Consider the following 223517-nt stretch of genomic DNA (forward strand, 5'->3'; position numbering starts at 1 on the left):
GTTCCGTCCCGGCGAGCGCCACTGGCTGGGCGGGCGGTGGTACTTCGACGTGCCCGGCCTGGTGCGCGAGTGCGCGCGCCGCCGCGCCCGGCTCGCCCAGATCTGGCCCGCCGCCGACGTGGACACCGCTCCCGTACGGCCCGCTCCCCGGCTGGCAGGACGGGGTGTGGCGCTCAGCGACGTGGAGTGGGAGGTCGTGGTCCGCGCCGACGGCGAGGCCACCTCGCTGGAGCTGGCCAGGCGGCTCGGCAGGTCCGGCTACTCGGTCATGCTCGCGGTGCGCAGGATGGCGGCGGCGGGCCTGCTCGACACGGAAGAGCCGGCCGCCGCGCTGCCCAAGCGGGACAGGCGGCCCGAGTCCCGGCGGGAGGCCGGCGGTCCCCGGCCCGCTGGGGCGCTGGGCCCGCAGGTGAACGCCGACCCGACGGACATCGAGCTGCTGCTGCGGCTCAAGAAGGCGCTGGAGGAGCTGTCGTGAGGTTCCCCTCACGCAAGAGGAGGCCACCGGTGGAGCTGCGTGACGAGGTGCGCAAGGAGATGGTCCTCCTGCGCGAACGCACCCCTGACGTGAGAGGCAGCGTCGCCTCGACCGTCGACGGACTGACGATCGCGTGCGACCTCGTGATCGACGGCGGCGAGCAGGTCGCCGCGCTGGCCTCGGCGCTGCTCGCGATGAGCAGGCGCATGCTCGCCCTGGCGGGGAGGGGCGAGCTGGAGGAGACGCTCATCTCCGGCTCGGCCGGCCACGCCGCCTTCTACGCGGCCGGCCCCACCATCGTCCTCACAGTCCTGGCCGAGCCCGGCGCGAACCTCGGGCTGCTCCGGCTGGAGGGCCGCAAGACGGCGTCCACGGTCGCCGCGGTCGCCCGACACGTTCATTCCCGATCGGAGGAAGCATGACCAGCATGGACATCTCGCTCAAGGAGATGATGACGATCGACGGCTCGCTCGGGGCCGCGATCGTCGACCACGGCAGCGGTATGGCGCTGGGCTCGCTCGGCAGCTCGAAGGACCTGGATCTCCAGGTCGCCGCGGCCGGCAACACCGAGGTCGTCAAGGCCAAGCTGCGGACGATGGACTCGCTCGGGCTCAAGGACAGCATCGAGGACATCCTCATCACCCTCGGCGGCCAGTACCACATCATCCGGCCGATCTCCGGCCGTGGCGGCAAGGGCCTGTTCCTCTACCTGGCCCTTGACCGCAACCGGGCCAACCTGGCCATGGCCAGGCACCAGCTCAAGACCATCGAGGAGAGGCTCGAGGTCTGACAGATCGCGGCGGCTCGCGTCCGGGCGCGGCGGGCGCGAGCCGTCGTCACAAACCTACGCTTTTCCGGCCGAATTTGAGGTCAGCTTCGTGATGGAACCGGCGATCTCCGGCCACAGGGGCTGCGGCAGGTCGTGCCCCATACCGGGGAGGACCAGGAGCTCGGCTCCCCGGATGGCCGCCGCGGTGGCCTGGCCGCCGGCGAGCGGAACCAGGGGGTCCGCGTCACCGTGGATGACCAACGTGGGCACGTCCACCCCGCCGAGCGGCTCGGTCCTGTCGGGGGAGGCCATGATCGCGGCGAGCTGCCTGGCGGTGCCCGCCGGGTCGTGGCAGCGGTCGTAGGCCAGGGCGGCCAGCCGCAGGAAACGCTCCCGGTCGAGCTCGAAGCCGGGCGAGCCGATCACCGCCCTGTTCGCCAGCGCCTGGGCCAGCACCGCCTCCCGGTCGCCGGCCGGCGGGGCGAACAGCACCGCGCCGGCCGCCTCGGTGGGCGGGGCCGCCGACGGGCCCGTGGTGGACATGATCGAGGTGAGGGTGAGCACCCGTTCGGGGTGCCTGAAGGCGAGGGTCTGGGCGATCATGCCGCCCATCGACGCGCCCACCACATGCGCGGCGGGCCAGCCGAGCACCTCCATCAGCCCGGCCGCGTCGTCGGCCATGTCGTCCAGCAGATACGCCGAGGGCGTCCCCGGTCGGGGGACGCCCTCGGCGTGCAGATGGGTGGACAGGCCCGCGTCGCGGTTGTCGAATCTGACGACGTGATGACCCTGCTCGGCCAGTAGCGAGCAGAATTCGTCGTCCCAGTGGATGAGCTGGGCGCCCAGCCCCATGATCAGTAGGAGAGGGCGCCCGCCAGGCGAGCCGAAGCTCTCGTAGGCCAGTTCGATGCCGTTGACCGATGCACGCGAGATCACAGATGACAATTACCGTCAAACGCTTCTGGCGTAAAGCCAAACCCAAGGGCGGCGGGGGACGGCGGAGGTCGGCGGGGGTCGGCGCAAAGCCATCCCCAGGGGGCGGCGGGGGGTGTCGCGTGCGGTTGGGGCTGGGTCAGCGGGTCATGAGACGGCGGATGCGGTCGCGGCCGAGGATGGCGCCGCCGCCGACGAGGGCCAGACCGCCGGCGAGGGCGGCACCGGTGACGCCGCTCGGCTCTTCGGTCGCGGCCGCGGCGGCGGGGCTGGAGGGGCCGGCGTACGCGGTCGCCTTGACGGAGACGGCGGGGCCGCCGGAGCCCGAACCGGCGCGGGCGGAGGCGTCGGCGAGAGGCTTGCCCTCCACGACCTTCGGCTCGCCCTTCTCGATCTTCTTCTCGGCCAGGATCTGCGGCGGCTTGGCCGGGTTGGCGTCCTTACGCGACCAGGCGCCGGTCGAGAAGGCCACCGGGTGGTTCTTCTTGCCCACGCCCTTGCCCCACTTGGTGATGACGTACTCGACCTTGATGTGGCCCTTGCCACCGTTGTTGTCGACCATCAGCGTCCGGGAGTTGAACGTGCCACCGGTCAGCTCGGCGAAGGTCTTGGAGTCCAGGTCCAGCATGACGCCGCTGCTGGAGGGAGCGCCGGGGCCACGGTCACCGACGAAGAACGGCATCTTCTTGCCGTTGTAGACCACGTAGCCCTCGGTCAGCAGGGGCCAGCTGGGGCTGGCGGCCATGCCCTTCTGCATGGGCTTGCCGCTGGCGGGCAGGCCGGTGTCGCCGGCGCGGCCGGAGTTGTCGTCCCAGAAGTACGAGGCCGTGGTCGAGCCCTTGAGCAGGACCTTCTGAGTGTCGTCGACATCGGCGTGGGCGGCGGGGCCGGCGCCGAAGGTCAGGACGCCGGCAGTGGCGGCGCCGGCGAGCAGGGTGATGGAACGCATGCCGAAGCGAGCAGACATGAAAAAGGGAATCCTTCGTTAGGTAATGGGGAAGCGCGCGCTCGCTTGAGGGCGTAGCCGGGCAGCGAAAGGCCGACGGACGCTACGCGGAGCGCGGAGAAGCTTGGGGGAAGTCGCCGCTCAGTGGGCGGCTGGTGACGTTACGCGGGCTGGGGGTACGCGGGAACGGAGCACAGGTGAGTTCGTCCTCTCCATCTCGCCTACCGGGTTAGCTGACGGGTTCGGACGTGGAGATGTCCTACCGGCCGCGAAGGCCGGATTCACCCCAGGAGATGGGTCCCCGGTTCCCGCGGAGGCGCGGGATTCGGCGCCAGGCGGCCGCCTCTTCCTGTTGAAGGGCCAGGTCACCGCCTGGTAACGCCACTCAACTTATAGGCCAAACCGGACAAACGCAAAGCAAATGCCATGAATTGGTTGAAAGATCTACCTAGGAAGGTCAAGAAAAAGGGGGGTACGGCATGCCGTACCCCCGCGAAATCCCCCGATTCAGCCGCCGCTCTTACGCCTGAACGATCGCTTGCTGGCAGCCGGCCCGTGTGCTCCGTGGATCTTCGAAGCGTCGGCGCCCCTGCCACCCGCACCCGTGTCCGCCTGCTGGTTGCGCTTGCGATCCAGCGCCTCGCGGAACTTGCGCTTCATCTCGTCCTCGGGGGTTTCGCTGACTTCCGGCTCCGGTGATTCCGCCATGAGGACCTCCTGGTGTTGGGGACATACACAGCTTGGCATGACGCTCCTTACAGCGCGAAACCGGGGATCGGCGATTCCGGGTCACAGCGGCGTGGAGCAGGTGCCCGAGCGGATGAAGGCCAGGCCGTCGTAGTCGTCCGCGAGCACGGTCGGAGCGAAGCGGAATTTGTAGGTGAGACGGTTGACCACGGCTCCGTAGGCGCGCACGTGCAGACGGCTGCCGAGCCAGCGCGCCACCCCCTCCGACCGCTCGCCGGTGCGCAGGTCCAGCAGGTGATCGTCCGGGCAGGCGGCGGCCAGCCTGGCCTCGACCATCGTGGCGTTGTCGACGCTCGGCACCCGGTTCCGCACGGGCGGCTTGCGCGGGTCGGGCTTGCCGAAGCGCATCCGCCTGGCCCTGAACTCCCCCTCGCCCATGAGCAGCCCCAGGGCGTAGTAGGCGGCGCCGTGCCGCTGCCGCAGGTGCCGGCCCATGGCCGGGACGGGGCCGCCGCCGTGGTTGCCGGACATCACATGGCCGTTGTGCGCCCACACCGCGACCTTCACGGCGGGATCGCCCAGCAGCCGGTCCACGTTGTCGGCGAGAAACAGGTCACGGACGGCCCCGACGGTCTGCTGCGGGTCGGCGTGCCGCATCGGCCGGGACGCCAGGACGGCGCTCTGCCGCAGCGTCCTGGCATGCGCGATCGCCTCACCCGCCGGTCCGGGCCCGGCGGCGAGGAAGTCCTCCAGGCGGCGGGCGGCTGTCTCGACGGCCGGGTCCAGGGGGCCGTCCACCCCCAGCCGGGTCTGCCCGAGCGCGGCCAGCGGCTCCAGGAACGCCGGGGCGACCTCCCCCAGGTATCGGGCCAGCCACTCGATCGAGGCCGCCGGATACTGCGGGTCGATCCCGGCGAAACGCACCTTACGCTCCGGGGGCGCGGCGCGGTTGTACTCGCGCATCCACTCCACCACCCCGAGCATCTCGCGCGTGTGCCAGGTCCAGAAGACCATCCCACCCAGCGCCTCGGCCGCGTCGCCGGTGCCGTGCAGCACGTAGTCGTTGACCGCCTCGGCCGCGGAGACGCTGGCCTCCATCGCCAGCACGGTGAAGCCCAGCTCCTCCACCAGGAAGCGCAGCAGCCGGTGCTTGAGTAGGAAGAACTCGCGGGTGCCGTGGGTGGCCTCGCCGAGCCCCACCACGCGCACGCCGTCCAGAGCGGGCCGCAGCGGCTCCAGGTCGGCGACGGGCGTGCCCGGCTCCAGCGCGGCCAGCCGGATGGCCCGCCCCGCCAGCCAGCCGGTCAGCTCTTCCGGGACGGCGACAGCGGTCATGACTTCTTCGCGCCGCGCCGTACGGCATCGCCCAGGAGCACCAGCCCGAGCAGGCCGAGGACGAGGCTCAGGGCGGTGTGCGCGCTGCCGTCGAGCCAGAGATGCAGCAGGCCGAAGTGCCGGTCGAAGGAGGTGGCCACCAAGCCGCCGAACCCCTGCAGCATGAGAAAGAAACCGAGAATCCCCATGGGCTACACCTTGCCATGGCGATGTCGGCGGCACAGGCGACCAAAGTATGCCCACAGCCGACCATCGAACGTTTCTTATTGCCGCCCAAGAAAGTGCGGATCATTTTTCTTACGGCAAAGATCCACACAGTCCGGAAAACTCGTACTATTTCTGGCAAAGCACCGGAAACGAGGCGAGGGCATGACAGGGGACGAGCAGCTTCCGGCACACATCGATCCGACCGTGCCCAGTGTCGCCAGGATGTACGACTACTACCTCGGCGGGAAGGACAACTTCCCGGCCGACCGGGAAGCCGCCGAGCAGATCATCCAGCTGGGCCGCCAGATGGGCTCGGACATCAGGGAGGTCGCCCTGGCCAACCGCGGGTTCCTGATCCGCGGCGTACGGCATATCGCCGAGTCCGGGGTGCGGCAGTTTCTCGACCTGGGCACCGGCCTGCCCACCCAGGACAACATCCACCAGGTGGTCCAGCGCGTCACGCCCGACGCCAGGGTCGTCTACTCCGACAACGATCCCATCGTGCTGGCCCACGCGCGGGCCCTGCTCGCCGACAATCCCGGCACGGTCATCGTGGAGGCGGACGTACGCGCCCCGGAGGCCCTCCTGGTGGCCGCCGCCGGCCACCTCGACTTCACCCGGCCCGTGGCGGTCGTCATCGCGGCGGTGCTGCACTTCCTGCACGACGACGCGGAGGTGGCGCGGATCATCGAGACCCTGCGCCGGCCGCTGGTCCCGGGCAGCCACCTGATGGTCTCCCACGGTTACATCGAGACCGGCCAGGCCGACAAGGAGGCAGTGGACGTGGTGCGCGACGTCTACCGGCGCAGCACGTCCGGCGCGATCGCGTGGCGTGACCGCGAGAGCATGCTGGGCTGGTTCGAGGGCCTCGAACTGCTGGATCCGGGCGTCGTCCCGGCCCAGCGGTGGCGCAACCCCGACGAGGACCCGTACGGCTGGCCCGGCCTGGCCCGCGGCGGCGTGCTGGCCGGGGTCGCCCGCGTCGCGTAGCTGTTCACCCGCACGGCGAGGAGAGAGCGCATGTTCCAGGTGGGGGCGGTCACCGTCACCGAGATCGTCGAGACCCGGATGTCCGTCCCCGTCACCCTGGCGTTCCGGGGCCTGAACGGCGAGAACCCCGCCGACCTGCGCCCCCGCTTCCCGGCGGCCCTCTTCGACCAGGCCGGAGACCCGGTGCTGGTCTTCCGCAGCCACGTCCTGCGCACCCCGCAGAGCGTGATCGTCCTGGACACCGGCTGGGGCAACCACAAAGAACGCCGCCTCGACCCGTACGGCCACCTCCTCGACACCGGCTACCTGGACACCATGACGGCGGCCGGCGTCGACCCCACGGACGTGGACTACGTCTTCTGCACCCACCTGCACCAGGACCACGTCGGCTGGAACACCCGCCTGGTGGACGGCGCCTGGGTGCCCACCTTCCCGAACGCGACCTACCTGTTCGTCCGGCAGGAGTACGAGCACTGGACCACGTCGGCGACCCCCGGCTCCTACGGCCACGACTCCTTCATCGACAGCGTCCTGCCGGTCGTCGAGGCCGGCCTGCACCGCCTGGTCGAACCGGGCCACGCCATCGACGACACCGTGCACGTCGAGCTCCTGCCCGGCCACACCCCGGGACACAGCGGCCTGCACGTGACCTCGGGCGCGCAGGAGGCGGTCTTCACCGGCGACCTGTTCCACATCGTCCACCAGTTCGCCCGCCCCGACTGGCACATCGTGGTCGAGCACGACGTCCAGCAGGGCGCGGCCACCCGCAGGGCCTTCGTGGACCGCTACACCGGCACCGGCGTCCGCGTGGTCCCGGCCCACTTCAACCTCCCGGCCGGCGGCTACCTCGAACCCCACGGGTTCACCGCCGGTTCCTGACCTCAGATCGGCGGCTGGGGATCGTACTGGATGTACCGCCGCACCTCGCGTGCCCGATCCACCCCGGCCAGGCGGCTCACCAGGTGGAGCGCCATGTCGATGCCCGCCGACACGCCCGCCGAGGTGATGATGTCGCCGTCGTCGACGTACCGGTCGTCGGGCCGGACCTCGATGCTCGGGTCGAGCTTCCCGAGCAGGTCCAGGGAGCCCCAGTGGGTGGTGGCCGGGCGGCCGGCCAGCAGCCCCGCCGCGGCGTACACCAGTGAGCCCGTGCACACGCTGGTCATCAGCGAGACGCTCGCGCGCTGCTCGCGGATCCAGGCCAGGTGGGCGTCGTCCTCCAGCAGCGACCGGGTGCCGAACCCGCCAGGGTGCAGCAGCACGTCCAGCGGGCCGACGTCGGACAGGCCGTGCTCGGCGAGCAGGCGCAGTCCCTTGGCCGCCCGGATCGGCCCGGCCTCGTGGGCGAACGCGACGACCTCGGCCTCGGCGGGGTGCGACTTGGCCCAGGAGGCCAGCACCTCCCACGGGCCGACGGCGTCCAGCTCCTCCATGTCGTCGAACAGCATGATCCCGATGCGCATCAGTGACTCCTCACAGCTTGGAAGTGACGGCGGTACTGGCCCGGTGTGACGTCGAGGGCCCGCCTGAAGGTGCGGTGCAGGGTCTCGACCGTGCCGAACCCACAGGTGCGGGCGATCGAGTCGAGGGTGGTGCCGGTGGTCTCCAGCAGGCGGCGGGCCGCCTCCAGCCGGGCCGCCTCCACGTACGCGCCGGGCGTGCGGCCGGTCTCGGCGGCGAAGACGCGGGTGAAGTTGCGCTCGCTCATGCCGGCCCGCCGGGCGAGCGCCGGAACGGTCAGGTCCGCATCGGGATGGGCCGCGATCCAGGCCGGCAGGTCGCGCAGCGCCTCCCGGACCGGCCGCTGCACGGCCAGCTGCGCGGAGAACTGGGCCTGCCCGCCGGGCCGCTGCACGAACATCACCAGCATGCGGGCGATCCGCCGCGCCGTCTCCGCGTCCAGGTCCTCCTCGACCAGCGCGAGCGCCAGATCCATCCCGGCGGTCACCCCCGCCGAGGTCCACACGTTCCCGTCCTGCACGAAGAGCGGATCGGGGTCCACGATGACGGCCGGATACAGCTCGGCCAGCAGCTCACACCCCGACCAGTGGGTCGCCGCCCGCCGCCCGTCCAGCAGCCCGGCCGCCGCCAGCAGGAACGCCCCCGTACAGACCGACGCCACCCGCCGCGCCCGCCCCGCCGCCTGCCGAATCCACCCGACCAGGGCCGCGTCCCCGCACGCCTCGATCTTCCCCCGCCCACCGACGACGACCAGCGTGTCGATCGGCCCGGCGTACTCCCCGACCGTCGCGGTCGGCTCGACCACCACCCCACCCCCGCTCCGCACCGGCCCCGCCTGCGCGGCCACGATCTCCATGCGGTACGGCCCGGCCTGCTGGAACACCTCATGCGGGCCGGTCAGGTCGAGAATCTGGAAGCCGGGATAGATGACGAAGACGACGTGCACCCGTTCATCGTCAAGCCGGCGGCGCCCCGGCGGCAAGGACACGAACCTGACGATCCCCGCCACTCCCCGGCCAACGCCTTGCGCGCGCCGGCGGGTTAGAACCCGAACCGCACGATGCGGGTGGACCGTTTCATGCCCGGCAGCAGGTTCATGAGGCGGTACATGCGGCGTATGTTCGGGGGTGCCTTGGCCATCAGCACCGGTGAGTCGTTCATCGGCGCCTCGTCGATGAATTCGAGCCGCGGGTGCCACTCGGCCAGCGCGGCCGGGTCGTCGAAGCCGCAGCGGAACTGGGTGCCATATCGGCGCAGCGTGGGGTCCCATTTCGAGGTGCGCCACGCCCAGACCGCCACCGTGTCGAACTGTATGCGGCCGGTGGGGAAGGCGTCGACGACGCTGGTCAGCAGTTGCCGGACGGCGGTCTCGGTCAGGTAGGGCACCAGCCCCTCGGCGATCATCAGCATCGGCCGGCCGCGAGGGACACGTTCCAACCAGGTCAGGTCGGTGACGCTGGAGCCGATCAGGGTGTAGTGCTCGCGCGGCGGCAGGAATCGTCGCCGCAGTTCGATGACGGACGGGTAGTCCAGGTCGTACCAGTCGACGGTGGCGGGCGGGTCGATCCGGTACACCCGGGCGTCGAGGCCGCATCCCAGGTGCAACACCACCGCGTCAGGACGATCGGCGAGGAAGCTTCGGGCCCAGTCATCGTGGGCCTTGGCGCGCGCCACGGCGACCAGGCCCATCTGGCTGCTGCCGAATCTGCGCTTGTCGTAGCCGGGATCGAGGCGGCGCATCACCCGCTCGGCGTACTCGTCGCCGAGGATCGGGTCCGGCAGCCGGTTGTCCAGTGCTTTGGCCCTGAGGACAGGGCTGAGGGTCTTCTGCACTCCGACGAGTTCAGTGTCCTTCACGACAGCGACGCTACTCAGGGACAGCGGCCTGCTCCACAGTCAGAACGGCGATATCGGTCCCGGACGGATGCCCGGATATAACTGGTCCAGGTATAAAGATAGACTCGGACTAAATTTTGTCTTAGTCTAAGTCCGGGAGCCAGGATGTCACTGCGCGAGATGAAGAAGGAGCAGACCAGGCAACTCATCGCCGACACGGCGTGGCGCCTGTTCGCCGAGCAGGGATTCGACGGCGTCACCGTCGCCGAGGTCGCCCGTGAGGCACAGGTCGCCAAGGCGACCGTCTTCAACTACTTCCCGACCAAGGAGGATCTGTTCTACGCGCCGTTCGACGCCTTCGGCACACGGTTGATCGAAGCGATCGGCAGGCGGCCCCCCGGAGAGCCTGTGCTCGCGGCCTTCCGACGCTTCCTGCTCAACGCCAACAGCATGCTCGACGAGGTGGAAGCCGGCGACGAGGCCGCTCTTGAGTCGGCACGGACGGTCGGCCGCCTGATCGCCGGCAGCGCCGCGCTGCAGGCGCGCGAGCAGCAGGCGATCAAACAGCACACCGACTCCCTGGCGCGGCTCCTGGCGGCGGAGACCGGGGCGACGGAAGACGATCCCGGCCCTCAGGTGGCGGCGAACGCGCTGATGGGAGTACACCGCACACTGATCGACCACGCGCGCCGCCGCATCGCCGAGGACCGGACCGCCCGGCTCGGCACCGACATCCGGGCCCTCTGCACGCGGGCCTGCGCCCTCCTGGAACGCGGCCTGGCCGAATATGCCCCGGCCCCGCCCCAGAGCTGAACGATCGGCCCCGCACCCGAACAAGCACCCCTTACCTGTCCCCGGAAATGGAGGCGCCACCATGAATCCGCACGCCTTACCCAGATTCCTGGCAGCAACCACCACGGCCTTGCTCATCGCGGTATCGGGCACACCCGTCCCTGCCGTCGCCCTCTCCGCGCCCGGTCCGGTGATCGAGCCGGTACGTCAGTGCGGCGAACTGGTGCAGCGTTTCGACCTGCCGGGCGCGACGACCCACGTCACGAGCGCCACGGTGAACGACCAGAGCGAGCCGGCCTACTGCGACGTGCAGGGCCGCATCGAACGCGCGGTGACCTTCCGGCTCAGGCTGCCTCTCGACACCTTCACGGGCCGCTACCTGCAGTACGGCTGCGGCGCGTTCTGCGGGCGGATCCCGGAGCTGCCGTTTCCCGACTGCGGGGGCGATCTCGGCGGGGACGTCGCCGTCGGAGCCACCGACGACGGTCATGTGTCGGAAGGGCCGGACGAACGCTGGGCCGCGGACGATCAGACGGCCCGGAACGACTACTTCTATCGCGCGCCGCATGTGCTGTCGGTGGCGGCCAAGCGCATCATCGCCGAGTTCTACGGGGCGCCGCCGAAGAGGTCCTACTTCAGCAGTTGCTCCAACGGCGGGAGAGAAGGGCTGCTGCTGGCCCAGCGCTATCCGCGCGACTTCGACGGCGTCATCGCCGGCGCGCCGGCGCATGCCATGGGCCCGTTGTTCGGCGTCTACGCGCCCTGGCTGGCCCGGACGAACACCGCCGCCGACGGCGAACCGATCCTCACCGACGCCAAACTGCCCGCCTTGCACGGGGCCGTGGTGGCGGCCTGCGATCGGCTCGACGGGCTGGCCGACGGGCAGATCGACGATCCGCGCGCCTGCCGGTTCGACCCGGTGACGACACAGTGCCCGGCAGGCACCGATCAGGCGGACTGCCTCACCCCGCGCCAGGTGGCCGTCGTCCGCGCGCTGTACGCCGGACCGGTGGACCCCGACGGGCGCCGGCTGTACCCCGGCTGGCAGACCCGCGGCTCCGAACTCGGCTGGGAGGGAATGATCACGCCGGCCTCCTACCTGGGCAACCGCTCGTTCGCGGCGTGGCTCGGGGACAACTACCTGAAGTACGCTGGGTTCCCGATCGGCACCCCGCACTCGTCCCTGGCCGAGGCCTCCTTCACCGCGGCCGAGTTCCACCGGCTGACCGCCGAAGGCGTCAAGGGCAACGCGATGAGCCTCGATCTCCGCGCGTTCCGCCGTGCCGGAGGCAAGCTCATCCTGTGGCACGGCTGGGCAGACCCCTTGCTGCCAGCGACCGCGACGGTGGACTACTACCAGCGGCTGTCCGAACGCAACGGCGGCCTGCGCGAAACTCAGCGGTGGGCGCGGCTCTTCATGGTGCCCACGATGTCGCACTGCGGTTCCGGTTACCGGCTGACCGAATTCGACCCGCTCCGTGAGCTTGTCACCTGGGTCGAACGGGACACGGCGCCCACCCGCGTCATCGCCGTGGGCAGGGACGCGCAGGGCGCGGTCTCCCGGTCGCGACCGGTCTTCCCCCATCCGCTGGTGGCCACCTACGACGGCACCGGCAGCATCGACGACGCGGCCAACTTCGTCCCCGCACCACCGCGGCGTCCGTCGCCGGCCACCATCCGCTGGATCGGCAGCCACCTGCACGAGCTTCCCGGACCGGTGGCGCCCTAGGCGTGCCAGACGGGCCCGATGTACAAGATCTGTATGTGTCCGCAACGTCTGGAACAACATGCAAAAAGGCCGCCACCCAGCGTGTTTTCGCAGGGTGGCGGCCTGATGAAAGGTGCGCCGTCAGGGACTCGAACCCCGGACCCGCTGATTAAGAGTCAGCTGCTCTAACCAACTGAGCTAACGGCGCGCCGTGCAGGAAGGAATATACCGGCACTGAGCATCTTGGTCGAATCGGCGCGAGTCACACCCCCTCCGCTAGAATAAAGTTCGGCCAGCAGACAGGAGCATTGATGTTCGACTCCCCCGCCGACGTGACCGAGCGGCTCACCGCCGTGGACTATCTCTCCGACGACGCCATCTCCACTTCGGTGTTCCTGGCCGCCGCGCTCGGCAAGCCGCTGCTGGTCGAAGGGCCGGCGGGGGTGGGCAAGACCCAGCTGGCCAAGGCCGTCGCGCAGGCGACCGGGTCCCAGCTGATCAGGCTGCAGTGCTACGAAGGGCTCGACGAGGCCCGCGCGCTGTACGAGTGGAACTACAAGAAGCAGCTCCTGCGCATCCAGGCCACCAGCGCCGACGACGACATCTTCAGCGAGGAGTTCCTGCTGGAGCGGCCGCTGCTCAAGGCCATCAGGGCGGGGACGCCGACCGTGCTGCTCATCGACGAGACGGACAAGGCCGACGTCGAGGTCGAAGGGCTGCTGCTGGAGCTGCTGTCCGACTTTCAGGTGACGATTCCGGAGCTGGGCACCATCGTGGCCGTACGCAAGCCGTACGTCGTGCTGACCTCGAACGCCACCCGCGAGCTGTCCGAGGCGCTCAAGCGGCGCTGTCTCTACCTGCACATCGCGTATCCGACGCCGGAGCGCGAGCGGGACATCGTGCTCAGCCAGGTGCCGACGATCCGCGCCGACCTCGCCGAGCAGCTCGCCAGGACCGTGGCGACGCTGCGGGCGCTGGAGCTGAAGAAGGCGCCGTCGGTGGCCGAGACCGTCGACTGGGCGAACACGCTGCTGGCGCTGGGCCGGGAGGAGCTGGACGAGGCGACGGTGGCGCAGACGCTGGGCGTGGTGCTCAAGCACAACTCCGACCAGAGCCGGGCGGTCAAGGAACTCGGGCTTCCCACCGCATGACGCCCGAGGAGGGGATATGTCGCTCGTAGACAGGCATGTCGGCTTCGTGCATGCGTTGCGTGCGGCCGGGCTGCCCGTGTCGCTGGCCGAGGGGCTCGACGCGGCGCGGGCGCTGCGGGTGATCGACCTGACCGAGCGGGAGTCGCTGCGCGCCGCCTACGCGGCGACGCTGGTCAAGAGGCCGTCGTTCCGGCCCGGCTTCGACGTGCTGTTCGACCTGTGGTTCCCGGCCTCCACCAGCGGCCTGTACGCGATCCGTCCCGGCGGTGAGACCGAGGACAGGCCCGATCTGGCGCACGCGCCCGTGCCGGAACTGCGCGCCTATCTGGCCCGGCTGCTGACCGGCGGCACGGACGCCGAGATGCGCGAGTTCGCCCGTGCCATGGTCGAGCGCTTCGGCCGCCAGGAGGCCGGCCCCGGACGGCAGAACTGGTTCTCCTACAGCGTGCTGCGCGCCCTGTCGCCCGAGACGCTCATGGCCGGCATCCTTCGGGAGGTCCTGGCCGGTCAGGAGCGCGGCGGGCTGGCGGAGAAGACGGCCCGCCAACGGGTCACCGCCAACACCGCGCGCCTGGAGGAGGCCGTGGCCACCGACGTGCGCCGCCGCATCGCCGAGGATTCCGGCATCGAGCGCATCGCCCGCTCGGCCGTGCGTCCCCCGCTGGAGCAGCTCGACTTCCTGCGCGTCACCAAGGCCGACCTGGCCAGGCTGCGCCGGGAGGTGCACCCGCTGGCCCGGCGGCTGGCCGCGCGCCTGACCATCAAGCACCGGCGCGGCAGGCGGGGCCGGCTGGACTTCCGCAGGACCGTGCGGGCCTCGCTGCAGAGCGGCGGCGTCCCGCTGACCACGCATTTCAGACCGCCCCGGCCGCACAAGCCGGAGCTGGTGATCCTCTGCGACACCAGCGACTCCGTCTCGTCGTTCGCCCATTTCACGCTCCTGCTCACCTACGCGCTCAGGGAGCAGTTCACCAAGGTGCGCGCGTTCGGCTTCGTGGACCGGGTGGACGAGATCACCCGCTTCTTCGTCCCCGGCGCCGACGTGGTGGACGCCATGACCCGGCTGGCGAACGAGGCCGACATGGTCCGGTTCGGCCGGACGAACTACGGGCACTCGCTGGAGGGCTTCGCCGAGCGCTACGGCGACGCGATCGGCCCGAAGACCTCGCTGCTGATCCTCGGCGACGCCCGCTCCAACTACCAGCCGCCCGCCCTGGACGTGCTGCGATCACTGGCCGGCCGCGCCCGCCACGCCTACTGGCTCAACCCCGAGCCCAGGGCGCAATGGGACACGGGCGACTCGATCGCCACGGACTACGACACGGTCGTCCCCATGTACGAGTGCCGCAACGTCGTCCAGCTCACCGCGTTCATCGAGAGCATCGCGTGAACGGCGGCGTCCACGCGAACGCGCCTGAACGCGTCTAGACGCGCTGCAGCTCCCGGGCGGCGGTGCGGGCCAGGAGCTCGATCTGGGCGTCGTCGAGCCGGGGGGTCGCCGTCCGCTTGATCTGCCGGGCCACCAGCCGTGGCTTGAGCAGCGTGATGCCCTCCACGGTGAGCGAGCCGCCGCGCGGCAGCATGCCGCAGTGCACGGCCAGCAGTGGGGTGATGGTGACCGGGACCCCGGTCTCCCGGGTCAGCAGCTCGGCGAAGGCCTCGGCGGCCTCGACCAGCGGCTTGGCGACCTTGGTGCCGTACTTCTCGCCGAAGAACAGCCGCCCGCCGTAGGTGGCGATCTCGGTGTCGGGGCTCCAGGACTCGTTGTCGACGACCCAGACCCCGCCGGGACCGATCACCAGGTGGTCGATGGAGGCCTTGTCCCTGATGGCGCGGCCGTCGAGCACTTGGTAGCCCTGCTTGCCCAGCGAGCGGCGCAGCAGCCTGCCGGTGATCGCCTCGCCGCGCCGGCGGCCACGCCAGACGGCCGTGGCCCGGAAGGCCCGCCAGTCGAGCCACCAGTCGACGGCGGCCACCAGACCGGCCAGCAGCAGGCCGTAGAGCGCGGCGTAGGACAGCCCGAACCGGAGCGCGAGCACGAATCCGGCGACGAAGCCCACCGCCGCCTTGACCGCCCTCGACCGCCTGCGGTTCTGGGCGTCCTCGCGCCAGAACTTCTCGTACCACCACTGTGGTGACGAGCCTGTGAACTTCTCGTCCTGCTGCACGTAGATAGAGCCACCAGGCACGGCAAACTCCCCGAATGAGTCGTCGTCAACCAGGATCTGCCACGCCGAAGATCCCTCGCCGGTCAAGAGATACCCCATCTGGAACCAAGGCGAGCCTAAGGTGACGGAATTGGTACCCCAAAGAGAAGCATCACGGCACCAACCGACCAGCCGGTATGCTTTGGGGCGTGATGGTGAAGGAAGAATCCGTGCGTCAGAGGCTGCTGAGCGAAGCCACCCGGCTGTTCGCGGAGCACGGCTTCGAGGGCACCTCGGTCCAGGAGATCGTGCTGGCCGCCGGCGTCACCAAAGGCGCTATGTACCACTATTTCAACTCCAAGGATGACCTGCTGCACGAGATCTACGGTCGCGTGCTGCGCATGCAGATGGACCGCCTGACGCAGATCGCCGATGGCACGGGCACGGTCGTCGAGCGGCTGCACAGGGCGGCGGCCGACGTCGTGGAGACCACCACGGCCAACCTCGACGACTCCACGATCTTCTTCCGGTCGATGCACCTGCTCGCGCCGGAGACCCGCAAGAGCGTACGCGCCGAGCGCCGCCTCTACCACGAGCGCTTCCGTGACCTGGTGCTGGAGGGCCAGCGCGAGGGCGTCTTCAGCGACCGGGTGGAGGCGGGGCTCGTCGTCGACTACTTCTTCGGCTCGGTGCACCACCTGGGCACCTGGTATCGCACGGACGGGCCGCTGACCGGTGCTCAGGTGGGCAGGCAGTTCGCCGACCTACTGCTGGCCTCGCTCGGGGCCGGGCACGTCGACGAGTGAGGCCAGCGCCTCCCGGTGGTCGCCGGGCGTGCCGAGCGCGATCTCGCTCGCCTTGGCTCGCTTGAGATAGAGGTGCAGGGGGTGCTCCCAGGTCATCCCGATCCCGCCGTGGAGCTGCACCGCCTCCTCGGCCACGCGTACGGCCACGCCCGCGTTCCACGCCTGGGCCACAGCCGCCGACACCGCCGAGGCGTCGGCGGCGGCGTTGCGAGCCGCCGCCTTGGCCCTGACCACGTCGAGCCAGAGGTCGGCGAGGCGGTGCTTGATCGCCTGGAAGGAGCCGACGGGCCGGGCGAACTGGTGACGCTCCTTCACATGGTCCAGCGTCGTGTCCAGGCACCACTGCGCCACGCCGTACTGCTCCGAGGCCAGCAGTCCGGCGCCGAACAGCAGCACCTCCGCCAGGTCCACGTCGCCGACGCGGGTCGCGGCCGCGCCGTCGAGCGTGACGGTCGCGACCGGCCGGGTCAGGTCGAGCGACGGCACGACCCGCACCTCGGCCCCCGTCACGCTGTAGAGGCCGCCGTCGACCGGCACGAGCAGCAGGTCCGCGACGTCGGCCCCGGCCACGCCGCCGACCGTGCCGGACAGCCGCTCCCCGCCGTCGGCCAGGCGCACCGCCCCACTCCCGAAGGGCTGATGGGGGGAGGTGGCGAACGGGACCACGAGCGCGGCCGTGGCGCTGCCGTCGGCGAGCCGTTCGAGCAGCTCACCGGCTCCCGCCTGGATCAGCGCGCGGGTGGCGAGCACCGAGCTGGTGAAGAACGGCACCGGCGCGACGCCCCGGCCCAGCTCCTCCAGCACCACCGCCACCTCACTGGCCGACGCGCCGGCGCCGCCGTGCTCCTCGGGGACGAGCAGCCCGGCCACCCCGATCTCCCCGGCCAGCGTCTTCCACACGTCCAGGTCGTACGGATGCGATTCGGCGCGCTTGAGCACGGCGGCGGGCGGGCAGCGGTCGGCGAGCAGGGCGCGCACGGCGGCGCGCAGCTCCTCCTCGACTTCCGTGTACAGGAGGGTCATCGCGGCAGGTCCTTCCAGGGCACGTCCTTGTCGATGCGGGGCTCGGAGGGCAGGCCCAGCACGCGCTCGGAGATGATGTTGCGCAGGATCTCCGAGGTGCCGCCTTCGATCGAGTTGCCCTTGGCGCGCAGGTAGCGGTAGCCGGCGCCACGGCCGTAGAAGTCGACGGTGTCCGAGCGGCGGAAGGTCCAGTCGTCGTAGCCGAGGTCGCGGTCGAGCTCGACCTCCAGGCCGGACAGCGCCTGGTTGAGCTTGGCGAACGACAGCTTCATGCCGGAGCCTTCGGGGCCGGGCTGCCCGGCGGCCAACTGCTCGCGCAGCCGCGCCCCGGACAGGCGGGTCACCTCCGCCTCCACCCAGAGCGACAGCAGCCTCTGGTGCAGGTCGTGCGTGCGCAGCTCGGGCCGCTCGCGCCAGGTGGACAGCACGGGGCCGAGCATGCCGCCGCCGCGTCGTACGGGAGCGCCGCCGATCGCGACGCGCTCGTTCATCAACGTGGTCTGGGCGACGCGCCAGCCGTCGCCCACCTCGCCGAGGCGCAGGTCGTCGGCGAGCCGCACGCCGGTGAGGAAGACCTCGTTGAACTCGGCCTCGCCGGTGATCTGCCGCAGCGGGCGCACGTCGACGCCGGGTGCGTGCATGTCGCAGACGAAGTACGTCATGCCTCGGTGTTTGGGCACGTCGGGGTCGGTGCGGGTGACCAGGATGGCCCACCTGGCGTGGTGGGCGCCCGAGGTCCACACCTTCTGGCCGTCGACGATCCACTCGTCGCCGTCCCTGACCGCGCGGGTGCCGAGAGTGGCGAGGTCGGAGCCGGCGCCGGGCTCGCTGAAGAGCTGGCACCAGATCTCCTCGCCGGTCCACAGCGGCCGGAGGAATCGCCGCCGCTGCTCCGGCGTGCCGAAGGCGAGGATGGTGGGCGCGGCCATGCCCAGCCCGATGCCCTGCACGCCGGTGTCGAGCTGCGGCGTGTGGGCGAGCTCGTGCTCGACGACCTGCTGCAGGTCACGCGCGAGGCCCAGCCCGCCGAGCCCTTCGGGGAACCACACCCAGGCCAGCCCGGCGTCGAACCTGGCACGCAGGAACTCCAGCCGGTCCCCGGCGGGGTCGTGCTCGCTCAGTAACGCGGCGATGCGTTCTTTGAGCCGTGTCTCGTCCACTCCAGCTCCTGTCACTCCCGCTCCTGTCGTCACATGTACTTCTTGAGCTCGCGGTAGGCCAGCGACCGCTTGTGCACCTCGTCGGGGCCGTCGGCCAGGCGCAGCGAGCGGGCTCCGGCCCAGAGCCCGGCCAGCGGGAAGTCCTGGGAGACGCCGCCGGCGCCGTGCGCCTGGATGGCCTTGTCCAGGATCCACTCGACGGTGATCGGGGTGGAGATCTTGATGGACTGGATCTCGGTGTGCGCGCCCTGGTTGCCGACGGTGTCCATCAGCCAGGCGGTCTTGAGCACCAGCAGGCGCAGCTGCTCGATGCGGATGCGGGACTCGGCGATCCAGTCCTGGACGACGCCCTGCTGGGCGATGGTCTTGCCGAACGCCGTCCGGCCCAGCGCCCTGCGGCACATCAGCTCGACCGCGCGCTCGGCCATGCCGATCAGCCGCATGCAGTGGTGGATGCGGCCGGGCCCGAGCCTGGCCTGGGCGATGGCGAAGCCGCCGCCCTGCTCGCCGACCAGGTGGTCCGCCGGCACCCGGACGTCCTCGAAGACGATCTCGGCGTGACCGCCGTGGTCGGCGTCGGTGTAGCCGAAGACGTGCATGCCGCGCTCGATCCGCATGCCGGGGGTGTCGCGGGGCACCAGCACCATGCTCTGCTGGCGGTGCTTGGGCGCCTCCGGGTCCGTCTTGCCCATGACGATGAAGATCTTGCAGTTGGGATTCATCGCGCCGGAGATGAACCACTTGCGGCCGTTGATGACGTACTCGTTGCCGTCGCGGGTGATCGAGGTGGCGATGTTGGTGGCGTCGGAGGAGGCCACGTCGGGCTCGGTCATCGCGAAGGCCGAGCGGATCTCGCCGTCGAGGAGCGGTCGCAGCCACTCCTTGCGCTGCCACTCGTTGCCGAACATGGCCAGCACTTCCATGTTGCCGGTGTCGGGCGCGGCGCAGTTGGTGGCCACCGGCGCCAGGTGCGGGCTGCGGCCCATGATCTCCGCCAGTGGCGCGTACTGCAGGTTGGTCAGCCCGGCGCCGTGGTCACCGGGCAGGAACAGGTTCCACAGGCCGCGCTGCCTGGCCTCGTCCTGCAGGTCGTCGATCAGCGGCGGAGAGCCCCAGCCGCCGGCGGCGGCCTGCTCCTCGAAGGCGGGCTCGGCCGGATAGACGCATTCGTCCATGAACAGCAGCAGACGCTGGCGCAGGTCCTCGGTGACACTGTCGAAGGCGAAGTCCATGAAGGGAGCCTACCGACCGGCCGGTATGCATGTCGACAGGTGGTTCCCCGCAAAACCGCCCATGTGGACATCATCCCGACCCCGGACCTCCCCATAGGGTCACGCCATGACCGCCATCTTGCCCGCACCCGTGGTGCTGGAGAACGACATCGTCCGTCTTGAACCGCTCACCCCGGACCATCTGCCCGGCCTGTTCGCCGCGTCGGGCGGCGACGAGGAGGTCTGGCGCTGGCTGCCCGCCGAGACGCCGCGCACCGAGGAGGACCTGGCGAAGATCGCCCGGCAACTCCTGGAGGACGACCGGCACATCCCGCTCGCGGTGATCGTCAAGGAGACCGGCCGGGCCGCCGGCTGGACCACCTACATCGACGTGCCGGGCTTCGCGGAGAGCGTCGAGATCGGCTGGACGTGGTACGGCAGGGCCTGGTGGCGCTCGGCCGTCAACACCGGCTGCAAGCTGCTGCTGATCGACCACGCCTTCGACAAGCTCGGCTACAACAGGGTCCAGCTCAAGACCGACATCCTTAACGTACGCTCACAGAACGCGATCAAGAGGATCGGCGGCACGCACGAGGGCACGCTGCGGCGCCAGCGCAGGAGGCCCGACGGCACCTGGCGCGACACGGTCTACTTCGGCATCCTCGACGAGGAGTGGCCCGCCCACCGGGCCCGCCTGATCGGTTAGCCTCCTCCCGGGCTCGGCGGCGACCCTTGCAGCATGCCCGCCAGCAGCTCGCGTACGGCCTCGCGGAGCTCGTCCAGCGTCGGCTCGGTGCCCGCCCCGGCGATCGCGTCGAACATGATGCCCTCCCCGAACGCGACCACCTGGCGCGCGTGCCGTACCGGATCCGTCGAGCCGGCGGCGGCGAGCAGGGCGACGGCGGGGTCGCGGAAGCGGCGGCCGGCCTGGTCGTAGATCGCGCGCAGCTCCGGCCGCCTGGTCGCCTCCAGCGCCAGCTCGTAGCGGGCCAGGGTGCGCCTGGCGTCGCGGAGCTGGACGTGCAGCACCTGGGCCATCAGCTCCGGCAGGTCGCCGGGCGCCGGCGCGGTCAGCGCCCCGGCGAACACCCGCTCCTCCAGCTCCGTCAGCCGCGACAGCGTGAGCTCCAGCAGCGCGGCGCGGGTGCGCGCCAGGTTGGAGGTCGAGCCCGGCGGCAGGCCCGCTGCCTCGTCGACGGCCCGGTGGGTGAGGCCGCGCATGCCCCGCTCGGCCAGCAGGGTGATCGCCGCCTCGGCGACGACCTCGGAACGCTTCACGGGCACCGATACTACGCGTGTAGTCATGGTGCGGATGTGCATGGACGGGGCACGTTGCATGAGGTGGTGCGGCGAGCACCGCTGATCGAGTTCTGCCAAGAAGGAGGCCGTCATGCGTGCGGCACTTGCCACCGGGGTGGACGCCCCGTTGTCCCTCGAAGAGCGTGAGATCCCGGAGCCGGGCCCCGGCGAGGTCCTGGTGAAGATCACCGCCTGCGGCGTCTGCTTCACGGACCTCAACCTGGTACGCGGGCACTACCCGTTCGCCCGGTTCCCCGTGGTGCCCGGCCATGAGATCACCGGCACGGTGGCCGCGCTCGGCGGCGGCGTGCCCGGCCTCTCCGTGGGCGATGCGGTCGGAGCCCAGTTCCTGTACGACTCGTGCGGGCACTGCGACTACTGCGTGTCCGGCGAGGAGATCCTCTGCCCGGCCAAGCGCGTCACCGGCATCGTCGCCGACGGCGGGTACGCCGAGTACGGCCTGTTCAAGGGCGGGTACGTGACGCCGCTGCCCGCCGGGCTCGACCCCGTGGCCGCGGCGCCGCTGATGTGCGCGGGTCTCACCGCGTTCAACGGCCTGCGCCGGGCGGGCGCCACCCCGGCCTCCCGGGTCGCGGTCATCGGCAGTGGCGGCGTTGGCGCGCTCGCCATCCGGTACGCAGTCGCCATGGGCGCCCGGGTCGCGGTGATCGGCCGCTCGGCCCGTGGTGAGGCGAGCGCCAAGGAGCTCGGCGCGGAGCTGTTCGTGGCCAGTGCCGAGACCGACGCCGCCGCCGCGCTCAAGGCCTGGGACGGCGGCGCGGACGTCATCCTGAACTCCGCCCCGTCCACCGAGGCCGCCGCCGCGGTCCTCACCGGGCTCGCGCCGGACGGCACCCTCGTCCTGTGCGGCTACGACAACACGCCGCTCACCCTGTCCACCCCGCCGATGGTCTTCAACCGGCTGCGGGTCATGGCCTCGCCGTCCGGGTCGCCGCACGACCTGCGTGACACGCTGGCCTTCTCGGCGCAGCACCACATCCTGCCCAAGGTCGAGCCGATCACGCTCGACCAGGCCCAGGCGGCGCTGGAGGCCATGGGCGGCGGGTCCGGCGGTGGCCGCCGCGTCATCACCTTCGCCTGACTCGGCCGAGGACCCGAACTACAGGCGTAGTAGCATCACACTACAGACGTAGTTAAGGAGCCCTGACATGGCGAAGGCCGTAGTGATAGGCGGCGGCATCGGCGGACTGACCGCCGGCATCGCTCTGCACCGCGAGGGCTGGGAGGTGACCGTGCTGGAGCGCGCCCCCAGGCTGGAGCCCGTCGGATCCGGGCTGGCCATCTCCGCCAACGGGCTGCGGGCACTCGACACGCTGGATCTCGGTGACGCGGTGCGCGAGCTGTCCCAGGTGCAGGGCCAGGCGGGGGTCCGCGCCGCCGACGGGCGCTGGCTCACGCACACCACCGAGGACAAGGCGCGGCAACGGTACGGCGACTCGGTGGTGGTGCTGCTCCGCGCCACGCTCGTCGACCTGCTGGTGAAGGCACTCGGCCCGCAGAGACTCCGCCTGGACACCACCGCCACCGGCGTGGACGCGGCCACCGGCACCGTCCGCACCGCCTCCACAGGCCCGGAGACCACCACCGGCAAGGTGCGCAGCGACGGGGACGAGCTGCGGGCCGACCTGATCGTGGCCGCCGACGGCATCGGCTCGCCGGTGCGCGCCGCCCTCTTCCCCGGCCATCCCGGCCCGGTCTACGCGGGGGTGACCGCCTGGCGCGGGCTGGTGCCGCGGCCCGACGTGCCGATCCAGAGCTCGGAGAGCTGGGGCAGGGGCACCGTGTTCGGCGCCCACCCGATCAGCGACGACCTGGTCTACTTCTACGCCACGGACCTGGCACCCGCCGGAGCCGCCCACGGTGACCAGCGCGAGGAGCTGCTGCGCAGGTTCGGCGGCTGGCATCAGCCGGTCCCGGCCGTGCTGCGCGCCGCGGACCCGGCGCGGATCATCCGCAACGACCTCTACTACCTGCGCGAGCCGCTGCCCGCCATGCACTCCGGCCGGGTGGCGCTGGTGGGCGACGCGGCCCACCCGATGACGCCCAACCTCGGCCAGGGCGCCTGCCAGGCGATCGAGGACGCGGTGGTGCTCGCCCGGCTCGCGGACGGCGATCTGTCCGCCTACACCCTGTCCGCCTACACGGAGGCCCGCCTGCGGCGGACCGCCGAGGTGGTGCGCAGGTCCATGTCGATCTGCGCGATGACCAAGCTGCGCAACCCCGTGGCCGTGGCCCTGCGCGACAGGGGAATGTCGCTGGCCACCCGGCTCACGCCCGATCTGATGCTGCGGTCAATGGACGGGATTCTGGGGTGGCGGCCACCGGCGCGGCCGGGGAGTGGTCAGGAGCGAGCCGCCCCAGCGTGATCGTGCCGGCGATGGTCAGCGCCGCCGCGAGCAGCGCGGGCACCGCCGTGGAGGAGTCGGTCGGCAGCGGCTCGCCGAGCAGGATCGCACCGGCCAGCACCGAGGTGATCGGATCCACGACCTGCACGCCGGCGTAGGCGATGCCGAAGTAGCCGACCGCGTAGGAACGCTGCAGCAGCACCACCGCGCAGACCAGCAGCACCGGCACGGCCAGGGTGAACCAGTGCAGCAGCCGCCCCCAGTCGCCTTCCAGGCCGCCGCCGACCACCCGGACGAACGTGGACACGCTCGCGGTGACGACGCCCGCCCCGATCGACAGCAGCAGCGCCCGGCCCGGCCCGTGGGTCCGGCTCGCGGCCACCTGGGTGACCAGCGCGATCACCCCGATCACGGCGATGAACACCAGGGCGGCGCCGGTGCCGAGCCGGGGCGTGACGTGATGCTGCGGCACCAGGAACATGAGCCAGAGCAGGCCCACGGCCACGGCGATCGAGCCGAAGATCTCCGCCTTGTACGGCTTGCGGCCGTACATCAGCGCGGCCAGCGGCACCGCGAAGACCAGCGTGGCCACGCTGATGGGCTGCACCGCGACCAGCGGCGCGAAGCTGAGCGCGACGGCGTGCAGGCTCGCGCCGGTCAGGCCGATGATGCCACCGATACACCAGCGAGGACGTCTCACCAGCTTGAGTAACGAGGCGCCCTCGGCCACCGCCTCGTACTGCTGCAGTGCGGCGCCGAGCGCGTATCCCAGCGCGCCGGCGAGGGCGATGACCACACCGACCCAGGTCATGGGCACCCGCGCAGGGTCAGAGATCCCAGGAGCATCCACCCAGCTTAGAGTGGAAGCAATGCACTCGAATCATCCTTTAAGCCAATTCCAGCCTGGGAGCAGGGGCCTACGAGTCGTTCTTCGAGGGCTCCGGGCAGACGCACAGAAGGTGCCCTTCGGGGTCTTGCAGGACGATCCACCTGACGCCCTCCTCGGTGACGCCGGGCTGGAACTCCGGCTTGGTGGCGCCGAGCGCGACGTACTCCTCGACGGCCCGTGCCACGTCCGGCACCCGGAAGTCGAGGTGGAACTGCTTGTCCGGGCTCGGCCACGACACCGGCTTCCGGTCGGGGACCCGGCCGAAGTAGATGCTCGTGGTGCCGTCGCTCACGGCGGCGTACTCGTCCTCGGAGTACTGGATGTCGAACCCGGTCACCTGGTGGTAGAACTCGGCCAGCTTCCTGGGCTCCGCGCAGTCGATCGTGAACGCTATGAGGTTCGCCTTTGTCGTCATGACCCCAGGCTCGCAGCCGTACCTGCCATCTTCTGTCAGGTACGGGAAGCGCGTGCTCCCGAGCCGACCCGCTTGAGGATCCGGTCCCACTCGGTGCCGAACGGGTTGTCCTGCACCAGGTAGGTCCAGGTCGCCTCGGGCCGCTTCAGGTCCGGCTCCGGCGCCTCGAACGACGCCAGCGAGCGCCGCTCCACCTCGGCCTGCAGCGACTTGTACTCGGCCACGGCCTCACGGTGGAACTCGTCCACCGGGCTCATCCGGCCCAGCGCCCGCAGGTGGATGCCCTCGCGCAGGTCGGTGAGGAAGGCCAGGTGCTCGGTCCAGCACTGGTCGATCGCGTGCAGCACTATCTGCCTGGCCGTCTCCTCCCGGGTCTCCTCCGGCATCGACTCCCAGCGCTCGGGGTCGGCCGCGGCCAGCGCCTTGGCCGCCGAGTCGCCGTACAGGACCTTGTCGCGCCACTCCATGATCAACTCGCGCTGCTGCTCCAGCAGCCGGGTGTAGCGCCAGGTGTTGCGGTGGATCTGCAGGTTGACGCCCTCCGCCACCCGCTGGGCATGAGCGACGAGGTAGGCGCCCCGGCGGTGGCGCACCAGGCCGTCGGCGTCCGCGGCCGGCGGGCGCTCGTCCGGCGTGAACTGGGTGATCAGTTCGTCCCCCATGCTGACGAAGAACACCGAGCCGCCCGGGTCGCCCTGCCGTCCCGCCCGGCCGCGCAACTGGTCGTCCAGGCGGCTGCTGGAGTGGCGGCCGGAGCCGATCACGTACAGGCCGCCGAGCTCGGCGACACCGTCGCCGAGGCGGATGTCGGTGCCGCGCCCGGCCATCTGGGTGGAGACGGTGATGGCGTCGCGCTCCCCCGCCTTGGCGATGATCGTGGCCTCTTCGGCGTCGTTCTTGGCGTTGAGCACCACCGGCCGCAGGTTGCGGCGCTGCAGCAGCTTGGCCAGGCTCTCGGACTCGGCCACGTCGAGCGTGCCGATGAGGATGGGCCGCCCGGTGGCGTGCACCTCCTGGATCTCCTCCACCAGCGCCGCGTCCTTGTCGGGCACCGTCGGATAGATCCGGTCCGGCTCGTCCTGCCTGACACACGGGCGGTTGGACGGGATCACCGCGACCTTCAGCCCGTAGAACTCACCGAGCTGCTCGCTCACGGCCACGGCCGTGCCCGTCATGCCGCACACCGTCGGATAGCGCTTGACCAGCCCCTGAACGGTGAGCGAGTCCAGGATCTCGCCCTTCTCGCTCGGCGGCAGCGCCTCCTTGGCCTCCACCGCCGCCTGCAGCCCGTTGGGCCAGCGCTGCAGCATCGCGACCCGGCCGCGCGAGGGGTTGATGAGCTGCACCTTGCCCTCACGCACGATGTAGTCGACGTCGCGGGACAACAGCGCGTGCGCGTGCAGGGCCAGGTTGAGCTCGATCAGCGTGCCGGGCTCGTGCTCGTCGTAGAGCTCCACGCCCAGCAGGTTCTCGACGGTCTCGGCGCCCTTCTGCGTCAGATAGACGTTGCGCGCCTGGTCGTCGACCTCGTAGTGGTAGCCCCGGATGAGCTGCCTGACCAGCACCGCCATCTCCGGCACCGCATCCCCCGCGTCGGAGGCCCCGGCCATCACCAGCGGCACCCGCGCCTCGTCCACGAGCACCGAGTCGGCCTCGTCGATCAGCGCCACCTCCGGCGGCGGCACGATGATCGCGCTCGCGTCCGTCCGCAGCCGGTCGCGCAGCACGTCGAACCCGATCTCACTGACGGGCCCGTAGGTGACGTCCTTCGCGTACGCCTCCCGCCGCTCCTCCGGCGTGGAGCCCTGGCCGAGCCAGCCGACGCTGACCCCCATCGCCTCGTAGAACGGCGCCATCCACTCGGCGTCGCGCCGGGCCAGGTAGTCGTTGACGGACATGACGTGCACCCGCTTGCCCTGCAGCGCGTAGCCCGCCGCCGCCATCGCCCCGGACAGCGTCTTGCCCTCGCCGGTGGCCATCTCGGCCACCTTCCCGTCGAGCAGGGCGAGCGTCCCCAGCACCTGCACGTCGTACGGCCTGAGCCCCAGCGTCCTGTCGGCCGCCTCCCGCGCGATGGCGCAGAACTCGGCCAGATCGCTCATGTCCGGCGCAGGCAGCTCGGCCAGCCCGCCGATCCGATCGCCGCGACCGCCCGCCGCCTTGACGATCTTGCGGTACGGGCTCAGGTTCACGCCTCCGGGGCGGTCCAGAAGGTTCCTGACAATCGCTGTAAATGACGGCACAGTTCCTCCAACGCGCGCTCCGCCGGCACCGTTCCCTCCGTGCCGCCTGTGGGCCCGGGGAGCGGAGCGACGATACGGCAAGCGTCGCCGTACGGACCCTAACCCATACCGCCCACCACACCGTCACACCGCTCCCCAGGCCTCACCCCGTCCGGGGGACCAGCGTCACAACAGGCGTGACCTCCGCCGCCGTGCCGCCCGCGCCACGGACGGCAGGACCGACGGCATCACCATGGCGAGCAGCAGCAGCACGCACCCGGTCCAGGCGGCAGGCGTGAGGCGTTCGCCGAACAGCAGCACGCCGAGCACGGCCGCGCCGGCGGCCTCCCCCAGCGAGACGACGGACACGGTGGTGGCGGGCAGCACGGTCAGCGCACGGAAGAACAGCCCGTAGGCCAGCGCGGTGGGCACCACGCCCAGGTAGACCAGCAGCGCCACACTCTCCCAGCTGACCTGGGGCAGCGCCCCGCCCGCCAGCGCGAGCGGAGCCAGACAGACCGCGCCCACGACGAATCCGCCCACGGCCATCCCCTCGGGCTCGTCCCGATGCCGCCGCGAGAACAGGGTCACCGCCGCATACCCGGCAGCCGACAACAAGGCCAGACCCACCCCGGCCGGCCCCCCGCCGCCCGAACCGCCGGCGCCCTCGGCCGGCGCGTTACCGCCGGTGAGCAGGAACAGGCCGGCGAGCGCGGTCAGCAGGGCGACCAGGCCGGCCCGGCCCAGGCGCTCACCCAGGAACAGGCGGCTGCCCAGGGCGGTGAACAGCGGGGTGGCCCCCATGGTGACCACGGTCGCCACCGCCACCCCTGACTCGGCGATGGCGGCGAAGTAGGCCGTCTGGTAGACGGCCATCCCCAGCCCCACCACCGCCACGCGCCCGTTGGGACGCCACAGGCGGGGAGAGGTGAGCGGGAGCAGGAAGGCGGCGCCCAGCAGGTAGCGCCAGAAGGAGACGTCCAGGGGGTCGAGGCCGCCCGAGGTGAACAGCAGGGCGCCGGCGGCACCGCCGGTGCCCCAGGCCGCCGCGGCGATCGCGACGTACACCGTGGCACGCCGCGGGGAAAGGTCGGTCATGACAGATTGCTCCGGGGTGGAGTGGTCGAAATGGGCCCGGTGTGCGGGCAGCAGCCACTCCCGGATCGGTCAGACCCGGAGAATCAGGAATCGCCGCCCGCTACGGGGCGGGCGGAGGGGAGCAAACGAGAATGCGCGGCACAGCCGTACTCTATCCTCCGGCCGGCCGACGCTCCTGACCCCGTACCTGTTGCCGGCGTCAGGGCTTGCGGGCCACGCCGCCCAGGAGGAGTTCTTCCCAGGGGGTGAGAGGGCCGGGCAGGCGGTCGTCGGGGCGCCACTGGGGGAAGTGGACGACGCCCGGGTCCACCAGCTCCAGGCCGTCGAAGTAGCGGGTGATGGCCTCGCGGGAGCGGAAGTGGGCGGTGCCCATGGCCATCTGGAGCATCGCCGCCAGCGCCTGCGCCTGCGGGGTGAGGCCGGCGAGCATGTTGGCGGCGGCCAGGTAGCTGCCGGACGGCAGGGCCGACAGGTAGCTCCTGACCAGGGCGTGCGGGTCCTCACGGTCGGGGATGAGGTGGAGCAGCCCGATGGCCAGGAGCGCGACCGGCTGGGACCGGTCGATGAGCCGTGCCGTCTCCGGGTGGCCCAGCACCGCGTGCGCGTCGCGGGCGTCGGCGGTGATCGCGACGGCGTGCGCGTTGCCGGACAGGATGGCGCGGGCGTGCGGCTCCACCACGGGGTCCAGGTCCACGTACAGGACGCGGGCCGCGGGGGAGGCGAACTGGGCCACCTCGTGCGTGTTCTCGATGGTCGGCAGGCCCGCCCCCAGGTCGATGAACTGCCGGATCCCGGCCTCGCGGACGAGGAAGTCCACGACCCTGCCGGTGAAGGCGCGGGAGCACCAGACGAGGTCGACCACGTCGGGCACGGCCGTCCGCATGCCGCGGGCCACGGTGCGGTCGGCGGCGAAGTTGGCGGCGCCGCCGAGCAGGGCGTCGTACACGCGGGCGAGACTCGGCTGGTCGACGTCGACGCCGGGAGGGGTCCACTCGGCTTCGGGGTGGATGGTCACGTGGGCCCCCCTTTGATGACGTGTGCGCGGATCGTATCCGGACCCACTGTCTCAGTGGGAGGGGGCTCCGTGAACAGGCGGCGAAAAGGTTCACGGCCAGGTGGGATCCCCGGCGGCCTCCACGGGGGCGTTCAGCACGCCCAGGCGTTCGAGCAGGGTGAGGAACGTGGCGGCGTACGGCGAGTGCGCGGTCACCGCGGCGACCCGAGGCCAGTCCACCTGCTCACGCAGCGCCCGCACCTGGGGCAGGAGGGCGCCGTAGTCGCAGGCGTGCTCCGACATCGGCAGCAACCAGGACACGACCAGGTCGGTCGCCTCCAGCACAGGGACGATCATGGCCGACGCCTTCATCGGCTCGGCCCGGTCGAGCAACTTGTCGGTGACCGGCTGGTCCGACACCTTGAAGATCAGGTCCACCAGCCTGCCTTCGTCGAACGCCTTGACCAGCCAGTCCTCCGGGGGCTTGGCCGTCTCGAAGCCCATCCCCCGCAACGCTTCCAGGGCGGCGGGGATGTCGTGCTCGGTGACCACGAAATCGACGTCGTGCAAGGAAGGCGCGGCGCCTCTCGCATAGGCCGCGCAGCCGCCCGCCAGCGCGTACTTCACCCCCGCGTCCTTCAACCCGGAGCTGGCGCGTTTGAGCGTGTCAAGGATGGCATCAGTGACCTCATGGCTATGACTGCTCATGGAGTCGCGCTACCCTCACGCCGGCCGAATAGGCGTTCGGCTCGGCGCGTGCGCGAGTATGGCGGCAGCGTGGGGGTAGCGCCAGGCCCCATGACCCAATTCATGGACAAGACCGAGCAGGACTATCAAGGAGAGCACGACCGGCCGCTGGGCACCTACGTCCGCATCATGGCCGTTTACGGTGGCGTCGTGGCCACCGCCACGGTGGCCGCGGCGGTGACGGGGCGGCGGGTGCCGGAGCGCGTCGGGTTGATGGACCTGGGGCTGATGGCGGCGTGCACGCACAAGGTGGCGCGGCTGCTGGCCAAGGATCCGGTGACGAGCCCCCTCCGGGCGCCCTTCACCCGCTTCGAGGGCGTCAGCGGGCCTTCGGAGCTGAAGGAGGAGCCGCGCAACACCGTCGGGGAGCTGCTGAGCTGCCCCTTCTGCATCGCCCAGTGGGCGGCCACCGGCTACACCATCGGCCTGGTCTTCGCGCCGAGGTTCACCCGGCTGGCCGGGGCGGCGATGACGGCGGTGGCCGCGTCGGACTGGCTGCAGCTCGCCTACGCCAAGCTGATCAAGTCGGCCGCCTAGGCGACGGCCGGCAGCACCTGGCGCTGGTAGAAGTCGAAGAAGGCGTCCTGTTCGGCGCCGATCTGGCTGACGTAGACCTCGTCGAAACCCGCGTCCACGTACGCACGCAGCGCGCGGACGTGCACCTCCGGGTCCGGGCCGCACGGGGTGCCGCCGACGGCCTGCTCCTCGGTGACGGTCTCGGCGAGCTGCTCGAAGTGCCGGGGCAGCGGCAGGATCTGCGCGGCCTCTCCCTTGATGCCCTGCGTGGGCCACAGGCGGTGCACCGTGCGGCGGGCGGTGGTCTCGTCGGCGGCGTAGCAGGCCTTGAGCCCGCCCATCGACGGCTTGCCCGCGCCGCCCGCCTTGTGGAACTTCTCGATCGACTCGGCGCTGGGCCCGGTGGAGATGTAGCCGTCGGCGATCCGCCCGGCCAGTTCGATGGACTTGTCTCCGAAACCGGACATGTAGATGGGCGGCGGCTCGTCGGGCAGCGTGTACAGCCGTGCCGTGTCGACGTCGTAGTGGCGGCCGTGGTGGGAGACGAGTTCGCCGGTGAACAGCTTCCTCATCAGGTCGACGGCCTCTTCCAGCATGTCCAGCCGTTCCGCGGCCGGCGGCCAGCGGGATTCGATGACGTGCTCGTTGAGCGCCTCGCCGGTGCCCACGCCGAGCCGGAACCGGCCGCCGGTGAGCGCCGCCGTGGTGGCCGCCGCCTGAGCGATGATCGCGGGGTGGACGCGGATGAGCGGGCAGGTCACGGCCGTGGTGATGGGCAGGGAGGTGGCCTCGGCCAGGGCGCCGATCACCGACCAGACGAAGGGCGACTGGCCCTGCTCGTCCAGCCAGGGGTGGAAGTGGTCGGAGATCCACAGCGCCTCGAACCCGGCGCGTTCCGCCGCCTTGGCCTGCCGGACCAGTTCCTGGGGGCCATGCTCCTCACAAGACAGGAAATACCCGAATGTCGTCATATTGGGCCCCTGCCCGAGGCCTGATGAGAAAACATGTTAAATGCTGTATTGCAGGGGCAGCTCAGGACCTATGGCTACTTTGCTCTGGATCATCGCGGTAATTCTCGTCATCGCCGGGGTCTATGTGATTCTGGCTCGTCGCGACCTCCTGTGGGGGATCGTCCTGATCGTTCTCGGGCTGCTGGTGGGTCCGGGAGGGGTCAGCATCTTCAATGTCTAGGGGCGGCGTCAGCCGTCCCCCCACTGGGCCGGGATCCGAGAGCGGCCCAGTGGTCCGCCACGACTTATCGCCCTTCCTCCCGGGTGTGGGAAGGCTCCCGGATTTGGGAAGGGCGTCCCTAACGAAGGCTTGCTGACAATCGCACGACGACCGCACGCGAACGCGGCCGGCTCCGAAGAGCCGGCCGCGTTCGCTGTTCACCCTTCATGTTCACCGTTCATGGCCAGGCAGTACACCACGTAGGCCCGCCCGATCACCGGCAGCGCGACGTTGCGCACCCGGATCCCGCCCGGCGTCATGCCCTTCTCACTGCCCTTGTGCGCGTGGCCGTGCAGGATCAGGTCGGCACCCGCCGTGTCGACCGCCTCGGCCAGCAGGTAGCTGCCGAGGAACGGGTAGATCTCCAGGGGCTCGCCCTCAAGGGTCTCCTTGACGGGCGAGTAGTGCGACAGCACCACCCGGTGGTCCGCCTGCACTTCCTTGAGCGCGACCTGCCACGCCTCGGCGATGAGACGGGTGTGCCGGACGAAGTCCTTGATCTCCGGCTCGCCGAACTCGCTCGCGCACTTGCCGGCGAATCCGCCGCCGAAGCCCTTGCCGCCGACCACGCCCAGCTTCGTCTCGCCGCACTGCACGACGACCCCGTCATCGTCGAGCACGATCACGCCGGCGTCACGGAGCTCACCGGCGATCTCGTCCTGCAGATTGGAGTGGTAGTCGTGGTTGCCCAGCACGGCGACGACCGGCAGCGGCAGATCACGGAACTCGTCGGCCACCAGGCGCCCCTCCGCCAAGGTGCCGTGCCTGGTGAGATCACCCGCCAGCATCAGCACATCGGCGCGCTCCTCGATGCCCTCCAGGCGCTTGCGGTAGTGGCCACGGGCGTCCTCGCCCAGATGAATGTCGCCTACGGCTGCTATGCGTAGGTCAGTCAAGGTGCTCATCCTCTCCGGGCGCGCTCGCGTCGAGAATCTTGATCTCGTTGTGCAGGTGAAGGGCCGGGGCGGTCTCGTGGGCCACCTCGCCGAGCCTGTCCCGCTGCCCGGGCTCGCTCACCTGCCCACGCAGGAAGAGCTGATCGCCGCGAATGTCGACGCGGATGCCGAGCTCGTTCGTGCGTGCGTCCTCGGCCAGCGCCTGCTGGACGCGGGCCGCGACGTACTGCGGAGCTTCTCCCATCGCTTCCTCCTTCTCCAGACGCCGCATGCCCATCGGCGCAGTGCTCAAACGGCGCGAAGCAGTCGCGCAGTGCTCAAACGGCGCGAAGCAGGTCGAGGACGGCCCGCTCCACGGTTCCGTGCGTGGCCAGCTGCCCGTAGTCGGCGTCGGCTCCGAGCTCGGTCAGCGCGCCGGTGATCGTCCTGCCGCGCTCGTACGCCTCGATCACGCGCGGATCCACGTACGACGCCCGCGCCACGGTCGGGGTGTTGCCCAGATACTCGGCGACCTCGCGCATGACCCGGGTGATCGCCCGTTTCCTGGCGGTCTCCGTGGCCGCCTCCTTGGACACCGCCAGGCCCACGGCCGCCAGGACGGTGGCGTGCCAGGTGCGGAAGTCCTTGGCGGTGAAGTCGCCGACCGTCTCGCGCAGATAGTCGTTGATGTCGTCGCTGCGCACGTCCGCCCAGCCCGCGCCGTTGCGGAAGCGCAGCAGCTCCCCGTCTGCGCGGAGGGACTTCAGCGACCTGATCACCCGGCACGCCCCCGCGTCGGCCACCTCGATCTCGCGGGGGATGTCGCCCTTGGCCGGGTAGGAGCAGGTGATGGTGCCGTTGGAGCAGGTCACATGCTCCATCCGCAGGGTCGCCAGGCCGTAGGAGTCGTAGCTCTCGCCGCCCACGCGGAAGAAGCCGATGTCGAGCAGCCGCGCCGCGGCGGCCAGCACGCGCTGCCTGGTGAGTCCGCGTCCCCTGAGCTGCTCGTCGACGGTCTTCCTGAAGGCGGGCAGCCGCTCGGCCAGCTCCATGACGCGCTCGAACTTCGCCTCGTCCTGCTGCTGGCGCCACTCGTCGTGGTAGCGGTACTGCCTGCGCCCGGCCGCGTCGGTGCCCGCAGCCTGCAGGTGACCGTCCGCGGAGGCGCAGATCCACACCTCGGTCCAGGCGGGCGGGATCACCAGCGCCTTGATCCGGTCGAGGACCGCCTGGTCGCGCACCTGCGAGCCGTCGGGGTAGTGGTAGCTGAAGCCACGCCCGCGACGGCGCCGGACGATGCCGGGCTCGTTCTGGTCACTGGGCTTCAACTCCGACACGCCCGCCGGGCTACCCCGGACGTTAGGCCGCAAACGGTAAGGGCAGATGGGGCCCATGACTGAAGACAGGGATTGGGAAGAGACCTCCGACAGGGGGCACGCGATGGTGCCGGCCACGCCGCGCGACGTGGTGCACATCAGGGTCGGGTCGTTCATCCTGGTGTTCCTGTTCGCGCTGGCGGTCCTCGGCATCATCGCCCGCGCGCCGGTGATGACCGGGATCGCGGTCGTCGCGGCCGTCGTGGTCGTCATCGACATCGTGCTCGCCGTACGCCGCCAGAAGGACCGCAACGTCGGAGAGGTGGGCTGATCCGCATGTCAGCACACCCCCTCAGCGGGCAGGTGGTCGTCGTCACGGGAGCGAGCGGGGGCGTCGGGCGCGCCGTCGTGCGCGAGCTCGGCGCGCACGGGGCCAACGTCGCGCTGATCGCGCGGGGCACGACCGGCCTCGGAGCGGCGGCGGTCGACGTGGGCGTGGCGGGCGGCGTCGGGCAGGTGTACGAAGCCGACGTCGCGGACTACGAGCAGGTACGGCAGGCGGCCGAACGCATCGAGGCCGAGCTGGGTCCCATCGACGTGTGGATCAACGTGGCGTTCTCCTCGGTGTTCGCCCGGTTCACCGACGTGCGGCCGGAGGAGTTCGAGCGCACCACCGCCGTCACCTACCTCGGCTACGTCTGGGGCACCAGGGTGGCGCTCGACCTGATGCGCCCGCGCGGCCGTGGCACGATCGTCCAGACGGGCTCCGCGCTGTCCTATCGCGGCATTCCCCTGCAGTCGGCGTACTGCGGGGCCAAGCACGCCATCAAGGGGTTCACCGAGTCGGTCAGGACGGAGCTGCTCGCCGAGCGCAGCGGCATCCAGATCACCATGGTCCAGCTGCCCGCGGTGAACACCCCGCAGTTCGACTGGGTGCTGTCGAAGCTGCGCCGCCATCCCCAGCCGGTGCCGCCCATCTATCAGCCGGAGGTCGCCGCGCGGGGCATCGTGTACGCGGCCGCGCACCCGGAGCGCAAGGAGTACTGGGTCGGCGTCACCACCGCCGCCACGCTGCTCGCCCAGCGCGTCGCGCCCGCCCTGGTCGACCGGTATCTCGCCAGGACTGGCATCGAGTCGCAGCAGACCCCCGACAAGCCCGCCAGTGACGTCTCCAACCTGTGGGAGCCGGCGGACGAGGCCCAGGACTACGGCGCGCGCGGCAGCTTCGACGAGCGCAGTCATGCGCGCAGCCCCCAGCTCTGGCTCTCCCAGCATCGCAAGCCGGTCGCGGTCGCGGTCGCGGCGGGTGGGGCGGCGGCGGCCTTGGCGCTCTCCCTCCGCACCAAGTCCTGACTTTTCACGGTAATAGCCATAAATGTGGTCGAAGCCGCTGAATCAACCAGCACAGCGGCCATCAAGGAGGGCTGATGCCTGGACACGATCTCCAGTTCCTGAGCGAGCTGGCCGCGCAGTTGCGCGTCGACTCCGTGCGCGCGGCCGCCGCCGCTGGATCAGGTCATCCGACCTCGTCCATGTCCGCCGCCGATCTGATGGCCGTGCTGTTCTCCTGCCACCTGCGCTACGACTTCGAGCGGCCGGACGATCCGGCGAACGACCACCTGATCTTCTCCAAGGGCCACGCCTCGCCGCTGCTGTACTCGCTGTTCAAGGCCGTGGGGGTGGTCAGCGACGAGGAGCTGCTGTCCTTCCGCAAACGCGGCAGCAGGCTGGAGGGCCACCCGAGCACGCGACTGCCCTGGGTGGACGTCGCCACCGGGTCGCTGGGGCAGGGCCTGCCCGTGGGCGTCGGCATGGCGATGGCCGGGCGTCTGGAACGCGTGCCGTACCACGTCTGGGTGCTCAGCGGTGACAGCGAGCTGGCCGAAGGGTCCGTCTGGGAGGCCGCCGAGCACGCCGGCAGCGAGGGTTTGGCCAACATCACGCTCATCGTGGACGTCAACCGGCTCGGCCAGCGCGGCCCCACCCGGCACGGCTGGGACATCGGGGCGTACGCGCGCAGGTTCGGGGCGTTCGGCTGGCACACGATCGAGATCGACGGGCACGATCCCGGCCAGATCGACTTCGCGCTGGGCGACGCCTGCAACACCCGCCGGCGGCCCACCGTGATCCTGGCCAAGACCCGGAAGGGCGAGGGCGTCGTCGAGGTCGAGAACCGCGAGGGCGCGCACGGCAAGGCGCTGAAGGAGCCGGAGCAGGCGGTCGAGGAGCTGGGCGGGCCACGGAGCCTGACCGTCGAGGTCCAGCCGCCGGTGAGCCGCGCAACGCCGTACCGGTTCGAGAGCGGTGAGCTCACGCTGCCCGAGTTCAAGGTCGGCGACGAGGTCGCGACCAGGGCCGCGTTCGGCGAGGCGCTGGCCGCGCTCGGCGCCGCCCGCGGGGACGTGGTGGTGCTCGACGGCGAGGTGGCCGACTCGACGAAGGCCGAGGAGTTCGCCGCCGCCCACCCCGAGCGGTTCTTCGAGATGTACATCGCCGAGCAGCAACTCGTCGCCGCCGCCGTCGGCATGCGGGTGCGCGGCTGGATCCCGTACGCCGTCACCTTCGCCGCCTTCCTGACCAGGGCGTACGACTTCATCAGGATGGCGGGCGTGAGCCGGTCGTCGATCCGGCTGGTGGGCTCGCACGCGGGCGTGTCGATCGGTGAGGACGGGCCGTCGCAGATGGGCCTGGAGGACCTGGCCATGATGCGGGCCGTCTACGGCAGCACCGTGCTCTATCCGTGCGACGCCAACCAGACGGCGGCCCTGACCGCCGAGCTGGCCGATCTGGACGGAGTGGCGTACCTGCGCACCACACGCGGCGCGACCCCGGTGATCTACCAGCCGGGCGAGCACTTCCCCGTGGGCGGCTCACGCGTGCTGCGCCACTCCCCGTCCGACCGGGCCACGATCGTGGCCGCCGGGATCACCGTGCACGAGGCGCTGGCCGCGGCCGACCTCCTGGCGGAGGAGGGCATCCAGGTCGGCGTGCTGGACATGTACTCGGTCAAGCCCATCGACGCGGCCGCCCTGACGGAGGCCGCGACCACCACGGGCAACCTCATCACCGTGGAGGACCACCGGCCCGAGGGCGGGCTGGGCGACGCGGTGCTGGACGCGGTGAGCGAGCTCGGCCCGAGGGTCGTGAAGCTCGCGGTGCACGGGCTGCCCGGGTCGGCGACACCGGCTGAGCAGCTCTCGGACGCCCGCATAGACCGCCACGCGGTGGTCGCGGCGGTCAAGCGGTCGCTGTGAGAGCGGCCGCTGGGAAAGCGGCCGCTGCTGGGAAAGGGGTCAGTCAGCGGCGGGCCTGGGCGGTGGCCCTCCGGTTGGCCTTCTTGATGGCGTCCACGAGCTCCTGCTTGGTCATCTTCGACCGGCCACGGATGTCGAGCTCCGCGGCCACGCCCTGCAGGTGCTCCTTGGTCGCGTTGGCGTTGACGCCCTCGTCGGTCCGGCCCGAACGATCCTTCGCGCCCTCGTCCGAGGGGCCCTTGCGCGCCTTCGGCTCCCAGTGGTCGCCGACCTTCTCGAATGTGTGCTTCAACGCGGCGAAGGCCGTCATGTGGGCGCGCCGCCCCTCGCCGTACTCGTCCACAGCCGAGTCGTGCGCCTTCATCCACGTCTCCTGCGCCTTCTTCGGCGAGCGTCGGATGGTCGACGGCAGTTCCTGCTCGGCGGGCATGTCAGCTTCACCTCCTGATTTTCCAGCGGTCTGATTCTGATTCACAGCGGGGGTTCGTCGACGCGCCTGCGCTCCTCGTAGACTGTGGTCCTGCGCGTCTCGGGATCTTCGTAGACCTCGTGACGGTGAACCGGCTCGTCGATGGGGCCGACAGCGCGGCGGGTGACGCTGATCCGGTAGAGCCCGAACAGCATTCCGACCACGCCACCGAGCATGAGGACGACGCCGACGATGTTGATGTCAAGGCCGGCGAGATCGAATTCGACGGCCCAGGTGAGGATCGCGCCGAGCATGATGAGGATGATGCTTCCGGCGATGGTCATTTGATTTACCTCCTTGGCACGAGGAACCTCTATCCACATGTGGAAAAACAAACCAATCGTGGTGATCGGCCTGATGGGAAGCGGTAAGACCACCGCTGGGCGTCTGATAGCCGACGCCCTCGGGCTTCCGTTCAGCGACAGCGACCCCTTTCTGCGCGCCCGTTACGGCGGGAGCGCGGCTGAGATCGCCGCTTCCGAGGGCGCCGAGACCCTGCACGCGCGCGAGTCCGACCATGTGCTGCAGGAGCTCGCCGGCGAACCGAAGGTGATCGCCGCCGCCGCCAGCACCCTGGAGGACCCGATGGTGCGCACGGCCATGCGGGAGGCGGTGGTCATCTGGCTCGACGCGTCGGACGAGATCCTCACCGAGCGCATGCGCTCCAGCGACCATCGCCCCGACTTCTCCCCCACCGCCATGCGGGCCCGTCGCGGTCACTTCTTCCGGGAAGTGAGCGATCTCACCTATGACGTCGGCGTGCTGAGACCCGAGGAGGTGCTGGAGGCGGCGCTGCGGGATCTGGGCGTGCCCACCGGATGATGTTCGCCGCCAAGCCCACGCTGGTGGGCAAGCTGGTGACCCTGCGGCCGGTCGGCCCCGAGCACGCCGAAGGGCTGCAGGAGCTGGTCACCGACCCGGAGGTGCGGCGGCTGACCGGCTCGCACGGCGAGATCGCCCCCGAGGCGGGCCGCCACTGGTACGCCACCAGGGGCGAGCAGGACGACCGGCTCGATCTGGCGATCATGGTGGCGGACGACTACGTGGGCGAGGTGGTGCTCAACGAGCTCGACACCGCCAACCTGTCGTGCAACCTGCGGATCGCGCTGATCGGCTCGCGTGCCTTCGGCAAGGGCTACGGCAGCGAGGCCATCGAGCTGGTCCTCGACCACGCCTTCGGCACCACGCCGCTGCACCGGATCAGCCTCGACGTCTTCTCCTTCAACGACCGGGCCAGGCATGTCTACAAGAAGGCGGGGTTCGTGGAGGAGGGGGTGCTCCGCGACGCGCTGCGCTGGGAAGGCGAGTGGCACGACTCGGTGATCATGTCGGTGCTGCGGCCGGACTGGCAGGCAAGATCCCAGACCCTGCCATAATGATCATTATCCACGGGCTCCCCGAGGCGCGCGGGGGGCCTGTGGGGTTCCGAGGCCACCGACAACCAATCCTCTCCCACGTGCGTCTAAGCCTTCGATGACACGCTCGATGCCCGGCGACCCCGAGGAGCTTGGCGGCTACTGGCTGGCAGGCCGGCTCGGCGCGGGCAGCCGCGGCATCGTCTACGACTCCTACGACGACCAGGGCCGCCGCTTCGCCGTCAGGGTGCCCTGCCGTGACCTCGCGCCGATCCGGCGGGTGGCGCACCGCCATCTGGCCGAGGTGGTCGAGGTCCGCCTCGACGGCCGGGTGCCGTACGTCGTCTGCGCGTTCGCCGACGGCCCCGACCTGCGGCAGGCGGTGACCCGCCACGGCCCCTACTCCGGCGAGCGGCTCGTCACCCTGGCCGGCAACGTGGCCGCCGCCCTGCACGCGCTGCACTCGGCCGGGCTCACCCACCACGACCTGAGACCGGACAAGGTGCTGCTGACCCGCGACGGGCCGAAGGTGATCGGCGTGGGCGGGCCGGGCGCGGTCGGCGGCACCCGCACCTACCTGGCGCCCGAGGTCTTCACGGGGCAGCCGGCGGGCGCGGCGTCCGACGTGTTCGCGTGGGGCGGCCTGGTGCTGTACGCGGCCACCGGCGAGGACCCGTTCCGCGGTAGGAGCCTGGGCGAGGTCATGCACCGCCTGCTGACCGTCGATCCCGACGTGAGCATGCTTCCCGACGCGCTGCGCGACCTGGTCTCGGGTGCCCTCGCCAAGGACCCGGCGGCCCGCCCCTCGGCCCGCGAGCTGCTGGTCGAGACCGCGCTGGAGCTGCCCCCGCCGGACGGGCCCGCCGGGCCGCGCCCCCTCGGCGAGGTGGCGGAGGAGATCTACGCCACGCTCTCGTTACCGCAGCGGCTGGAGCTGCCGGGGCTGCTGCTCGCCCTGATGAACGGTCCCGCCCCGCGTGACGAGCACGGGACGCTGGCCCGGCTCACGGAGGCGGGGCTGCTGGTCCGGCGCAGCGTCCGCGTTCCCCCTGCCGAGAGCGAGCTGGGCACGCTGGTGGCCGTCGACGGCGACGGTGTCGTGCCGGTGAGCGCCGCGCTGTACAGGGCCTGGCCGAGGCTGCGCGCCTGGGTGGCCGACGAGCGCGCGCGTGCCGGTCGCGGACGCCGGTGGGCGAGACTGCCCGCCGTGGCGGTGCTGGCCGCCTCCGTCGCGGTGGCCGTGAGCGTGTCCACCGTCGCGGTGCGGAGCGCCCTGGATCAGGGCGACGTGCTCAGCCAGGCCAACGCCCGGGTGGTGGCGGCCCGCGCCGAGTCGCTGCGCACCGCCGACCCGCAGGCGGCGATGCGGCTCAGCGTCGCGGCCTGGAAACTGGCGCCGGTGGTCGAGGCCCGCGAGGCGTTGCAGGCGTCGCTGTCCCAGCCGGAGCTGAGCGTGTTCACCGACCCCGCCGCGAGCTTCCAGACGAGCTACCGGCTGATCGGCGATGATCTGATCAGGTGGGCCGGTGGCGCGGTCACCCACTGGGACATCCCGAGCAGGCGCCTGCTGGCGATGTACCCGACGCCGTCCGGCACGGCGGCGCTGAGCGCCGACGGCCGCTACGCCGAGACGGCCGACGGCCGGCGGGTGGCGATCTCGGGCGGGCTGCCGGCGGCGAAGGCGACGTTCACGATCACCAACGGCGACCGGACCGTGCTGTACGCGCAGGACCGGCCGGTGTTCGAGGTGGCGGACGCGCAGGTGGCGCTGTCCGCGGACGGGCGCAGGGCCGCCGTCTCCGGCCCGGACGGGCGGGTGGAGCTGTGGGACGTGCCGGGGCGGGCCATCAGCCGCACCGTCCAGGTCACCCCGCGGACGGACGGCGACGCCCCACCCCTCACCTTCAGCCCCGACGGGCGGCTGCTGGCCGTCGCGGGCGCCCGGCCCGCGCTCATCGGCGTACCCGGCACCGAAACCAGCACCGTAACCAGCACCGAAACCGGCACCGAGATCGGCTCCGGCACCCGTGCCCTGCCCGGATGGGACTTCGGCCCGCTGGGCGCCCCCGCCTTCAGCCCCGACAGCCGACTGCTCGCCATCCCCTCGGGCGATGGCGTGCGCCTGTGGCGGGCGGACGACCGGCGGCTGCTCGCGACCCTCGTCCCGCAGACCCCCGGCCACGACTACGTCTTCTCCGGCGACGGGCGGACCCTCCACTACCTGACCGGCCACGGCTCGGTCGTCTCGCTGGACGTCTCCGCCACCGTCGCGCCGCCGGGCGGCCCCGTGGACCCGGCGCTCGCCGTACGAGAAGTGTGCGCCAGAGCGGGCGGTGCGCTCAGCGAGGACGAGTGGCGCAGGCTCATCCCCGAGGCGGGCTATCGGGAGATGTGCTGATCACTTGTTGTCGTAGCCGCAGTCCTCGACCTTCTCGGTGCCGCCCTCGCTGAAGTCGGGGTCCAGCACGACCTCGGTGAGGATGGTGGCCTCGATCGGGCGGCGCACGGTGGCCATCTTGCCGCAGTCGTAGAAGGTGTACGACCCGCCGTCCTGCCCGAGCACCAGCCAGCGATCGTCAGGGGTGAGCACCTTGCCGTCGCCGTCGGACACCGTGGCCCACTGGTTGGGGAAGCCGGCCAGCGTGAGCACGATGTTGCCGTTGCCGTGCTCGTAGATGTCCTCCGCGCCCTCGGTCATCCAGCCGACCAGCACGAACCCCAGCCCGATGCCCACCAGGGCGCTGATGAGCACGCGCATGCCCGCCCTTCCCGAGGGCCGCCGGCGCAGCAGCCGGTACGGGATCAGGTAGCCGAAGAGGGCGACCACCACGATGGTGATCAGTACGGGCGTCCCGGTGATGCCGACCATGGTCAGCAGACCCCAATAGGCGGTGCCGGAGAGCAGGGCGCCGACGGCGGCGGCCAGCCACGGCCGCTCGCGCCCCCGGTCCAGCATCCGGCCGGCCCAGCCACGGGTGACCACGTTGAGCAGCCACCCGACGCCGACCACCATCCCGGCCAGCGGCAGGAGGATCAGGACGAGCAGGATCAGCGTGGCGATCAGGCGGCCCAGGATGGTGGACTGATCGATCCCGGCCTGCTCGGGGGTGATGCCGAAGGTGTCGTAGACGCTTTGGAAGCCCAGGTGGAGCAGGGCGTACAGCCCCACCGCCACCGGCACGACGACGGTGCCGAGTCTTTCGAAGATCTCGAGGACGCTGCCCCGCTCCTTGGGACCCTGGACCTGCGGTTCTTCGGCTTGCGCCTCAATGGGAGGTAATGTCTGAGAACTCATGAGACACAAGAGTGCACTGGGCGTCAGGTGTCGCGCTGGATGATTGAAAAATCAATCATTACGACCAGGAAACGAAGGCTGGATCATCGCGGCACGAGACCTGCCGCGACAGCCCCTACCTTGGACGACATGGACCCCCTCCTCACCCGCAGGGAACTGAACAGAGCGACCCTTGACCGGCAGTTCCTGCTGAACCGCACCGATCTTCCCATCGCCGAGGTGGTCGAACAGGTCGGCGGCCTCCAGGCGCAGACCCCGCACACCTGGTACACCGGCCTGTGGAACCGGATCGCTGGCTTCCGGGCCGCGGACGCCGCCAAGCTGCTGGAGTCGCGCGCCCTGGTCCGCATCGCGTTGCAGCGCTCGACCATCCACCTGGTCACCGCGCGCGACTGCCTGGCGATGCGGCCGCTGCTGCAGGTGGTCACCGAGCGGATGACCAGGACCACCTTCGTCAGAAAGCTCGACGGCGTGGACCTCGACGAGCTCGCGGCCCACGGGCGGTCGCTGCTGGAGGCCGAGCCGATGACCTTCGCCGCGCTCGGCAGGGCGCTGGCCGAACGCTGGCCCGGCAACGACCCGCACACCCTGGGCCAGGTGGTGCGCTGGCTGGTGCCGCTGGTGCAGGTGCCGCCGCGCGGCCTGTGGGGCAGGAGCGGGCCGATCGCGCACACCAGCGCCGAGTCGTGGCTCGGGTTCGACATGCCGCCGATGACGGCCGAGGAGCTGGTCATCCGCCATCTGTCGGCGTTCGGCCCGTCCTCGGTCATGGACGTGCAGACCTGGTCGGGCCTGACGCGGCTGGCCGAGGTGGTGGAGTCCATGAACCTGCTCCGGTTCCGCGACGAGTCCGGCCGCACCTTGTACGACCTTCCCCACCTTGTACGACCTTCAGCCGAAATTTCGGCACCCGTGCGGTTGATGTATGACTTCGACAACCTTTTCCTGTCACATGCCGACCGGACAAGGGTCATCACCGAGGCCGGTTTCGCCGCGCTGCGGGGCTTCATGGGCACCAACGTGATGCCACGCGCCATCCTGGTCGACGGCTTCACCGCCGGGGACTGGACCGTGACCCGCGCCAAGGGCGCCTCCACGCTGACCATCCACCAGTGGGAGCCGATCGCCGACCTGGAGGCGGTGGCCGAGGAGGGCCGCCGGCTGCTGCGCTTCCTCGCACCCGGCGACGAGCACGAGATCGCCGTCCTCGACGGCCCGTCGAAGTCTTGACCTCCGGCCGCATCCCTCAGAAAGATGGGTAGTTCCCCTAGATGACCGAACTGGTGACCTTCGGCGAGACCATGGCGCTGTTCGCCGCCCGGCGCACCGGGCCGCTGCGCTTCGCCCGTGACTTCGACCTGGGTCTGGGCGGCGCCGAGTCGAACGTCGCCATCGGCGTGGCCCGGCTCGGCCACGCCTGCCGCTGGATCGGCCGGGTGGGCGCCGACGAGTTCGGCGACCTGATCCGCTCGACGCTCGCGGGTGAGGGCGTGGACGTGCGCGCCCTCCCCGACGAGGCGGCGACCGGCCTGATGATCAAGGGCAGGCGGACGGCCGACCACATCGACGTCAGCTACTACCGCCAGGGCAGCGCCGGCTCCCGGCTCACCCCGGCCGACCTCGACCCCGAGCTCATCCGGGACGCCCGGGTGCTGCACCTCACGGCGATCACCCCCGCGCTGTCCGCCTCCTGCCGGGAGAGCGTGCGGCACGCGGTGACCGTGGCACGCGCCGCCGGGGTCACCGTCTCCCTGGACATCAACTACCGCAGGGCGTTGTGGCCGCCCGACGAGGCCGGCGCCTGGCTACGCGACGTGATCGGCCAGGTGGACGTGCTGTTCGCCACCGAGGCGGAGGGCAGACTGATCACCGCCGACGACCCCCGGCCGGCTGACGGAGGGGTGGATCCTGCCGAGCTGGCGCGGGCGCTGGGCGCGTTCGGGCCGCGGCATGTGCTGGTCAAGCTGGGCTCTCAGGGCGCGGTCGAGTGGTCCGGCGGACGCCTGCTCCGCGCGGAGCCGTATCGAGTGACCGAGGTCGACCCGGTGGGGGCGGGGGACGGGTTCGCGGCCGGGTGGCTGGCCGACTGGCTGGCCGGCGCGGCCCCCGAGCGGCGGCTGGGTACGGCGTGCGCGGCGGGGGCGTTCGCGGTGACGTCCCAGGGCGACTGGGAGTCGCTGCCCCGCCGCGACGACCTGCGCCTGCTCGAACGCGGCGGCGACGGCGTCAGCCGGTAGCGCCGTGGACGTTACCCGGCCGTACTGGGGGAAGGGCTTGCAGGAGGGAGGTGGTGAACGTGGAGTACAAACAGTGGAATGTACAGATTTGGATCAGCGAGGACGACGATGACGCCGTAACCACCGCCACGGCGGTGCTGTTCACCGCTGAGGGTAAGCGGCACGAGAGCGTGGCCCACGCCCGCCGTAACCCGGACGACCCGCCCGTGCCCGGCATCGGGGACGAACTGGCCGTCGGGCGGGCGCTGACCAAGCTCGGTACGAAGCTGATCGAGGAAGGCGCCCAGGAGGTGTCCGAGCTCGCCGGACAACGCTGACCCGGAGAGCACCGGCCGTACAGCAACGGCCGGACAGCACTGACACAGCGCACCACGGCGACCGGCCCACCACGGGCCGGCCGCCACCGACGGCCCGCGCTATGACAGGCCCGCGCTACAGCAGGCCCGCCGCCGCCAGGTGCTTGCCGATCCGGCCGATCTCGTCGGCGTTCAGCGGGATCTGCGGCGTCGCCGTGGCCGGGTGGTCGATGACGCCGCGCAGGTGCAGCGCCGCCTTGAACGCGCCGAGCCCGGAAGAGCTGCCGCCCATCCGGGTGCCGCCGACATGGACGATCTCGAACAGCCTGACCAGGCGCTCCTGCTCCCGCCTGGCCGCCTCCCAGTCGCCCCGCGAGGCGGATCTGAAGAGGTTCACGTACCCATGAGGGTCCACGTTGCCCAGGCCGGGCACCACGCCGTCGGCGCCCATCCACAGCGCCGAGTCCACGGTCACCTCCGACCCGGTCAGCACGCTGAAGGGCGCCTCGCGGCGGAGGATCACCTGGCGCAGCCCGCCGTCGTCGCCGCTGGAGTCCTTCACCCCGGCCAGCACCCCCTCGGCCGCCAGCTCCATCAGCAGGTCGGCGGTCAGCTTGGTGTGCACGGAGACCGGCAGGTCATAGGCGTACAGCGGGATCCCGCCGCCGGCGGCGATGCCCCGGAAATGGGTGCGGATCTCCGCCGGATGGGTACGCGTGTAGAACGGCGCCGTGGCCACCAGGCCCGACGCCCCGGCCGCGACCGCGACCCGGACATGCTGGAGCACGCGCGGCGTCGTCATGTCGATCACCCCGGCCAGCACCGGCACCTGCCCGCCGACATGGCCGATCACGGTGTCCAGCACCACCTTGCGCTGGGCGTCGGTGAGGTAGGCCACCTCCGAGGAGGACCCCAGCACGAACAGCGCGTCGACACCGCCCGCCACCAGGTGGTCGACCAGCCTGGCGAGCGAGGCGGCGTCCACCTCCCCCTCGGGGGTCAAGGGGGTGCACACCGGGGGGATGACACCGCTCAGCGTGGGGGTTCCAGCCGTCGTCATGCGCGCTCCTGAATCAGTTGAAGGTCTGTGGCTCCCGCCGCCACCGGATGGTGGCAGTGGTAGAGGTGCTCGTCGCCGGCGCCGGCCTCGGGCCAGGAGGCGGCGCACGCGTCGTCGGCCCGCCAGCACCGGGTGCGGAACGGGCAGCCGCTGGGCGGCCTGGTCGCCGAGGGGACCGTGCCGACCAGCGGGATCGGGTTGATCGGCGAGATCAGACCGGGGGTGGCGGAGAACAGCGCCCGGGTGTACGGGTGCCGCGCCCCCAGGGGCAGGACCTCGGCGGGCGTCTGCTCGACGATCCGGCCGAGGTACATGGTGATGACCCGGTCGCTCATCCTGCGGACGGTCTGGATGTCGTGCGAGACGAACACCAGCGCGAGACCGAGCCGTTCCTTCAGATCGAGCAGCAGGTTGAGGATCTGGGCCCGCACGGACACGTCCAGCGCGCTGGTCGGCTCGTCGGCGATGAGCAGCTCGGGCTCCAGCGCGAGCGCCCTGGCGACGGCCACCCGTTGCCGCTGGCCGCCGGAGAGCTGGCTGGGCAGCGCGTCGGCGGCGCTGGCGGGCAGGCCGACCAGGTCGAGCAGCTCGCGTACGCGGGCGTCGCGCTGGGCGGGGGTGCCGCGCCGGTGCACGTTGAGCGGGTCGCGCAGCACCTGGCTGATCGGCAGGCGGCGGTTCAGCGCCGTGGACGGGTCCTGGAAGATCATCCCGACGCTGGAGCCGATGGCCGCCCGCCGCTCGCTCTCCTTCAGCGCCCACAGGTCCCGGCCGCGGAAGGACACCGTCCCCGCCGTGGGCGGCTGCAGGCCGACCAGCACCTTGGCCAGCGTGGACTTGCCGCAGCCGGACTCCCCCACGACGCCGACCGTCTCACCGGCGCCGATGGTCATGTTCGCGCTGGTCAGCGCGTAGACGCGGTCGCGGGAGAAAATCCCGCCGGAGCGCGCCTTGTGCACCACGTGCACGTCCTTCAACTCAAGCATGCTGCTCACTCCCCCGCGTCTCCTGGTTCTCGTCGAGGAGCACCGCCGGGTGGTGGCAGGCCACCGCGTGCAGGCGGGCGTCGCCTTCCAGCGCCGGGGGGTCGGTACGGCACACCGCCGTGGCCATCGGGCACCGGTCGGCGAACCGGCAGCCCGCGGGGAAGTCCGCCGGTGACGGCACCACCCCCCGGATCTGCGTGAGCCGCTCGGCCCCCGACTCCAGCGACAGCACCGAGCCGAGCAGCCCCCGGGCGTAGTGGTGGGCCGGCGCCCCGACCAGGGTCGCGGTGGTGCCGGTCTCCACGATCTGGCCGCCGTACATGACCACCACCCGGTCGGTGACGTCGGCGACCAGCGCGAGGTCGTGCGAGACGAGGATGAGCGCGAAGCCCAGTTCCTCGCGCAGCCTGAGCAGCAGCTCGATGACCTGCGCCTGGACGGTCACGTCGAGGGCGGTGGTGGGCTCGTCGGCGACGATCAGCTTGGGCTCGCGGGACAGCGCCATCGCGATCAGCACCCGCTGCCGCTGCCCTCCGGACAGCTCGTGCGGGTAGGAGGTGAGCGTGCGGCGCGCGTCCAGGCCGACCAGGTCCAGCAGCTCGGCGGGGGTGCGCCGGCCGCCCCGGCGGGTGACCTGCTTGAGCTGGGCCTTGATGGTCATGGCCGGGTTCAGGGAGGAGAGCGCGTCCTGGTAGATCATCGCCATGTCGTGGCCGAGCAGCTTCCTGCGCGCCTTGCGGGACATGGTGAGCAGTTGCTCGCCGTCGAAGGTGATGTCGCCGCTGACGCGGGCGTTGCCCGGCTGCAGACCCATGACCGTCAGCGCGGTCAGCGACTTGCCGCAGCCGGACTCGCCGACCAGCCCGAGGACCTCGCCCGGCCGTACGTCGAAGCTGATGCCGTCGACGATGTCCACCCCGGCGTCGAACCCGATGCGCAGGTTCGCCACCGACAGGATCGGCGGCCCCTGCGGCAGCGGGCGGGCCCGCTCGGCCAGCCTGCGGGCGGCCTCGGCCAGGCCCGGCAGCTCGGTGATCCGGCCGGTGCCCGGCTCGGCCCGCTCGAAGGCGTCCTCGGCCTTGGGGACCGGGCGGCGGGCGGCCGGGGCGGCCCAGGCGTCGGAGATGCCCTCGGACAGGATGTTCAGCGCGAGCACGGTGACCAGGATGAGCAGGCCGGGGAAGACCGTGCCCCACCAGCCGCCGAGCAGCACGAGGTTCTTGCCGTCGGCGATGACGCTGCCCCAGGACGGGTCCGGGGGGCGTACGCCGGCGCCGATGAACGACAGCGACGCCTCGAAGACGATCGCGTCGGCCACCATCACCGTGCAGAAGACCAGCACCGGAGCCGCGCAGTTGATCGCGACGTGCTTGATGAGGATGTGCGGCGTGCGGGCGCCGATGATGCGCTCGGCCGCGACGTAGTCCTCGCCGTACTGGGCCAGCACGTTGGCCCGCACCACCCGGGCCACCGACGGCATGTAGAGGAAGGCCATGGCCATGACCAGCACCGTGATGCTGCCGCCGAACACGGCCACCAGCACCGCGGCCAGCGCGATCCCGGGGAAAGCCATGATCACGTCGAGCAGTCGCATGATCGTCTCGTCGACGGCCCTGCGGGAGGTGGCCGCGACCGCGCCGATGATCGCCCCGGTCACCAGGGCCAGGCCGGTCGCGCCCAGGCCGATGATCAGCGACCAGCGGGCGCCGTACAGCAGCCGGGAGAAGATGTCGCGGTTGGCGCTGTCGAGTCCCATCCAGTGGTCGGCGGAGGGGCCGCCGCCGAGCGAGTTCTGGAAGTACGGCGAGTGCGGCGCGATGAGCGGCGCGAACAGCGCCGCCAGCACGACGACCAGCACGATGCCGACCGCCACCCACGACAGCGGGGGCAACCTCTTGAACGTCATGCCGGGTCGGGCCAGGCGCTCTGTCAGTCCTCGTCTCATGCGGCACTCCTGAGCCGGGGGTTGACCAGCAGATAGAGGACGTCGACCGCGAGGTTGACGACCATGAAGCCGACCGCGATCGTCAGCACCACGCCCTGCACGACGGCGGGGTCGCCGTCACGCACCGCGTTGATCATGAGCTGCCCCATGCCGGGCAGGCCGTAGATGGTCTCGATGACCACGGTGCCGCCGATCAGGTAGCCGATGCGCAGGCCGAGCACGGTCAGCGGGTTGATCAGCGCGTTGCGCAGCACGTTGCGGCCGACCACCACGATCGGCGGCAGGCCGCTGCCGATCGCGGTGCGCACGTAGTCGCGGTCCAGCTCCTCCACCATCGAGGTGCGGATGATGCGGATGAGCTGGGCGGCGATCGGCAACGACAGCGACAGGGCGGGCAGCGTCATGGAGCGCAGCCAGCCGGGGAAGGAGTCGGCCGGGTTGATGTAGCCGCCCGTCGGGAACAGGCCCTCGCCCACCGCCAGCCACTGGATCATCAGCAACGCCAGCCAGAACGACGGCGCCGCCACGCCGATCAGCGACACCATGCGGATCACCTGGTCCGGCCAGCGGTCCCGGAACAGCGCGCCGGCGACGCCGAGCACCAGCGACAGCACGATGCCCACGGCCAGGCCGAGGAAGGTGAGCTGGAGCGTCAGCGGCAGGGCCGTGGTGATCGACTCGATCACCGGCTTCTTGGTCAGGACGCTGGTGCCCATGTCGCCCTGCAGGAGGTCGCCGACGAAGCGCAGGTAGCGCAGCGGCAGCGGGTCCAGCAGGCCGTTCTCGACCTGGAACTGGTGGATCTGCTCGGCGGTCGGGTTGGCACCCTGGAAGTAGGCGTACTCCGGCTTGCTGTTGGAGAAGCGCATCACGATGAACACGAACGCGATGACGCCGAGGATCAGCGGGACCAGGATGAGGACCCGCCGCAGCAGCATTCTGGCGATCAGAATCATGGATCAGGTGCGCCCTGTTAGATTCTCTGGGCCTGGAGCAGGTTGATGCCCGGGTAGGCCTGCGCCCGCACACCGGACATCTTCTTGGGGTCCCAGGCGGTCATCAGCTCGGTGTGCACGACGGGGTAGAGGACGGCCTGCTCAGCGATCACGTCCAGATATTTCTGAACCTTGGTGGCCTTGGCCGCCTTGTCGGACTCCTGGCTGGCCTCGTCCATCAGCTTGAACAGCGCCTTCGCGTCCTTGCTCCCGTCGAAGTGGGCGTACTTCATCCACAGGCCCCCTTCGACGAAGTTGTAGCGAAGGATCAGGTCGGCGTCCATGCCGAACTGGTTGGGGTTCGAGGCCGCCGCGACCACCTGATAGTCCTGGAACTGGTCCATCTTCGTGAACAGCGCGGCGGTGTCCTGCGGCTCCAGCGTGGTCTTGACGCCGATGGCGTCCCACGAGGCGGCGATGGTCGGCAGGCAGTCGGCGAGCCAGCTCACGTTCACCGCCATCAGGTTGACCGTCAGGTTGTCGACCCCGGCCTCCTTGAGCAGCGCCTTGGCCTTGTCCGGGTCGTAGTCGTAGACGACCGAGGCCCGCTTGTGGTCGGGGTGCCCCTCGTTGAGGAAGGAGCTGGAGGCGGTGCCGTGGCCCTTGAGCGCCACGTCGATCATCTTCTGCTTGTCGATCGCGTAGTGCAGCGCCTGCCGCACGCGGACGTCGTCGAACGGCTTGGTCGCGGTGTTGAACATCAGGAACATGTGGTTCATCCCCGCGCCGCCCTCGACCGTGAGCCCCTGCTGCTTGAGCTGGTCCACGTTGGCGTACGGGATGTTGTCGGCGATCTGCGCCTCGGCCGAGCCGCCGGAGATCTTGGCGACCCGCGCCGCCGCGTCGACGATCGTCAGCCAGTTCATCTTCTTGACCGTCGCCGGGCGCGGCCCGTTGTAGTCGGCGAACGCCTCGAAGGAGGTGTTGGACTTCGGGTTGTGCTGGACCAGCTTGTACGGTCCCGAGCCGACGGCCTTGCCGCCCTTGGCCTGGTCCCAGGCGCCCGGCTGGCCGAAGACGTGCTTGGGCATGATCTTGGCGATGGTCAGCCTGGGCGCCGCGTCCGGGAAGGCGTACTTGAAGACGAGCTCGACCGTGCGGTCGTCGACCTTCTTGACCTCCTCCAGCCAGGACCGGAAGAAGTTGCCCACCAGCACGTTGGCCTCGGGGTCGAGGATCCGCTCGAAGGTGAAGAGCACGTCGTCGGCGGTGACCGGCTTGCCGTCGTGCCACGTGGCGCCCTCGCGGAGGGTGAACGTCCACGTGGTGGCGCTGGTGTCCGCGGGCAGGGCCGTGGCGAGCGCGGCGTAGGGCTCCCGCGTGATCGGGTCGGTGTCGAGCAGACCCTCGTAGATGTGGGTGATGCCGGCCATCGAGAAGGCCGAGGCCGTCTGCGTCGGGTCCCAGCTCTGGTCGTTGCCGTAGCCGATGACGGCGGTGATCAGGTCCTTGTTCGATCCGGCGCCGACGGAGCCGGTCGAGGCCGGTCCTCCGCTGCAGGCGGCGAGCGTGGACGCGATGATCGCGGCCGCGCCTGTCGCTCCGCTGTAACGCAGGAAGTCGCGGCGGCTGAACTCAGAGCTCACGGATGCCTCCCGGGGGGTTGGTGCAGTATTGCTACCTGCGGTGGGCCGCTCGGGGCGGCTATCGTAGAACGTGGGACATCCCATGTCCTATGTTGTGCGTACTGGTGGACGCTAGATGGCGAGCAGGGCTTGGGTCAACAGGAGGTTTCCGGAATGTTACGCAAAGTCCTTCGAGAAAGGGATCCTTCATGACCGCTGTCCCGCGCCCCCGGCCCCGGCCGAGCCGGGCCGTCGAGGCCCAGGAGGGCGTCAAGGAGCTCATCCTCCAGCGCGGACTGGTGGCGGGAGCCCCGCTCCCCACCGAGTCCGAGCTGATGGAGGAGCTGGGCGTCAGCCGCAACTCCATCCGGGAGGCGCTCAAGGCGCTGCAGGCCGTCGGCATCGTCGACATCCGCCACGGCTTCGGCATGTTCGTGGGCCGCATGTCACTGGCCGGCCTCGTGGACGAGCTCGCCTTCCACAGCCGCATCACCCTGCAGGACGGCCGCAACGCGCTGGCCAACCTCATCGAGATCCGCGAGATCCTGGAGATCGGCCTGGTCCAGCGCCTCATCGACCTGGGTCCCGACGCCGACCTGTCGCCCGTCGCCGACGTGATCGCCCGCATGGAGGCCGAGGCGCAGGTCGACGCCGTCTCGCCGGAGACCGACCGGCTCTTTCACGACCTGCTCTACCGGCCGCTGGACAACTCGGTCGTCAGTCAGTTGCTGGGCGCGTTCTGGGACGTCTACCACCAGCTCCGCGACCACCTCGGCGCACCCGACGAGACGCCTGACGACGTGGTCCGGCGCCACCGCGACATCTACACGGCGGTGCTGGCGGGCGACAAGGCGCAGGCGATGGCGGCCGTCTACGCCCACTTCGACGGCGTGCGCAACCGTCTGGCCCGGCTCCGGCCGCCCGCCTGACGGCGACGCCGCCCGCCGCGCTGTCCTAGGCTGGAGGGCATGGCCGAGATGGCGGTGTCCGACGGGGTGTGGACGTTCGACGGCGAGACCCTGCGGATCGTGCCGGGCAGCGGCAAGGACGTGCACGAGCTGCGTAAGACGCTCGGCGAGCTGGAGATCCCGATCGAGGCGATCGCCGGCGCCACGTTCGAGCCCTCCCGCAAGGGCGGGCACCTGCGGTTACGGCTGCGCAAGGGAGCCGATCCGCTGACCGACGCGGTCGCCGGCTCCCTCACCGCGCCCGCCGACCCCTACCGGCTGGCGATCCCCAAGGGCCGCACCGGTGCCGCCGAATACTTCGCCGACGAGATGCGTGACGTGCTGACCGTGTGGCAGACGCCGAACGCGCCGAGCGAGGAGTTCCTGCTGCCCGGCCCCGCGGTGCCGATCGTGACCACCGCGGGCGACGGCACCGTCCACTTCGACGGCGAGCGGGTGCGCCTGGAATGGACCGCCTTCGCCAGTAGCACCAAGGACGAGGCCGGCCCGCAGGAGTTCGCGCTGGCCGACCTGGTGGGTGTGGAGTGGAAGCCGCTGATCGGCATGGGCTACGGCTCCCTGCGCTTCCGCCTCAAGGGCGAGGGCCCCGCCAAGCCGCCGCAGAAGGACCCGCGCTGCGTCTCCTGGGGCGTACAGAAGTTCGGCGGCACGACCGCGCTCGTCGCCGCGGCCGTGGTCGCCCGCCTGCCCCGCGGCCTCGGCCTCGGCCTCGCCGAGCTGCCGCCGCCGAGCACGCCCGGCGAGACGGAGACCGTCCTGCGCCATCTGGCGGAGCTGGGCGAGCTCCACCGCTCCGGCGTGCTCACCGACGAGGAGTTCAGCACGGCCAAGCAGGCCCTGCTGCGCCGCCTGGAGTGAGGCTCACGCCCGGTCGGCGTGTGCCGCCCGCTCGTCCGGCACGCAGTGGGTCATCCGCAACCCGTGCACGTCCCGCTGCCCGTTCGCGCCCAGCTTGGCCAGCCGGTCCCGGTCCTCGTCGGTCAGATCCTGACTGGCGAGCGGCTCCAGGCCGCTGACGTCGTCGGGCGTGACGCCGATCCCCTCGCCGACGCGCAGCCCCAGCTCGTCCTCCACGAGCAGCAGATGCCAGACCATGCGCTCGGCGACCCGCCGGTCACACTGCTTGAGCATGGTGACGAAGTTGTGCACCAGGTCGTCCCGCTCCCACGGCTCCATCAGCAGATAGCGCTGGCCGGCCTGCGCGTAGTCGTTGGTCCTGGGGATGCGCTTGCGGGTGAGCCGCCCGGTGATGACCGGTCCCTCCTCGTCCACCGTCGGATACTCTCCCTCGCGCAGCCCGCCGAGCAGCGACGGCTCGTAGTTGATGTGCGGCGACTCCCCCGCCGAGTCGACGAAGTACGTCATCTGGCCGTCACGCTGGTTGGTCCTGATCGCCGTGTTCTTCGCCTGGTTGACGGGAAGCTGCAGGTAGTTGGGGCCGACCCGGTGACGCTGCGTGTCGCTGTAGGAGAAGGTGCGCCCGACCAGCATCTTGTCGTCGGAGAAGTCCAGCCCGTCGACCAGCACGCCGGTGCCGAACGAGATCTGCTCGTTCTCGGCGAAGTTGTTGCCCACCGCCCGGTCGAGCACCATCCGCCCCACCGGCCTGGCCGGGAACTCGTTCTCCGGCCACACCTTGGTGTCGTCGAGCGGGTCGAAGTCCAGCTCGGGATGCTCCTCGTCGCTCATCATCTGCACGAGCAGCTCCCACTCGGGATGCTCGCCCCGCTCGATGGCGTCGCGCAGATCCTTGGTGGCGTGCCCCAGCTCCTGCCCCTGGATCACGGCCGCGTCGGCCGCGGTCATGCTCCGCACGCCCTGCTTGGGCATCCAGTGGTACTTGACCAGGACCGTCTCACCCTGCTGGTTGACCCACTTGTAGGTGTTCACCCCGAAGCCCTGCATGTGCCGGTAGTCGGCGGGGATCCCGCGCGGGCTGAACAGGTTGACGAGCATGTGCATGCACTCCGGCGTCTGCGACATGAAGTCGAAGATCCGGTTCGGCTCCTGCCTGAACGTGACCGGGTCCGGCTTGAGCGCGTGGATCACATCCGGGAACTTGATCGCGTCCCTGATGAAGAAGACCGCCAGGTTGTTGCCCACCAGGTCCCAGTTACCGTCCTCGGTGTAGAACTTGACGGCGAACCCCCGGGGGTCCCGCGCGGTCTCCGCCGAGTCCCGCCCCCCGATCACGGTGGAGAAGCGCACCGCCACCTCGGTCCGCTTGCCCGCCTCCTGAAACAGCTTGGCCCTGGTGAACCGGCTGACCGGCTCGTCGCCGATCGTCCCGTACGCCTCGAAGAAGCCGTAGGCCGTCGTCCCTCTGGCGTGCACGACCCGCTCGGGGATGCGCTCACGGTCGAAGTGACTGATCTTCTCCAGGAACTGGTAGTTCTCCAGCGTCGCCGGACCTCGTGCGCCCACGGTCCGCTGGTTCTGATTGTCGTAGACCGGGTGCCCCTGCCGGTTGGTCAGCACCTCACGCGGGTCGCCAGGCCCAGACCCCTGGCCGGAAACGTCAGTCATGTCACTGTTCCTCTCCTCCGGTGTCCTGTTCCCCCGCTGCCCCCAAGCGGCTGTGCGACACCGGCAAAGACTCGCCCTCACCTCCTGAAACGACTAAAGGCACCTTCCACGAGGTGGGAAGATGCCTAGTCTGTGCTTCGGAGTGCGCCGCCAGGGACTCGAACCCCGGACCCGCTGATTAAGAGTCAGCTGCTCTAACCATCTGAGCTAGCGGCGCCTGCAACATGGGTAACTGTATCAGCCGCCGCACACTGTCCGCACACCGTCGCGGACCTCAGTCACCGAGCCGCGCCGCCAGCCTTCCGTACGCCTCCAGCACCACGTCCCAGAACCGGGACACGTTCAGCGCGGTGGCCACCAGGGCGTTCGGCCGCCGCTCGCGCAGCTGGAAGTCCACCACCGTCATGCCCCTGGTGAACTCCCCGATCGTCTCCACGTTCACCACCGCGGGCACCATCGTGACCAGGGACGGGTCCAGCACGTACGCCACCGCGCAGGCGTCGTGGATGGCCGGCCCGCGGTGCTCGGTCACCTCGCCGTAGAACTGCGCGGCGGGCACCAGCAGCTCGGCCAGCCGCCCGAGTGGCCGCATCCGGTCCAGCTCGGCGGTGGTGACCATCGCGGTCAGGGTCACGTCCAGGCCGAGCATCTTCACCGTCCAGCCCGCCGCGAAGACGATCGCGGCCGCCTCGGGGTCGGCCAGGATGTTGAACTCGGCGGCGGGGTTGTGGTTGCCGCGGGTGAAGGAGCCGCCCATGATGACCAGGTCGCGGGCCCACTCCACGACACGCGGCTCGCGCCGTACGGCCAGGGCGAGGTTGGTGAGCGGCCCGATCGCCACCAGCGTGATCTCACCGGGCGCGGCCCGCAGGGTGTCGATGATGCAGTCCACCGCGTGCCCCTCGGCCACCGCGAGCAGCGGCGGCGGCAGGACGGCCCCGCCGAGACCGGTGTCGCCGTGGACGTCACCGGCGCGAACGGTCCGGTGCATGAGGGCGCCGGCGCTGCCAGGAGTGACCGGGACGTCGCCGAGGCCGAGGAACTCCCTGAGGGCCAGCGCGTTGGCCGTGGTCAGGGCGAGGTCGACGTTGCCGCCGACGGTGGTGATGGCGACGAGGTCGAGGCCGGTGGCGCCGGCGGCGAGGGCGAGCGCCATGGCGTCGTCGATGCCTGGATCGCAATCGATGAGGACTTTGGTCACGTGACCGTACGATACGAGGCGAGCGTACGAAAAAGAGATCGGGGTCGGGCAGTCCCCCAAAATCTGCCCGACCCCGATCCCGACGGCGGTCCAGGCCATCGCTTTCCCCCAAAAGCGACAGCGGTCCCGCACTGGCAGACCGCGGTCCCCCTCCGCGTCCGCTCCGGTGTAGGTCTTACGGCCGGTCACAGTGCTTCCGACCTGCTTCGACACTACCGAGCCGTATGCAACGACCGCGTCATAACGCGGTCGAATATCCGTGCACGGAGCGCCAAGGATTGTCAGCGATTCGCCCGGTCTGAGCGGCTAGGGGATCTCCATCCGGACCTCCGTGCCCTCCGCGAGCGAGCGGCTGACCGTGCAGTACTTCTCGTGCACCCGCTCCGCCACGGCGCGGAAGACCTCGTCGGCCTCCTTGGCGGGCAGTTCGACGTCGTAGGTCACGGTCACCGGGCCCAGCCGGTTGGACTCGACCTTGTCCGCGCCCACCGTCATCGCGAGCCGGACGAGCCGGTGGCCGCGCTTGGCCGTCAGCGGCTCCACGGTCACGATGTTGCACCCGCCCACGGCGGCCAGCAGCAGCTCCACCGGTGTGAAGACACCGTCCTCCGCGTTGCTGCCCAGGCGCACCTCCGCGCCACGGTCGTTCGTCGCCCGAAATCCGCCGTCGTCGGTCCGCTCCACACGCACGTTAGCCATGTTTTAGACCTTACTCAGACAGCTCTCATGTTCGGCGCGCATGGTTCGATACATGGCTAGCGAGGCGAGATCCAAGGGTCCGGTTCTCTTCTGGTGCGGTGTCGCGGTCGCCGAGTTCGGCGCCGTCCAGCCCGGCTACGGCCAGGCGTGGCAGCCCGCCGCCTACGCCGGCGCGGCGCTGCTGGTCGCGCTCGGCCTGATCGTCGTCAGGTCCGCCGACCGCCTGCGGTCCGCGCGGGCCGGGCGACGCCTGCGGCTCGCCGCCTATCTGGCGGGCACGCTGCTCGTCGCGTACCACCTCAGCGCGGCCTCCCCCTCGCCGGTGACCCTCACCGCCCTGCTGGTGTACGGCGTGGCGTCGGTGATGGCGGTCTGGAGCAACGGCGGCGCCGCCGGGACCAGGGGCACGCTGCTCATCGCCACCGACCTGGACGCGGGGACGTTGCGCACCCTGCTGGCCGACCGTGCCGAGCGCGGCCAGAGCACCGTCGCGGTCTACCGCACCGAGCGGATCACCGACGAGCTGCGCGAGCTTCAGGACAGGTACGGCCTGGTGCTGGTCGTCGGTCAGGAGCACGACCCCAGGGCCAAGGAGCGGCTGAGCGCCTCCGGGCTGAGGCGCGAGGTGCCCGACATCGCCGACCGCGAGGTGGTGCTGGCCGGCCCACGCCACTTCACCAGGTACGTACGCGGCGCCCTGTCCCGGCTGGCCGTGCCCGGCACGCAGGTCAGGACGGCGAGCGTCCGGCTCAGGCAGCGGGCCTGACCGAACGGGCCCGGCCGTACGGCTAGGCGTCGGGGTGCTTGCGGAGATAGTCGAGATAGACCGGCCGCAGTGCCTCGCCCAGGTCTCCCTCACCGGCGGCGATGGCGTCGCTGAGCAGCGCCGAGACGCGGCTGAGGTCGGCGGTCGTCTCCCTGCCCGTCGCGGCCTCGGCCGCCGGGATCACCTTCAGCAGGTTCCACAGGAACCCGAGATCCCCGTGGTGCACGGCGTAGCGCACGGCGCGATCGTGCAGTTCGCTCGCCGACAGCGACTCGAGACCAGTGGCGTCCATCTCGCTCCTCTCCCTCCCGACCGACCTATCCCGCGAGAGCCGTCCGAAACACGGGCCCACTCCAGGACAACGCAAAGTGATCGGCCGGCACGTAGGGTCGGAGTGCCTGTCACCGTGGGAGGATCATCCAGCGTGAGATTCATCATCAGAACCCTGGCGGCGGCTGCCGCTCTCTGGGTCGCCATCCAGCTTCTCGACGGCATCGACATCACCACGAAGGCCTACTCCCCCGAATACTGGGGGACGCTGCTGATCGTGACGTTGATCTTCGGCCTCGTCAACGCCATCGTCCGGCCCATCGTCAAAGCCCTGGGCTGTGCGCTCATCGTGCTCACCCTGGGGCTGTTCCTGCTGGTCATCAACGCGGGCATGCTGCTGCTGACCAGCTGGATCTCCGGGCAGTTCGACATCCCGTTCCACGTCGACGACTTCTGGCCCAGCGCCGTCCTGGGCGCGATCATCATCAGCGTGGTCAGCTGGCTGCTCAGCCTGTTCATCCCCGACGGCGACTGACACCCCCGTGGACATCGGCGGCGCCGGGCTGACCTGCTCACGGGTGCACGCGGTCGCCCACGGCCAGGCCCGGGTCACGATCTCCGGCACGGACCGGGCCCGCGCCGCATGGGCCGCCGCCCAGCGGCTCACCGGTGTCGTGTACGGGCGCGGCACCGGAGTGGGCGCCAACAAGGGCGTCCCGGTCGAGCAGGGCGGGCGGGCCCTGCTGCGCAGCCACGCGTGCGGCGCCGGGCCGCTGGTCGAGCCCGAACGGGCCAGGGCGATGCTGGTCGTGCGGCTCAACCAGCTCCTGGCAGGCGGCTCGGGCGTCGACCCCGGCGTGCTGCCGGTGCTGGCGCAGGCCATCAACGACGGCTTCACCCCGCCGGTGCACAGTTACGGCGCCATCGGCACCGGCGACCTGACCGCCCTGGCCACCACCGGCCTGTGCCTGCTCGGCGAGCTCGACTGGCACCATCACCCCACCACCGGCACCTCCCCGCCCGTCCCCGCTCACGGCACCACTTCCCCTCCCCGATACGCGCTGGGGGACGGCGATGCGCTGCCGTTCATCAGCTCGGGTGCCGCCACGCTGGGCGACGCGGCGCTCGCCTGCCACCGGCTGCGCCTGCTGCTCGAAGCGGCCGTCGACGGGGCCGCGCGCTCCTTCACCGCCGTGGACGCCTCGGCCGAGCCGCTGGCGGCGGCCGTGCAGGAGGCGCGCCCCCATCCCGGGCAGGCGGTCGTGGCCGCCCGGCTGCGCGCCCTGCTCCCCCGAGGCCCGAGCCCCCGCGTCCAGGATCCGTACGGTTACCGCGCCTTCGCCCAGGTGCACGGGGCCGCCATGGACGCGCTGGACCGCGCCGAGACGGTGATCGAGACAGACCTCAACTCGGCGTCGGAGAACCCGCTCATCGCCGGCTCGCTCGCCTGGCACAACGGCAACTTCCACGCCGCCCCCGTGGCCCTGGCCCTGGACACGCTGCGCGCCGCGCTCGTCCAGGTGGCGCAGCTCAGCACGGCCCGCCTGGCGACGCTGATGAACCCCGAGTTCACCGGCCTGCTGCCGTTCCTCGCCGACCGGCCCGGCGGCTCAGGGGCGCTCATCCTGGAGTACGTGGCCCAGGACGCCCTGGCGGAGCTGCGCCACCTCGCCACCCCGGTCACCACGGGCACGGCGGTCATCTCCCTGGGCGCGGAAGATCACGCGGGCTTCGCCACTCAGGCGGCCCGCCACGCCCTGCGCTGCGTGGAGCCGCTGGAGGTCGTCCTGGCCTGCGAGCACACCGCCGCCGCCCGCGCCCTGCACGGCCCGAAACCAGACACCCCCCTCACCACCGACCTGGAAACAGCCCGCCAGGCCCTGCACGGCCGCTAAAGGCCTGTCAGGTCGGCGACGGAGCTGCGTTGGCGGAGGGTGGGCTGCTGGACGACCCGGCGGCGGCGGGCGCCTCCGTCGGCGGCGGCGGCCATCAGGCGGACGGCCGCCCGGACGATGCCGTCGATGTTCCAGTCGACGGTGGACAGGCCCGGTGTGAGCAGGCCGGACATGGGGTGGGCGTCGTAGCCCATGACCGAGATGTCGCCGGGGATGGACAGCCCCAGCTCGCCGGCGGCGGCGTAGACGCCGTAGGCGATCGAGTCGGCGAAGCAGAAGACGGCGCTCGGCCGGTCCTCGGCGAGCAGGTCGTGGGCCGCCTGGGTGGCGGCGGCCAGGCCGTGCTGGGCGGTGGCGACCCGGAGGTCCAGGCCGAGCCGCTCGCCCTCGGCCGTGACGTGCACGTCGGCCGGGCGGTCGGGAGTGCTGGCGCGGGTGGAGGTGAGGACGCCGATGCGGCGGTGGCCGAGCGCCCGCAGGTGCTCCAGGGCGAGGGTGACGCCGCGCCGGTTGTCGAAGATGACCTCACCGGCGGTGCCGGCCAGGGAGTCGCCGATCGCGACCACCGGCAGCGACTCGCACAGCTGGGCCCAGAAGGGCGCGGCGGGGTCGATCGGCTGCACGATCATGCCGTCGACGCGCTGGTCGCGGAGCTGCTGGGCGAGGGCCCGCTCGCGGGCGGGGTCGCCGACGGCGTCGAGGATGAGCGCGTAGCGGTCCTTCTCCCGCAGGCCACGGCTGATGCCGACGGCGAGCGACTGCTGCCAGAGGTCCTCCAGCGAGCCGCAGAGCAGCCCGATCATGCCGGTGCGGCCGCTGGCCAGGGCCCTGGCGATGGGGTCGGCTTCGTAACCCAGCTCGGCGGCCGCCGCGCGGACCCGCTCCATCGTCTCCTCGGAGACCTGCAGACCACGCAGCGCGTAGGAGACGGCGGCCGGTGACAGGCCGGTCGCCTGGGCCACTTCCCGGATCGTCGCTCTCTTGCGAGCCATTCCGCAACCCTATTCGCTGACACCGACAGCCAGGGCGGGTGAAGTGCGAGGACGGCCACTTGATGCACGACGTTGACAATCCTCCTTGTGAAGCGGTTCACTGAACCGTATCAGTGAACCGGTTCACCCGACCGATTCCAGGACCGAAGGGTTTACCTATAAAGTAGGTAGGAAATAGGGGAAGGCGTGATCATGAGCATCGACGTGCACCAGCACCTGTGGACCGGCGCGTTCGTCGACGCCCTGCGCCGCCGCACCTCCCCGCCCCGCCTCGACGGCTGGACGCTGCTCCTCGACGGCGAACCTCCCTACCAGGTCGACCCCGCGGTCCACGAGCACCGCGACACCACGGGCCTGGAGCTGGCGCTGGTCTCCCTCTCCAGCCCGCTCGGCATCGAGTCGCTGCCGCCCGGCGAGGCCTGGCCGCTGATCGACGCCTACCACGACGGCGCGCTGGCGCTGCCCGAGCCGTTCGGCGCCTGGGCCGCCACCTGCCACAGCGAGCCCGACCCCGAACGGCTCGCCAAGGACCTGGACCGGGGCTTCGCCGGGCTGCAGCAGCCCGCGACGGCGGCGTTCGACGACCGGCTGCTGGAGGTGCTCACCGACCGGGACCTGCCGCTGTTCGTGCATCCCGGCCCGTGCGCCACGCCCCCGGGCGCGCCGCCCTGGTGGCCTGCCGTGGTCCCGTACGTCCAGCAGTTGCACCAGGCGTGGCACCACTTCCACGTCGCCGTCAGGCCCAGGCACCCGCGACTGCGCGTCTGCTTCGCCCTGCTGGCCGGCCTGGCCCCGCTGCACTCCGAGCGGCTCATGTCCAGGGGCGGCGGCGGCCGGGGCGAGGTCGATCCCGGCTGTTACGTGGAGACCTCCTCCTACGGCCCGCGGGCGATCGACGCCATCGTCCGCGAGCTCGGCGTCGACGTGGTCGTCAACGGCTCCGACGCCCCTTATGCCACCGCCCCCGACCCCGGCCTCGGCCGGGCCGCCGCCCATGCCATCCGCGTCACCAACCCACGTCGCCTACTCGGCAGGAAGGAGACTCGTCAGTGAACGAGCAGCACGGCAGCCAGGATGGGAGCCCCGCACTCCCCGAACGCACGCTCGACCGGCGTGAGCTGCGCGCGCTGGTGAACCGTCTGGCGGCCGACCCCGCCCGATGGCAGGACCAGGTGGACTTCCCCGCGGACGGGGGCAGGCACTACGCCTCCCTCCACCGGGACGCCTACATCGACGTGTGGCTGCTGTGCTGGCGGCCCGAGGACGACACCGGCTGGCACGACCACGACCTGTCCTCCGGCGCCGTGCACGTCGTACGCGGGGCGCTGCTGGAGAGCAACCCGCGCATCGGCGGCGAACACCTGGAGACCGTGGTCAGCGAGGGACAGTCGTTCTCCTTCGGCCCCGACCACATCCACCGGCTCACCGGCGCGGTGGAGCACAGCGTCTCCATCCACGCCTACTCACCGCCGCTGTGGCGGCTCGGCCAGTACTCCATCGACGACACCGGCGTCATGCGCCGCGTCTCGGTGAGCTACGCCGACGAGCTGAGGCCCATGGACGGCGCCGCCAGCGCCGCCAGCGCTGCCACAGCGACGCTCACGGAGCCGGGGAGCGCCGTGGCCTGAGCACGCAGCAGCTTCCGCAGGCCTCCGCGTCCGGCAGGGTGACCCACAGGCAGCAGGTCCTGCGGAAGTAGGCGTCGTCGGCGGGCTCGATCAGCCCGTCGACGGGCTTGCCGACCTGCTGGAGCAGCGCCATGTAGTCGCCCGGCATGATCTGGGTCAGGGGGTGCGCGAACGCCTCGGCGGTCGAGCCCCACAGGGTCCGCTCCCCCACCTTGGCCATCCCGCTGAGCACCTTGATCAGCGGCGCCTGCGCCTCGGCGAGCACCTCCCCGATCGCCTTCGCGCCGGAGGCCCACGTGACGTCCGTGGCCGCGATCGTCACCCCGGCCTCCGACTGCTTGAACCAGGTGTCGGCCAGCCGCATGACCGGGATGCGCCCGTCCAGCGCCCAGCCGAGCGCCAGCGGCATCGTGTGCCAGTAAGAGAAGGTCTTCCACAGCAGCGCCGCGCCGACGTGCCGTGGCGCGTTCCAGCGGGTGGCGGTCACGTCCACCAGCTCTCCGAGCAGTGTGTACGGCTCCCGCACGAGCTCCGAAACGGGTGTCCAGCTGTCGTCCGGGTCGATGACCAGCTTCGGCTCGACACCGAGGACACCACCGCGCTCGGCGGCCAAACGCTCGAGCAGCTCGGTCAGCACGCCGTGTTCCTCCATCTACAGGTAAGGCTTACCTAAGGTAGCAGGGCGCCCGGCGAACCAGCCAGCGACCGTCTGCACCCCCACCACGACCACCCCGAACGCCAGCGGCGCCCACCATCCGCCGGACACCTCCCGCAGCAGCCCGAACAGCACCGGCCCCAGCGCGGCGAGCAGATAACCCACCGACTGGGCCATCGCGGACAGTGCCGTGACCAGGCCCGGATTCGCCGGGCGCAGCGCGATGATCAGCAACGCCAGCGCGAACGAGGCCCCCTGCCCGATCCCCAGCACGATCATCCACAGCCACGGCAGCGTGGCCGGAGCCAGCAGCACGCCCAGGTAGCCCGCGGCGGTCAGCACCGACGAGAGGTACACGTACGACACCTGCGAGCGTCGCCGGCCCGCCAGGATCGGCACCACGAGCGTGGCGCCCACCTGGACGACGGTGGTCACGCTCAGCAGATAGCCGGCCTGCTCTGCCGGGATGCCCGCCTCCAGGAAGATCGTCGGCAGCCAGGCGAGCATGACGTAGAAGGTGAACGACTGAAGGCCCATGAACGCGGTCACGTACCAGGTCACCCTGCTGCGCAGCAGCAGGCCGAACGCGCTGGGCCCGTCGCGCGGCGGGCTGGTGTGCCGGCGGAACGCCTGCGGCAGCCAGAGCAGCGCGGCGGCCAGCGCGGGCACGGCCAGCAGCGCCGAGACGCCCCGCCAGTCGAGCCCGGTGAGCCGCTCCATCGGGATGAGCGCGCCCGACGCGATGGCGGCCCCGCCCACGATGGCTGAGACGTAGACGCCGGTCATCAGGTTCACCCGGGCCGGGAAGTGCTGCTTGACCACGCCGGGCATGATGACGTTCATCACCGCGATGGCCGTGGCCGCGACCGCCGCGCCCGCGTACAGCATGAGTGGCCCGTCCAGGCTGCGCAGTGCGATGCCGGCGGCGAGCACGAGCAGCCCGAGCAGCAGGGTGCGGTCCAGCCCGATCCGCCTGGCCAGGAGCGGGGCGAGCGGCCCGAACACCCCCAGGCAGACGATCATGACGGTGGTGATGGCGCCGCCGGCCCCGGGCGTGAGACCGACGTCTCTCATGATCTCATCGAGCAGCGGCGAGAGGCCCGCGATCGCCGGGCGCAGGTTGAGTGCGGCCAGCACGAAACCGGCCATGAGCAGTGCGGATCTCCACGCCATAGCGACTTACTCTGGCACAGGCCCTTGACAACGTTGTCTGCGGTGGGCGGGTAAGGAAGGATCCAGGAGTGAGACCGACGATGAAGGACGTCGCCTCGGCGGCGGGCGTGGCGCTCAAGACGGTGTCCCGGGTGGTGAACGGCGAGCCGGGCGTCCACCCCGGCACCGCCGAACGCGTGCGCGAGGCCATCCAACTGCTCGGCTACAGCCGCAACGAGAGTGCCAGCGTGCTGCGCAGAGGCCGGACCGCGACCGTCGGGCTGGTCATCGAGGACTCCGCCGACCCGTTCTACGCCGTGCTGAGCCGCGCGGTCGAGGACATCACCACCGGGTACGGCTGCCTGCTGCTGAGCGGCTCGTCCAGCGAGGATCCCGCCCGGGAGCGCGAGCTGGTGGGGGCCTTCTGCGCCCGGCGGGTGGGCGGGCTGATCGTGGTGCCGGCCGGCGCCGACCACTCCTACCTGCGGCCCGAGCTCGAAGCCGGCACGCCGGCGGTGTTCGTGGACCGGCCGCCGGGGCCCGGCCTGGACGTCGACACCGTGCTCACCGACAACGCCGGCGGGGCGGGCATGGCGGCCCGCCACCTGCTCGCGCACGGGCACACCCGGATCGCCTTCCTCGGCGACGAGCCGTCCATCTTCACCGCCGCCCGGCGGCTGCACGGCTTCCGCACCGCCATGGGGCACCTGTTCGACGAGCGCCTCGTCGCCATGCGGACGCCGTCGCCGGCGGGCGTACGCGCCGACGTCGAGCACATGCTGGCCCTCGACGCGCCGCCCACCGCGCTGTTCACCGGCAACGGCAGGCTCACCGTGACGGTGCTGCGGGCGCTGGCCGGGCGGCTGCCGGCGCTGGTCGGGTTCGACGACTTCGAGCTGGCGGACCTGCTCGTGCCCGGCGTGACGGTGGTGGCCCAGGATCCGGCGGAGATGGGCCGGGTGGCGGCCGAGCTGCTGTTCCGCCGCATGCACGGTGACACCGGACCGTCGGAGCACCCGCTGCTCCCGGTGCGCCTGATCCCCCGGGGCTCGGGCGAGCTGCCGGTCTGAGGGGCCCCTGGGAGAGCTATCCGGCCGAGGGGACGTTGGACGGCGGGGCAGGGGTCGGCAGGGCCTCGGGGCGCAGGGCTCTGGACAGGGCGAGCGCCATCAGGATGGCCGCGCCGCCCGCGGCGACGATCGCGAGCCGCGGGGAGAACAGCTCGCCGAGTACGCCCACCAGCGCCGCCCCGATGGCCTGCCCGGTCATCAGGCCGGTGGACAGCAGGCCGAACGCCTGTCCGCGCACCTCCTCCGGCACCGCGTCCACGAAGCGCCGCTGCAGCCCGAGCTGGTAGGCCAGCCCCGCCGCCGCCGTGGCCGCGAGCACCGCGGCCCAGCCGACACCGGGGGCGGCCAGGAAGCCCAGCCACGGGATCCCGAGCAGCGCCGCCAGCGGCAACGACAGCCGTTCGCGCAGCGCCGGGGCCGCGAACCTGCCGACGGCGAACTCACCGACCGCCATCCCGCACGCGGCCGCCGCGAGCACGACCCCCGCCTGCCCCTGGCCGCCCAGGTAGGGCACGATCATCGCCTCCGCTCCGGCCAGGCACAGCGGCGGCAGCCAGGAGGCGAGCAGCAGCCCGCGCACCCGCCGATCGGCCAGCAACAGCCGATTCACCCGCAACGTGGTCCGCACCGCCCCTTCCCCGCCCACCTCGCTCGCACGGGCCCCGCTCGCTCGTCCCTGGCGGGCGGGCCGGTACGGGAGGCCGTACCGGAGGAGGACCGCACCGAACGCCGACAGCCCCGCGGTCACCGCCAGGGCGCCGTGCGGGCCGGCGACAGCCAGGAAGGCGCCGCCGACGGCCAGGCCGGCGACCTGAGCGCCGGCCGAGGTGACGCCCAGGAGCGAGCGGCCCAGCACGAACGCGTCCCCCGGCAGCACGTCGGGCAGCAGCGCGCTGCGCGCGGCGCCGAACACCGGCGAGAACAGCCCGGTGACCAGCACCAGCGCCAGCATCGCCCAGACCGGCAGCCCGGCGAAGGCGAGCAGCAGGCACACCACCATCCTGACCAGCTCGCCCACGATCATGACGGCCCGGGGCGGCAGCCGGTCGGCCAGCGACAGCAGGAACATCCCGCCGGCGATGTAGGGCAGCCAGCCGGCCATGTAGGCGGCGGCCGACAGTCCGGGCGACCCCGTCTGGGCGTACACCAGCACCGACAGCGCCAGCATCTTGATGGAGTCGCCGGAGACGAGCAGCGCGAAGCTGCCGAACAGCACCCGGAACTCCCGGACGGCGAACACCTCACCGTAGGTGGCGCCGCGCTCTGTGGACACGATTCTCCTCACGTCGGTGGAAGGGACGCATCCGATGCTGCGGGCGACAGGCGCCGCCGGGCGAAGCTTTCGGATATAACCGAAAGGTGGTGTTCAGGATCGAGGTCACCCCGCAGGACGTGGCGGCCAGCAGGTTCGCCATCTCCCCGCTGATCGAGACCATGCACGCGCAGTGGGTGCTGGAGGGCCGGACCGCGGCCGGCGTGCACCGGCGGTGGGTGGAGCGCCGGCGCGGGCCGTACGAAGAGCTGGCGCGCGGGCACCCCGCGCTGCGCGCGACCGCGGCGATCTCCGGCAACATGGGCAGTGCGAACGTGGACTTCATCGCGCCTCCGCCGTCGGGGACGAGCGTGCCGTTCGAGGTGGAGCTGGCCGCGATGCGCGCGACCCCGCTCGCCGTGGCGCACCGGGAGATCTCGGCGGTGCTGGCGGCCAGGCCTCCCGTGCCCGCCGAGGTCAGGGAGCTGCTGTTCGGGCCGGACGTGGTGCGGCTGATCGCCGACGCCTTCGAAGCACTCTGGACGCGGATCCTCGCCGAGAGCTGGCCGCGCTTCCACGCGATCCTGGAGCGCGACGTGGTGCAGCGTGCCGGGCGGCTGGTCACCGCCGGCTGGGGAGCGGCGCTCGACGATCTCAGCTCGCAGGTCCGCTGGCATGAGGACGGGCACATCGCGATCATGATGGGCCGGCGTGACGAGAGGCACCGCCTCGGCGGCAAAGGGCTGCTCTTCCTGCCGTCGGTGTTCACCGCCAGTGTCGGCGCCTACCTGGAGGAGGCGTGGCCGTACGCGCTGCTCTATCCGGCGCGCGGCATCGCCGCGGAGCCGCCGGGGGCCGGCGCGGGGCTGGCCACGCTCCTCGGGCGCTCGCGCGCCCGCGTCCTCACCGAGCTGGCCACCCCCGCCACCACCACGCACCTGGCCGCGCTGCTCGGCCAGAGCCTCGGCGGCACCGGCGGCCACGTGGCGGCGCTGCGCGGCGCTGGCCTGATCAGCGGCACCCGCACCGGACGCAGCGTGCTGTACGCGCGCACCCCGCTGGGCGACGCCCTGGTGGCCGGCTCCCTCGCGTGACCGATCGGCGGCGAAGATGCGGCCAGGGTCGGCGGCAAGGACGATGTACGAAATCGCTACCCTTCACTCGGAGAGCACGAAGGTATAGTCGTTGCGCATCCGTTCAGCACAATCGTTCATAGCCAGGGAGCGCGCGCATGAATGCCGCTGACATCACCCAGGAAGCCCGCTTCCCCCAGGAGCTGATGTACGCGGCGGCGTCGCAGTACTACCTCCAGGACGCCACCCAGGCCGACATCGCCAAACGGCTCGGCGTGAGCAGGGCGACCGTGAGCAGGCTGCTGACCGAGGCCCGCAGGCAGGGCATCGTCGAGATCCGGGTGCACCGGCCCGCCGCGCTGGCCGAGGGCCCGCTGGCCGGCGAGGTCGCCGACGCCCTGTCGCTGAAGCGCGTCTACCTGGTGCCCAAGGTCAGCGGCCCGGCGCTGGGCCCGCTGCTCGCCCCGGGCCTGGCCAAGGCGCTGGCCGGGGCGGGGCTGGAGTCGGGCGACGTGGTGCTGGTGTCGTCGGGCAGCACGGTGTACGAGTGCGCGCGCGAGGGGCTCGGCCACTTCCCCGGCGTGACGATCGCGCCGGCCGTGGGCGGGCAGCAGGATCCGCAGCCCTGGTTCCAGACCAACGAGGCCACCCGGCTGCTGGCCGAGCGGCTCGGCGGCGTGCCCAGCTACCTCTACGCGCCCGCGCTGCCGGGGCCCGAGCTGTTCTACTCGCTGCAGCACGAGCCGTCGGTGCGCCGGGTGATGGACCTGTGGGCGCAGGCCAAGTGCGCGATCGTGGGCGTCGGCTCGCCGCCGCTGATGCGGCAGGTGGTGCCCGCGTTCGTGCCGCGCGACGCGCCGAGCCTGCGCCAGGCCGTGGGCGACGTGTGCTCCCGCTTCTACGACCGCGACGGTGAGCCGGTGGGCTATCCGGGCAGCGAGCGCCTGGTCGCGACCGGACTGGAGGAGCTGCGGCGGATCCCGTGCTCCATCGCCGTGGCGGTCGGGGCGGAGAAGGTCCTGTCGATCATCGCCGGGGCCAAGGGCGGCTACTTCAACCATCTCGTCACCGACGCGCTGACGGCCGAGAGCCTCCTCGTGGCGGCCCGCTGAGCAACCCCCTTCGGGTTGACTCGGGACCATCTCCATGCCAACAGTGTGAACATCCGTGCTGGACAAATGTTCCGCCATCGCGCTAGCGTGAAGTGCATCACAGGACGTGACCTGCTGTGAAGGGGCGTCCCGGGTCGCACTCGGGGGAACGCGACGCAATGGATCGTCCGCGAGGACGAAGCGAGTGAGGAAAGATCCCGTGAACAGAACCAAGATGCGGACCTCCGCGTTCGCCGCAGTGGCGGTCCTGGCGACCTCGGCGCTGGCCGCATGCGGCTCCGACTCCACCGGCGGTGACGCCGCCGCGCCCACCGGCAGCGGCGCGGCCGTGGAGAACGCCAAGGTGGCCTTCCTCATGCCCGACCTCGCCTCGACCAGGTACGAGCTGCAGGACAAGCCGCTCTTCGAGGCCAAGATGAAGCAGCTCTGCCCGAGCTGCTCGGTCATCTACCAGAACGCCGACTCCGACGCCGCCAAGCAGCAGCAGCAGGCGAACTCCGCGCTCGCGCAGGGCGTCAAGGCCATCGTGATCGACCCGGTCGACTCCGCGGCGGCGGCCACCATCGTGCAGACCGCGCAGGCGCAGCAGGTCCCGGTGATCGCCTACGACCGGCCCATCCCCGCCAAGCCGGCCGACTACTACATCTCCTTCGACAACGAGAAGATCGGCGCGATGATCGGCCAGTCGCTCGTCGACCACCTCAAGGAGGAGAAGGCCGAGGGCGGCCTCCTCCAGGTGAACGGCTCGCCGACGGACGCCGCGGCCGGCCTGATCAAGAAGGGCATCCACAGCGCGATCGACCCCAGCGGCTTCAAGCTGCTGGCCGAGTACGACACCCCCGACTGGGAGCCGGCCAAGGCGCAGTCCTGGGTCAGCGGCCAGATCACCCAGTTCGGCGACGACATCGTGGGCGTGGTCGCGGCCAACGACGGCACCGGCGGCGGCACGATCTCCGCCTTCAAGGCCGCGGGCAAGAAGGTGCCGCCGGTCACCGGCAACGACGCCGAGGTGGCCGCCGCCCAGCGCATCATCAAGGGCGACCAGTACAACACCATCTCCAAGCCGATCAAGATCGTGGCCGAGGCCGCGGCCGACGTCGCCTACCAGTTCATGCAGGGCCAGAAGCCCGCGGGCAAGGACACGCTCTTCGACACCCCGTCGGAGCTGTTCGTCCCCACGGTGGTGACCACGGAGAACATCAAGGAAGTGCTGTTCGACAGCGGCATCATGAAGGCCGCCGACGTCTGCACCGCCGAGTACGCCGACGGCTGCGCCGAGCTCGGCATCAAGTAGGGGGAGTTCCGTGTCGCCCACTCAGCAGACGGACAGCGTCCTGTCCCTGCGCGGGATCAGCAAGACCTTCGGAGCGGTCGCCGCACTGACCGACATCTCCCTCGACGTGGCCGCGAGCCAGGTCGTGGCCATCGTCGGCGACAACGGCGCGGGCAAGTCCACGCTGGTGAAGATCCTTTCGGGGGTGCACCCGCCGGACACGGGCACGATCACGTTCGCTGGGCAGGCGGTGCAGATCCCCACTCCGGCCGCGGCCCACAAGCTGGGCATCGCCACCGTCTTCCAGGACCTCGCGCTGTGCGAGAACCTCAACGTCATCCAGAACCTGTTCCTGGGCCAGGAGATCCGCCCGCTCAGGCTGAACGACGTGGCCATGGAGACCCGTTCGTGGGAGCTGCTCCGCCAGCTCTCGGCGAAGATCCCCAGCGTCAGGGTGCCGGTGGCGGCCCTGTCCGGCGGCCAGCGGCAGACGGTGGCGATCGCCCGGTCGCTGCTCGGCGACCCGAAGATCATCATTCTGGACGAGCCCACCGCCGCCCTGGGCGTCGCCCAGACCGCCGAGGTGCTCAACCTGATCGAGCGGCTCCGCGAGAACGGCCACGGCGTCATCATGATCAGCCACAACATGGTGGACGTGAAGGCCGTGGCCGACACGGTGGTGGTGCTCAGGCTGGGCCGTAACAACGGGGTGTTCGACGTCGAGGACGTCAGCTCGGAGGACATCATCGCCGCGATCACCGGCGCCACCGACAACGCGGTGACGCGGCGGGTGGCGCGCCGGGGGAAAGACCAGAAGGAAGGATCGCCCTCGTGAACAGCACGATGACCACCGACCGCCAGGACGAGCGGCTGCGCGGCGGCGGGGGCCTGCGCGGCGCGCTCACCGACGTGGTCGACCGGGCCCGCGCGGGCGACCTCGGCGTGATCCCGGTCGTGGTCGGCCTCGTCGTCATCTGGACCGTGCTGCAGATCCTCAACCCGATCTTCCTGTCCAGCGCCAACCTGGTGAACCTCACCCTGGAGTCCGCCGCCGTCGGCGTGATCGCGCTGGGCATCGTCTGCGTGCTGCTCGTCGGCGAGATCGACCTGTCGGTCGGCTCGGTCAGCGGCCTGTCGGGGGCGGCGCTGGCGGTGCTCTTCGTCAGCGAGGGGCTGCCCGTCTGGGTGGCCATCCTGGCCGCCGTCGTCCTGGGCGCGGTGATCGGCTGGGTGTACGCCCAGTTGTTCAACCGGTTCGGGGTGCCGAGCTTCGTCATCACCCTCGCCGGGCTGCTCGGCTTCCTGGGGCTGCAGCTCTACGTGCTCGGCACCAAGGGCTCGATCAACCTGCCGTTCGACTCGGGCCTGGTGAACTTCGCCCAGCTCGCCTTCGTGCCGGCCTGGCTCTCGTACACCTTCGCCGTGCTCGCGGCCGGTGGGCTGTTCGCCAGCGGATGGCTGCACGCCAGGGAGCGCCGCAAGGCGGGACTGTCGTCCATGAGCCTGTCCGCGCTCGTGCTGCGCAGCGCGGCGCTGCTGGTGGCGCTGGCCTTCCTGGTCTGGTACCTCGGCCAGACGCGCGGCGTCGGCTGGATGTTCGTCTTCTTCGTGGCCCTCGTCCTGATCATGCACTACCTGCTGTCGCGGACGAAGTGGGGCAGATCGGTCTACGCGGTCGGCGGCAACGTGGAGGCGGCCCGCCGGGCCGGCATCAACGTGAAGGCGGTCTTCACCTCCGTGTTCGTGCTCTGCTCCACCTTCGCGGCGGTGGGCGGCATCCTGGCCGCGGCCCGGCTGGCCGCCGCCAACCAGAGCAGCGGCGGCGGCGACGTCAACCTCAACGCCATCGCCGCCGCCGTGATCGGCGGGACGAGCCTGTTCGGCGGGCGCGGCACGGCGTTCGGGGCGCTGCTCGGCATCATCGTCATCCAGTCGATCTCCAGCGGCCTGACGCTGCTGAACCTCGACTCGTCCATCAGGTTCATGGTCACCGGGGCCGTCCTGCTGCTGGCGGTGGTCGTCGACTCCGTCTCACGCCGGTCGAGGACCTCACACGGCAGGGCCTGATGGCGGCCATCTGCGTCGACGCCGGCACCACGGTGATCAAGGCCGTCGGCTATGCCGACTCCGGCGCCGAGACCGCCGTGGTCCGGCACCGGACCAGTGTGTCCCGGCCCGCGCCCGGCCAGGCCGAGCAGGACATGGGCGCGGTCTGGGACGCGGTCGTCCGCACGGTGCGCGGCGTCGCCGCCGAGCTCCGCAGCAAGATCGACGGTTCGGTCGACTTCGTCGCGGTGACCGCGCAGGGCGACGGCTGCTGGCTGGTCGACGCCGCCGGTGAGCCGACGGGCCCGGCCATCCTGTGGAACGACGGCAGGGCGGCGGCCACGGTCGACGCCTGGAATCGGTCCGGGCTGGCCGAGCGCGCCTTCAGGACCAACGGCTCCTCGGCCGCCTCCGGGCTGCCGCACGCCATCCTGACCTGGCTGAAGGAGCACGACCCGGCCCGGCTGGAGCGCTCGGCGGCCAACCTCACCTGCGGAGGATGGATCTTCTCCCGGCTGACCGGCGAGCTCGCCGCCGACGAGTCCGACGCCTCGGCCCCCTTCATGGACCTGCGCTCCCGCCGCTACTCCCCCGAGCTGCTGGCGCTGTTCGGCCTCGACTGGGCCGCCCGGCTGCTGCCCGAGGTGCGCGACGACGCGCACCGGGTGGCCGGACTGACCCCGGACGCGGCCACGCTGCTCGGCCTGCCCGCAGGCACCCCGGTGGTGATGGCGCCGTACGACATCGCCGCCACCGCGCTCGGCTCCGGCGCGGTGCGCACCGGCCAGGCGTGCGCCATCCTCGGCACCACCCTCTGCGTGGAGAGCCTGGTCGAGCGGCCCGACCTGGACGGCGACCCGGTCGGCATCACGATCGCGCTGCCGGGCGGCCACCTGCGCGCCTTCCCCACCTTCGCCGGCACCGAGGTCGTCCAGTGGGCCTGCCGCCTGCTCGGCCTGACCGACCCGGCCGAGCTGAGCGTCCTGGCCGCGCAGAGCGAGCCCGGCGCGCGCGGCCTGGCCTTCCAGCCGTACTTCTCCCCCGCCGGGGAACGGGCCCCGTTCTCCGACCCGCTCGCCAGGGGCGCCTTCCTCGGCATGTCCTTCGAGCACGGCCGCGAGCACGTCGCCCGCGCCGTCCTGGAAGGGCTCACCCTCGTCATCCAGGACTGCCTCGCCGCCTCCGGCCCGCCGCCGCGCGAGCTGCGGGTCTGCGGCGGCGGCGCGGCCAGCGCGCTGTGGCTCCGGCTCATCGCCGACGTCACCGGGCTGCCGGTGCTGCGCTCCGGCGACAGCGAGGTCGGCGCCAGAGGCGCCTTCCTGGTCGGCCTGGTCGCCACCGGCGCCGCCGCGAGCGTCCGCGCCGCTGCCGACGATCATGTACGGCTACGTGAGACCGTCCACCCCGGGCCCGGCCCCTACGCCGAGGCCTACCAGGACTTCCTGGCGCTGCGCGAGACCGGCTCCCGGTCCTGGCCGCTGCTGGCCGAGATGCGGAGCCGTACATGAGCGTCTGGATCGGCATCGACCTCGGCACGCAGAGCGTGCGCGCGATGGCCGTCGACGGGAGCGGGCAGGTGCTCGGCGCGGCGAGTCGCGCCCTGGCCAGCCACCGCGACGGCCCCCGGCACGAGCAGGACCCCGAGCAGTGGTGGCGTGAGCTGGCCGCCGCCACCCGCGAGGCGCTGGCCGGCGTGCCCGCGAGCCGGATCGCGGGGGTGGCCGTGGACGCCACCTCCGGCACGATCCTGCTCACCGACGGCCACGGCGACCCGCTCACCCCGGCGCTGATGTACGACGACCGGCGCGCCACCGAGGAGGTGGAGCGGGTCAACGTCGTGGGCGCGCACGTCTGGGAGCGACTCGGCTACCAGCGCATGCAGCCCAACTGGGCGCTGCCCAAGCTGCTGTGGCTCCTGCGCGCCGACGCGCGGCCGGCGCACGAGCGCCCCGGCTCCCGAGCCGGAGCACAGCCGGCCCAGCATGGCGGCGGCCGTGCCGGGGTCCGGGTGGCGCATCAGAGTGACTTCGTCAATCGCCGGCTGGTCGGGGCGGAGGTGGCGACCGACCTGAGCAACGCGCTGAAGACCGGCGTCGACCTGATCGACGAGCGCTGGCCGTACGACGTCCTGGACGCGCTGGGCGTGCCCGCCGGGATCCTGCCGGACGTCGTGCGGCCGGGCAGCGTGCTGGGCGTGGTCGGCGCGGCGGCGGCCGAGGCCACCGGGCTGCCCGAGGGGACGCCGGTGATCGCCGGCACCACCGACGGGTGCGCCGCGCAGCTCGGCGCGGGCGCGCTGCGGCCGGGCAGCTGGAACTCGGTGCTCGGCACCACGCTGGTGCTCAAGGGCGTGACCGAGGAGCTGATCCACGACCCGCTCGGCGTCGTCTACTCCCACCGCGCGCCCGACGGCTCGTGGCTGCCGGGCGGCGCGTCGAGCACCGGCGCCGGCGTCCTGGCCCGCGACCTCCCCGGCCGCGACCTCGCCGCCCTCAGCCAGGAGGCCACCACCCGCTACGGCAGGGGCGCCACGGACTCCCTGCCGATCACCTATCCCCTGGTCTCGCGTGGCGAGCGGTTCCCGTTCGCGGCGCCCGGGGCCGAGGGGTTCACCCTCGGCGAGCCCGCCGACGACGTCGAGCGTTATGTGGCGATCCTGCGCGGCGCCGCGTTCGTCGAGCGCCTCTGCTTCGACTACCTCGACCTCCTCGGCGCACCCGTGGACGGGGAGATCATCCTGACCGGTGGCGCGACGAAGAGCGCGTACTGGAACCAGCTCAGGGCGGACGTGCTCGGCCGCCCTGTGACGCTGCGGGAGAACGCCGAGCCCGCCCTGGGCATGGCGCTGCTCGCCGCGAGCACGACCACCGGCACCACAGGGACCAGGACCATGGCGGGCGACGGTGGGATGGTTCGCACGCTCGCGGTCATCGACCCCTCCGGGGCCGACCTCCGCGAGCCCTACCTGCGCTTCGTGGCCGAACTCGAAGATCGTGGCTGGCTGCCGGCGGCAGCCGCCGCCCATGCCCGCGAGAGGACCGCACGATGACCAACCTGGTGCTGGTACGCCACGGCGAGACCGTCTGGCACGCCGAGAACCGCTACGCCGGGGTCAGCGACATCGAGCTGACCCCGCGCGGGCATGAGCAGGCCGAGCGGCTCGCCGCCTGGGCCGCCACGGCGGGCCTGTCCGGCGTGTGGGCGTCCACGCTGAGCCGTTCCCGGATCACCGCCGCCGCCAGCGCGGAGGCCGCGGGCGTCAAGCTCGCGGTGGACGTGCGGCTGCGGGAGGTGGACTTCGGCAAGGGCGAGGGGCTCACCGCCGCCGAGATGCGCGAGCGCTTCCCCGAAGCCCGCGCCGCCTTCGAGGCCGACCCCGGCGCCAATCCGCTGCCCGGCGGCGAGGACCCGGCCCTGGCGGCGGACCGGTTCGTGGCGGCCTTGCGCGACATCATCGCCACCGGCTCCGGCGAGCGGGTGCTGGTGGTCGCGCACACCACCGCCATCAGGATCGCGCTGTGCGGTCTGATCGGGGTGCCGCTGGGCGAGTACCGGCGGCTGTTCCCCCGGCTGGACAACTGCGCGATCACCGAGCTGCGCCTGCGCGGCGACCGGGCCGCGATGCTGCAGTACAACTCCCCGATTGGAGCCGTTCGTTGACCACCCGAGTTCTTGCCGCAGGTGACCATTTCGTGCAGAACCGCCTGCTCGTCGACGCGCTCAGGCGGGAGGTTCCCGGTGAGGTGGAGACCAGCGAGCTCACGCTGCCGTGGCCGATGGTGCCGTTCGGCCGGGTGGGCGAGGTCGAAGAGGCGTCCGACGTGGAGGACGAGCTGATCGAGGCGCTGCGCGGCGTCGAGGTGTGCGTGACCCAGATGGCCCCGCTGACCAGCCGGGTGCTGAAGGCCAGCCCGGACCTCAGGCTTTTCTGCGTCAGCCGGGGCGGCCCGGTCAACGCCAATCTTGCGGCGGCCACCGAGGCGGGGGTGGCGGTCACGTTCGCCCCCGGCCGCAACGCGGTGGCCACGGCGGAGCACACGCTGGCCATGCTGCTCGCCGCCACCCGCCGCATCCCGCAGACCCACGCCGACCTGGCCGGCGGCGTGTGGCGGGGCGACTACTACAGCTATGACAACGTGGGCCCCGAGCTGGAGGGCAGCACGGTCGGGCTGGTCGGCTACGGCGCGATCGGCCGGCGGGTGGCCCGCATGCTGGCGGGGTTCGGCGCGGAGGTGCTGGTCCACGACCCGTACGTGGACGTGCCCGGCCGGGTCGAGCTGGACGAGTTGCTGCACCGCTCCCGGTTCGTCTCGCTGCACGCCCGCGCCACGCCCGAGACCATCGGCATGATCGGCGCCGCGCAGATCGCCGCGATGCCTTCCGGATCCGTCCTGGTCAACTGCGCCAGGGGCGCGCTGCTGGACTACGACGCCCTGTGTGACGCACTGGACTCCGGCCACCTGTTCGGCGCCGCGATGGACGTCTTCCCGGAGGAGCCGATCCCTGCGGATTCGCGGCTGCTGGCCGTACCGAATCTGGTGATGACCCCGCACCTGGCGGGCGCGAGCAAGGAGACGGCCGCGAAGGCGGCCACGATCGTGGCCGCCGACGTGGCGCGGTATGTCCGCGGCGAGCCGCTGCTGCACTGCGCGAACCCGGCGGTCAGCCTTTCAGCGCACCAGCCATCAGGCCGCGCATGAAGAAGCGGCCCAGCAGGACGTAGATGAGCATGGTCGGGATCGAGGACAGGATCGCCGCCGCCATCTGCTGGCTGTAGGGCGTGGCCTGGGCCCCGGCGATGTTGTTCAGCATCACCGTGGCGGGCCAGCTCTGCGGGCCGGTGAGGAAGACGGCGAACAGGAAGTCGTTCCAGAGCGAGGTGAACTGCCAGATGATGACGACCGCGATGGCGGGCGCGGACACCGGCAACACCACCGACCAGTACGTCCGCAACATGCCCGCCCCGTCCACCCGGGACGCCTCGATGAGCTCGTCGGGGATGGTGACGTAGTAGTTGCGGAAGATCAGCGTGCAGATCGGGATGCCGTAGACGACGTGCGCCAGGATCAGTCCGGGCAGGCCGCCGTAGAAGACGCCCTGCAGCCCGGTGGCCTCGTTCAGCCCCACCAGGAGCTGCACCAGCGGGATCATGACCCCCTGGTAGGGGATGAACATGCCGAACAGGAACAGCGTGAACACCAGGTCGGCGCCCGGAAACCGCCATTTCGACAGCACGTAGCCGTTCATCGAGCCGAACGCGCACGACAGCAGCGAGCCGGGCACCGCCAGCAGGACGCTGTTCCACATGCCGGGGGCGAGCTTCTCCCACGCCACCCCCCACGCCTCGAACGTCCAAATCTGCGGCAGGCTCCACGCCTGGCTGGGGTCCGCCTCGGTCAGCGGCTTGAAGCTGGTGACCAGCAGGACGTAGATCGGGATGAGGAAGATCACCACGAAGGCGATCAGCACCGCGAGCCGCACCCAGGTGAAGGCGGGCTTGCGCCCTGCCACCGCCGTCATTGACGCCTCTCCTTACGCACGGACCAGATCAGGTACGGGATCACGAACACGGCCACGCTGAGCACGATGTACGACGCGATGGTGGCGCCCTTGGCCGGGTCGTGGGAGTCGAAGACCGCCACCCACATGAACACCGCCGGCACGTCGGTGATGATCTGCTTGCCGGAGACGGCGACGATCAGGTCGAACACCTTGAGCGAGATGTGCCCCAGGATGATCAGCGCCGAGAGGGTGACCGGGCGCAGCAGCGGCAGCACGACATGCCGGTAGACGCCCCACTCGGTGCAGCCGTCGACCCGCGCCGCCTCGCGCAGCTCCTCGGGGACGCCCCGGAAACCGGCCAAGAACAAAGCCATGACATATCCGGACATCTGCCAGACGGCGGGGAGCGCCATCGCGGCCATCCCCCAGTCCGGATCCCGGAACCACTGCCACTGCGGCAACCCGATCGCGTCGAACAGCCGGTTGAGCCCGACCGCCCGCTCCTCCATCCCGGAGTTCATCAGCCACCGCCACACGATGCCGGTGGCGACGAACGACACGGCCATCGGGAACAGGTAGATCGCCCGGAACGTGCCCTCGCCCCAGATCCCCTTCTCCATCAGGAACGCCAGCAGCCAGCCCAGCACCAGCGCGCCGACCACGAACACGATCGTGAAGACGATGGCGTGGTTGACCGAGAGATGCCATCTCGGCTGGTCCCAGATGTCGATGAAGTTCTGCAGCCCGACGAAGTTTCCCTCGGACACCTCGTCGTGCTTGTCCGTCATGGCCAGCTGGAAGTTCCACCCCAGCATGCCGTACACGAACACGCCGATCGCCACGATCGACGGCGCGACGAGGAGCAGCCCTGGGAGCCAGGTGCGTGCCCGCCTCACGAAACACTCCCTTTCACGAAAAAGGGGTACGGCAGGCGCGCGGAACGCCTGCCGTACCCGTCGGCTACTGGGCGTTCGCCGTCGCGGCGTCGGCCAGGGCCTTCTGCAGCGCGGGCACGTCCTTCGTGCCGATGAACAGCCCGACCGCCTCGTTGATCGCGGCCAGCCACGGCTGGTTCACCGCGACGCCGTGCTGGACGGAGCCGGCCAGCTCGTTGCCCGACCAGTCCTTCAGCGCGTCGGCCAGGTAGTCGGTGTACAGGGACTGGTCGGCGTCCTTACGGGCGGGGATGGAGCCCTTCAGGGGATTGAAGGCGTCCTGCCCCTCCTTGCTCGCCGCGACCTTCAGCCAGGCGACGGCCCCGTCACGGTTCTTCGCGCCCTTGGGCAGGGTGAAGCTGTCCGACAGCCACAGGTACGAGCCCTCGGTGCCAGGTGAGGGAGCCCAGTCGAAGTCGGTCTTCGACGCCTTGCCCAGCCCGCCTTCCGGCGGGTTGTGGAAGTAGCCGTACGCCCAGTCGCCCATGATGTTGAACGCGGCCTCGCCGTCGGCCACCTGCTTGGCCGCGGGCTGCCAGTCGTCCTGCGGGTCGCCCGCGTACGACATGATCGTCTTGAAGCTCTCCAGCGCCTTGGTGACCGCGGCGCCGTTCCAGTCCGCACCCGGCTTGAACAGGGCGTTGTAGCCCTCCGTGCCGAGCGAGCCGAGCAGCACGCTCTCCAGCAGGTGGGTGACGGTCCACTCCGAGCCGATGGACAGCGGGATCTTGCCCGTGGCCTTGACCTTCTCCAGGGCGGCGACGAACTCGTCGATCGACTTGGGCGCTCCGGCGACGCCCGCCTCCTTGAGGACCGACGGGTTGAACCACAGGACGTTCGACCTGTGGATGTTCACCGGCACGGAGTAGATCTTGCCGTCGACGCTGATCTGCTCGACGAGTTGCTCCGGGAAGGCCTCGCGCAGCTTCAGCTCGTCGTACAGGAAGTTGAGCTCTTCCAGGTCGCCGGCCTTGATGTAGCCCTGCAGCTCGGCTCCGGCGTGGCCCTGGAACGTGTCGGGCGGCGTGTCGGCCTGCAGCTTCGACTGCAGCAGCGCCTTGGCCTTGTCACCCGAGCCACCGGCGACGGCGGCGTCGAAGAACGTGAGCGTCGGGTTCTGCTGCTCGAAGATCTTCCGCATGGCCTGCAGACCGTCGGCCTCGCCCGGCCCGGTCCACCAGGAGAAGACCTCGACCTGCTGCTTGTCTCCGCCGGCGCCGGCGCTGGGTTGCGCCGCGGGATCACCACCACCGCCACAGGCGGACAAGCTCAGCACGCTTGCCATAGTGATCGCGGCGGCTGTCATCCACCGTCGTCTCATGCGCACACCATCCCTTCCCAAACCCCCGAGTTGGTGACTTGACAACGTTGTCAGTAGGGCCATCAACCCACTTTCCAGTCGGACCCGTCAAGCAGGTATGGGTAACAGGTCCGCATACGCGACGCCCATAGGAAACTGTCGGTGCCCGAGTCCACACTCTTCGTATGGCCGATGAGCCCCTCGAATTGGGCGAGATATCCCTGTCCGACTGGCACGCGCACAACGACACGATGGCCGAGATCGGTTTTCTCACCATCGCCAAGCGCCTCCCGTCCCTCGTCCGCCAGGCGATGAGCATGGCCTGGCGCGCCAGCCCCCGCGACACCGTCGCGACCATCGCCCTCAACCTGCTGGGCGGCCTCTTCACCGCCTTCGGGCTCCTGGCGACCACGGGCGTGCTCAACGCCCTGTTCAGCGAGGGGCCCACCCCCGACCGGGTGATCGCCGCGCTGCCCAGCCTGGCCCTGGTGGTCACCGCGGCGGCGCTGCGCACCGTGGTCCAGGCGGGCGCGGGCTGGGCGCAGTCCCGCCTCGATCCGCAGATCAGCCGCCAGGCCGAGGAGCGGCTCTACGGCCTGACCAGCCGCGTCGAGCTGGCCGCCTTCGACGACCCGGAGTTTCACGACGCTCTCGAACGAGCCCGGTCGCGCGGCGTGGCCACGGTCGACTCGGTCGTGACCACGGCCATCGACGTGGTGACGGCCGCCGTCGGCATCGCGGCCGTCGCCGGCGTGCTCAGCGTGCTCCACCCGATCCTGCTGCCGCTCCTGTTGCTGGCCGTGCTGCCGGACGCCTGGGCGGCGGTGCGCAGCGCCCGGATGCGCTACACGACCATGTTCTCGCTGATCCCCGCCATGCGGCGCAAGTGGATCATCTCCCAGCTGCTCGCCGACCGCGATCCGGCGGCCGAGGTCCGCTCGTTCACCATGCGGCGCTTCCTGCTGCGCATGTACGACGCGGTGGCCAAGGCCGAGCAGGACGTGATGCTCCGCCTGGCCAGGCGGCAGACCGTGGCCAGGCTCGTCGGCGAGGCGCTGGGCGGCCTCGGCAGCGCCCTGGTCTACGTCGCGCTCGGCGTGCTGCTCGCCCTCGCCGCGATCCCGCTCGCCGTGGCGGGCACCGCCGTGCTGGCCATCAGATCCGGCCAGACCTCACTGGCCAACCTCATGTACGCCACCAACCGGCTCTACGAGGACGGCCTCTACTTCACCGACTTCCTGGAGTTCTGCGCCGACGCCGAGCGCCGGCTGCCGGACCGGCGGCGGACCGCCACCCTCGACGGGTTCGAGCGGATCAGCGCCAAGGACGTCACCTTCACTTACCCAGGCTCCGACGAGCCCGCGCTGCACGGCGTGTCCGTCGAGATCAAGCAGGGCGAAGTGATCGCCTTCGTGGGCGAGAACGGCTCCGGCAAGACCACCCTCGCCAAGATCCTGTCCGGCCTGTACGAACCCGACACGGGCAGCGTCCACTGGGACGACCTCGACCTGCGTGAGGTCAGCCCCGAGGAGCTGCGCCTGCGCACGGCCGTCATCGCCCAGGACCACACCCGCTGGCCGCTCACCGCCCGCTACAACATCACGATGGGCACCGGGAAGGGCGAGGAGGCTTTGCACGCCGCGGCGGCCGTCGCGGGCGCCGACGAGGTGATCGCCGACCTGCCGAACGGCTACCGCACCCTGCTGGACCGGCGCTTCAAGGACGGCCACGAGCTGTCCGGCGGCCAGTGGCAGCGCGTCGCGGTCGCCCGCGGCTTCCACCGCGACGCCCGCCTGCTGATCTGCGACGAGCCCACGGCCGCCCTCGACGCCCGCGCCGAGCACGCCCTGTTCGAGCGCATCCGCGGCCACTCCGACGGCCGCACCGTGCTGCTGATCACCCACCGCCTGGCCAGCGTCCGCTACGCCGACCGCATCTACGTCCTGGACCACGGCAAGGTCACCGAACAGGGCGACCACGCGACCCTGATGGCCCTCAACGGCCTCTACGCCGAGCTCTACACCCTCCAAGCCTCGGCCTACCGATAGCGGCGTGGGCCGGCTTCCGCTGCCGTCAAGCCGCCTCGTCCGTGGAATCGGGAGCGGAAGCCAGCAGCACGCTGCCGGACTGGGTCTTCTCCTCGGGGAAGACCCACTTCCGGAACGCCCAGAAGCGGAAGACCATGGCGATCAGCGTGCCGATGACCTGCGCGCTCACGAAGTCGGCGATCTCCTGGGTCACCAGGCTCACGTCCGGGACCTCCAGGCGGAATGCGTACCGGGAGATCCATAGCGGCGCGGAGCTGAGCACCAGACCGACGCCACTGACCAGGAAGAACAGCGCCGCCTCGTGACGGCGCTCACGGCCGCCCCTGGTCCGGAACGACCATTCGCGATTCAACACGTAGGACACGATCGTCGCCACGAGCACGGCGATGACCTTCGCGGTCACCGGCTTCGGCTCCAGAATGGTGAGCTTCAGCCCATAGAACACCGTGTTGTCCACGAGGAACGCTGTGCCGCCCACCACCGCGAACTTCAGCCATTCACGGTGCTTCAGCGCAAGTGCGCGCAGCGGTCCCGGCAATCTCGCGAGTACTGCGTCGGCCATTCGGAGCACCCCCGATCTTCTCACCAGCCGGACCCCCTGATCGCAAGATTCACGGACCTGGCTTGCTTTGACCCAACGATCAGGTGCAGGTTGGTTCGACAGTATATAGTTAGCTGTCGTACTATTCTTCCTGGAACTTGTTCAGTGGCGAAGGAGCACAGCATGCGTACCTTGATCCGTGATGTTCGGGTCTTCGACGGCGAGCGCACCGTGCCTCGGGCGGATCTCCTGATCGTCGACGACCAGATCGCCGAGCCCGACGGGCAACCTGTGGACGTGGACATCGACGGCTCGGGCAAGACCGTGTTCCCTGGTCTGATCGACGCGCACACCCACGTCTCCGACGGCATGCTCGCCCAGGCGCTGACCTTCGGCGTGACCACCGAGCTCGACATGTTCTGCCTGCCGGGCAACCTGGCCAGGCAGCGCCGGCTGGCCGCCGACCATGATGACGTGGCCGACCTGCGCAGTTCGGGCATCCTGGCCACCGCCCCGCACGGCCACCCGAGCCAGATCATGACCGCCGAGTCAGGTGCGCTGGAGTGGCTGGGCGACGCGGTCGGGCCCTTCGCCACCATCGCGGAGGCGGACCAGGCCAAGGCGTTCGTGGCGGCGCGGCTGGCCGAGGGCATCGACTACCTGAAGATCGTGATCGACAACGGCGAGACGGCCGGACTGGACCTGCCGGTGCTCAGCCCTGACGTCGTCGCGGCTCTGGTCGAGGCCGGCCACGCGGCGGGGTTGACGACCATCGCCCATGTGGCGACGGCGGGCGATGCCACGATCGCGCTGAACGCGGGCATCGACGGGCTGGCCCACGTCTTTCACGACACCGTTCCCGAGGACCCCACCGTGGCCGAGCTGGCGGCGCGGGCCGCCTCCCAAGGCGTGTTCGTGGTCAGCACCCTGACCTACATCGAGACGATCAACCAGGACCCCGCGGGCGCGGAGCTCCTCCGGGACGAGCGCATCGCGGCCTGGCTGCCGGAGCGGGCCATGGTCGCGCTCGACCGAGACCATTCGGCCGTGCCCGTCCACCCGCAGGGCGTCGTGAACGCCCTGTACGCGGCCCTGACGCTGCACCGGGCAGGGGTGCCGCTCCTGGCCGGCACCGACGCCAACTTCTGGGCTCCACTGCACGGCGCCGCCATGCACCGCGAGCTTCTGCTGCTCACCGAGGCCGGGCTGAGCGCTGAGGAGGCGCTCGCCACGGCCACCAGCGTGCCCGCCCGCCACTTCAAGCTGACCGACCGCGGCCGGATCGCACCCGGGCTGCGCGCCGATCTCGTTCTGGTGGACGGCGATCCGACCCGCGCCATCACCGCCACCCGCGCCATCACCGACGTCTGGCGGCGCGGCGTCCGCCAGAGCCGCTGACCGGTGGCCGGCCTCGCCCTTGTCAGGAAGGCCGGCCGTCCAGAAGGCCACGCACGATCCGGGTGAGCGTCGCGGCATCCTCGGGCGTCAACCCGGCGGCGAGCCTGGCGAGATTGGCCGCGTGCTCGGTGAGCGCCGCGTCGATCACTTCACGTCCCTTGTCGGTGAGAACGACATGGAAGCTGCGGCGGTCTGCCGGATCCAGGCTCCGCTCGATCAGCCCGGCCGCCTCCAGCCGATCAAGCCGGTTCGTCATCCCGGCCCGCGACATCATCAGCACCGCCGACAGCTCTGACGGGATCATGGTGTACGGCGAACCCGACCGGCGCAGCGCGGCCAGCACGTCGAACTCGCCCTGCCGCAGACCGTGCCGTACGAAAACCTCCTCCACGGCCGCCTCGACCAGCCGCGTCAGCCGCGCGATGCGCGCGAACACCCCCATCGCCGACAGATCGAGATCGGGCCGCTCCCGCCGCCACTGCTCGAGGACGAGATCGATGGCGTCCTTGGGCTCGTTGCTCACCTACTGATTTTAGCTCGGACTATCAGGCCCTTGATTATCTCGCGCGATTCCGGCACTGGCAGGCTGAGAATCAGGCGAATCCATTCACTGGCGGGTGAGCAAGGGCCGCCGGCCCTACGCTGCCTCCGCCATGGTGCGGACTACCCGCACTTATAGGTGATGCGCATATGGTCCCTCAGGTCCGCCGGAGAGATGAATCCATCGGTGCGCTTGTTGGGCTGATTGAAGGAGTCTATGAAGGCGAACCAATAATCTTCACCCACGTTTTCCGCATGGGTCTTACCTGCTGCGACGGCCCGCAAGTCGGCCTTGCTCACCCGGCCGTCCCTGACGCCACCCATTGCCGCGTTGTCGATCACCCTGAAGTTCGTAGTGACGGCTTTGAGGTAGTCACAGGCCAGACTCGCCGTGGTCGTGGCGGCTTGGGCGGGGGCGGCCCCCGCGGCGAGGCCGAGCGCCATGATGCCGGCGGCGGCACCGGTAGCCGCTGCCGAACCCGATTCCAGCCGCTGCTGGCAGGCCTTGACCTGGACGGACGCGCCCCCACCGCCGACGCGATCGCGGGCACGGCCGCGAAGAGCGCCGCACGTTGATGGTACTCACCGTCAAAACCGGCCTGCTCTTCCCGCACGCGCTCCAGGCCATGCAGATCAAACGCCAGGCCAGGAACCTGAGAAGCACCTCTCCCGAGACGCCACCCGCCCACTGGCCCTACTCGGCCTCACCTGATCAACTGACTTCGCCGGAGCCCTGGGGGCGGCCCCCTCGCGGGCCGCCCCGTCCACTCATCCGGGTGCGCAGGTCAGGCGATCGCCGGCTCGCCGGAAGGGCGCGGCGCGTTCACCACCGGAGCCTCGTCGAGCGGCTGCGGCGGCGCGTTGAGCACCGCCTCGTCGAGACGCCCCTCGCCGCGGGCGACGAGGACCGGCACCACCATCTGTCCCGCGACGTTGGTCGCGGTGCGGATCATGTCGAGGATCGGGTCGATGGCCAGCAGCAGGCCGACGCCCTCGAGCGGCAGGCCCAGCGTGCTCAGCGTCAGCGTGAGCATGACGATCGCGCCGGTCAGACCGGCTGTCGCGGCCGAGCCGATCACGGAGACGAACGCGATGAGCAGGTACTCGCCGACGCCCAGCGGAATGTCGAACACCTGCGCCACGAAGATCGCCGCCAGCGCCGGATAGATCGAGGCGCAGCCGTCCATCTTGGTGGTCGCACCGAACGGCACGGCGAAGGAGGCGTAGTCGCGGTCGACTCCCAGCCGCTCGATCGTGACCTTCTGCGTCAGCGGCAGCGTGCCGACCGAGGAGCGGGAGACGAAGGCCAGCTCGATCGCGGGCCACGCGTTACGGAAGAACGTGATCGGGTTGACCTTGCCGACCAGTGAGAGCAGCGCCGGGTAGACGACCAGCAGGACGATGAAGCAGCCGACGTAGACGCCGAGGCTGAACTTGGCCAGCGGCGCGAGCAGGTCCCACCCGTACGTGGCGACCGACTTGCCGATCAGGCCGGCGGTCCCGATGGGGGCCAGGCGGATGACCCACCACAGCGCCTTCTGGACCAGTTCGAGGACCGAGCGGTTGAAGGTGACGAACGGCTCGGCCTTCTCGCCCAGCGCGAGGGCCGCCGCGCCGAGGACTATCCCCAGGAAGACGATCTGGAGGACATTGAGCTCGGTGAACGCCGTGACGATGTTCGTCGGGATGATGCCGGTGAGGAAGTCGACCCAGGATCCGACGTTCTCGGGCGCCTTCGCGCCCGCTGTGCTCAGGGTGACGCCCTGGCCGGGATTGATGATCAGGCCGAGGCCGATGCCGACGATGACGGCGATCAGCGCGGTGGCGAGGAACCAGAACAGCGTCTTGCCCGCCAGTCTGGCCGCGCCGTCGACGTTGCGAAGGTTCGCGACGCTGACCAGAACGGCGGTGAACACCAGTGGCGCCACTGCCAGCTTGAGCAGCTGGACGAAGATCGCGCCGACTTCGGTGAGGGTGGTGGCCAGCCAGGCGAGGTCCCAGATACGGGCGGCGAAGCCGAGGGCGGCTCCCACGACCAGGCCCAGCAGCAACTGCAGGGAGAAAGAGAATCTCTTCACGATGAGGAAGGCTCCGAAAAACGGCATGCCGGCAGAGGGCATGCGAAGAGGGGTGAGTCAGGGGGCGAGGGATCGAGCGCTACGTCCGGAGCGCGATCAGTGGCAGACGGAGCCGGTCAGACGACAGAGATCGATGTGCAGCCGCTCAACAAGCCACACAGACAGGACGGTGAACCTCACATGGTCACTAAGTCGTATGAAAGGGGCGAAATTCCCACTGCGCGAGTGATCTAGGTCACATGTCACTGCTTTTCCGATCGAAATTGCCCTATGGCCGGCATGAGCCGAGGCTCTTCCGATGTTCGTCAGCGCATCCCAGCTCAACACAGCGGACCAGAATCAGTCAAGACCTACCTATTTAATAGGTTAATGACTGAACGACTCCGACCCAGGGCACGTACGGCGGATCGACCCTGGCGGCCATCATGACGCCGACCTCACCGAAGCCGGCTTCCCACAGAGGCATGACCTGGGCGCATGTCGTGATCGACAGGCGCACTGTTCGCGCTCCTTCTGCCGCGACAGCGACAACCGGCCCGCTCGCCGCCTAGTGATCTCCCGCGGGTTCGAGTGCCTTCTCCAGAAGTTTCATCAGCTGAAGGAGCTCTCCGGGACTCAACCGAGCGAACGGGCTCAACGCCAGTGTCGCCGTGATCACCGTCTCCCGCGCGCGCCGCCCGCTCTCCGTCAGGGTCAGCACGCGTGACCGGCGGTCGGCGGGATCGACGGACCGCTCGACGTAGCCCCGATCGACGAGCTGGTTGGTGACGAAGCTGAGGTTGGGCGCATTGCAGAACAGTCGATCGGCCATCGCCTTCATCGACGGCGGCGCCTCATCCGGATCGATCATCCAGAGGGCCTGGGCGGGTCGCCTGCGTCAGACCCTGTTCGGCCACTACGGCGTCGATCCGGTCGCTGGTCAGCATGAACATCTCGTGATTCGCCACCACTACCGCTTCAAGGACGCTTCGGGTCATGGCCTCATCCTAGCCTTTGTACTTCGAGACTCGAAGTGTTACGTTGATTCGAGTCTCGAAGTAAAAGTGCGATCTTCGCCGGGGCCGTCACCGCGCCCCGTCCGCCCGAGGCACCCGCGAAGCCAATTCCGAGGTCGACAGGAAGCGATCGCCCATGCACGACTACTCGAACACCACAGCCCTGGTCACCGGGGCCTCGAAAGGACTGGGCGAGGCGTACGCGCGTGAGCTCGCCCGCCGAGGTGCGAACCTCGTCCTCGTCGCCCGCTCGGCCGATGCGCTCCGTGGCCTTGCCGAGCAGCTCCAGGCCACGCACCACGTCAGGGTCGACGTGATCGCCGCAGACCTCTCGGATCGGCACTCCCCGCAGGCGGTGGCCGACGAGATCAGGCGTCTCGGCCTGGCCGTGGACCTCCTGGTCAACAATGCCGGGATGGGATCGGTCGGCCCCTTCCTGAGCCGCCCTCTCGAACCCAATGTGCAGTCGGTCGAGGTGAACATCACCGCGCTGATGGGCCTGGTCCACCTTCTGGGCGCCGACATGCTCGAACGCGGTCGCGGCGGCATCATCAACGTCGCCTCCACGGCCGCCTTCCAGCCCATGCCCTATCAGGCGAGTTATGCCGCCACCAAAGCTTTCGTGCTCTCGTACACCGAGGCGCTCGCCGAGGAACTCCGAGGCACCGGCCTCCGCGTGATGGCGGCACATCCCGGGGCCACCGACACCGGATTCTTCAGCCGTACGACCGCCTCCATGGACCCGAAGGCGGACACCCCGGAAAGCGTCGCGGCGAACACGCTCGACGACTTCGCACGCGGCCGGTCCGCCTCCTATCCCGGTCGCGCCTTCAATCGCGCCGGGACCTGGGCGGCGCGCCTGCTGCCACGGGCCACGGTCGCCCGGATCACCGGCGGCCTCAACCGCAAGGCCGGATTCCAGGACGTCAGCGATCTCGACCCGGCCACGTCATGACACCAGGACCTGTCAGAAAAGAGCGGATGACCGCGCTGAATGAGCCGCTGCACCTGCGCAACGGCGCCCCGCTGAAGAACCGGATCGCGAAGGCCGCGATGGAGGAGCTGCTCGCCGCGCCTGGCCAGCTTCCTGGCGACGAACTCGTCACGCTCTATCGGCGACTGGCCGCAGGCGGTGCCGGGCTTCTGATCAGCGGGCACGTCATGATCGATCGCCGGGCGGTCGCGCACCCCGGAGACGTCGTGCTGGAGCAGGACACGCCTCTCGAACCGTTTCGCCGCTGGGCGGCCGCCGGGCAGTCGGCAGGCGGACAGATCTGGATGCAGATCAACCACCCCGGGCGGGTCATCCCGAAGGACCTCGCCGACATCACCTGGGCCCCGTCCGCGGTCCCGATCGACCTCGGCGGACTCTCCGGCATGTATTCAACGCCACGGCCGATGACCGCCCTGGAGATCGAGGAGACGGTGGCACGTTTCGCGGTGACGGCGCGGCTGGCGCAGCGGAGCGGGTTCGACGGGGTCGAGATCCACGCCGCACACGGCTACCTGCTGTCCCAGTTCCTGTCCCCGCTGGTGAATCGGCGTACCGACAGTTGGGGCGGCAGCCTGCCCAACCGCGCCCGGATGCTGCTCGATGTCGTGGGCGCGGTACGCCGGCGCGTCGGCACGGGTTTCGCGGTCGCGGTGAAGCTGAACTCCGCGGACTTCCAACGCGGTGGATTCGACACCGACGACGCCCGAGACGTGATCAAGATGCTCGCCGATGCCGGGGCTGACCTGGTCGAATTGTCCGGCGGCAGCATCGAGAGCCTGGTCACCGCGGGCTTCCCCGCAGACGGGCGCACCCTGGCACGAGAGGCGTACTTCCTGGAGCTCGCCGAGCGGCTCGTCGCCTCCTCGCCACTGCCGCTGCTGCTGACCGGCGGAATCCGGCGACGCGCGGTCGCCCAGCAGGTGATCGACTCCGGCGTTGCCGTCGCCGGCATGGCCACAGCGCTGGCCGTCGCTCCCGACCTGCCCGAGCGGTGGCTCGCCGGGACCGACGCCCAGGCCCACCCGCCCCGCACCCGCATCCGGCACAAAGCCTTCGCCGCCGCGGCCGTCCAGGCCGCTACGTCGCGACGGCTCGCCCGCCTCGGCGCGGGCAAGCCGGCCCGGACCCCCTATCCGCCGTCCATCGCGCTCCTCCTCGACCGGCTCATCCGCGCCCGGCGGCGACGCGGCTATCTGAAGTGGCGCACGACCGGCTGACGAAGGACGACTCCCCACGGCCTGGCGATTTCGCCGGTCTCCTGCCACTCCCCGTAGGTCGTGGTGAACTCGGAGTCGTCGGAACTTTCCAGGTCAGGACGAACTTCGTCGGGCGGTTGTGCCCGAAAGCCCTGCCGGGCCTTCGGGCATCGGCAGGCTGAGGATCAGCCGCAGTAGAGGTCCATTTGTTGCCTCAGGTCATGGCGCGTGATGTAGCCGTCGGCGGTGGATCCGGGCCGATTGTGGTGGTCCAGAGCATCGAACCAAGAGCTTCTCCCCACCGTGCCCGCAGCCTGCTGCAGCAGAGGGGACGCGCCGTTCTTACCCGCTGCGGCGGCCCGATGCCGGCAACGGTGGCGGTGGCGGCAGTGGCGAGAACCTTACGCATGTCCATCGTTTCCCTTATCTGGTCGTCACCCACACTCAGCGGATGTGCAGTGTTCGATGCAGGGAGAACACGTGAAGTTCGGCACAAAGATGCGACATAGATCACGGAACTACAGGCTCGTCCAACGACGGAGTTTCTCAGGGTTGCGTACCACCCAGATGTGCTTGATCCGGTCGCCCGCGACCTCGAACGCGAACACCGTCACGGTGACGCCGTCTTGCTGAGCCACCAGACCAGGCTGACCGTTGACCGTACGCTCCACGAGCGTCATGCTGCCGGGCCTCCGGTCGGCGATCTCGACCCAGGCGTGCGCGATCTGCTCGGCGCCTTCGATGGGACGCAGGAAGGTGATGGCGAGGCCGCCGCCGTCGGCGATCGCCGTGGCGTCGGGGTCGAGCAGGCCGATCAGGGCGTCGATGTCCTTGGCCTCCCATGCCTGCTTGAAGTCCCTGACGATGCCGGCCTGCTGGGCTGTCGGACTCGCGGGGCCCCGCGAGTCGCGAAGGCGGCGGCGAGCCGAGGAGGCCAGCTGGCGGCATGCCGCCGGAGTCCGGCCGACGATCTCGGCCACTTCGGCGAAGGAGTGGCAGAAGACATCGTGCAGGATGAACGCGACGCGTTCGGCCGGGGTCATCGATTCGAGCACGACCAGGAAGGCCATGTTGACCGACTCATCCAGAGTGACCCAATCGGCCGGGTCGACGGTCGCACCGCCCGGCCGCCCGCCGATCCACTCCGTACGCTCGGACAGCGGCTCGGGGATCCACTCGCCCACATACCGCTCCCGCCTCGCGCGCGCCGAGCCGAGCACGTCCAGGCAGATGCGGCCGGCGACCCTCGTCAGCCAGGCGCCGGGGGACTCGATGGCGTCCTGCTGCTGCCGGGACATGGCGTACCAGCGGGCGTAGGTCTCCTGTACGACATCCTCGGCATCGGCCAGGGAACCCAGGAGCCGGTAGGCGAGATTGATCAGCTGACGCCGCTCGCCCGTGATCGCCCTCAGGCCGGGATCGGGCCGACCGTGTCCTGCCTCGGATGGGGTGGTCATGGTGTCGGCGGCTCCCTTGGTCGCATCTGCCCTCACCTGTTCGACGAAATAGCGCGCCGACCTGTGAGGTCGGCGCGTCGCCTGACATTCCGGGGGGCTGTGTCGTCGTACTGCCGAAACAGCACATCATCCAGCGGACAGGAAACTCAGCGACATCATGACCACCTCAATGCCGATGTCATCGTTCGCCGACCCAGCATCCGCACAGCGCCTGGAGCGGGCGGCCGCCGCGCTGACGGATCATGGTTTCACCGTGGAGATCCTCGACGACGTCGCCGCCGCGCATACCCGCATCAAAGAGCTGATTCCGGAGGGCGCCAGCGTGTTCACCGGGGCCAGCGAGACCCTCCGCCTGTCCGGCATCGAGGAGGACATCACCACCAGCGGGCGCTACGACGCCGTCAAGCCACGCGGCCTGGCCATGGACCGCACCACCCAACTGCGCGAGATCTGGCGGCTGATGGCCACCCCCGACGTCATCGTGGGCAGTGTCGCCGCGGTCACCGAAACCGGCTCCCTGGTGGTCGCCTCGGCCAGCGGAAGCCAGTTGCCCGGCTACGCGGGCGCCGCCGCCCACGCGATCTGGATCGTCGGGGCGCAGAAGGTGGTGCCCGACCTGCCCACCGCGCTGCGCCGCATCGAGGAGCACTGCCTCCCGCTGGAGAACGACCGCGCCATGAAGGTCTACGGCAAGCCCAGCGCCCTCAACCGCCTTCTCATCCTCAACGCAGAACCCCAGCCCGGGCGCGGCACCGTCCTGCTGCTCCGCGAAACCATCGGATTCTGAACCACGAGCTTGGGGACCCAACACGTCGGCACCGCGCTCCTTGCGCGACGGCCCGCACAAGAGAGCCGTCGCCGCAGGTCACGGCGGGCATGTGACACGTCGCGTAACCCCGGAGAGTGCCCGGCGCCACACCGGCGCCGGGCACTCCGGGTCCGCGGCCACGCCCGCGCCGCCGCGACTCGTCAGGGCACGAGGTCGGCCACGCCCTTGCCGCTTGCGATGTCGAACGGCACAGAGACCTGGTCGTGCGCGATCAGCCAATGGTCGTCGGTCTTCCGGAAGCAGAACGTGGCCCGGACCCACATGCCACTCGTCGCCGCCCCGTTCTTCAGCGTGCCGCTGAGCCGACCGAAACCGTGGCCGAATGCCACGTCATCGCCCACGGTGAGTGTCAGGTCGCGAAACTCATAATGCACATCCTCGAAGAGCGTGAACACCTTCGTCCAGTTCTTCAGCTTCGCCGCTATCCCTACGTGCTGCAGCGGCGGCTCGACGTCGAAGGAGACGACGTCTGTCGCGTAAAGCCGCCTCAGGCCCTCGAGGTCCTTGGCGCAGATTCCTTCGACGATCTTCTCGATCTGCTGCCTGATCTTGGCTTCGTCTACCTCGCGGTGCGCAGACATCGCTCCCCATCACTTCCCATCGGTGCGGAATCTTGGCATGTCACCAGTTCGACGACACAGCACCCTGGAATGTCAGGCCGCAACCGCGCCTCGGCGGCCCATGAACTCCGCCATGATCGGGAAACAGTCAGCTCAGCTTTCTACGGTGCTCGCCCGCCGCGCAGACCCTCAGGCGGCCACCTGGTCTGGGACAAATGGCACGCCACCGCCGAGGACCTCGTCGAATTGCTGGTCGGCCTGCTCCCCCTGGCCCCCTGACCTCGCCCGGTCAGGCACTCTGCCGAGCTTCGCGGCCCGTTTTGGGGCGAACCTGCTGGATCCGCTGTTTCGTGAGACCGAGCAGTTGTCCGATGTCACCGTCGGACAGGCCTTGCCGGTGCAGTTGTGCGACACGCTCTTTCAGGGTGCGCGTGTAGTCATCGGCGATCGCAGCGGCCCGGCGCTGAAGCTCGGCGAAGTTGTCGAGATCGTTTGGTGACAGGCCGTCCAAGGAGTAGTGGTAGACGGGTGTGGGGGGCTGGTCTCGGTCAGGGAACAGGAAGGGCAACGCTTCGGCTATATCGCCGTACAGTTCCTTCAGCGAGTGAGCGGATATTCCTCCGGCGGCACCATCTATATGAGCCAGCCATAGCTTGCCGGCCATGGTGACGCGGACATCAACGGTGTTCGCGGCCATCAGTCCTCCAGCCAGTCAGCCCCGAACAGGTGCGCGAGCCCCCGTTCGAGTAAGTCCACCAGCATCGGCGTCTCGGCAGGATACAACGGGACGATCGCCCGGGCAGCGACGCGACCCTCGGCGTCCCACAGAAGCAGGAAACGTTGTCGCCTGGTCGTCTCGGACCAGTCGCAGCGCAGTCCCCGCCGGCGCGAGAGCATGGCGATGCGGTCGCGGATGGCCGCGTGATCGTCTCGTTCCACCACACGCGGCAGACTATACCTCTTGTCTAACGCGACAAGAGCCATTGTCGAATTGATCGTTATGTGAGTTTCGTGCGTTCAACTCCTCCACCAGGCGAAAGGGCGACGGGGTCAGGCCAGGGCGGCCTGGAGGATGGCGCGGGCGATGGCGGCTGTGGGGCCGGGGCGGTCGAGGACTACGGCCACGGCCACCTCGGGGGCTCGGGCGGGGGCGAAGGCGGTGAAGACGGTGGGCGATCCTATGGAGGCCAGCGCCACCGCCGTTTCGCGGCTGTGCGGTCGGGGGCGGGTGGTCATCATGGTGGTCAGTTGGCCGGCCATGGCGGGGCTCATGGCCGTGCGGTAGGGGGACGGGCCTGCTCTGTCGATGGTGGAGCCGCCGGGCAGACGCGCCTGTTCCACCAGGTACGGGCGCATCAGCGTGCCGTCGTTGGCCACGGTCGCCGCGAGCATCGCGACCATGAGCGGGGTGACCCGGACACCCGAGGTGCCGGGGGCGGCCAGGGCGGTGCCCGGCCGGTCCAGGGACGACGACGGATAGGTGCTGGCCGCCACCGGCAGCGGGACCGTCAGCGCGGTGTTGAAGCCGAACGCCTCCGCCTGGTCCCGCAGGGCGTCCCGGCCGAGGGACAGCCCGAGGTCGGCCAGGGCCGTGTCGCAGGAGTGCCGGAAGGCCTGGGACAGCGTCGGACGATCCATCCCGCAGTGCGGGTTCAGGTGGGTGGACGGGATGTGGCCGCCGGTGGTGAGGGCGGTGGCCGCGGTGATGAGCCTGGACGCGGCGCCCGGTGGATAGGTGCGGTCGAGGGCCCGGTTCAGCAGCGGCTCGGCCGGGTGGTGGCGCAGCCGGGCGTCCGTCTCGGCCAGGGCGGCGGGGTCGAAGGTGGCGTAGGCGTTCGGGTCGTAGGACGGGTAGGTGGCCAGGGCGAGGATGGCGCCGGTGGCCGGGTTGAGGGCGACGGCGGCGCCGGGGCGGCCGGTGGCCTTGAGGCTGCGGTAGGCCGCCCACTGGACGCGCTGCCTGACGGTGAGCCGGATGTCGGCGCCCTGCGCGGTGCCCTCCCTGAACAGCGACTGCAGCTTCACCCGGGTGTCGTCGCCCGACAACACCGCCTCCCGGGCCCGCTCGATGCCGCCGGCGCCGCGCGGGGACACATGCCCGGTGATGGGGGCGTACATCTCGCCGTGCGGATAGAAGCGTCGATAGCGGTACGGTCCGCCGCCGGTCTCGCGGCTGACGGCGACGGCGGCGCCGTCGTAGGTGACGATGGCGCCGCGCGGCTGGCCGAACCTGGCGATGAGGGTGCGCTCGTTGCGCGGGTCGGCGTTGAGGTCTCTCGACCCGAACGCCTGGACCAGGGTGAGGTGCGCCAGCAGCGCGAACAGCATCCCCGCGCACGTTCTCGCTACGCGGCGCAGTGGGATGTTGATCCGTCTCGCTCTGGGCCCGGCCATCAGCTCCTCCCGAGGGGACCGTCGTCTTGAGGCGACGGGAGAATCGGGAGCGGGAGTGGCGCCAAGGCCTGGGCGTACCCTGACCTGTCAGGTTCGCGCATCATGGATGTCCTTCCAGGTTTTGTCGGCGCCGGCCGCTATCGTGGTGGTGTCGTTACCGAACGTGATGGGAGGTGAGTGTGCGCAGGTCGTGGAAGTTCCTGCTGCGCCCCACCGCCCGGCAGGCGGCGGCGCTGGCGGCGTGCGTGGAAGACCACCGGCAGCTCTATAACGCCGCCTTGGAGCACCGCCGCACCGCCTACGCCAAGGCGGGAGTGAGCGTCCGCTACGGCGACCAGTCGGCCGAGTTGAAGCACATCCGCGCCGACGACGCGGGCGGGCAGGGCCGGTGGTCGTTCTCCTCCCAGCAGACCACCCTGCGCCGGCTCGACAAAGCGTTCCGCGCCTTCTTCGAGCGCGTGAAGACTGGACGCACCCCCGGTTTCCCGCGGTTCAAAGGACGTGGCCGATTCGACACGGTGGCCTGGCCGAAGGACGGCGACGGCTGCCGGTGGGACTCCCAGCCGCAGCACCCCACCGCGACCTACGTGCGGCTCCAGGGCATCGGACATGTCCGGGTGCACCGGCACCGCCCGGTCCGGGGCCGGGTCAAGACGATCAGCGTCAAACGGGAAGGCTCCCGCTGGTACGTGGTGCTGTCGTGTGACAAGGTGCCCGCAGAGCCGCTGCCCGCCACGGGTGCGATGGCAGGCATCGACCTGGGCGTGGCCTCGCTCGTCACCACCTCCGACGGCGGCCAGGTGGCCAACCCGCGTCACCTCGCGGCCACCGCCGGCCGCCTCGCGACCGCCCAGCGCGACCTGGCCCGCAAGAAACGCGGGTCCCAGCGCCGCCGCAAGCAGGTGGCACAGGTCGCCGCGCTGCACGCCAAGGTGCGCAGGCAGCGCCTCGACGGCGCGCACAAGGCCGCACTCGCGCTGATCCGCGCCTACGACGTGATCGCGCACGAGGACCTGCGGATCACCAACATGACCCGCTCGGCGTCCGGCACGGTCGAGCAGCCCGGCCGCAACGTCGCGCAGAAGTCCGGCTTGAACCGGAGCATCCTGGACGCGGGCTGGGGGGTGTTCCTGACGATCCTGTCGCACAAGGCTGAAAGCGCCGGTCGCAAGCTGATCGCGGTGAACCCCGCCCACACCTCCCGCACGTGCGCCCACTGCGGGCATCGTGCTGCGGAGAACCGCCTCACTCAGGCCGAGTTCGCCTGTACGGCGTGCGGGCATACCGCGCACGCCGACGTGAACGCGGCGGTCAACATCTTGAGGGCAGGGCTTGCCCTTCGCCAGGCTGCGCAAGCGGCTTAGCGAGAAGCCGCTCTCTTCAGGGAGCGGAGGAGTCACGGGTCACGGTTCTAGCAACCGGCCCGCCAACGCAGAGCTACAACACGCTGCGGTAATAGGAGATCTTGTTGCTGATGTAGCGCTTGCGCTCGATCAGGTTGGCGATCTGGCCCTCGACGCGGCGGTCGTGCTCCTCCAGCAGCCTGACCCGGTCGGCCACGGTGTGGTCGCCGGCGCGGACCAGCTCGGCGAAGCGCAGCATCTCGGCGATCGGCATGCCGGTGTCGCGCAGGCACCGGATCGTACCCAGCCAGCCGATGTCCTCCTGGGTGAACCGGCGCTGCCCGGCGGCGTTGCGCTCGACGCGCTCCAGCAGGCCGATCTTCTCGTAGTAGCGCAGCGTGTCCAGGGTGAAGCCGGTCTCTTCGACCACTTCGGCAGGTGTGTAGACGCTCACGGTTCCCGAGCATCCCACCTGGAGCGCACTCCAGGTCAAGCCATACGGCTTTTGTACCGAAATATGCCCATATATCCAGTAAGACTGACTGCTTGACATGGAGCGCACTCCAGCTTTCACAGTCTTGGCCATGAACATCGCACTCGGCACCATCCCCTTCGGCACCACCGTCGACGAGCATGACACCTTCGCCATTCTCGACCGCTTCGCCGAGGCCGGCGGGACCATGCTGGACACGGCCGACAATTACCCGTTCTGGGTCGAGGGCTGCACCGGCGACGAGAGCGAGGCGGCCATCGGCTCCTGGCTGGCCGCCCGCGGCAACCGCGACCAGATGTTCCTGAGCACCAAGGTCGGCGCCCGGCCGATCGTCCCCGGCGACAGGACGCTGGACAGGACCGAAGGCCTGTCGGCCGCCGCCATCGACCAGGCCATCGAGGGCAGTCTCCGCAGGCTGGGCACCGACCACGTCGACCTCTACTGGGCGCACATCGAGGACCGCTCGGTCCCTCTGGAGGAGACCTTGGGGAAGTTCGACGAGCTGGCCCAGCACGGCAAGATCGGCCGCGCGGGCGCCAGCAACCTGCCCGCCTGGCGCCTGGAGCGGGCCAGGAACGTCTCGGCCGCCAACGGCTGGCTGCCCTACACCCATCTGCAGCTGCGCCACACCTACCTGCGCCCGCGCCCGTACACCAGGCCGGTCGAAGGAGGCCACACGATCACCACCGACGACCACCTGGCCTACGTACGCGAGCACGACGTGACGCTGTGGGCGTACAACACGCTGATGTTCGGCGCCTACACCCGCGACGACCGCCCGATCGCGGAGATGTACGACCACCCCGGCACCACGCGGCGGCTCGCCGTCCTGCACGAGGTGGCGCGGGAGCTGGGCGCGACGCCGAACCAGGTGGTGCTGGCCTGGCTGCTGGCGGACGGGCACGTGCCGATCGTCGGCGTCAGCACGCTCGCCCAGCTGGAGGAGGCCATCGGCGGGGCGGACCTGAAGCTGGACGACGAGCTGAAGGCCCGCCTCGACGCCCCGTGCTGATCACGCCTCGACGCCCCGTGCTGATCAGGCGTGCTGACCTGCCGTGCTGATCAGCACGGCAGGTGGTCGGCCAGATAGCGGCGGACGAGCTGCTTGCACTCGTCGACCAGCTCGGGATCGCCGTCAGGGTCCGCCCGGAAGGCGAGCTTGAGCACCGCGTCCGCGGCCTCGACCGCCACCAGGATCGCGCGGTCGAGGCCGCGCTCCATGGGAACGCCGAGCAGGTCGGTGCTGAGCGCGCGCAGGCGGTCGGCGACGACGGCGTTGTTCTCCAGCGCCGCGTCGAGCATGCGGTTGGTGCCCTCGATGGCCGGGCCGCCGGGCGCGCGCAGCACCTCGCCGAAGTCCACGACGCCGAACCCCGGGGTGCTCCGCTTCATCGCCACGAACTCGTCGATGGCCAGCTCCACCAGGTCGGTCCAGTGGCCGAGCTCGGCGGCGGCGATGCGCTCGGCCACCCGGCCGAGGAACGCCTCCAGGTTGCGCAGCGCGAGGGCGCGCACCAGGCCCTGCTTGTCGGGGAAGAACTGGTAGAAGGTCCCGATCGGCACCTCGGCCCGGCGCGCGACCTCCTTGGTGGTCAGCGACTCATAGCCGATCTCGTCGAGGAGGAGCGCGCACTCGTCGAGCATTCGCTCCACCCGCTCCACGCTGCGACGCTGGGCGGGGCGGCGGCGCAAGGTACTCGTCATGCCCCCATCCTGGCTCATTACCCGCAAGTAACCGCGGCCCGGTTAACATGAGCCGTACTCGCCTAGGATTGAGGAGCCCGCGATGTTCCTATGGGGCACGGCCACCGCCGCCTACCAGATCGAGGGCGCCGCGAGCGAGGACGGCAGGGCCCCGTCCATCTGGGACACCTTCTCCCACCAGCCCGGTCGCACCAGGGACGGGCACACCGGGGACGTGGCCTGCGACCACTATCACCGGTGGGCCGAGGACGTGGCCCTGATGGCGGAGCTGGGGGTCAACGCCTACCGCTTCTCCGTCTCCTGGTCTCGGGTACGGCCCGGCGGAGTCGCCAATCCCCAGGGGCTCGACTTCTACGAGCGGCTGGTGGACGGGCTGCTCGCGGCCGGGATCACACCGGTGCCCACGCTGTTCCACTGGGACCTGCCGCAGTCGGAGCAGGATCGCGGCGGCTGGCTGAGCCGCGACACCGCCCACCGCTTCGCCGACTACGCGGCCCTGGTGGCCGAGCGGCTGGCGGACCGGGTGGCGATGTGGATCACGCTCAACGAGCCGTTCGTGCACATGGCCTTCGGTCACGCGCTGGGCATGCACGCCCCGGGCCAGGCCCTGATGCTGGACGCCCTGCCCGTCGCCCACCACCAGCTCCTCGGCCACGGCCTGGCGGTGGGCGCGCTGCGCGCGGCGGGCGCCGAGCAGGTGCTGATCACCAACAACTGCACCCCGGTCTGGCCGGCGTCGGACTCCGAGGAGGATCTGGCCGCCGCCGAGGCGTACGACATCCTGCACAACCGCCTCTTCCTCGACCCCCTCCTTCTCGCGACATATCCGGACTTGTCGGCGTACGGACCCCTGGACTTCGTCCGCGACGGCGACCTCGCCACCATCGCGGCCCCCCTGGACGGCCTCGGCGTCAACTACTACAACCCCACCCGGATCGCCGCCCCCACCGAGGCGGGCCTGCCCTTCACCGACGCCGGCATCACCGGCCACCCCACCACCGCCTTCGGCTGGCCAGTGGTCCCCGACGGCCTGCGCGAGCTCCTCGTCGGCCTGCGCGCCCGGTACGGCGAGACGCTGCCCCCGATCTACGTCACCGAGAACGGCTGCTCCCAGCCCGACGTCCCCTGCCCGGACGGCACGATCGACGACCAGGCCAGGATCGCCTTCCTGGACGAGCACATCCAGGCCGTACGACGCGCCCAGCGGGAGGGCGTGGACGTACGGGGCTACTTCGTCTGGTCACTGCTGGACAACTTCGAGTGGGCGGAGGGCTATCACCAGCGTTTCGGCCTGGTCCACGTGGACTTCGAGACACTGCGCCGCACCCCGAAGGCCTCCTACGCGTGGCTCCAGGGCTACCTGCGAGCCCTCTAGAACACCGAGACGTGCACGTGGTCGTAGTGGTTGGCCGTGACGCCGCCGCGGTCGGACATGGGGTCCCAGCCGCCGCCCGAGCGGATGTCGTAGTAGCGCTGCTTCCAGATGATGTACATCACCCCGAGCCGCGAACCGTTCTTGATCAGGTAGTCCGCCAGCGCGTCGCCGCGGTCGGCCTCGCCGCCGCTGGCCATGCCCCGGGAGATCATGAAGTCGCAGGCCCGCCCCTTGCCGTGCTCCCCCGGGTCACCGGGTCGCAGGCAGCCGACCCCGTAGGGCATGGGGAAGTTCTGCATGACCTCGGCCCGCATCGAGATCAGGCGCTGGGTGAGGCCGCTGGCGCCGCCGGGCTGCTGGAAGCCGTACTTGGCGAGCAGTCGGTCCATCTCGCGACGCCTGCTCTGCAGCGTCTTGATCTCCTTCTGGAGCTTCTTGATCTTGTCGTTGGCGGCCAGCTTGGCCTTCTTGGAGTCCTGGATGAGCCGCTCGACCTCGGCGACCCGGGCGGCCCGCTCGACGGCCATGTGATTCATGTTGGCGGCGTTGCCGAGCGCCTTGTGGGGGTCGGTGCCGAGGCTCAGGAGCTGGGTGGGGTCCATGGGGCCGAGCATGTAGGCGGTCGTGGCGAGCTCGGCCACTTCGTTCCGGGCCGCGTTCAGCCTGCTGGTCAGCGAGCCGGAGGTGGTCACGGCCTTCCTCGCCTGGACCCGTACCTCTTCCAGGCTCTGGATCTGGCCGCGATAGCGGTTGTTGAGCGCGGCCGCCTGCTTGGTCAGCTTGCGCAGCGAGGTGGGGCTCGGGTCCGCCGACGCGGCCTGCGGGGTGGGGATCGCGAACAGCCCGGCAAGGACGACGGCACTCACGGCCATGCGCCCTGCTCTCACGCCCGTCCTCCCCTAGTAGACGGATCGAAACTATAGAAGATGATCTTGATCGCTGTCATCTGAACAGGCGAACTCATGCCCCTTTGACGAAGAATGTCAATACTTGTCTGATCTAAGCTCCAGATAAGTTTGGGCCTTGCCAAGATCGGAACATCGGTTTGAGATGGCGATCGAACTCGTCTCTGCGAAGGGGCAGACCCGTGTCTCGATCATTGAAGATTCTCACCGCCGTCGTCCTCGGCTTAGGCACGTCCATGGTGGGCCTGGAAGCCCAGGCCGCCGTGGACCCTCTACCACCCAGTGACCGGATAGAGCTCTACCAGCTCGACAGCCCGCTCGGCACCGGACAGTCCCTCCGGGAAAAGGGCTTCGACGTCGTCCAGCAGGAGATCAAGGACGGCAAGGAGCACGTCGAGCTGACCGCCGCCCAGGAGGACCTCGCCGGGCTGAAGAAACTCGGCCTCAAGCCCGAGCCCGTCCGCAACCCCCAGGGCCAGACCCAGCTGGAGGCGGCCAGGGCCCAGGCCGCGAGCGGCTACACCGTCTACAAGTCCTACTCCGAGCCCGGCGGCATCGCCGACCAGCTCAAGGCCATCGCCGACGCCAACAAGGACGTCGTCAAGCTCACCTCCATCGGCAAGTCCGTGAAGGGCCAGGACATCCTCGCCGTCAAGGTGTCCAAGCTGGCCAGGGTGCTGCCCGACGGCCTCAAGCCCGCGGCCCTCTACTCGGCCACCCAGCACGCCCGCGAGTGGATCTCCACCGAGGTGGACATGCGGCTGCTGAAGTACGTGGTCGCGAACAAGAACTCGCTCAGGGACCTGCTCAACAAGACCGAGCTGTGGTTCGTGCCCGTCGCCAACCCCGACGGCTACGACTTCACCTTCACCGAGGGCAACCGCCTGTGGCGCAAGAACCTGCGTGACGTGAACGGCGACGGCCGGATCACCACCGGCGACGGCGTCGACCCCAACCGCAACTTCCCCTCGAACTTCCACTACGACGAGGAGGGCTCCTCCTCCATCCCGAGCAGCGAGACCTACCGCGGCGCCGGCCCGGCCAGCGAGCCGGAGACCAGGGCGATGGACGGGCTGCTGCGCCGCGTCAAGTTCGAGACGCAGCTCAACTACCACTCCTACGGCCCGCTGCTGCTCTACCCGGCCGGCTACCAGATCGCCACCGAGACGGCGGACAACCCGATCTACGAGGCGCTGACCGGTACCGACGCCGAGCCCGCCGTCCCCGGGTACGACCCCGACCTCGGCGCCGAGCTCTACACCACCAACGGCGACACCAACGACCACGCGCACCGCAAGTACGGCACCCTGTCGTGGACGCCGGAGCTGAACGAGGGCTGCGAAGGCTGCGGCTTCGTCTTCCCCGACGACGAGGCGCTGGTGCAGGCGGAGTTCGAGCGGAACCTGCCGTTCGCGCTGGACATCGCCAAGTCCGCGGTCAACCCGGTGGAGCCGGTCAGCCACCTGGGCAACGAGACCCCCGACTTCGTCCTCGACCCCTTCGAGCTCAGCCACGGCCGGACCCAGGTCGTCCAGGTCAACGCCAAGCGCAAGCTCGGCCCGGTGCTGCTCAACTACCGGATCAACGACGGCCGTAAGAGGACCGCGCTGACCAGGGAGTGGCAGGGCGGCGAGCGCTACGGCGGCGGCTACGACCGCTACTACCACTGGATGCGCGGCACGATCACCGGAGCCAGGCCGGGCGACACGGTCGAGGTGTGGTTCACCTCGCTCGGCAAGAAGAGCGAGGAGTTCACGTACAAGGTGTCGACCGACATCGGCGGCAAGGTGCTCGTGCTGGCCGCCGAGGACGTCACGGGCGTCAGCCCCGCCCAGGGCGTGACCGAGGCCAAGTACGCCGACGACTACGTCAAGGCGCTCGACGAGGCCGGTCACAGCTCCGACGTGTACGACGTCGACAAGCAGGGACGCAAGGCCCCGCACCCGCTGGGCGTGCTCAGTCACTACAAGGCGGTGATCTGGGAGACCGGCGACGACATCATCCCCCGCAGCGCGGGACAGGTGCCCGGCACCACCTCCAAGGTGGGCGTGGACACCGAACTGGCCGTCCGCGACTACCTGAACGAGGGCGGCAAGATCATGCACTCGGGCAAGTATCCGTCGTACGCGGCCAACGCCAACGGCTCCTACTTCTACCAGCCCGACCAGCCGGCGCAGCCGGAGTGCGCGGAGCCGAACGACCCGCCGTGCATCCCGGTGTTCAACGACTTCCAGCAGTACTGGCTGGGCGCGTACGTCTTCTTCGACAACGCCGGCAGCGACCCGGCGACGAACCAGCCGTACGGGCTCAACGGCGCGTCCGGCGCGTTCGACGGCTTCACCGGCACGCTGGAGCCCGACATGCACACCAACTCGTTCGTGGCCACCTCGGCGATCCTGCCGGCGGATCAGTTCCCGCTGTTCGCCAGCTCCGCGCCGATCAAGTGGGCTCGGCCCGGCGGCCCGTTCGATCCGCACACCGGCTCGTGGGACGTCTACAGCGGCATCGCCGACGTCTCCTGGAAGCGGCTGACCAAGACCGTCGACCTGACCGGCAAGAGCGCCGGCGACCTGTCGTTCTGGACCTCCTACGACACCGAGGCCGCGTGGGACCACCTGGTCGTGGAGGCGCGCACGGCGGGCGGCGACGACTGGACGACGCTGCCCGACGCCAACGGCCACACCACGCAGGCCACCGGCGACAGCTGCGCGTCCGGGTGGAGCTCGATCCACCCGTTCACCCAGCGCTACCAGGGCCCGAACTGCGAGTCGACCGGCACCTCCGGCGCGTGGCACGCGGCCTCGGGCAACTCCGGCGGCTGGCAGCAGTGGAAGATCGACCTGACTCCGTACGCGGGCAAGCAGGTCGAGCTGTCCATCTCGTACATCAGCGACTGGGGCACCCAGGGCGCGGGGATCTTCCTCGACGACTTCGCGCTCACGCTGGACGGCGCAGTGGCCGAGGAGACCTCGTTCGAGTCCGACCTGGGCGGCTGGGCCGTGGCGGACGCTCCCGAGGGCACCTCGCCGTCGATCAACAACTGGGCCCGTACGGACCAGGTCTTCGAGGAGGGCGGCGGCATCGTCACCAAGGACACGGTCTACCTGGGCTTCGGCGCGGAGAGCGTGACCAGCCAGGAGGCGCGCACCGACCTCGTCAAGCGGTCGATGCGGCACCTGCTGGGCGATCCCCGCTGATCTCCCCCTGACATCCCGCTGATCGCTGAGGGGGGCACGGCACGCGGTGCCGTGCCCCCCTCTTGCGCACATGACCAGAACATGGTTCGGTCGCAGGGAGGCACGGACGACCACGGTTCGCGGGAGGCCATGACATGCGCCAGCACGACAAGCTCTTCATCGGGGGCGAGTGGGTGACCCCTGCGGGCACCGGGACGATCGACGTGATCTCCCCGCACACCGAGGAGGTCGTGGGCCGGGTGCCCGACGGCACGGCCGAGGACGTGGACCGGGCGGTCGCGGCGGCCCGCGAGGCGTTCGACCACGGCCCGTGGCCCCGCCTGACCTTCGCCGAACGAGCCGAGGTGATCGGCAGGCTGGCCGAGATCTACGCCGCCAGACAGGGCGAGATGGCCGCGCTCATCACCGAGGAGATGGGCTCGCCCATCTCCTTCTCCACCCTGGCGCAGGCGCCGCAGCCGCTCGGCATGCTCCAGTACTACGCCGAGTACGGCCGGACCTTCGAGCAGGAGGAGCAGCGGCCCGGCCTGTTCGGGCCGGTGACGGTGCGCAGGGAGCCGGTGGGCGTGGTGGCGGCCGTGGTGCCGTGGAACGTCCCCCAGTTCGTCACGATGACCAAGGTCGCGCCCGCGCTGCTGGCCGGCTGCGCGATCGTGCTCAAACCCGCGCCCGAGACGCCGCTCGACGCCTACCTGCTGGCCGAGATGGCGCAGGAGGCCGGCATCCCGCCCGGCGTGCTCAACATCGTCGCCGCGGGCCGCGACGTGAGCGAGCACCTCGTCTCCCACCGGGGCGTGGACAAGGTGGCGTTCACCGGCTCGACCGCGGCGGGCCGCCGCATCGCCGCGATCTGCGGCGAGCAGCTCAAGCGGGTCAGCCTGGAACTGGGCGGCAAATCGGCCGCCATCTTCCTGGACGACGCCGACCTGCAGGCCAGCATGGGCATGCTGGCCATCGCCTCGCTGATGAACAACGGCCAGGCCTGCGTCGCGCAGACCCGCATCCTGGCCTCGCGCAACCGCTACGAGGAGGTCGTGGAGGCGGTCGCCGCCATGGTCACCTCGCAGCCCGTCGGCGACCCCGCCGACCCGGCCACCGGCATCGGCCCGCTGGTCGCCAAGCGCCAGCAGGAACGTGTCGAGGGCTACATCAAGATCGGCATGGACGAGGGCGCCAAGGTCGTCGTCGGCGGGCTCGACCGGCCCCACGACCGCGGCTGGTACGTCGCGCCGACCGTCTTCGCCGGGGTCTCCAACGACATGCGCATCGCCCGCGAGGAGATCTTCGGCCCGGTGCTGGCGGTCATCCCGTACGAGGACGAGGCCGACGCCGTCCGCATCGCCAACGACAGCGACTACGGCCTGGCCGGAACCGTCTGGACGGCCGACACCGAGCACGGCATGGACGTGGCCCGCCAGGTCCGCACCGGCACGTACGGGATCAACTGCCTCATGCTCGAGAGCAACACGCCCTTCGGCGGCTACAAGGCCAGCGGCATCGGCCGCGAGCTCGGCCCCGAGGGACTGGGCGGCTACCTGGAGTACAAGTCGATCGCGCGACTCGGCTGAGCGTCGGGGCCCCAGGCATCCTGGGGCCCCGACAACCGGATGGCGCCCAGCGAGCCCCCGCAACGCTGGGCGACCGCCCGACTACGAGAAGTCTGTCCTACGTCTACCGCCTCGGCGGTTTCGTACCCCAAAGACTTTCTCCCGGCGGTTTCTATCCATCCGCCATAGGTAGACGTCTCTTACTCAGGAAAAGTTCGAAGAGATCCATTTTCCGATGCGATGGATGAGTTCGGGGGTCGCCGCAGACTCCGCGTGGCCGTACCCGGGCTCGATCCAGAGCTCCTTCGGCTCCCGCGCGCCGTCGTAGAGCTGATGCGCGTGCTCGAGGGGGAAGAACGCGTCGGCGTCGCCGTGCACGATCAGCACCGGCGCGGGTGAGATGAGCGCCACCGCCTCGTACGGCGGCATCGGGATCGGCTCCCACGCCCCGGCGGCGATCCTGGTCCGCTTGGCCACCCTGGCCGCCCAGCGGCCGAACGGCCGCTCGATCGCCCAGTGCACCTGGCGCATCGGCTTGGTGCCCCGGTAGTACCAGCGGGCCGGCCCGCTCACCGCCACCACCGCGTCGGCGCTGCTACGCAGCCCGCCGTGCCGCACCGCCACCGAGGCGCCCATCGAGAACCCCACCACGGCGATCCGGCGATAGCCGATCACCCGGGCATGCCGTACGGCGGCCTCCACGTCGAGGATCTCCCGATCCCCCACGGTGCTCTCGCCGCCCGACCGGCCGTGGCCGCGGAAGTCGAACGCCACCACCCCGCCGTAGCGGCTCAGCACGTGCACGATGCGGCGCGCCGTCCGCTCCCGCCACGATCCCGTGAAGCCGTGCGCCACCACGATCCCCACGTCCCGCCCGCTGGGGCCGGTCGGATCGGTGTGCGCGGCGTCGATGCGCACCCCGTCCTCGGTCCTGAGCATGACGGGGAAGTGTGGTGCGAGCGGCATGATCCGAGCTTATTCCCGACGGCCACGCTCAGCCGGCTCGCCCAGCACCCGCAGCAGCGGCCGGGCCATGGCGTGGTGGTCACGGGCCTCCTGCGGGTCGCCCGCCGCCTCGGCCACCGCGCCCAGGCGGGTCAGCGCCCTGGCCAGCGCCCAGTGGTGCCCGGCCTCCCTGGCCAGCGCCAGCGCTTCCTCGCCGAGTCGCCGCGCCAGCTCCAGCCGCCCCTCCGACAGCGCCAGATCCAGGCGGGCGAGCCGCGCGGTGGCGAGCGCGAGCAGGTCCTCGTGCGCCGAGGCCGCCAGCTCCAGCTCCCACAGGTAGCGCCTGCCCAGCTCGCCGCGCCCGGCACGCAGGCACAGCGTCATGGCCACGGCGTAGGTGAGGCCCAGCCAGGGTGTGTAGGGGTGCCTGCGCTGCTCCTCGACGCTCTCCACCGCCAGCCGCGTGGCCCGGCCCAGCTCCCCGCGCGCCCGCAGCCCGTACGCCAAACCGCCCTTGGCCACGGCGGCGAGCTCGTCGGGGACGGGCGCCAGATCCAGCTCCAGCAGCCGCTCCAGCCAGCCGGCGCTCTCCGCCGGGTCGCCGCGCAGCGTCGCCAGCGCCGCACAGGCCAGCCGCAGCCCGAGCACGACACCACCGGACTCGACGGCCCACCCGATCGCCGCCCGGCACTCGTCGAGCAGCGAGCGCCCCCTGCCGACGTGCGCGGCCCGCTCCGGCCACGGCTGCCGCCGCACCAGCGAACCGGCCTGGTGGCAGTGCTCGAACGCCTCGCAGACCGCCCGCAGGTGCCTGTCGCGCAGCCACACCTCCTCGGCCGCCTCCCGTGACCGCTCTGCGGCGTACTCCTTGACGACGCCGTGCAGGCGGTGGCGGCCGTCGGCCAGGCGCACCACCAGCGCCTTGTCCGCCAGGCCGCGGAGCAGGCCGGGCACCTCCGCCCCGCGCACCAGCCCGCCGTCGGCGCAGACCCGCCCGGCGAGCTCCAGGTCGAACGCTCCGGCGAAGACCGGCAGCCTGCGCAGCAGCACCCGCTCCTTGGGACTGAGCAGCTCGTGGCTCCACTCCAGGACCGCCCAGACGGCACGCGCGCGGCCCGGCACGGCCGGATCCCTGGCGCGCAGCACTCCGTGACGCCCGCCGACCCGCTGGAGCATCCGCGCCGGGGGGATCGAACCGGCGTGCGCGGCGGCCAGTTCGAGCGCCAGCGGCACCCCTTCGAGCAACCGGCACAGCCGCTCGACGTCACCCAGGCGATCGGCCACCTCGCGGGCCCCGGCGGCCGCCGCCCGATCCACGAAGAGCGCCACGGAGTCGGCGTCCGGCCGCCCGTCGCCGGGCAGCGCCAGCGGCGGCACCCGCCACACCAGCTCGCCTGGAACCTGCACCGGCCGCCTGCCGGTGAGCAGGAACCGCAGGCCGGGACAGCGCACGGCCAGCTCGGCGACCAGCTCCGCGCAGCCCTCGCGCAGATGGTCACAGCCGTCGAGCACCAGCAGCCCGTCAGCGGCCGGGTGGACGTCCAGCGCCTCGGCGACCAGGCGCACGATCAACGCCGGGTCGCCGACGCGCCCGAGCTCCACCACGTTGGCACGTTCCAAGCCGGCGACCTGGGCGGCCAGCCGGGTCTTGCCGATGCCGCCCGGTCCGATGAGCGTGATCACCCGCTCGTCGCGGATCAGCGCCCGCAGCTCGGCCACGTCGCGCTCGCGCCCGACGAGACGCCCAGCGGCGAACGGCACGCCCGCGCCGCCCCTGCCGGTCGCGGAAGGATCAGACACATGGCCAGTTTCCACTGGTCCGAGGCTCGCTGCGACCGCTTTGCCGAAGCGCGTCACCAGGCCGTCTGAGGTCGGCGACGCCCAGCACCATCCGGACGCGGGACTCCTCCGCCGCGCGCACGGCCGCGCGCAGATCGGTGATCATGAGGCGGGCGCGGCTGCCGCGGATCCGCTCCCGCAGCCCGGCCTCCTCCAGCTCGGGCGGGACCGGGCAGGCGATGCCGCCCACGGCGATCACCGCGTCGGTCGCCACCAGCAGGTCGGGGCCGACGGGCAGGCAGATGAGCACCGTGTCACCGGGACGCACCCCCCGGCGGCGCAGCAGGATGCTCGCGGCGGCGGACCGCTCGTCCAGCTGCCGCTCGGTGATGGCCAGGCCGGTGCCCGAGTCGACCATGACGATGCGCTCATCCATGGCGACCACGCTAGGCACGACCGTCTGGTGCGTACATCGGGCGGATTATGCAGATCCCTATGCAGAAAGACTGCCCATGCAGTAGCTCCGCACGCACAAGCTCCGCACGCACAAGCTCCGCACGTACAAGCTCCTCACGCGGAGGGCGCCCGATGCTCCGAGGCCCACACGGCGATCTGCGCCCGTGAGGTGTAGCCGAGTTTCTCCATGATGTTGGCGATGTGGCGGGCCACCGTCGCCGGGCTGATCACCAGCTCCCCGGCGATGGCCCGGTTGGACAGCCCGCGGGTGAGCAGGGCCGCGACCTCGTGCTCGCGGGCGGTCAGCAGGGAGTGCCTGCTCGGCTCCGTGACAGCCGGGCCGGTCGGCGCCGCCGGTCGCGCGCCCTCCAGGACGTGCCGGACGACCTCGTCGGGGCCCATCGCCCGCCCCCGCGACCAGAGCGAGGTGGTGCGGCCCTCGCCGAGCTTGGCGCGCGCCCGGCCGAGCAACTCCTCGATCCGCTGGCCGGCGGACCGCTGGCCGATCGACTCGCGCAGCGCGGCCGCGGCGGCGGCGGCCAGCACCGCGCCGTCCAGGTCGCCCTCGCCCTCGGCCAGCACCGACAGCCCCACCAGGCACCGGGCCACGCCCTGTCGCTGCCCGGTCCGCCTGCTCAGCGCGAGGCTCTCCGCCAGCCGCGCCCTGGCCGCCGCGAACTCCGCCAGCATCGCCGCGACCCTGCCGCCCATGGCCAGGCAGCGCGCCAGCTCCACCCCGCCGGGCAGCTCCCGCAGCCAGGAGACGGCCGTCTCGTAGTGGGCCATGGCCGTCACCAGGTCGCCGCGGGCCTCGGCCACGGCGCCGAGCTGGGTCGCGCACCTGGACATGATCCACCGGTGGCCGTGCTCGCGCGCTCGCGCCAGTGCCTCCTCGCCGTGCCGCTGAGCCTCGCGCAGCCTGCCCCGGGTCAGCGCCACCGCCGACAGCCCGGCCAGCCCCACCGCCTCGTTCCAGGCGTCGCCGGTGGCCGTGGCCAGCGTCAGGCCCTGCTGGGCGTGCCCGAGCGCCTCGTCGGCGCGGCCGGTGCGCAGCAGCACCGTGGCGATGAGGCTGTGCATGACACAGCGCTGGAACGGGTCCCGCAGGCCGCCCATACTCTGGAACGCGTACTCGAGCGATCGGCCCAGCTCGTCCCTGGCCTCCAGCCCGTAGGCCAGACAGCCCCTGGCCTGGGCGAGCTGCTCCTCCGTCACCCGCGTCAAATCCTGGCGGAGCAGGCGTTCGAGGCAGGCCACGGTCTCCATCGGGTTGCCGCTCACCGGCAGCAGGCCGGTGCTGGTGAAGCACAGCCGCAGGCCCAGGGGCACGTTGCCGGACTCGACCGCCCAGTCCAGCGCGGCCCGCAGGTTGTCGATCAGGCCCCAGCTCCTGGTCAGCGCCGCCAGCCTGCGCGGCCACGACACCCCGGCGTCGACCACCTCGACGGCGAAGTGGCGCTCCTGCAGCTCGCACAGGACGCTCAGATGGCGCTCGCGCACGGCCTCCCGCTCGGCCGCCTCCGCGAGCCGCTCGGCCGCGAACCGCCGGATGGTCTGCAGCAGCCGGTAGTGGCTCCGGTCCTCGTCGTAGAGCACCAGCGACTTGTCGATCAGGCCGCCCAGCAGGTCGACGATCTCCGCCTCGGAAATGGGCGGCTCGGCGCAGACCCGCTCGGTCAGGCGCAGGTCGAACGGCCCGGCGAACACCGACAGCCTGCGCAGCAGCACCTGCTCCCCGGCCGACAGCAGGCCATGGCTCCACTCGACGGCGGCGAGCAGGGTGCGCTGCCTGGCCGGGGCGGTGCGTTCGCCGGTGGTGAGCAGCGAGAAGCGGTCGTCGATGCGATCGGCGATCTGCCCGGGGCTGAGCAGGCTGGTGCGCGCCGCGGCCAGCTCCAGCGCCAGGGGCAGCCCGTCCAGCGCCCTGCACAGCCGTACGACGTCAGGAAGGCTGTCCGGGCCCAGTCTGGTGCCCGCCGCGGCGGCCCGCTCCAGGAAGAGGCGTACGGACTCCGCGTCGGACACGGCGTCGGACCCTGCGTCGGACCCTGCGTCGGACCCGCCGCCCTCCGGCAGGTCGAGCGGCGGGACCCGCCAGACGAGCTCGCTGGCGATGCGCAGCGGCTCCCTGGTGGTGGCCAGGACGGCGAGCTCCCCGCAGGACGCGACGAGCGTGGCGGCCACGTCGGCGCACTCGTCGATCAGGTGCTCGCAGTTGTCCAGCAGCAGCAGGCAGGGGCCGTCGCCCAGCCGGGCCACCAGGGTGTCGAGCAGCGGCCGGCCGGCCTCCTCGCGCACGCCGAGCACCCTGGCGATCTCCTCGACCACCAGCTCGGGACGGGTGATCCGGGCCAGCTCGATCAGCCAGACGCCCTGGGGATAGCGAGGCCCGCCCCTGGCGGCGACCTGTAAGGCCAGCCGGGTCTTGCCGATGCCGCCGACCCCGCACAGGCTCACCACCCGCGCCCGGCCGAGCAGCCGGCACAGCTCGTCGACGTCGCGCTCCCGGCCGACGAACCGGTTGGGCTCGACGGGCAGGTTGTGCCGGGGGAAATCACGCATGTGGTCACCCTGCGTCGCGGAAGGATCACACTCTCCCACAGTGTCGCACTTTTCCCGTCGCACTTCTCACCCGACGAGTGAGCTGACCACGGCCCTTTCGTCCACCACGCGGAGCGCCGGGGTGCCCACCAGGCGCCTGGCCAGCTCGTAGGGGGCGACCGCGATGGTGGCCCCGTGCTCGTGGGCGAGCACCCGGCAGCCGATCAGCGTCGGCTCGTGCGCGATCACGACGTGCGCCCCTGACATCAGCGCCGCGTCCAGCAGCCGCAGCCCCTTGAACACGTCGCCGACCGCGGCCAGCACCACGTCGTCCTTGCCGACCACCAGCCGGGCGACCAGCTTGCGCAGATCGCCGGCCAGCTCGTCATGATCGAAGATCCGATGGCCGTCGAGCGTCAGCGCGGGACCCGCCAGCGGCCCGAACTCCACCGTGGCCTCCCCCAGCAGATCGGCGAACGGAACCGCGCCCGCGGCCGACTCCACGGCGAACACATGCTGAACTTCCGCCGCCGACGTGTCGCGACCCCGATGGGTGATCATCATCCGGGCCTCGCCGGAGGAGCCCAGCACCGCGACCCCGCCGGCCCAGGCCACCGCGTGGACCGCGACGGGCAGGGCCGCGCCGAGCGGCAGATCGACCAGGACCCGGTCACGGTAACGCAGGCCGTAACGGCGCAGCCCCGCCGCGGCGTGCGTGACCCGCCTGGCGAAGGCGGCGTACGACAGCATGCCGCCGGTCCTGACATCGCTCACGGCCGGCTGTTCCCCCCGCATCGCTGCCGAGCCCATGACCAGCTCTGTCCACGTCATGCCGGTCAATCTAGGGATCCCGGCCCTTCCTGCCATGCGCACAAATGCGTATCAGGATATGTAGGAGGGCTCCCTCAGTGATGTGCAGACCCGGTCTCGCTCCTCCCATCAGACGGGATCAACTAGACTTAATAGCGCCGCGACTTCGCGCGGTCGCCTCCACGAACACAGAGCGAGACCTCATCATGCCTTTGAACAGCCGCGACGACCTGCGGAACATCGCGATCATCGCGCACGTCGACCATGGCAAGACCACGCTCGTCGACGCCATGCTCTGGCAGTCCGGGGCATTCCGCGCGAACCAGGACGTGGACGACCGCGTCATGGACTCCAACGACCTCGAACGCGAGAAGGGCATCACCATTCTCGCGAAGAACACCGCCGTCCAGCACAGCGGCATGACCATCAACATCATCGACACCCCGGGCCACGCCGACTTCGGCGGCGAGGTCGAGCGCGGCCTGTCCATGGTCGACGGCGTGGTGCTGCTGGTGGACGCCTCCGAGGGCCCGCTGCCGCAGACCCGTTTCGTGCTGCGCAAGGCGCTGTCCGCCAAGATGCCGGTCATCCTGTGCATCAACAAGGTGGACCGGCCCGACGCGCGCATCGCGGAGGTGGTGGACGAGGTCTACGAGCTCTTCATCGACCTCGACGCCACCGAGGAGCAGATCGACTTCCCGATCATCTACGCCTCGGCGAAGGCCGGCCGCGCGTCCCTGGCCCGCCCGGACAACGGCGGCATGCCGGACGCCGAGGACCTGGAGCCCCTGTTCGACATCATCAAGTCGACGATCCCGGCGCCGCTCTACGACCCCAACGCGCCGCTGCAGGCGCACGTCACCAACCTCGACGCCTCCTCCTACCTGGGCCGCATCGCGCTGTGCCGGATCCACCAGGGCGTGCTGCGCAAGGGCCAGCAGGTGGCCTGGTGCCGCACCGACGGCTCGATCCAGAAGGTCAAGATCACTGAGCTGCTCATGACCGAGGCGCTGGAGCGCAAGCCCGCCGAGCAGGCCAGGCCGGGCGACATCATCGCCATCGCCGGCATCCCCGACATCATGATCGGCGAGACGCTGGCCGACCCGGACGACCCGCGCCCGCTGCCGCTCATCACCGTCGACGAGCCCGCCATCTCGATGACCATCGGCACCAACACCTCGCCGCTGGTCGGCAAGGCCAAGGGCTCCAAGGTCACCGCCCGCATGGTCAAGGACCGCCTGGAGAAGGAGCTCGTCGGCAACGTCTCGCTGCGCATCCTGCCCACCGAGCGTCCCGACACCTGGGAGGTGCAGGGCCGAGGTGAGCTGGCGCTGGCCATCCTGGTCGAGCAGATGCGCCGCGAGGGCTACGAACTGACCGTCGGCAAGCCCCAGGTCGTCACCAAGCTCGTCGACGGCAAGGTGCACGAGCCCGTGGAGCGCCTCACCGTCGACTGCCCCGAGGAGTATCTCGGCGCCATCACCCAGCTCCTCGCCGTCCGCAAGGGGCGCATGGAGCACATGACCAACCACGGCACCGGCTGGATCCGGATGGAGTTCGTGGTGCCGGCGCGCGGGCTGATCGGCTTCCGCACCGAGTTCCTCACCGAGACCCGCGGCACCGGTCTGGTGCACCACGTCTTCGAGGCCTACGAGCCGTGGTTCGGCGAGCTCCGCACCCGTAACAACGGCTCCCTGGTCGCCGACCGGTCCGGGCCCGTCACCCCGTTCGCCATGCTCAACCTGCAGGAGCGCGGCACGCTGTTCGTGGCGCCGACCACCGAGGTGTACGAAGGCATGATCGTCGGCGAGAACTCCCGCGCCGACGACATGGACGTGAACATCACCAAGGAGAAGAAGCTCACCAACATGCGCTCCTCCACCAGCGAGGAGACCGAGAAGGTGATCCCGCCGCGCAGCCTGTCGCTGGAGCAGGCGCTGGAGTTCATCCGCGAGGACGAGTGCGTGGAGATCACTCCGGACGCGGTGCGCATCCGCAAAGTGGTGCTCGACGCCGCCGTCCGCGGTCGCGCCACCGCCCGCGCCAAGCGCGCCTGACCGGACACCGGCAAAGGCCCCGGTAAAAGCTCTGGTAAAAGGTCCCTCGCTCGACCCTGGGTCGCGCGGGGGACCTTTCGCTGTCAGCGGCGAAGTTTTACCTGTCTGTCATCGCTCGGTCACGCTCCGCCATGGCGGATCCGGGCAACCCCATGGACCATCAAGAGTATGGGCAAGCTGCGGACTGTCCTGGCGTTCGCGCTGGCTGTCGTGTCGGCGGCGGCCATCGCCTGGTGCGCCGTGGCGGCCCGGCCCGTGCCCCTGCCCGCCGCCCCGGCCCCGCCGGCGGAGACCCGGCCCTGGGATCGGTCCGGCGCGCGCGCCACGGTGGAGCACGGCCGGGAGGCCACCACGGAGGTGACGCTGGCCAGAGCCCGCCCGGCCGACCTCGGCCCCGTGCCTGACGGGCGGCTGGACGAGGAGCAGCTGCAGGTGCGGGTGACGATCGTGCACCGGCTGGGGATGGCCGAGACCGACGGTCTCGCCGCGGCGCTGCGGGAGGGTGACCGGTTCCCGCAGCAGATCCGGGCCTTCACCGATCATGGGTTCGGCGCGGTCAAGGTGGACGGCGCCACGCTGGCTCCGGCCATCCGGCTGCCCCCCGTGCTCACCACCTCGGCGGGCCGGACGACGGCACGGTTCACGATCAACCTGCTCCGGCAGGTCGAGCCGGGCGACCTGCTCAGGATCGACTTCAACGCGCCCACGGCCAGACCCCCGCTGATCGCCGACCGGCGGGTGACGCTGCTGCCGGGCGAGTGGACCGTGCTGAGGGCGGTGTCGATCGAGCCTGACCGGGAGGAGCGGGAGCGGCTGGAGTTCACCGTGGGGCCGGAGCCGGCGAGCGTGACGCTGGCGCAGGACTCCCACGGGTTCCCGGACGTGCCCAAGGAGGACGACTTCTCCTGGACGACCGCGCTCGACGTGCTCACCGCCCTGGTGCTGGTCGTGTTCGTGCTGCGTGCGCTGGGCACGCGCTGGTGGCGGCGGCCGCCCAACCGCGAGCTGGTCGCCGGGCTCGCGCTGACCGCTCCCGCGCTACTGGTCTCGATCGTCGCCGGGGACTCGGAGCTGCTCGCGTACGTGATGCTGTTCGGCGCCGTGCCCGCGCTGATGCTGCGGCACGCGAGCAGGCTGCTGCCGACCGGCCCCGGCTGGACGGCGCACGACGTGCTCGTGGCGACGGGCGTGGGCGTGCTGGTGGCCCTGGGCATGCTGACGTGGTCCTTTCTGTACGGCCAGCTCCCCGCCCGGACGCTGCTGCTCGGCGGCGCGGTGGCGACGGTCGCCGCGGCGGGGTCGGCGGTGGCGTTCAGCGTGGACCTCAGGGTCCGGGTCGTGGCGGTGCGGCTGGCCGCGCTGGCGGCCGGGTCGGCGATCGGGCTGCTGGCGCTGGCGCTGTGGGTCAAGGCGTTGCTGACCGGGGCGTACCCTCCTGACAGCGTCCGGCTGATGCTGGCGTTCGGGTGGGCGCTGACCCCGGTCGCGGCCGTGGCGGTGACCACCAAGCAGTGGACGCGCGGCGCGACCGTGGTCGCCGTGCTCGTCAGCCTGCTGGTGCAGGGCTGGCCCACGGACTGGTTGGACGCCGGGTCGTGGAGCCGGCCCGTGCCGGGCCAGGAGATGCCGGCGATCGGCGAGCTGGAGCTCACCCCGCTCGTGCGCGGCGTGCTGGGCCTGCTGCTGCTCGGCTTCCTGCTGCTGGTGCTGCGGCTCAGGCGGCTCGGCTCCGAGCGGGACGAGACGCACGGCTCCGCCGCCGAGTCGACGATGATCATCTGCTTGATGGTGGTCTACCTGACGCCCACGGGCAGCGCCATCCTGGCCGACATCGACGTGCCACTGCCGATGCTGTCGATCACCTCGATCGTGGCCTGGGCGACGGCCCTGTGGCTGCTGGACCGCCCGCACCCGGCGATGGTCGAGCCCGGCGATCAGGAGGAGCACCGCGAGCTCGTCCGGGCCGCCCTGCACAGAAGGTTGCTGCTCGTCTCGGAGCAGGAGCTCTATCGCGCCGGACGGGGCAAGATCGGCCAGGGTGAGCTTGCTGTGGCCGACTTCGACGGTCAGCGGCACGAGCTGGAGGAGGCGCTGCGGCGGCACGGCGGCCGTCCGGAGACGGCGTTCGCCACGGCGGCGGGCTGCACGCCCTGGCGCAACGGGGTGCACGCGTTCGTCGTCAGCGTGCTGCTCAGCCTGCCGTTCCTGTACGTGTACGGGCTGCCCACCGGGGTGGACCTGAGCAGTTTCATGTTCGAGGCGCGGTCCCTGATCGCGCTGCCCGCCTTCGGCTTCCTGTTCGGCTACTTCTACCCGCGTGTCCGGGGCACCCAGCCCATGACCAAGGCGCTGCACCTCATGGTGGCGGCGCTGGCCACCGAGCTGTCCGGCTACGTGTCGACGCTGGTCGAGCCGGACCTGGGCGCGCACGTCAAGGTGCAGGTGGTGGCCATCGTGGTGGGCGAGGCGGCGCTGGTCTCGATCGGCCTGGGCCTCTTCTGGGAGTGGCGCATCATGCACCTGGCCGGGGAGCCGTGGGCCCGGGTACGCAGCCTGCGCAGTCTGCGGAGCCTGGCGACGCCCATGCTGGCCGTGGTCATCGCCGCCTCCACCACGGTCGCCACGTCGGCCGCGGGGCAGACGGTGGACCGGATACTCAAGGGCGATCGGGGGTCCTCTCAGCGGCCCTGAGGCCCCCGCGCGAGGACGACGAAGTCGTCACCGGCGAACCTGATCCCGTATCCCTGGCCCTGGAGGGCGTCGACCCGCGCCCGCTGCTCGGCCAGGCTCTGGAAGGGGAACGTCTTGCGGCCGATGTCGGCCACCACCCAGGGCGCCCAGCGGGGTGTCCGATCCCACAGCAGCACCGTGCTCCGGCCGGACAGCGCCGGGGCGAGGTTGTTGGCCGCCTCCACCAGCGCCCCGTCCGGCACCACCGCCACGGCTGCCGCCGCCGCCCGTTCGCGCCGGTCGTGGCCGTAGAGGCCGGGGTCGGCGAGGGCCGACAGGGAGAAGAACGGCACGGTGGCCATGGCGAAGGCCAGCACGCCGGCCGCCCACCAGCGCACCGCCCGCTCGGAGCCCGTACGGAAGCGGCGGACGCCGTCGACGCCCGCCGCGAGGATCACCACGACGACGAAGGCGTTGTAGTGGTGATCAGGCACCCACCAGTTGGGGAAGGAGCTGGCCAGCATCCGCTCCGCGAGCAGCGGCACGGCCATGAGGACGAGCGGGGACAGCAGGGCGGCCAGCAGGGTGAGGCCGAGCAGCAGGCCCAGCGTGACCAGCTTGACCGGCGGCGTGCCGAGCTGGGCGACGACCGCGACCGGGTCGGCCAGCGCGTTGCGCGCGGCGGACGCCGGGTCCGGCCCGATGGCCCCGTAGGCCCAGTAGTAGTCGGACCGGCCGCCGAAGGCCGGGATGAGCACCTGGGACGCCAGCCAGGTGGAGGCCAGGCCGCCCGCCACGAACGCCCCGCCCATGAGCCGCCGGCCGTGCCGGGTGAGCAGGACCAGCCCGAACCCGGCGACCAGCAGCCCCATGTCCTCCTTGACGCACAGCAGGCCGAACGTGGCCAGTCCGACGCCGAGCCGGCCGCCGGCCTGCCACCGTTCGAGGAGCACGGCGCTGAGCAGCGGCACGAAGGCGACCTCGTGGAAGTCGAACGCCACCGCCTCCACCACCGGCCAGGACAGGCTGTAGGCGATGGCCGTGACGTGCGCGACGCCGGCGCCGAGCGCCCTCCTGGCGAAGACCCACAGCGGGATCGCGGCCACCGCCAGCAGGACCGCCTGGGCCACCAGCAGCGTCTGCGGCCCGTCGTAGACCCAGTAGAGCGGCGCCAGGAGGGCCAGGATCGGCGACCAGTGATCGCCGAGCACCGTGAAGCCGGGGCCGAAGTCGTTGTGCACGCCCTTGACGATGGCGACGGGCAGGTCGAAGTGCGAATAGGACCGTACGGCCTGATCGAAGATCACCAGATCGTAGGCGCTCGCCTCGAAGTCGGCTAATCGCAGCAGCGACAGCGCGCCGTAGGCGATCGCCGACACGCACACCACGACCGCGAGGACCGCCCGCTCTCGACTCACGCCCCAAGAGTCCCAACAATCCCGGCATAGCGCACATTGCTCAGCGGCGGGGCAGCTCGCTTCCCCTGACGTGCGCGCAGAGCCACTCGATCAGCGGGGCGTAGTCGCGCCAGCTGTCGCGCACCCGGTCGGCGACCTCCGGGGTGTGCACCCAGGACTCCGGCTCGAAGCGGCTGCCCGCGTGGAGGGAGCGGTGGCGCAGCAGGTCGAGGCGGGGATGGTCGTCGGGGACACCGCGTGGCCGGGTCTTGAGCCGGTCACCGGAGACCTCGTGGCCGACGGCGCGGAGCGCGGCGACGATCGCTTCGAGCGGTTTGCCGGACAGGTCCTCGTCGACGGCCGCCCGATAGCGGGCCACCTGGTCGGCGGCCTGCGAATAGACGCCGCCCGCGGTGTAGAGGCCGGCCGCGCTCACCTCGACGTAGAGGCCGATGCCGGGCATCCGCTCGACGAAGGCGCCCTGGTGGGTCTTGTAGGGCGACTTGTCCTTGGCGAAGCGGACGTCGCGGTAGGGCCTGAAGAGCTGGGCCTGGCCGAACTCGGCGGCCAGCTCCTCGGTCAGGGCCAGCATCGGGGCCCGCACCGCCTCTTCGTAAAGGTGCTTGTGCCGGGTGAAGTAGGTCTTGGAGTTGTCCGCCTCAAGACCTTCGTAGAAGACGAACGCGTCGTCGGGGATGCCGGTGAAACCCATGTCGTAAGGGTGCCACGCGTCACCGACGATCCTCGGCCAGGGGCGCCCTGATGTCGTCCTCATACTTCTTGCCGGGTTCGGGCCACCGGCCGTACAGCTCACTGACGGTGGCGAAGGCGTACCCCTTGCGGGTGAGCCGGTCGAGCAGGTCGGGGATGGCCTTGACCGTGGTGCGGTGGATGTCGTGCATGAGCACGATGGAGCCCGGCTCGGCCTTCGCCCCCCGCCGGGCGACGACGGCGGGCACCCGGTCGCGCCAGTCGAAAGTGTCGACGTTCCACAGGATCTGCGCCTGCCCCCGGCGGCGGGTCAGCGCGGCGACGCGGCGGTCGGTGGACCCGTACGGCGGGCGCATGAGCCGCATCCGGACCCCGGTCAGCGCTCTCACCACCTGGTCGGTGCGCCGCAGCTGACGCCTGATCCGGTGCTTCGGCAGGGTGGTGAGCTGCCGGTGGCTCCAGCTGTGGTTGCCCAGCTCGTGGCCGTCCGCCACCATCTGGCGCACCCGCTCGGCGCCCCGGCCGGCGGCGACCATCTCGCCCACGACGAAGAAGGTCGCCTTGACCTCGCGAGCGCGCAGGACGTCCAGCAGCCGGCCCGTGTGCCGGCCGGGACCGTCGTCGAAGGTCAGCGCCACGCAGCCGGTCCTGTCGCAGTCCAGGCGGCGCGGCTCCGGCCAGTCGGGCTGCATGGCTTCGAGCCGCTTGGCCAGCGTCTCAGGGTCCGGGGCCGGCCGCGGGGGCGCCGACTCGACGTACGTGAAACCTCCGGCGGCGCAGCCCGCCAGCGCCAGCAACGCCGGCGACACCACCCACACCCGCATGTCGCCCCCACGCACGCGGGGTCACGGATAGTCCTGGACCCGATCCCCCCGCAGCTCCTTGGCCAGGTCGTCCCACCATGATGGGATATCCGCCTGCAACTCTGTGTAACGACGCGCCACTCTTGTGGCACATCCGGCCGGATCCGTGCCGAGATGGCGGCGTTGCACCGCACCTTCGTGCCATCGGTAGAAGCCGTCCCGGTAACGCACGACCAATCCGATCCACACCGACAGGGTCGCGCCATCCCCGAGCTCGTAGGCGCTGGTCACCCCCAGAGCCTGCAGCTCCACCTGGAGCTTCTCCGTCGCCGCGCGGGACTCACTCACCCGCCACCCCCTGCCGACGATGCGTCGCACACCTGAGGGTGTACCCACCCACGGGCCTCAACCGTCAAGGACATTATTTGACTTCTCCCCGCCATGCATGGCGGGGTTCTCCCCTTCTCACGGCGGGGTGTTCACTGCTGCTTCTACGCCGCATGCGCGGTGGAGGTTCGGGCGGTACCAGGGTCGGGACCGCCGAACACCCCTTCTTCACGACCGCTAACCCTGTGCAATAGATCGCACACATTCGGTGAACCCGAACATGCTAACGACTGACCCATGGCCGCGCCAGACGCATACCGACACGGCATACATCGACCAACAACGCCGAGCAACCTATGAAGGCCGGAGCTTTCTGCGGACCTTAGGTAATCATGAAACCTCGGAAGGTGATGTGGTGCCCGTTCGGCACTATTGGTCGGCCACCTCGCGCGGTTCGGCGACGACCATCACGAATCTGAGCTCCTGCTGCCCTGTGCTGGCGTAGCGGTGCGCCCGGTCGGCGGTGAAGAGGACCGCGTCGTCGACCCCGATGACATGGGCCCTGCCATGGACCGTGAGGGTCAGCTCACCGGCGAGCACGGTGAGCATCTCGCGGGTGCCCGCGGGGTGGGGGTCGCCGTCGTGGTGCTCGCCCGGCGCGAGCCGCCAGTCCCACAGCTCCAGGATCATCGGCGAGTCAGCCCCGACGAGCAGCCTGGCCCGCACGTCGCCCTGGTCGAACATGACCACGTCCGCCTTGTCGACGACCCTGACCATCGGCACGTCGGACACCTCGACCAGCCGCGCCACGGTCACGCCGAGCGCCGAGGCGATCCGGGTGAGGGTGGTCACGCTCGGGTTGGTCCTGCCCTGCTCGACCTGGACCAGCATGCCCCGGCTCACTCCGGACCTGGCGGCCAGCGCGTCGAGCGTCAGGCCGCGGTGCGTGCGCTGGGCCCGGACGTTGGTCGCGACGGCCTGCGTGATCGTCTCCGGATCTTGCACCAGTGCAGTCTAGTGGAACAGATTTGCACTATATGTTGTACTACTAGGGCAACAGAGTGAACTAACCGAGAAACGAGGACACGTGACCGCAGTGATCCTGGCGACCGCCTGCGCGGTGGTGTACGGCACGGCCGACTTCTTCGGCGGCCTCGCCACCCGGCGATCCCGGGTGCTCGCCGTCGTCGCGCTCTCGCAGCTCGCCGGGCTGGCGCTCATCCTGGTCCTGCTGCCGGCGCTGCCCGGCCTGTTCAGCGGCGGCGCGCTCGCCTGGGGGCTCGGCGCGGGCCTGTCCGGCGCCGCCGGGCTGGTCCTGTTCTACCGGGCGCTCGCGCGCGGCGTCATGTCGGTGGTCGCGCCCACCACCGCCGTCACCTCCGCCGCCCTTCCGGTCATGTACGGCCTGGCCCGGGGAGAGCGCCCGGCGCCCTTGGCCCTGGCCGGGGTGGTGCTGGCGCTGGGCTCGGTGCTGCTGGTCAGCCAGGACCGCACGACGGGCGGAGGCGGTTCGAAGGGCTCGGTGGTCACCGCGCTGGCGGCGGGCGCCGGGTTCGGCGGCTTCTTCATCCTGCTGGACATCGCCCCTGACGGGGCCGGCCTCTGGCCGCTGGTGGGCGCGCGGGTGTCGTCGATCATGCTCGTGGTCGGGCTCGCCCTGGCGACGCGGCGCGCGCTCAGGCCGAGCGCCGGGTCGATGCCCATCATCCTCGCCGCGGGCGTGCTCGACATGGTGGCCAACGTGCTCTATCTGCTGGCCAAGCAGCAGGGCCTGCTGAGTCTGGTGGTGGTGCTGGTCTCGCTCTACCCGGCGAGCACGCTGCTGCTGGCCAGGCAGGTGCTCGGGGAGCGACTGCACGCGATCCAGGTGACGGGTGTCGCATGCGCGTTGGGTGCGGTCGCGCTGATTGCCGTTGCGTAGCGTACAAGCGCTTGCTACGTTTCGCCCGTGCGCCCCGATTCAGGCGAGCCGCTGGAGCACGTGGCAGTTCCCTACGGCTCCGATGAGGGCTTCCGGAATCTGGCCGTCCCCCGGATCCGGCGGGCGCTGGCCGACCGCAGGCAGGTGCTGGTGGTGGCCCGTGCCGCCCTGCGGGGCCTGCTCGCCGAGGCGCTCGGCGACGACCACGACCGCGTCGACGAGCGCGACCCCGAGTCCTGGTACGCCCACCCGCAACGCACCCTGGCCACCTGCCACGACTACGCCCAGGGGCGGCGCACCCTGCTGGTGGGCGAGCCCCTCTGGGCGGGCCGGAGCGAGATCGAGACCCGCGAGTGGATCCGCTACGAGTCGGTGATCAACACCGCGCTGGCCGGCGTGCACGCCACCGCGCTCTGCTTCTACGACGTGCGCACGGCCCCCGAGATCGCGCTGCGCCACGCGCGGATGACCCATCCCCTGCTGTACGGGGAGACCGGCCGGCTGCCGAGCCCGCACTTCGTCCGCCCGGACCGGCTGGTGCTGAACGGCGACCGGACCCCGCTGCCCGAGCCCACGGGCGAGGTGCGGACGACCCGGTTCACCGCCCGGTCGCTCAAGGAGCTCAGGGACACGGTGGCCGGGTACGCCCACTCCGCCGGGATGACCGGCGACCTGGCGGCCTCACTCGTGCTGAGCGTGTCGGAGATCGCCGCCAACAGCATCGAGCACGGCGCCGGGCACGGGCAGGTCAGGATGTGGACGAGCGGCACGGGCGTGGTCTGCGAGATCAGCGACTCGGGCGGCCCCCTGGAGGACCCCTTACCCGGCTACGTACCACCAGAGCCCGAATCCCTGCGGGGATACGGGCTCTGGATCAGTCGTCAGCTCTGCGATCTGGTGGAGCTTCGGTCACAGGACGGGATGGTGCGCGTCCGGTTGCACATGAGGTTGCGCTAGGTGGCTCTAGGCCGCGCTGGAGGCCGGCAGGCGGACGCTGCCCTCCTCGCGGACGTACGCCTCCAGCATGCCGCGCAGCTGGCGGCGACCCCGGTGGAGCCTGGACATCACGGTGCCGATGGGCGTGCCCATGCGGTCGGCGATCTCCTTGTAGGCGAAGCCCTCGACGTCCGCGAGGTAGACCGCCAGGCGGAAGTCCTCGGGCAGCGAGCGCAGCGCGTTCATCACCACGCTGTCGGGCAGCCGGTCGAGCGCCTCGTTCTCGGCGGAGCGCAGCCCGGTCGAGCTGTGGGACTCGGCGGCGTGCAGCTGCCAGTCCTCGATGTCCTCGGCAGCGGACAGTTTGGGAGAACGCTGCTTCTTGCGGTAGTCGTTGATGAAGTTGTTGGTGAGGATGCGGTGCAGCCACGCCTTGAGGTTGGTGCCCTCACGGAACTGGTGATAGGAGGTGTACGCCTTGGCCACGGTCTCCTGGACCAGGTCCTCGGCGTCGGCGGTGTTACGGGTCAGGCGCATGGCGGAAGCGAACAGCTGCGATGTCACGGGCACGACGTCGCGCTCGAACCAGTCCTGACGCTGTTCTTCGGTCATAGTGATCAAATCATTCCCCCTTGCGCTATCCCCCGTACGGCCCCAGCCGCCTGACCGCGGTTCCATGGTCGCAGCCCGGGTGTAAGGGCCGCGTTAGGCTTCATGCGCTGGTCAGAGAGGTGAACAGTCCACGTGCTCGCGGCGTGCGTCATCACGCCAACGGCCGGACGATCTCATTATCGTAACACTCACTCCCCACATCTGTACAAAATGTGGTCAGCGTCACATGAGATAGCTTTGAAGCATGAACTTCGTGGACCGGCACGACGCGGGGACGCGCCTGTGGGTGGCGGAGGCCATCCGCAAGGTGGAGGCCGACGCCAACCGTAGTTGTGATACTCACCTGCACGTCTTTCCGCTTCCCTCAAGTTGGGGGGTAAACCTCTACCTGAAAGACGAGTCGGTCCACCCCACCGGTTCACTCAAACACCGTCTCGCTCGCTCTCTCTTCCTGTACGGCCTGGCGAACGGCTGGATCGGGCCGACGACCACGATCGTGGAGGCCTCCAGCGGCTCGACCGCGGTCAGCGAGGCCTACTTCGCCCGGCTGCTCGGCCTGCCCTTCATCGCCGTCATGCCCGCCACGACCTCGCCGGAGAAGATCCACCTGATCGAGTTCCACGGCGGCAAGTCCCACCTGGTGACCGACCCCGGCATGATCTACGAGGAGTCGCGCCGACTGGCCGCCGAGACGGGCGGCCACTTCATGGACCAGTTCACCTACGCCGAGCGGGCCACCGACTGGCGCGGCAACAACAACATCGCCGAGTCGATCTACGCCCAGATGTCCATGGAGCCGCACCCGGAGCCGGCCTGGATCGTGGTGGGCGCCGGCACCGGCGGCACCTCCTCGACGATCGGCCGCTACATCCGCTACCGCCGCCATGCCACCCGCCTGGCGGTGGTCGACCCGGAGGGCTCGGCCTTCTACCCGGGCTGGGTGTCCGGCGACGTCGCGACCACGGCCCCCGGCTCCCGCATCGAGGGCATCGGCCGCCCGCGCGTCGAGCCCTCGTTCCAGCCGTCGGTGATCGACCGGATGATCGCGGTGCCGGACGCCCGCTCGATCGCCGCCATGCACTGGGTGCGCGAGGTCACCGGCCGCGACGTCGGCGGCTCCACCGGCACCAATGTCGCGGCGTGCGTGGAGCTCATCAAGGAGATGCGCCAGGCCGGCCTGCGGGGCAGCGTCGTCACCCTCATCTGCGACAGCGGCGACCGCTACCGGGGGACCTACGGCGACCCCGCCTGGCTCAGCGCCCAGGGCCTGCACATCGAGCCGCACCTGGAGGAGCTGCGGGCGTTCCTGCCGCTCTGACGCGTCTCGGGGATCAGGCCTTGGCGGGGTCGACCTCGAACAGCTTCGCCAGATCGTCCAGCATCGCGTGCGCGCCCTGGATGCCCACCGCGCTCATCCAGGTCAGGTCGCTGACCTCGTGCTGGTCGCCCTTGAGCTTGCCCCACAGCGGGTTCTTCAGGAACTTGTCCTTGGGCCCGTCGGAGGCGGGGTCCGGGTAGGTGGCGACGAAGATGCGGTCGGCGTCCAGCTCGGCGATGCGCTCCTGGCTGATGTCGACCGCGATGGCGTCCTTCTCGGTCGGCTGGCCCTCGGGCCGGGGGAAGCCCACGTCCTTCATGACGATGCCGGAGTAGGAGTTCTCCACGTACAGCCGGACGGTGTCCTCACCGGCGAAGCGGACGACGGAGATCGTGGGCAGCTCGCCCTCCTTCTCCTTGATCGCCGTGCCGATCTGGCCGGCGCGGTCCTCGTACGCCTTGATCTTGGTCTCGGCGAGCTCCTCCTTGCCCAGGGCCTGGCCCACGAGGCGGACGTTGTCCTTCCAGATGGCGCCGGTCGTCTCGCTGAAGACCGTGGGGGCGATCTTGGACAGCTTGTCGTAGAGGGCCTCGTGGCGGACCTTGGCCGAGACGATCAGGTCCGGCTTGAGTGCCATCACCTTCTCCAGGCTGGGCTGCTCCAGGGTGCCCACCACGGTCGCCTCCTTGCCGTACTCCGTCGCGACCGGACCCAGGTAGTCGGGGAGCGTGGAGTCGATCGAGCGGTAGGTCGTGTAGCCGACCACCGGCGTCTCCAGCGTCAGCACCGCGTCCACGAAGCTCTGGTCCAGCGCGACGACCCGCTTCGGCTGGGCCGGGATCACGGTCTCGCCCATCGCGTGCTTGACGGTGCGGAACGCCTCCGCCGGCGTCTCGGTAGCGGCCGGTTCAGTCGAGCCGCAGGCGGCGAGCCCGGCGACCAGCAGGGCGCCCACCAGCGCACGCAACGATCTCATCGAATCCCTCTTAACGATCAAGTAAGGCAACCCTAAATTAGGTTAGCCGTGCCTAAGCTGGCATACTTCACCAGGTTCGGGCAAATTCTTAGGGGGATCGGTGAGTTCGACCGCCGTGGCGCCGAGCCTGCCCGGCATCCGGCACCGGCGGCTCCTCGTCCTCCTCGTGATGCTCGCCGGTGTGCTGTTCGCCGTGGTGCTGAGCATCACGCTCGGCTCGAAGCCGGTGCCCCTGAGCGACGCCTGGCACGCGCTCACCGCCCCGTCCGGCACCGAGCACGACATCATCATCCGCTCGCTGCGCGTCCCCCGGACCGTGCTCGGCGTGCTGGCCGGGCTGGCGCTGGGCGTGGCCGGCGCGCTCATGCAGGGCCACACCCGCAACCCGCTCGCCGACCCCGGCCTGCTCGGCGTCACGCAGGGCGCGGCCTTCGCGATGGTGTCCTCGATCATCCTGCTCGGCGCCTCCGGCGTGCTCGCCTACATCTGGTTCGGCCTGGCCGGAGCCCTGGTCGCCAGCGTCGCCGTGTTCGCGCTCGGCATGACCGGCGGCAGAGGCGGCCCCACCCCGGTGACGCTCGCCCTGGCCGGCACCGCCGTCAGCGCCCTGCTGTACGCCCTGACCTCCGCCCTGGTGCTGCTGGACGAGCAGGCGATGGACGTCTTCCGGTTCTGGCAGGCGGGCTCGATCGCCGCCCGGGGCTCCGACGTGGTCTGGCAGGTGCTGCCGTTCATCGTGGCCGGCCTGCTTCTCGCCATGGTCAACGCGCCCGCCCTGAACGCGCTGTCCCTGGGCGAGGACGTCGCCCGGGGCCTCGGCCAGAACATCGCCATGACCCGCGCCGTCGGGGTGACCGCCGTCACGCTGCTGTCGGGCGCCTCGGTGGCCGCCTGCGGGGCGCTGGCGTTCATCGGCCTCATCGTCCCCCACCTGGTCCGCCCGCTGTCGGGCACCGACCACCGCTGGCTGCTGCCCTACTCCGGCCTGGTCGGCGCCGTCCTGCTGCTGGTCGCCGACGTGCTCGGCCGCGTCGTCGCGCCGCCCGGAGAGCTGGAGGTCGGCGTGGTGCTCGCGCTGCTCGGCGCCCCCTTCTTCATCGCGCTGGTGCGCCGCAGGAAGCCGGTGCGGCTGTGACGACCATCCCCCTGCGGATCGCCGGCCTGTCCTGGCGGCTGCGCCTGCGCGGCGTCTGCGTGACGGTCGGCGGCGCGCTGCTGCTCGGCCTCCTCATGGCGCTGAACATGCGCCTCGGCGACATCCAGCTGAGCGTCCCGGAGGTGATCGCCGCCACCTTCGACCCGAGCAGCGCCGCCCACTTCGTCGTCATGGAGCTCCGCCTGCCCCGCGCGCTGACCGGCGCGCTGGTGGGCGCCGCCCTCGCGCTGTCCGGCGCGATCATCCAGTCCATCGCCCGCAACCCGCTCGCCAGCCCCGAGATCCTCGGCGTCACCAACGGCGCCTCGGTCCTGGTCGTGGCCGGGGTGGTGGCCAGCGGCAGCGCGTACGGCGGTGCCAGCGGTCTGCTGTCCACCCTCGGCATCCCCGCGCTCTCCCTGCTCGGCGGCCTGATCGGCGCGGTCGTCGTGTACGGCCTGGCCTGGCGGCGCGGGCTGGACGGCTACCGCCTGGTCCTGGTCGGCATCGGCGTCACCGCCGTGTTCACGAACGTGAAGTTCTGGCTGCTCACCGTCGGCGACGTCAACGACACCAGCCGGGCCATGGTGTGGATCAGCGGCTCGCTGAACGGCCGGGGATGGGAGCACGTCCAGCCGGTGGCGCTGGCGCTCGCCGTACTCCTCCCCCTGACGCTCCTCGGCACCCGCTCGCTCGACGCGCTGCGGTACGGCGACGACACCGTCACCGCGCTCGGCGTGCGGATGAACCTGTCCAGGACGCTGATGATCCTCGCCGCCGTGCTGCTCGCCGCCGTGGCCACCGCCTCGGCCGGGCCGATCGCCTTCGTGGCGCTGGCCGCCCCGCAGATCGCGCTCAGGCTGGCCAGGTCCGGGCAGCCGCCACTGCTGTCGTCGGCCGTCACCGGGGCCGTGCTCACCACCGGCGCCGACCTGATCGCGCGCACCGCGTTCCCGCTGGAGCTGCCCGTCGGCATCGTCACCGCCGTACTGGGCGCGCCATATCTGATCCACCTCATCTGGAGGGCGAGGAAATGAGACTCCAGGCCTCGAGCGTCAAGCTCGGGTACGGGGACCGCACCATCGTCGACGGCCTCGACCTCGGCATCGAGACGGGCACCGTGACCACCATCATCGGCCCGAATGGCTGCGGCAAGTCCACGCTGCTGCGCGCGCTGGGCCGGCTGCTCAAACCGCAGGGCGGCGAGGTGCTGCTCGACGGCAAACGCATCGACCGGACCCCGACCCGCGACGTGGCCAAGATCCTCGGCATGCTCCCCCAGGCCCCCACCGCTCCCGAAGGACTGACCGTGGCCGACCTCGTCGCGCGCGGCCGGCACCCGCACCAGACCTGGTACCGCCAGTGGTCCTCCGACGACGAGGCGGCGGTGGCCGACGCACTGGCCATGACCGACCTCGCCGACCTGGCCGAGCGTCCGCTGGACGAGCTGTCCGGCGGTCAGCGGCAGCGCGCCTGGCTCTCCATGGCCTTGGCGCAGGGCACCGACTTGCTGCTGCTCGACGAGCCGACCACGTTCCTGGACCTGGCCCACCAGGTGGAGGTTCTGGAGCTCGTCCGCCACCTGCACCAGCGGGCCGGCCGGACCATCGTGATGGTCCTGCACGACCTCAACCTGGCGGCCCGCTACGCCGACCGGCTGGTGGCGATGCGCGACGGCCGGGTGATCGCCTCCGGCGCCCCGCACGAGGTCCTCACCGAGGACCTGCTGCGCGAGGTGTTCGACCTGGACGCCAAGGTCATCGAGGACCCGGTGGCGGGCACCCCGCTGGTCATCCCGATCGGCCCCCACCGCCGCCCCTCCCCGGACCACCTCATCAAGAGCCCGTGACTCCGCCGGAGCCGCGCCCCCGGCGGCTTCCCGGCAGGCCGTGACCGCCGGACTCGCCGTGGTCAAGGCAGGTCCGCCAGCGCCTGCCGTACATCCTCGTCGTCGGGGGCGAGCTCGGCCGCCCGCAGCAGGTCCGCGCGGGCCTGAGCGGTCAGGCCGAGCGCGCGCAGCGCGTAGGCGCGGTTGAAGCGCACCTCAGCGCCGTCCTCCAGCTCGATCGCCCGCGTCAGGTCGGAGACCGACGCCTGCGCGTCGCCCTCCTCGAACGCCAGCGCCCCCCGCCCCGCCCAGGCGACGGCCAGCGAGGGAGCCCGCTCCAACGCCGAGTCGTACGCCTTACGCGCCTCCACCAGGTTGCCCTGCGCCGTCTCGATCTGGCCCAGCACGCTGAGCAGGAACGGGTTGCCCGCATCGCGCTCGGCGTCCACCCTGGCCCGGTCGAGCTCGTCCAGCGCCACCAGCAGCCCGGCGCGGTTGACGTAGGCGTCGGAGAAGCCGGGGTCCAGCTCGATCGCGTAGTCCAGGTCGGCGAGCGCCCCCGCCAGGTCGCCCTGCGCGTACCGCACCTCGGAGCGGTTGTAATAGGGCTCGGGGAAGGGCGGGCCTGCCCGCATGGCCGTCTCGTAGTCGGCCACGGCCTCCTCCGGCCGGCCGAGCCGGTGCAGCAGGTTGCCGCGGTCGAGGTAGTAGTCGGGGTAGCCGGGGTCGGCCGCGATCGCCGCGTCCAGGTCGGGCAGCGCGCCCTCCAGGTCGCCCCGCATGGCCGTGAGCTGCGCCCGGTTGGCCCGCAGCACCAGCTTGTGCACCGGATGACGGCCGGGTTCGAGATCGCGTTCGGCCAGCTCGATCGCCGCGCGCACCAGCCGCCTCGCCTCCTCGGGACGCCCTCGGCGCACCTCCACGAGCGCCTTGCCGTTCAGGTCGAAGCTCAGGTGGAAGGCCCGCTCGCCACGGTCGGGCAGCCGCGAGGTCAGCGCCACCGCCCGATCGATCCAGGCCGCCGCCTCCTCCGGGTCACGCCTGCCCTGGTCGTGATGCCTGACCAGCAGCATCGCCGTGGCGTAGGCCGCGGTGGCGAGGTGCTTGGGGTCGGCGCTCACCTGGCGGGCGTGGTCGAGCAGGTCGCGGGCCTCGTCCTCCCGGTCGAGGGCGGCCAGCGCGGTGGTCGTGCGGTGCAGCAGCGTCCACCACGGCTCGCCGTCCTCCCGCAGCGTCGGCAGCAGCGCCGCGCCCGCCTCGGCCATCGCGTGGTGAAAACCCTCGTTGCGGAAGCGGTCCAGCTCGGCGCCCGGCGCGTAGGAGGGCGGCGGGCGCGGCGGCCCGGACGGCTCACGCACGATCGTGAGCGCCGGAACGCGCCGCTCCAGGACCGCCAGCAGCTCAAGGTCGGTCGGGTCGGCCTGCCCGGTGTTGAGCGCTCGCAGCGCGAGCGGCCCCGCCACGGCCAAGTGATCGCGTACGAACTCCGCCAGCCCGTTGGCCAGCCTGAGCGTACGCAGGGGAGCGGGGACGAGGATGCGCTCCTCCTGCGGCACCCGGTCGGCCAGCGTCGTGCGCCTGGCCGGGACCCGCTGCCGCAGGGCGGGAGCCACTGCTCTGATCTCGATGTCGTGCGCCGCCACCAGTTCCGGCGACGCCTCCGCGAAAAGCGTGCCCACCAATGCGCCTGCCAGCGTGTATGGGCCGTTCAGCGCGCGATGCGCGTCCAGTGTGATCTGTCTCAGCGTCGCTCCCTCGGGCAACGGCTGGGCCGGCGCCCCCACCGCTGACGCCGCCCCTCTGCCATGAGGGTGCTAGGCGGCGTGCTTGGGGGTCGCCGCGCCGGTCAACTTCACAGTGCCCGGCTTATGAACCACGACCTTCTTCATGTTCGCCCTTTCCGATCTGGACAGATCGTTCAATGTCAACACGACATCGATTCGACGACAAGCCAAGTAACGAAAAGGAGTATTTCCTAATAAGTCAACATTTCACTCACCAAGAATGGCGTCCACGAACACCTCGGCGTCGAAGGGCGCCAGGTCGTCCGGCCCCTCGCCGAGCCCCACGAGCTTCACCGGGACGCCCAGCTCACGCTGGACCGAGATGACGATGCCGCCCTTGGCCGTGCCGTCGAGCTTGGTCAGCGCGATGCCGGTGATGTTGACCACCTCGGCGAACACCTGAGCCTGGCGCATGCCGTTCTGGCCCGTCGTGGCGTCCAGGACGAGGAGCACCTCGTCCACGGTCGCCTTCTTCTCGATGACCCGCTTGACCTTGCCGAGCTCGTCCATCAGGCCGGTCTTGGTGTGCAGCCGACCCGCCGTGTCGACGATCACCACGTCGACCTTCTCCTCGATGCCCCTGGCCGTCGCGTCGAAGGCCACCGACGCCGGGTCACCGCCCTCCGGGCCGCGCACCACGTCGGCACCCACCCGGTCACCCCAGGTCTGCAGCTGGTCGGCCGCCGCCGCGCGGAAGGTGTCGGCCGCGCCGAGCACGACCTTCTTGCCGTCGCCGATCAGCGAACGGGCGAGCTTGCCGGTGGTCGTCGTCTTGCCGGTGCCGTTGACGCCCACGACCAGCACCACCGCGGGCCGCTCGCCGTGCTTGGCCACCCGCAGCGTACGGTCGAGACCGGGATCGATCTGGATGAGGAGCTGCTCGCGCAGCAGCGCCCGCACCTCCTGCGGCGAGCGGCTGCCGAGCACCTTGGACTTGGTGCGCAGCTCCTCGACCATGATCTGGGTCGGCCCGACCCCGACATCGGCGGTGATCAGGCTCTCCTCGATCTCGTCCCAGACCTCGTCGTCGAGCCGATCACGCGACAGCAGCTCCAGCAGCCCCCTGCCGAACGCGCTCTGCGACTTGGCCAGCCTGGACCGCAGCCGCACCATCCGGCCCGCGGACGGCGGCGGCACCTCCACTTCCGGCACCACGACGGCGGGCTCGGCCGCCGGAGGCGGTGGCGGGAGCGTGGTGGTGGCCCCCTCTCCCTCCCCGGCCCCCGCCGGCCGCTTCTCCATGTCCTCCGGAAGCGGGAGCGTCTCGGGGGGCTCGACCGGCGGGGCGGCCTTGCCTCCGGGCCTGAAGAGCAGGAACAGGCTCCCCGCCGCCACGAGGGCGACAAGGACCACGATCACTATGACGCCGAGGTAACCATCCACAAGATGTCAGTTTTCCAGATCGTCCGGCATACTCCGCACAAGGCCACACGGATCGCCGGGACTGATCAGGCGGGCTCGCGCTCGCGCAGCCGCTGGCTGACCACCTGCGTCACACCGTCCCCGCGCATCGACACGCCGTAGAGGGCGTCGGCGATCTCCATCGTGCGCTTGTTGTGCGTGATGACGATGAGCTGCGAACTCTGCCGCAACTCCTCGAACAGCATCAGCAGCCGCTGCGTGTTCGTGTCGTCGAGGGCGGCCTCCACCTCGTCCATCACGTAGAACGGCGACGGCCGCGCCTTGAAGATGGAGATCAGGAACGCCACCGCCGTCAGCGACCGCTCGCCGCCCGACAGCAGCGAGAGCCGCTTGACCTTCTTGCCCGGCGGCCTGGCCTCCACCTCGATGCCGGTGGTGAGCAGGTCGTCGGGCTCGGTGAGGATCAACCGGCCGTCACCCCCGGGGAAGACCCTGCCGAAGATCTGCTCGAACTCGCGGGCCACGTCCTCGAAGGCCGACCCGAACATCTCCTGCACCCGGTCGTCGACCTCCTTGACCACCGTCATCAGGTCGCGCCGGGTCTTCTTCAGGTCCTCCAGCTGCGAGGTGAGGAAGGCGTGGCGTTCCTCCAGCGCCGCGAACTCCTCCAGCGCCAGCGGGTTGACCTTGCCCAGCTGGTGCATCTGCCTCTCGGCCGCGCGGGCGCGCTTCTCCTGCTCCTCGCGCACGTACGGCACGGGCGGGTCGCCGGGCACCGGGGCCTCGGGGCCGTACTCGGAGATCAGCGCCTCCGCGTCGACGCCGAACTCGTCCATCGCCCGCTGCTCCAGCTGCTCCAGCCGGAGCCGCTGCTCGGTGCGGGCGACCTCGCTGCCGTGCACCCGGTTGACCAGTTTGTCCAGCTCCTGGCCGAGCTCACGGACGCGCACGCGTACCTGCTTGAGCTCGGCGTCGACGGCGACCCTGGTCAGGTCCGCCTCGTCACGCTCGGCGGCGGCGAGCCCGATGGACGCCGTCAGGGCGGCGAGCACCCGCTGCGCGCCCTTGCTGACGGCCTCGGCGACCGCTGCCTGCTGCCTGCGCCTGGCCCGCTGAGCGGCAGCCTGGGCGCGTTCGTGGCGCTCCCGCCGCGCGGCCTGGACGAGTCCGTCCGCCCGGCCCTCGATGCCCTTGACGCGCTCCTCCGCGGTTCGGACCCGCAGGCGGGTCTCCACCTCGCGCTGCCTGGCCGTCTCGCAGGCGGCGGCCAGCTCCTCCCGCGCCTCGGTGGTCGGCTCGGTCTCCAGCTCCTGGGAGTATTCGGCCTCCGCCAGCCGGATCTCCAGCTCGGCCAGCTCCTCCAGCCCATCGGCGCGGGCCTCCTGGGCGGCGGTGACGCTCCGGCCCAGCCGTTCGGCCTCCTGGTGGGCGGCGTCGGCGGCGGCTTCGAGCTGCGCCAGCCGTCTGGCCGCCGCGGCGCCCCGCTGGTCGGCCTCCCGTTGCCGCGCCCTGACCTGGTCCAGCGCGCCCTGGGCCGAGCTGAGCCCCGCCTGGGCGGTGCTGACGGCCGCCTGCGCCTCGCTCACCCGAGCCTGCGCCGCCTCCACGGCCGCCTGCGCGGCCTGCTCGGCGGCGACCGCCTCGTCGTAGGCGACCGCCGTCCGCTCGGCCGTCGCCTCGGCGTCCGCGAGGTCGGCGACCGCGTCGTCGAGCGCCGCGCGCACCTGGAGCACGGACGTGCCGCCCTCCGAGCCGCCGCTGGCGACCCGGGCGCCGACGAGGTCACCCCGGGTGGTCACGGCACGCAGCTCGGGACGGCCCTCGACGACCTGCCGGGCGGTGTCAAGATCGGCCACCACCACGACACCGGCCAGCACCTGCTCCACGACCGGCCGCAACCGCTCAGGAACACTCACCAGCTCGACCACCCACCGCCCACCTCCCGGCGCACTCCCGAACCCCCCAGACCCGGCGGCAGGAGAGGTGGTGGGAGTGCCGGGGGCGGGAGAGGGCGGGGTGGCTACGAGGAGGGTCGCTTGGCCGGCGTCCTTCGCGCGGAGGAGCTCCAGGGCGTCCACGGCGGTGCCGACGGACGTGACGGCGATCGATTCGGCGAGCGGGCCGAGGACGGCGGCCACGGCCGGCTCCGCGCCGGGGACCACCTGCAAGGAGGCGGCCAGCGGGCCGAGCACTCCGGCGAGGTCGGCCTCCAGCAGGGCGGCGCCGCCGTCGCCCTTGGCCAGCCCCAGCTCCAGCGCGTCCCGGCGGGCTCGCAGGGCCGCCACGGCTCGCTGCGCCTCCTGGTCGGCCGCTCGGGCCGTATTGACTCCCGACCTGGCGGCCTGGAGGGCGGCGCGAGGCGCGTCGAGCGCCGCCTTGACCTCCTCGACGGCCGCGCGGGTCTCGTCGGCGACCAGTTTGGCCTCCTCGACCAGCCCCTGCGCGGCGGCGAGCTCCCCGGCCAGCGCGGGATCGGCGGCGGGCTCCTCCAGCCGCTCCGCCTCCAGGTCCTCGCGGGCGCGCCGCTCCCGCTCGACTGCCTCGGCGACCGCCCGCTGCAGGCGGCCGATCTCCTCCTCGGCGGCACGCGACCTGCTGCGTACGGAGTCCACCTGGCCGCGCAGCTTGGCCAGGCCCTCACGCCGGTCGGCGGCGGCCCTGGCGGCCATCGCGAGCCGGCGCTCCTCGGCGGCCAGCGCGGACTCGGCCTCGGCCCGCCGCTCGACGGCCTCCTCCAGCAACTCCTGGGCCTGCTCCAGCTCGGCCCGCAGGATCAGCTCGCGCTCGCGGACCTCGGCGGCCTCGCGCTCCAGCTCTTCGGGGTCGCGGCCCCGGCGCTCGATGGACGCGGCGTCGACGGCGTGGCGGTGGCGCTCGGCGGCGAGCTGCTCAAGGCCGGTGATGCGCTCGCGCAGGGAGGACAGCCGGAAGTAAGTCTCCTGGGCGGCGGCCAGGCGGGGCTGCGTCTCGGCCTCGGCGGCCTCCAGGGCGGCCTCACGCTGCTGCCCCTCGGCCAGCCCGGCCTCCACGGCGGCGCGCCTGGACAGGATGGCGGCCTCGTCGGCGGCCTCGCGCCGCAGGGTGACGCGCAGGATGCCGACGTCGTCGGCCAGCAGCCGCAGCCGGGCGTCGCGCAGGTCCGCCTGGATGACGGCCGCCTTGCGGGCGATCTCCGCCTGGCGGCCGAGCGGCTTGAGCTGGCGGCGCAGCTCGGTGGCGAGGTCCTGGACGCGGGTCAGGTTGGCCTGCATCGCGTCCAGCTTGCGCAGCGCCTTCTCCTTGCGCTTGCGGTGCTTGAGCACGCCGGCGGCCTCTTCGATGAAGGCCCTGCGGTCCTCCGGGCCCGCGTGGAGGACGGCGTCGAGCTGCCCCTGGCCGACGATGACGTGCATCTCGCGGCCGATGCCGGAGTCGGAGAGCAGCTCCTGGATGTCGAGCAGGCGGCAGGTGTCGCCGTTGATGGCGTATTCGCTCTGGCCCGACCTGAACATCAGCCGGCTGATCGTGACCTCGGTGTAGTCGATCGGCAGCGCGCCGTCGGAGTTGTCGATGGTCAGCGTCACCTCGGCCCGGCCCAGCGGCGGCCGGGAGGAGGTGCCGGCGAAGATGACGTCCTCCATCTTGCCGCCGCGCAGCGACTTGGCGCTGTGCTCGCCCATGACCCAGGCCAGGGCGTCGACGACATTGGACTTGCCGGAGCCGTTGGGGCCGACGACGCAGGTGATCCCCGGCTCGAAGCGCAGGGCGGTCGCCGAGGCGAAGGACTTGAATCCGCGCAGGGTGAGGGTCTTCAGATACACGCACGGACCCCCTTCTCCCTGGACGGACTCCGGAAAAGACTACTGGTCCCGACCGTCAATCGCTGGCGGCCGTGGCGGAGTCCGCGCCGAGAGACGCGAAAAGGCCCGATACTTGTTCGAATCAGCACAAATAACAAGGGACGCCTCGTCGAGACGTCCCTGGATCTTGCGCTCCGATCACTCTCAGGTGAGTGCCGGCTCGCGCTCCTGCATTCGGCTGAGAGCCTCATCGCGGGTTTGCGCCGCAAGAGCGTCATTGTGGGCCTGAAGTCGGATGAGTTCTGCCTCCAGATCACGGATACGCTGCTGCAACCGGCGCATCTCCGAGACCATTCGAGGATCAGGACCGCCGACGTGGCCGAGTAGAGCCTTCGCCATGGTAAAGGGTCCTCCACGCTGAGTGACCAGACTGGTTCGCGCACTTCTTATTCCGCGGGAGGGGTGCGCGTGGTACCTAACAAGAGTCGCACCGGCGGTGTGGGCGGTCAAGTCGAACAACCGCTGATGCCCCACACCAGGCACTCCCGACATACAACTATACCCTATTTGAGGCGTTTATCGAAAGCGGCTACCGTTCGACAAAACCGCCCAAACTACCTCGGGGTTCGCTCCAACGTTCCACTACTCCATCGACTTTCCCCGGCGTGTCGCAACCTCTCAGCAGGTCAAGCAGCTTGACGCACGCCTGCCTGGGGCCCTCCGCGACCACCTCCACCCGGCCGTCCTCGGTGTTCCTGGCCCATCCTGCCAGGCCGAGCTCCAGCGCCCGTGCCCTGGTCCACCATCGGAAGCCCACCCCCTGGACGTGGCCCCGCACCCAGGCCGTCATCCGGATGTCCTCGCTGTCCTGCGGCATTGGATCTCCCGCTCGGTCTCACGCCACCAGGGCGGCCGCCCCCACCGCGTGTCGGGCCGCCGCCTCGTCGAACGCCCGGATCGCCGCCGTCTCCGCCGACTTCACCCAGGCCAGACCGAGGATAGACGGAGGCAGCCCCGCGACGGGGACGAAGCTGACGTCAGGACGGGTGTGATGAGCCGCCGTGGGAGTGCAGAACAGCATGCCGCCCCGGCCGAGCGCCACCTGGGTCAGGCCCTCCTGACTGGTGGCGACCCTGCCCGCCAGGGGAATGGGACGACCGGAAGGCGTGACGGAGGGTGTGACCCGTTCCCGCCAGGCGAGCGGCGCCGGGCCCTCCAGGCCGATCAGGGGCAGGGACGCCAACTCCTCGGCGCCGATGCCCGCCCGGCCGGCCAGCGGGTGCCGGGTGGAGACGCCGAGCTGGTAGGCGACCCGGTTCAGCCCACCACCCGTCACCAGGTCGGGCTCGTCCACCGGCAGCAGGGTGAACGCGACGTCCACGTGGCCGGCCCGCAGCTTGCCGAACGGGTCGGAGAGCGGGATCTCCACCAACTCGACCGCGCACTCCGGATGGCGGCTCTCGAAGGCCCGTACGCTGCCCGTGACGACGTCCGTGGGCGTGGACAGGAAACCGACCCTGATCACGCCTGTCACGTCGCGGGCGGCGGCCTTCGCCCGGCTCACCGCGCTCGCCAGCCCGTCGAGGGAGGGCCGCAGGTCGGCCAGGAAACGCTCGCCGAGCGGGGTGAGACGCACCTGCCTGCTGCTCCGCTGGAAGAGCCGGCCGCCGATCCTGGTCTCCAGCGAGCGGATGAGCTGGCTCACCCGGCCGGGCGACAGATAGAGGCGCTCCGCCGTACGCGCGAAGTGAAGTTCCTCACTGAGGATGACGAAGCACTCCAGCTCCCTGAACTCCATCGGCGCCTCCGGTCGATCGCTTAGCCTGCCTAAACCAAGCCTTCGCGCTTCGCCGTTGTTCCCGACGGCGGAAGTCAGAAGGCTGAGGCGCATGACCACCTCTGACGTTCTGACCGGCGCGCGGGCGCGCTGGCTCGCCGTGACCTCGGTCGCGGCGGGCACCTTCACCATCGTGACCAGCGAGATGCTGCCCGTCGGCCTGCTGACCTCGATCGCGTCCACCTTGGAGGTGTCCGACGGCACGGCCGGGCTGATGATGTCGGCTCCCGGCCTGGTGGCCGCCGTCTCCGCGCCCGTGCTGGCGGTCACCACCCGCCGGCTCGACCGGCGCGTCACGCTGCTCGCGCTGATGGCGTTGCTGGCGGTGGCCAACCTGGCGGGCGCGCTCGCCCCGAACTACGCCGTCATGCTGATCGCCCGGCTGCTGACCGGGGTGAGCATCGGCGGGTTCTGGGCCATCGCGGCCGGCCTGGGCGTGCGGTTGGTGCCCGCACGGTTGGTGGGACGGGCGACCTCGATCATCTTGGCCGGTGTGTCCGTGGCGTCGGTGCTGGGGGTGCCCGCGGCGACGTTCCTCTCGTCGTTCGCGGGGTGGCGCACCGCGTTCGCCGCCATGGGCCTGGCAGCCCTGGCCCTGCTCGCGCTCCTGTTCGCGACCCTCCCAGCGCTACCGGGCGAACCTCCCGCCCGCACGCCCGAGCCTCCCGCCCGCACGCCCGAGCGGCCCGCCCGCACGCCCGAGCGGCCCGCCCGCACCTCCGAGCGGCTTCTCCCGACGTCCGGGCCGCTGGAGGACCGTACAGACGCTCAGAGGCCGGACGGGCATCTGGCGTGGCTCTCGCGTCCCCTCAAGGTCATCCTCGTCCTCACCGTGCTGACGGTGTCCGGCCACTTCGCGGCCTACACCTACCTCCGGCCGTTCATGGAGCAGGTCTCGCACGCGGGTCCCGCTCTCATCAGCACCGCCCTTCTCCTGTACGGCGCGGCGGGCGTGGTGGGCAACTTCGCCGCGGGCGCCCTGGCGGCCAGGAGCCCCCGGGCGGTACTGATCACCCTGGCCGCCCTCATGGCCCTGTCCATGGCGGTACTGCCGATGACCGGCGTGTCCCCCATGGGCCCGTCCGTGACCGACCAGCCCTCGATGGGCCAGCCCCCCACAGACCTGCCCCTGGCCGGCCAAACCCCCACTTTTTTGTCCCAGGCCGATCAAACCCCCATCTTTTTGTCCCTGGCCCTGCTTGTGATCTGGGGGCTCGGTTACGGCGGTGTCGGAGTCTCGCTGCAGCTGTGGATCATGCGGTCGGGTGGCGGCGAGATGGGCACGGCACTGTTCGTGAGCGCGTTCAACGTCTCCATCGCACTCGGCGCGTTCGCCGGCGGCCGGGTCGTGGACGGCGTGTCGACCTCTGCGGTGATGTGGCTGGGAGCGGCTCTCGCCGTGGTCAGCGGGATCGTCGCTGGCATCTGGGGCAGAAGTATGACGACCGGTTCATGAACGCCTCACGCCGGATCGGGGCGCCGCACCGGGAGCACGGCAGGTCGCGGCGGCCGTACGCCTCAAGGGAGCGGTCGAAGTAGCCGCTCTCGCCGTTGACGTTCACGTACAGGCTGTCGAAGGAGGTGCCGCCCTGCTGGAGGGCGGCGCCCATGACGGCGCGCACGGCGGCGAGCAGCTCGGCGATCTTCCGGGTGGTGAGTGTCTGGGTCGGGCGGGACCAGTGGAGGCGCGCGATCCACAACGCCTCGTCGGCGTAGATGTTGCCGACGCCGCTGATCAGTGACTGGTCGAGCAGCGCCCGCTTGATCTCGGTGCGCTTGGCCCTGAGCCTGCGGGTGAACTCGGCCTCGTCGAACGCTTCCTCGAACGGGTCGGGGGCGATGTGCGAGATCGGCTCCGGCACGCCGCCGGTCAGGGCGGTGAGCATGACGTGACCGAAGGTGCGCTGGTCCACGAAGCGCAGGTCCGGGCCGCCGTCCTCGAAACGGAGGCGGACCCGTAGATGCTTCTCCAGCGGCGAGTCCTGGTCCACGACCAGCAGCTGACCGCTCATCCCCAGGTGGGCCAGAAGAGCCTCTTCGGCCCCCGACAGCGGGAGCCACAGGTATTTGCCACGGCGCTCGGCGGACAGCACCGTGCGGCCCTTGAGCCGCGCGGTGAACTCGTCGGCACCCGGCACGTGACGCCTGATGGCGCGCGGGTGCAGCACCTCGGCGGAGGCGATCTCACGGCCGATGACCCACTGCGCGAGACCACGCCGGACAACCTCGACTTCCGGCAATTCAGGCAAACCAAGACCTCACTTCGGACGCCGCCCGCCAGTCCTTCGTCGCTCAGCCCGTCGGCTGGCTCTCGCGCTCCTCGCGGCGGGCCCTGATGCGCGTCCACGCCGCCTCGGCCGCCTGCTGCTCGGCCTCCTTCTTGCTGCGCCCTGTCCCGTCACCGTAGGACTCGCCGCCCACCCGCACCACGGCCGTGAAGGACTTGGCGTGGTCGGGGCCGCTCTCCTCGACGTGGTATTCGGGCACGCCGAGCGCCTCGGAGGCGGTCAGCTCCTGCAGCGAGGTCTTCCAGTCAAGCCCGGCGCCCAGTGAGGCCGAGCGGACGATCAGCGGGTCGAACAGCACGTGGACGACCCGGAACGCCTCGTCGAGGCCCTTGTCGACATAGACGGCGCCGATCAGCGCCTCCAGCGTGTCGGCCAGGATCGAGGACTTGTCGCGCCCGCCCGTGCCCTCCTCGCCCCTGCCGAGCCGCATGAACCGGCCCAGGCCCAGCTCGCGCGCCACGTCGGCGAGGGCGCGCATGTTGACCACCGCGGCCCGCAGTTTGGCGAGCTGCCCTTCGGGCAGGTCGGGGTGGTTGCGGTAGAGGGTGTCGGTGACCACCAGGCCCAGCACCGAGTCGCCGAGGAACTCCAGGCGCTCGTTGGTGGGCAGGCCGCCGTTCTCATAAGCGTAGGAGCGGTGCGTCAGCGCCCGCTCCAGGATGTCGGGGTCGAGCACGACCCCCAGCACTCGCTCAAGCTCGTCTCTGGCGACCTCGACGGCCACTGGCTTAGGACCTGCGCCCACGTCTTTCCTCCTCAGACATCTTCACCTGACGTGACGGCTGCGGAAGATGCCCGAAAACGTGGTGGGCGTCGGGGGAACATAGCCCCGGCGTCCACCACGGCCGCGGGCGAGACCGCCACCGCACGCACCTGAAACGGTAACGCCGACCGGGGCACAATGGCACCCGGTCGGCATCACGTCAACTCGCGAGATCAGGCGGACGGCTCAATGACCTGACGACGGTTGTAGGTGCCGCAGGTGGGGCACGCGATGTGCGGCTGCTTAGGCGAACGGCACTGCGGGCAGCTCACCAGGGCGACAGCAGTCGTCTTCCACTGGGAGCGACGGGCGCGGGTGTTGCTCCGCGACATCTTTCGCTTCGGGACGGCCACGTCACTTCTCCTGATCGTTATCGTTCTCGGTAACCAGACCTTGCAACGACGCCCATCGGGCGTCGATCTTCTCGTGCCGGTGATCTTCGCCGGCCTCGGCCAGCTTGATCCCGCACTCCGTGCAGAGCCCGGGGCAGTCGTCGCCGCACACAGGGCTCAACGGCAGTGCGAGCACCACCGCGTCGCGGAATGTCGGCTCGAGGTCGAGCAGATCTCCGTCGAGCAGTGAATCATCCTCCGAGGCGTCCTCGTCGGAGTAGAAGAACAGCTCTTGCAGGTTGACCTCGATATCGGAGGTCAACGGGTCAAGGCACCGCGCGCACTCCCCGGTGAGCGGGGCCTGCGCCGTGCCCGAGACGAGCACGCCTTCCATCACTGCTTCGAGCCGAAGGTCCAGCTCGACTTCGGCATCCTTGGGGACACCGATCATGTCGACGCCGAGATCCGCCGGTGCCGGGAGGGACAGGGTGATCTCTCGCATTGTGCCCGGCCGCTTTCCCAGGTCGTGAGTGGAGATCACCCAAGGGGAGCGGGGGTTGAGGTGCTGAGTCATCCTGCTCTCGCTAGGCATGGCGAGTTAGTCGCCGTCGTACAAGGCCGAAATGAAAGGATACCAGGTCGTCGTCAGCCCCTGAGCCGCTCGATGAGCAGCGTGTGCACCAGGTCAGGGACGAGACCCGACACGTCCCCACCATAACGGGCGATCTCCTTCACCCGGCTGGAGGACAGGAACGAGTACTCGGGGTTGGTCGGCATGAACAGCGTCTCCACGCCGGACAGCCGGTAGTTGAGCTGCGCCATCTGCAACTCGTAGTCGAAGTCGCTGACGACCCTGATCCCCTTGACGATCGCCGGGATCTCGTTCTGCTTGCAGAAGTCGACCAGCAGGCCGTGAAACTTCCTGACCTTGACGTTCGCATACTCCTTGGTCACGGTCTGGAGCATCTCGATCCGCTCGTCGACGGTGAAAAGGCTACTTTTCTCGACATTGATGAGTACGGCCACCGTCACCTCGTCGTACAACCGGGCGGCCCGGCCGATGATGTCGAGATGACCGTTGGTGATGGGGTCGAACGACCCCGGGCAGACAACGCGCCGCAAAACGCCTCCCAGGTCTACGAGCGGTCCACGGATACTCCGGCCGCGCGACCGTACCAAACGGACGCTTCGCCATATCTGCGGACCCTCTCTTCAACATAACCTTCAGGCCATATCAGCGGCTTTCCCCTGCTTTCCCTCTCGAAAGCCACCAGAGCACCATCAACTAGCCAGCCGCCGTCCCGCAACCGCGCCAGCACCCCGGCCACCTCGTCGTCGGAGACGGCGTACGGCGGATCGGCGAACACGATGTCGAACGCCTCCATCGGCGGCCCGTCCCCCGGCCGGCCCGCCGGCCCCCTGCTCAGGAAGCGCTCCACCTTGTCGGCCACCACCTCGGCCTCGCCCAGGTCCAGCGCCCTGACGTTCGTCCTGATCGTCCGCACGGCCTTCGCGTCGGACTCGACCATCACCGCGCACGCCGCCCCCCGCGACAGCGCCTCCAGCCCGACTGCCCCTGAACCCGCGTACAGGTCCAGCACCCGAGCCCCCCGGAGCCCGTACAGGGAGTCGAGCGTCAAGAAGATCCCTTCTCGCGCCCTGTCACTGGTCGGCCTGGTCCCGCGCCCCGGCGGCACCTCCAGCCGTCGCCCACCTGCGCTCCCCGCGATGATCCGAGTCATGTCGGCCATTGTTCCGCATAACGACGCAGGTCAAGAGTGGACAAGTGTCGGCCTCGACTGCGCAAGGGTGATTCACATTGCCCGGCCGAGTCAGCAAGATGAGGTCTGCGGCCTTCGAGGTGACCCAGATGAAGGCCGACCGGCGTGATCGTGAGCCCTTCCGCACGCCGGTTCCCTCGGCACCTGACCCGAGGGTGGGCCCAGCCGGGGACGGCATTCGGGGGGAGGCCGTCCCCGCGGCTGGGCCCTTCACAAGATTCCCGGCCCACCGCGACCAGCACCCCGCCACCGGCCAGCGCCCCACCGCGAATCAGCACCCCGCCACCGCCCGGCCGCCCCACCGCGAATCAGGACTCCGCGACCGCCCGGCCCGCCGATCCGTTCCTCACGAGCACCCCGCCCACCGGACTCAGCCTTTCGCGAGCGCGCGGCGCACTGGAGTCGCGAGCGCGCGGCGCACTCGGCTCAGGGTCTCGCGGGCGTTGGGCCCGGCCGGGTCGGGGCTTCGCGCATGATCGGCCGGGTCAGGCCTTTTCGAGGTAGGCGGTCAGGTCTTTTCGAGGTATTCGGCTCGCTCGTCCTCCAGCAGCCGGCCGATCTCCGCGCGGAGCGCCTCATGGGAGGTCAGCGCCGGGTCGTCGGCCAGGAGGGCCGCGGCCTCGTCGCGGGCGGTGGCGATGACCTCCTCGTCGCGCAGGAGCTGCAGCATCTTGAGCGACGACCGCTTGCCCGACTGGGCCGCCCCCAGCACGTCACCCTCGCGACGCTGCTCCAGGTCCACCCTCGACAGCTCGAACCCGTCCAGCGTGGCGGCCACCGCGTCGAGGCGGGCCCGCGCCGGGGTGCCCGCGGGGAAGTCGGAGACCAGCAGGCACAGGCCCGGCAGCCCGCCTCGGCCGACCCGGCCGCGGAGCTGGTGAAGCTGGGAGACGCCGAAGCGGTCGGCGTCCATGATGATCATCACGGAGGCGTTGGGGACGTCGACGCCCACCTCGATGACGGTGGTGGCGACCATGATGTCCAGCTCGCCCCGGGTGAAGGAGCGCATCACGGCGTCCTTCTCCTCCGGCGGCAGCTTGCCGTGCAGGACTCCCAGGCGCAGATCCTGGAAGGGCCCCTCGGACAACAGCTCCGCCACGTCGAGGACGGCGAGCGGCGGACGGCGGTCCTCCTCGCCGGAGCCGGCGGCGGCCAAATCTCCCTCGTCGCCCTCCAGGTCGCCGATGCGGGGACAGACGATGTACGCCTGCCGGCCCAGGGCGACCTCCTCCCGGACCCGCTCCCAGGTGCGCTCCAGGAAGTGTGGCTTCTCGGCGGCCGGGACGACGTGGGTGGTGATGGGCGCGCGCCCCGAGGGGAGCTGCGAGAGCGTGGAGACCTCCAGGTCGCCGAAGACCGTCATGGCGACCGTACGCGGGATCGGCGTGGCGGTCATGACCAGGACGTGCGGCCGGGTCTCGCCGGCTTTCTCGCGCAGCGCGTCACGCTGCTCCACCCCGAAGCGGTGCTGCTCGTCCACGACCACGAGCCCCAGGTCGGCGAACTGGACGTGCTCCTGGAGCAGGGCGTGCGTGCCGACGACGATGCCGGCCGTCCCGGAGGCGGCGTCGAGCAGGGCGGAGCGCCGGGCGGCGGCGCCCATGGAGCCGGTGAGCAGGGTGACCGCGGTGCCGCCGAACATGCCTCCCTGGGCGAGGTCGCCCAGCATGCCGGTGATCGAGCGGTGGTGCTGCTGGGCGAGCACCTCGGTGGGGGCGAGCAGGACGGCCTGCCCGCCCGCGTCGACCACCTGGAGCATGGCGCGCAGCGCGACCACGGTCTTGCCCGCCCCGACCTCGCCCTGCAGCAGCCGGTGCATCGGATGCTCCAGCGCCAGGTCGGCGGCGATCTCCACGCCCACCTCGGCCTGGCCCTCGGTGAGCTGGAACGGCAGCCGGGCCTCGAAGTCGGCCAGCAGCCCGTCGCCCCTGAGCGGGCGCGGCTTGGCGGGCCAGGCCGTCGCCGCCTGCCTGCGCCGCAGCAGCACGGCCTGCAGCACGAAGGCCTCGTCGAACTTCAGCCGCTTGCGGGCCCGCTGGACGTCGCCGAAGTCCTTCGGCCGGTGGATGGCCACCAGGGCGTCGCCCAGCTCGGGGAGGCCGTGGCGGGAGCGCAGCTCGGCGGGCAGCGAGTCGTCGAGCGGGCCGAGCGTGTCGAGCACGACGCCGACGGCCCGCCGGATCGCCCACGGTGTGAGGTCCTTGCCCGCCGGATAGATGGGCACCGGAGCCGCCGCGAACTCCTCGACGGCCGCCTCGCTCTCCTCGAACAGCTCGAACTCGGGGTGCGAGAGCTGCCAGCGCGGGCTGGTGCGCGAGCCGAACAGCCCCACCTTGCCGGCGAACATGCCGCGCCGTCCGGGCTTGAGCCGCGACTCGGCCACATGGGAGCCCTTGCCGAAGAACGACAGGTAGATCTTGTTGCCGTTGCCGTCGACGACCTCGACCTCCAGCCAGGTGCCGCCGCGATTGCGCATCGGCTTGCGCATCAGCCGGGTCACCTCGCCCACCACCGTGACGTGCTCGTCGACCTCCAGCGCGTCGAGCGAGGTCAGCTCGCCGCGCTCGGCGTAGCGCCGGGGATAGTGGCGCAACAGGTCGCCGACCGTCTCCAGGCCGAGCACACTGTGCAGCAGCTTGGCGGTCTTCGGGTCGAGCGCCTTCGTCAGGGGCTCGTCGAAACGGCTCACGGCTCTATGTTCTACCGCCTCCGACCGACAGGAACGACAGGCCGCGCTACTCGACGCCGATGAGCAGGGGGTAGCCGCCCTGCTCCCCCTCGTAGACGACCAGGTCCACGTCGGGCCGGGTGCGCCCGAGGTGCTCCTCGACGCCGGCCGCCAGCCCTGAGGGGGCGAGCGCGCCCGTCACCAGGGTCACCAGCTCGCCGCCACCCGCCACCATCCGGTCCACGACCAGCGTGGCGACGTCGTCGAGGGTCGCGCCGATCACGGCCACGTCCCCGTCGATCAGCCCGAGCACGTCGCCGGGAGCGCACAGCCCGGCGCTCGTGACGCCGTGCCGGTCGGCCACGACCAGGTGGCCGTGGCGGGTGTGGCCGGCCGCGTCGGTCATCGCCACCATGTCGTCGTCGAAGCGCCGCAACGGATCGTGTACGGCCAGCGCGGCCAGGCCCTGCACCGTGGCCTTGGTGGGCAGCACGCTCACCACGACCCCGTCCTCGCGGGCGATCTCCGCCGCGGCGGCGGCCACGGCCCCGGACCTGTCGTCGTTCGGCAGTACGGCCACCTCGTTGCCGGCCTGCCTGATGGCGGCGAGCATGGCGGCCAGGGCCGGCCGGCCGCCGGGATCTCGCCGTACGACCACCGCGCCGCACTCCTCGAACAGCGCCGCGATCCCCGCGCCCGCCGCGACGGCCACCACTCCCCTGCCGGCGTCGGCGGGGCGCGGCCGCTCGGCCAGATAGGTGATCCTGATCCGGTACGGCCGGCCCACCCGCAGCGCCGCCTCGACGGCCGGGCCGGCCTCGGCCACGTGCACATGCACGTTCCACAGTCCCTCGCCGCCGACCACCACCAGCGAGTCGCCCATCGCGTCGAGCTCCGCGCGCAGCGTGTCCACCGCCCGGTCGTCGGCGTCGAGCAGGTACATCACCTCGTAGCCCGCGCCCACCTCGGTCATCGGCGAGACCCGTGCGGTCGGCGCGGGCACGTCGTAGCGCTCGCGGTGGGCGCCGGTGATCACCGCGGCGAGCGACTCCAGCACGATCGCCAGCCCGGCGCCGCCCGCGTCCACGACGCCGCTGCGGGCCAGCACGTCGAGCTGCCCGGGGGTGCGCCGCAGCGCCGCGCGGGCCTCCTCGGCGGCCCGCCGCGCCACCTCGGCCAGCCCGCCCTCACCGCTCTGTACGGCTCCGGCGACGGCCGCCAGGACGCTCAGCACGGTGCCCTCGACCGGCCTGGCGACGCTCTGCCTGGCCAGGGCCGCGGCTCTGGCCAGACCGGCTCGCAGGTCGGAGCCGTCCTTGAGCACCTCGGCCAGCCCGCGCAGCGCCTGGCTGACGATCACCCCGGAGTTGCCGCGCGCGCCGACCAGCGCGCCGTAGGACAGCGTCTGCCACACGACCGCCGCGTCCACGTCGTCGGGCAGCGATTCGACGGCCTCGGCGGCGGAGAGCATCGTGAGGTAGAGGTTGGTGCCGGTGTCGCCGTCGGCGACCGGGAACACGTTGAGCGCGTCGATGTCGGCCCTGGCGCGGCCCAGCGCGTCGGCGGCCAGACGCGCCCAGCGCCGCACCGCGGGCGGGTCGAGAACCTCCATGTGCGCGCTCCGACCTCTCCGCATGCGCTACCGTTAAGCGAGGAGAATATCGTCGTGCCGGGCCGAGTCCAGTGCCTGGCGTGATCGGGTTCGCGTCCAGTGGTGCGGATCAGATATTCTCGTCTGGCTAGCCGGTCGTCCCGGCATGCCCTCCGCCCGACAACATCAGCGGACAGGGCTCTATCGACTGTTTTAAGGAGCGATACCGTGGCTTCCGTCTGCGATGTCTGCCGCAAGGGGCCGACCTTCGGCAACAACGTGTCCCACTCTCACCGCCGCACCCGCCGTCGTTGGAACCCCAACATCCAGACGGTGCGCGCTGTCATCGGCGGCACGCCGAAGAAGCTCAACGTGTGCACCTCGTGCATCAAGGCGGGCAAGGTCACCCGCTAGTTCCTGACTTTCGCGACAGCCCGCCGCTAACCTGGAGCGGCGGGCTTTCGTCATGCCTGCCGCCAGTCGTCTCAGGTCATGTCAGCGCCAGTCTTGTCAGCGCCGGTCTTGTCAGCGCCGGTCTTGTCAGCGCCGGCGACATCAGCGCCGGTCACATCAGCACCGGTCACGTCAGCGCCAGCGCCAGGCGTGGTCCACCGGGCCGATGCCGGCGCCGAGCGGGAAGCCGCGCCCGATGGCGCCCGTGACGTACTCCTTGGCCCTGCCGACGGCTCCCGGCACGTCCTCGCCGAGCGCGAGGTAGGAGGCGATGGCCGAGGCCAGGGTGCAGCCGGTGCCGTGGGTGTGGCGGTTGTCGAGGCGTCCGGCGCGGAAGACGTACTCCTGGACGCCGTCCGTGAGCAGGTCGACGGGCTCGCCCGGCAGGTGGCCGCCCTTGATCAGCGCCCAGGCGGGGCCGAGCTCCAGGACGGCGTCGGCGGCGCGGCGCAGGTCCCGCTCGTCCTCGACCTTGACCGAGGTGAGCTGCTCCACCTCCCACAGGTTGGGGGTGACGACGGTGGCGACCGGCAGCAGCCGCGTCCTGAGCGTCTCCACGGCCTCGGGCGCGAGCAGGGAATCGCCGTGCTTGGACACGCCGACGGGGTCCACCACGACGGGGGCGGGGTAGGCGGCGAGCGACTCGGCCACGATCTCCACCAGTGCCGGCGACGCCAGCATGCCCGTCTTGACGGCCTGTGCGCCGATGTCGCCGAGCACCGAGCCGAGCTGGGCCCGCACGGCCTCCGGCGGCAGCTCCCAGTAGCCCTGGACGCCTACGGAGTTCTGGGCGGTGACCGCGGCGATCACGCTCATGCCGTGCACGCCCAGGGCCAGCATGGTCTTCAGATCGGCCTGGATGCCCGCGCCGCCGCCGGAGTCGGATCCGGCGACGGTCAGCACGCGTGGGGGAGTCGAAACCGTCATATCCCCCATCCAACCATTCAACTAACGGCGCAGTCCCCTCCGACCAGCCCGCAGTTCGTCGGCCGGCCCGCCCTTCCGGTCGCCGCGATGGAGATCTCCGTGGACTCGCCCACGGCGATCGGGGTGGACAGGTCCACGATCAGCAGATCGCCGTCCTGCGTCCAGGTCGCGCCCTCCACGCTGAGGATCCTCCCGCGTACGGGCACCGACAGCGTGAAGGCGTTCAGCGTCCGGTCGGACGCGTTGGTGACGTCCATGGTGGCCGTGTAGGTCGCCAGGCGCTGGTTGGTCACGTTGAAGTCGACGTTCACCGAGCTGCCGGAGGAGACGCCCTGGAAGGTCTCCGTGGCTGTCGCCGTGGGCAGCGGGACATCGCCGTTGTCGGGTCTGGTCCCGCCGTCCGGGTTCAGGGAGACCTCCGTGGTGGGGGTCGCCTCGGGGGCGGGCTCCTCCTCCGTGACGTTCTCGATCGGCTCGTCGACCGGCTCCTGCGCCTGCTTCGTCTTCGTCCTGGTGGGCTTCGGCTTGGGCGTGGAGCTGGTGGTACGGCGCGGCTCCCGCGCGCTGTACGTGGCGGTCGGCTTCGGGCTCCTGGCCGGCTCGCTCTCCTCGTCCTCGACCGGCTCGTCCACCGGCTCCTCGTCCTCGACCGGCTCGTCGGCGGGTGGTTCGGAGAGCGCCGGCGCCGGCTGGTTGCTCGACTGGACGGCGGCGCAGGTGCCGCCGGGACAGTCGGCCGCCCCGCCGCCGCTCATCATCTTGACGCCCGCCACGGTGCCGCCCAGCACGACGACCACGGCGGCCACGGAGAGCAGGGCCATCCTGCCCCGGCCGCCGCCACCGGAGGGGACGTCGAGCGAGTCGGGGTCCTTCGGCGGGCCACGCCGGCCACGCCTGCGGCGCGGCTCCGGGTCGCCCTTCGTCCCATCGGACGCCTCATCGGACGGCAGGAAGCCGTTGTCCGCGTCGGCCCAGGCCGGGGCGGGCATGCTCACCATGGTCGGCTCGCCGTACACCTTGACGTCCCCCGGCTCGGGCGGACCGTCGTGACCCGGCGCATCGAACCGGCCCGTGGCCTCGTTTCCGGCCAAGTCGAACCTGGCCGTGCCGTCGTTGCCAGGTGGGTCGAACCGGCCTGTGCCGTCGTGGCCGAGCGGGTCGAACCGGCCCGTGCTCTCGGCCGCGAGCGCGTCGTAGGCGCCCGTGCTCTCCCCCGGACGCTGGTCGAACGCGGGGCGTTCGTACGCCGCCGTACGGTCCGACGAGGCGTCGAAGGGGTGATGACCGTCCGCCGCGCGCGGGTCGAACGGGCCCGGCCGGTCCATCGGGCGCGGGTCGAAGACGTCAGCACCCTGGTCGAACGGACGAGACTGCTGGTCGAACGGACCCGGCTGCTGGTCGAAGGGACCTGGCTGCTGCCCGGAGGGGCGCTGGTCGAACGGGCCGTCCTGGGGCAGTGCCCCGAGCGTCTGAGTGGCGTCGGGAGCGTCGTCCCAGGAGGCCGGGCGGACGAAGGCGCCCGTGGTCTCGAAGGGCTGCTCCGGCGCCGGGAAGGCCCTGTCGGGCCCCTGCGGGGGCGGCGCGGCGAAGGCGCCGGTCGTCTCGAACGGGTCCCGCTGCTGAGCCGGGGCGTCCGCGGCGGGAGCCCCCTTGGGCATGGGTGCCCACTGACCGGTCACTTCGACCTGGTCAGGCGGCGAAGGCCAGCCAGGCGCCTCGGCCCGCTGCCCGTCCGATGGTCCCCAGAACGAGTCGGCCTGCTGCTCCTGCGGCCCCCAAAAGGCGCTGGTGTCCCCCTCTTCACGCGCGTCTTCGGATCCACCTGTGCCGTGGCGGCCCATGGCTGCCCTTTCTTGCCGGTTACAGTTGGCCGCCAATCTTCATAACACCTTTACTACGCCTTTGTCTCATCAATCCCGGTAGTCACCCTCCAAATCGGGAAAAGATAACCCAAATCGGGACAGGTGCTTACCGAAAGTGATCCCAGCCGCCCGGCCCCGCCGCACGCCCCTCGACGTGGACCCCCTCCCCCGCCACGACCCGCCCCACGACCAGCCACGACGGCGGAAGACGCACCTCCGCTGGGAAGACCGCGGCCAGCGCGTGGTCCTCGCCACCGGTCAGGATCCAGTCGAGGGGATCGACTCCCAGCTCCTTTGCCGCAGCCGCCACCGGCTCGCCCACCTCCAGCGCCCGGGGGTCCAGCTCGATCCGCACGCCACTGGCCGTCGCGACGTGCCCGAGGTCCTGCAGCAGCCCGTCGCTCACGTCCAGCATCGCCACGGCGCCCAGCCGCGCGGCCTCGGGCCCGCAGGCGTACGGCGGGCAGGGCTGCCGGTGCCCGGCCACGGCCCGCGCCAGCTCGCCGGAGGCCACCGGCACGCCCGCCTCCAGCAGGGCCTGCCCGGCGGCGGAGCAACCCAGCCGCCCGGCGACCGCCACCACCTGCCCCGGCCGCGCCCCTGAGCGCGTCACAGGCGCCCGACCACCCAGGTCGCCCAGCGCGGTGACCCCGATGACCACCAGCTCGCTGCGGGTGATGTCACCGCCCGCCACGCTCGCCCCCACCACCGCGCACTCGTCGCCGAACCCGTCGGTCAGCGCGTCCAGCCAGGCCAGCGGCAGATCCGCGGGAATCCCCAGCCCGACCACGATGGAGGTGGGAACCGCGCCCATGGCGGCGATGTCCGCGAGGTTCTGGGCCGCGGCTTTACGACCCACGTCGTAGCCGCTGGACCAATCGCGGCGAAAGTGCCTACCCTCAAGCAACAGATCCGTCGACACCACGACGCGCCCATCAGGGGCGCTGACCATCGCGGCGTCGTCACCCGGCCCGAGCAGCACGGCCTCGCCCTGTGGCAGACGTCCGGAAATACGAGCAACTACACCGAACTCGCCGAGATCTCCGACTGTGATGACACACCTCCTGACGCACACAGGGTACGGTGGCCCTTCGGCGTGATCCAATCGCCCGGGAGGACGTAATGGTGCAGGCCTACATCCTTATTCAGACCGAGGTCGGCAAGGCCGCGGCCGTGGCGCGCGAGATCTCCGGGATCTCCGGCGTGACGCAGGCCGAGGACGTGACGGGGCCTTACGACGTGATCGTCCGCGCCGAGGCCAACAACGTCGATGAGCTGGGTAAACTCGTCGTCGCCCAGATTCAGGCCGTCGAGGGGATCACGCGGACCCTCACGTGTCCGATCGTTCATATTTAAGGTAGATCTTTCGTGCGTGCGGCCAGCCTCCTGCTCGTCCTGTTCGTGCTCGCCGGGTGCGGGAGCGCCATCCAGGTCGAGCCGCCGGTGCCCGAAGGCGAGGCGGCGGCCGCCTGTCAGCGCCTGGCCGGGCTGCTGCCCGCGACGCTCGACGGCGACGACCGGGCCGAGTCCGCCCCGCGGTCGCCGTACGTCGCGGTGTGGGGTGCGGGGACCCTCGCGCTGCGCTGCGGAGTCCCGCGGCCGCCCAGGATGGAGCCGACGGCCCAGCTGCAGGAGATCAACGGGGTGGGCTGGTTCGCCGATCCTGAGAAGCCCACCCTCTTCACCGCCGTCGCCGCCCCGGTCTACGTGGAGGTCACCGTCGGTGGCTCGCACCAGGCCGCCGACGTGCTCGCCGACCTGTCGGGCCCGATCGGCCAGGTCTCACCGCAGACCCGGTGACCGTGCCAGCGCGAGCTGGATGAGCCGGTCGACCAGGGCCGGGTACGAGAGTCCTGAGGCGGCCCAGAGCTGCGGCGCCACCGACAGCGAGGTGAAGCCGGGCATGGTGTTGATCTCGTTGAGCACCAGCCTGCCGTCGGGCGTGTAGAAGAAGTCGACCCGCGACAGCCCCTCGCACTCCAGCGCCTCGAACGCGCGCACCGCCATCGCCCGCAGCTCCTCGGCGACCTCGGCGGGGATGTCGGCGGGCACGGTCAGCGACATCTGGTCGGGGTAGTACTTGGCCTCGAAGTCGAAGAACTCCTGCCCGCCCTCCACCCGCACCTCGCCCGGGACGGACGCGGCCGGCGGATCGTCGCCGAGGGATTCGAGCACGGCGCACTCGATCTCGCGCCCGGTCATCGCCTCCTCGATCAGCACCTTGGGGTCGTGCTGCCGGGCGAACTCCACGGCCCGCTCCAGCCCGGCCCTGTCGTGCGCCTTGGAGATGCCCTGCGAGGAGCCGGCCCTGGCCGGCTTGACGAACACCGGCCAGCCGAGCTCCTCGGCCTCCTTCAGCACCCGGTCGCGGTCGAGCCGCCAGTCGCGGTCGCGGACCACCACATAGCGCCCGATCGGCAGCCCCGCGCCGGCCAGGACGGTCTTCATGTAGCCCTTGTCCATGCCGACGGCGCTGGCCAGCACGCCGGAGCCGACATAACGGACCCCGGCCAGCTCCAGCAGGCCCTGAATCGTCCCGTCCTCGGCGAACGGCCCGTGCATGACCGGGAAGACCACGTCCACCGAGCCGAGCTCCACAGGGATGCTTCCAGGGTCGTAGGCCACCAGCGGGCCGCCGCCGGTGGGCAGCGCGAGCGCCGCGCCGGAGGGGTCGACGACGGGCAGCTCCCCGGACTCGATCGCGAACCGCTGGCCGGACGCGGCGAGCACCCACCTGCCGTCCTGGGCGATCCCGATGGGGATCACCTCGTACTTGCTCCTGTCGATCGCATCCAGCACGCTGCCCGCACCCATCAGAGACACGGCATGCTCGGAATTGCGACCCCCGAAAACGACGGCGACGCGTGGCTTGCTCATGACGTCCGAATCTACCGGCGTGCCCCCGTTACAGCGAGTCAAGCACGCGGGAAGCTCGCGAATCGGCTCGTCAGATGCCATAGCGCTCGGGCTTGGGCGACCGAGACATCAGCAGCATCCCCGCCTCCGTCGGCGACATGCCGTCGTGCACGACCCCCACCACGACCTCGGTGATCGGCATCTCCACGCCGTGCTTCCTGGCCAGCTCCAGCACCGATTCGCAGGACTTGACGCCCTCGGCCGTCTGCCTGGTGGCGGCGATCACCTGCTCCAGCGTCATGCCCCGGCCGAGGTTCTCGCCGAAGGTGCGGTTGCGGGAGAGCGGTGAGGTGCAGGTGGCCACCAGGTCACCCATGCCCGCCAGGCCCGCGAAGGTGTGCGGATCGGCGCCGAGCGCCGCGCCGAGGCGGGAGATCTCCGCCAGCCCCCTGGTCATGAGCATGGCGCCGACGTTGTCGCCCATGCCCATGCCGTGCGCCACGCCCACGGCCAGCGCGATCACGTTCTTCACCGCACCGCCCAGCTCGACGCCGACCACGTCGGTGTTGGTGTAGGGACGGAACCACGGCGGCAGGTGGCAGGCCTCCTGCAGCCGCGCGGCGACGCCCTCGTCGGTGCAGGCCACCACCGAGGCGGCGGGCTGGCGCTGGGCGATCTCCTTGGCCAGGTTGGGCCCGGACACGACCGCCACCCGCTCCTGCGGCACCCCGGCGACCTCGCGGATCACCTCGCTCATCCGCTTGGTGGTGCCGAGCTCGATGCCCTTCATCAGGCTGACCAGGATGGCCTCGCGCGGGATGTGCTCGCGCCAGGCGGTGAGGTTGGCCCGCAGGGTCTGGGAGGGGACGGCGAGCACCACGAACTCGGCCCCGTCGAGCGCCTCGGCCACGTCGGTGGTCGCGCGCAGCGAGGTGGGCAGCGAGATGCCGGGCAGGTAGTCGGTGTTCATGTGGGTGCGGTCGATCGACTCGACCACTTCCCGGCGGCGCCCGTACAGGATGGTCTTGTTGCCCGCCTCGGCGAGGATCATCGCGTAGGTGGTGCCCCACGAGCCGGTGCCGAAGACTGCGGCCTTGGTCATCGTGTCACCGCTCTGTGGGGTCGTAGGGAGATTCGGGAGCCTTCTCCCCGCGCAGCTCGGCGAGCTGCGCGGTGATCGCCGCCATGATGTCGGCGGTGGCCGCCCGCAGCACGTCGGCGTGCGGGGCGCGGCCCGCGTACTTCGACAGGTCGACCGGTGGGCCGACCATGACGCGGAAGGTCTTGCGGGGCAGCGGTCTGGGCCATGTGTCTCCGTAGGGCAGCAGGTCCTGCGCGCCCCAGTGGGCCACCGGGATCACCTGAACACCGCTCTCCAGCGCCAGCCGGGCGGCGCCGGTCTTGCCCACCATCGGCCACAGCCGGGGGTCCCGGGTGCAGGTGCCCTCAGGGTAGAACAGGATCGCGCCGCCGTCGCGGAGGCGCTGGGCCGACTCCCGCAGCGATCTGGCCGCCTCGTCGCTGCCCCGGTCGACCGGGATGGCGCACAGCTCACGGACGGCGTGGCCCAGGAAGGGCACCTTGAACAGGCTGGACTTGGCCAGGATGACCGGCCAGCGATCGTGGTTGTAGAGGAAGTGCGCGAGCAGCACCGGGTCGGCCCAGGACAGGTGGTTGGTCGCGATGATGACGCCTCCGGTGCGCGGCATGCGGTCGCCACGCCGCCAGTCCTTCTTGACCAGGAGCCAGGAGAGCGGTTTCACGATCACGACAGCCAGTGTTTCCCAGAAACGCGACGGTCGCGTGCGACTCATGGTCTCCTCCAACGGCTACGGTATGCGGCTAAGTCTCCCGGTTGGCCGCCAGAGATGTCGAGGCGAGGGGAGGCGCGGGCACGGTGCCGCCCCCAATGACATCCTCCTCTTCCCGCTCCTCCTTCCCCGTAGCCGCCTCGGGCAGCGGGGATGCGCCGGGGGCCGGGCGGTGTTCGGAGGAGGGGCGGTGTTCGGAGGAGGGGGACCGCCCGCCGGCCTCCGGCACCGTGTCGCGGACCGTCCTGCCCGGACGTCCGGGCAGGACGGGGTATTCAGGCTCAAGGGAGAATCGATGAGCAACCGCTGGTCCCTGGTCATCCCGGTGAAGACGCTGGTCGCCGCGAAGACCAGGCTGGCCGCCGCCACGGGGCCGCACCGTACCCGGCTGGCCGTCGCGGTCGCCTGCGACACCGTCACCGCGGCGCTGGCCTGCCCGCCGGTCGCGCGGGTGATCGTGGTGACGGCCGACCCCGCCGCCGCGGGCCCGCTCCGCGCGCTGGGCGCCGACGTGGTCACCGACCCCGACCGCGGCCTGAACACCGCGCTGCGCACCGGGGCCGCGCACGCCGTGCGGCTGGCGCCCGGTGACGCGGTGGGCGCGCTGCAGGCCGACCTGCCCGCGCTGCGCCCGGCGGAGCTCGCCGCCGCCCTGACGGCAGCGGGCGAGTTCGACCAGTCGTTCGTGCCCGACGCGCTGGACATCGGCACGACTTTCTACGGCGTACGGCCCGGCCTGCCGTTCGTGCCCCGGTTCGGCGGCGAGTCGCGGGCCAAGCACCTGGGGGGCGGGGCCAAGGAGTTGCGCCTCGACGGCATCGACTCGCTCAGGCGCGACGTGGACACCCCCGACGACCTGCGCGCCGCCGTGGCACTCGGGCTGGGCCGGCACACGGCGGCGGTCGTCGCCGAGCTCTGGCCCGCTGGCCCGCCCGCACGCTGAGCCGTAGGCTGGTTCGCGTGCAGGCGACAGTGCGTAGTTTCGACGAGACGACCCGTTCGGGCTCGGTCTTCCTCGACGACGGGACCGTCCTGGTCTTTCCCGCGCACGCCTTCGACGCGGGCCCGCTGCGGCTGCTGCGCACCGGGCAGCGCGTCAACCTCGCGCTGACGGACGGCGAGATCACCTATGTCACGCTGTCCACTTTCCCGCTGCCATGAAGCCGGCATGAAAAAGCCCGGGCCCCGAATCGGAGCCCGGGCTTTCGCCGTCCGGTGGCTACTTCTTCTTGGCGACCTTCTTGCCGCCCGCGTTCACCAGCTCTTTGAAATCCGAGCCGGGGCGGAATTTCGGCGCCCAGCTCTCCTGGACTTTGATCTCCGCGCCGGTCGACGGGTTTCTCGCCGTCCGAGCCGGCTTGTGCACCATCTCGAAGGCGCCGAAGCCGGTGATCGAGACCTTGTCCCCGTCCGCCACTGCCTTCTGGACGGCGTCAATGATCGCGTTCACGGCCTCGGTCGCCGTTTTCCTGTCGCCCACCCGGTCTGCGATGGCGTCGACCAGTTCCCGCTTGTTCATGAATGTTCTGCTCCCCCAGTTACGGCGCGGGGTTCCAGCTCACGAGTCCGACGTAGAAACCCCTTACGGGCTCGAAAGTAGGCGGGATCGCGGGGGAACTCAATCACCGGGCGTGTCTAGCCCCTCGCGTGGCGTGTCGGAAGGGCCGTCCTCCAGGGAGGCCAGAAAGGTTTCGAGGCGGGCCGCGGCCCTTTTCGGGTCCCGTTTGGCCTGATCGCAGATGGACAGGTAGCGGCGGGCCAGCCGCTCCTTGTCGTGGGCGGGCAGCATGCGGACGCGGCGGTGCGCTTCGCGCAACCGCCGCGCCAGCTCATCGTCTTCTAGACGGTCGTCGGCAGCCATGGCTGCCGACCATTCTCGTACGCCGCCACATCGTCGGCGTGACGCAGGGTCAGTCCGATGTCGTCGAGACCCTCCATCAGCCGCCAGCGGGTGTAGTCGTCGATCTCGAAACCGACGGCCTCGCCGGCCCAGCGGACCTGACGTGCGCCCAGGTCAACGGTCACCTGGAGACCCGGGTCCGCCTCGATCGCGCCTTGCAGGGCCTCGACCTTGTCGCCCGGCAGGACGACCGGCAGCAGGCCCATCTTGGTGGAGTTGTTACGGAAGATGTCGCCGAACCTGGCGGCGATCACGACGCGGAAGCCGTACTGCTGCAGCGCCCACACCGCGTGCTCGCGCGAGGAGCCGGTGCCGAAGTCGGGACCCGAGACCAGGATCGAGGCGCCGTCGTAGGCGGAGTCGTTCAGCACGAACGCCGGGTCCTCGCGCCAGGCGGCGAACAGGCCCCGCTCGAACCCGGTGCGGCTGACCTGCTTGAGCCAGACGGCCGGGATGATCTGGTCGGTGTCGACGTTGCTGCGGCGCAGCGGCACCGCCGTGCCCGTGTGGGTGGTGAAAGCGTCCATCGGAAGGTTCTCCTAGAGGTCGGCTGGGGCGGTCAGGCGGCCGGTGACGGCGGTCGCGGCGGCGACCTGCGGCGAGACCAGGTGGGTACGGCCACCCTTGCCCTGGCGGCCCTCGAAGTTGCGGTTGGAGGTGGAGGCGCTGCGCTCGCCCGGCTGGAGCGTGTCGGGGTTCATGCCCAGGCACATGGAGCACCCGGCCTCCCGCCACTCCGCGCCCGCGGCCTTGAACACCTCGTGCAGGCCCTCCTTCTCGGCCTCCAGCTTGACCAGCATCGAACCGGGGACGACCAGCGTGCGGGCCTTCACCTGGCGGCCGCGCAGGATCTCGGCGGCGGCGCGCAGGTCCTCGATGCGGCCGTTGGTGCACGAGCCCATGAAGACCGTGTCGACCTCGATCTCCCTGAGCGGGGTGCCGGCGGTCAGGCCCATGTACTCCAGCGCCCGCTGCGCCGAGGACTTCGCGGTCGGGTCGGTGAAGCTGTCCGGGTCGGGCACGGCCTCGGTGAGCGGCAGGCCCTGGCCGGGGTTCGTGCCCCAGGTGACGTACGGCGCCAGCGTCGTGGCGTCGATCTCCACGACCTTGTCGAACACGGCGTCGTCGTCGGTCCTGAGCGTCTCCCAGTAGGCGACGGCCTGGTCCCACGCCTCGCCGGACGGCGCGTGCGGGCGGCCCTTGAGGTAGGCGAAGGTGGTCTCGTCGGGGGCGATCATGCCCGCCCGCGCGCCCGCCTCGATGGACATGTTGCACACCGTCATGCGGCCCTCCATGGAGAGCTTGCGCACGGCCTCGCCGCGGTATTCGACGATGTAGCCCTGCCCGCCGCCGGTGCCGATCTTGGCGATGATGGCCAGGATCAGGTCCTTGGCCGTGACACCGGCGGGCAGCTCGCCGGAGACCTCGATGGCCATGGTCTTGGGCCGGTAGGCCGGCAGCGTCTGGGTGGCCAGGACGTGCTCGACCTCGGACGTGCCGATGCCGAACGCGATGCCGCCGAACGCGCCGTGGGTGGAGGTGTGGGAGTCGCCGCAGACGATCGTCATGCCCGGCTGGGTCAGGCCGAACTGCGGGCCGATGATGTGCACCACGCCCTGGCCGGCGTCGCCCATCGGGTGCAGCCGGAGGCCGAACTCGGCGGCGTTCTTGCGCAGCGTCTCGACCTGGGCCTTGGACACCGGGTCGGCGATGGGGCCGCGCACGGTCGGGACGTTGTGGTCTTCGGTGGCGATCGTGAGGTCGGGCCTTCGCACGGTCCGGCCGGCGAGACGGAGTCCGTCGAACGCCTGCGGGCTGGTCACCTCGTGAATGAGGTGCAGGTCGATGTAGAGCAGGTCGGGCTCGCCGTCGGCACGGCGTACGACATGCTGCTCCCAGACCTTCTCGGCCAGTGTGCGGCCCATGATCTCCTCCTGCTCGTTGCGATGCTCCGCGTCGCGGCTCGGTCGCTCGGCCCCGGCGGGAAATCCTCCGACTTGCCTTCTCATATGTCGAGACTGCAGTATCGGTGTATGGACAACTCTAGCGGAGTCGGCGTACTGGACAAGGCCGTTCTGGTACTCAACGCCCTCGAAGCCGGACCGGCCTCCTTGGCGCAGCTCGTTCAGGCGACCGGCTTGGCCCGCCCGACGGCCCACAGACTCGCCGTCGCGCTGGAACACCACCGCATCGTTACCCGTGACACCCAGGGTAGGTTCGTGCTCGGCCCGCGGCTGTCGGAGTTGTCCACCGCCGCCGGCGAGGACCGGCTGCTCGCCGTCGCCGCGCCCGTGCTCATGCAGCTGCGCGACCTCACCGGCGAGAGCGCGCAACTTTACCGTCGGCAGGGCGACGAGCGGGTCTGCGTGGCCGCCGCCGAGCGCTCCAGCGGCCTGCGTGACACCGTGCCGGTCGGCTCGGCGCTGCCGATGACGGCCGGCTCGGCCGCCCAGATCCTGCTGGCCTGGGAGGAGCCCGACCGGCTGCACCGCGGCCTGCGGGGGGCCAAGTTCACCGCCGCGACGCTCGCGTCCGTGCGGCGCAGGGGCTGGGCGCACAGTGTGGGAGAGCGCGAGCAGGGCGTGGCCAGCGTGTCGGCGCCGATACGGGGCACCGGCGGCAAGGTGATCGCGGCCGTCTCCGTCTCCGGGCCCATCGAGCGGCTGACGCGGGCCCCCGGAAGACTGCACGCGGTGCCCGTCATGGCGGCGGCCGAGCGGATCACCGAAGCCATGCGGCGCACCTCATGATCGGCCAAAGCCCGTATTCGGGGAGCCGAGTGCCTCGCGGGAGCACTAGCCTGAGTGCGTGACAGATCGCATCGAGGTAGCCGCCACTGAGCTGCGACCCCTGCTCGAAGAGTTCATCTTGTGGGCACGCACCAACGCGCCCGACAGCGACCCCGAGCTCGTGGGGCCCGCCGCACTCTGGCACCGTCTCGCCTTCTCGCAGGATCTCGGCACGTGGAAGCGCGCCGACCTGCGAAACCTCATGCTCGACCGGATGCCGAAGGTCGTCGAGGACCCCGACACAGCGGCCGACGGGATGCTTCCCGCCATCGACGCGTACCTCACATTCCTCTCCATGACCGGCAGGCTCACCGAGGGCTCCGACTCCCTCACCGAGCTGCAGGCCGAGCTCGACGACGTCGAGGACGACTTCGTCGAGCTCATGGAGGATCTCATCGAGGACGCCGAGGGCGACGACGACGATGACGACGAGGCCGGTGATCTGGGCGACTTCGAGCCGTTCGCCGACGAGCTGGCGGACCTGGCCACCGTCAGGTTGCGCCCCGACTCCGAGCTCGCCGCCGCCGCGCGCGCGGTGCCGCTGATCGCCAAGGCGCGCGACCTGGCCCTGTGGGTCGGCTCGGGCCGCCGGGTCGGCGAGGACACGCTGCTGTCCGACGCCGAGGTGGAGGAGGCGCTGGCCACCGTCGGGCTGCCCAGGCCGGAGACCGACGGCTCCCTGGCCGAGGCCGTCCCCCAGCTGTGGAACCTGTGGAACCTCGCCGTGGACCTGGAGTTCCTGGAGCCGGGCGAGGGCAACACCGTGGCCGTGCAGGACGACACCTCGGAGTGGCCGTTCGACGACGACGAGGACGTGCTCGACGCCTGGATGCTCGGCCTGCACTCGGTCGACTACGGCGACCCCGAGCTGCCCGACGAGGACCTGACCATGGCCCTGGCCGGGCTGACCCGGGCCCTGCTGGTCAGGCTGCTGCTCGCGGGCGGCAGCCGTGATCTCGGCGAGCTTCGGCAGGAGCTGGCCGAGGCCGCCGCCGAGTTCGACGAGCTGGGGGCCGACGCCTGGCAGGCGGCGGGCGACCCGCTCGCCTCCGCGCTCGACTGGCTGGCCGGCTACGGCATGGCCGAGGTCGCGGGCGACACGGTCAGCCTCACGCCGCTCGGCACCGAGGGCGTCGTCCACCTGGTCGACGACTCCGACATCGAGCTCGACGCGCGGCCCGCGATCGAGTCGATGAGCGCGCACGAGCTGCTGGTGCTCAGCGCCGAGCTACCCGAGGAGGAGGCGGACGCGGAGTTCGCCGCCTGGATGCGGCTGCGCGAGCCCAGCAGGGCCGCGGAGGAGCTCTTGGAGGCCGCGGCCAAGGACGAGAGCGACGCGCTCATCCGGGTGCAGGCGGCCAGTGTCGTCGGCACGCTGGGCGAGGACGCGATCCCCGCCTGGCAGGAGGCGCTCAAGGAGTCCTCGCTGCGCCCCTACGCGGCCACGCACCTGAGCCAGCTGCAGGTGCCGGACGCCCCCGAGCCGACCCCGGACGACACCCACTGGCTCATCCTGGACATGTGGACGATCTCAGCCGGGCTGGGCCGGGCCGAGTTCGTGGGCAGTCTGCGCGACATCGGGCCGGATCTGCTCAACAGCCTGCTCGAAGTGGTGTGGAAGATCCCGCACGCGCACGTCGAGGAGCTGCTGGACCTGATCTCCCAGGTGCATCCGGACAAGCAGATCGCCAAGGCGGCCCGCAGGGCGCTGTTCAAGGCCCGCTCCGCCACCACCCCGTAGCCGTCGTCTCGCTCGCCGCCCCGGGCGCGCTTCCTCCTGAGGGGAAGCGCGACCGGGGCGGAGGCGTTCGCTACGCGGGAAACGCGAGCTGAGATCCGCCGGGACGCGCGGGCTGAATGCGCGCGGCCATGTGGGCTGAACATCTGGGCGGAACATGTGGGCTGAATGCGCCCGGAGATGCGAAAAAGACCCGATCGATGATCGGGTCTTTCGGTGCTGATGTAGTCCCGACCGGATTCGAACCGGCGCTACCGCCTTGAGAGGGCGGCGTCCTGGGCCACTAGACGACGGGACCTTCGCGAGCTGGTGACAGTGGTAGTCCCGACCGGATTCGAACCGGCGCTACCGCCTTGAGAGGGCGGCGTCCTGGGCCACTAGACGACGGGACCCTGTCTCCAAGCGAGCTTGCCGGGTCTCCCCGGCAACGGGTGTAACTCTACCGCACCCGGAGGAGCACTCAAAACCGTTATCAGGCCAGCAGATCGGGCCTGTGGCGACGTACCCAGTCGCCCATCGGCCCGCGCTCCCAGAGCGGGTCCACGGCGCCCAGGGGGATGCCCAGCCACTGGAGACCGGTGTCCGGGTCCACCGGAATGCGGGCCAGGTGGTCGCGCATCCAGCCGGGCATGCGCGCCGGCACCTCGCGCTCGCCCCAGCCGACGAGGCCGACGCTCTTCATGGCGCCGGCGCGCACCCGGACGCCGGCGGGGCGGCCGGGGCGGCCGATGGTGCGTGGGCCGGCCATCCGGCTCTCCACCACATCGACACGGCGGACGTCCGGCCAGTCGAGGCGCAGGACGAAACCGTAGGTGTCGGCCATCTCCACGCCTCGCGGCGAGAACCGTACGACGGTGCCCGCGACCATCCGCCTGTGCTTGACCACCAGCACGCCGACGAGCACCGCCGTGCCGGCCGCGCCGACGAGGAGACCCCAGGCGACGTCGGCGGTGAGGATGCTGCCGAGCAGCAGGCACACGGGGAAGAAGAGCAGCAGGGGAAGAAGGAAGGGGGCTGCGAACGGGAGGAAGGATCCCCGCCTGATCCGGAACTCATCCATAAAAACAAGAAACGGACGCTTCCTGAAGGAAGCATCCGCTGCACATTGCTGGGGTACCAGGACTCGAACCTAGACTAACTGAACCAGAATCAGTCGTGCTGCCAATTACACCATACCCCACCGCCTGCGACAGCCCCTGAAGGCGGCGCTTGGCGACGTCCGAAAGAATAGCCCAGCTAGGGGTGTAAGACCAAAACGAATTCCCGACCGCACGCGGCAGCGGCTCCCCCGTGCCAAGCTGATAGGGACAAACCACCACGTGGAGGAGCCCCAACGTTGGCCGAGAACCCCTTCTTCGCCCCCAGCAGCCTGCCCTACCAGCTGCCGCCCTTCGAGGAGATCCGCGAGGAGCACTATCTGCCCGCCTTCGCGCGCGGGATGGCGGAGCAGCTGGCCGAGGTGGAGGCCGTGGCGGCCGGCGAGGAGCCGCCCACGTTCGACAACACCGTCGCCGCGCTGGAGCGCTCAGGCCGGGTCCTGGGCCGGGTGGCCACGGTGTTCTACAGCTACGCGGCGTCCAACACCTCCGACGCGCTCATGGAGATCGAGAAGCGGATCTCGCCGGAGCTGTCCAAGCACAGCGACGCGATCCGGCTCAACCGCGCGCTGTGGGCCCGCCTCAAGCAGGTGACGACGGACGACCCCGAGCAGGCGTGGCTGCTGGAGAAGTACCGCGAGGACTTCGTCAGAGCCGGCGCCGACCTGTCGGAGTCCGAGCAGGACCGGCTGCGCGCCCTGAACGAGGAGCTGTCCAAGCTCTCCACCGAGTTCTCCCAGAACCTGCTCAGGGCCTCCACCGAGTCGGCACTGGTGGTGACGGACGTCAAGGAGCTCGACGGGCTGGACGAGGCCACGATCAGGTCGCTGGAGAAGGACGGCCGCCACGTGCTGCCGCTGCTCAACTTCACCAACCAGCCGGCCCTCGCCCAGCTGACCGACCGCGAGGTGCGCCGCAGGCTCTACACGCTGAGCGTCGAGCGGGCGCCGCAGAACGGCGAGCTCGCGATCAGGATGGCCACTCTGCGCGCCGAGCGGGCCGCACTGCTGGGCTTCCCCAGCCACGCCGCGTACGTGGTCGCCGACCAGACGGCCAAGACCGTGGAGGCCGTCGAGGAGATGCTCGGCCAGCTCGTCGACCCGGCCGTGCGCAACGCCCGCGAGGAGGCCGAGGCGCTGGCCGAGCAGGCCGGGTTCGCGATCGAGCCGTGGGACTGGTCCTTCTACTCCGAGAAGGTGCGCAAGGCCCGCTACGACTTCGACGCCGACGCCATGCGGCCCTACCTGGAGCTGGGCCGCGTCTACCGTGACGGCGTGTTCAAGGCGGCGACCCTGCTCTACGGCGTGACGTTCACCGAGCGGCCGGACCTGTCCGGCTACCACGAGGACGTCGAGGTCTTCGAGGTCTTCAACGAGGACGGCAGCGCGCTCGGTCTGTTCCTGCTCGACCCGTACGCCCGGCCCGGCAAGCGGGGCGGCGCCTGGATGAACAACCTGGTCGACCAGTCGTTCCTGTTCGGCGAGAAGCCCGTGGTGATGAACAACCTCAACATCACCAAGCCCGCCGAGGGTCCGACGCTGCTGTCGTACGACGAGGTCAACACCGCCTTCCACGAGTTCGGGCACGCCCTGCACGGACTGTTCTCCGAGGTGCGCTTCCCGCGCGTGTCGGGCACCAGCGTGCCGCGCGACTTCGTCGAGTACCCCTCTCAGGTCAACGAGATGTGGGCGACGTGGCCGGAGATCCTGTCGAGCTACGCCAGGCACCACGAGACGGGCGAGCCGATGCCCGCGGAGCTGGTGGACAAGCTCAAGGCGGCCGACAACTTCAACCAGGGCTTCAAGACCGTCGAATACCTGGCCGCCACGCTGCTCGACTGGGCCTGGCACAAGCTGGGCGCGGGCGAGAGCGTGCCGGACGCCGAGGCGTTCGAGGCCGCGGCCCTTGAGGCGGCGCGTATCGCCCTCCCGCAGGTCAGGCCGCGTTACCGGACCAACTACTTCGCGCACATCTTCTTCGGCGGCTACAGCGCCGGCTACTACTCCTACATCTGGAGCGAGGTGCTCGACGCGGAGAGCGTGGAGTGGTTCAAGGAGAACGGCGGGCTCACGCGGGCCAACGGCGACCACTTCCGCCGTGAGCTGCTGTCGAGGGGCGGCAGCGTGGACGCGCTGACGTCCTTCCGCAACTTCCGCGGCCGCGAGCCGAGCATCCGCCCGCTCCTGGAGCGCCGCGGCCTCGTCTAGCCACAAGCGACGCGGCCCCGTCCAGCCCAAGCGACGCGGGCCTCGTCCAGCCACAGGCGACGCTCCCTGGATCAGCCCGCCACGGCCAGCTCATCGATCCGCTGCCGAAGCCACTCCTGCTCGGCTCTGCTGGCCGCGCGGGCGATCTGGAGCATCCCGCGCCGGTACGGGTCGGGCTCGTCCCGAATCCTGACCGGCTTGTCTCCTTCGTAGAAGAAGCTCGCCGGCGCCTCCAGGAACGCGAGCCTGCGCCGGAGCACCTCCACCTGTTCCTGCTCCCCGGGCAGTGCCGACAGGAACGCCAGCAGGGCGAAGAACCTGCTCTGGTCGCTGATGTCCAGATCGCTGGGTTCGCGTAGCCGCCTGAGCAGTTGCCGCCTGCCATCGTGGGTGATGGTGAGCACCTGCCTGCGGGCCGCGTGTGTCCCGGCCTCCTCGTGTCGCTCCACCAGGCCTTTCGCCTCCAGTCTGGTGATGGCCGGGTAAAGGGCGCCGTCGCTGACGGGCCGCAGATGTCCGGTCAGGGCCGCGAGCCGGGCCTTGAGCTCGTAGCCGTGCATCGGACGCTCGTTGAGGAATCCCAGGATGGTGAGGGTCAGGTCACCGCCACTTGCCATGGCATGCATCGTACCGCTATACCTCGATTCGAGTTACTACGAATCGAGGTATCGAGCATGCTCCGACTGGCGATGCCGATCTATGTGGAACTGCTGACCGCCGTCGTGGCGGTCGGCCTGATCGATCTGCTGTGGGTGTCCTCGCTGGGCGAGGGCGCCATCGCGGCGGTGACCGTGGCGACCACGGTTGAATACCTCGCCTACGGTCTCTTCCTGGCCGTCCCCACAGGCATCACCGTGCTGATCGGGCGCCGCGACGGCCGCGCGCCGCTCGCCCCCGTCATCAGGACCGGCTGGCTGCTGTGGGCCGCGTTCGCCGTGGCGATCACCGTACCGGGCGTGCTGCTCCGCGAGCCGCTGGCGGCGCTGTTCACCGACGACGCGGGGCTGACGGCCTCCTATCTCCTGATCTCGCTCGGCGGCCTGCCGGTGTACTTCGCGCAGACGATCGTGGACGGCACGCTCAAAGGCCGGGGCGACACGAGGCGGCCGATGCGGCACGCGCTGATCTGCAACGCTCTGGTGATCGTCCTTGATCCGCTGCTCATCTACGGGCTCGGCCTGGGCGTGCGAGGAGCCGCACTGGCCACCGTGCTCGCCCGCGCCCTCACCCTCGCTCTGGCCTTACGTGCGCTCGCCCGTCCGGCTCTTCAGGAGAGGGCGCGCGGGCTCATGGTGGGTGACGTCCTGAAGACCGGGCTGCCCATGTCCGGAGATTTCCTGGCTCGTGCCGTGGTGGGCATGGTGCTGGTGGACCTCGTCGCGTCCTTCGGCCCGGCCGCACTCGCCGGGTACGGCATCGGGCAGAAGGTCATGCTCGCCGGGGTCATGCTCTTCTACGCCCTCCGCCAGGCCGCCCTGATCCGCACCGCGCGCTCGGAGCCCACCGGCTCACCCCTGCGGCTCGGCCTCCTCGCGGGAGCGGCGGTGGCCCTCGCGCTCAACGCCGTGGCCGTCCCCGTCGCGAGCCTGTTCACCGGCGATCCGTCGGCCACGGTGAGCTTCCTGCGCTGGATGACGCTCTATCTCATCCCCTTCGCCGCCCTGATCTCCGTCGGCGGGGTGCTCCAGGCAAGCGGAAGGGGCAACCGCCTGCTGGCCGCCACCGTGGCGGGCCTCGCCGTACAGCTGCCCCTTGCCTATGTCCTGAGCGCGTGGCTCGGAGTCACCGGAGTGTGGCTGTCGATGGCCGCGGGTGCGGCCGTCGGCCTCGTGCTCAGCCTCGCAGGCGGGCCAAGGCCGCGCGGATGCGGTCCTTGGTCCGCTCGCGGCCGAGCACGTCGATCGACTCGAACAGCGGCAGGCCCACGGTGCGGCCGGTGACCGCCACGCGGACGGGCGCCTGGGCCTTGCCCAGCTTGAGCCCGTGAGCCGTGCCGACCTCCTCCAGCGCCGCCTTGAGCGAGTCGGGGTCCCAGCTCAGCGTGTCGAGCCGGGAGAGATAGCCGGTGAGGATCTCCTCCGGGGAGTTCTTCATCGCCTTGTCCCAGGACGCCTGGTCGAAGACCGGCTCGTCCAGGAAGAGGAAGTCGACGTTCTGCCGGATCTCCGACAGGACCGTCAGGCGGGTCTGCGCCAGGACGGCGACCTTGCTGAACAGCTCGCGGTCCCAGTCGGCGTCGAGGTAGGGCCGGCACCGCTCCTCGAACGTCTCGATGGGCAGGGCCCGGATGTACTCGCCGTTGAAGGCGCGCAGCTTCTTGTCGTCGAAGAAGGCGCTGGAGGAGTTGACGTCCTCCAGCTTGAACAGCGGCACCATCTCCGACCACGGCATGATCTCGCGGTCGTCGCCGGGGCCCCAGCCGAGCAGCATGAGGTAGTTGACCATGGCCTCGGCGAGGTAGCCCTCGGCGCGGTAGTCCTCCAGCGCGACCTTGTCCCGCCGCTTGGACAGCTTCTTGCGCTGCTCGTTGACGATGACGGGCAGGTGCGCCCAGACCGGCGGGGTCGCGCCCAGCGCGGGCCACAACAGCTGCTGCTTGGCGGCGTTGCCGAGGTGCTCCTCGCCGCGGATCACGTGGGTGATGTTCTGGGTGATGTCGTCGACCGCGTTGGCCAGCACGTAGAGGGGCGAGCCGTCGGTGCGGGCGATGACGAAGTCCTCCTGCGCGTCGTTGGGGAACTCCACCCGGCCCCGGATGACGTCGTCGACGACGGTCACGCCGTCGTCGGGGGTGCGGAAGCGCGTCGCGCCCGCAGTCAGCCCGCGCTCACGGCAGTGGCCGTCGTAGCCCTTGTGCTCGGAGCCGGTGCGCGCGACGAGCTGCTCGCGGGTGCAGTCGCAGTGGTACGCCCTGCCGTCGGCCAGCAGCTTGGCCACGGCCTCGCGGTGCTGCGGCTCGTAGGCCGACTGGAAGTAGGGGCCCTCGAAGACCGGGTTGGTGCCGTTGATGCCGATCCAGTCGAGGGCCGAGATGATGCCCTCGATCCACTCCGGGCGGTTGCGGGTCGCGTCGGTGTCCTCAACGCGCAGCACGAACCGGCCGCCGGACTGCTCGGCCAGGGCCCAGTTGAACAGCGCGGTGCGGGCGCCGCCGACGTGGAACATGCCGGTCGGGGAGGGGGCGAAGCGCACCCGGAGATCAGTCACGGGAGACCACCTTGTTCGTCAGAGTGCCGATGCCCTCGATCCCGACGCTGACCTCGTCGCCGATCTCCAGCGGGCCGACGCCGGCCGGCGTGCCGGTCAGGATCACGTCGCCGGGGATCAGCGTCATGACCGCGCTGACGTAGGCGACGAGGGCGGGGATGTCGTGGATGAGCTGGCTGGTGCGGCCGGTCTGCCGCATCTCGCCGTTGACCGTGGTGGTGAGCGCCAGGTCGGCCGGGTCGAGGTCGGTCTGGATCCACGGCCCGAGCGGGCAGAAGGTGTCGAACCCCTTGGCCCGGGTGAACTGCACGTCCTTCTTCTGCAGGTCGCGGGCGGTGACGTCGTTGGCGCAGGTGTAGCCGAAGATGACGTCCTTGACCCGCTCGGCCGGGACCTCGCGGCAGAGCCTGCCGATGACCACGGCCAGCTCGCCCTCGAAGTCGACCCGGTCGGACAGCGTGGTCGGGTAGGCGATCGACTCGCCGTGGCCGATCACGGAGGTGGACGGCTTCATGAAGATGAGCGGCTCGTCGGGCACCTCGTTGCCCATCTCGCGGGCGTGCTCGGCGTAGTTTCTGCCGATGGCGATCACCTTGCTGGGCAGCATCGGGGCGAGCAGCTTGACCTGGGACAGCGGGACCCGCTCTCCGGTGAACTGCACCTGGCCGAACGGGTGGCCGGTGATCGCGGAGATGAACTCCTCGCCGGGACCGCCCTCGACCACGCCGAACGTGACGCCTTCGCCTGTGGAGAACCTCGCTATACGCACCTGACAAGGCTATCGCCGACGTCGGCGGGGTCCGCCCACGTACGGCGCCCGCCTCGTGATTTGCTTGACGGGCTACGACTCAAGGAGGTTCTTCCGTGTCATCGGTCGTGAAGATCAACGTGCTGACGGTGCCCGCCGAGATGCGCGCCCAGTTGGAGGAGCGCTTCGCCAACCGGGCCGGGATGGTGGAGTCGGCCGACGGGTTCGAGTGGTTCGAACTGCTGCGGCCGGTGGAGGGCACCGACCGCTATCTCGTCTACACCCGCTGGCGCAGCGAGGAGGACTTCCAGACCTGGCAGCAGGGCCAGGCGTTCCAGCGTGGGCACGCCCAGGCCGCTGCAGGACAGGGGCAGGGGCACGGCCATGGGCAGGGCCCGGCTGCCTCCGGCTCCGAGGTGTGGTCGTTCGAGGTGGTGCAGAGCGCGGCGCCGAAGTCCTGACTAGCCGTCCAGCGGGTTGTTCGCCATGCGCTCGGCGATCCCGCCGCGGACGAACCCGCCGGCCAGGCTCGACGGCTTGCGCGTGCCCTGGTCGGTGACGCAGGCGGCGAACTCCTTGACCAGGTCCAGGCGCGGGTGGCGGCGCAGGACGTCGTCGCGCAGCCCGGCGGGGATGTCCTCGGTGCGCCGCCCGGAGATGTCCATGCCGGTCGACAGCTCCAGCAGGTGCCCCTCGGGGTCCTCCTCCACCGGCACCACGTCCCACATGTGGCGGATGATCACCTCCGAGGCCCGGACCCGGCGCTCGACCGGCCAGCCCGCGCCGGCGCAGAACGCCCAGGCGACGTGCCCGCCCGCCTCTTCGAAGGGCACCGTGTGGCTGTCGAACTCCGCCGTCAGGCCGATGTCGTGCAGCATGGAGGACACGTACAGCAGCTCCGCGTCGAAGGCGATGCCGCGCTCCTGGGCGTAGGCCGCGGCCCAGACGTAGGCCCGGATGGAGTGGTTGAGCAGCGACGCGGAGTGATACCGGGTGGCCACTTCGCGTGCGGCTCCGCAGACCGGCGTGTCGGGGAAGATGACGTCGTCGTACCTCATGAGGGACAGCATCTCCGACCTGGATGGGGTGGGCGAGCCCGGGGGTCGTAACGATCCGGTGCCCGACTTGACCTTGGGATAGGGATTCGGCCAGCATGTGCCAATTCCCCACCTTTTCGGCCCGGAAGGAATCTGGCGTGCGCCGCCTCGCGATCCCCCTTGCCCTGACGCTCCTCCTGAGCGGGACGGCGATCCCCGCTCAGGCCCAGGGCAGTGTGTCGGCGCCGATCAAGCAGCCGGCCAAGCGCACCACCCAGTGCCAGGGCGACTGGCTGCCCGGCACCCCCACGGCCGACGACGTGATGCGCGGCGAGATCTCCCTGGTGGGCCTGCCCTCGTACAAGCTCGGCAAGAAGATCGACTGGGCCGCGAGCCCGCACCGCAACCGCTCCTGGGAGTACGTCTTCCAGTCGCTGCGCTGGATGGGCACACTCGTCGTCGAATACGAGAACAGCGGCGAGCAGCGCTATCTGGAGCGGGCCAGGGAGATCACCAAGGACTGGGTGACGCACAACAAGCGCGGCGCGCGCGGCACCAAGGCCTACGTCTGGAAGGACCACCCGGTCTCACTGCGGAGCCAGGCGCTGGTGTGCCTGAGCATGCACGTCAAGGACGACTGGCTCAAGCAGAGCCTGGCCGACCACGCCAAGCTGCTGTCGGACGCCAGGCTCTACAAGAAGGGCCACAACCACGGCATCGACCAGGACATCGCGCTCATGGCCATCGGCTGCCGCTATGGCCGTAAGGACTGGTCGGGGCTGGCTTCCAAGCGGCTGACCGGCACGGTCAAGCTGGACGTCGACTCCCAGGGCGCGCTCATGGAGCAGGCGCCGCGCTACGCGGTCTACGTCTACGGCCGGCTGCAGGTCGCGATGGCCAACATGCGCTCCTGCGGACGCAAGGTGCCGGGCGAGATCAGCAAGCGCGCCGACGCGCTCAAGGACTTCATCGCCCACTCCACCCAGCCCAACGGCTACATGGTGCCCCTCGGCGACGGCAGCGCGGAGACCGAGCCCAAGATGGAGACCGGCACGCCGAAGCAGAAGGTCAAGGCGTACAAGGCGGGCTACGTCTACGGGCGGACCGCCTGGGGCAAGCCGGAGTCGGCCTACTACTCCATCCGCTTCGGCCCCGGCATGAAGTACCACGGGCACGAGGACCACCTGGGCGTCACCTACTACGCGCACGGCCGCGACATCCTGGTCGACGCCGGGTTCCACTCCTACGAGAAGACCTCCTACCGTTACTGGACGCTCTCCCCCGAGGCGCACAACGTGCCCACCGTCGTGGGTGAGCGGTTCAGGCCGCGCACGTCGAGCAAGCTCGTCAAGACGAAGTACGGCTCCGGCAGCCAGGCGTTCCGGCTGACCGACAAGGCCTATGGCGTCACCCGCACCAGGTCCGTGCTCGTGCACCACGACGAGGACGTGATGGCGGTGCTCGACACCGCCTCGGGCGGCAAGAAGATCAAGAACCTGTGGCGGTTCGACGACGCGCTCAAGCTGGTGTCCAACCGGGCCGGCCGGGTCGTGCTCCGCGACGGCAAGTTCGACGTCACACTGGTGCAGCTGGCCTCCTGCAAGCCGGTGGGCGGACAGAAGGTGCAGCGCGGCGGCAAGCAGGGATGGATGTCGCCGACCTATCTGTCCAAGCAGCCCACCAACGTGGTGGTCTCCCCCGCCGCCAGGTCGTTGCTCACGATCATCGTCCCGGGCACCGACTCGCCCAAGGTGTCCTGCTCCGGCGGGAAGGTCACCGTCAACGGCGTGAGCTTCCCGGCCGGCCTCCTCTGAAATTTACCTACCGGTATTTTCATCGGTAAACACCCACGTCAGACTCATTATTCGCATTACTGAATTCAATGGTCATTGACGGTGGCCGGAAAAGGCCCGCACCCTTGGCCTCATCTTCATTCCCCACGGAAAAAGGTGAGGCCCCATGCGCCATCTTGACCGGATCGGGCAGCCGGTGCTCGCGCTGTTCCGCGTCGTGACCGGGTTTCTGTTCGCGCTGCACGGCGTGACGTCCCTGTTCGGCGTGCTGGGCGGCAACAGGGGCACCGGGCAGGCCATCGAGTTCGCCGCCTGGCCGGGCTGGTGGGCCGCGCTCATCCAGCTCGTGTGCGGCCTGCTCGTGCTGAGCGGCCTGTTCACCAGGGCCGCGGCCATACTGTCCTCCGGCACGATGGCGTACGCGTACTTCGTCGTGCACCAGCCCGTCCACCTGCTCCCGCTGCGCAACGGCGGCGAGCTGGCCGCGATGTACTGCTGGGCCTTCCTGCTGATCGCCGTCCTCGGACCCGGCGCCTGGGCGGTCGACAGCCTGCTCGGCCGCCGTCGCTCCCAGCTCGCGCCGGATCCCGTCGGTTAGCGGCCGCTAGGACGGCTCGTGGCCGGCCCTGAGCAGGCCGTACGTGACCGCCTGCTCAAGCGCCTGCCACGAGGCGTCGATGATGTTCTCGGCGACGCCGACCGTGGCCCACTCGGTCGTGTCGTCGCTGGAGGTGATGAGCACCCGGGTGATGGCGCCGGTGCCGTGGGTGCCCTCCAGGATGCGGACCTTGTAGTCGACGAGCTCCACCCTGGCCAGCTCCGGGTAGAGCCGCTCCAGCGCCAGCCGCACCGCCTTGTCCAGGGCGTTGACCGGGCCGTTGCCCTCACCGGTGGCGACGATCCGCTCGCCCTTGGCGTGGAGCTTGACCGTGGCCTCGCTGACGAGCTCGCCGCCCTTGGTGTGCTCGACGATGACGCGCCAGGACTCGACCTCGAAGTGCCGCCTGCGCTCGCCGTGGACGGTGTCACGCAGCAGCAGCTCGAACGAGGCGTCCGCGGCCTCGAACGTGAACCCCTTGGACTCCAGGTCCTTGACCCGCGCGACCAGCGCCTTGGTGTTGGCCGCGTCGAGCTCGTAGCCCAGCTCGCGGCCCTTGAGCTCGACCGACGCGCGGCCGGCCATGTCGGAGACCAGCATGCGCATGTCGTTGCCGACGGCGGCCGGGTCGATGTGCTGGTAGAGGTTGGGGTCCACCTTGATGGCGCTGGCGTGCAGGCCGGCCTTGTGCGCGAACGCCGAGGCGCCGACGTAGGGGGCGTGGGAGTTGGGGGTGACGTTGGTGACCTCGGTGATCGCGTGCGCGATGCGGGTCATGTCGGCCAGCGACTCCTGCGGGACGAGGTCGAAGCCGCGCTTGAGCTGCAGGTTGGCGACCACGGTGAAGAGGTTGGCGTTGCCGGAGCGCTCGCCGTAGCCGTTGGCGCAGCCCTGGACGTGGGTCGCGCCCGCCTTGACCGCGGCCAGCGTGTTGGCCACCGCGCAGCCGGTGTCGTCGTGGCAGTGGATGCCGACCCGGACGCTGGTCTCTGCGGCCCTGGACACGATCTCGGCCAGCTCCTCGGGCAGCATGCCGCCGTTGGTGTCACAGAGCGCGATGACGTCGGCGCCCGCCTCGGCGGCGGTCCGGATGACTTCCAGAGCGTAGGCTGGATTGGACTGATAACCGTCGAAGAAGTGCTCGGCGTCGAGGAAGACTCGCTGTCCCTCCGCACGAAGGTGAGAGACCGTGTCGCGGATCATCGCGAGGTTCTCCTGGAGAGTCGTGCGGAGGGCCAGCTCCACGTGCCGGTCGTGACTCTTGGCGACAAGGGTCACGACCGGCGCGCCGGATTCGCGCAACGCGGCCACCAACGGGTCGTCGGCTGCCTTCACACCGGCTCGGCGGGTCGCACCGAACGCGGCCAGTTGCGCGTGCTTCAGGTCGAGCTCTGTTTGAGCCCGCCTGAAGAACTCTGTGTCCTTGGGGTTGGCGCCCGGCCAGCCCCCTTCGATGAAACCGACGCCCAGCCCGTCCAGATGGCGCGCGACGGCGAGCTTGTCAGCGACGGTGAGGTTGAGCCCCTCCTGCTGTGCTCCGTCACGCAGCGTCGTGTCATAGACGTGGAAGCGGTCGTCGGCCATGGTTCTTCTTTCTTTTCGACTTCACGAAAACAAAAAGACCCCTCACGGACGTGAGAGGTCTGCGCGCTGGCGGTGTCCCTGCGTTAGCCAGCGCGCCTGCCGATAATGAGCAGACCGTAGAACATGGTGCTTGCGAGTCTGCCACAGTCACCGGCCGTCTGGCACATCGGTCTCATTCCCTGGACTGCCTCTTGGTCATACCGTGACTCCGTCGCCACCCGTGACGGCCCGCTCCAGCGCGGCCGGGTCGAACGCCTCCTGGCCCAGCATCCGACCGTTGAGCACGAGCGTGGGCGTCCCCTCGATCCGGATCTTCGCGCTCTCCGCCAGGTGCGTCTCGGCGTACGACTGCGCGGTCACGCACTGCTCGGCCGCCGGGGCCCCGGCCTTCCTGGCCGCCGCCGCCAGCTCCGTCACGGTGAAGCCCGACGCCACACCGTGCGGCGCCGGCTGGATGGCGTACAGCTCGTTCCTGAAGGCCAGCCAGTTCGCCTCGGGCATGCAGCGGGCCGCCGCGGCGGCGCGGATGGAGTTGGACCGCATCGGCTCGTCCCGGAAGATCGTCACCGAGTGGAAGACCACCTTGAGCTTCCCCGCCCTGGCCAGCCGCTCGATCGTCGGGTCCACCCGCGCGTGCATGTCCTTGCAGACGGGACAGTCGAAGTCCTCGTACACGTCGAGCACCGGGGCCTTGCTCCCCCGGTCGGCCAGCACCATGGATCCGTCCGGCTGGCGCGTCAGCCGGACCTCGCCCGGCGACGACCGCCCGGGCTCGGAGAACGTCACCACAGCGAGCACGACCAGCACCGCGCAGGCGACCCCGATGGCCGCCATCCTCTTCTTCATCCCGCCCCGCCCCTTGCCCGATTATCGCCGCGACCTTACCGGACCCAGGAACACCAGGAGTTACCCGGTCATCTACGCACGGAGTCCTGCCACGCAGCGGGTGTGCCCGATGGTCACTTGGCACACAATGGCCTCATGAAGGCGTACGTTCTCACTCAGTCCGTGGCCCGTTACATCCTCGATCACTCCACCCGGCCCGATCCGCTGCTGGAGGAGCTCGCGGCCGAGACGGCGGCGGCCACCGGGGAGAGCGCCGAGATGCAGATCTCCGCCGATCAGGGCACCTTCCTCACCATGATCACTCAGCTGGTCGCGCCGCGGGTGGCGGTGGAGGTGGGCACGTTCACCGGCTACTCGTCGGTGTGCATCGCGCGTGGTCTGTCGGGCGGCACGCTGCACTGTTTCGACGTGAGCGAGGAGTGGACGTCCATCGCGCGGCGCTACTGGCACAAGGCCGGGCTGGCCGACCGCGTCACGCTCACGCTGGGGCCCGCCCAGGACACGCTCAGCGCCTTCGACGAGCCTATCGACCTGGCCTTCCTGGACGCCGACAAGACCGGCTACCCGGCCTACTACGAGCTGCTGGTCGGCAAGCTGCGGCCCGGCGGGCTGCTCATGGTGGACAACACGCTGTGGACCGGCCATGTGGCCGACCCGGACCGCCACGACGCCTCTACGGTGCGGATGCGCGAATTCAACGACCTGGTGGCGGAGGACCCCCGGGTCACCGCGGTCATCCTGCCGCTCGCGGACGGCCTCACCATGATCAGGAAAAATCCGGACACGGCGGCTTGGTCATGATGACGTACGAGGTCGCCGCGACGAGCAGACCGGTGCCCCACACCGTGTAGCCGGAGATCACCGCCAGGGCCCAGCCCAGGTCCTCACCGAGGCCGCCGTTGAGAGTCTCGGTGAGGCCCACGACACCGAAGTACCCCGCCAGACCCCCGCCCACCAGGAACGCGGGCACCAGCACCAGCCACCTGGGCACCTCCCGCCCGGCCAGCGGCGGCACCCAGCGCGGCCAGATCCGCCCCCACCGGTGGACCAGCGCTAGCGGCAGCAGCGTGCCGGCCGCGGCGTACAGCACGAGGAAGACGACGACGGCGGGCTCGGTCACGTCCCACGGCCACTCGCCGACCTGCGCCACGAGCCGGGCCGAGCAACCTGCCACCGCCGCGTACGCCGCGAGGAGCGCCCAGGCCGGGGAGGGGTCCGTACGGCGCTCGGGGGTGCGCCCGTGGACGCGCCCGCACCGCGGACAGGCCCTGCGGGCGCGGCGCTGCGCCGCGATCGCGCACAGCAGGGTCAGCACACCGCCCGCCACCCCGGCGCCCCGGATCAGGAAGCCGACCCGGTCGAGCGGGTTCGCGAACAGCATGCCGACGATGTCCAGCGCGAACATGAAGGAGTACGCGATCATCCCGACGCCCGCCACCCAGCCGAGCCCCACCGCCGGCCACGGATGCAGGGCGCGAGGTGCGGCGCGGGGTGCAGCCCGGGGTGCGGCGCGAGGTGCGGCGCGGGGTCGCGCCATGAGCAGGCAGGCGAGCATCGCCAGGGCGGACAGCGCGACCGGGGGCCATCGCCCGGGGATGAACGACTCGCCGAAGGAGGCGAACACCGGCGCACCGGCCACCGCCCACCAGACGTGCACGGCACAGTAGGCGGCCAGCCAGCAGACCGCGGCCAGCGACATTCTCGGCATACGCCCGAGTCTCGGCATTCGCCCCGGGCGTCGCCTCCCCCGCCACGGGGATCCCTCTCCCCCTCGACGGGGAGCCGGACCCGCAGGCCGTACGTGAGTGCGCCACGCCGGCGTCCGCCAGCCCGTGCCCGGTCGGGGACACGCCGGCATGACCTGCGATCGCCGTCAGGGTCGGGGCGGCCTGGCGGGGACGGTCAGACGCACAGCAGCCTGCCGGTGTCGAGCGGGTGGTTCCACGGGTCCGGCAGCGTCAGCGGGGCGCCCACCGGCTCGACCGTCTCCTTGGCGTAGCCGTCCGGCCCCGGCTCGCTGTGCAGCTTGACGATGCGCTGGCACGGGTCGATCACCAGGTAGAGAGGGACTCCGGCGGGGGCGTAGCCCATCGGCTTGACGACGTGGTCGTCGTAGGCGTTCCCGGCTGCCACCACGTCCACGATGAGCAGGGTGCTGTCGCCGCGCACCGCCTCGTCGGACTCCATCACCGGGGCCGGCGGCACGACCGTCAGGTCCGGCACGTAGCGGTCGGCCTCGTCGCCGAGGAAGACCGTGATGTTGGGCCACACCTCCCACCCGCGCTCGGCGGCCACGGGCATGAGCTGGAAGAGCGCCTGCGCCAGGATCGTGTTGTGCTGCCAGGTGCCGGTGTCGTTCACCACGACACGGCCGCCGAACACCTCGATCCGGAGCTCGGGAAACAGCTCGCGGACCGTACGGTAACGCTCTTCCACAGGCCTGATCACGCCATCGCCCTCACTGTTCGCAGTCGATCTATGACTGATCGTATTGCCGGGCCGGCGAACACGGCAATCCGCACGGACGTGTCAGCGGACGGGCGGCGAGGGCGGGCGTCGACGGCCGCCCACGGATCGGGCAGTGGGTGGAGGCGCCGGGCGGCTTGGGCCTTGCCGCCCGGCGTCCCGTACCACTAGACGATCTTGTGGATCCAGTTGTGAGTGTCCGGGCGGGCTCCGTACTGGATGCCGACCAGCTCCTCGCGCACGCGCATGGTGACCGCGCCCGGTGCGCCGTCGGCGATGGTCCAGGAGCGGTCGGCGCCCTTGACCGAGCCGACCGGGGTGACGACCGCGGCCGTGCCGCAGGCGAACACCTCCGTGAGCTCGCCCGACTCGCAGCCGGCCTGCCACTCGTCGACGCTGATGAGCCGCTCCTCCGTCTCCAGGCCCAGGTCGGCGGCCAGGGCGAGGATGGAGTCGCGGGTGATGCCGGGCAGCAGGGTACCCGTCAGCGCGGGGGTGACGAGCTTGTCGCCGAAGACGAAGAACAGGTTCATCCCGCCCATCTCCTCGACGTAGCGGTGCTCGTGCGCGTCCAGCCAGACCACCTGGTCGCAGCCCTGCTCGACGGCCTGGCGCTGGGCGACGAAGGCCGCGGCGTAGTTGCCACCGCACTTGGCCGCGCCGGTGCCGCCGGGGGCGGCGCGGGTGTACTCGGTGGACAGCCAGACGGAGACGGGCTTGATGCCGCCGGTGAAGTACGAGGCCGTGGGCGAGGCGATGACCAGGTAGGTGTAGGTCCGCGACGGGTAGTTGACGCCGAGGCCGACCTGGGTGGCGATGATGAAGGGCCGCAGGTAGAGGCTGTGGCCCTCGGTGGTGGGCACCCAGTCCTGCTCGGTGCGGACGAGGAGGTCGAGCGACTCGACGAAGGTCTCCTCGGGCAGCTCGGGCATGGCCATGCGGACGGCCGACCGGTTGAAGCGGGCGGCGTTGGCGTACGGGCGGAAGGCGACGATGGAGCCGTTGATCTGACGGTAGGCCTTGAGACCCTCGAACAGCTCCTGGGCGTAGTGGAAGACCGAGGTGGCGGGGTCGAGCGAGAGCGGGCCGTAGGGCCGCAGGCGCGCGTCGTGCCAGCCCTCGCCCTCGGTGTAGTCGATGGTGATCATGTGGTCGGTGAAGACCTGGCCGAACACGGGGCTCGCCATTACCTGCTCCCGCTCGGCCGCGGTGCGAGCGTGGTCGGATAGCTGCACGTCGAAGCTGAGCTTCTGAGCGATGGTCATGACGACGGTCCTTCTCTCTGATTCCGGCCGGCACTGCCGAAGGGGCAGCCCGTACTTCCTATTGTCTCGTCATTTGGGATGGCAAGGGCTGGATGGGTGATTTGACCTTTTAGACGCGCAAAAGCGCCTGGCAGGTCCGCTCACGGACCGCCAGGCGCTTGCTGAGCTTGGGCGGCCCTAGCTCGATACTCGCGCGGCGATGTCGTCGCCGATCTCGTGGGTGGTGCGACCGGTCCAGCCGGCCAGGCGCTCGACGATGTCGTCGGCGACGGCCTGCTCCACCTTGGCGGCCTCGGCGGCCAGGCCCAGGTGATCGAGGAGCATGGCGACCGACAGGATGGTGGCGGTCGGGTCGGCCTTGCCCTGCCCGGCGATGTCGGGCGCGCTGCCGTGCACCGGCTCGAACATGCTGGGCGCGGTGCGCTCGGGGTTGATGTTGCCGCTGGCGGCCAGGCCGATGCCGCCGGCGATGGCGGCGCCCAGGTCGGTGATGATGTCGCCGAACAGGTTGTCGGTGACGACGACGTCGAACCGCTCGGGCTGGCTGACGAAGAACATCGAGGCGGCGTCGATGTGGCTGTAGTCGGTGGTGACCTCGGGGAACTCTTCGGCCACCCGGTTGACGGTGCGCTGCCAGAGGTCGCCGGCGTAGGCCAGCACGTTGGTCTTGTGGACCAGGGTCAGCTTCTTGCGGGGGCGCGACATCGCCTTGTCGAAGGCGTAGCGCACCACGCGCTCGACGCCGTGGGCGGTGTTGAGCGACTCCTGGGTGGCGATCTCGTACGGGGTGCCGCGCCGCATGACGCCACCGGTGCCGGCGTAGAGGCCCTCGGTGCCCTCGCGGACGACGATCATGTCGATGTCCTCCGCAGGGGTGTCGGCGAGGGGCGTCTCGACACCGGGGAGGAGCTTGACCGGGCGCAGGTTGACGTAGTGGTCGAACTCGAAGCGGATGCGCAGCAGCAGGTCGCGCTCCAGGATGCCCGGCGGCACGCTGGGGTCGCCAACGGCGCCGAGCAGGATCGCGTCATAACCGCGCAGTTCCTGGAGAACGGCGTCGGGCAGCGTCTCACCGGTGCGGTGATAGCGGGCGGCGCCCAGGTCGTAATGGGTGGCTTCGATCTTGGTCCCGACCGCTTCGAGGACCTTGAGACCTTCGGCCACGACCTCGGTGCCGATGCCATCACCGGGGATGACGGCCAGACGAATATTGCGCGACTCCATGGGCGGTACCCTACCCGTTCGTCTCGGCTGACGAACACTCGATCTCACGATTCGGACATGTCATCCCACTCGACCAGCGTAGCGTGGCGCGTATGGCAGCCGAGCGAGTTCATCTCACCGAGGAGAAGGCCACCCTTCTCGCCACCTTGTACGGCAGGGCCCTGGACGCCCGCTCACCCCATCCGATCCTGGGCGACACGCTGGCCGCCCAGGTGGTCGAGCGGATCGACCACGACTTCGCCAGAACCGGCATCACCCGGCGCAGCGCCGCCTCGGTCGCGTACCGGGCCCGCTTCCTCGACGGGTGGGCCGCCGAGTTCCTGACCGCCCACCCCGACGCCGTCGTGCTGCATCTGGGCTGCGGGCTGGACACCCGCGTGCACCGGCTGGACCCGCCGCCCGGCGTCGACTGGTACGACGTCGACTACCCGGAGGTCGTCGACCTGCGCCGGCGCCTGTTCCCGGAGCGGCCCGGCTACACGACGATCGGCTCGTCGGTCACCGACCTGGCCTGGCTGGACCAGGTGCCGGCCGACGGCCGGCAGGTGCTCGTGATCGCCGAGGGCCTGTTCTACTACCTCGACGCGACCCTCGGCCGGGAGCTCGTCCGGCGGATCGTGGACCGGTTCGCCGGAGGGGAGCTCGTCTTCGACGCCCTGGGCCGGCTGGGCCTGCGGCTGCAGGTCCTCAACAAGCCGGTACGCCAGGCGCACGCGAAGATGCACTGGGCCATCGACGGACCGCAGGATCTGCTGTCCATCCATCCGCGGCTCCGCTGCACGACCATGCTGAGCGCGCTCGACATGACGGACCCCGGGCTGCCGGTGGGCTTTCGCGTGGCGACCCGCCTGATGAAGGCGGTGCCCGGGATGGCGAAGGCGGCGGCGTTCTACCGGCTGGAGTTCTGAGGGGCGCCGCCGTTGTCGCGGCGGTCCAGCGCCATCTGCAGCGCCTGGGCCGCCTCGTCCTCGTGCTCGTCGGCGCGATTCCAGGGATACATCTCGTACATGTGTTCAGCTCATTTCGCGAGGCGTCGGGAACATGCAGTCGGATCCCGGTCGCGAATCCGACCGGGCCTGCTCTCGGGGTCCGGATCACGGACCACCCGGAGGGGACTTACCGGCCGACAGGACGCCGCTCACCGCGACGGGTCGCCGACCTGCCCTAACAGGCCCCGCCGCGGCAGGTAATGAGTACGAGAACCTGGCGCATCGTTCGTCAGATTACCTGGCGGCGGCCGACCTGTCTCGTTGGATGTCCTACTATCTCGCATCCTGAGACAATCGGCCGCCGTCGCGCCGGATCAGTCCTCGAGGTCCACCGAGCGGCCGGTCTCGGCGCCGATCTCCGCGCCGATCTGCTCCAGCACGTCGGCCGGGATGGCCGAGTCGACGGTCAGCGCCATGAGCGCCTTGCCGCCCTTGACGTCGCGGGACACCTGCATGGAGGCGATGTTGATGCTCCTCTCGCCGAGGATCCTGCCGACCACGCCGACGACCCCGGGACGGTCGGTGTAGGTGAAGAACGACAGGTGGGCGGTCGGCTCGATCTCCATCTCGTAGCCGTTCACCTCGACGATCTTCGTGATCTGCCGGGGGCCGGACAGCGTGCCGGACACCGAGACCTGCCGGCCGTCGGCCAGGACGCCGCGCACGGTGATGACGTTACGCCAGTCGGGGCTGTCGGAGCTGGTGACCAGCTCGACGGTGACGCCCCTGTCCTTGGCCAGCAGCGGCGCGTTGACGTACGTGACGGAGTCCTCCACCACGTCGGTGAAGACGCCCTTGAGCGCGGCCAGCTCCAGCACCCGCACGTCGTGCGCGGCGATCTCGCCGCGCACCTCGACGTCGAGCTTGGTGGCGACCTCGCCGGCCAGCGCGGTGAAGACCCGCCCCAGCTTCTCGGCCAGCGGCAGGCCCGGCTTGACGTCCTCGGCCACGGCGCCGCCCTGGACGTTGACGGCGTCGGGCACGAACTCGCCCGCGAGCGCCAGCTTCACGCTCCTGGCGACCTGGGTGCCGGCCTTCTCCTGGGCCTCGTGCGTGGAAGCGCCGAGGTGCGGGGTGGCGACGACCTGGTCCAGCTCGAACAGCGGGCTGTCGGTGCAGGGCTCCTTGGCGAACACGTCCAGGCCGGCGCCGGCGACGCGGCCTTCCTTGATCGCGGAGTAGAGGGCGCCCTCGTCGACGATGCCGCCGCGGGCCACGTTGATGATCCGCACCGAGGGCTTGACCTCGTGCAGCTCCTTGTCGCCGATGAGCCCGAGGGTCTCCTTGGACTTGGGCAGGTGCACGGTGATGAAGTCGGCCTGCTTGAGCACCTCTTCGAGGCTGAGCAGCTTGACGCCCATCTGCGCGGCGCGGGCCGGCGGCAGGTAGGGGTCGTAGGCGATCAGCTCGACGCCGAACGGCTGCAGCCGCTGGGCCACCAGCTGGCCGATCTTGCCGAGGCCGAGGATGCCGACGACCTTCTCGTCGAGCTCGACACCGGTGTACTTGGACCGCTTCCACTCGCCGTTCTTCAGGGCGGCGTGGGCCTGCGCGGTGTTGCGGGCGCTGGCCAGAATGAGCGCGATGGTCTGCTCGGCGGCGCTGGTGATGTTGGACGTGGGCGCGTTGACCACCATGACGCCGGCCTTGGTGGCCGCCTCGACGTCCACGTTGTCGAGACCGACACCGGCGCGGGCGACGACGCGCAGCTTGGGCGCGGCGGCCAGGGCCTCGGCGTCCACCTGGGTGGCGGAGCGGACGATCAGCGCGTCCACGCCGGCGAGCGCGGGCAGCAGCTGAGAACGGTCGGCGCCGTCGGTGTGGCGGACCTCGAAATCGGCGCCGAGCACGGCGAGGCCGGCTTCGGACAGCTCCTCTGCGACCAGAACGACGGGCTTGTTCACGAGTGTGAATCCTTCGAGCGTGCGGCGAGTGTGAGGGACACGGCGACGGGCCCCTCCGGTCCCACAGAGTCTATCCAGGCTTGTGAACGCATTCACGAAGGACCCAGCATCTGAGACGCCGGTTACCCCTTCAGGGCAAACTCATCCACACTGCTCCCGTCTTTGTCTTGATCGGGAGATTTATTCGCCATTAACCTGCTAAGCCGTGGCCAACTACCTATGGTTCGTCATATGAGCATCGGGAACCCTGCGCTTGCCGACGTGCTCGCCCAGCATGGCGGTCCGCACCGTCTGCTGGCGGCTCTCGCTGACGGTGGAGTCCTGGTGGCCGTGCGACCAGACCGATCAGTCGTCCTCGGGACGACACAGGCCGGTGACCGAGTGCTTCTCGGGTACACCAGCACGGTGACGTATGCCCGTCACCGTGGCGGCCATTCCCTGTCGGCGTGCGACCCCGACACCGTCCTGGACATCCAGCGCGTCACCGGCGTGCGAGAGATCGTGATCGACGCCGCGGGTCCCGCCGCGGCCGCCGTTCCCATCGAGGATCTCCAGCGTTTCCTCACATCCACCCGTACGGGACCGACGCCGGTCATGTCCGGGGCCGTCCCCGCCGCCTACGCGACGGGGGCGATGGCGACGATCTCGCGGGGAGGCTCGCTCGCCCAGGTGGCGCCGCCGTCCCCCGAGGCGCCGCCGATGCCCTGGATCCCGGCGCCGCGCCCGCACCTGTCAGGTCCCATGCAGCAGGTGGACCCCGGCTACCGGCGGTGCACGCATCCGATCCTGCCCGCCCTTCGGCAGGCGATCGCGCAGTTGCTCATGGACTTCCCGCTGGTGCACCACGTGTGGATCTCCGAGGCCCGCACGGCCTCGGGCGCGACCGGGATCATGCTGCACGTGAAGGTGCACATGTCGGCGGCCGAGGACGTGGTGCGCGACCTGCATCGCGGGGCTCGGGCCAGGCTGCCGCAGTTCGCGGCGAGCGGGGCGCCGATCCTCATGGCCAGGGTGGCGGATTCGCGCAGTGAGCGCCGGATGATCGAAATCGGCGCGCACGTCGTCTGCGCGAACGTGAGCGACTGACTATTTTTGGGGCTTACCGAACAAGCCCTTGGTCAGCTTGAATGAGCCAATGACCGCACCGGCCGCGACCTCGTCCCCCGTGTCCAGAGGCGTGCGCCTAGGCTACGGCGTCGGCTCCTTCTGCACCGCGACCTTCGGCGCCGTTCCCGGTCTGCTCCTGCTCTACTACATGACCAACTTCCTGGCCGTGCCCGCGTGGCTGGCCGGGGTGGTCGTGACCGCGCCCAAGGTCTGGGACCTGGTGATCAACCCGCTGGTGGGCCGCTGGTCCGACCGGACGGTGTCACGGATGGGCCCCAGACGCCCGTGGATGCTGGCCGGCGCGGCGACCCTGCCGATCGCGTTCTTCCTGGTGTTCGCCGGCCCGCCGCTGACCGGCACCCCCGCCGCCCTGTACGTGGGCGCCTGCTTCCTGGCCGCCGCCACGGCATACGCCCTGTTCGAGGTGCCGTACAAGACGATGCCCGCCGAGATGACCGGCGACTACCACGAGCGGACCTCGCTCCTGCAGTGGCGGATGATCTTCATCGGCGCGGCCACCGCGATCAGCGGCATCGCGGCCCCGGCGCTCGTCAACAGCGAGGGCGACAACGGCACGCTGGGCAGCTACCGCCTGATGGCGGTGGTGATCGCCGTCATCCTGGCGGCCTCCATGTTCGGCGCCTTCTTCGGTACGGCCCGCGCCCCGATGACCGGCGCGCCCCAGGCGGACAACGGTGGGCTGCGCGCCCAGTTCGCCTCCGCCAGGAGCAACCCGGCGTTCGTCTGGCTGCTGGTGCTGGCCTGCACCCAGCAACTGGCGGTCGCCATGATGCTCGCCGCCGCGCCCTACTTCGCCACCTACACGATCGGTGACCCCAGAGCCGTCACGACGCTCTTCGCCGCGCTGGTCGGCCCGATGCTGCTGACGATGCCGCTGTGGGTGTGGCTGTCCAAGCGGTTCGACAAGCGCGGGGCGATGATCCTGGCCGCGCTGATGTTCAGCGGCGGCACGGCGGCGGCCCTGGCCACGCCGATCTTCGGCGGTTGGTACGCCCACGTGATGATCCTGCTGGTCGGGACCGGGATCGCCGGGGTGCAGCTGCTGCAGTTCTCGATGCTGGCGGACGTGATCGCCGTCGACGCCCAGACGACGGGCAAGCGGCGGGCCGGGGTGTTCACCGGCTTGTGGACGGCGATCGAGAGCGGGGTCAGCGCCTTCGGCGCGCTGGTCTTCGGGACCATCCTGTCGATCGGCGGCTTCATCTCCTCGGAGCCGGACACACCGGTGGCGCAGCCGGACAGCGCGGTGACAGCGGTCCTCATCGGTCAGACCGCGGTCCCCGCGCTGATCATCCTGCTGTCGGTGCTGATGACCTTGAAGTACCGGCTGACGATCCCTACGCCGGCCGCCGGTCCGTCATCGGACGAGCCCGTGTGACCGGTCCGGCCGCCGACGCCGCTCCTGGCGCCAGATCCGCGTATTCTGGACACGGAACGCTCTTCAGGCCGATACTCGGGAGATGAGCTCGACGCACCCGCCGTTCCGCGCCTCCGACGGTGAGCGTGACCGTGCGATCGGTGAGCTCCGTGACCGCGCGGTCGAGGGCCGGATCTCCCACGACACCTTCGTGGGACGCGTCGACCAGGCGCTGCGCGCCCGTAACCAGCAGGAGCTCGACGCGCTCGTCGCCGACCTGCCGCGCCGCGCGACGTTCCGCCAGCGGGTGACCGGCATGCTGACCGGCGTGGTCTCCGCCGCCTCCGACTTCACCACCAACCTCCAGGCGGCCTGGCGCAGGCCCCGGCTGCCGCGGCTGGCCCTGCCCGACGACGATCGCAGGCGCTACGTGGTCGGTCGCGGGTCCGCCTGCGACCTCGTACTGGCGGATCTGACGGTCTCCCGGGTCCACGCCGAGCTGCGGCGCGAGGACGACGACGGCGGGTGGACGCTGGTCGACCTGGGCTCGCTCAACGGCACCCGGCTGAACGGCTGGCGGCTGGTCGGGCCCGCCAGGGTCAAGTCGGGCGACGAGGTCTCCTTCGGCGACTGCGGCTTCCTGGTCAGTTCGGGCCTGCCGTCGCACTGAAAGATACGGATATTTGCGGATTACAGGGCGTCTGCGCTGCTCGATGATCCAGGCGACCCCAGTCACATCCCCCTTGGAGATCCCATGCGGCGCACCTCAGCATCCCTCGTCGTGGGCGCGCTCGTCGCGGCCCTCGCGTGGTCGTCCGGCCCCTCCTCCCCCGCCATCGCGCTCGACCCCTCGCCGGGCGTCGCCGACCTGGCCCAGGACCTCAACCAGATCCTCGCCGACCCGCGCCTGACCATCGCCAGGGCGGGCGTGGTCGTCAGGAACGCAGAGTCCGGCGAGGAGCTGTACGCGACCGACGCCGGCAAGCTCATGCTCCCCGCCTCCAACACCAAGCTGTTCACCTCGGCGGCGGCCGCCGAGACGCTCGGCCTCGACTACCGCTTCGCCACCACCGTGCTGCACACCGGGCGCAAGGCCGGCTCCGTGGTCCGGGGCGACCTGGTGCTGCGCGGCACCGGCGACCCGACGATGCTCGCCGGGGACTACGACGCGCTGGCCGCCGAGGTGGCGAAGGCGGGCGTCAAGGTGGTGACCGGCAAGCTGGTCGCCGACGACACCTGGTTCGACTCGGTACGCCTCGGCCAGGACTGGGCGTGGGACGACGAGACCGCCTACTACGCGGCCCCGATCTCCGCCCTGACCGCCTCGCCCGACCGTGACTACGACGCCGGCTCGATGATCGTGTCGGTCGCGGCCGACGGCGGCAAGGTCAAGGTGTCGACCACGCCGGAGAGCGACTACCTCGAGATCGTCAACAAGGCGACGGTGGGCGCGTCGAACGACGTGCTCATCGAGCGGCGGCACGGCACCAGGACGGTGGTCATCAGCGGCACGGTGGCGTCCACGTACTCCGAGTGGGTGGCCGTGGACGACCCGACCGCGTACGCCGCCTCGCTGTTCCGTGAGGCGCTGGCCGCGCACGGCGTGAAGGTGCTCGGCAGGACGGTGAGCGGCGCGGCCCCGGAGGGCGCGAGTCAGCTGGCGGCGCGCGAGTCGATGCCGCTGAGCGAGCTGCTGGTGCCGTTCATGAAGCTGAGCAACAACATCCACGCCGAGATCCTCACCAAGGCGATGGGCCGCAAGGTCGCGGGCCAGGGCACCTGGGCCGCCGGGCTCAAGGCGAGCACCGACTTCGCCAAGGCCAACGGCGTCGAGGTGCTGAACATGCGTGACGGCTCGGGGCTGTCGCGCCGCGACGGCTTCACGCCCGCCTCGATCGCGCAGCTGCTGACCGTGGTGCGCGGCAAGCCGTGGTTCACGACCTGGTACGACTCGCTGCCGATCGCGGGCAACCCGGACCGCTTCGTGGGCGGCACGCTGCGCAGCCGGATGCGTGACACGGCGGCGGCGGACAACGTGCGGGCCAAGACGGGCTCGCTGACCGGCGTCACGGCGCTGTCGGGCTACGTCACCAGCGCCGACGGGGAGCCGCTGGTCTTCTCCATCATGCTGAACCAGTATCTGTCGGGCTCGCCCAAGGACATCGAGGACAAGATCGCGATCCGCCTGGCGCAGTTCACCAGGGCGGCCGCGGTGGACGACACCGTCAACCGGAAGCGCGCATCCGCCGAGCAGCCGGGGGACCTCGAGTGCTCCTGGCTCAAGCCGGTGCAGTGTTAGCCGGAGAGCCGTCGAGGGGGCGCGCCGTGTGGTTCTCCACGCGGCGTGCCCGCTTTTTTGGGCCTTAGACGCATAGATCTTCCGAAAGGTTTACCGAGGCAGACGCTACATTTGTTACGATTGAGACACATGGAGCTCCAGATATATCGGCGTTTTTCGTGACAAAGGCGACGATTGGGCACCAGAATGCGGGATCGACGCAAGTGTCTAGGCCTCAACCGGAGGACGAAATGCGCAGACGGCTCCAGGCGCTGGCCTGCATCGGCAGTCTGGCGGCATTGAGCTCCATCTCGGCTCCCCCCACCGCGGCGCACGCGGCGGGCGGCGCACCGGAGACGTCGCTGGAGGGCTCGCAGGGCGGCTCGGCCCAGGCCTGCCGCGTGCATGCCGCCGAACCTTCCATCGACGCCTCGGGCACGATCAGGGGCACCGCCTCCCGGGCCGGCTGCGTTCAGAAGGCCCTGCTCAGGGTGCGGGTCCAGCAGGTCGTCGCCGGCCCGGAGCGCACGCTCAAGAGCGGCTCGCGGCAGCTCACCAACGGCCGGATCACGGCCACGCTCCCCTGCTCTGACACCCCGCGCCGCTACCAGGTCGTCGCCCTCGACGATCAGGGCGAGGAGAACACCTCGGACAGCGTCCTGCTGTCCTGCGAGAAGCCGTCCTCCACCCGCACGGGCGCCACCCGTACCGCCACCACCCGCACAGCCGGTGCTTCGAGCGCCGAGACCGAGGTCGTCAGGCTCACCAACAAGGCCAGGGCGGCGGGCGGCTGCCGGCCGCTCACCCACGACGCCAAGCTGCGCACCGCCGCCGACAGGCACTCGGCGGACATGGCGGCCAAGCGCTACTTCGACCACACCGCCAAGAACGGCAGCTCCGCCGGCGACCGCATCCAAGCCGCCGGCTTCGCCCCGGTCCGGACCTGGGGCGAGAACATCGCCATGGGGCAGCGCACCGCCGCCTCCGTGGTCCAGGGCTGGCTCAACAGTCCGGGCCACCGGGCGAACATCATGAACTGCAAGTTCACTCACATAGGGGTCGGCCAGCACTCAACGGGTCCACACTGGACCCAGGTCTTCGCCTCGCACTGAAGCCAGGGAGCACGCGGGCACACCGGCCCCACCCGTGCCGGTTCCCACCGCACGCCCGCGCCGCTCCCCTCCGGCGGGCCCGGCCGCGAATCCCCCCGCAACGGACCGTGGCCGGGCCCGCATGCTCTCAGGTACGGCCACGCACCGGATCGCCAGCGGACCCGCATCGCCCCCGCCGCGCGAGACCGGATATCCACGCTGGTCAGGGGCCTGTCCGGTAGCGTCGTCCCTTGATATGAGACTTGACGGAATCCCACTCTGGGACGGCACAGAACCTCGCGGCCCGGTCGAGCTCACCTGGGAGCCCGACCGGATCATCGGCCTGCGGCCTGCCGAGCGGCGGCACGACGACCTCTGCGTCATCCCCGGCCTGGTCGACACGCACGTCCACCTGATCGGCGACGCCGGCGACGGCCGATCCGACTTCAGCACCTGGCCGCTGGTCACCACCCGGGAGGAGCAGGTGCTGCACGGCGCCGCGCACGCCCAGCGCGCCCTGCGGCACGGTGTGACGACCCTGCGCGACATGGCCGGCGACGAGGCGCAGGTAGCGCTGGCCCGCGCCTTCGACGCGGGGCTGCTGTCCGGCCCGCGGATCAGGGTGCACGGCATGGTGGGGATGACCGCCGGGCACGGCGACCTGTTCGTGCCGCCGGCGCACCCGCTGCGCAAGCCGACCGCCGACGGCCCCGACGAGTGCCGCAAGCTGGTGCGTACCTGGGCCAGGGCAGGCCTCCACGGGATCAAGATCACCACGAGCGGCGGCGTGCTGTCGATCGGCGACCGCCACGCCTGGCGCAACCACACGCGCGCGGAGATCGGGGCCATCGTCGACGAGGCGCACGCGCTCGGCATGCTCGTCGCCGCGCACGCCCACTCCGAGGACGGCATCCGCGTCGCCGTCGAGGAGGGCGTCGACTCCATCGAGCACGGCACGCTCATGAGCGCGGACCTGGCCGAGACCCTCGCCGGCCGTCGCACTCCGGTGGCCCCGACGCTGCTGATCAGCAGGGTCATCGCGGAGGGCCGGGTCCCGGTGCCTCCGGACGCCATGGAAAAGGCCGCCGAGCTGGTGGCCGAGCGGGACCGGCTGTTCGCCGAGGCCGCGCGGCTGGGGGTCCGGTTCGTGCTGGGGACCGACGCCAACGGCTTCCACGTGCGCTTCGGCGACCAGTGCGCCGAGGTCGTCTACATGGCCGAGGTCCTGGGCCTGGACGCCCAGGCGGCGCTGCGCGCGGCCACCTCCGACGCCGCCGACGCCATCGGCGTGCCGGTGGGGCGCATCGCGCCCGGCCTCGGGGCGGACTTCGTCGTGCTGCGCGGCCGCCCGTGGGAGCGGATCGAGGACCTGTCCGTGGCGAACATCGTCGCCGTGGTGTCACGGGGTCACCTCGCCGCAGGCGACCTGCCCTGACCTGAGCGCGGGATACGGGTCGTAGGGTCCCGCCTGGGAGGCTTGGCCGCGGTCGGCGCTCCCGGGTCGGTCTCCAGCAGCCGCCGGTTCGCCGAGACGGCGGGTCGCTGTTCAGACGGAGTTCTTCCGCATCGCCGCCGCCGAGGGGCTGCACAGAGCGGCGCACGCGTGCCGCGTACTTCATGCTGGTGGAGGGCGCCACAACGTGCGGCGGCCTTTGGACACGAGGCCGAGCAACGTGGAGGGGCCCGCCGTACAGGCGGGCCCCAGGTCACGCTTCTCAGCCACTGAGGGTGAGCTTTAGCTGATCACGCACTTCGAGTCTTTGCTCTTGATGCCGAGGATCTGGCTCAGGATGTCGCCGGTCTGCAGGACGAGGACGCCCCTCGTGCTCTTGTCGACGGCTTCCTTCGAGACGATGTTCTCGTCACCGCAGATGATGACTCTGTTGTCGTAGTCCGGGTCGTCGGCCTGCGGCCATGGGGCCGTCTCCGCCTGGGAGGTGCTGGGCATCGCAGCTAGCGCGGAGCCGCCGAACATGACCATCCCACCGACGAGCCCGGCGAGGATGAGCCCTTTTCTGTACATACTGTGTCTCCTTGTTACCGACCGACTACTCTCCGTAGCTATCGGAAGAAGATCTGCCCTGGGCCTTCTTTCCACAAACTCGCGCATTTTCACTCTTGACCTGGGAGGACACGCTACATGGGGGAAGCAGTGCCGAAGATCGCCCTACTTGACGCATAGATGCGCCCGACTGGGAGGTGCTCTTGCCCTTCATTACCCGTTCGCGACCATGGCGCAAGCGCTTCATTGCCTCAAACTGGTGCATGTCAGTTGAAAACGGCGCATGGATATACAGATCGGGGCATGCTCGGCGGGAAGCCCGGAGCTCGACGCGATGCGCATCCTCGTGGTGGCCGGGCTGGTGTTCTTCCACCCGTCCGCGGTGTTCGGCTAACGGCCGTTCGCACCGCTGGACGGGGCACCACGGGAAAGGGAGACGCTCTGCCACGCGGCCTCACCGCACGCGTGCCGGAGGTTGACGCCCGGCGTCCTGCAGAGCCCGTGTCCGCGCGTCTGGGGGCCTCTGCGCGCCTGGGGGCTCTGCGCGTCCGCGCGGAGGGGTGTCCGCGCGGAGGGGTGTCCGCGCGGAGGGGTGTCCGCGCGGAGGGGCGGGGCGGCGGCGAGCGAGGTTCGCCGCCCCGCCGCCGCCCGGACTCGGTGTTACGCCTTGAGCCAGCTCATCATCGGGCGCAGCGTGGCGCCCGTCTTCTCGATCGGGTTCTCCTCAAGCTCCTCGCGGTACTTCGAGAACTCCTTCTGGCCGCCGTCGAACTCCTCGACCAGCTGCCGGGCGAAGGTGCCGTCCTGGATCTCGCCCAGGATGCGCCGCATCTCCTGACGGGTCTCGTCGTTGATGACGCGCGGGCCGCGGGTGTAGCCGCCGTACTCGGCGGTGTCGGACACCGACCAGTACATCTTCGAGATGCCGCCCTCGTACATGAGGTCGACGATGAGCTTCATCTCGTGCAGGCACTCGAAGTAGGCGACCTCCGGCTGGTAGCCGGCCTCGATGAGGGTCTCGAAGCCCGCCTTGATGAGCTCGGAGACGCCACCGCACAGCACGGCCTGCTCACCGAACAGGTCGGTCTCGGTCTCCTCGGTGAAGGTCGTCTTCAGCGCGCCGGCGCGGGTGCCGCCGATGCCCTTGGCGTAGGACAGCGCGAGGTCGAGGGCCTTGCCGGAGGCGTCCTTCTCGACGGCCACCAGCACCGGCACGCCGCGGCCCGCCTCGAACTGGCGGCGGACGAGGTGGCCGGGGCCCTTGGGGGCGACCATGCAGACGTCGACGCCCTCGGGGGCCTCGATGAGGCCGTAGCGGATGTTGAGGCCGTGGCCGAAGAACAGCGCGTCGCCCTGCTTGAGGTGGGGCGCGACGTGCTCGGCGTAGAGGTGGCGCTGGATGTGGTCCGGCGCCAGGATCATGGTGACGTCGGCCTCCTTCACCGCCTCGGCGGGCGTGAGCACGCGCAGGCCGTCGTTCTCGGCCTTCTCGCGGCTCTTGGAGCCCTCGGGCAGCCCGACGCGCACGTCCACGCCGGAGTCACGCAGGGAGAGCGCGTGGGCGTGGCCCTGGCTGCCGTACCCCAGCACGGCCACCCGACGTCCCTGGATGATCGACAGGTCGGCCTGGTCGTCGTAGAAAATCTCGGTCACTTGCTGAAACCTTTCAGGCGGTACGGTCCAGTGCCCTGAGGGACCGGTCAGTGATGGAACGGGCTCCGCGGCCGATGGCCACCATGCCCGACTGGACGAGCTCCTTGATGCCGAACGGCTCGAGGATCTTGACGAACGCCTCGAGCTTGTCCGTGGTGCCGGTGACCTCGATGGTCACGGCGTCGGCCGCCACGTCGATGCAGCGGGCGCGGAAGAGCTGCACGAGCTCCAGCACGCTCGACCGGTTGTCGGCGTCGGCCTTCACCTTGATCAGCATGAGCTCCCGTTGCACGGCGTGCGAGGTGTCCAGCTCGACGATCTTGAGGACGTTCACCAGCTTGTTGAGCTGCTTGGTGACCTGTTCGAGCGGAAGCTCCTCGACGCTGACCACGATCGTCATGCGGGAGATGTCGTCGTGCTCGGTGGGCCCGACGGCCAGCGAGTCGATGTTGAAGCCCCGCCGGCTGAACAGGGCCGACACCCGGGCCAGGACACCCGGCTTGTTCTCCACGAGCACAGAGAGCGTGTGCCTGCTCATTCTTCGTTCTCCCACTTAGGCGCCATGTCACGGGCGATCTGGATGTCGTCGTTGCTCGTCCCGGCCGCGACCATGGGCCAGACCATCGCGTCCTGGTGGACGACGAAGTCGACCACCACCGGCACATCGTTGATCTCCATGGCCTTCTTGATGGTCGCGTCCACGTCCTCGGGGCGCTCGCATCGCAGGCCAACACAACCATAGGCCTCCGCGAGCTTGACGAAGTCCGGGATGCGGCGCGTCGCCTGCAGGTTCGTGTTGGAGTAACGCTTGTCGTAGAAGAGGGTCTGCCACTGACGGACCATGCCGAGATTACCGTTGTTGATGACGGCGATCTTGATCGGCACCCCCTCCAGGGCGCAGGTGGCGAGCTCCTGGTTGGTCATCTGGAAGCAGCCGTCGCCGTCGACGGCCCACACGACCGCGTCGGGCTGCCCCATCTTGGCGCCCATCGCCGCGGGGACGGCGAAGCCCATCGTGCCGGCGCCGCCCGAGTTGATGAACGCGCCCGGCCGCTCGTGCTCGATGAACTGGGCGGCCCACATCTGGTGCTGGCCGACCCCCGCCACGTAGTAGGCGTCCGGCCCGGCGATCGCGCTCAGCCGCTGCATGACGTACTGCGGAGCCAGGGAGCCGTCCTCGAACTCCTCGTAACCCAGCGGGTAGGTCTCCTTGTAGCCGTTGAGGGTGGTCCACCACTCGGTGTAGTCGCCCTTCTGGCCGGAGGTCTCGACGGCGCCGATCAGGTCGCGGATGACGTCCTTGCAGTCGCCCACGATCGGCACGTCGGCGTGACGGTTCTTGGAGATCTCCGCCGGGTCGATGTCCGCGTGCACGATCTTGGCGTACGGCGCGAAGGAGGACAGCTGGCCGGTCACGCGGTCGTCGAAGCGGACGCCCAGGCCGATGAGCAGGTCCGACTGCTGCAGCGCGCCGACCGCGGAGACCGAGCCGTGCATGCCGGGCATGCCCATGTGCTGGGGGTGACTGTCGGGGAAGGTGCCGCGCGCCATCAGCGTGGTGACGACCGGGATCTGGGTCAGCTCGGCGAGCGTCAGCAGGTCCGCAGAGGCGCCCGCCTTGTGCACGCCGCCGCCGACGTAGAGCACCGGGCGCCGGGCCTCGGCGATCAGCTTGGCCGCCTCGCGGATCTGCTTGGAGTGCGGCCGGGTCACCGGCCGGTAGCCCGGCAGCTGCATCGTGGGCGGCCAGACGAACGTGGTCTCCTTCTGCAGCGCGTCCTTGGCGATGTCCACGAGCACGGGGCCGGGGCGGCCGGTGGAGGCGATGTGGAACGCCTCCATGATCGTGCGGGGGATGTCGTCGGGATCGATGACCAGGAAGTTGTGCTTGGTGATCGGCATGGTGATGCCGGAGATGTCGGCTTCCTGGAAGGCGTCGGTGCCGATGGCCGCGCTGGCGACCTGCCCGGTGATCGCCACCATCGGGACCGAGTCCATGTAGGCGTCGGCGATGGGAGTGACCAGGTTGGTGGCGCCGGGGCCACTGGTCGCCATGCACACCCCGACCCGGCCGGTCGCCTGGGCGTACCCCTCGGCCGCGTGCCCCGCACCCTGCTCGTGCCGTACAAGCACGTGCCGGACCTTGGCCGAGTCGTAAAGGGGATCGTAGGCGGGCAGGATGGCACCGCCCGGGATCCCGAAAACGGTGTCGACTCCCACGTGCTCCAGCGCCCTGACCAGGGCCTGTGCACCTGTCATCCGTTCGGTCATCGGCTCGTTCCTTGCGTGGCTACTCACTTAAGGACATAAAAAATGCCCCTCCCCACCGGCGGTGGGACTGGGGCGGCGCGCAGGTCGAAGTGCTTCGCTAACGGCCTGCGCGCCAGCGAAGTACTACGAGAATCTCACTGCGAAGCATGCCTTACACCATAGCCGCTCCGAATGCTTAAGTGTCAACTCAGTGGACACTTGTCTCACACGGTGAGACTCGTCCGCATGAGCGAGTCCACGCCCCTGGCCGCCATCGGTCTGGCCACCAGGAAACCCTGTCCCCTGGTGCAGCCCATCTCCCGCAGCAGTTCGAGCTGCTCGGGCCGCTCGATCCCCTCGGCCACCACGACGAGCCCGAGGTCGTGGCCGAGGCGCACGATGGTGCGGGTGAGCAGGGTCAGCGTGTCGTCCCTGCCGAGACCCGACACGAAGGACGGATCGATCTTGATCATGTCGACCGGCAGCTGCCGCAGGAACGCCAGCGAGGCGTAGCCGGTGCCGAAGTCGTCGATGGCCAGTCGTACGCCCAGGGCGCGCAGCTCCGACAGCCGCTTGATCGTCTCCTCAGCGTCCTCGACGAGCATCTCCTCGATGACCTCAAGGGTGAGCGCGGAGGCGGGCAGGCCGCTCTCCTCCAGCGCCTCCTCGACGGTCTCGACGAACCTCGGCGCGGTGATCTGGCGCGCCGACAGGTTGAGCGACAGCCCGATGTCCCAGGAGGAGGCGCGCCAGGCGGCCACCTCGCGGCAGGACTCGCGCAGGATCCACTCGCCCAGCGGCACGATGAGGCCGGTGTCCTCGGCCGGGCCGAGGAACTGGTCGGGCGGCACGAACACCGAGCCGCGCCACCAGCGCACGAGCGCCTCGACGGCGGTCACCCGGGAGGTCGCCAGGTCCACCACCGGCTGATACTCGATGGCGAACTGCTGCTCGATCAGCGCCCGCTGCAGGTCGGCGGCCAGCTCCAGCCTGCGCACCACGTCGGCGTGCATCTGCGCGGCGAACACCTCGACCCGGCGGCCGCCCAGCTCCTTGGCGCGCGCCATGGCCACGTCGGCGTTGCGGATGAGGTCGCCGGCGGGCAGCTCGTCCTCGGCGAAGGCCACGCCCACGCTCGCGGTGAGCGCCACGTCGCGGTCGGCCACCCTGAACGGCTCCTGCGAGACCGCCCGCACCAGCCGCTCGGCCAGGTCGACGGCGTGCTGCGCCTCGCCCCCCGTCTCCACCAGCACCGCGAACTCGTCGCCACCCCACCGGGCCAGCGTGTCGTCGGGACGCACGGCCCCGCGCAGCCTGCGCGCGGCCTGGCCGAGGAGGTAGTCGCCGCTGGCGTGGCCGACGGAGTCGTTGACGGAGGTGAATCCGTCGAGGTCCAGGAAGATCACGGCCACATGGCCGGTGCTGTGCCCCGAGCCGTGCCCGGTGAGCACCTCGCGGGTGCGCTCCTCGAAGTAGGAGCGGTTGGGCAGGCCGGTCACGCCGTCGTGGAAGGTGAGGTGGGCCACCTGGTTGCGCAGCGCCTCCTCGTCGCTCACGTCCCTGGTGGTGACCAGCAGCTGGTCCTCACCGCTCGCGTGGCGGGTGGCGACGGACTCGGTGGGCCGCCAGGTGCCGTCCGCCCCGCGCACCCGGCAGGCGATCATGCAGGCGCCGGAGTCGGCGTTCTCGTCGTCGTCCAGGCCCATCGCGAGCAGCGAGGACTTGATCTGCGGCACGTCCTCGGGGTGGATGTAGTCGAAGATCGATCCGCCCACCAGCTCGTCGGGGTGGTAGCCGTAGGTGGCCTCGACCCCCGCGCCGATCTCGTGCACCTTGCCGTCGTAGTCGCAGATCAGCACCACGTCGCCGGTGCTCTCGGCGAGGTCCCTGAGCTGCTTGTCGCCGAGCGAGACCAGCGTGCGCAGCCGGAGGTTGGCCCCCGACAGCACGAACACGCGCAGCAGCAGGAGCAGGACCACGGAGGCGGCGACCACCACCACGCCGGTGACGGGCTGCTGGCGGGTGCCGCTCGCCAGGTGCACGAGCATGGTGCAGGTCGCCACGGCGACCAGCACCGACGGGACCAGCGAGATCAGGGCGCCGACGAGCGGAACGGCCGGCATCTCGCGCGGGCGCGTCCATGGGATGGCGGCCAGGAGCAGGAACGCCAGCGGCGCGAGCGTGAGACTCCAGGCCGGCGGCGGGCCGCCGTCGAGCCGGGCCATGGCGCTGGCCATGCCGGCCACCGTCGTGGTGGCGAGCACGGCGACGCCCGCCATGCCGAGCGGCCAGGCGGCGGACCTGCCGGTGACCACGGACGGGATGACCGCGCAGGTCACCACCAGCGCGAGCAGCGGCGGCAGCAGCGCGAAGGTGAACAGCGCGGGGTCGGCGGTCTCGTCGTAGACGTGCCGCAGCACCGCCACCCAGGCGATCAGGAACAGCGAGGCGGCGCAGAGGTAGGAGCCGGCGAGATGCCGTAACACCGCCATCGCGGGCAGCTTGCGACCGGCGGCGATCAGCGCGCCGCCACCCGTCAGCACCGTGCCGAGCAGCACGAGGAGGTCGGCGAAGCTGGACATGAAGCTGGAGCTCACGGCGAACGGGCGCACCGCCATGCCCACCGCCCAGACGGCCGCGCCACCGCCCATCCAGCGCGTGCCCATCGCCATGGTCCGATGCTCGACCGGCTGGATGGAGGCGATCAGCAGGGAGGCGGCGGCCAGCAGGGCCGCGAGGAATCCGGCGACGGAGCCGGTGAGGAGGGCCGGGCCGCCCGCAAGGAGCGCAGCCGCGAAACCCGCCGCACCGATCGCCACCGCAGCGGTCAGCGGTGCCCGTGGATCACGCCAGCGGATCACAGTCGTTGCCCATCCCGTCTCGAACCCTGCTCCCGTGACCGCCGAAGCCCGGCGGTGCACATCGCCAGTGTGTGCGGTCGTGGGTGCGCGGGTGGTGACAATGCCGATGTCGTCACCGATCTGATAACCACACCGACCCATTGCCGCCAGGAATTCCTTGACAGGCAGTCAGGAAATCCTGCTTAGACGCCACCGTACGCACTTAAGGTCACGGACCAGCCACGGTCCGGATTCCTCTCAATACGCTTCGGTGATGACGTTGTCGAGCGGCTCACCGGCGAGGTGGCGTGCCATTTGCGAGCGCATGAGCCGCAGCATGCGACGCGTCGAGGCAGGGGTGCTGCCCGCGACGTGCGGCGTGATCAGCACGCCGGGGGCGCTCCAGAGGGGGTGGCCCTCGGGCAGCGGCTCGGGCGCGGTCACGTCGAGTGCCGCCCGCAGCCTACCGTCCTTGAGCTCGGCGACCAGGGCGTCGGTGTCGACGACCCCGCCCCTGGCGGCGTTGACGAGCACGGCGCCGTCCTTCATCCGGGCCAGGAACGCGGCGTCCACCATGCCGGCGGTCGCCTCGGTGGCGGGCACGAGCAGCACCACGACGTCGGCGGCGGGCAGCAACGCGGGCAGCTCGGCCATGCCGTGCACCCCGTCGCGGGCCCGCCTGGCCACCCGCACGACCTCGACCTCGAAGCCGTCGAGCCGCCTTTCGAGCGCCGCGCCGATGGAGCCGTAGCCGACGATCAGCACGGTGGAGTCGGCCAGCGCGCCGGTGTGGTGGTAGGTCCACTCGCCCCTGCGCTGGGCGTCGGTGAAGCCGGGGAACTCCCGGATCACCGCGATCATCGCGCCGACGGCCCACTCGGCGGTGCCGGCGTCGTGCACGCCGCGCGCGTTGCAGAGCACCGCGCCCTCGGGCAGGTGCGGCCGGTAGGCCTCCACGCCTGCGGTGACGGTCTGCAGCAGGCGCAGCGAGCGCATCCTGGCCAGGGTCCCCGGCACGTCGGGCACCGGGATCAGCGGCGGGATCCACACCTCGACGTCCTCGATCCCGTCGGGCTCCGGCCCCGTGCCGTCATAGACGGAGCAGTGCACACCGGGCAGGGCGGACAGGGCTTCGGCGACCGCGCCGGACGGGACCCAGGTTTCCATGCACGAAACTTTATGGCCCTGGGGCGAGTATGGAACACATGAGGAAGCTATGGACGATCATGTTGATGGCGGTGCTGACGGCCTGCTCCAGTGCCGGAGGGGACGCCTCGCCGACGGCGTCGGTGTCCGCCGCGCCGCCGGGCGAGCCGAGGGTCGTGGCGCGTGACCTGGCCGTGCCGTGGGCGATCGCCTTCCTGCCGGGGGGCGACGCGCTGGTGACCGAGCGCGACACGGCCAGGCTGCTGCGCGTAGGTCAGAACGGGCAGGTCACCGCGCTGGGCACGATCGACGGTGTCGTCCCCGACGGTGAGGGCGGCCTGATGGGCGTGGCGGTCAAGGACGAGCAGGTGTTCGTCTACTACACCGCCGCCTCCGACAACAGGATCGTCCGCTACCACCTCGGCGGCGACACCCTGTCGCAGCCGCGGGTCATCGTGGAGGGCATCCCCAAGGGCAGCATCCACAACGGGGGCAGGCTGGCGTTCGGCCCCGACGGCCACCTGTACGCCAGCACCGGGGAGACCGGCGACCGGGACCTCTCCCAGCGGCGTGACTCCCTGGCCGGCAAGATCCTGCGCATGACGGCCGACGGCGACCCCGCTCCGGGCAACCCGTTCGGCACGCTCGTCTACAGCCTCGGCCACCGCAACGTGCAGGGCCTGGCCTGGGACGGCTCGGGCCGGCTGTACGCCTCGGAGTTCGGCGCCAACACCTTCGACGAGCTCAACCTGATCGAGCCGGGCGCCAACTACGGCTGGCCGGAGGTCGAGGGCCGTGGCGACGATCCCGCCTTCACCGACCCGATCGTCACCTGGGACACCGCCGAGGCCTCACCGTCCGGCCTGGCCTTCGCCGGCGGCTCCCTGTGGATGGGCGCGCTGCGCGGCGAGCGCCTGTGGCAGATCCCGCTGGCGGCCGACGGCGCGCCCGGCACGCCGGTCGCGCACTTCTCCGGCACGTACGGCAGACTCCGCGCGGTGACCACCACCCCTGACGGCGGCCTGTGGGTGGGCACCAGCAACAAGGACGGCCGGGGCGACGAGCGTGACGGCGACGACAAGATCCTCGCCGTCACGCCGTCGTAGCGCTCAGCCCGCGGCGGCGGTGCAGGTCACCTGCGCCTGCGGCCGGTACTTCGTGGTCACCTTCGGGTCCCGCTTGAGCTCGTCGTCGCCCTTGAAGAACACCCGGGTGACGTCGATCGTGAAGCCCTGCTGGCCGACGACCGACCGGCAGTCGGCGGCGTCGCTGGTCTCGGTGCGGAACGGGGTGAAGTCCCGCTTCTCCGACTCCACGGCCTCGACCTTGTCGTAGCGCTTGGTGCTCCACAGCGCGACCGTGACGGTCGTGGCGGTGGACGCGGCCTTGATCAGCACTCCGTGCTCGGAGTCGTTGCGCCACTTCAGGTCCAGGTCCGGGTAGAGCAGCGAGGCGTCGCGGCCCGCCGGGTAGCGCGCGGAGTGGTAGTCCATCGGCGTGCGCTCGACGTCCTCGAACCCGCCGAAGAAGGCCGCGTTGTAGAGGGTGGTGGCGAGCTGCGAGGCGCCGCCGCCCGTGACGGTGAGGACCCTGCCGCCGACGGTCTGCGGGGCCTGCACGTAGCCGCCCTCGATGGTGGGCTCCCCCACCACGTCGTTGAGCGAGAACGTCTCGCCGGGCTTCACGAGCTTCCCGTCGATGTCGGCCGCCATCTGCCGGATGTTGGTCACCCGAGGCAGACAGCACTCGAAGGTCGAGGTGAACGAGGCCACGTTCTCCTTGATGCCGAGCCCGGTCACCTGGTCGGTGGTGACCAAGGGGGGTGCGGCGGAGAGCCTGACGGGGATGACGCGCTCGCCGCCGCCGCGCACCAGCTTGGCGACGTCGCGGGCGAGCAGCTTGGCGTTGACGCCTCTGCCCTGGCGCGAGGGCACCAGCACGAGCTTGCCGTTCACGACGTCGTACGTGGCGTCGCGCGGCACCTGGGCCGCGTCCACCAGGCTGCTCTCCACCCCGGTGAGCGCTTTCTCGGCGTCGAACTGCGGGATCAGGGCGCCCTCGCCGTCGGTGGCGAAGGTGAGGTTGGCCGCGATCGTCTCCGGGGTGAGCTGCGCCTGCCTGTCGCCGAGCGTGAGCGTGATCGGCGCCGCCACGGCCCTCTTGGCCTGCGCCTCGGCCTTGGTGATGGCCTCGGGGGTGGTCGTCGGCTGGGCGGGTTCGAGCGAGAGCACGGCGGTGCCGCTGCCGCGCAGGAACGCATCGCTGATCACGACGACCGCTTTCGCCCGGTCGAGGAGCTCGCCGTCGCGTGGCGGGGTGGCGACCGGGCGCAGGCCCTTGAACGCCACGCGCCCGTCGTGCGGGGGCTTGTCGACGGTCTCGGCCAGGGCGTCCACCGTCCTGGCGAGCTGGGAGGCGTCGACGGTCACCCTGGGCTCGATCTCGGTCGTGCCGGTCAGCGCCCGCCACACCTCGACGGGGGTGGGGAAGCCGCTGGGAGCCTCGCCGATCGTGGTCACCACGTCGAGCTGGAGGCCGGCCTCGTCGGGCTGGATGGTGTCCTTGCGCGCGCCGATGTCGACCACGACGGGCTTGTTGAGCTTGGCGGCGAGCTCGGTGCGGAGCTTCTCGGCCGCCTGGGTCACGGTCAGGCCGCCGATGTCGACGCCGCCGACGCGGGTGCCGCGCAGGACCGAGCCCGACATGAGCACCGCGGGCACCAGGTAGGCCATGGCGAGGACGATTATCAGGAGCACGGCGACGCCCGGCAGCAGGCGACGGCGGCGGGGCGGATCCGGGTCGATCAGGGCGGGGCCGGGCCGGTCCCCGCCGAACGCGGGAGCCTGGGCGGAACCCGGCTCCTGCGGATGTCCGTTCACCGGCCAGGGCTGCGACGGCGGCGCGGCCGGGGGCAGCGCGCCACCGTTCGGCGCGGCCGGGGCGGCGCCGGCGGGACGGCGGGTCTCCTGCTGCTGGCCCTGCGGGCCGAAGATGTCGCGGGACACGCCTGGTGGCAGGCCCTCGATCTTGGGCTTCTTGGACGTGCCACGACTGGGCAGGGGCACCGAACTGAACGGGTCGGTCGGTGATTCGATCGGTCCGGCGTTACGCACGCCTCAATCTCCTCCCGCTCCGCAGCCAAGTCTCAGGCAACAGTAAGGCACGCAGGTCCACATATGTCACGGGAAAAGACTACGGAAGTGTGTCAGCCTAGCCATCGATATCGGTGTTCTGGGCGCCCGGCCGAGCCGTAGCGCGGGCGTAGCTCGGCCCTGCCGTCGGCGCAGAGGTGCTCCAGATAGCGCCGGGCGCTGACCCGCGACAGGCCCGCGAGCTGGGCCGTCTCGGCTGCTGACAGGTCGCGGCCCGCCTCGCGCAGCGTCTGGGCGACCAGCGCGCACGTCGCCGCCGACAACCCCTTGGGCAGCGGCGAGGTGGTCGTCGGCGTGCCGAAGAGCCGGTCCACATCGTCCTGGCGGGCCTCGGGCCCGATGGCGGTGAACGTCCGGCGGGTCCGGGCGTACTGCTGCAGCCGCTCCGTCAGGGCGGCGGCGGTGAAGGGCTTGATGAGATAGTTGACCGCGCCGCCGCGCATCGCCTCCCTGACCGTGGGCACGTCGCGGGCCGCGCTGATCATCAGCACGTCCACGCCGGTCAGCGCCTTGAGCACGTCCAGTCCCGACATGTCGGGCAGGTAGATGTCGAGCAGCACCAGGTCGGGCCGGTGCTCGGTCACCGCCTCGATCGCGCCGGCCCCGTGATGCGCGGTGGCGACGACCTGGAAACCGGGCACCCGCGAGACGTAGCCGCCGTGGATGCGGGCCACCATGAAGTCGTCGTCCACGACGAGCACTCGGATGCCGTTCACGCCGCTCTGACCGTTCACACCGTCACCTCCGCCGCCGGCAGCAGGGCCGTGAAGACGGCGCCGCCCGAGTTGCGGACCTTCACCCAGCCGCCCCTGCGCAGGCACGCCTGCCTCGTCAGCGCCAGGCCGAGGCCGCGGGTGCCGGAGCGCGCGGCCTTGGTCGTGAAGCCCTCCCTGAAGACCTCCTCGACCAGCTCGGGCGTGATCCCCGGCCCGGAGTCGCCGACCCGGACCCGCAACCCCTGCTCGTCGGCCACGACCGACACCTCGATGGTGCCGCCCCTGCCGTCGAGCGCGTCGATCGCGTTGGCCACCAGGTTGCCGACGACCAGGACGGCGTCCTGCGGGTCGCCGAGCACGCCCTCGGGCACGGCGGAGTCCTCGGCCAGCACCAGCCGGGCGCCACGTTCGGCCGCCTCGGCCGACTTGGCCAGCAGCAGGGCGGCGAGCGTGGGGTCGCGTACCCGTTCGTGCAGGTCGCTGGCGTAGGTGCCGCGGGTGGTGCTGGTGATGAAGTTGATCGCCGCCTCATGCTCGCCCATCTCCAGCAGCCCGACGACCGTGTGCATGCGGTTGGCGAACTCGTGCGCCTGGGCTCGCAACGCCCCGGTGGCGCTGCTGGTGTCGTCCAGCTCGCGCGCCAGGCGTACCAGCTCGGTGCGGTCGCGCAGGGTGATCACCCAGCCTCGGTGCTGGCCGCGTACGGAGACCGGCGTGCGGTTGAGCACCAGCACCCGGTCGCGGTGCAGCACGATCCGGTCCTCACCCGGATCGGCGCCACCGAGCACGTCGCGCATCCGGTCGGAGACCGCCATCTGCGTCAGGTCGTCGCCGACGTCGCCCAGCAGCTCGCGGGCGGCGTCGTTGACCAGCGTCACCCTGCCGTCGAGGTCGAGCGCCAGCACCCCCTCCTTGACGCCGTGCAGCACGCCCTCGCGCTGCTCCAGCAGCGCGGCGATGTCGCGCGGCTCCAGCCCGAACGTCTGCCTGCGCACCCGTGCGGTGATCAGCGCGGCGGCGGCCAGCCCGGCGATGAGCACGGCAGGCGCGGTCCACAGCAGCGGCGGCAGCGCGCCGGCGACCGCGTCGACGACCGTGGTCTCCAGGACGCCGACCGAGACCAGGCCGATGACGGTGCCGTACTCGTCGAGGACCGGGGTCTTGCCCCTGACCGTGATGCCGATCGTGCCCTTCTCGGTGCCGACCCAGCTCCTGCCGGTGGTCAGCACGTAGGTGCCGTCGGTGGACAGCCGTTTGCGGATCAGCGAGGCGTTGGGATGGGCGTAGCGGATCTGGTCGTCGTTGGCGATCACCACGTAGTCGGCGCCGGTGGTCTGCTGGACGCTGAGGGCGAGAGGCTGCAGCACCGCCTCGGGCCGCTGCAGCTCGAACGCCTCGCGCACCTCCGGCAGGCCCGCCACGGACTGCGCGATCGCCAGGGCGCGCTGCTGGTAGAGGGAGTCGAGCTGGGCGCGAGTGTGCTGGGCCCACACGCCGGCCGTGCTGCCGACGGCGAGCAGCACGATCGCCATCTGGAGCACGAACAACTGGGTGCCCAGGGAGGGGTCACGTACCCGTCTCACGGGACACATGGAAACACTCCCAGGTCACGGGGGGATTGCGACCAATACGACCACTACGACGGCTACCCACAAAGACTCGACCGTGGGGGTAGGGGGACATCACCATCCAGTTCTCATCATGTGAAACCCCCCACCCTTGGAGTGATCATGCGTCTGCGCATACTCGCCGCACTCGCGGCGCTCTCCGCCACCGTGCTCACCGGCTGCGGCGACACCGGCTCCGGCGGCGGCACCAGCGCGCTGCGGATCATGGCGCCCGCCGCTCCCGGCGGCGGCTGGGACCAGACCTCCCGCGTGGCCGAGCAGGCGATCAAGGCCGCCGCTCCCGACCGCCAGGTCGAGGTCTTCAACGTGCCCGGCGCCGGTGGCACGATCGGGCTGGCCCAGCTCGCCGGCGAGAAGGGCAACGGCAACCTGCTGATGACCATGGGCCTGGTCATGGTCGGCGCGATCGAGCAGAACAAGTCGAAGGTCACGCTGGCCGAGACGACGCCGATCGCCAAACTGACCGAGGAGTACGAGATCATCGTGGTCCCGGCCGACTCGCCGCTGAAGTCGCTGGCGGACCTGACCGCCGCCTGGAAGGCGGACCCGGCCAAGGTCTCCGTCGCGGGCGGCTCGGCGGGCGGCACCGACCACATCGTGGCCGGCCTGATGGCCAAGGCCGCGGGCGTGGACCCGAAGCAGGTCAACTACATCGCGCACTCCGGCGGCGGTGAGGCGCTCAACGCGCTGCTCGGCAACAACGTCACCATCGGCATCTCGGGCGTCGGCGAGTTCGCCGAGCATGTCAAGTCCGGCAAGCTGCGCGCGCTCGGGGTCACCTCCGCCGAGCGGCTGCCCGACCTGGACGCGCCCACGCTGAAGGAGGGCGGCATGGACGTGGAGCTGGCCAACTGGCGCGGCTTCGTGGCCCCGGCCGGCCTCAGCGACGCCGACCACAAGGCGCTGGTCGACCTGGTGACCAAGATGCACGACTCGCAGCCGTGGAAGGACGCGGTGGCCAAGAACGGCTGGATCGACTCCTTCATGGCCGGTCAGGAGTTCGCCGGCTACCTGAAGTCCGAGGAGACCCGGGTCAAGGCCATCATCGCCGAGATGGGGCTCGTCTCCTGATGCCGGCACCGGACGAGGTCGCACCGGACGGGGCCGCGCCGGACGGGATCGCGCCGGACGAGGTCCAGCCGGACGGGAAGCGGCGGTGGTGGCGTCCCGAGCTCGGCCTGGCGCTGGTCGTGCTGGGCCTGGGCGCCTTCGTCATGCTCGGCACGCTGGACGTGTCCACGGCGGCCTCCCAGCTCGGGCTGGGCCCCCGGTTCTTCCCGATGCTGGTGGGCGGCTCCATGATCGTCGTGGGCCTGTTCTACGTGGCCGACGTGCTGCGCGGCGGGCGGGGCGATCCTGAGGAGAGCGAGGACGTGGACGTCGACGCGCCCTCCGACTGGCGCAGCGTGGGCCTGGTGAGCGGCGTCTTCCTGGCCTTCGTCGCCGTACTGGACGTGCTCGGCTGGATCATCGCGGCGAGCCTGCTGTTCTTCGGGGTGGCTGCGGTGCTCGGCGCCGAGCACAAACTGCGCGCGGCGGGGATCGCGGTGGTCCTGGGCGTCTCGACGTACCTGCTGTTCGTCAAGGGGCTGGGCGTCACGCTGCCCGGCGGGCTGCTGCAGGGGGTGATCTAGGTGGAGTCGCTGCAACTGCTGCTCGACGGGTTCGCCTCGGCGCTCACCCCGGTCAACCTGCTGTACGCGCTCGTCGGCGTCACACTCGGCACCCTGGTCGGCGTCCTGCCCGGCATCGGGCCGGCGATGACCGTGGCGCTGCTGCTGCCGATCACCTTCACCGTGCCGCCGGCCAGCGCGTTCATCATGTTCGCGGGCATCTACTACGGCGGTATGTACGGCGGCTCGACCACATCCATCCTGCTCAACACGCCCGGCGAGTCGTCCTCGATGATCACCGCGCTGGAGGGCAACAAGATGGCCCGGCGCGGGCGGGCCGCGCAGGCGCTGGCCACGGCGGCCATCGGCTCGTTCGTGGCGGGCACGCTCGCCACCGCGCTGCTGGTGTTCGCCGCGCCGGCCGTGGTGAGCTTCGCCATCTCGTTCGGGCCGGAGGACTACTTCGCACTGGCGATCCTGGCGTTCACCGCGGTGTCGTCGGTGCTGTCGCGCTCGGTGGTGCGCGGCCTGGCCTCGCTCGGGCTGGGCCTGATGATCGGGCTGGTGGGCATCGACCAGCAGACCGGGCAGGCCCGGCTCACGCTCGGCATCGACCAGCTGCTCGACGGCATCGACGTGGTGATCGTCGCGGTGGGGTTGTTCGCGGTGGGCGAGGCGCTGTACGTGGCCTCCCGGCTGCGCCACGCGCCGCCCGAGGTGGTGCCCGTGGGCCGGGCCTGGATGGGCCGCGCCGACTGGGGCCGCTCGTGGCGGCCGTGGCTGCGCGGCACCGCGCTGGGCTTCCCGTTCGGCGCGCTGCCCGGCGGCGGCGCGGAGATCCCCACGTTCCTGTCGTACGCCGCCGAGAAGCGCCTCGCGCGCGGCGTGGCCCGCGAGGAGTACGGCAGGGGCGCCATCGAGGGCGTGGCGGGGCCCGAGGCGGCCAACAACGCCTCGGCCGCGGGCACCCTCGTCCCCCTGCTCACCCTGGGCCTGCCGACGTCGGCGACGGCCGCGATCATGCTCGCCGCCTTCCAGCAGTACGGCCTGCAGCCGGGACCGCAGCTCTTCGACCACAACCCGGCCCTGGTGTGGGGCATGATCGCGTCGCTGTTCATCGGCAACACGATGCTGCTCGTACTGAATCTGCCCCTTGCCCCGGTGTGGGCGAAACTGCTGCGCATCCCCCGGCCTTACCTGTACGCCGGGATCGTGATGTTCGCGGCGCTGGGCGTCTACGCGCTCAACGCCAGCGCGGTGGACCTGGTGGTGCTGTACCTGCTCGGCCTGCTCGGGTTCGCGATGCGCCGGTTCGGGCTGCCGGTCGCGCCGGCGGTGATCGGGATGATCCTGGGGCCGATGGCGGAGATCCAGCTCCGGCGCGCCCTGGCCATCGGGGCGGGCGACGTCGGCGTACTGGTGCGCAGCCCGATCGCGGTGACCCTGCTGGTGCTGTCGGCGCTGGCGCTGCTGACGCCGCTGTTCAGGAAGGCGCTGACCCGGCGGACCGGCGGGCCGTCGCTGCCCGTCTCCCGGGAGGACTGACCCCGAGGGGGCGGCCTCCGCCCCCTCGGGACCGTTCACGCACCCTCTCGCGACCGTTCACGCGCCCTTGAGAGCCGGTACGGCCACCCTGACGGCGCGCGGCGCGATCGCCAGCCCGGCCAGGGCCATGACCAGTGCGGCCGCGAAGACCGCCCAGTAGCCGGAGCCCACGGCGGTGAACAGCGCGCTGGTGACGGCCACGGCCACCACCGAGAACACCGACTCCCCCACCTGCAGCGCCGAGCTGTTGGCCCCCTCCTCGCCGGGCTCGGACAGCTCCAGGGTGAGCACCGACAGCGTCGGATAGATCAGCCCCATGCCGAACCCGGCCACGATCCACGACGGATAGGCCAGCGCGACGGGCACCGCCGCGAACGTCACGACCCCCATCAGCAGGACGCCCGTCGCCAGCATGGCCGCGCCCAGCCGCAGGTTCGTGATCTGGCTGAACACCTCACGCCCCTGCAACCACGAGGCGAAGGACCAGGTCACCGCGCCTCCGGTGAGCGCGATCCCGGCCCACAGCGGCGACAGGCCGCGCCCGTTGATGAGCATGAGCGGGATGATCACCTCGGCGGCGAAGAGCGCCCCGGTGGCCAGGCCGCGCAGGACCACGACCGCCGGCAGCCCCCGGGCGGCCCTGAGCGTCCCGGCGGGCAACAGCCTGGGCAGCGCCACGGCCAGGATCACCAGGCCGATGACCAGCAGGACGACCTGCCCGTTGCTGCCGTACTGCATGAGACCCGCGGCGACGGCGGTGACGGCCGCCCACCCGAGCATCGCCCCGAAGCCGGGGGCGGACGTGCCCTGCCCGCCCCGGACGGGCTGGCCCGCGAGCCCGCGCAGCAGCAGCAGGCCGCCCACCACCGTCAGGAACGGCACCAGCAGGAACACCCAGCGCCAGTCCAGCACGTCGACGATGGCGCCGACGATCCCGGGGCCCACCATCGACGGCACCACCCAGGCGGTCGCGAACAACGAGAAGATCTTCGGGTGCAGTTCCTCGGGGTAGACCCGGGCCACCACCACGTACAACGCCACGTTCACCAGCGCCCCGCCGAACCCCTGCACCAGCCGGCCGGCGATCAGCACCTCCATGGACGGCGCGGTCCCGGCCAGGGTCAGCCCGGCGACGAAAGCGGCCACACCCGTCCACAACGGGGCGAGCGGCCCGCGCAGATCGGCCCACCGGCCGCCCAGCACGGTCCCCACCACCCCGGCCGCCATCGCCCCACTGAACGCCAGCCCGTACAGCTCGATCCCGCCGAGGTCGTCCGCCACCACCGGCATGGCGATCGCGACCGCGACGTACTCGAAGGCCACCAGCGACACCATCGCCACCAGACCTGCCGTCAATGCTTTCCGTGTCATGCCTGCGACGCTAGGACACGGCCCCGGCGCGGCGCCTCCCGCCCTGGTCCTAGGTCCATGCACGAGAATAGACCTAGGACCATCACCGGCAGGTGCCGCGAAAAGGCCCCGTCACCAGCGTGCCGGGGCCCCTGCGTGCGTCGTCGTTACTCCGAGACGCCCAGCTTCTCCAGGATCAGCGCGCGCGCCCGAGCGGCGTCGGCCTTGCCCCGGCTGGCCTTCATCACGCCACCCACCAGCGCACCGGCTGCGGCGATCTTGCCGGAGCGGACCTTGTCGGCGGCGTCGGCGTTGGCCGCGAGCACCTCGTCGATGATCGACGACAGCGCGCCGTCGTCACTCACGATCTTCAGGCCGCGCTTCTCCACCACCTCGTCCGGCGAGCCCTCGCCGGCCAGCACGCCCTCCAGCACCTCGCGGGCCAGCTTGTCGTTCAGCGAGCCGGAAGCCACCAGCACGGTGACCCGGGCGATCTGCTCCGGCGTGATCGGCAGGTCGGCCAGCGCGACGCCGCTCTCGTTGGAGCGGCGGGCCAGCTCGCCCATCCACCACTTACGCGCGTCCGCGGCCGGCGCGCCCGCCGTGACCGTGGCCTCCACCAGGTCGATCGCGTCGGCGTTGTGCATGGCCTGCATGTCCAGGTCGGACAGCCCCCACTCGGCCTTCAGCCGCTGACGCTTGGCCGACGGCAGCTCCGGCAGCGCCGCCTTCAGCTCCGCCACCCAGGCCGGGTCCGGCGCGATCGGCACCAGGTCGGGCTCGGGGAAGTAACGGTAGTCCTGCGCCTCCTCCTTGGACCGGCCCGACGTGGTGGTGCCGGTGTCCTCGTGGAAGTGCCTGGTCTCCTGCACGATCCGGCCGCCGGCGGCCAGGACCCCCGCCTGCCGCTCGATCTCACTGCGCACCGACCGCTCGACGCTGCGCAGCGAGTTGACGTTCTTGGTCTCGGTACGGGTGCCCCACTCGGAGGCGCCGCGCGGCATGAGCGAGACGTTCACGTCGCAGCGCAGCGAGCCCTCCTCCATGCGCACGTCGGAGACGCCCAGCGAGCGCATCACCTCACGCAGCTCGGTGACGTACGCCTTGGCCACCTCGGGCGCCAGCCGGTCGGTCCCCGGGATCGGCTTGGTGACGATCTCCACCAGCGGGATGCCCGCACGGTTGTAGTCGACGATGGAGTAGTCGGCGCCGTGGATGCGGCCGGTCGCGCCGCCCATGTGGGTGGACTTGCCGGTGTCCTCCTCCAGGTGCACCCGCTCGATCTCGATCCGCACCGGCTTGCCGTCGACCTCGATGTCGAGGTAGCCGTCGAAGCAGAGCGGCTCGTCGTACTGCGAGATCTGGTAGTTCTTCGGCATGTCCGGATAGAAGTAGTTCTTCCGGGCGAAGCGACACCACTCGGCGATGGAGCAGTTGAGCGCCAGGCCGATGCGGATCGTCGACTCGATCGCCATGGCGTTGGCCGTGGGCAGCGCCCCCGGCAGCGCCAGGCAGGTCGGGCAGACGTGCGTGTTGGGCGGCGCGCCGAAGACCGCCTCGCAACCGCAGAACATCTTCGACCGGGTGCCCAGCTCGACGTGCGTCTCCAGCCCAAGCACCGGCTCGAAACGATCGAGCGCTTCGTCATAGACCATGGTCACAGTGACGGTGCCTCCTTCAGCAACGGGCCGCCCCAGCGGCTCTCCAGGGCCTTCTCCACGGCGGCGCCGACGCGGTAGCAGCGGTCGTCACCCAGGACCGGGGCCATGATCTGCAGACCGACCGGCAGGCCGTCCTCGTCCGCCAGGCCGCACGGCACCGAGATGGCCGCGTTGCCCGTCAGGTTGGACGGGATGGTGTAGAGGTCGGCGAGGTACATCGCTATCGGGTCGTCCGCGCGCTCGCCGATCGGGAACGCCGTGGTCGGCGTCGTGGGCGAGACCAGCACGTCCACCTGGTGGAAGGCGGCCTCGAACTCCCGCGAGATGACCGTACGGACCTTCTGGGCCTGGCCGTAGTAGGCGTCGTAGTAGCCGCTCGACAGGGCGTACGTGCCCAGCATGATGCGCCGCTTGACCTCGGGGCCGAAACCGGCCGCCCTGGTCAGCGCCATGACCTCCTCGGCGCTGCGGGTGCCGTCGTCGCCGACGCGCAGGCCGTAGCGCATGGCGTCGAAGCGCGCCAGGTTGGACGAGCACTCCGACGGCGCGATGAGGTAGTAGGCCGGCAGGGCGGTCTCGAACGACGGGCAGGAGACCTCGACGACCTTCGCGCCGAGCGACTCCAGCAGCTGGACGGCCTCGTTGAAGCGGGCCAGCACGCCCGGCTGGGCACCCTCTCCGGCGAACTCCTTGATGACGCCGATCCGCATGCCGGACACGTCGGCGTTTCTGGCCGCCTCGACGACCGACGGCACCGGGGCGTCGATCGAGGTGGAGTCCATCGGGTCGTAGCCGGAGAACGTCTCCTGCAGCATCGCGGCGTCCAGCACGTTACGGGCGAACGGGCCCGGCGTGTCGAGCGAGCTGGCGAAGGCGATCAGGCCGTAACGGGACGAGCCGCCGTAGGTCGGCTTCATGCCCACGATGCCGGTCACGGCGGCGGGCTGGCGGATGGAGCCGCCCGTGTCGGTGCCGGTCGACAGCGGCGCCTCGTAGGCGGCGACGGCGGCGCTCGACCCGCCCGACGACCCGCCGGGAACCTTGGTCAGGTCCCACGGGTTGTGCGTGAGCTGGTAGGCGGAGTTCTCTGTGGAGGAGCCCATGGCGAACTCGTCCAGGTTGGTCTTGCCCAGGATGACCAGCCCGGCCTCGCGCAACCGGCGTGTCACGGTCGCGTCGTACGGCGGATGCCAGCCCTGAAGAATCTTGGACGCGGCGGTGGTCGGCATGTCGCGGGTCGCGAAGATGTCCTTGTGCGCGATCGGCACCCCGGCCAGCGGGCCGAGCTTCTCGCCCGCCCGGATCCTGGCGTCGACGGCCCGCGCCTGCTCCAGGGTGGTCTCCCTGTCAACATGCAGGAAGGCCTTCACCTTGGGCTCGACCTCGGCCATCCGGTCGAGATGCGCCCCGGCCACCTCGGCGGCGCTCACCTCACCAGCGGCGATCATCGCGCCCAGCTCGGCGGCGGTCTTGCGAATCAGGCTCATGCCTCCTCCCCGAGGATGCGCGGCACCCGGAAGCGGTCGTCCTCGACGGCGGGAGCGCCCGACAGGGCCTGCTCGGGCGTCAGGGACGGTCGCACCTCGTCGGGACGGAAAACATTGGTCAGCGGAAGAGCGTGCGACGATGGCGGCACGTCCTCGGCGGCGACCTCTGCCACCTTCGCGACCGACTCGATGATGGCATCGAGTTGCGTGGCGTAGTGGTCGAGCTCGTCGTCGGTGAGCGCCAGCCTGGACAACCGGGCCAGATGCGCGACCTCGTCGCGGGTTATGGCGGACATGAGTCGTTGAACCCGTTTCGTGGATGGAGTTTGGACACTCACATCCTAGGGGCCTTGACGGAACGCCCCCGAACCCTTAACCAGCTGGAAACATCACCCGTAGAGCTCACCGAGCCCGATGGCCCGCACATCCCCCTCCGAGCCGAGTTCTCCGTCGAAGCCCACCCCGCTGTAGCAGGCCAGGACCGTGTCACGCACGTCGTACTTCTTGGCGGCCAGCAACTCCCGTCCCCGCCTGAGGCGAGCGCTGTGACCGGGGCCCATCCCCGCGCCCACCTCCCCGGGCAGCTCCCCGAAGACATCCTCCATCCGGGCGAACGCACGGCAGATCTCCTCGAAGTGCGGGCCGAGCACCTGACCGCTGAACCGGGCGCGGGCGTCCTACCAGACCGCGGCCGCCCTGCCGCTCTCCAGCAGTCCCCAGCGCGGCCGCATCACCACCTGATGGAAGTTGATCAGCGGTTCGCACACACGGTAGACCGAGCGCGAGGGGTGGAACACGTCGGGTTCGCGACGCAGCAGGCAGCTGTCCTCCAAGACGTTGAGGTGATGGCCGATGTCCGTGGCCTTACGCCCGACGTAGGAGGCGATCCCGCCCCGTGTGGAGTTGCCGGTCGCCACCGCCGCCAGCACGGAGTGGTAGAGGGCGGAGTCTCGCACGTCCGCTTCCTCTTCGAGGAGGTATCGGGCTTCACGGAACAGCGGTATGTCGCGTCAGGCCGTCGTGACCTCTGGGCGAAGGGCGTAGGCGGCCTCCGGGCCGGTCGTGTGCCGCTCGCGGAGCCAGGCCGTGGCTTCGGTGGCGGGCATCGGATGGCAGAAGAGCCAGCCCTGGCCCAGGTCGCAGCCCATTTCGGCGAGGCGGACGGCCACCGCGTCCGACTCGACGCCCTCGGCGACCGAGCGCAGGCCGAGCGAGCGGACCAGGTCCACGATGGAGCGGACGATCCGGTCGTCGTCCTCGGACTCGGCGATCCGGCGGACGAACGAGGCGTCGATCTTCACCTCCGACACCGCCAGGCGCTGGAGCCTGATCAGCGAGGAGTAGCCGGTGCCGAAGTCGTCGAGCGCCAGCGGGACGCCCAGGGCCGCCAGGGCCTTGATGGTGTCGTGGGTGTAGGCCTGCTGGCCGGTCAGGATGCGCTCGGTGACCTCCAGCTGGATCGCCGCCGGCGGCAGCTGGAGGCGGGCCAGGCCGGCTTCGAGCTGCTCGGCCAGCGCCGAGTCGAGCAGGTCACGGGCGGAGATGTTGACCGAGATCTGCACCGGCAGGCCGGTGTTCCACCAGCGGGCGGCCTGCTCCAGCGCCTCGTTGATGACGTACTCGGTGAGCTGGCGCATCAGGTAGGACTGCTCGGCCAGCGGGATGAACTCCGACGGCGCGATCGACCCGTGCACCGGGTGCCGCCAGCGCAGCAGCGCCTCGACGCCGTGCACCGTGCTGTGGGCGCCGTCGGCCAGGCTCACCTTGGGCTGGTAGTGCAGCTTGAGCTCGTGGTTGTCGAGGCCGCGGCGCAGGTCTCCCAGGAGGTTGAGCCGTTCGGGCGAGTTGCGGTCCTTGTCCGCCTGGTAGAGCTCCACGCCTGTACGGCCCTCCTTCGCCAGGTACATGGCCACGTCGGCGCGCTGGAGCAGCATCTCGAAGTCGGGCGCGTGGTCCGGGTAGAGGGCGATGCCGACGGAGCCGTCCAGGTCGAACGTCATGCCTTCGAGCCGCACCGGCTCGGTGAGCGCGGCACGCAGCCTGGCCGCCACCTCGCGTGCGGCGTGGGCGTCCCTGATCGAGGGCAGCAGCACGGCGAACTCGTCGCCGCCCAGCCGAGCCACGACGTCGCCGGGCCGTACGGAGTGGGTGAGCCGGTGCGCGACCATCTGCAGCAGCCGGTCGCCGACCGGGTGGCCCATCGTGTCGTTGACCTCCTTGAACCGGTCGAGGTCCAGCAGGAAGAGGCCGACCCGTTCGTCCTGGCGGGCCTCGGCGAGCGCCTCCTCGGTGCTCACGATGAGCAGTTTGCGGTTCGGCAGGCCGGTCAGCTCGTCATGCAGCGCCTGGTGGTCACGGCGCATCGACAGCGTGGCGGTGAAGTAGACGGCGGCGAGCGGCGCCACGAACAGCGGCACGATCCCCGGTGAGTGCGCCATCACGACGACGACCGGGGGCGCCAGCCCGAGCAGCGCGGCGTACACCAGGCTCTGCGGCCCCACCGTCGCCCGCAGCACGCGCACGATGGACCTGCGCTCGTGCAGCGCGACGGCGCCGCACACGAGCATGGCCCGGGTGGCGAAGTAGGCGACCCCGGCCAGGCCGATCGCCGGCAGGTCCGCACCTGACGGTACCCAGGGCGCCACGGCGCTGGGCATGATCCCGAAAGCGCCGAGCACCACGGCGGCGGCCGTGAGGGCGAGCGTCGACTGGGCGACGTTGAACATCACCCGGTGCCAGGCCTTGCGGGTGGCCACCCCGTTGACGGCGATGGCCACGGCCTGCAGGAGCACGGCGACGGGCAACCCGTAGTGGAGCAGGACGGCGAAGGTGAACATGGCCGACGGATAGGTGCCGCCCACCGCGGCGGCCGAGGACACCATGACGGGCCGCAGCTCCCCCAGGATGACCAGCGCCGTCACCACCCAGAACAGCGCCGTGCGGCCCAGCTCCACGAGCCCGGTCGTGTCCAGCCTCAGCAGGGCGACGACCAGCGCGGTGAAGCCGATCACGATGACACCCGCGAGGAACGCCCACAGGGGCGTGCCGACGCGTGGTCCTGTGTCGCGGGTGTCGGTTGGGTCAGTCATCGGTAACAGAACCCCCATTAGGTCACTATGGGAGGGTACGACCTTAACCCCACTTCGCGAAACCAAGCGCGTACGTTGCGTCACGTCGCTTTCCGGATATACCCACCCTCTGTAGCTCTTAGGTGAACGCTACGTGTGCGCGAGACCTTCCCGGGTTCCGGAATCGGTTGTGTACGGCGCCGCCTGCTTGACAGCTCACTCCTCCGGGGTGACCGCCAACTCCGCCGCGGCCTCCGGTCCCCGGTCGAGCAGCACCCGCAAGCCCTCCTCGTCCAGGATCGGGATCTTCAGGCTGACCGCCTTGTCGTACTTGGACCCGGCGTCCGCTCCCGCGATGAGGAACGACGTCTTCTTCGACACCGAGCCTGTCACCTTGCCGCCCCGGCTGGTGAGGGCGGCGGACGCCTGGTCGCGGGTGTGCTGGGACAGCGTGCCCGTCACCACGAAGGTGAGCCCCTCCAGTGTCTTGGCGACCTGCTCGGCGCCGACCGGCTGCTCGTCCCGCATGCGGACGCCCGCCTGTTGCCAGCGGGTGACGATCTCGCGGTGCCAGTCGGCCTCGAACCACTGCTTGATCGTGGCCGCCACGCGCGGGCCGATCCCCTCGACGGCGGCCAGCTCCTCCTCCGAGGCGTTCATGACGGCCTCGATCGAGCCCATCGCGGCGGCCAGATCGCGGGCGGTGGGCGGGCCGACGTGGCGGATCGACAGGGCCACCAGGATCTGCGCCAGCGGCCGCTTCTTGGCCAGCTCCAGCTGCTCGATGAGCCGGTAGGCGCTCTGGCTCGGCTTGCCGTCGGCGTTGGAGAAGAGCGAGACGACCTTCTCCTTGCCCGTCTTGGGGTCGAGCTTGGGCAGGCCGGAGTCCTGGTCGCGGACGACGGACCGAATGGGGACGAGCCGCTCCAGGGTGAGGTCGAACAGGTCGGCCTCGGTGCGCACCACCGGCTCCTGCGGCGGCAGCGGCTGGCTGAGCGCGGTGGCCGCCACGTAGCCGAGGCCCCTGATGTCGAGGGCGTCGCGATGCGCGGCGAAGAACAGCCGCTCACGGATCTGCGCCGGGCAGCCGCGCGCGTTGGGGCAGCGCAGGTCGGCGTCGCCCTCCCGCTCGTAGGCCAGGGTGGTGCCGCATTCGGGGCAGGTGTCCGGCATCACGAACTCGCGTTCGCTGCCGTCGCGCAGGTCCGTGACCGGGGCGATGATCTCGGGGATGACGTCGCCCGCCTTGCGCAGCACCACCGTGTCACCGATGCGCACGCCCTTCTTGACCACGACCGAGGCGTTGTGCAGCGTGGCCCGCACGACCGTCGAGCCGGCCACCACGACCGGCGACATCACCCCGAAGGGCGTCACCCGCCCGGTGCGGCCGACGCCGACCTGGATGTCGAGCAGCTTGGTGTTGACCTCCTGCGGCGGATACTTGTAGGCGATCGCCCAGCGCGGCGCCCGCGAGGTGGAGCCCAGCTCACGCTGCTCACGGAACCGGTCGACCTTGACCACCACACCGTCGATCTCGTAGGCCGGGTCGTGCCGGTGACGGCGGTAGTGCTCGATGTAGTCGTTGATCTCGTCGAGACCGCCGACCACCCGGTAGAGGTCGCTGACCGGCAGGCCGAACTCCCGCAGCCGGTCGTACACCTGCGACTGCGCCTGCGGCTCGGCCGCGCCCTCCCAGACGCCGACGCCGTGCACCAGCATGCGCAGCGGCCGCCGCGCGGTGACGCGCGGATCCTTCTGCCGCAGCGTGCCCGCGGCAGAGTTACGCGGGTTGGCGAAGGGCGGTTTGCCCTGCTCGACGAGCTCCTCGTTGAGCTTGTTGAAGCCCTCGACCGGGATGTAGACCTCGCCGCGCACCTCCACCAGGCTCGGCACGTCATCGCCCGTGAGCCGGTGCGGGATGCCCTTGATGGTGCGGACGTTGGCCGTGACGTCGTCGCCGACGCGCCCGTCGCCGCGGGTGGCGCCGCGCTCCAGCCTGCCGTCGCGGTAGACCAGCGCGATGGCCAGCCCGTCGATCTTGAGCTCGCACAGGTAGGGGCCCGGGTCGTGCTCGGCCAGCCGCTCCGCCCTGGCCAGCCAGGCCGTCATCCCCTCGGCGTCGAAGACGTTGTCCAGGCTCTCCAACCTGGCCAGGTGCTCGACCTTGGCGAAGTCGCCCGAGGCGGGCGCGCCGACCTTCTGCGTCGGCGAGTCGGGCGTCTGGAGGGGCGGATAGGCCTGCTCCAGCGCCAGCAGCTCGTTGAACCACGCGTCGAACTCGGCGTCGCTGACCGTCGGCCGATCCTCGACGTAGTAGCGATAGCGCGCGTCCTCGACCAGCTCGCTCAGCTCGGCGTGCCGCTGCGACGCGGTGCCGGGGACGCCCCCGGCGTCGGTCCCCTGTTCGCTCACGAAGACTCTCCTTCCCCTTGCGGAAAACGCTATCGCTCAGGTGTGCTCGGGATCCTCCCGGAGTACCTTGGCGGCCTTGCGGCACGCCGCGAGCGCCGCTCTGGCGTAACCGGGTGTGGCCCCGGCCAGCCCGCAGGCCGGAGTGAGCACGACCTGCCCGCCCAGCCGCTCGGGCGCGAACCCGAGCCGCCGCCACAGCTCCAGCGCCGGTTTGGCCACCACCCCCGCGTCCGGCGGCCGCGTACCGGTCCCCGGCAGCACACCGAGGAACAGGCCGACCCCCGCCTCGACCAGGTCTCCGATGGTCTCGTCATCCCGGCGCCGCAGCAGGGACGCGTCCACGGAGATCCCGCGTACACCCGCTCTCTGGAGCAGTCTGAACGGCACCGAAGGCGCGCAGCAGTGGACCACCGGTGCGTCGAAGCGGCGCAGCGACTCCTCCACCCGCCACCCCTCCACGGCGGGCAGCCGCCCGAACCCGGAGGCCGTCGGCACGGTCCCCGTCAGCACCCCCGGCAGGCCCGGCTCGTCGAGCTGGAGCACGATCTCGGTGACGCCGGGCAGCCGCCGCCGCACCTCGGCGCAGTGATCGGCCACCCCCTGCGCCAGCGACCCGATCAGGTCGCGCACCGCCCCAGGGTCCGACAGCATCTTGTCGCCGTGGCGCAGCTCGATCGACGCCGCCAGCGTCCACGGCCCGCACGCCTGCAGCTTCAGCGGCCCCGCGTAGTCGTGCCCGATCTCCTCCAGGGCGTCGAGATCACGCCGGAGATGGTCGACCGCCCGCTGATGGTCACGCCCCGGCCGCCCCGCCATCCGCCACCCGGAGGGCTGCACCTCCACCGGCAACTCGACCAGCAGCGCCGCGGTCCGGCCCACCATGTCCGCCCCGACTCCCCGGGCAGGCAGCTCCGGCAGATAGGGCAGCCCGGGCACCTCCCCGAACACCACCCGCATCGCCTCGAAATGATCTACGCCCGGATGCGATCCGACCCCGGTGGCTTCCCACGTCAACATGGGCACCAGCGTAGGCTGTCTGAGATGGAGCTCACCAAATACGGCCACGCCTGCGTACGCCTGGAGAAGAACGGCCGCGCTCTGGTCGTCGACCCGGGGGTCTTCACCGCCGACCCGGTGCTCGACGGCGCCGACGCCGTCCTGATCACTCATGAGCACGGCGACCACTTCGACATCGACCGCCTTGCCGCCGCCTCCCCCGGCCTGGAGGTGTTCACCTGCGAGGGCGTCGCCGCGCAGCTCGCCGACCTGCCCGTCAGGGTCGAGGTGGTGGAGTTCGAGGACTCATTCCAGGCCGCCGGTTTCTCGATCAAGGTGTTCGGCGAATGGCACGCCAAGAACCACCCTGACGTCCCCATCGTGCAGAACATCGGCTTTCTGGTGGACGACCAGCTCTTCTACCCCGGCGACGCCCTGACGGTCCCCGACGTCGAGGTCGACACCCTGCTTCTCCCCACCAACGCGCCCTGGCTCAAGCTCATGGAGATGGTCGACTACGTGCGCGCCGTCCGGCCCGGCCGGGCCTTCTCCACCCACGACGGCCTGCTCAACGACTACGGCCTCTCGCTGGTGGACAACTATCTGCGGCTGGAGTCGCAGAAGCAGGGGGCCGAGATGCGCAGACTCGCCATCGGCGAGTCCGTCACACTCGGCTGACCACCGGCCCCCGCCCGGGCGCCTGCGGGAGGTCCTGCCGGGTGGGACGGGGTTCTCCTCCAGAACGGTCCGCGCCGTCCCAGCATGCGGCGGCCATCACCTCGTCGAGCAGGCTCAGCGACGCCTGACGCTCCTCGATCTCGGCGACCAGGCGTGTCCGCACCGTCTCCAGCTCACCGGTCAGCTCGCCGGACAGCACCACCCCTTCGGCGTCGCGGCACGCGGCGGGCAGCACCAGCGCTTGACCTTCACGCCGACGTGAGGCTTTACGTTTCCTCCAGGTCAACCCATCCAGACCAACGCGGGAGGAAACATGTCACCGGCCACCGTTCTGGTCATCGGGGCCACCGGGGCGATCGGCTCCGCGCTCGTCGACACGCTCCTTCCCGATCACCGGGAGGGGCGCCTGCGCCTGGCCGCCGCCACCCGCCGCCCGGATGCCGCGGCCCGGGTGCGGGACCATGGGGTCGAGGTACGCCATCTCGATCTGGACGAGGCCGAGACCGCCGGGCTACAGGCGGTACGGCCTGCGTTCGCGGGCGTCGATCGGGTGTTCCTGCTCACCGGATACGACGTGAGGATGCTGGCGCAGGCCAAGGCGGCCGTGGACGCGGCCAAGGCCGAGGGTGTCGGTCATGTGGTCCATGTCGGGGTGTCCGCCGCCGAGGACACCACCATCGTCCACTTCGCCTGGCACCAACTCGTCGAGGCGTACATCGAACGTTCGGGGCTCGGCCACACGCACCTGCGCCCCGCCTCCTTCATGCAGAACCTGCGGTTGAGCGTCGGGACGCCCGGCGTGCTCACGCACTTCGTCGGCGAAGCGCGGCCGAACTGGGTGGACGTCGCCGACATCGCCGAGGTCGCGGCCACTGTGCTGCGCGATCCAGGACCGCACGACGGGCGGGCCTACGACCTGGCCGCCGAGGCCGCGTCGCTGAGCGAGATCGCCGAACTGCTGGGCGACGTGCTCCGGCGGCCGTGGCGATACGAGTCGGCAGAACCACAGGTGTTCTACGACACCATGGTCCGGGCCGGCGCCGACCCCGTCTACATGGCGTGTGTCCGAAACGTCTTCGAACGAACGCGGAACGGCTCCCTGATCGAGCCGGACGGCGTCTTCGGCACCATCGAGGCGGTGACGGGCCGTCCGGCGACGTCCTTGCGGGAATTCCTGGAGCGGAACCGCGAGGTGTTCTCCGGCTGACCCAGGCCGGACAGCGACCCGCGAGTCGCCCTCGGAAAAAAGGTCCTAGGCGGCGGAGTCGATCGTCGCCGAGCCGATCACGGTGGAGCCGGAGTAGAGGACCGCCGCCTGTCCTGCCGCGACCCCGGTCGCCGGGCGGTCGAGGTCGATGACCAGGGCGCCGTCCCGCTCCTCGAAACGGCATCCGTACACCTCGCCGTGCGCGCGGAGCTGCACGGTCACGTCGCGCTGGGCCGACGGGCCGTTCCACAGGGGGCGTACGCAGGTGATCGAGGTGACCTCGAGCGCCGCGCGCGGGCCCACGGTGACCGTGTTGGACACCGGCTCGATCGACAGCACGTAGCGTGGCCTGCCGTCGGGGGCGGGGCGGTCGATGTGCAGGCCCTTGCGCTGGCCGACGGTGTAGCCGTGGGCTCCCTGGTGGCTGCCGACCACGTCGCCGCGCTCGTCCACGATGGGGCCCTCCGCCGAGCCGAGCCGCTTGGCCAGGAACCCCCGCGTGTCGCCGTCGGCGATGAAGCAGATGTCGTGACTGTCGGGCTTGTCGGCGACGGTCAGGCCGCGCCTGGCGGCCTCCTCGCGCACCTCGGCCTTGGTGGAGTCGCCGAGGGGGAAGATCGCGTGGCTGAGCTGCTCGCGGGTGAGCACGCCCAGCACGTAGGACTGGTCCTTGCCCGGGTCGACGCTCCTGGACAGCACGCCGTCGATCACCTTGGCGTGGTGCCCGGTGGCGACCGCGTCGAAGCCGAGGGCCAGCGCCCGGTCGAGCACCGCCTCGAACTTGATCTTCTCGTTGCACCGCAGGCAGGGATTGGGCGTGCGGCCGGCGGCGTACTCGGCGACGAAGTCCTCGACCACGTCGCGCTGGAAACGCTCGGCCATGTCCCAGATGTAGAACGGGATGCCGATCACGTCGGCGGCCCGCCGGGCGTCGCGTGAGTCCTCGACCGTGCAACAGCCCCTGGCGCCCGTACGGTGGGATTGAGGATTGGCCGACAGGGCGAGATGCACACCGGTGACGTCGTGCCCGGCCTCGGCGATCCGAGCGGCGGCCACGGCCGAGTCGACGCCGCCCGACATGGCGGCAAGCACACGCAGTTTCATGACCGTTCCACCCTACTGTCCACCTGGCAGTGCCGAGCGCCCGCCGGCCCCGCAAGCCACCTTGCGGGGCCGAGCGCCAGGTCCATCGTGCGCCGAGCGCGTAAGGAGGCACGAGTGGGGGCGGCGTCTGGGAGGATTCTGGCATGCGACTGTTCGGGCGCAAGGACGATGATGAGGAGCCGGCCGGGGCCGACGATGCCATCGCCGGATTCTGGGCGTGGTGGGACGACGCCAGGCCGCAGCTGGACGCGATGGTGGCGGCCGGGGAGTCGGAGCGCCTGCCCGACCTGCTCGGGCCGGCGGTGAGCGCGGTGCATGAGGGGCTGGTCTGGGAGGTGGCCCCGGGCCGGAACGCGGCGCACGCGCTGGTGGTGACCGCCGCGGGCGACGCCGAGCTGAGACCGCGCGCGCACCGGTGGGCCAGGGCCGCGCCGCCGGCCGACCTGCTGTGGGAGTTCCACCCCTCACGCCCGGCCCATCCGCAGGCCGCGGAGCTCTCGCTGGATGTGGAGGGCTTCTCCTTCGGGCTGGACAAGCTGGCGCTGGGGTTGCGGGTGCCCCGGGGGGCGCCGCGGGTCGACGTGACGGCCTACCATCCGATCTTCGGCGAGCTCGGCGAGGACGCCCGGATGGACGCCACGCTGCTCGCCCTCGACTGGCTGCTCGGCGAGGACGACGTGGCTCGCTGGGTGGGCGAGATCTCGCCGGCCACGTTCCAGCCGATCGACTCGGTGCCCGCCGTTCACCTGCCGGCGATCGTCGCCGACCTGGCCTCCGAGTTCGGCCAGGAGCAGTGGGCGCAGTTGGAAGGGCAGACGGCCGGCGGCGCGGCGCTGGCCGCCACGGCCCGCTATCCGCTGCGGCCGGTCGACTATCCGCTGTTCGACCAGCACATCGCCATCACCCTGCCCTACAAGCACCGCGACGATAACGGCCTGCCCACCGGCGACTCCCTCACAGCCCTGCGGGACTTCGAGGAACGACTGACCGCCCGGCTGCTCAAACCACGGGGTGACGCGGTGCTGGTCGCGCAGCTGAGCGCGGAGCGCCACCGGGTCATCCACGTCTACGCCGACCCGTCCGGCGACGGCGCCGGCCACGCAAAGGAGCTGACCGCCGACTGGCGAGAGGGCAAAGCCCGGGTGGACGTGTCCACCGACCCGGCGTGGAGCGCCGTAGCAGCGTTCCTCAGCTGAGCGGTTAGGAGCGCGGTGGCGGGTTCCTCAGCTGAGTCCTGCCCTGCGGGCGCGCTCCACGACTGCGGGGAGGACTTCGATCAGGCGGTCGACGTCGTCGTGGGTCGAGGTGTGGCCGAGGGTGAAGCGGAGGGAGCCGCGGGCGGCGGCGGCCTCGGCGCCCATCGCCAGCAGCACGTGTGACGGCTGGGCGACGCCGGCCGAGCAGGCCGAGCCGGTGCTGCACTCGATGCCGCGGGCGTCGAGCAGCATGAGCAGGGCGTCGCCCTCGCAGCCGGGGAAGGAGAAGTGCGCGTTGCCCGGCAGCCGGTCGACGGGGTCGCCGTTGAGCACCACGTCGGGCACGGCCCGCCGCACCCGGTCGATGAGCTCGTCGCGCAGGGCGGTGAGGTGGCGGTGCTGGGCCTGCTGCTCCTTGACGGCGGTGCGGACGGCGGCGGCGAGGCCGGCGATGGCGGGGGCGTCGAGGGTGCCGGAGCGCACGTCGCGCTCCTGGCCGCCGCCGTGCTGCACGGAGACGGGGGTCACGCCCTTGGCCAGCAGCAGCGCGCCGGCGCCCATCGGCCCGCCGATCTTGTGGCCGGTCAGGGTGAGGGCGTCGGCGCCGGACTCCGCGAACGACACCGGGAGCTGGCCGATGGCCTGGACGGCGTCGGTGTGGAAGGGGATGCCGTGGTCACCGGCGACGGCCGCGAGTGCGTGGACGGGCTGGACGGTGCCGACCTCGTTGTTGGCCCACATGATGCTGATCATGGCGACGTCGCCGGGGTCGCGGGCGATGGCGGCGCGCAGCGTGTCGGGATGCACCCGGCCGTGCTCGTCGACCTTGAGGAGCTCCACCTGGGCGCCCTGGCTGTCGGCCAGCCACGCGGCCGGATCGAGGGCGGCGTGGTGCTCGACGGAGCTGATCAGCACGCGTTTCCGGGGTCTGCGCGCCCAGAACAGGCCCTTGATGGCGAGGTTGTCGGCCTCGGTGCCGCCCGAGGTGAACACGACCTCGCTGGGTCTGGCACCGAGCGCGCCGGCGATGGCCTCGCGCGACTCCTCCACCACTTTGCGCACCTCCCGCCCGGCGGCGTGCAGGGAGGAGGCGTTACCGACCCGGCCGAGTTGCTCCGTCATGGCCTCGATCGCCTCGGGAAGCATGGGCGTGGTCGCCGCGTGATCAAGATAGGCCGACGGTCTGCTCACCCGGCTAGGGTATCTCGTTTGCAGGTGTACCGTCCGGACGGTACAGTAGTGGCATGAGAAGGGACGAGCTGCTGGACGCCGCGGAGGATCTCCTCTGCGACCAGGGCTCGGCCGCACTCACCCTATCCGCGGTCGCCGACCGGGCGGGCGTGAGCAAGGGCGGCCTCCTTTACCACTTCGGGACGAAGGAAGCCCTCATCAAGGCCATGGTCGAGCGTCTGATCGACGACTTCGACGATCTCATGGCCGCCCAGCACGACGACACCTACACCGAGCGTTACATCGGGGCCACGCTGGCCGCGGTGCGCTCGGGCAGGCTTCGACGATGGGCCGTGGTGACCGGCGCCTCGGGCAACCTGTTTCTCCTCGCGCCGCTACGCGAGGCGATGACCCGCTGGCATCGCGAGGGACTGAGCGAGGAGCCCGACCGGCTGGCGTCGCAGATCGCGCGGCTGGCGTGTGAGGGGCTGTGGGACGTGGCGAGCCACGACCCGGAGCTCAACACCGAGAAGGACCTGCAGGCCCTGGAGGCCAGGCTGCGGGCGCTGGTCGAACCGCCTACCTGATCCGGCATGCCTGATCCGGGCGACCTGATCCAGCAAGCCTGATCCGGCCGACCGCCTGCGCCTTACGACGCGCCGCCCGTGCCGACGCCGACCCGTGCCGAACGGGAACACGATCGCACGACTCCGTGTTCGTACGGCTCGCGCCGGAAGAAGCACGACCCTCCCGAGACGTACGGACCCGGTAGGGGCCCGCCGGCACCGGCCCGCCCTCTGGACCGAGCACCCCGAACCCCCTGACGCCCCGGCCACCCGCCGGGCCGTCCCGCTGCGCCCGGCGCGGCGCTTCACGACTCCTGACGAATCCTGATCACGAATGAGGTGTGCCTTATGACGCGCGACCTGAGGACAGCCCGCAACGGGGCCGTTCTCACCTTCCTCCTCGGCGGCCTGATGGTCGGCACGATGACCGTCCGCATCCCGGCCCTGACCGACAAGCTCGGCCTGTCGGAGGCCATGGTCGGCACGGTGCTGCTGGTCTGGGGCCTGGGTGCGCTGGTGACCATGCAGGCCATGCGGCGTGT

215 protein-coding genes, 5 tRNA genes and 1 riboswitch (2 of these 221 running past the window's edge) are annotated in these 223517 nt (G+C 70.7%); of the genes, 89 read left to right on the top strand and 131 right to left on the bottom strand.

Features of this window, described 5'->3' with window-relative positions:
• The 3 genes in view from ACIBQX_RS15305 to ACIBQX_RS15315 are tightly spaced (at most 29 nt apart) and all read left to right on the top strand, a layout consistent with a single transcriptional unit that may run on beyond the window.
• Window positions 1-478: the 3' portion of a MarR family transcriptional regulator gene (locus ACIBQX_RS15305; protein WP_397004681.1), read on the top strand. Its footprint begins 323 nt before the window's first position; the window shows 478 of its 801 coding nt (coding positions 324-801); the start codon falls outside the window, past its left edge; the stop codon is at window positions 476-478.
• Between the two features lie 29 nt (window positions 479-507).
• Complete coding sequence (locus ACIBQX_RS15310) at window positions 508-900, top strand: roadblock/LC7 domain-containing protein (protein ID WP_397004683.1); 393 nt, start codon at window positions 508-510, stop codon at window positions 898-900.
• Window positions 897-1268, top strand: coding sequence for a hypothetical protein (locus ACIBQX_RS15315; protein WP_397004685.1), 372 nt, complete (start codon window positions 897-899; stop codon window positions 1266-1268). Before ACIBQX_RS15310 ends, ACIBQX_RS15315 begins: the two co-directional genes overlap by 4 nt.
• 54 nt (window positions 1269-1322) lie before the next feature.
• Here ACIBQX_RS15315 and ACIBQX_RS15320 read toward each other — a convergent pair whose 3' ends face one another.
• From ACIBQX_RS15320 to ACIBQX_RS15340, 5 genes are all read right to left on the bottom strand, one after another.
• On the bottom strand, window positions 1323-2183 hold the full coding sequence (locus tag ACIBQX_RS15320) for an alpha/beta fold hydrolase (RefSeq protein WP_397004687.1): 861 nt from the start codon (window positions 2181-2183) through the stop codon (window positions 1323-1325).
• A gap of 136 nt (window positions 2184-2319) precedes the next feature.
• Window positions 2320-3147, bottom strand: a complete 828-nt coding sequence (locus ACIBQX_RS15325) for a hypothetical protein (protein ID WP_397004689.1) — start codon at window positions 3145-3147, stop codon at window positions 2320-2322.
• A gap of 182 nt (window positions 3148-3329) precedes the next feature.
• Window positions 3330-3467: riboswitch (cyclic di-AMP (ydaO/yuaA leader) on the bottom strand.
• A 166-nt stretch (window positions 3468-3633) separates the two neighbouring features.
• Complete coding sequence (locus ACIBQX_RS15330) at window positions 3634-3834, bottom strand: DUF5302 domain-containing protein (protein WP_397004691.1); 201 nt, start codon at window positions 3832-3834, stop codon at window positions 3634-3636.
• An 81-nt stretch (window positions 3835-3915) separates the two neighbouring features.
• Complete coding sequence (locus ACIBQX_RS15335) at window positions 3916-5148, bottom strand: erythromycin esterase family protein (RefSeq protein ID WP_397004693.1); 1233 nt, start codon at window positions 5146-5148, stop codon at window positions 3916-3918.
• A complete protein-coding gene (locus tag ACIBQX_RS15340) occupies window positions 5145-5336 on the bottom strand; it encodes a hypothetical protein (RefSeq protein ID WP_397004695.1) in 192 nt (63 codons plus the stop codon). The genes ACIBQX_RS15335 and ACIBQX_RS15340 overlap by 4 nt, the downstream gene beginning before the upstream one ends.
• Window positions 5337-5517: 181 nt before the next feature.
• On the opposite strand from ACIBQX_RS15340, the gene ACIBQX_RS15345 reads away from it, so the two are divergent.
• Both ACIBQX_RS15345 and ACIBQX_RS15350 read left to right on the top strand, forming a co-directional pair.
• On the top strand, window positions 5518-6345 hold the full coding sequence (locus ACIBQX_RS15345) for an SAM-dependent methyltransferase (protein WP_397004697.1): 828 nt from the start codon (window positions 5518-5520) through the stop codon (window positions 6343-6345).
• A 30-nt stretch (window positions 6346-6375) separates the two neighbouring features.
• Entirely contained in the window at window positions 6376-7224 is an 849-nt protein-coding gene (locus ACIBQX_RS15350) for an MBL fold metallo-hydrolase (RefSeq protein ID WP_397004699.1), read from the top strand.
• A gap of 2 nt (window positions 7225-7226) precedes the next feature.
• On the opposite strand, the gene ACIBQX_RS15355 is transcribed toward ACIBQX_RS15350, so the two are convergent.
• From ACIBQX_RS15355 to ACIBQX_RS15365, 3 genes are all read right to left on the bottom strand, one after another.
• Window positions 7227-7808 carry a DJ-1/PfpI family protein gene (locus ACIBQX_RS15355; protein ID WP_397004701.1) on the bottom strand — a complete coding sequence of 194 codons (582 nt, stop codon included), beginning with the start codon at window positions 7806-7808 and terminating at the stop codon, window positions 7227-7229.
• Complete coding sequence (locus ACIBQX_RS15360) at window positions 7808-8752, bottom strand: GlxA family transcriptional regulator (protein ID WP_397004703.1); 945 nt, start codon at window positions 8750-8752, stop codon at window positions 7808-7810. Before ACIBQX_RS15360 ends, ACIBQX_RS15355 begins: the two co-directional genes overlap by 1 nt.
• A 95-nt stretch (window positions 8753-8847) precedes the next feature.
• Window positions 8848-9663, bottom strand: coding sequence for a class I SAM-dependent methyltransferase (locus ACIBQX_RS15365; RefSeq protein ID WP_397004705.1), 816 nt, complete (start codon window positions 9661-9663; stop codon window positions 8848-8850).
• 144 nt (window positions 9664-9807) lie between these two features.
• Here ACIBQX_RS15365 and ACIBQX_RS15370 point away from each other — a divergent pair, with 144 nt between their 5' ends.
• Window positions 9808-10455, top strand: coding sequence for a TetR family transcriptional regulator (locus ACIBQX_RS15370; RefSeq protein WP_397004707.1), 648 nt, complete (start codon window positions 9808-9810; stop codon window positions 10453-10455).
• 61 nt (window positions 10456-10516) lie between these two features.
• Window positions 10517-12163 carry a tannase/feruloyl esterase family alpha/beta hydrolase gene (locus ACIBQX_RS15375; RefSeq protein ID WP_397004709.1) on the top strand — a complete coding sequence of 549 codons (1647 nt, stop codon included), beginning with the start codon at window positions 10517-10519 and terminating at the stop codon, window positions 12161-12163.
• Between the two features lie 113 nt (window positions 12164-12276).
• On the opposite strand, the gene ACIBQX_RS15380 is transcribed toward ACIBQX_RS15375, so the two are convergent.
• Window positions 12277-12350, bottom strand: a tRNA-Lys gene (locus ACIBQX_RS15380).
• Between the two features lie 103 nt (window positions 12351-12453).
• Here ACIBQX_RS15380 and ACIBQX_RS15385 point away from each other — a divergent pair.
• Window positions 12454-13293 (top strand): AAA family ATPase, encoded by an 840-nt coding sequence (locus ACIBQX_RS15385; protein ID WP_397004711.1) that lies wholly within the window; start codon window positions 12454-12456, stop codon window positions 13291-13293.
• Window positions 13294-13309: 16 nt separating this feature from the next.
• The gene (locus tag ACIBQX_RS15390) at window positions 13310-14683 is read left to right on the top strand and encodes a VWA domain-containing protein (RefSeq protein ID WP_397004713.1); all 1374 of its coding nucleotides are present in this window, start codon (window positions 13310-13312) and stop codon (window positions 14681-14683) included.
• A 34-nt stretch (window positions 14684-14717) separates the two neighbouring features.
• On the opposite strand, the gene ACIBQX_RS15395 is transcribed toward ACIBQX_RS15390, so the two are convergent.
• Window positions 14718-15482, bottom strand: coding sequence for a nuclease-related domain-containing protein (locus ACIBQX_RS15395; protein ID WP_397004715.1), 765 nt, complete (start codon window positions 15480-15482; stop codon window positions 14718-14720).
• A 155-nt stretch (window positions 15483-15637) separates the two neighbouring features.
• Between ACIBQX_RS15395 and ACIBQX_RS15400 the strand changes: the two genes are divergently transcribed.
• Window positions 15638-16246 (top strand): TetR/AcrR family transcriptional regulator, encoded by a 609-nt coding sequence (locus ACIBQX_RS15400; RefSeq protein WP_397004717.1) that lies wholly within the window; start codon window positions 15638-15640, stop codon window positions 16244-16246.
• Here ACIBQX_RS15400 and ACIBQX_RS15405 read toward each other — a convergent pair.
• The 3 genes from ACIBQX_RS15405 to ACIBQX_RS15415 are packed head-to-tail and all read right to left on the bottom strand — an operon-like array spanning window position 16205 to window position 19661.
• Window positions 16205-17269, bottom strand: a complete 1065-nt coding sequence (locus tag ACIBQX_RS15405; protein WP_397004719.1) for an acyl-CoA dehydrogenase family protein — start codon at window positions 17267-17269, stop codon at window positions 16205-16207. The two genes, ACIBQX_RS15400 and ACIBQX_RS15405, sit on opposite strands and share 42 nt — an antisense overlap.
• Window positions 17266-18429 (bottom strand): acyl-CoA dehydrogenase family protein, encoded by a 1164-nt coding sequence (locus ACIBQX_RS15410; protein WP_397004721.1) that lies wholly within the window; start codon window positions 18427-18429, stop codon window positions 17266-17268. Before ACIBQX_RS15410 ends, ACIBQX_RS15405 begins: the two co-directional genes overlap by 4 nt.
• A 29-nt stretch (window positions 18430-18458) precedes the next feature.
• Window positions 18459-19661: an acyl-CoA dehydrogenase family protein gene (locus ACIBQX_RS15415; RefSeq protein ID WP_397004723.1), complete on the bottom strand. Its 1203-nt coding sequence runs from the start codon at window positions 19659-19661 to the stop codon at window positions 18459-18461.
• Window positions 19662-19767: 106 nt separating this feature from the next.
• Here ACIBQX_RS15415 and ACIBQX_RS15420 point away from each other — a divergent pair, with 106 nt between their 5' ends.
• Window positions 19768-20346 (top strand): GNAT family N-acetyltransferase, encoded by a 579-nt coding sequence (locus ACIBQX_RS15420; RefSeq protein WP_397004725.1) that lies wholly within the window; start codon window positions 19768-19770, stop codon window positions 20344-20346.
• Here the strand turns inward: ACIBQX_RS15420 and ACIBQX_RS15425 are convergent.
• Window positions 20343-20918, bottom strand: a complete 576-nt coding sequence (locus ACIBQX_RS15425; protein ID WP_397004727.1) for a TetR/AcrR family transcriptional regulator — start codon at window positions 20916-20918, stop codon at window positions 20343-20345. The two genes, ACIBQX_RS15420 and ACIBQX_RS15425, sit on opposite strands and share 4 nt — an antisense overlap.
• Before the next feature lie 112 nt (window positions 20919-21030).
• Here ACIBQX_RS15425 and ACIBQX_RS15430 point away from each other — a divergent pair, with 112 nt between their 5' ends.
• Both ACIBQX_RS15430 and ACIBQX_RS15435 read left to right on the top strand, forming a co-directional pair.
• Entirely contained in the window at window positions 21031-22041 is a 1011-nt protein-coding gene (locus tag ACIBQX_RS15430; protein ID WP_397004729.1) for an alcohol dehydrogenase catalytic domain-containing protein, read from the top strand.
• Between the two features lie 67 nt (window positions 22042-22108).
• A complete protein-coding gene (locus tag ACIBQX_RS15435) occupies window positions 22109-23326 on the top strand; it encodes an FAD-dependent monooxygenase (protein ID WP_397004731.1) in 1218 nt (405 codons plus the stop codon).
• On the opposite strand, the gene ACIBQX_RS15440 is transcribed toward ACIBQX_RS15435, so the two are convergent.
• From ACIBQX_RS15440 to ACIBQX_RS15465, 6 genes are all read right to left on the bottom strand, one after another.
• On the bottom strand, window positions 23229-24116 hold the full coding sequence (locus tag ACIBQX_RS15440) for a DMT family transporter (protein WP_397005435.1): 888 nt from the start codon (window positions 24114-24116) through the stop codon (window positions 23229-23231). The two genes, ACIBQX_RS15435 and ACIBQX_RS15440, sit on opposite strands and share 98 nt — an antisense overlap.
• A 106-nt stretch (window positions 24117-24222) precedes the next feature.
• The gene (locus ACIBQX_RS15445) at window positions 24223-24609 is read right to left on the bottom strand and encodes a VOC family protein (protein WP_397004733.1); all 387 of its coding nucleotides are present in this window, start codon (window positions 24607-24609) and stop codon (window positions 24223-24225) included.
• Between the two features lie 35 nt (window positions 24610-24644).
• Complete coding sequence (gene secA2, locus ACIBQX_RS15450; RefSeq protein ID WP_397004735.1) at window positions 24645-26801, bottom strand: accessory Sec system translocase SecA2; 2157 nt, start codon at window positions 26799-26801, stop codon at window positions 24645-24647.
• A gap of 216 nt (window positions 26802-27017) precedes the next feature.
• A complete protein-coding gene (locus tag ACIBQX_RS15455) occupies window positions 27018-27929 on the bottom strand; it encodes a DMT family transporter (protein ID WP_397004737.1) in 912 nt (303 codons plus the stop codon).
• Between the two features lie 199 nt (window positions 27930-28128).
• Entirely contained in the window at window positions 28129-28944 is an 816-nt protein-coding gene (locus tag ACIBQX_RS15460; protein WP_397004739.1) for an SAM-dependent methyltransferase, read from the bottom strand.
• Between the two features lie 90 nt (window positions 28945-29034).
• Window positions 29035-29631 carry a nucleotidyltransferase gene (locus tag ACIBQX_RS15465; RefSeq protein ID WP_397004741.1) on the bottom strand — a complete coding sequence of 199 codons (597 nt, stop codon included), beginning with the start codon at window positions 29629-29631 and terminating at the stop codon, window positions 29035-29037.
• A 90-nt stretch (window positions 29632-29721) separates the two neighbouring features.
• On the opposite strand from ACIBQX_RS15465, the gene ACIBQX_RS15470 reads away from it, so the two are divergent.
• Window positions 29722-30207 (top strand): DUF1360 domain-containing protein, encoded by a 486-nt coding sequence (locus ACIBQX_RS15470; protein WP_397004743.1) that lies wholly within the window; start codon window positions 29722-29724, stop codon window positions 30205-30207.
• Here the strand turns inward: ACIBQX_RS15470 and ACIBQX_RS15475 are convergent.
• The gene (locus tag ACIBQX_RS15475) at window positions 30204-31157 is read right to left on the bottom strand and encodes a TIGR03557 family F420-dependent LLM class oxidoreductase (protein ID WP_397004745.1); all 954 of its coding nucleotides are present in this window, start codon (window positions 31155-31157) and stop codon (window positions 30204-30206) included. The two genes, ACIBQX_RS15470 and ACIBQX_RS15475, sit on opposite strands and share 4 nt — an antisense overlap.
• A 70-nt stretch (window positions 31158-31227) precedes the next feature.
• On the opposite strand from ACIBQX_RS15475, the gene ACIBQX_RS15480 reads away from it, so the two are divergent.
• Window positions 31228-31377 (top strand): GPGG-motif small membrane protein, encoded by a 150-nt coding sequence (locus tag ACIBQX_RS15480; protein WP_397004747.1) that lies wholly within the window; start codon window positions 31228-31230, stop codon window positions 31375-31377.
• A gap of 197 nt (window positions 31378-31574) precedes the next feature.
• On the opposite strand, the gene ACIBQX_RS15485 is transcribed toward ACIBQX_RS15480, so the two are convergent.
• From ACIBQX_RS15485 to ACIBQX_RS15495, 3 genes are all read right to left on the bottom strand, one after another.
• Window positions 31575-32312, bottom strand: coding sequence for a metallophosphoesterase (locus tag ACIBQX_RS15485; RefSeq protein ID WP_397004749.1), 738 nt, complete (start codon window positions 32310-32312; stop codon window positions 31575-31577).
• Window positions 32305-32556 (bottom strand): BON domain-containing protein, encoded by a 252-nt coding sequence (locus tag ACIBQX_RS15490; protein ID WP_397004751.1) that lies wholly within the window; start codon window positions 32554-32556, stop codon window positions 32305-32307. Before ACIBQX_RS15490 ends, ACIBQX_RS15485 begins: the two co-directional genes overlap by 8 nt.
• 73 nt (window positions 32557-32629) lie before the next feature.
• Window positions 32630-33628 (bottom strand): DNA topoisomerase IB, encoded by a 999-nt coding sequence (locus ACIBQX_RS15495; RefSeq protein WP_397004753.1) that lies wholly within the window; start codon window positions 33626-33628, stop codon window positions 32630-32632.
• Window positions 33629-33683: 55 nt separating this feature from the next.
• Here ACIBQX_RS15495 and ACIBQX_RS15500 point away from each other — a divergent pair, with 55 nt between their 5' ends.
• The 3 genes from ACIBQX_RS15500 to ACIBQX_RS15510 all read left to right on the top strand — a co-directional run bounded on the left by ACIBQX_RS15500 (window position 33684) and on the right by ACIBQX_RS15510 (window position 36861).
• Window positions 33684-33938, top strand: coding sequence for a hypothetical protein (locus tag ACIBQX_RS15500; protein WP_397004755.1), 255 nt, complete (start codon window positions 33684-33686; stop codon window positions 33936-33938).
• Between the two features lie 5 nt (window positions 33939-33943).
• Complete coding sequence (locus ACIBQX_RS15505; protein WP_397004757.1) at window positions 33944-34960, top strand: SDR family oxidoreductase; 1017 nt, start codon at window positions 33944-33946, stop codon at window positions 34958-34960.
• A 74-nt stretch (window positions 34961-35034) separates the two neighbouring features.
• Window positions 35035-36861, top strand: coding sequence for a transketolase (locus ACIBQX_RS15510; RefSeq protein ID WP_397004759.1), 1827 nt, complete (start codon window positions 35035-35037; stop codon window positions 36859-36861).
• Window positions 36862-36904: 43 nt separating this feature from the next.
• Here ACIBQX_RS15510 and ACIBQX_RS15515 read toward each other — a convergent pair whose 3' ends face one another.
• Together ACIBQX_RS15515 and ACIBQX_RS15520 are read right to left on the bottom strand one after the other, a co-directional pair.
• Window positions 36905-37291: a ChaB family protein gene (locus ACIBQX_RS15515; protein ID WP_397004761.1), complete on the bottom strand. Its 387-nt coding sequence runs from the start codon at window positions 37289-37291 to the stop codon at window positions 36905-36907.
• A gap of 41 nt (window positions 37292-37332) precedes the next feature.
• A complete protein-coding gene (locus ACIBQX_RS15520; RefSeq protein ID WP_397004763.1) occupies window positions 37333-37614 on the bottom strand; it encodes a hypothetical protein in 282 nt (93 codons plus the stop codon).
• A 37-nt stretch (window positions 37615-37651) separates the two neighbouring features.
• Between ACIBQX_RS15520 and ACIBQX_RS15525 the strand changes: the two genes are divergently transcribed.
• From ACIBQX_RS15525 to ACIBQX_RS15535, 3 genes are all read left to right on the top strand, one after another.
• Window positions 37652-38152 (top strand): shikimate kinase, encoded by a 501-nt coding sequence (locus tag ACIBQX_RS15525; protein WP_397004765.1) that lies wholly within the window; start codon window positions 37652-37654, stop codon window positions 38150-38152.
• Window positions 38149-38706, top strand: a complete 558-nt coding sequence (locus ACIBQX_RS15530) for a GNAT family N-acetyltransferase (protein ID WP_397004767.1) — start codon at window positions 38149-38151, stop codon at window positions 38704-38706. Before ACIBQX_RS15525 ends, ACIBQX_RS15530 begins: the two co-directional genes overlap by 4 nt.
• A gap of 97 nt (window positions 38707-38803) precedes the next feature.
• Complete coding sequence (locus tag ACIBQX_RS15535) at window positions 38804-41083, top strand: protein kinase (RefSeq protein WP_397004769.1); 2280 nt, start codon at window positions 38804-38806, stop codon at window positions 41081-41083.
• Here ACIBQX_RS15535 and ACIBQX_RS15540 read toward each other — a convergent pair whose 3' ends face one another.
• Complete coding sequence (locus ACIBQX_RS15540; protein WP_397004771.1) at window positions 41084-41980, bottom strand: hypothetical protein; 897 nt, start codon at window positions 41978-41980, stop codon at window positions 41084-41086.
• A 129-nt stretch (window positions 41981-42109) separates the two neighbouring features.
• Here ACIBQX_RS15540 and ACIBQX_RS15545 point away from each other — a divergent pair, with 129 nt between their 5' ends.
• The 3 genes from ACIBQX_RS15545 to ACIBQX_RS15555 are packed head-to-tail and all read left to right on the top strand — an operon-like array spanning window position 42110 to window position 44534.
• Window positions 42110-43210, top strand: coding sequence for a winged helix DNA-binding domain-containing protein (locus ACIBQX_RS15545; protein WP_397004773.1), 1101 nt, complete (start codon window positions 42110-42112; stop codon window positions 43208-43210).
• 41 nt (window positions 43211-43251) lie between these two features.
• Entirely contained in the window at window positions 43252-44217 is a 966-nt protein-coding gene (locus tag ACIBQX_RS15550; protein ID WP_397004775.1) for a sugar kinase, read from the top strand.
• A 59-nt stretch (window positions 44218-44276) separates the two neighbouring features.
• Window positions 44277-44534, top strand: coding sequence for a DUF1876 domain-containing protein (locus ACIBQX_RS15555; RefSeq protein WP_397004777.1), 258 nt, complete (start codon window positions 44277-44279; stop codon window positions 44532-44534).
• Between the two features lie 115 nt (window positions 44535-44649).
• Here the strand turns inward: ACIBQX_RS15555 and ACIBQX_RS15560 are convergent, their stop codons facing one another.
• From ACIBQX_RS15560 to ACIBQX_RS15580, 5 genes are read right to left on the bottom strand one after another with little or no spacing between them, the layout of a single operon-like run.
• Complete coding sequence (locus ACIBQX_RS15560) at window positions 44650-45573, bottom strand: dihydrodipicolinate synthase family protein (protein WP_397004779.1); 924 nt, start codon at window positions 45571-45573, stop codon at window positions 44650-44652.
• On the bottom strand, window positions 45570-46559 hold the full coding sequence (locus tag ACIBQX_RS15565) for an ABC transporter ATP-binding protein (protein ID WP_397004781.1): 990 nt from the start codon (window positions 46557-46559) through the stop codon (window positions 45570-45572). The genes ACIBQX_RS15560 and ACIBQX_RS15565 overlap by 4 nt, the downstream gene beginning before the upstream one ends.
• On the bottom strand, window positions 46552-48504 hold the full coding sequence (locus ACIBQX_RS15570) for a dipeptide/oligopeptide/nickel ABC transporter permease/ATP-binding protein (RefSeq protein WP_397004783.1): 1953 nt from the start codon (window positions 48502-48504) through the stop codon (window positions 46552-46554). Before ACIBQX_RS15570 ends, ACIBQX_RS15565 begins: the two co-directional genes overlap by 8 nt.
• Window positions 48501-49460, bottom strand: coding sequence for an ABC transporter permease (locus ACIBQX_RS15575; protein WP_397004785.1), 960 nt, complete (start codon window positions 49458-49460; stop codon window positions 48501-48503). Before ACIBQX_RS15575 ends, ACIBQX_RS15570 begins: the two co-directional genes overlap by 4 nt.
• Before the next feature lie 17 nt (window positions 49461-49477).
• Window positions 49478-51085 (bottom strand): ABC transporter substrate-binding protein, encoded by a 1608-nt coding sequence (locus ACIBQX_RS15580; RefSeq protein WP_397004787.1) that lies wholly within the window; start codon window positions 51083-51085, stop codon window positions 49478-49480.
• A 188-nt stretch (window positions 51086-51273) separates the two neighbouring features.
• Between ACIBQX_RS15580 and ACIBQX_RS15585 the strand changes: the two genes are divergently transcribed.
• Both ACIBQX_RS15585 and ACIBQX_RS15590 read left to right on the top strand, forming a co-directional pair.
• Entirely contained in the window at window positions 51274-51993 is a 720-nt protein-coding gene (locus tag ACIBQX_RS15585) for a FadR/GntR family transcriptional regulator (protein WP_397004789.1), read from the top strand.
• 39 nt (window positions 51994-52032) lie between these two features.
• Complete coding sequence (locus tag ACIBQX_RS15590) at window positions 52033-52890, top strand: DUF4429 domain-containing protein (protein WP_397004791.1); 858 nt, start codon at window positions 52033-52035, stop codon at window positions 52888-52890.
• Window positions 52891-52893: 3 nt separating this feature from the next.
• Here the strand turns inward: ACIBQX_RS15590 and ACIBQX_RS15595 are convergent, their stop codons facing one another.
• From ACIBQX_RS15595 to ACIBQX_RS15610, 4 genes are all read right to left on the bottom strand, one after another.
• Window positions 52894-54558 (bottom strand): catalase, encoded by a 1665-nt coding sequence (locus ACIBQX_RS15595; RefSeq protein ID WP_397004793.1) that lies wholly within the window; start codon window positions 54556-54558, stop codon window positions 52894-52896.
• A gap of 143 nt (window positions 54559-54701) precedes the next feature.
• Window positions 54702-54775: transfer RNA gene (locus tag ACIBQX_RS15600), tRNA-Lys, on the bottom strand.
• A 57-nt stretch (window positions 54776-54832) separates the two neighbouring features.
• A complete protein-coding gene (locus ACIBQX_RS15605) occupies window positions 54833-55759 on the bottom strand; it encodes a nucleoside hydrolase (RefSeq protein ID WP_397004795.1) in 927 nt (308 codons plus the stop codon).
• Between the two features lie 306 nt (window positions 55760-56065).
• Window positions 56066-56458: an OsmC family protein gene (locus ACIBQX_RS15610; RefSeq protein ID WP_397004797.1), complete on the bottom strand. Its 393-nt coding sequence runs from the start codon at window positions 56456-56458 to the stop codon at window positions 56066-56068.
• A gap of 52 nt (window positions 56459-56510) precedes the next feature.
• Here ACIBQX_RS15610 and ACIBQX_RS15615 point away from each other — a divergent pair, with 52 nt between their 5' ends.
• Window positions 56511-57224 carry a hypothetical protein gene (locus ACIBQX_RS15615; protein ID WP_397004799.1) on the top strand — a complete coding sequence of 238 codons (714 nt, stop codon included), beginning with the start codon at window positions 56511-56513 and terminating at the stop codon, window positions 57222-57224.
• A 22-nt stretch (window positions 57225-57246) separates the two neighbouring features.
• On the opposite strand, the gene ACIBQX_RS15620 is transcribed toward ACIBQX_RS15615, so the two are convergent.
• Complete coding sequence (locus ACIBQX_RS15620) at window positions 57247-57516, bottom strand: hypothetical protein (protein ID WP_397004801.1); 270 nt, start codon at window positions 57514-57516, stop codon at window positions 57247-57249.
• 132 nt (window positions 57517-57648) lie between these two features.
• Here ACIBQX_RS15620 and ACIBQX_RS15625 point away from each other — a divergent pair, with 132 nt between their 5' ends.
• On the top strand, window positions 57649-58029 hold the full coding sequence (locus tag ACIBQX_RS15625) for a phage holin family protein (RefSeq protein ID WP_397004803.1): 381 nt from the start codon (window positions 57649-57651) through the stop codon (window positions 58027-58029).
• Between the two features lie 7 nt (window positions 58030-58036).
• The gene (locus ACIBQX_RS15630) at window positions 58037-59389 is read left to right on the top strand and encodes an aromatic amino acid ammonia-lyase (RefSeq protein ID WP_397004805.1); all 1353 of its coding nucleotides are present in this window, start codon (window positions 58037-58039) and stop codon (window positions 59387-59389) included.
• Here the strand turns inward: ACIBQX_RS15630 and ACIBQX_RS15635 are convergent.
• The gene (locus ACIBQX_RS15635; protein ID WP_397004807.1) at window positions 59386-60381 is read right to left on the bottom strand and encodes a LacI family DNA-binding transcriptional regulator; all 996 of its coding nucleotides are present in this window, start codon (window positions 60379-60381) and stop codon (window positions 59386-59388) included. The two genes, ACIBQX_RS15630 and ACIBQX_RS15635, sit on opposite strands and share 4 nt — an antisense overlap.
• Window positions 60382-60573: 192 nt before the next feature.
• Here ACIBQX_RS15635 and ACIBQX_RS15640 point away from each other — a divergent pair, with 192 nt between their 5' ends.
• The gene (locus ACIBQX_RS15640) at window positions 60574-61434 is read left to right on the top strand and encodes an amidohydrolase family protein (RefSeq protein ID WP_397004809.1); all 861 of its coding nucleotides are present in this window, start codon (window positions 60574-60576) and stop codon (window positions 61432-61434) included.
• Complete coding sequence (locus ACIBQX_RS15645; RefSeq protein ID WP_397004811.1) at window positions 61431-62009, top strand: cysteine dioxygenase; 579 nt, start codon at window positions 61431-61433, stop codon at window positions 62007-62009. Before ACIBQX_RS15640 ends, ACIBQX_RS15645 begins: the two co-directional genes overlap by 4 nt.
• Here the strand turns inward: ACIBQX_RS15645 and ACIBQX_RS15650 are convergent.
• Together ACIBQX_RS15650 and ACIBQX_RS15655 are read right to left on the bottom strand one after the other, a co-directional pair.
• The gene (locus ACIBQX_RS15650) at window positions 61981-62661 is read right to left on the bottom strand and encodes a hypothetical protein (RefSeq protein WP_397004813.1); all 681 of its coding nucleotides are present in this window, start codon (window positions 62659-62661) and stop codon (window positions 61981-61983) included. The two genes, ACIBQX_RS15645 and ACIBQX_RS15650, sit on opposite strands and share 29 nt — an antisense overlap.
• A complete protein-coding gene (locus ACIBQX_RS15655) occupies window positions 62662-63837 on the bottom strand; it encodes a CynX/NimT family MFS transporter (RefSeq protein ID WP_397004815.1) in 1176 nt (391 codons plus the stop codon). It abuts the gene before it with no gap.
• A gap of 68 nt (window positions 63838-63905) precedes the next feature.
• On the opposite strand from ACIBQX_RS15655, the gene ACIBQX_RS15660 reads away from it, so the two are divergent.
• Window positions 63906-64886, top strand: coding sequence for a LacI family DNA-binding transcriptional regulator (locus ACIBQX_RS15660; RefSeq protein ID WP_397004817.1), 981 nt, complete (start codon window positions 63906-63908; stop codon window positions 64884-64886).
• Window positions 64887-64902: 16 nt separating this feature from the next.
• On the opposite strand, the gene ACIBQX_RS15665 is transcribed toward ACIBQX_RS15660, so the two are convergent.
• Window positions 64903-66159, bottom strand: a complete 1257-nt coding sequence (locus ACIBQX_RS15665; protein WP_397004819.1) for an MFS transporter — start codon at window positions 66157-66159, stop codon at window positions 64903-64905.
• An 86-nt stretch (window positions 66160-66245) separates the two neighbouring features.
• Here ACIBQX_RS15665 and ACIBQX_RS15670 point away from each other — a divergent pair, with 86 nt between their 5' ends.
• The 9 genes from ACIBQX_RS15670 to ACIBQX_RS15710 all read left to right on the top strand — a co-directional run bounded on the left by ACIBQX_RS15670 (window position 66246) and on the right by ACIBQX_RS15710 (window position 76342).
• Entirely contained in the window at window positions 66246-67232 is a 987-nt protein-coding gene (locus tag ACIBQX_RS15670; RefSeq protein WP_397004821.1) for a DUF5937 family protein, read from the top strand.
• A gap of 137 nt (window positions 67233-67369) precedes the next feature.
• Window positions 67370-68323, top strand: a complete 954-nt coding sequence (locus ACIBQX_RS15675) for a sugar-binding transcriptional regulator (RefSeq protein ID WP_397004823.1) — start codon at window positions 67370-67372, stop codon at window positions 68321-68323.
• 199 nt (window positions 68324-68522) lie between these two features.
• Complete coding sequence (locus tag ACIBQX_RS15680) at window positions 68523-69617, top strand: sugar ABC transporter substrate-binding protein (RefSeq protein WP_397004825.1); 1095 nt, start codon at window positions 68523-68525, stop codon at window positions 69615-69617.
• 10 nt (window positions 69618-69627) lie between these two features.
• The gene (locus ACIBQX_RS15685) at window positions 69628-70431 is read left to right on the top strand and encodes an ATP-binding cassette domain-containing protein (RefSeq protein ID WP_397004827.1); all 804 of its coding nucleotides are present in this window, start codon (window positions 69628-69630) and stop codon (window positions 70429-70431) included.
• Window positions 70428-71663, top strand: coding sequence for a sugar ABC transporter permease (locus ACIBQX_RS15690; protein ID WP_397004829.1), 1236 nt, complete (start codon window positions 70428-70430; stop codon window positions 71661-71663). The genes ACIBQX_RS15685 and ACIBQX_RS15690 overlap by 4 nt, the downstream gene beginning before the upstream one ends.
• Window positions 71663-73150, top strand: a complete 1488-nt coding sequence (locus ACIBQX_RS15695) for an FGGY family carbohydrate kinase (protein WP_397004831.1) — start codon at window positions 71663-71665, stop codon at window positions 73148-73150. Before ACIBQX_RS15690 ends, ACIBQX_RS15695 begins: the two co-directional genes overlap by 1 nt.
• Window positions 73147-74691 carry an FGGY-family carbohydrate kinase gene (locus ACIBQX_RS15700; protein WP_397004833.1) on the top strand — a complete coding sequence of 515 codons (1545 nt, stop codon included), beginning with the start codon at window positions 73147-73149 and terminating at the stop codon, window positions 74689-74691. The genes ACIBQX_RS15695 and ACIBQX_RS15700 overlap by 4 nt, the downstream gene beginning before the upstream one ends.
• The gene (locus tag ACIBQX_RS15705) at window positions 74688-75302 is read left to right on the top strand and encodes a histidine phosphatase family protein (protein ID WP_397004835.1); all 615 of its coding nucleotides are present in this window, start codon (window positions 74688-74690) and stop codon (window positions 75300-75302) included. Before ACIBQX_RS15700 ends, ACIBQX_RS15705 begins: the two co-directional genes overlap by 4 nt.
• Window positions 75299-76342, top strand: a complete 1044-nt coding sequence (locus ACIBQX_RS15710) for a 2-hydroxyacid dehydrogenase (RefSeq protein WP_397004837.1) — start codon at window positions 75299-75301, stop codon at window positions 76340-76342. Before ACIBQX_RS15705 ends, ACIBQX_RS15710 begins: the two co-directional genes overlap by 4 nt.
• Here ACIBQX_RS15710 and ACIBQX_RS15715 read toward each other — a convergent pair.
• The 3 genes from ACIBQX_RS15715 to ACIBQX_RS15725 all read right to left on the bottom strand — a co-directional run bounded on the left by ACIBQX_RS15715 (window position 76305) and on the right by ACIBQX_RS15725 (window position 79364).
• Window positions 76305-77162: a carbohydrate ABC transporter permease gene (locus tag ACIBQX_RS15715; RefSeq protein WP_397004839.1), complete on the bottom strand. Its 858-nt coding sequence runs from the start codon at window positions 77160-77162 to the stop codon at window positions 76305-76307. The genes ACIBQX_RS15710 and ACIBQX_RS15715 overlap by 38 nt on opposite strands.
• Complete coding sequence (locus tag ACIBQX_RS15720) at window positions 77159-78040, bottom strand: carbohydrate ABC transporter permease (protein ID WP_397004841.1); 882 nt, start codon at window positions 78038-78040, stop codon at window positions 77159-77161. Before ACIBQX_RS15720 ends, ACIBQX_RS15715 begins: the two co-directional genes overlap by 4 nt.
• A gap of 64 nt (window positions 78041-78104) precedes the next feature.
• Window positions 78105-79364: an ABC transporter substrate-binding protein gene (locus tag ACIBQX_RS15725; RefSeq protein WP_397005437.1), complete on the bottom strand. Its 1260-nt coding sequence runs from the start codon at window positions 79362-79364 to the stop codon at window positions 78105-78107.
• Between the two features lie 200 nt (window positions 79365-79564).
• Here ACIBQX_RS15725 and ACIBQX_RS15730 point away from each other — a divergent pair, with 200 nt between their 5' ends.
• On the top strand, window positions 79565-81427 hold the full coding sequence (locus ACIBQX_RS15730) for an ABC transporter ATP-binding protein (RefSeq protein WP_397004843.1): 1863 nt from the start codon (window positions 79565-79567) through the stop codon (window positions 81425-81427).
• Between the two features lie 25 nt (window positions 81428-81452).
• On the opposite strand, the gene ACIBQX_RS15735 is transcribed toward ACIBQX_RS15730, so the two are convergent.
• Window positions 81453-81989, bottom strand: coding sequence for a GtrA family protein (locus tag ACIBQX_RS15735; RefSeq protein WP_397004845.1), 537 nt, complete (start codon window positions 81987-81989; stop codon window positions 81453-81455).
• A gap of 162 nt (window positions 81990-82151) precedes the next feature.
• Between ACIBQX_RS15735 and ACIBQX_RS15740 the strand changes: the two genes are divergently transcribed.
• On the top strand, window positions 82152-83366 hold the full coding sequence (locus ACIBQX_RS15740) for an amidohydrolase family protein (RefSeq protein ID WP_397004847.1): 1215 nt from the start codon (window positions 82152-82154) through the stop codon (window positions 83364-83366).
• A 22-nt stretch (window positions 83367-83388) separates the two neighbouring features.
• Here ACIBQX_RS15740 and ACIBQX_RS15745 read toward each other — a convergent pair whose 3' ends face one another.
• The 6 genes from ACIBQX_RS15745 to ACIBQX_RS15770 all read right to left on the bottom strand — a co-directional run bounded on the left by ACIBQX_RS15745 (window position 83389) and on the right by ACIBQX_RS15770 (window position 86961).
• A complete protein-coding gene (locus ACIBQX_RS15745; RefSeq protein ID WP_397004849.1) occupies window positions 83389-83889 on the bottom strand; it encodes a MarR family winged helix-turn-helix transcriptional regulator in 501 nt (166 codons plus the stop codon).
• 140 nt (window positions 83890-84029) lie between these two features.
• Window positions 84030-84350, bottom strand: a complete 321-nt coding sequence (locus ACIBQX_RS15750; RefSeq protein ID WP_397004851.1) for a hypothetical protein — start codon at window positions 84348-84350, stop codon at window positions 84030-84032.
• Window positions 84351-84691: 341 nt separating this feature from the next.
• Complete coding sequence (locus ACIBQX_RS15755) at window positions 84692-85984, bottom strand: dicarboxylate/amino acid:cation symporter (protein ID WP_397004853.1); 1293 nt, start codon at window positions 85982-85984, stop codon at window positions 84692-84694.
• A 96-nt stretch (window positions 85985-86080) separates the two neighbouring features.
• Window positions 86081-86311, bottom strand: coding sequence for a putative leader peptide (locus ACIBQX_RS15760; protein WP_397004855.1), 231 nt, complete (start codon window positions 86309-86311; stop codon window positions 86081-86083).
• A 220-nt stretch (window positions 86312-86531) separates the two neighbouring features.
• The gene (locus tag ACIBQX_RS15765) at window positions 86532-86834 is read right to left on the bottom strand and encodes a MarR family winged helix-turn-helix transcriptional regulator (protein WP_397004857.1); all 303 of its coding nucleotides are present in this window, start codon (window positions 86832-86834) and stop codon (window positions 86532-86534) included.
• Window positions 86818-86961 (bottom strand): hypothetical protein, encoded by a 144-nt coding sequence (locus tag ACIBQX_RS15770; protein WP_397004859.1) that lies wholly within the window; start codon window positions 86959-86961, stop codon window positions 86818-86820. The genes ACIBQX_RS15765 and ACIBQX_RS15770 overlap by 17 nt, the downstream gene beginning before the upstream one ends.
• A 154-nt stretch (window positions 86962-87115) precedes the next feature.
• On the opposite strand from ACIBQX_RS15770, the gene ACIBQX_RS15775 reads away from it, so the two are divergent.
• Both ACIBQX_RS15775 and ACIBQX_RS15780 read left to right on the top strand, forming a co-directional pair.
• The gene (locus tag ACIBQX_RS15775; RefSeq protein WP_397004861.1) at window positions 87116-87934 is read left to right on the top strand and encodes an SDR family NAD(P)-dependent oxidoreductase; all 819 of its coding nucleotides are present in this window, start codon (window positions 87116-87118) and stop codon (window positions 87932-87934) included.
• A 26-nt stretch (window positions 87935-87960) separates the two neighbouring features.
• Window positions 87961-89190 (top strand): NADH:flavin oxidoreductase/NADH oxidase family protein, encoded by a 1230-nt coding sequence (locus ACIBQX_RS15780; protein WP_397004863.1) that lies wholly within the window; start codon window positions 87961-87963, stop codon window positions 89188-89190.
• Window positions 89191-89687: 497 nt separating this feature from the next.
• Here ACIBQX_RS15780 and sigJ read toward each other — a convergent pair whose 3' ends face one another.
• Window positions 89688-90626 carry an RNA polymerase sigma factor SigJ gene (gene sigJ / locus ACIBQX_RS15785; protein WP_397004865.1) on the bottom strand — a complete coding sequence of 313 codons (939 nt, stop codon included), beginning with the start codon at window positions 90624-90626 and terminating at the stop codon, window positions 89688-89690.
• 157 nt (window positions 90627-90783) lie between these two features.
• Here sigJ and ACIBQX_RS15790 point away from each other — a divergent pair, with 157 nt between their 5' ends.
• Window positions 90784-91413, top strand: coding sequence for an LUD domain-containing protein (locus ACIBQX_RS15790; RefSeq protein WP_397004867.1), 630 nt, complete (start codon window positions 90784-90786; stop codon window positions 91411-91413).
• A 182-nt stretch (window positions 91414-91595) separates the two neighbouring features.
• Here ACIBQX_RS15790 and ACIBQX_RS15795 read toward each other — a convergent pair whose 3' ends face one another.
• The 4 genes from ACIBQX_RS15795 to ACIBQX_RS15810 all read right to left on the bottom strand — a co-directional run bounded on the left by ACIBQX_RS15795 (window position 91596) and on the right by ACIBQX_RS15810 (window position 94343).
• The gene (locus tag ACIBQX_RS15795; protein WP_397004869.1) at window positions 91596-92036 is read right to left on the bottom strand and encodes a YybH family protein; all 441 of its coding nucleotides are present in this window, start codon (window positions 92034-92036) and stop codon (window positions 91596-91598) included.
• A 268-nt stretch (window positions 92037-92304) separates the two neighbouring features.
• Window positions 92305-92712 (bottom strand): hypothetical protein, encoded by a 408-nt coding sequence (locus ACIBQX_RS15800; RefSeq protein ID WP_397004871.1) that lies wholly within the window; start codon window positions 92710-92712, stop codon window positions 92305-92307.
• Window positions 92712-92954, bottom strand: a complete 243-nt coding sequence (locus ACIBQX_RS15805; protein ID WP_397004873.1) for a hypothetical protein — start codon at window positions 92952-92954, stop codon at window positions 92712-92714. Before ACIBQX_RS15805 ends, ACIBQX_RS15800 begins: the two co-directional genes overlap by 1 nt.
• Window positions 92955-93065: 111 nt before the next feature.
• Entirely contained in the window at window positions 93066-94343 is a 1278-nt protein-coding gene (locus ACIBQX_RS15810) for a penicillin-binding transpeptidase domain-containing protein (RefSeq protein WP_397004875.1), read from the bottom strand.
• Between the two features lie 245 nt (window positions 94344-94588).
• On the opposite strand from ACIBQX_RS15810, the gene ACIBQX_RS15815 reads away from it, so the two are divergent.
• Window positions 94589-95773, top strand: coding sequence for an RNA-guided endonuclease InsQ/TnpB family protein (locus tag ACIBQX_RS15815; protein ID WP_397004877.1), 1185 nt, complete (start codon window positions 94589-94591; stop codon window positions 95771-95773).
• 73 nt (window positions 95774-95846) lie between these two features.
• Here ACIBQX_RS15815 and ACIBQX_RS15820 read toward each other — a convergent pair whose 3' ends face one another.
• Complete coding sequence (locus ACIBQX_RS15820; protein ID WP_397004879.1) at window positions 95847-96206, bottom strand: MerR family transcriptional regulator; 360 nt, start codon at window positions 96204-96206, stop codon at window positions 95847-95849.
• Between the two features lie 130 nt (window positions 96207-96336).
• Here ACIBQX_RS15820 and ACIBQX_RS15825 point away from each other — a divergent pair, with 130 nt between their 5' ends.
• Entirely contained in the window at window positions 96337-97257 is a 921-nt protein-coding gene (locus ACIBQX_RS15825) for an aldo/keto reductase (protein ID WP_397004881.1), read from the top strand.
• Between the two features lie 50 nt (window positions 97258-97307).
• Here ACIBQX_RS15825 and ACIBQX_RS15830 read toward each other — a convergent pair whose 3' ends face one another.
• Window positions 97308-97949, bottom strand: coding sequence for a TetR family transcriptional regulator (locus tag ACIBQX_RS15830; protein ID WP_397004883.1), 642 nt, complete (start codon window positions 97947-97949; stop codon window positions 97308-97310).
• 82 nt (window positions 97950-98031) lie between these two features.
• On the opposite strand from ACIBQX_RS15830, the gene ACIBQX_RS15835 reads away from it, so the two are divergent.
• On the top strand, window positions 98032-99324 hold the full coding sequence (locus tag ACIBQX_RS15835; protein WP_397004885.1) for a GH1 family beta-glucosidase: 1293 nt from the start codon (window positions 98032-98034) through the stop codon (window positions 99322-99324).
• On the opposite strand, the gene ACIBQX_RS15840 is transcribed toward ACIBQX_RS15835, so the two are convergent.
• The gene (locus ACIBQX_RS15840) at window positions 99321-100196 is read right to left on the bottom strand and encodes a hypothetical protein (protein ID WP_397004887.1); all 876 of its coding nucleotides are present in this window, start codon (window positions 100194-100196) and stop codon (window positions 99321-99323) included. The two genes, ACIBQX_RS15835 and ACIBQX_RS15840, sit on opposite strands and share 4 nt — an antisense overlap.
• A gap of 215 nt (window positions 100197-100411) precedes the next feature.
• Here ACIBQX_RS15840 and ACIBQX_RS15845 point away from each other — a divergent pair, with 215 nt between their 5' ends.
• Both ACIBQX_RS15845 and ACIBQX_RS15850 read left to right on the top strand, forming a co-directional pair.
• Window positions 100412-103426: a M14 family zinc carboxypeptidase gene (locus ACIBQX_RS15845; RefSeq protein ID WP_397004889.1), complete on the top strand. Its 3015-nt coding sequence runs from the start codon at window positions 100412-100414 to the stop codon at window positions 103424-103426.
• A gap of 134 nt (window positions 103427-103560) precedes the next feature.
• On the top strand, window positions 103561-104994 hold the full coding sequence (locus ACIBQX_RS15850; RefSeq protein ID WP_397004891.1) for an aldehyde dehydrogenase: 1434 nt from the start codon (window positions 103561-103563) through the stop codon (window positions 104992-104994).
• A 183-nt stretch (window positions 104995-105177) separates the two neighbouring features.
• Here ACIBQX_RS15850 and ACIBQX_RS15855 read toward each other — a convergent pair whose 3' ends face one another.
• The 5 genes from ACIBQX_RS15855 to ACIBQX_RS15875 all read right to left on the bottom strand — a co-directional run bounded on the left by ACIBQX_RS15855 (window position 105178) and on the right by ACIBQX_RS15875 (window position 111525).
• Window positions 105178-105939 (bottom strand): alpha/beta hydrolase, encoded by a 762-nt coding sequence (locus ACIBQX_RS15855; protein WP_397004893.1) that lies wholly within the window; start codon window positions 105937-105939, stop codon window positions 105178-105180.
• A gap of 9 nt (window positions 105940-105948) precedes the next feature.
• Window positions 105949-107718 carry an ATP-binding protein gene (locus ACIBQX_RS15860; RefSeq protein WP_397004895.1) on the bottom strand — a complete coding sequence of 590 codons (1770 nt, stop codon included), beginning with the start codon at window positions 107716-107718 and terminating at the stop codon, window positions 105949-105951.
• A complete protein-coding gene (locus ACIBQX_RS15865) occupies window positions 107711-108133 on the bottom strand; it encodes an AMP-binding protein (protein ID WP_397004897.1) in 423 nt (140 codons plus the stop codon). Before ACIBQX_RS15865 ends, ACIBQX_RS15860 begins: the two co-directional genes overlap by 8 nt.
• Before the next feature lie 134 nt (window positions 108134-108267).
• Window positions 108268-110715, bottom strand: a complete 2448-nt coding sequence (locus ACIBQX_RS15870) for a LuxR C-terminal-related transcriptional regulator (RefSeq protein ID WP_397004898.1) — start codon at window positions 110713-110715, stop codon at window positions 108268-108270.
• A 66-nt stretch (window positions 110716-110781) separates the two neighbouring features.
• Window positions 110782-111525 carry an AMP-binding protein gene (locus ACIBQX_RS15875; RefSeq protein ID WP_397004899.1) on the bottom strand — a complete coding sequence of 248 codons (744 nt, stop codon included), beginning with the start codon at window positions 111523-111525 and terminating at the stop codon, window positions 110782-110784.
• Window positions 111526-111710: 185 nt separating this feature from the next.
• Between ACIBQX_RS15875 and typA the strand changes: the two genes are divergently transcribed.
• Entirely contained in the window at window positions 111711-113561 is a 1851-nt protein-coding gene (gene typA, locus ACIBQX_RS15880; RefSeq protein WP_397004900.1) for a translational GTPase TypA, read from the top strand.
• A 168-nt stretch (window positions 113562-113729) separates the two neighbouring features.
• Complete coding sequence (locus ACIBQX_RS15885; protein ID WP_397004901.1) at window positions 113730-116252, top strand: hypothetical protein; 2523 nt, start codon at window positions 113730-113732, stop codon at window positions 116250-116252.
• Here the strand turns inward: ACIBQX_RS15885 and ACIBQX_RS15890 are convergent.
• From ACIBQX_RS15890 to ACIBQX_RS15910, 5 genes are all read right to left on the bottom strand, one after another.
• A complete protein-coding gene (locus ACIBQX_RS15890; protein ID WP_397004902.1) occupies window positions 116240-117649 on the bottom strand; it encodes a DUF2079 domain-containing protein in 1410 nt (469 codons plus the stop codon). The genes ACIBQX_RS15885 and ACIBQX_RS15890 overlap by 13 nt on opposite strands.
• Before the next feature lie 40 nt (window positions 117650-117689).
• Window positions 117690-118340 (bottom strand): DUF2461 domain-containing protein, encoded by a 651-nt coding sequence (locus ACIBQX_RS15895; protein WP_397004903.1) that lies wholly within the window; start codon window positions 118338-118340, stop codon window positions 117690-117692.
• A gap of 19 nt (window positions 118341-118359) precedes the next feature.
• Window positions 118360-119163, bottom strand: coding sequence for a polysaccharide deacetylase family protein (locus ACIBQX_RS15900; RefSeq protein ID WP_397004904.1), 804 nt, complete (start codon window positions 119161-119163; stop codon window positions 118360-118362).
• Window positions 119164-119184: 21 nt separating this feature from the next.
• On the bottom strand, window positions 119185-119520 hold the full coding sequence (locus tag ACIBQX_RS15905; RefSeq protein WP_397004905.1) for a hypothetical protein: 336 nt from the start codon (window positions 119518-119520) through the stop codon (window positions 119185-119187).
• Between the two features lie 378 nt (window positions 119521-119898).
• Window positions 119899-120474 (bottom strand): helix-turn-helix domain-containing protein, encoded by a 576-nt coding sequence (locus ACIBQX_RS15910; RefSeq protein WP_397004906.1) that lies wholly within the window; start codon window positions 120472-120474, stop codon window positions 119899-119901.
• Between the two features lie 82 nt (window positions 120475-120556).
• Here ACIBQX_RS15910 and ACIBQX_RS15915 point away from each other — a divergent pair, with 82 nt between their 5' ends.
• Both ACIBQX_RS15915 and ACIBQX_RS15920 read left to right on the top strand, forming a co-directional pair.
• Entirely contained in the window at window positions 120557-121390 is an 834-nt protein-coding gene (locus tag ACIBQX_RS15915; protein ID WP_397004908.1) for an EamA family transporter, read from the top strand.
• Between the two features lie 27 nt (window positions 121391-121417).
• Window positions 121418-122347 carry an anti-sigma factor RsbA family regulatory protein gene (locus tag ACIBQX_RS15920; protein WP_397004910.1) on the top strand — a complete coding sequence of 310 codons (930 nt, stop codon included), beginning with the start codon at window positions 121418-121420 and terminating at the stop codon, window positions 122345-122347.
• 6 nt (window positions 122348-122353) lie between these two features.
• Here the strand turns inward: ACIBQX_RS15920 and ACIBQX_RS15925 are convergent, their stop codons facing one another.
• Entirely contained in the window at window positions 122354-122938 is a 585-nt protein-coding gene (locus ACIBQX_RS15925; RefSeq protein WP_397004912.1) for a sigma-70 family RNA polymerase sigma factor, read from the bottom strand.
• 244 nt (window positions 122939-123182) lie between these two features.
• Here ACIBQX_RS15925 and ACIBQX_RS15930 point away from each other — a divergent pair, with 244 nt between their 5' ends.
• A complete protein-coding gene (locus ACIBQX_RS15930; protein ID WP_397004914.1) occupies window positions 123183-124256 on the top strand; it encodes a PLP-dependent cysteine synthase family protein in 1074 nt (357 codons plus the stop codon).
• 13 nt (window positions 124257-124269) lie between these two features.
• Here the strand turns inward: ACIBQX_RS15930 and ACIBQX_RS15935 are convergent, their stop codons facing one another.
• A complete protein-coding gene (locus ACIBQX_RS15935) occupies window positions 124270-125232 on the bottom strand; it encodes an ABC transporter substrate-binding protein (RefSeq protein ID WP_397004916.1) in 963 nt (320 codons plus the stop codon).
• A 100-nt stretch (window positions 125233-125332) separates the two neighbouring features.
• Between ACIBQX_RS15935 and ACIBQX_RS15940 the strand changes: the two genes are divergently transcribed.
• From ACIBQX_RS15940 to ACIBQX_RS15950, 3 genes are read left to right on the top strand one after another with little or no spacing between them, the layout of a single operon-like run.
• Window positions 125333-126367, top strand: a complete 1035-nt coding sequence (locus ACIBQX_RS15940) for a FecCD family ABC transporter permease (RefSeq protein ID WP_397004918.1) — start codon at window positions 125333-125335, stop codon at window positions 126365-126367.
• Window positions 126364-127404, top strand: coding sequence for a FecCD family ABC transporter permease (locus ACIBQX_RS15945; protein WP_397004920.1), 1041 nt, complete (start codon window positions 126364-126366; stop codon window positions 127402-127404). Before ACIBQX_RS15940 ends, ACIBQX_RS15945 begins: the two co-directional genes overlap by 4 nt.
• The gene (locus ACIBQX_RS15950; RefSeq protein ID WP_397004922.1) at window positions 127401-128216 is read left to right on the top strand and encodes an ABC transporter ATP-binding protein; all 816 of its coding nucleotides are present in this window, start codon (window positions 127401-127403) and stop codon (window positions 128214-128216) included. The genes ACIBQX_RS15945 and ACIBQX_RS15950 overlap by 4 nt, the downstream gene beginning before the upstream one ends.
• 62 nt (window positions 128217-128278) lie before the next feature.
• Here ACIBQX_RS15950 and ACIBQX_RS15955 read toward each other — a convergent pair whose 3' ends face one another.
• The 6 genes from ACIBQX_RS15955 to ACIBQX_RS15980 all read right to left on the bottom strand — a co-directional run bounded on the left by ACIBQX_RS15955 (window position 128279) and on the right by ACIBQX_RS15980 (window position 136918).
• Entirely contained in the window at window positions 128279-129874 is a 1596-nt protein-coding gene (locus ACIBQX_RS15955) for a tetratricopeptide repeat protein (protein WP_397004924.1), read from the bottom strand.
• Window positions 129875-130186: 312 nt separating this feature from the next.
• A complete protein-coding gene (ftsY, locus tag ACIBQX_RS15960) occupies window positions 130187-131362 on the bottom strand; it encodes a signal recognition particle-docking protein FtsY (RefSeq protein WP_397004926.1) in 1176 nt (391 codons plus the stop codon).
• Between the two features lie 65 nt (window positions 131363-131427).
• The gene (gene smc, locus ACIBQX_RS15965) at window positions 131428-135141 is read right to left on the bottom strand and encodes a chromosome segregation protein SMC (protein ID WP_397004928.1); all 3714 of its coding nucleotides are present in this window, start codon (window positions 135139-135141) and stop codon (window positions 131428-131430) included.
• A 183-nt stretch (window positions 135142-135324) separates the two neighbouring features.
• Complete coding sequence (locus tag ACIBQX_RS15970; protein ID WP_225276852.1) at window positions 135325-135519, bottom strand: hypothetical protein; 195 nt, start codon at window positions 135517-135519, stop codon at window positions 135325-135327.
• A 190-nt stretch (window positions 135520-135709) separates the two neighbouring features.
• Window positions 135710-135997, bottom strand: a complete 288-nt coding sequence (locus tag ACIBQX_RS15975) for an acylphosphatase (RefSeq protein WP_397004931.1) — start codon at window positions 135995-135997, stop codon at window positions 135710-135712.
• Window positions 135998-136015: 18 nt separating this feature from the next.
• A complete protein-coding gene (locus ACIBQX_RS15980; protein WP_397004933.1) occupies window positions 136016-136918 on the bottom strand; it encodes a LysR family transcriptional regulator in 903 nt (300 codons plus the stop codon).
• A 91-nt stretch (window positions 136919-137009) separates the two neighbouring features.
• On the opposite strand from ACIBQX_RS15980, the gene ACIBQX_RS15985 reads away from it, so the two are divergent.
• Entirely contained in the window at window positions 137010-138413 is a 1404-nt protein-coding gene (locus ACIBQX_RS15985; RefSeq protein ID WP_397004935.1) for an MFS transporter, read from the top strand.
• On the opposite strand, the gene mutM is transcribed toward ACIBQX_RS15985, so the two are convergent.
• From mutM to ACIBQX_RS16025, 8 genes are all read right to left on the bottom strand, one after another.
• Window positions 138361-139206 carry a bifunctional DNA-formamidopyrimidine glycosylase/DNA-(apurinic or apyrimidinic site) lyase gene (gene mutM, locus ACIBQX_RS15990; protein WP_397004937.1) on the bottom strand — a complete coding sequence of 282 codons (846 nt, stop codon included), beginning with the start codon at window positions 139204-139206 and terminating at the stop codon, window positions 138361-138363. The genes ACIBQX_RS15985 and mutM overlap by 53 nt on opposite strands.
• 43 nt (window positions 139207-139249) lie before the next feature.
• Window positions 139250-139969 (bottom strand): ribonuclease III, encoded by a 720-nt coding sequence (gene rnc / locus ACIBQX_RS15995; RefSeq protein ID WP_397005439.1) that lies wholly within the window; start codon window positions 139967-139969, stop codon window positions 139250-139252.
• Between the two features lie 212 nt (window positions 139970-140181).
• Window positions 140182-140361 carry a 50S ribosomal protein L32 gene (gene rpmF, locus ACIBQX_RS16000; RefSeq protein WP_033409409.1) on the bottom strand — a complete coding sequence of 60 codons (180 nt, stop codon included), beginning with the start codon at window positions 140359-140361 and terminating at the stop codon, window positions 140182-140184.
• A gap of 1 nt (window position 140362) precedes the next feature.
• Entirely contained in the window at window positions 140363-140914 is a 552-nt protein-coding gene (locus ACIBQX_RS16005; RefSeq protein ID WP_397004939.1) for a YceD family protein, read from the bottom strand.
• A 71-nt stretch (window positions 140915-140985) separates the two neighbouring features.
• A complete protein-coding gene (coaD, locus tag ACIBQX_RS16010) occupies window positions 140986-141462 on the bottom strand; it encodes a pantetheine-phosphate adenylyltransferase (protein WP_397004941.1) in 477 nt (158 codons plus the stop codon).
• Window positions 141463-141476: 14 nt separating this feature from the next.
• A complete protein-coding gene (rsmD, locus tag ACIBQX_RS16015) occupies window positions 141477-142082 on the bottom strand; it encodes a 16S rRNA (guanine(966)-N(2))-methyltransferase RsmD (protein WP_397004943.1) in 606 nt (201 codons plus the stop codon).
• A gap of 547 nt (window positions 142083-142629) precedes the next feature.
• Window positions 142630-144810 (bottom strand): ATP-dependent DNA helicase RecG, encoded by a 2181-nt coding sequence (recG, locus tag ACIBQX_RS16020; RefSeq protein ID WP_397004945.1) that lies wholly within the window; start codon window positions 144808-144810, stop codon window positions 142630-142632.
• 46 nt (window positions 144811-144856) lie between these two features.
• Complete coding sequence (locus tag ACIBQX_RS16025) at window positions 144857-146401, bottom strand: DAK2 domain-containing protein (protein ID WP_397004947.1); 1545 nt, start codon at window positions 146399-146401, stop codon at window positions 144857-144859.
• Between the two features lie 207 nt (window positions 146402-146608).
• Between ACIBQX_RS16025 and rpmB the strand changes: the two genes are divergently transcribed.
• Window positions 146609-146794, top strand: coding sequence for a 50S ribosomal protein L28 (gene rpmB / locus ACIBQX_RS16030; protein ID WP_049556934.1), 186 nt, complete (start codon window positions 146609-146611; stop codon window positions 146792-146794).
• A 171-nt stretch (window positions 146795-146965) separates the two neighbouring features.
• Here rpmB and thiD read toward each other — a convergent pair whose 3' ends face one another.
• The 3 genes from thiD to ACIBQX_RS16045 all read right to left on the bottom strand — a co-directional run bounded on the left by thiD (window position 146966) and on the right by ACIBQX_RS16045 (window position 150697).
• Window positions 146966-147769 carry a bifunctional hydroxymethylpyrimidine kinase/phosphomethylpyrimidine kinase gene (thiD, locus tag ACIBQX_RS16035; protein WP_397004949.1) on the bottom strand — a complete coding sequence of 268 codons (804 nt, stop codon included), beginning with the start codon at window positions 147767-147769 and terminating at the stop codon, window positions 146966-146968.
• Between the two features lie 8 nt (window positions 147770-147777).
• Window positions 147778-149418, bottom strand: a complete 1641-nt coding sequence (locus ACIBQX_RS16040) for a hypothetical protein (protein ID WP_397004951.1) — start codon at window positions 149416-149418, stop codon at window positions 147778-147780.
• Between the two features lie 310 nt (window positions 149419-149728).
• Window positions 149729-150697: a thiamine-phosphate kinase gene (locus ACIBQX_RS16045; protein WP_397004953.1), complete on the bottom strand. Its 969-nt coding sequence runs from the start codon at window positions 150695-150697 to the stop codon at window positions 149729-149731.
• Window positions 150698-150744: 47 nt separating this feature from the next.
• On the opposite strand from ACIBQX_RS16045, the gene ACIBQX_RS16050 reads away from it, so the two are divergent.
• Together ACIBQX_RS16050 and ACIBQX_RS16055 are read left to right on the top strand one after the other, a co-directional pair.
• Entirely contained in the window at window positions 150745-150978 is a 234-nt protein-coding gene (locus ACIBQX_RS16050) for an Lrp/AsnC family transcriptional regulator (RefSeq protein ID WP_397004955.1), read from the top strand.
• A gap of 12 nt (window positions 150979-150990) precedes the next feature.
• Window positions 150991-151422, top strand: a complete 432-nt coding sequence (locus ACIBQX_RS16055; RefSeq protein ID WP_397004957.1) for a DUF3515 domain-containing protein — start codon at window positions 150991-150993, stop codon at window positions 151420-151422.
• On the opposite strand, the gene ACIBQX_RS16060 is transcribed toward ACIBQX_RS16055, so the two are convergent.
• The 3 genes from ACIBQX_RS16060 to ACIBQX_RS16070 all read right to left on the bottom strand — a co-directional run bounded on the left by ACIBQX_RS16060 (window position 151405) and on the right by ACIBQX_RS16070 (window position 154247).
• Complete coding sequence (locus tag ACIBQX_RS16060; protein WP_397004959.1) at window positions 151405-152499, bottom strand: D-alanine--D-alanine ligase family protein; 1095 nt, start codon at window positions 152497-152499, stop codon at window positions 151405-151407. The genes ACIBQX_RS16055 and ACIBQX_RS16060 overlap by 18 nt on opposite strands.
• 70 nt (window positions 152500-152569) lie before the next feature.
• On the bottom strand, window positions 152570-153580 hold the full coding sequence (locus ACIBQX_RS16065; RefSeq protein ID WP_397004961.1) for an NAD(P)H-dependent glycerol-3-phosphate dehydrogenase: 1011 nt from the start codon (window positions 153578-153580) through the stop codon (window positions 152570-152572).
• Window positions 153581-153584: 4 nt separating this feature from the next.
• Window positions 153585-154247, bottom strand: coding sequence for a lysophospholipid acyltransferase family protein (locus ACIBQX_RS16070; RefSeq protein ID WP_397004963.1), 663 nt, complete (start codon window positions 154245-154247; stop codon window positions 153585-153587).
• Window positions 154248-154584: 337 nt separating this feature from the next.
• On the opposite strand from ACIBQX_RS16070, the gene cofC reads away from it, so the two are divergent.
• Together cofC and ACIBQX_RS16080 are read left to right on the top strand one after the other, a co-directional pair.
• Complete coding sequence (cofC, locus tag ACIBQX_RS16075) at window positions 154585-155232, top strand: 2-phospho-L-lactate guanylyltransferase (RefSeq protein ID WP_397004965.1); 648 nt, start codon at window positions 154585-154587, stop codon at window positions 155230-155232.
• 17 nt (window positions 155233-155249) lie between these two features.
• Window positions 155250-155450 carry a hypothetical protein gene (locus ACIBQX_RS16080; protein WP_397004967.1) on the top strand — a complete coding sequence of 67 codons (201 nt, stop codon included), beginning with the start codon at window positions 155250-155252 and terminating at the stop codon, window positions 155448-155450.
• Window positions 155451-155508: 58 nt separating this feature from the next.
• On the opposite strand, the gene ACIBQX_RS16085 is transcribed toward ACIBQX_RS16080, so the two are convergent.
• The 4 genes from ACIBQX_RS16085 to leuC form a co-directional block, all read right to left on the bottom strand.
• Window positions 155509-155808: an HU family DNA-binding protein gene (locus ACIBQX_RS16085; protein ID WP_397004969.1), complete on the bottom strand. Its 300-nt coding sequence runs from the start codon at window positions 155806-155808 to the stop codon at window positions 155509-155511.
• Window positions 155809-155907: 99 nt separating this feature from the next.
• Window positions 155908-156150: a hypothetical protein gene (locus ACIBQX_RS16090; RefSeq protein WP_397004971.1), complete on the bottom strand. Its 243-nt coding sequence runs from the start codon at window positions 156148-156150 to the stop codon at window positions 155908-155910.
• A complete protein-coding gene (gene leuD, locus ACIBQX_RS16095; RefSeq protein WP_397004973.1) occupies window positions 156129-156716 on the bottom strand; it encodes a 3-isopropylmalate dehydratase small subunit in 588 nt (195 codons plus the stop codon). The genes ACIBQX_RS16090 and leuD overlap by 22 nt, the downstream gene beginning before the upstream one ends.
• 12 nt (window positions 156717-156728) lie before the next feature.
• Window positions 156729-158114 (bottom strand): 3-isopropylmalate dehydratase large subunit, encoded by a 1386-nt coding sequence (gene leuC, locus ACIBQX_RS16100; protein WP_397005441.1) that lies wholly within the window; start codon window positions 158112-158114, stop codon window positions 156729-156731.
• Window positions 158115-158222: 108 nt separating this feature from the next.
• Here leuC and ACIBQX_RS16105 point away from each other — a divergent pair, with 108 nt between their 5' ends.
• Together ACIBQX_RS16105 and ACIBQX_RS16110 are read left to right on the top strand one after the other, a co-directional pair.
• Window positions 158223-158939, top strand: a complete 717-nt coding sequence (locus ACIBQX_RS16105; RefSeq protein WP_397004975.1) for an IclR family transcriptional regulator — start codon at window positions 158223-158225, stop codon at window positions 158937-158939.
• Between the two features lie 58 nt (window positions 158940-158997).
• Window positions 158998-160719, top strand: a complete 1722-nt coding sequence (locus ACIBQX_RS16110) for a hypothetical protein (protein WP_397004977.1) — start codon at window positions 158998-159000, stop codon at window positions 160717-160719.
• 222 nt (window positions 160720-160941) lie between these two features.
• Here ACIBQX_RS16110 and ACIBQX_RS16115 read toward each other — a convergent pair.
• The 4 genes from ACIBQX_RS16115 to ACIBQX_RS16130 all read right to left on the bottom strand — a co-directional run bounded on the left by ACIBQX_RS16115 (window position 160942) and on the right by ACIBQX_RS16130 (window position 161896).
• A tRNA-Glu gene (locus ACIBQX_RS16115) sits at window positions 160942-161014 on the bottom strand.
• An 18-nt stretch (window positions 161015-161032) separates the two neighbouring features.
• Window positions 161033-161108 (bottom strand) — tRNA-Glu (locus ACIBQX_RS16120).
• An 80-nt stretch (window positions 161109-161188) separates the two neighbouring features.
• Window positions 161189-161776, bottom strand: coding sequence for a hypothetical protein (locus ACIBQX_RS16125; protein WP_397004979.1), 588 nt, complete (start codon window positions 161774-161776; stop codon window positions 161189-161191).
• Window positions 161777-161824: 48 nt separating this feature from the next.
• A tRNA-Gln gene (locus ACIBQX_RS16130) sits at window positions 161825-161896 on the bottom strand.
• 156 nt (window positions 161897-162052) lie between these two features.
• Between ACIBQX_RS16130 and ACIBQX_RS16135 the strand changes: the two genes are divergently transcribed.
• Window positions 162053-164020, top strand: coding sequence for a M3 family metallopeptidase (locus tag ACIBQX_RS16135; protein ID WP_397004981.1), 1968 nt, complete (start codon window positions 162053-162055; stop codon window positions 164018-164020).
• Between the two features lie 71 nt (window positions 164021-164091).
• Here the strand turns inward: ACIBQX_RS16135 and ACIBQX_RS16140 are convergent, their stop codons facing one another.
• Window positions 164092-164637 (bottom strand): PadR family transcriptional regulator, encoded by a 546-nt coding sequence (locus ACIBQX_RS16140; RefSeq protein WP_397004983.1) that lies wholly within the window; start codon window positions 164635-164637, stop codon window positions 164092-164094.
• Window positions 164638-164694: 57 nt separating this feature from the next.
• On the opposite strand from ACIBQX_RS16140, the gene ACIBQX_RS16145 reads away from it, so the two are divergent.
• Entirely contained in the window at window positions 164695-165960 is a 1266-nt protein-coding gene (locus tag ACIBQX_RS16145) for an MATE family efflux transporter (protein WP_397004985.1), read from the top strand.
• Here the strand turns inward: ACIBQX_RS16145 and gltX are convergent.
• Both gltX and ACIBQX_RS16155 read right to left on the bottom strand, forming a co-directional pair.
• Complete coding sequence (gene gltX / locus ACIBQX_RS16150) at window positions 165854-167227, bottom strand: glutamate--tRNA ligase (protein ID WP_397004987.1); 1374 nt, start codon at window positions 167225-167227, stop codon at window positions 165854-165856. The two genes, ACIBQX_RS16145 and gltX, sit on opposite strands and share 107 nt — an antisense overlap.
• Entirely contained in the window at window positions 167220-167996 is a 777-nt protein-coding gene (locus ACIBQX_RS16155; protein WP_397004989.1) for a fumarylacetoacetate hydrolase family protein, read from the bottom strand. Before ACIBQX_RS16155 ends, gltX begins: the two co-directional genes overlap by 8 nt.
• 95 nt (window positions 167997-168091) lie before the next feature.
• Here ACIBQX_RS16155 and ACIBQX_RS16160 point away from each other — a divergent pair, with 95 nt between their 5' ends.
• On the top strand, window positions 168092-168436 hold the full coding sequence (locus ACIBQX_RS16160; RefSeq protein WP_397004991.1) for an antibiotic biosynthesis monooxygenase family protein: 345 nt from the start codon (window positions 168092-168094) through the stop codon (window positions 168434-168436).
• Here ACIBQX_RS16160 and ACIBQX_RS16165 read toward each other — a convergent pair whose 3' ends face one another.
• A complete protein-coding gene (locus ACIBQX_RS16165) occupies window positions 168437-169033 on the bottom strand; it encodes an HD domain-containing protein (protein ID WP_397004993.1) in 597 nt (198 codons plus the stop codon).
• A gap of 137 nt (window positions 169034-169170) precedes the next feature.
• Between ACIBQX_RS16165 and ACIBQX_RS16170 the strand changes: the two genes are divergently transcribed.
• Entirely contained in the window at window positions 169171-170826 is a 1656-nt protein-coding gene (locus ACIBQX_RS16170; protein ID WP_397004995.1) for a heparinase II/III family protein, read from the top strand.
• A 145-nt stretch (window positions 170827-170971) separates the two neighbouring features.
• Window positions 170972-171403: a DoxX family protein gene (locus ACIBQX_RS16175; protein WP_397004997.1), complete on the top strand. Its 432-nt coding sequence runs from the start codon at window positions 170972-170974 to the stop codon at window positions 171401-171403.
• Window positions 171404-171409: 6 nt separating this feature from the next.
• Here the strand turns inward: ACIBQX_RS16175 and cimA are convergent, their stop codons facing one another.
• Complete coding sequence (cimA, locus tag ACIBQX_RS16180) at window positions 171410-172987, bottom strand: citramalate synthase (RefSeq protein WP_397004999.1); 1578 nt, start codon at window positions 172985-172987, stop codon at window positions 171410-171412.
• Between the two features lie 195 nt (window positions 172988-173182).
• Complete coding sequence (locus ACIBQX_RS16185) at window positions 173183-173833, bottom strand: DsbA family protein (RefSeq protein ID WP_397005001.1); 651 nt, start codon at window positions 173831-173833, stop codon at window positions 173183-173185.
• A 135-nt stretch (window positions 173834-173968) separates the two neighbouring features.
• Here ACIBQX_RS16185 and ACIBQX_RS16190 point away from each other — a divergent pair, with 135 nt between their 5' ends.
• The gene (locus ACIBQX_RS16190; RefSeq protein WP_397005003.1) at window positions 173969-174634 is read left to right on the top strand and encodes an O-methyltransferase; all 666 of its coding nucleotides are present in this window, start codon (window positions 173969-173971) and stop codon (window positions 174632-174634) included.
• On the opposite strand, the gene ACIBQX_RS16195 is transcribed toward ACIBQX_RS16190, so the two are convergent.
• The 4 genes from ACIBQX_RS16195 to ACIBQX_RS16210 all read right to left on the bottom strand — a co-directional run bounded on the left by ACIBQX_RS16195 (window position 174600) and on the right by ACIBQX_RS16210 (window position 178788).
• The gene (locus tag ACIBQX_RS16195; RefSeq protein WP_397005005.1) at window positions 174600-175541 is read right to left on the bottom strand and encodes a hypothetical protein; all 942 of its coding nucleotides are present in this window, start codon (window positions 175539-175541) and stop codon (window positions 174600-174602) included. The genes ACIBQX_RS16190 and ACIBQX_RS16195 overlap by 35 nt on opposite strands.
• 194 nt (window positions 175542-175735) lie before the next feature.
• Window positions 175736-176281, bottom strand: coding sequence for a Uma2 family endonuclease (locus ACIBQX_RS16200; RefSeq protein WP_397005007.1), 546 nt, complete (start codon window positions 176279-176281; stop codon window positions 175736-175738).
• A gap of 185 nt (window positions 176282-176466) precedes the next feature.
• Window positions 176467-177564, bottom strand: a complete 1098-nt coding sequence (locus ACIBQX_RS16205) for a branched-chain amino acid aminotransferase (RefSeq protein WP_397005009.1) — start codon at window positions 177562-177564, stop codon at window positions 176467-176469.
• A 177-nt stretch (window positions 177565-177741) separates the two neighbouring features.
• Window positions 177742-178788, bottom strand: a complete 1047-nt coding sequence (locus ACIBQX_RS16210) for a 3-isopropylmalate dehydrogenase (RefSeq protein WP_397005011.1) — start codon at window positions 178786-178788, stop codon at window positions 177742-177744.
• Window positions 178789-178880: 92 nt separating this feature from the next.
• Between ACIBQX_RS16210 and ACIBQX_RS16215 the strand changes: the two genes are divergently transcribed.
• Complete coding sequence (locus ACIBQX_RS16215) at window positions 178881-179696, top strand: class I SAM-dependent methyltransferase (RefSeq protein WP_397005013.1); 816 nt, start codon at window positions 178881-178883, stop codon at window positions 179694-179696.
• Window positions 179697-180091: 395 nt separating this feature from the next.
• On the opposite strand, the gene serA is transcribed toward ACIBQX_RS16215, so the two are convergent.
• Window positions 180092-181681 (bottom strand): phosphoglycerate dehydrogenase, encoded by a 1590-nt coding sequence (serA, locus tag ACIBQX_RS16220; protein ID WP_397005015.1) that lies wholly within the window; start codon window positions 181679-181681, stop codon window positions 180092-180094.
• A 231-nt stretch (window positions 181682-181912) separates the two neighbouring features.
• On the opposite strand from serA, the gene ACIBQX_RS16225 reads away from it, so the two are divergent.
• From ACIBQX_RS16225 to ACIBQX_RS16250, 6 genes are all read left to right on the top strand, one after another.
• Entirely contained in the window at window positions 181913-182767 is an 855-nt protein-coding gene (locus ACIBQX_RS16225) for a hypothetical protein (protein ID WP_397005017.1), read from the top strand.
• A gap of 49 nt (window positions 182768-182816) precedes the next feature.
• The gene (locus tag ACIBQX_RS16230) at window positions 182817-184187 is read left to right on the top strand and encodes an MFS transporter (protein WP_397005019.1); all 1371 of its coding nucleotides are present in this window, start codon (window positions 182817-182819) and stop codon (window positions 184185-184187) included.
• Window positions 184188-184269: 82 nt separating this feature from the next.
• On the top strand, window positions 184270-184836 hold the full coding sequence (locus ACIBQX_RS16235) for an FHA domain-containing protein (protein WP_397005021.1): 567 nt from the start codon (window positions 184270-184272) through the stop codon (window positions 184834-184836).
• An 84-nt stretch (window positions 184837-184920) separates the two neighbouring features.
• Entirely contained in the window at window positions 184921-186465 is a 1545-nt protein-coding gene (gene dacB / locus ACIBQX_RS16240; RefSeq protein WP_397005023.1) for a D-alanyl-D-alanine carboxypeptidase/D-alanyl-D-alanine-endopeptidase, read from the top strand.
• Between the two features lie 230 nt (window positions 186466-186695).
• Window positions 186696-187556 (top strand): CAP domain-containing protein, encoded by an 861-nt coding sequence (locus tag ACIBQX_RS16245; protein ID WP_397005025.1) that lies wholly within the window; start codon window positions 186696-186698, stop codon window positions 187554-187556.
• A 235-nt stretch (window positions 187557-187791) separates the two neighbouring features.
• Window positions 187792-188970 carry an amidohydrolase family protein gene (locus ACIBQX_RS16250; protein WP_397005027.1) on the top strand — a complete coding sequence of 393 codons (1179 nt, stop codon included), beginning with the start codon at window positions 187792-187794 and terminating at the stop codon, window positions 188968-188970.
• Window positions 188971-189270: 300 nt separating this feature from the next.
• Here the strand turns inward: ACIBQX_RS16250 and ACIBQX_RS16255 are convergent, their stop codons facing one another.
• From ACIBQX_RS16255 to ACIBQX_RS16280, 6 genes are all read right to left on the bottom strand, one after another.
• Window positions 189271-189558, bottom strand: a complete 288-nt coding sequence (locus ACIBQX_RS16255) for a hypothetical protein (RefSeq protein WP_397005029.1) — start codon at window positions 189556-189558, stop codon at window positions 189271-189273.
• 639 nt (window positions 189559-190197) lie between these two features.
• A complete protein-coding gene (ilvC, locus tag ACIBQX_RS16260) occupies window positions 190198-191181 on the bottom strand; it encodes a ketol-acid reductoisomerase (protein ID WP_397005443.1) in 984 nt (327 codons plus the stop codon).
• Window positions 191182-191203: 22 nt separating this feature from the next.
• Window positions 191204-191728 (bottom strand): acetolactate synthase small subunit, encoded by a 525-nt coding sequence (ilvN, locus tag ACIBQX_RS16265; protein WP_397005031.1) that lies wholly within the window; start codon window positions 191726-191728, stop codon window positions 191204-191206.
• The gene (locus ACIBQX_RS16270; protein WP_397005033.1) at window positions 191725-193461 is read right to left on the bottom strand and encodes an acetolactate synthase large subunit; all 1737 of its coding nucleotides are present in this window, start codon (window positions 193459-193461) and stop codon (window positions 191725-191727) included. Before ACIBQX_RS16270 ends, ilvN begins: the two co-directional genes overlap by 4 nt.
• A 203-nt stretch (window positions 193462-193664) precedes the next feature.
• A complete protein-coding gene (locus ACIBQX_RS16275) occupies window positions 193665-196301 on the bottom strand; it encodes a putative bifunctional diguanylate cyclase/phosphodiesterase (RefSeq protein WP_397005035.1) in 2637 nt (878 codons plus the stop codon).
• A gap of 237 nt (window positions 196302-196538) precedes the next feature.
• Window positions 196539-197447 carry a 2-hydroxyacid dehydrogenase gene (locus ACIBQX_RS16280; protein ID WP_397005037.1) on the bottom strand — a complete coding sequence of 303 codons (909 nt, stop codon included), beginning with the start codon at window positions 197445-197447 and terminating at the stop codon, window positions 196539-196541.
• Between the two features lie 38 nt (window positions 197448-197485).
• On the opposite strand from ACIBQX_RS16280, the gene ACIBQX_RS16285 reads away from it, so the two are divergent.
• Window positions 197486-198532 (top strand): PQQ-dependent sugar dehydrogenase, encoded by a 1047-nt coding sequence (locus ACIBQX_RS16285; protein WP_397005039.1) that lies wholly within the window; start codon window positions 197486-197488, stop codon window positions 198530-198532.
• Between the two features lie 3 nt (window positions 198533-198535).
• On the opposite strand, the gene ACIBQX_RS16290 is transcribed toward ACIBQX_RS16285, so the two are convergent.
• From ACIBQX_RS16290 to ACIBQX_RS16300, 3 genes are all read right to left on the bottom strand, one after another.
• On the bottom strand, window positions 198536-200539 hold the full coding sequence (locus tag ACIBQX_RS16290; protein ID WP_397005041.1) for a VanW family protein: 2004 nt from the start codon (window positions 200537-200539) through the stop codon (window positions 198536-198538).
• A 92-nt stretch (window positions 200540-200631) separates the two neighbouring features.
• Window positions 200632-201312: a response regulator gene (locus ACIBQX_RS16295; protein ID WP_397005043.1), complete on the bottom strand. Its 681-nt coding sequence runs from the start codon at window positions 201310-201312 to the stop codon at window positions 200632-200634.
• A complete protein-coding gene (locus ACIBQX_RS16300; RefSeq protein ID WP_397005045.1) occupies window positions 201309-202886 on the bottom strand; it encodes an ATP-binding protein in 1578 nt (525 codons plus the stop codon). Before ACIBQX_RS16300 ends, ACIBQX_RS16295 begins: the two co-directional genes overlap by 4 nt.
• 138 nt (window positions 202887-203024) lie before the next feature.
• Here ACIBQX_RS16300 and ACIBQX_RS16305 point away from each other — a divergent pair, with 138 nt between their 5' ends.
• Genes ACIBQX_RS16305 through ACIBQX_RS16315 form a run of 3 tightly spaced genes read left to right on the top strand, consistent with a single transcriptional unit; the run spans window position 203025 to window position 206080 of the window.
• Window positions 203025-203993, top strand: coding sequence for a Bug family tripartite tricarboxylate transporter substrate binding protein (locus tag ACIBQX_RS16305; RefSeq protein WP_397005047.1), 969 nt, complete (start codon window positions 203025-203027; stop codon window positions 203991-203993).
• Window positions 203993-204556 carry a tripartite tricarboxylate transporter TctB family protein gene (locus ACIBQX_RS16310; RefSeq protein WP_397005049.1) on the top strand — a complete coding sequence of 188 codons (564 nt, stop codon included), beginning with the start codon at window positions 203993-203995 and terminating at the stop codon, window positions 204554-204556. The genes ACIBQX_RS16305 and ACIBQX_RS16310 overlap by 1 nt, the downstream gene beginning before the upstream one ends.
• Entirely contained in the window at window positions 204557-206080 is a 1524-nt protein-coding gene (locus tag ACIBQX_RS16315) for a tripartite tricarboxylate transporter permease (protein WP_397005051.1), read from the top strand. It abuts the gene before it with no gap.
• Window positions 206081-206137: 57 nt separating this feature from the next.
• Here ACIBQX_RS16315 and ACIBQX_RS16320 read toward each other — a convergent pair whose 3' ends face one another.
• From ACIBQX_RS16320 to ACIBQX_RS16360, 9 genes are all read right to left on the bottom strand, one after another.
• Window positions 206138-207451, bottom strand: a complete 1314-nt coding sequence (locus ACIBQX_RS16320; protein ID WP_397005053.1) for an MFS transporter — start codon at window positions 207449-207451, stop codon at window positions 206138-206140.
• 146 nt (window positions 207452-207597) lie between these two features.
• Window positions 207598-209085, bottom strand: coding sequence for an Asp-tRNA(Asn)/Glu-tRNA(Gln) amidotransferase subunit GatB (gene gatB / locus ACIBQX_RS16325; RefSeq protein WP_397005445.1), 1488 nt, complete (start codon window positions 209083-209085; stop codon window positions 207598-207600).
• 2 nt (window positions 209086-209087) lie between these two features.
• Window positions 209088-210578 carry an Asp-tRNA(Asn)/Glu-tRNA(Gln) amidotransferase subunit GatA gene (gatA, locus tag ACIBQX_RS16330; RefSeq protein ID WP_397005055.1) on the bottom strand — a complete coding sequence of 497 codons (1491 nt, stop codon included), beginning with the start codon at window positions 210576-210578 and terminating at the stop codon, window positions 209088-209090.
• A complete protein-coding gene (gene gatC, locus ACIBQX_RS16335) occupies window positions 210575-210874 on the bottom strand; it encodes an Asp-tRNA(Asn)/Glu-tRNA(Gln) amidotransferase subunit GatC (RefSeq protein WP_189136523.1) in 300 nt (99 codons plus the stop codon). Before gatC ends, gatA begins: the two co-directional genes overlap by 4 nt.
• A gap of 93 nt (window positions 210875-210967) precedes the next feature.
• Complete coding sequence (locus tag ACIBQX_RS16340) at window positions 210968-211228, bottom strand: hypothetical protein (RefSeq protein WP_397005057.1); 261 nt, start codon at window positions 211226-211228, stop codon at window positions 210968-210970.
• 27 nt (window positions 211229-211255) lie between these two features.
• Entirely contained in the window at window positions 211256-211534 is a 279-nt protein-coding gene (locus ACIBQX_RS16345) for a hypothetical protein (RefSeq protein WP_397005059.1), read from the bottom strand.
• 54 nt (window positions 211535-211588) lie between these two features.
• Complete coding sequence (locus ACIBQX_RS16350; protein ID WP_397005061.1) at window positions 211589-213667, bottom strand: putative bifunctional diguanylate cyclase/phosphodiesterase; 2079 nt, start codon at window positions 213665-213667, stop codon at window positions 211589-211591.
• 195 nt (window positions 213668-213862) lie between these two features.
• Window positions 213863-216058: an NAD-dependent DNA ligase LigA gene (gene ligA / locus ACIBQX_RS16355; RefSeq protein WP_397005063.1), complete on the bottom strand. Its 2196-nt coding sequence runs from the start codon at window positions 216056-216058 to the stop codon at window positions 213863-213865.
• A 36-nt stretch (window positions 216059-216094) separates the two neighbouring features.
• Entirely contained in the window at window positions 216095-217075 is a 981-nt protein-coding gene (locus tag ACIBQX_RS16360; RefSeq protein ID WP_397005065.1) for a methionine synthase, read from the bottom strand.
• A gap of 24 nt (window positions 217076-217099) precedes the next feature.
• On the opposite strand from ACIBQX_RS16360, the gene ACIBQX_RS16365 reads away from it, so the two are divergent.
• On the top strand, window positions 217100-217732 hold the full coding sequence (locus tag ACIBQX_RS16365; protein WP_397005067.1) for an MBL fold metallo-hydrolase: 633 nt from the start codon (window positions 217100-217102) through the stop codon (window positions 217730-217732).
• On the opposite strand, the gene ACIBQX_RS16370 is transcribed toward ACIBQX_RS16365, so the two are convergent.
• Window positions 217719-217967, bottom strand: a complete 249-nt coding sequence (locus ACIBQX_RS16370) for a hypothetical protein (RefSeq protein ID WP_397005069.1) — start codon at window positions 217965-217967, stop codon at window positions 217719-217721. The two genes, ACIBQX_RS16365 and ACIBQX_RS16370, sit on opposite strands and share 14 nt — an antisense overlap.
• Before the next feature lie 78 nt (window positions 217968-218045).
• Here ACIBQX_RS16370 and ACIBQX_RS16375 point away from each other — a divergent pair, with 78 nt between their 5' ends.
• Window positions 218046-218939, top strand: coding sequence for an NmrA family NAD(P)-binding protein (locus tag ACIBQX_RS16375; protein WP_397005071.1), 894 nt, complete (start codon window positions 218046-218048; stop codon window positions 218937-218939).
• Between the two features lie 45 nt (window positions 218940-218984).
• Here the strand turns inward: ACIBQX_RS16375 and mnmA are convergent, their stop codons facing one another.
• The gene (gene mnmA / locus ACIBQX_RS16380; protein WP_397005073.1) at window positions 218985-220043 is read right to left on the bottom strand and encodes a tRNA 2-thiouridine(34) synthase MnmA; all 1059 of its coding nucleotides are present in this window, start codon (window positions 220041-220043) and stop codon (window positions 218985-218987) included.
• Window positions 220044-220186: 143 nt separating this feature from the next.
• Here mnmA and ACIBQX_RS16385 point away from each other — a divergent pair, with 143 nt between their 5' ends.
• On the top strand, window positions 220187-221239 hold the full coding sequence (locus tag ACIBQX_RS16385; protein ID WP_397005075.1) for a DUF695 domain-containing protein: 1053 nt from the start codon (window positions 220187-220189) through the stop codon (window positions 221237-221239).
• A 27-nt stretch (window positions 221240-221266) separates the two neighbouring features.
• Here ACIBQX_RS16385 and ACIBQX_RS16390 read toward each other — a convergent pair whose 3' ends face one another.
• Entirely contained in the window at window positions 221267-222430 is a 1164-nt protein-coding gene (locus ACIBQX_RS16390; protein ID WP_397005077.1) for a cysteine desulfurase family protein, read from the bottom strand.
• A gap of 53 nt (window positions 222431-222483) precedes the next feature.
• Here ACIBQX_RS16390 and ACIBQX_RS16395 point away from each other — a divergent pair, with 53 nt between their 5' ends.
• Complete coding sequence (locus ACIBQX_RS16395) at window positions 222484-222996, top strand: TetR/AcrR family transcriptional regulator (protein ID WP_397005079.1); 513 nt, start codon at window positions 222484-222486, stop codon at window positions 222994-222996.
• Window positions 222997-223323: 327 nt separating this feature from the next.
• Window positions 223324-223517, top strand: partial view of an MFS transporter gene (locus ACIBQX_RS16400; protein ID WP_397005081.1) — the 5' portion only. The gene runs 991 nt beyond the window's last position; 194 of the gene's 1185 nt are visible here — the first part of the coding sequence; the start codon lies at window positions 223324-223326; its stop codon lies beyond the right edge, outside the window.

The organism is Nonomuraea sp. NPDC049714 (assembly GCF_044465295.1).
In the GTDB taxonomy this organism is placed as follows: Bacteria; Actinomycetota; Actinomycetes; order Streptosporangiales; family Streptosporangiaceae; genus Nonomuraea.

Excerpts from the sequence above, each read along its gene's own strand:
- ACIBQX_RS15650 (WP_397004813.1), bottom strand. The coding sequence starts at position 62,661 with ATGGAGGAACACGGCGTGCTGACCGAGCTGCTCGAGCGTTTGGCCGCC.
- ACIBQX_RS15770 (WP_397004859.1), bottom strand. The coding sequence starts at position 86,961 with ATGACCCGAAGCGTCCTTGAAGCGGTAGTGGTGGCGAATCACGAGATG.
- dacB (WP_397005023.1), top strand. The coding sequence starts at position 184,921 with ATGCGGCGCACCTCAGCATCCCTCGTCGTGGGCGCGCTCGTCGCGGCC.
- ACIBQX_RS15735 (WP_397004845.1), bottom strand. The coding sequence starts at position 81,989 with ATGGCCGACGCAGTACTCGCGAGATTGCCGGGACCGCTGCGCGCACTT.
- ACIBQX_RS15350 (WP_397004699.1), top strand. The coding sequence starts at position 6,376 with ATGTTCCAGGTGGGGGCGGTCACCGTCACCGAGATCGTCGAGACCCGG.
- ACIBQX_RS15525 (WP_397004765.1), top strand. The coding sequence starts at position 37,652 with ATGTGGAAAAACAAACCAATCGTGGTGATCGGCCTGATGGGAAGCGGT.
- ACIBQX_RS16190 (WP_397005003.1), top strand. The coding sequence starts at position 173,969 with ATGAAGGCGTACGTTCTCACTCAGTCCGTGGCCCGTTACATCCTCGAT.
- ACIBQX_RS16255 (WP_397005029.1), bottom strand. The coding sequence starts at position 189,558 with ATGTACAGAAAAGGGCTCATCCTCGCCGGGCTCGTCGGTGGGATGGTC.
- ACIBQX_RS16285 (WP_397005039.1), top strand. The coding sequence starts at position 197,486 with ATGAGGAAGCTATGGACGATCATGTTGATGGCGGTGCTGACGGCCTGC.
- ACIBQX_RS16090 (WP_397004971.1), bottom strand. The coding sequence starts at position 156,150 with ATGGCTGCCGACGACCGTCTAGAAGACGATGAGCTGGCGCGGCGGTTG.
- ACIBQX_RS15895 (WP_397004903.1), bottom strand. The coding sequence starts at position 118,340 with ATGGGTTTCACCGGCATCCCCGACGACGCGTTCGTCTTCTACGAAGGT.
- ACIBQX_RS16145 (WP_397004985.1), top strand. The coding sequence starts at position 164,695 with ATGCTCCGACTGGCGATGCCGATCTATGTGGAACTGCTGACCGCCGTC.
- ACIBQX_RS15490 (WP_397004751.1), bottom strand. The coding sequence starts at position 32,556 with ATGGGAGAAGCTCCGCAGTACGTCGCGGCCCGCGTCCAGCAGGCGCTG.
- ACIBQX_RS16310 (WP_397005049.1), top strand. The coding sequence starts at position 203,993 with ATGCCGGCACCGGACGAGGTCGCACCGGACGGGGCCGCGCCGGACGGG.
- ACIBQX_RS16105 (WP_397004975.1), top strand. The coding sequence starts at position 158,223 with ATGGACAACTCTAGCGGAGTCGGCGTACTGGACAAGGCCGTTCTGGTA.
- ACIBQX_RS15750 (WP_397004851.1), bottom strand. The coding sequence starts at position 84,350 with ATGGCGCTCGGCCTCGCCGCGGGGGCCGCCCCCGCCCAAGCCGCCACG.
- ACIBQX_RS16375 (WP_397005071.1), top strand. The coding sequence starts at position 218,046 with ATGTCACCGGCCACCGTTCTGGTCATCGGGGCCACCGGGGCGATCGGC.
- ACIBQX_RS15505 (WP_397004757.1), top strand. The coding sequence starts at position 33,944 with ATGTCAGCACACCCCCTCAGCGGGCAGGTGGTCGTCGTCACGGGAGCG.
- ACIBQX_RS15455 (WP_397004737.1), bottom strand. The coding sequence starts at position 27,929 with ATGACCGACCTTTCCCCGCGGCGTGCCACGGTGTACGTCGCGATCGCC.
- ACIBQX_RS15325 (WP_397004689.1), bottom strand. The coding sequence starts at position 3,147 with ATGTCTGCTCGCTTCGGCATGCGTTCCATCACCCTGCTCGCCGGCGCC.
- ACIBQX_RS16280 (WP_397005037.1), bottom strand. The coding sequence starts at position 197,447 with ATGGAAACCTGGGTCCCGTCCGGCGCGGTCGCCGAAGCCCTGTCCGCC.
- ACIBQX_RS16320 (WP_397005053.1), bottom strand. The coding sequence starts at position 207,451 with ATGACACGGAAAGCATTGACGGCAGGTCTGGTGGCGATGGTGTCGCTG.
- ACIBQX_RS15315 (WP_397004685.1), top strand. The coding sequence starts at position 897 with ATGACCAGCATGGACATCTCGCTCAAGGAGATGATGACGATCGACGGC.
- ACIBQX_RS16235 (WP_397005021.1), top strand. The coding sequence starts at position 184,270 with ATGAGCTCGACGCACCCGCCGTTCCGCGCCTCCGACGGTGAGCGTGAC.
- gatC (WP_189136523.1), bottom strand. The coding sequence starts at position 210,874 with ATGTCCGCCATAACCCGCGACGAGGTCGCGCATCTGGCCCGGTTGTCC.
- ACIBQX_RS15370 (WP_397004707.1), top strand. The coding sequence starts at position 9,808 with ATGTCACTGCGCGAGATGAAGAAGGAGCAGACCAGGCAACTCATCGCC.
- ACIBQX_RS15515 (WP_397004761.1), bottom strand. The coding sequence starts at position 37,291 with ATGCCCGCCGAGCAGGAACTGCCGTCGACCATCCGACGCTCGCCGAAG.
- ACIBQX_RS15440 (WP_397005435.1), bottom strand. The coding sequence starts at position 24,116 with ATGACCTGGGTCGGTGTGGTCATCGCCCTCGCCGGCGCGCTGGGATAC.
- ACIBQX_RS16215 (WP_397005013.1), top strand. The coding sequence starts at position 178,881 with ATGGCAGCCGAGCGAGTTCATCTCACCGAGGAGAAGGCCACCCTTCTC.
- ACIBQX_RS16205 (WP_397005009.1), bottom strand. The coding sequence starts at position 177,564 with ATGACCATCGCTCAGAAGCTCAGCTTCGACGTGCAGCTATCCGACCAC.
- ACIBQX_RS15615 (WP_397004799.1), top strand. The coding sequence starts at position 56,511 with ATGGCTAGCGAGGCGAGATCCAAGGGTCCGGTTCTCTTCTGGTGCGGT.
- ACIBQX_RS15560 (WP_397004779.1), bottom strand. The coding sequence starts at position 45,573 with ATGACGACGGCTGGAACCCCCACGCTGAGCGGTGTCATCCCCCCGGTG.
- ACIBQX_RS15870 (WP_397004898.1), bottom strand. The coding sequence starts at position 110,715 with ATGCGTGATTTCCCCCGGCACAACCTGCCCGTCGAGCCCAACCGGTTC.
- cofC (WP_397004965.1), top strand. The coding sequence starts at position 154,585 with ATGAGCAACCGCTGGTCCCTGGTCATCCCGGTGAAGACGCTGGTCGCC.
- ACIBQX_RS15790 (WP_397004867.1), top strand. The coding sequence starts at position 90,784 with ATGACCACCTCAATGCCGATGTCATCGTTCGCCGACCCAGCATCCGCA.
- ACIBQX_RS15610 (WP_397004797.1), bottom strand. The coding sequence starts at position 56,458 with ATGGCTAACGTGCGTGTGGAGCGGACCGACGACGGCGGATTTCGGGCG.
- ACIBQX_RS15545 (WP_397004773.1), top strand. The coding sequence starts at position 42,110 with ATGGACCCCCTCCTCACCCGCAGGGAACTGAACAGAGCGACCCTTGAC.
- ACIBQX_RS15340 (WP_397004695.1), bottom strand. The coding sequence starts at position 5,336 with ATGGGGATTCTCGGTTTCTTTCTCATGCTGCAGGGGTTCGGCGGCTTG.
- ACIBQX_RS15970 (WP_225276852.1), bottom strand. The coding sequence starts at position 135,519 with ATGGCGAAGGCTCTACTCGGCCACGTCGGCGGTCCTGATCCTCGAATG.
- ACIBQX_RS16385 (WP_397005075.1), top strand. The coding sequence starts at position 220,187 with ATGCGACTGTTCGGGCGCAAGGACGATGATGAGGAGCCGGCCGGGGCC.
- typA (WP_397004900.1), top strand. The coding sequence starts at position 111,711 with ATGCCTTTGAACAGCCGCGACGACCTGCGGAACATCGCGATCATCGCG.
- gatA (WP_397005055.1), bottom strand. The coding sequence starts at position 210,578 with ATGAGCCTGATTCGCAAGACCGCCGCCGAGCTGGGCGCGATGATCGCC.
- ACIBQX_RS15470 (WP_397004743.1), top strand. The coding sequence starts at position 29,722 with ATGACCCAATTCATGGACAAGACCGAGCAGGACTATCAAGGAGAGCAC.
- ACIBQX_RS15570 (WP_397004783.1), bottom strand. The coding sequence starts at position 48,504 with ATGAGACGAGGACTGACAGAGCGCCTGGCCCGACCCGGCATGACGTTC.
- ACIBQX_RS15385 (WP_397004711.1), top strand. The coding sequence starts at position 12,454 with ATGTTCGACTCCCCCGCCGACGTGACCGAGCGGCTCACCGCCGTGGAC.
- ACIBQX_RS15855 (WP_397004893.1), bottom strand. The coding sequence starts at position 105,939 with ATGCCGCTCGCACCACACTTCCCCGTCATGCTCAGGACCGAGGACGGG.
- ACIBQX_RS15355 (WP_397004701.1), bottom strand. The coding sequence starts at position 7,808 with ATGCGCATCGGGATCATGCTGTTCGACGACATGGAGGAGCTGGACGCC.
- ACIBQX_RS15535 (WP_397004769.1), top strand. The coding sequence starts at position 38,804 with ATGACACGCTCGATGCCCGGCGACCCCGAGGAGCTTGGCGGCTACTGG.
- ACIBQX_RS16085 (WP_397004969.1), bottom strand. The coding sequence starts at position 155,808 with ATGAACAAGCGGGAACTGGTCGACGCCATCGCAGACCGGGTGGGCGAC.
- ACIBQX_RS15640 (WP_397004809.1), top strand. The coding sequence starts at position 60,574 with ATGAGCATCGACGTGCACCAGCACCTGTGGACCGGCGCGTTCGTCGAC.
- ACIBQX_RS16185 (WP_397005001.1), bottom strand. The coding sequence starts at position 173,833 with ATGAAGAAGAGGATGGCGGCCATCGGGGTCGCCTGCGCGGTGCTGGTC.
- ACIBQX_RS15520 (WP_397004763.1), bottom strand. The coding sequence starts at position 37,614 with ATGACCATCGCCGGAAGCATCATCCTCATCATGCTCGGCGCGATCCTC.
- cimA (WP_397004999.1), bottom strand. The coding sequence starts at position 172,987 with ATGGCCGACGACCGCTTCCACGTCTATGACACGACGCTGCGTGACGGA.
- ACIBQX_RS16365 (WP_397005067.1), top strand. The coding sequence starts at position 217,100 with ATGGAGCTCACCAAATACGGCCACGCCTGCGTACGCCTGGAGAAGAAC.
- sigJ (WP_397004865.1), bottom strand. The coding sequence starts at position 90,626 with ATGACCACCCCATCCGAGGCAGGACACGGTCGGCCCGATCCCGGCCTG.
- ACIBQX_RS15430 (WP_397004729.1), top strand. The coding sequence starts at position 21,031 with ATGCGTGCGGCACTTGCCACCGGGGTGGACGCCCCGTTGTCCCTCGAA.
- ACIBQX_RS15885 (WP_397004901.1), top strand. The coding sequence starts at position 113,730 with ATGGGCAAGCTGCGGACTGTCCTGGCGTTCGCGCTGGCTGTCGTGTCG.
- ACIBQX_RS15595 (WP_397004793.1), bottom strand. The coding sequence starts at position 54,558 with ATGACTGACGTTTCCGGCCAGGGGTCTGGGCCTGGCGACCCGCGTGAG.
- ACIBQX_RS15765 (WP_397004857.1), bottom strand. The coding sequence starts at position 86,834 with ATGATCGATCCGGATGAGGCGCCGCCGTCGATGAAGGCGATGGCCGAT.
- ACIBQX_RS15415 (WP_397004723.1), bottom strand. The coding sequence starts at position 19,661 with ATGGACTTCGCCTTCGACAGTGTCACCGAGGACCTGCGCCAGCGTCTG.
- mnmA (WP_397005073.1), bottom strand. The coding sequence starts at position 220,043 with ATGAAACTGCGTGTGCTTGCCGCCATGTCGGGCGGCGTCGACTCGGCC.
- ACIBQX_RS16270 (WP_397005033.1), bottom strand. The coding sequence starts at position 193,461 with ATGACCGAACGGATGACAGGTGCACAGGCCCTGGTCAGGGCGCTGGAG.
- ACIBQX_RS15800 (WP_397004871.1), bottom strand. The coding sequence starts at position 92,712 with ATGGCCGCGAACACCGTTGATGTCCGCGTCACCATGGCCGGCAAGCTA.
- gatB (WP_397005445.1), bottom strand. The coding sequence starts at position 209,085 with ATGGTCTATGACGAAGCGCTCGATCGTTTCGAGCCGGTGCTTGGGCTG.
- ACIBQX_RS15865 (WP_397004897.1), bottom strand. The coding sequence starts at position 108,133 with ATGGATGAGCGCATCGTCATGGTCGACTCGGGCACCGGCCTGGCCATC.
- ACIBQX_RS16305 (WP_397005047.1), top strand. The coding sequence starts at position 203,025 with ATGCGTCTGCGCATACTCGCCGCACTCGCGGCGCTCTCCGCCACCGTG.
- ACIBQX_RS15375 (WP_397004709.1), top strand. The coding sequence starts at position 10,517 with ATGAATCCGCACGCCTTACCCAGATTCCTGGCAGCAACCACCACGGCC.
- ACIBQX_RS16065 (WP_397004961.1), bottom strand. The coding sequence starts at position 153,580 with ATGACCAAGGCCGCAGTCTTCGGCACCGGCTCGTGGGGCACCACCTAC.
- ACIBQX_RS15585 (WP_397004789.1), top strand. The coding sequence starts at position 51,274 with ATGACCGCTGTCCCGCGCCCCCGGCCCCGGCCGAGCCGGGCCGTCGAG.
- ACIBQX_RS15695 (WP_397004831.1), top strand. The coding sequence starts at position 71,663 with ATGGCGGCCATCTGCGTCGACGCCGGCACCACGGTGATCAAGGCCGTC.
- ACIBQX_RS15810 (WP_397004875.1), bottom strand. The coding sequence starts at position 94,343 with ATGCTGTTCGCGCTGCTGGCGCACCTCACCCTGGTCCAGGCGTTCGGG.
- ACIBQX_RS15975 (WP_397004931.1), bottom strand. The coding sequence starts at position 135,997 with ATGCCGCAGGACAGCGAGGACATCCGGATGACGGCCTGGGTGCGGGGC.
- ACIBQX_RS15620 (WP_397004801.1), bottom strand. The coding sequence starts at position 57,516 with ATGGACGCCACTGGTCTCGAGTCGCTGTCGGCGAGCGAACTGCACGAT.
- leuD (WP_397004973.1), bottom strand. The coding sequence starts at position 156,716 with ATGGACGCTTTCACCACCCACACGGGCACGGCGGTGCCGCTGCGCCGC.
- ACIBQX_RS16140 (WP_397004983.1), bottom strand. The coding sequence starts at position 164,637 with ATGGCAAGTGGCGGTGACCTGACCCTCACCATCCTGGGATTCCTCAAC.
- ACIBQX_RS15655 (WP_397004815.1), bottom strand. The coding sequence starts at position 63,837 with ATGGCGTGGAGATCCGCACTGCTCATGGCCGGTTTCGTGCTGGCCGCA.
- ACIBQX_RS15390 (WP_397004713.1), top strand. The coding sequence starts at position 13,310 with ATGTCGCTCGTAGACAGGCATGTCGGCTTCGTGCATGCGTTGCGTGCG.
- ACIBQX_RS15985 (WP_397004935.1), top strand. The coding sequence starts at position 137,010 with ATGACCACCTCTGACGTTCTGACCGGCGCGCGGGCGCGCTGGCTCGCC.
- ACIBQX_RS16025 (WP_397004947.1), bottom strand. The coding sequence starts at position 146,401 with ATGGAGGTTCTCGACCCGCCCGCGGTGCGGCGCTGGGCGCGTCTGGCC.
- ACIBQX_RS15405 (WP_397004719.1), bottom strand. The coding sequence starts at position 17,269 with ATGACCCTCCTGTACACGGAAGTCGAGGAGGAGCTGCGCGCCGCCGTG.
- ilvN (WP_397005031.1), bottom strand. The coding sequence starts at position 191,728 with ATGAGCAGGCACACGCTCTCTGTGCTCGTGGAGAACAAGCCGGGTGTC.
- ACIBQX_RS15795 (WP_397004869.1), bottom strand. The coding sequence starts at position 92,036 with ATGTCTGCGCACCGCGAGGTAGACGAAGCCAAGATCAGGCAGCAGATC.
- ACIBQX_RS15715 (WP_397004839.1), bottom strand. The coding sequence starts at position 77,162 with ATGACGGCGGTGGCAGGGCGCAAGCCCGCCTTCACCTGGGTGCGGCTC.
- ACIBQX_RS15480 (WP_397004747.1), top strand. The coding sequence starts at position 31,228 with ATGGCTACTTTGCTCTGGATCATCGCGGTAATTCTCGTCATCGCCGGG.
- ACIBQX_RS15900 (WP_397004904.1), bottom strand. The coding sequence starts at position 119,163 with ATGCGGGTGTGGGTGGTGTCGCCGGCGTTGCTGGCGCTGGCGGGCTGC.
- ACIBQX_RS15780 (WP_397004863.1), top strand. The coding sequence starts at position 87,961 with ATGACCGCGCTGAATGAGCCGCTGCACCTGCGCAACGGCGCCCCGCTG.
- ACIBQX_RS15575 (WP_397004785.1), bottom strand. The coding sequence starts at position 49,460 with ATGATTCTGATCGCCAGAATGCTGCTGCGGCGGGTCCTCATCCTGGTC.
- ACIBQX_RS16225 (WP_397005017.1), top strand. The coding sequence starts at position 181,913 with ATGAGCATCGGGAACCCTGCGCTTGCCGACGTGCTCGCCCAGCATGGC.
- ACIBQX_RS15875 (WP_397004899.1), bottom strand. The coding sequence starts at position 111,525 with ATGACGTGGACAGAGCTGGTCATGGGCTCGGCAGCGATGCGGGGGGAA.
- ACIBQX_RS15740 (WP_397004847.1), top strand. The coding sequence starts at position 82,152 with ATGCGTACCTTGATCCGTGATGTTCGGGTCTTCGACGGCGAGCGCACC.
- ACIBQX_RS16125 (WP_397004979.1), bottom strand. The coding sequence starts at position 161,776 with ATGGATGAGTTCCGGATCAGGCGGGGATCCTTCCTCCCGTTCGCAGCC.
- ACIBQX_RS15335 (WP_397004693.1), bottom strand. The coding sequence starts at position 5,148 with ATGACCGCTGTCGCCGTCCCGGAAGAGCTGACCGGCTGGCTGGCGGGG.
- ACIBQX_RS15530 (WP_397004767.1), top strand. The coding sequence starts at position 38,149 with ATGATGTTCGCCGCCAAGCCCACGCTGGTGGGCAAGCTGGTGACCCTG.
- ACIBQX_RS15510 (WP_397004759.1), top strand. The coding sequence starts at position 35,035 with ATGCCTGGACACGATCTCCAGTTCCTGAGCGAGCTGGCCGCGCAGTTG.
- ACIBQX_RS15700 (WP_397004833.1), top strand. The coding sequence starts at position 73,147 with ATGAGCGTCTGGATCGGCATCGACCTCGGCACGCAGAGCGTGCGCGCG.
- ACIBQX_RS15550 (WP_397004775.1), top strand. The coding sequence starts at position 43,252 with ATGACCGAACTGGTGACCTTCGGCGAGACCATGGCGCTGTTCGCCGCC.
- ACIBQX_RS15980 (WP_397004933.1), bottom strand. The coding sequence starts at position 136,918 with ATGGAGTTCAGGGAGCTGGAGTGCTTCGTCATCCTCAGTGAGGAACTT.
- ACIBQX_RS16360 (WP_397005065.1), bottom strand. The coding sequence starts at position 217,075 with ATGTTGACGTGGGAAGCCACCGGGGTCGGATCGCATCCGGGCGTAGAT.
- ACIBQX_RS16040 (WP_397004951.1), bottom strand. The coding sequence starts at position 149,418 with ATGCCCAAGGGGGCTCCCGCCGCGGACGCCCCGGCTCAGCAGCGGGAC.
- ACIBQX_RS16300 (WP_397005045.1), bottom strand. The coding sequence starts at position 202,886 with ATGTGTCCCGTGAGACGGGTACGTGACCCCTCCCTGGGCACCCAGTTG.
- ACIBQX_RS15725 (WP_397005437.1), bottom strand. The coding sequence starts at position 79,364 with ATGGCAAGCGTGCTGAGCTTGTCCGCCTGTGGCGGTGGTGGTGATCCC.
- ACIBQX_RS15330 (WP_397004691.1), bottom strand. The coding sequence starts at position 3,834 with ATGGCGGAATCACCGGAGCCGGAAGTCAGCGAAACCCCCGAGGACGAG.
- ACIBQX_RS15825 (WP_397004881.1), top strand. The coding sequence starts at position 96,337 with ATGAACATCGCACTCGGCACCATCCCCTTCGGCACCACCGTCGACGAG.
- ACIBQX_RS15590 (WP_397004791.1), top strand. The coding sequence starts at position 52,033 with ATGGCCGAGATGGCGGTGTCCGACGGGGTGTGGACGTTCGACGGCGAG.
- ACIBQX_RS16230 (WP_397005019.1), top strand. The coding sequence starts at position 182,817 with ATGACCGCACCGGCCGCGACCTCGTCCCCCGTGTCCAGAGGCGTGCGC.
- ACIBQX_RS15930 (WP_397004914.1), top strand. The coding sequence starts at position 123,183 with ATGAACTTCGTGGACCGGCACGACGCGGGGACGCGCCTGTGGGTGGCG.
- thiD (WP_397004949.1), bottom strand. The coding sequence starts at position 147,769 with ATGGGGGATATGACGGTTTCGACTCCCCCACGCGTGCTGACCGTCGCC.
- ACIBQX_RS16165 (WP_397004993.1), bottom strand. The coding sequence starts at position 169,033 with ATGAGGTACGACGACGTCATCTTCCCCGACACGCCGGTCTGCGGAGCC.
- ACIBQX_RS15840 (WP_397004887.1), bottom strand. The coding sequence starts at position 100,196 with ATGGCCGTGAGTGCCGTCGTCCTTGCCGGGCTGTTCGCGATCCCCACC.
- ACIBQX_RS16350 (WP_397005061.1), bottom strand. The coding sequence starts at position 213,667 with ATGACTGACCCAACCGACACCCGCGACACAGGACCACGCGTCGGCACG.
- ACIBQX_RS15400 (WP_397004717.1), top strand. The coding sequence starts at position 15,638 with ATGCTTTGGGGCGTGATGGTGAAGGAAGAATCCGTGCGTCAGAGGCTG.
- ACIBQX_RS15345 (WP_397004697.1), top strand. The coding sequence starts at position 5,518 with ATGACAGGGGACGAGCAGCTTCCGGCACACATCGATCCGACCGTGCCC.
- ACIBQX_RS15835 (WP_397004885.1), top strand. The coding sequence starts at position 98,032 with ATGTTCCTATGGGGCACGGCCACCGCCGCCTACCAGATCGAGGGCGCC.
- ACIBQX_RS15445 (WP_397004733.1), bottom strand. The coding sequence starts at position 24,609 with ATGACGACAAAGGCGAACCTCATAGCGTTCACGATCGACTGCGCGGAG.
- ACIBQX_RS15830 (WP_397004883.1), bottom strand. The coding sequence starts at position 97,949 with ATGACGAGTACCTTGCGCCGCCGCCCCGCCCAGCGTCGCAGCGTGGAG.
- ACIBQX_RS16210 (WP_397005011.1), bottom strand. The coding sequence starts at position 178,788 with ATGGAGTCGCGCAATATTCGTCTGGCCGTCATCCCCGGTGATGGCATC.
- ACIBQX_RS15675 (WP_397004823.1), top strand. The coding sequence starts at position 67,370 with ATGAATGCCGCTGACATCACCCAGGAAGCCCGCTTCCCCCAGGAGCTG.
- ACIBQX_RS16395 (WP_397005079.1), top strand. The coding sequence starts at position 222,484 with ATGAGAAGGGACGAGCTGCTGGACGCCGCGGAGGATCTCCTCTGCGAC.
- leuC (WP_397005441.1), bottom strand. The coding sequence starts at position 158,114 with ATGGGCCGCACACTGGCCGAGAAGGTCTGGGAGCAGCATGTCGTACGC.
- ACIBQX_RS15705 (WP_397004835.1), top strand. The coding sequence starts at position 74,688 with ATGACCAACCTGGTGCTGGTACGCCACGGCGAGACCGTCTGGCACGCC.
- ACIBQX_RS15420 (WP_397004725.1), top strand. The coding sequence starts at position 19,768 with ATGACCGCCATCTTGCCCGCACCCGTGGTGCTGGAGAACGACATCGTC.
- ACIBQX_RS16050 (WP_397004955.1), top strand. The coding sequence starts at position 150,745 with ATGGTGCAGGCCTACATCCTTATTCAGACCGAGGTCGGCAAGGCCGCG.
- ACIBQX_RS15925 (WP_397004912.1), bottom strand. The coding sequence starts at position 122,938 with ATGACCGAAGAACAGCGTCAGGACTGGTTCGAGCGCGACGTCGTGCCC.
- ACIBQX_RS15465 (WP_397004741.1), bottom strand. The coding sequence starts at position 29,631 with ATGAGCAGTCATAGCCATGAGGTCACTGATGCCATCCTTGACACGCTC.
- rsmD (WP_397004943.1), bottom strand. The coding sequence starts at position 142,082 with ATGACTCGGATCATCGCGGGGAGCGCAGGTGGGCGACGGCTGGAGGTG.
- ACIBQX_RS15635 (WP_397004807.1), bottom strand. The coding sequence starts at position 60,381 with ATGGCTCGCAAGAGAGCGACGATCCGGGAAGTGGCCCAGGCGACCGGC.
- ACIBQX_RS16245 (WP_397005025.1), top strand. The coding sequence starts at position 186,696 with ATGCGCAGACGGCTCCAGGCGCTGGCCTGCATCGGCAGTCTGGCGGCA.
- ACIBQX_RS15540 (WP_397004771.1), bottom strand. The coding sequence starts at position 41,980 with ATGAGTTCTCAGACATTACCTCCCATTGAGGCGCAAGCCGAAGAACCG.
- ACIBQX_RS15475 (WP_397004745.1), bottom strand. The coding sequence starts at position 31,157 with ATGACGACATTCGGGTATTTCCTGTCTTGTGAGGAGCATGGCCCCCAG.
- ACIBQX_RS15730 (WP_397004843.1), top strand. The coding sequence starts at position 79,565 with ATGGCCGATGAGCCCCTCGAATTGGGCGAGATATCCCTGTCCGACTGG.
- ACIBQX_RS16175 (WP_397004997.1), top strand. The coding sequence starts at position 170,972 with ATGCGCCATCTTGACCGGATCGGGCAGCCGGTGCTCGCGCTGTTCCGC.
- ACIBQX_RS16005 (WP_397004939.1), bottom strand. The coding sequence starts at position 140,914 with ATGACTCAGCACCTCAACCCCCGCTCCCCTTGGGTGATCTCCACTCAC.
- ACIBQX_RS16250 (WP_397005027.1), top strand. The coding sequence starts at position 187,792 with ATGAGACTTGACGGAATCCCACTCTGGGACGGCACAGAACCTCGCGGC.
- ACIBQX_RS15950 (WP_397004922.1), top strand. The coding sequence starts at position 127,401 with ATGAGACTCCAGGCCTCGAGCGTCAAGCTCGGGTACGGGGACCGCACC.
- ACIBQX_RS15565 (WP_397004781.1), bottom strand. The coding sequence starts at position 46,559 with ATGCTTGAGTTGAAGGACGTGCACGTGGTGCACAAGGCGCGCTCCGGC.
- ACIBQX_RS15935 (WP_397004916.1), bottom strand. The coding sequence starts at position 125,232 with ATGAGATCGTTGCGTGCGCTGGTGGGCGCCCTGCTGGTCGCCGGGCTC.
- ACIBQX_RS15775 (WP_397004861.1), top strand. The coding sequence starts at position 87,116 with ATGCACGACTACTCGAACACCACAGCCCTGGTCACCGGGGCCTCGAAA.
- ACIBQX_RS16060 (WP_397004959.1), bottom strand. The coding sequence starts at position 152,499 with ATGAGCAAGCCACGCGTCGCCGTCGTTTTCGGGGGTCGCAATTCCGAG.
- ACIBQX_RS16195 (WP_397005005.1), bottom strand. The coding sequence starts at position 175,541 with ATGCCGAGAATGTCGCTGGCCGCGGTCTGCTGGCTGGCCGCCTACTGT.
- ACIBQX_RS15500 (WP_397004755.1), top strand. The coding sequence starts at position 33,684 with ATGACTGAAGACAGGGATTGGGAAGAGACCTCCGACAGGGGGCACGCG.
- ACIBQX_RS15435 (WP_397004731.1), top strand. The coding sequence starts at position 22,109 with ATGGCGAAGGCCGTAGTGATAGGCGGCGGCATCGGCGGACTGACCGCC.
- ACIBQX_RS15850 (WP_397004891.1), top strand. The coding sequence starts at position 103,561 with ATGCGCCAGCACGACAAGCTCTTCATCGGGGGCGAGTGGGTGACCCCT.